The sequence below is a fragment of the Streptomyces sp. NRRL S-337 genome, from assembly GCF_000720175.1.
Classification (GTDB): Bacteria; Actinomycetota; Actinomycetes; order Streptomycetales; family Streptomycetaceae; genus Streptomyces; species Streptomyces siderophoricus.
In genome coordinates this window covers 1-215,457 of sequence record NZ_JOIX01000018.1, presented here as the reverse complement: position 1 = coordinate 215,457, position 215,457 = coordinate 1, and the positions used below count along the sequence as shown (strand labels likewise).

At 71.0% G+C, this 215,457-nt stretch carries 180 protein-coding genes, 5 tRNA genes, 3 pseudogenes and 1 riboswitch; of the genes and pseudogenes, 56 read left to right on the top strand and 132 right to left on the bottom strand.

From position 1 onward, the window contains the following. Window positions 1–370 precede the first annotated feature (370 nt). The 3 genes from IG62_RS0116485 to thyX form a co-directional block, all read right to left on the bottom strand. Window positions 371–2,056: a ribonuclease J gene (locus tag IG62_RS0116485; protein WP_030802674.1), complete on the bottom strand. Its 1,686-nt coding sequence runs from the start codon at window positions 2,054–2,056 to the stop codon at window positions 371–373. 113 nt (window positions 2,057–2,169) lie between these two features. After that, on the bottom strand, window positions 2,170–3,069 hold the full coding sequence (dapA, locus tag IG62_RS0116480) for a 4-hydroxy-tetrahydrodipicolinate synthase (RefSeq protein WP_030802672.1): 900 nt from the start codon (window positions 3,067–3,069) through the stop codon (window positions 2,170–2,172). 197 nt (window positions 3,070–3,266) lie between these two features. After that, window positions 3,267–4,025, bottom strand: coding sequence for an FAD-dependent thymidylate synthase (gene thyX / locus IG62_RS0116475; RefSeq protein ID WP_030802670.1), 759 nt, complete (start codon window positions 4,023–4,025; stop codon window positions 3,267–3,269). A 232-nt stretch (window positions 4,026–4,257) separates the two neighbouring features. Between thyX and IG62_RS0116470 the strand changes: the two genes are divergently transcribed. Beyond that, complete coding sequence (locus tag IG62_RS0116470) at window positions 4,258–4,497, top strand: hypothetical protein (protein WP_030802667.1); 240 nt, start codon at window positions 4,258–4,260, stop codon at window positions 4,495–4,497. Window positions 4,498–4,615: 118 nt separating this feature from the next. Beyond that, window positions 4,616–5,170: a PH domain-containing protein gene (locus IG62_RS0116465; protein ID WP_030802665.1), complete on the top strand. Its 555-nt coding sequence runs from the start codon at window positions 4,616–4,618 to the stop codon at window positions 5,168–5,170. Window positions 5,171–5,636: 466 nt separating this feature from the next. Here IG62_RS0116465 and IG62_RS0116460 read toward each other — a convergent pair whose 3' ends face one another. The 6 genes from IG62_RS0116460 to eccD form a co-directional block, all read right to left on the bottom strand. Continuing rightward, complete coding sequence (locus IG62_RS0116460; protein WP_030802664.1) at window positions 5,637–6,086, bottom strand: hypothetical protein; 450 nt, start codon at window positions 6,084–6,086, stop codon at window positions 5,637–5,639. Window positions 6,087–6,098: 12 nt separating this feature from the next. After that, window positions 6,099–6,851, bottom strand: coding sequence for a 4-hydroxy-tetrahydrodipicolinate reductase (gene dapB / locus IG62_RS0116455; protein WP_030802662.1), 753 nt, complete (start codon window positions 6,849–6,851; stop codon window positions 6,099–6,101). A gap of 60 nt (window positions 6,852–6,911) precedes the next feature. Next, a complete protein-coding gene (locus tag IG62_RS0116450; protein WP_030802658.1) occupies window positions 6,912–8,291 on the bottom strand; it encodes a M16 family metallopeptidase in 1,380 nt (459 codons plus the stop codon). Next, window positions 8,288–10,510 (bottom strand): polyribonucleotide nucleotidyltransferase, encoded by a 2,223-nt coding sequence (locus IG62_RS0116445; RefSeq protein ID WP_030802654.1) that lies wholly within the window; start codon window positions 10,508–10,510, stop codon window positions 8,288–8,290. The genes IG62_RS0116450 and IG62_RS0116445 overlap by 4 nt, the downstream gene beginning before the upstream one ends. A 292-nt stretch (window positions 10,511–10,802) precedes the next feature. Then, on the bottom strand, window positions 10,803–11,090 hold the full coding sequence (gene rpsO, locus IG62_RS0116440) for a 30S ribosomal protein S15 (protein ID WP_006602744.1): 288 nt from the start codon (window positions 11,088–11,090) through the stop codon (window positions 10,803–10,805). Window positions 11,091–11,243: 153 nt separating this feature from the next. Beyond that, the gene (eccD, locus tag IG62_RS0116435; protein ID WP_030802651.1) at window positions 11,244–12,707 is read right to left on the bottom strand and encodes a type VII secretion integral membrane protein EccD; all 1,464 of its coding nucleotides are present in this window, start codon (window positions 12,705–12,707) and stop codon (window positions 11,244–11,246) included. Between the two features lie 255 nt (window positions 12,708–12,962). Here eccD and IG62_RS0116430 point away from each other — a divergent pair, with 255 nt between their 5' ends. Next, the gene (locus tag IG62_RS0116430) at window positions 12,963–16,919 is read left to right on the top strand and encodes a type VII secretion protein EccC (protein ID WP_030802648.1); all 3,957 of its coding nucleotides are present in this window, start codon (window positions 12,963–12,965) and stop codon (window positions 16,917–16,919) included. Window positions 16,920–17,029: 110 nt separating this feature from the next. On the opposite strand, the gene IG62_RS0116425 is transcribed toward IG62_RS0116430, so the two are convergent. Together IG62_RS0116425 and IG62_RS0116420 are read right to left on the bottom strand one after the other, a co-directional pair. Continuing rightward, window positions 17,030–17,773 (bottom strand): WXG100 family type VII secretion target, encoded by a 744-nt coding sequence (locus IG62_RS0116425; RefSeq protein WP_030802645.1) that lies wholly within the window; start codon window positions 17,771–17,773, stop codon window positions 17,030–17,032. Continuing rightward, entirely contained in the window at window positions 17,770–18,096 is a 327-nt protein-coding gene (locus IG62_RS0116420; protein WP_030802641.1) for a hypothetical protein, read from the bottom strand. The genes IG62_RS0116425 and IG62_RS0116420 overlap by 4 nt, the downstream gene beginning before the upstream one ends. A gap of 237 nt (window positions 18,097–18,333) precedes the next feature. Between IG62_RS0116420 and IG62_RS0116415 the strand changes: the two genes are divergently transcribed. The 3 genes from IG62_RS0116415 to IG62_RS0116405 all read left to right on the top strand — a co-directional run bounded on the left by IG62_RS0116415 (window position 18,334) and on the right by IG62_RS0116405 (window position 22,904). Beyond that, on the top strand, window positions 18,334–18,735 hold the full coding sequence (locus tag IG62_RS0116415) for a hypothetical protein (RefSeq protein ID WP_030802638.1): 402 nt from the start codon (window positions 18,334–18,336) through the stop codon (window positions 18,733–18,735). Window positions 18,736–19,329: 594 nt separating this feature from the next. Next, entirely contained in the window at window positions 19,330–21,573 is a 2,244-nt protein-coding gene (locus IG62_RS0116410) for a hypothetical protein (protein ID WP_030802635.1), read from the top strand. Further along, window positions 21,570–22,904: an SUKH-4 family immunity protein gene (locus IG62_RS0116405; RefSeq protein ID WP_030802632.1), complete on the top strand. Its 1,335-nt coding sequence runs from the start codon at window positions 21,570–21,572 to the stop codon at window positions 22,902–22,904. Before IG62_RS0116410 ends, IG62_RS0116405 begins: the two co-directional genes overlap by 4 nt. Window positions 22,905–23,155: 251 nt before the next feature. On the opposite strand, the gene IG62_RS48705 is transcribed toward IG62_RS0116405, so the two are convergent. Then, the gene (locus IG62_RS48705; protein ID WP_234326560.1) at window positions 23,156–23,662 is read right to left on the bottom strand and encodes a hypothetical protein; all 507 of its coding nucleotides are present in this window, start codon (window positions 23,660–23,662) and stop codon (window positions 23,156–23,158) included. A 34-nt stretch (window positions 23,663–23,696) separates the two neighbouring features. Further along, window positions 23,697–24,371, bottom strand: coding sequence for a hypothetical protein (locus IG62_RS0116390; protein WP_030802626.1), 675 nt, complete (start codon window positions 24,369–24,371; stop codon window positions 23,697–23,699). A 69-nt stretch (window positions 24,372–24,440) separates the two neighbouring features. On the opposite strand from IG62_RS0116390, the gene IG62_RS49550 reads away from it, so the two are divergent. Then, window positions 24,441–24,575 carry a hypothetical protein gene (locus IG62_RS49550; protein WP_267887888.1) on the top strand — a complete coding sequence of 45 codons (135 nt, stop codon included), beginning with the start codon at window positions 24,441–24,443 and terminating at the stop codon, window positions 24,573–24,575. A 130-nt stretch (window positions 24,576–24,705) separates the two neighbouring features. Here IG62_RS49550 and IG62_RS0116380 read toward each other — a convergent pair whose 3' ends face one another. Further along, entirely contained in the window at window positions 24,706–24,912 is a 207-nt protein-coding gene (locus IG62_RS0116380) for a hypothetical protein (RefSeq protein ID WP_030802623.1), read from the bottom strand. 1,009 nt (window positions 24,913–25,921) lie between these two features. Between IG62_RS0116380 and IG62_RS0116370 the strand changes: the two genes are divergently transcribed. Continuing rightward, complete coding sequence (locus tag IG62_RS0116370; protein WP_234326558.1) at window positions 25,922–26,251, top strand: WXG100 family type VII secretion target; 330 nt, start codon at window positions 25,922–25,924, stop codon at window positions 26,249–26,251. 164 nt (window positions 26,252–26,415) lie between these two features. Continuing rightward, entirely contained in the window at window positions 26,416–27,423 is a 1,008-nt protein-coding gene (locus IG62_RS0116365; RefSeq protein WP_030802620.1) for a hypothetical protein, read from the top strand. Window positions 27,424–27,638: 215 nt separating this feature from the next. On the opposite strand, the gene IG62_RS44765 is transcribed toward IG62_RS0116365, so the two are convergent. The 7 genes from IG62_RS44765 to IG62_RS0116330 all read right to left on the bottom strand — a co-directional run bounded on the left by IG62_RS44765 (window position 27,639) and on the right by IG62_RS0116330 (window position 35,305). Continuing rightward, window positions 27,639–28,997 carry a S8 family peptidase gene (locus tag IG62_RS44765; protein WP_078872035.1) on the bottom strand — a complete coding sequence of 453 codons (1,359 nt, stop codon included), beginning with the start codon at window positions 28,995–28,997 and terminating at the stop codon, window positions 27,639–27,641. Window positions 28,998–29,085: 88 nt separating this feature from the next. Next, window positions 29,086–30,624: a WXG100 family type VII secretion target gene (locus tag IG62_RS47240; RefSeq protein WP_158795049.1), complete on the bottom strand. Its 1,539-nt coding sequence runs from the start codon at window positions 30,622–30,624 to the stop codon at window positions 29,086–29,088. Window positions 30,625–30,675: 51 nt separating this feature from the next. Continuing rightward, a complete protein-coding gene (locus IG62_RS0116350; protein ID WP_030802611.1) occupies window positions 30,676–30,984 on the bottom strand; it encodes a hypothetical protein in 309 nt (102 codons plus the stop codon). Next, on the bottom strand, window positions 30,977–32,248 hold the full coding sequence (mycP, locus tag IG62_RS0116345) for a type VII secretion-associated serine protease mycosin (RefSeq protein WP_030802608.1): 1,272 nt from the start codon (window positions 32,246–32,248) through the stop codon (window positions 30,977–30,979). The genes IG62_RS0116350 and mycP overlap by 8 nt, the downstream gene beginning before the upstream one ends. A 231-nt stretch (window positions 32,249–32,479) precedes the next feature. After that, window positions 32,480–32,773: a WXG100 family type VII secretion target gene (locus IG62_RS0116340; protein WP_030414182.1), complete on the bottom strand. Its 294-nt coding sequence runs from the start codon at window positions 32,771–32,773 to the stop codon at window positions 32,480–32,482. A 116-nt stretch (window positions 32,774–32,889) separates the two neighbouring features. Then, window positions 32,890–33,213: a WXG100 family type VII secretion target gene (locus IG62_RS0116335; protein ID WP_030802605.1), complete on the bottom strand. Its 324-nt coding sequence runs from the start codon at window positions 33,211–33,213 to the stop codon at window positions 32,890–32,892. Window positions 33,214–33,649: 436 nt separating this feature from the next. Beyond that, entirely contained in the window at window positions 33,650–35,305 is a 1,656-nt protein-coding gene (locus IG62_RS0116330; protein ID WP_030802602.1) for a type VII secretion protein EccB, read from the bottom strand. Window positions 35,306–35,651: 346 nt separating this feature from the next. On the opposite strand from IG62_RS0116330, the gene eccE reads away from it, so the two are divergent. From eccE to IG62_RS0116315, 3 genes are all read left to right on the top strand, one after another. After that, window positions 35,652–36,878 (top strand): type VII secretion protein EccE, encoded by a 1,227-nt coding sequence (gene eccE, locus IG62_RS0116325; RefSeq protein WP_030802599.1) that lies wholly within the window; start codon window positions 35,652–35,654, stop codon window positions 36,876–36,878. Further along, window positions 36,878–37,732: a hypothetical protein gene (locus IG62_RS0116320; protein ID WP_030802591.1), complete on the top strand. Its 855-nt coding sequence runs from the start codon at window positions 36,878–36,880 to the stop codon at window positions 37,730–37,732. Before eccE ends, IG62_RS0116320 begins: the two co-directional genes overlap by 1 nt. 307 nt (window positions 37,733–38,039) lie before the next feature. Beyond that, window positions 38,040–40,823 carry an SCO5717 family growth-regulating ATPase gene (locus IG62_RS0116315; RefSeq protein ID WP_030802590.1) on the top strand — a complete coding sequence of 928 codons (2,784 nt, stop codon included), beginning with the start codon at window positions 38,040–38,042 and terminating at the stop codon, window positions 40,821–40,823. Between the two features lie 678 nt (window positions 40,824–41,501). On the opposite strand, the gene IG62_RS0116310 is transcribed toward IG62_RS0116315, so the two are convergent. From IG62_RS0116310 to rimP, 9 genes are all read right to left on the bottom strand, one after another. After that, complete coding sequence (locus tag IG62_RS0116310; RefSeq protein ID WP_030802587.1) at window positions 41,502–42,449, bottom strand: bifunctional riboflavin kinase/FAD synthetase; 948 nt, start codon at window positions 42,447–42,449, stop codon at window positions 41,502–41,504. Between the two features lie 433 nt (window positions 42,450–42,882). Then, on the bottom strand, window positions 42,883–47,013 hold the full coding sequence (locus IG62_RS41945; RefSeq protein ID WP_037838414.1) for a serine protease: 4,131 nt from the start codon (window positions 47,011–47,013) through the stop codon (window positions 42,883–42,885). 282 nt (window positions 47,014–47,295) lie between these two features. Next, window positions 47,296–48,225: a tRNA pseudouridine(55) synthase TruB gene (truB, locus tag IG62_RS0116300; RefSeq protein ID WP_030802583.1), complete on the bottom strand. Its 930-nt coding sequence runs from the start codon at window positions 48,223–48,225 to the stop codon at window positions 47,296–47,298. Between the two features lie 2 nt (window positions 48,226–48,227). Further along, on the bottom strand, window positions 48,228–48,677 hold the full coding sequence (rbfA, locus tag IG62_RS0116295; RefSeq protein WP_030802580.1) for a 30S ribosome-binding factor RbfA: 450 nt from the start codon (window positions 48,675–48,677) through the stop codon (window positions 48,228–48,230). A 66-nt stretch (window positions 48,678–48,743) separates the two neighbouring features. After that, a complete protein-coding gene (locus tag IG62_RS0116290) occupies window positions 48,744–49,037 on the bottom strand; it encodes a DUF503 domain-containing protein (RefSeq protein ID WP_030802576.1) in 294 nt (97 codons plus the stop codon). A 149-nt stretch (window positions 49,038–49,186) separates the two neighbouring features. Further along, window positions 49,187–52,246, bottom strand: coding sequence for a translation initiation factor IF-2 (infB, locus tag IG62_RS44740; protein WP_078872031.1), 3,060 nt, complete (start codon window positions 52,244–52,246; stop codon window positions 49,187–49,189). A 177-nt stretch (window positions 52,247–52,423) separates the two neighbouring features. Then, a complete protein-coding gene (locus tag IG62_RS44735; protein ID WP_078872030.1) occupies window positions 52,424–52,702 on the bottom strand; it encodes a YlxR family protein in 279 nt (92 codons plus the stop codon). Window positions 52,703–52,824: 122 nt separating this feature from the next. Beyond that, on the bottom strand, window positions 52,825–53,829 hold the full coding sequence (gene nusA, locus IG62_RS0116280) for a transcription termination factor NusA (RefSeq protein WP_030802569.1): 1,005 nt from the start codon (window positions 53,827–53,829) through the stop codon (window positions 52,825–52,827). Window positions 53,830–53,831: 2 nt separating this feature from the next. Then, entirely contained in the window at window positions 53,832–54,392 is a 561-nt protein-coding gene (gene rimP, locus IG62_RS0116275) for a ribosome maturation factor RimP (protein ID WP_030802568.1), read from the bottom strand. A 160-nt stretch (window positions 54,393–54,552) separates the two neighbouring features. Between rimP and IG62_RS0116270 the strand changes: the two genes are divergently transcribed. Genes IG62_RS0116270 through IG62_RS0116260 form a run of 3 tightly spaced genes read left to right on the top strand, consistent with a single transcriptional unit; the run spans window position 54,553 to window position 56,522 of the window. Beyond that, on the top strand, window positions 54,553–55,056 hold the full coding sequence (locus tag IG62_RS0116270; RefSeq protein WP_030802567.1) for a hypothetical protein: 504 nt from the start codon (window positions 54,553–54,555) through the stop codon (window positions 55,054–55,056). After that, window positions 55,053–55,559 carry a ferritin-like domain-containing protein gene (locus tag IG62_RS0116265; protein ID WP_030802566.1) on the top strand — a complete coding sequence of 169 codons (507 nt, stop codon included), beginning with the start codon at window positions 55,053–55,055 and terminating at the stop codon, window positions 55,557–55,559. Before IG62_RS0116270 ends, IG62_RS0116265 begins: the two co-directional genes overlap by 4 nt. Before the next feature lie 51 nt (window positions 55,560–55,610). Continuing rightward, window positions 55,611–56,522 carry an aminoglycoside phosphotransferase family protein gene (locus IG62_RS0116260; protein ID WP_030802563.1) on the top strand — a complete coding sequence of 304 codons (912 nt, stop codon included), beginning with the start codon at window positions 55,611–55,613 and terminating at the stop codon, window positions 56,520–56,522. 91 nt (window positions 56,523–56,613) lie between these two features. Here the strand turns inward: IG62_RS0116260 and IG62_RS0116255 are convergent, their stop codons facing one another. From IG62_RS0116255 to IG62_RS0116210, 10 genes are all read right to left on the bottom strand, one after another. Further along, complete coding sequence (locus IG62_RS0116255; RefSeq protein ID WP_030802559.1) at window positions 56,614–58,323, bottom strand: proline--tRNA ligase; 1,710 nt, start codon at window positions 58,321–58,323, stop codon at window positions 56,614–56,616. A 214-nt stretch (window positions 58,324–58,537) separates the two neighbouring features. Further along, window positions 58,538–59,074, bottom strand: a complete 537-nt coding sequence (locus IG62_RS0116250; protein WP_030802557.1) for a GNAT family N-acetyltransferase — start codon at window positions 59,072–59,074, stop codon at window positions 58,538–58,540. Between the two features lie 25 nt (window positions 59,075–59,099). Then, complete coding sequence (locus IG62_RS0116245) at window positions 59,100–59,945, bottom strand: GNAT family N-acetyltransferase (protein ID WP_030802550.1); 846 nt, start codon at window positions 59,943–59,945, stop codon at window positions 59,100–59,102. Window positions 59,946–60,117: 172 nt separating this feature from the next. Next, window positions 60,118–61,275, bottom strand: a complete 1,158-nt coding sequence (gene ispG / locus IG62_RS0116240) for a flavodoxin-dependent (E)-4-hydroxy-3-methylbut-2-enyl-diphosphate synthase (RefSeq protein ID WP_030802548.1) — start codon at window positions 61,273–61,275, stop codon at window positions 60,118–60,120. A 171-nt stretch (window positions 61,276–61,446) separates the two neighbouring features. Continuing rightward, entirely contained in the window at window positions 61,447–62,748 is a 1,302-nt protein-coding gene (locus IG62_RS0116235) for a M50 family metallopeptidase (protein ID WP_030802542.1), read from the bottom strand. Further along, a complete protein-coding gene (gene dxr / locus IG62_RS0116230; protein WP_030802539.1) occupies window positions 62,745–64,019 on the bottom strand; it encodes a 1-deoxy-D-xylulose-5-phosphate reductoisomerase in 1,275 nt (424 codons plus the stop codon). Before dxr ends, IG62_RS0116235 begins: the two co-directional genes overlap by 4 nt. Before the next feature lie 99 nt (window positions 64,020–64,118). Next, window positions 64,119–66,038, bottom strand: coding sequence for an acyl-CoA dehydrogenase family protein (locus tag IG62_RS0116225; RefSeq protein ID WP_030802536.1), 1,920 nt, complete (start codon window positions 66,036–66,038; stop codon window positions 64,119–64,121). 573 nt (window positions 66,039–66,611) lie between these two features. After that, a complete protein-coding gene (locus tag IG62_RS0116220) occupies window positions 66,612–68,072 on the bottom strand; it encodes an aldehyde dehydrogenase family protein (protein ID WP_030802533.1) in 1,461 nt (486 codons plus the stop codon). Between the two features lie 197 nt (window positions 68,073–68,269). Further along, the gene (locus IG62_RS0116215; RefSeq protein WP_037838412.1) at window positions 68,270–70,045 is read right to left on the bottom strand and encodes a PucR family transcriptional regulator; all 1,776 of its coding nucleotides are present in this window, start codon (window positions 70,043–70,045) and stop codon (window positions 68,270–68,272) included. 262 nt (window positions 70,046–70,307) lie between these two features. Further along, window positions 70,308–72,800, bottom strand: coding sequence for a hypothetical protein (locus IG62_RS0116210; RefSeq protein ID WP_030802527.1), 2,493 nt, complete (start codon window positions 72,798–72,800; stop codon window positions 70,308–70,310). 283 nt (window positions 72,801–73,083) lie between these two features. Here IG62_RS0116210 and gabT point away from each other — a divergent pair, with 283 nt between their 5' ends. After that, window positions 73,084–74,433, top strand: a complete 1,350-nt coding sequence (gene gabT / locus IG62_RS0116205; protein ID WP_030802524.1) for a 4-aminobutyrate--2-oxoglutarate transaminase — start codon at window positions 73,084–73,086, stop codon at window positions 74,431–74,433. Between the two features lie 612 nt (window positions 74,434–75,045). After that, the gene (locus tag IG62_RS0116200; RefSeq protein WP_324604632.1) at window positions 75,046–75,735 is read left to right on the top strand and encodes a phosphatase PAP2 family protein; all 690 of its coding nucleotides are present in this window, start codon (window positions 75,046–75,048) and stop codon (window positions 75,733–75,735) included. Window positions 75,736–75,785: 50 nt separating this feature from the next. On the opposite strand, the gene IG62_RS0116195 is transcribed toward IG62_RS0116200, so the two are convergent. From IG62_RS0116195 to IG62_RS0116170, 6 genes are all read right to left on the bottom strand, one after another. Further along, window positions 75,786–77,207, bottom strand: a complete 1,422-nt coding sequence (locus tag IG62_RS0116195) for an NAD(P)/FAD-dependent oxidoreductase (RefSeq protein ID WP_030802516.1) — start codon at window positions 77,205–77,207, stop codon at window positions 75,786–75,788. A 14-nt stretch (window positions 77,208–77,221) separates the two neighbouring features. Beyond that, the gene (locus tag IG62_RS0116190) at window positions 77,222–78,091 is read right to left on the bottom strand and encodes an ABC transporter permease (protein ID WP_030802514.1); all 870 of its coding nucleotides are present in this window, start codon (window positions 78,089–78,091) and stop codon (window positions 77,222–77,224) included. Next, entirely contained in the window at window positions 78,091–79,026 is a 936-nt protein-coding gene (locus tag IG62_RS0116185; RefSeq protein WP_030802513.1) for an ABC transporter permease, read from the bottom strand. The genes IG62_RS0116190 and IG62_RS0116185 overlap by 1 nt, the downstream gene beginning before the upstream one ends. Further along, entirely contained in the window at window positions 79,023–80,186 is a 1,164-nt protein-coding gene (locus IG62_RS0116180; RefSeq protein ID WP_030802511.1) for an ABC transporter ATP-binding protein, read from the bottom strand. The genes IG62_RS0116185 and IG62_RS0116180 overlap by 4 nt, the downstream gene beginning before the upstream one ends. Window positions 80,187–80,248: 62 nt before the next feature. Next, window positions 80,249–81,496 carry a polyamine ABC transporter substrate-binding protein gene (locus tag IG62_RS0116175; RefSeq protein ID WP_030802509.1) on the bottom strand — a complete coding sequence of 416 codons (1,248 nt, stop codon included), beginning with the start codon at window positions 81,494–81,496 and terminating at the stop codon, window positions 80,249–80,251. Between the two features lie 178 nt (window positions 81,497–81,674). Next, the gene (locus tag IG62_RS0116170; RefSeq protein WP_030802506.1) at window positions 81,675–83,192 is read right to left on the bottom strand and encodes a gamma-aminobutyraldehyde dehydrogenase; all 1,518 of its coding nucleotides are present in this window, start codon (window positions 83,190–83,192) and stop codon (window positions 81,675–81,677) included. A gap of 201 nt (window positions 83,193–83,393) precedes the next feature. Here IG62_RS0116170 and IG62_RS0116165 point away from each other — a divergent pair, with 201 nt between their 5' ends. The 3 genes from IG62_RS0116165 (at window position 83,394) to IG62_RS0116155 (ending at window position 85,963) form a co-directional block, all read left to right on the top strand. Further along, complete coding sequence (locus tag IG62_RS0116165; protein WP_030802504.1) at window positions 83,394–84,035, top strand: NADAR family protein; 642 nt, start codon at window positions 83,394–83,396, stop codon at window positions 84,033–84,035. Window positions 84,036–84,147: 112 nt separating this feature from the next. Continuing rightward, window positions 84,148–85,170 (top strand): adenosine deaminase, encoded by a 1,023-nt coding sequence (locus IG62_RS0116160; protein ID WP_030802503.1) that lies wholly within the window; start codon window positions 84,148–84,150, stop codon window positions 85,168–85,170. A gap of 148 nt (window positions 85,171–85,318) precedes the next feature. After that, complete coding sequence (locus tag IG62_RS0116155; protein WP_051798135.1) at window positions 85,319–85,963, top strand: DUF2690 domain-containing protein; 645 nt, start codon at window positions 85,319–85,321, stop codon at window positions 85,961–85,963. 30 nt (window positions 85,964–85,993) lie between these two features. On the opposite strand, the gene IG62_RS0116150 is transcribed toward IG62_RS0116155, so the two are convergent. Both IG62_RS0116150 and IG62_RS0116145 read right to left on the bottom strand, forming a co-directional pair. After that, window positions 85,994–87,175: a polyamine ABC transporter substrate-binding protein gene (locus IG62_RS0116150; protein WP_030802494.1), complete on the bottom strand. Its 1,182-nt coding sequence runs from the start codon at window positions 87,173–87,175 to the stop codon at window positions 85,994–85,996. A 147-nt stretch (window positions 87,176–87,322) separates the two neighbouring features. Further along, window positions 87,323–88,777, bottom strand: a complete 1,455-nt coding sequence (locus tag IG62_RS0116145; protein ID WP_030802492.1) for a gamma-aminobutyraldehyde dehydrogenase — start codon at window positions 88,775–88,777, stop codon at window positions 87,323–87,325. A gap of 198 nt (window positions 88,778–88,975) precedes the next feature. Here IG62_RS0116145 and IG62_RS0116140 point away from each other — a divergent pair, with 198 nt between their 5' ends. From IG62_RS0116140 to IG62_RS0116125, 4 genes are all read left to right on the top strand, one after another. Next, on the top strand, window positions 88,976–89,449 hold the full coding sequence (locus tag IG62_RS0116140; RefSeq protein WP_018087114.1) for an Lrp/AsnC family transcriptional regulator: 474 nt from the start codon (window positions 88,976–88,978) through the stop codon (window positions 89,447–89,449). A 2-nt stretch (window positions 89,450–89,451) separates the two neighbouring features. After that, window positions 89,452–90,813, top strand: coding sequence for an aspartate aminotransferase family protein (locus tag IG62_RS0116135; protein WP_030802487.1), 1,362 nt, complete (start codon window positions 89,452–89,454; stop codon window positions 90,811–90,813). 229 nt (window positions 90,814–91,042) lie between these two features. Beyond that, a complete protein-coding gene (locus IG62_RS0116130) occupies window positions 91,043–91,783 on the top strand; it encodes an ABC transporter ATP-binding protein (protein ID WP_030802485.1) in 741 nt (246 codons plus the stop codon). Then, the gene (locus IG62_RS0116125; protein ID WP_030802483.1) at window positions 91,765–92,937 is read left to right on the top strand and encodes a hypothetical protein; all 1,173 of its coding nucleotides are present in this window, start codon (window positions 91,765–91,767) and stop codon (window positions 92,935–92,937) included. Before IG62_RS0116130 ends, IG62_RS0116125 begins: the two co-directional genes overlap by 19 nt. Before the next feature lie 469 nt (window positions 92,938–93,406). On the opposite strand, the gene IG62_RS0116120 is transcribed toward IG62_RS0116125, so the two are convergent. After that, on the bottom strand, window positions 93,407–93,841 hold the full coding sequence (locus tag IG62_RS0116120; RefSeq protein ID WP_051798133.1) for a RidA family protein: 435 nt from the start codon (window positions 93,839–93,841) through the stop codon (window positions 93,407–93,409). 116 nt (window positions 93,842–93,957) lie between these two features. On the opposite strand from IG62_RS0116120, the gene IG62_RS0116115 reads away from it, so the two are divergent. From IG62_RS0116115 to IG62_RS0116095, 5 genes are all read left to right on the top strand, one after another. Then, window positions 93,958–94,365 (top strand): MarR family winged helix-turn-helix transcriptional regulator, encoded by a 408-nt coding sequence (locus IG62_RS0116115; RefSeq protein ID WP_030802479.1) that lies wholly within the window; start codon window positions 93,958–93,960, stop codon window positions 94,363–94,365. A gap of 1 nt (window position 94,366) precedes the next feature. After that, a complete protein-coding gene (locus IG62_RS0116110; protein ID WP_030802478.1) occupies window positions 94,367–95,521 on the top strand; it encodes an LOG family protein in 1,155 nt (384 codons plus the stop codon). A 162-nt stretch (window positions 95,522–95,683) separates the two neighbouring features. Then, on the top strand, window positions 95,684–96,748 hold the full coding sequence (locus tag IG62_RS0116105; RefSeq protein WP_234326555.1) for a hypothetical protein: 1,065 nt from the start codon (window positions 95,684–95,686) through the stop codon (window positions 96,746–96,748). Between the two features lie 582 nt (window positions 96,749–97,330). Continuing rightward, complete coding sequence (locus IG62_RS0116100) at window positions 97,331–98,485, top strand: sensor histidine kinase (protein ID WP_030802475.1); 1,155 nt, start codon at window positions 97,331–97,333, stop codon at window positions 98,483–98,485. Next, entirely contained in the window at window positions 98,479–99,165 is a 687-nt protein-coding gene (locus tag IG62_RS0116095) for a response regulator (RefSeq protein WP_030802474.1), read from the top strand. The genes IG62_RS0116100 and IG62_RS0116095 overlap by 7 nt, the downstream gene beginning before the upstream one ends. 106 nt (window positions 99,166–99,271) lie before the next feature. Here IG62_RS0116095 and IG62_RS0116090 read toward each other — a convergent pair whose 3' ends face one another. The 6 genes from IG62_RS0116090 to IG62_RS0116065 form a co-directional block, all read right to left on the bottom strand. Beyond that, entirely contained in the window at window positions 99,272–100,360 is a 1,089-nt protein-coding gene (locus tag IG62_RS0116090) for an ABC transporter ATP-binding protein (RefSeq protein ID WP_030802473.1), read from the bottom strand. Further along, the gene (locus IG62_RS0116085; RefSeq protein WP_030802471.1) at window positions 100,361–102,025 is read right to left on the bottom strand and encodes an ABC transporter permease; all 1,665 of its coding nucleotides are present in this window, start codon (window positions 102,023–102,025) and stop codon (window positions 100,361–100,363) included. Window positions 102,026–102,066: 41 nt separating this feature from the next. Further along, a complete protein-coding gene (locus IG62_RS0116080; protein ID WP_030802469.1) occupies window positions 102,067–103,143 on the bottom strand; it encodes a thiamine ABC transporter substrate-binding protein in 1,077 nt (358 codons plus the stop codon). A 103-nt stretch (window positions 103,144–103,246) separates the two neighbouring features. After that, a riboswitch (TPP riboswitch) is annotated at window positions 103,247–103,367 on the bottom strand. 33 nt (window positions 103,368–103,400) lie between these two features. Further along, entirely contained in the window at window positions 103,401–104,507 is a 1,107-nt protein-coding gene (rlmN, locus tag IG62_RS0116075) for a 23S rRNA (adenine(2503)-C(2))-methyltransferase RlmN (protein WP_030802467.1), read from the bottom strand. Window positions 104,508–104,747: 240 nt separating this feature from the next. Beyond that, entirely contained in the window at window positions 104,748–105,320 is a 573-nt protein-coding gene (locus IG62_RS0116070; protein WP_030802465.1) for an RICIN domain-containing protein, read from the bottom strand. 786 nt (window positions 105,321–106,106) lie between these two features. Next, entirely contained in the window at window positions 106,107–106,730 is a 624-nt protein-coding gene (locus tag IG62_RS0116065; RefSeq protein ID WP_030802463.1) for a TetR/AcrR family transcriptional regulator, read from the bottom strand. 79 nt (window positions 106,731–106,809) lie between these two features. On the opposite strand from IG62_RS0116065, the gene IG62_RS0116060 reads away from it, so the two are divergent. Beyond that, window positions 106,810–107,037 (top strand): hypothetical protein, encoded by a 228-nt coding sequence (locus IG62_RS0116060; protein ID WP_030802462.1) that lies wholly within the window; start codon window positions 106,810–106,812, stop codon window positions 107,035–107,037. A gap of 14 nt (window positions 107,038–107,051) precedes the next feature. Continuing rightward, window positions 107,052–107,255, top strand: a complete 204-nt coding sequence (locus IG62_RS41940) for a hypothetical protein (protein ID WP_051798140.1) — start codon at window positions 107,052–107,054, stop codon at window positions 107,253–107,255. Window positions 107,256–107,564: 309 nt separating this feature from the next. Here the strand turns inward: IG62_RS41940 and IG62_RS41935 are convergent, their stop codons facing one another. The 5 genes from IG62_RS41935 to rpsB form a co-directional block, all read right to left on the bottom strand. Next, window positions 107,565–108,737 (bottom strand): phosphatidate cytidylyltransferase, encoded by a 1,173-nt coding sequence (locus IG62_RS41935; protein WP_030802460.1) that lies wholly within the window; start codon window positions 108,735–108,737, stop codon window positions 107,565–107,567. Then, window positions 108,737–109,294: a ribosome recycling factor gene (gene frr / locus IG62_RS0116045; protein WP_030413725.1), complete on the bottom strand. Its 558-nt coding sequence runs from the start codon at window positions 109,292–109,294 to the stop codon at window positions 108,737–108,739. Before frr ends, IG62_RS41935 begins: the two co-directional genes overlap by 1 nt. A 175-nt stretch (window positions 109,295–109,469) precedes the next feature. Then, on the bottom strand, window positions 109,470–110,240 hold the full coding sequence (gene pyrH, locus IG62_RS0116040) for a UMP kinase (RefSeq protein ID WP_030802458.1): 771 nt from the start codon (window positions 110,238–110,240) through the stop codon (window positions 109,470–109,472). Window positions 110,241–110,403: 163 nt separating this feature from the next. Further along, window positions 110,404–111,240, bottom strand: a complete 837-nt coding sequence (tsf, locus tag IG62_RS0116035) for a translation elongation factor Ts (protein ID WP_030413723.1) — start codon at window positions 111,238–111,240, stop codon at window positions 110,404–110,406. A gap of 106 nt (window positions 111,241–111,346) precedes the next feature. Continuing rightward, window positions 111,347–112,237, bottom strand: coding sequence for a 30S ribosomal protein S2 (rpsB, locus tag IG62_RS0116030; protein WP_030802456.1), 891 nt, complete (start codon window positions 112,235–112,237; stop codon window positions 111,347–111,349). Window positions 112,238–112,598: 361 nt separating this feature from the next. Here rpsB and IG62_RS49860 point away from each other — a divergent pair, with 361 nt between their 5' ends. Further along, window positions 112,599–114,122, top strand: a complete 1,524-nt coding sequence (locus IG62_RS49860; RefSeq protein ID WP_078872028.1) for a M23 family metallopeptidase — start codon at window positions 112,599–112,601, stop codon at window positions 114,120–114,122. 537 nt (window positions 114,123–114,659) lie between these two features. Here IG62_RS49860 and IG62_RS0116020 read toward each other — a convergent pair. The 17 genes and pseudogenes from IG62_RS0116020 to IG62_RS0115940 all read right to left on the bottom strand — a co-directional run bounded on the left by IG62_RS0116020 (window position 114,660) and on the right by IG62_RS0115940 (window position 128,693). After that, on the bottom strand, window positions 114,660–115,199 hold the full coding sequence (locus IG62_RS0116020) for a TetR/AcrR family transcriptional regulator (protein WP_037838431.1): 540 nt from the start codon (window positions 115,197–115,199) through the stop codon (window positions 114,660–114,662). Between the two features lie 217 nt (window positions 115,200–115,416). Next, entirely contained in the window at window positions 115,417–116,253 is an 837-nt protein-coding gene (gene whiG, locus IG62_RS0116015) for an RNA polymerase sigma factor WhiG (RefSeq protein WP_030415789.1), read from the bottom strand. A gap of 361 nt (window positions 116,254–116,614) precedes the next feature. Then, window positions 116,615–117,934, bottom strand: coding sequence for a DNA-processing protein DprA (dprA, locus tag IG62_RS0116010; RefSeq protein WP_030802448.1), 1,320 nt, complete (start codon window positions 117,932–117,934; stop codon window positions 116,615–116,617). Between the two features lie 7 nt (window positions 117,935–117,941). Beyond that, window positions 117,942–119,609, bottom strand: a complete 1,668-nt coding sequence (locus IG62_RS0116005) for a YifB family Mg chelatase-like AAA ATPase (protein WP_030802446.1) — start codon at window positions 119,607–119,609, stop codon at window positions 117,942–117,944. Continuing rightward, window positions 119,610–119,960 (bottom strand): annotated as a pseudogene (locus IG62_RS49855) (YraN family protein); the annotation flags it as partial. A gap of 474 nt (window positions 119,961–120,434) precedes the next feature. Further along, window positions 120,435–120,743, bottom strand: coding sequence for a DUF2469 domain-containing protein (locus IG62_RS0115995; protein ID WP_005311352.1), 309 nt, complete (start codon window positions 120,741–120,743; stop codon window positions 120,435–120,437). Between the two features lie 38 nt (window positions 120,744–120,781). Beyond that, window positions 120,782–121,318, bottom strand: a complete 537-nt coding sequence (locus tag IG62_RS0115990; protein WP_234326553.1) for an NUDIX hydrolase — start codon at window positions 121,316–121,318, stop codon at window positions 120,782–120,784. After that, window positions 121,311–122,039: a signal peptidase I gene (gene lepB, locus IG62_RS0115985; protein ID WP_030802441.1), complete on the bottom strand. Its 729-nt coding sequence runs from the start codon at window positions 122,037–122,039 to the stop codon at window positions 121,311–121,313. The genes IG62_RS0115990 and lepB (IG62_RS0115985) overlap by 8 nt, the downstream gene beginning before the upstream one ends. A 312-nt stretch (window positions 122,040–122,351) precedes the next feature. Beyond that, window positions 122,352–123,434, bottom strand: coding sequence for a signal peptidase I (gene lepB / locus IG62_RS0115980; protein ID WP_199812478.1), 1,083 nt, complete (start codon window positions 123,432–123,434; stop codon window positions 122,352–122,354). Next, a complete protein-coding gene (lepB, locus tag IG62_RS0115975) occupies window positions 123,388–124,497 on the bottom strand; it encodes a signal peptidase I (RefSeq protein ID WP_030802437.1) in 1,110 nt (369 codons plus the stop codon). Before lepB (IG62_RS0115975) ends, lepB (IG62_RS0115980) begins: the two co-directional genes overlap by 47 nt. Then, entirely contained in the window at window positions 124,490–125,254 is a 765-nt protein-coding gene (lepB, locus tag IG62_RS0115970) for a signal peptidase I (protein ID WP_030802435.1), read from the bottom strand. The genes lepB (IG62_RS0115975) and lepB (IG62_RS0115970) overlap by 8 nt, the downstream gene beginning before the upstream one ends. Window positions 125,255–125,350: 96 nt before the next feature. After that, complete coding sequence (gene rplS / locus IG62_RS0115965; RefSeq protein ID WP_030802433.1) at window positions 125,351–125,698, bottom strand: 50S ribosomal protein L19; 348 nt, start codon at window positions 125,696–125,698, stop codon at window positions 125,351–125,353. 134 nt (window positions 125,699–125,832) lie between these two features. After that, window positions 125,833–126,642, bottom strand: coding sequence for a tRNA (guanosine(37)-N1)-methyltransferase TrmD (trmD, locus tag IG62_RS0115960; protein ID WP_030802431.1), 810 nt, complete (start codon window positions 126,640–126,642; stop codon window positions 125,833–125,835). Beyond that, window positions 126,642–127,187 carry a ribosome maturation factor RimM gene (gene rimM, locus IG62_RS0115955; protein ID WP_030802428.1) on the bottom strand — a complete coding sequence of 182 codons (546 nt, stop codon included), beginning with the start codon at window positions 127,185–127,187 and terminating at the stop codon, window positions 126,642–126,644. Before rimM ends, trmD begins: the two co-directional genes overlap by 1 nt. 77 nt (window positions 127,188–127,264) lie before the next feature. Beyond that, window positions 127,265–127,504 carry an RNA-binding protein gene (locus tag IG62_RS0115950; protein WP_003980229.1) on the bottom strand — a complete coding sequence of 80 codons (240 nt, stop codon included), beginning with the start codon at window positions 127,502–127,504 and terminating at the stop codon, window positions 127,265–127,267. A gap of 2 nt (window positions 127,505–127,506) precedes the next feature. After that, window positions 127,507–127,947 (bottom strand): 30S ribosomal protein S16, encoded by a 441-nt coding sequence (rpsP, locus tag IG62_RS0115945; RefSeq protein ID WP_030415777.1) that lies wholly within the window; start codon window positions 127,945–127,947, stop codon window positions 127,507–127,509. 155 nt (window positions 127,948–128,102) lie between these two features. Next, on the bottom strand, window positions 128,103–128,693 hold the full coding sequence (locus IG62_RS0115940; RefSeq protein ID WP_030415776.1) for a hypothetical protein: 591 nt from the start codon (window positions 128,691–128,693) through the stop codon (window positions 128,103–128,105). Window positions 128,694–129,283: 590 nt separating this feature from the next. On the opposite strand from IG62_RS0115940, the gene IG62_RS0115935 reads away from it, so the two are divergent. Beyond that, window positions 129,284–130,150: a methyltransferase domain-containing protein gene (locus IG62_RS0115935; protein WP_030802426.1), complete on the top strand. Its 867-nt coding sequence runs from the start codon at window positions 129,284–129,286 to the stop codon at window positions 130,148–130,150. A gap of 93 nt (window positions 130,151–130,243) precedes the next feature. Here IG62_RS0115935 and ffh read toward each other — a convergent pair whose 3' ends face one another. The 5 genes from ffh to IG62_RS0115910 form a co-directional block, all read right to left on the bottom strand. Continuing rightward, a complete protein-coding gene (gene ffh / locus IG62_RS0115930) occupies window positions 130,244–131,797 on the bottom strand; it encodes a signal recognition particle protein (protein ID WP_030802424.1) in 1,554 nt (517 codons plus the stop codon). 146 nt (window positions 131,798–131,943) lie between these two features. Continuing rightward, window positions 131,944–134,436 (bottom strand): [protein-PII] uridylyltransferase, encoded by a 2,493-nt coding sequence (locus tag IG62_RS0115925; protein WP_030802422.1) that lies wholly within the window; start codon window positions 134,434–134,436, stop codon window positions 131,944–131,946. Window positions 134,437–134,607: 171 nt separating this feature from the next. Next, the gene (locus IG62_RS0115920; RefSeq protein ID WP_030802420.1) at window positions 134,608–134,946 is read right to left on the bottom strand and encodes a P-II family nitrogen regulator; all 339 of its coding nucleotides are present in this window, start codon (window positions 134,944–134,946) and stop codon (window positions 134,608–134,610) included. Next, window positions 134,943–136,283 (bottom strand): ammonium transporter, encoded by a 1,341-nt coding sequence (locus IG62_RS0115915; RefSeq protein WP_030802418.1) that lies wholly within the window; start codon window positions 136,281–136,283, stop codon window positions 134,943–134,945. The genes IG62_RS0115920 and IG62_RS0115915 overlap by 4 nt, the downstream gene beginning before the upstream one ends. A 378-nt stretch (window positions 136,284–136,661) precedes the next feature. Then, window positions 136,662–138,137 (bottom strand): hypothetical protein, encoded by a 1,476-nt coding sequence (locus IG62_RS0115910; RefSeq protein WP_030802416.1) that lies wholly within the window; start codon window positions 138,135–138,137, stop codon window positions 136,662–136,664. A gap of 511 nt (window positions 138,138–138,648) precedes the next feature. On the opposite strand from IG62_RS0115910, the gene IG62_RS0115905 reads away from it, so the two are divergent. Continuing rightward, window positions 138,649–139,323 carry a bifunctional DNA primase/polymerase gene (locus IG62_RS0115905; protein ID WP_030802414.1) on the top strand — a complete coding sequence of 225 codons (675 nt, stop codon included), beginning with the start codon at window positions 138,649–138,651 and terminating at the stop codon, window positions 139,321–139,323. 123 nt (window positions 139,324–139,446) lie between these two features. On the opposite strand, the gene ftsY is transcribed toward IG62_RS0115905, so the two are convergent. Beyond that, a complete protein-coding gene (gene ftsY, locus IG62_RS0115900) occupies window positions 139,447–140,679 on the bottom strand; it encodes a signal recognition particle-docking protein FtsY (protein ID WP_030802412.1) in 1,233 nt (410 codons plus the stop codon). 313 nt (window positions 140,680–140,992) lie between these two features. Here ftsY and IG62_RS0115895 point away from each other — a divergent pair, with 313 nt between their 5' ends. Beyond that, window positions 140,993–142,480 (top strand): purine-cytosine permease family protein, encoded by a 1,488-nt coding sequence (locus IG62_RS0115895; RefSeq protein ID WP_030802410.1) that lies wholly within the window; start codon window positions 140,993–140,995, stop codon window positions 142,478–142,480. A 109-nt stretch (window positions 142,481–142,589) separates the two neighbouring features. Continuing rightward, a complete protein-coding gene (locus IG62_RS0115890) occupies window positions 142,590–143,729 on the top strand; it encodes an LLM class flavin-dependent oxidoreductase (protein WP_234326551.1) in 1,140 nt (379 codons plus the stop codon). A 369-nt stretch (window positions 143,730–144,098) separates the two neighbouring features. On the opposite strand, the gene IG62_RS0115885 is transcribed toward IG62_RS0115890, so the two are convergent. The 4 genes from IG62_RS0115885 to IG62_RS0115870 all read right to left on the bottom strand — a co-directional run bounded on the left by IG62_RS0115885 (window position 144,099) and on the right by IG62_RS0115870 (window position 150,636). Continuing rightward, a complete protein-coding gene (locus tag IG62_RS0115885) occupies window positions 144,099–145,514 on the bottom strand; it encodes a sugar porter family MFS transporter (RefSeq protein ID WP_030802407.1) in 1,416 nt (471 codons plus the stop codon). A 232-nt stretch (window positions 145,515–145,746) separates the two neighbouring features. Continuing rightward, window positions 145,747–149,355: a chromosome segregation protein SMC gene (gene smc / locus IG62_RS0115880; protein ID WP_030802405.1), complete on the bottom strand. Its 3,609-nt coding sequence runs from the start codon at window positions 149,353–149,355 to the stop codon at window positions 145,747–145,749. A 415-nt stretch (window positions 149,356–149,770) separates the two neighbouring features. Then, the gene (locus IG62_RS0115875; protein WP_006602857.1) at window positions 149,771–149,974 is read right to left on the bottom strand and encodes a hypothetical protein; all 204 of its coding nucleotides are present in this window, start codon (window positions 149,972–149,974) and stop codon (window positions 149,771–149,773) included. A 380-nt stretch (window positions 149,975–150,354) separates the two neighbouring features. Further along, on the bottom strand, window positions 150,355–150,636 hold the full coding sequence (locus IG62_RS0115870) for an acylphosphatase (protein ID WP_030802403.1): 282 nt from the start codon (window positions 150,634–150,636) through the stop codon (window positions 150,355–150,357). Window positions 150,637–150,767: 131 nt separating this feature from the next. On the opposite strand from IG62_RS0115870, the gene IG62_RS0115865 reads away from it, so the two are divergent. Both IG62_RS0115865 and IG62_RS0115860 read left to right on the top strand, forming a co-directional pair. Continuing rightward, complete coding sequence (locus IG62_RS0115865) at window positions 150,768–151,712, top strand: CAP domain-containing protein (protein WP_030802401.1); 945 nt, start codon at window positions 150,768–150,770, stop codon at window positions 151,710–151,712. Between the two features lie 150 nt (window positions 151,713–151,862). After that, window positions 151,863–152,249 (top strand): hypothetical protein, encoded by a 387-nt coding sequence (locus IG62_RS0115860; protein WP_030802399.1) that lies wholly within the window; start codon window positions 151,863–151,865, stop codon window positions 152,247–152,249. Window positions 152,250–152,378: 129 nt separating this feature from the next. Here the strand turns inward: IG62_RS0115860 and IG62_RS0115855 are convergent, their stop codons facing one another. Continuing rightward, window positions 152,379–152,969 (bottom strand): flavodoxin family protein, encoded by a 591-nt coding sequence (locus IG62_RS0115855; protein WP_199812479.1) that lies wholly within the window; start codon window positions 152,967–152,969, stop codon window positions 152,379–152,381. A 171-nt stretch (window positions 152,970–153,140) separates the two neighbouring features. On the opposite strand from IG62_RS0115855, the gene IG62_RS0115850 reads away from it, so the two are divergent. Next, entirely contained in the window at window positions 153,141–153,578 is a 438-nt protein-coding gene (locus IG62_RS0115850; protein ID WP_234326549.1) for a winged helix-turn-helix transcriptional regulator, read from the top strand. Window positions 153,579–153,626: 48 nt separating this feature from the next. Here IG62_RS0115850 and mutM read toward each other — a convergent pair whose 3' ends face one another. The 9 genes from mutM to IG62_RS0115805 form a co-directional block, all read right to left on the bottom strand. Next, window positions 153,627–154,553 carry a bifunctional DNA-formamidopyrimidine glycosylase/DNA-(apurinic or apyrimidinic site) lyase gene (gene mutM, locus IG62_RS0115845; RefSeq protein ID WP_030802393.1) on the bottom strand — a complete coding sequence of 309 codons (927 nt, stop codon included), beginning with the start codon at window positions 154,551–154,553 and terminating at the stop codon, window positions 153,627–153,629. Between the two features lie 182 nt (window positions 154,554–154,735). Continuing rightward, window positions 154,736–155,608, bottom strand: coding sequence for a ribonuclease III (rnc, locus tag IG62_RS0115840; protein ID WP_078872025.1), 873 nt, complete (start codon window positions 155,606–155,608; stop codon window positions 154,736–154,738). Window positions 155,609–155,615: 7 nt separating this feature from the next. Beyond that, the gene (gene rpmF, locus IG62_RS0115835; protein WP_028802425.1) at window positions 155,616–155,789 is read right to left on the bottom strand and encodes a 50S ribosomal protein L32; all 174 of its coding nucleotides are present in this window, start codon (window positions 155,787–155,789) and stop codon (window positions 155,616–155,618) included. 2 nt (window positions 155,790–155,791) lie between these two features. Next, window positions 155,792–156,454: a YceD family protein gene (locus IG62_RS0115830; RefSeq protein ID WP_030802388.1), complete on the bottom strand. Its 663-nt coding sequence runs from the start codon at window positions 156,452–156,454 to the stop codon at window positions 155,792–155,794. A gap of 733 nt (window positions 156,455–157,187) precedes the next feature. Then, on the bottom strand, window positions 157,188–158,294 hold the full coding sequence (locus tag IG62_RS0115825) for a hypothetical protein (RefSeq protein ID WP_030802387.1): 1,107 nt from the start codon (window positions 158,292–158,294) through the stop codon (window positions 157,188–157,190). A 129-nt stretch (window positions 158,295–158,423) separates the two neighbouring features. Beyond that, complete coding sequence (gene coaD, locus IG62_RS0115820; RefSeq protein WP_030414208.1) at window positions 158,424–158,936, bottom strand: pantetheine-phosphate adenylyltransferase; 513 nt, start codon at window positions 158,934–158,936, stop codon at window positions 158,424–158,426. Continuing rightward, a complete protein-coding gene (gene rsmD, locus IG62_RS0115815; RefSeq protein WP_030802385.1) occupies window positions 158,933–159,532 on the bottom strand; it encodes a 16S rRNA (guanine(966)-N(2))-methyltransferase RsmD in 600 nt (199 codons plus the stop codon). The genes coaD and rsmD overlap by 4 nt, the downstream gene beginning before the upstream one ends. A 185-nt stretch (window positions 159,533–159,717) precedes the next feature. Next, the gene (locus IG62_RS0115810) at window positions 159,718–162,678 is read right to left on the bottom strand and encodes a helicase-related protein (protein WP_030802383.1); all 2,961 of its coding nucleotides are present in this window, start codon (window positions 162,676–162,678) and stop codon (window positions 159,718–159,720) included. Window positions 162,679–162,736: 58 nt separating this feature from the next. Then, window positions 162,737–164,422 (bottom strand): DAK2 domain-containing protein, encoded by a 1,686-nt coding sequence (locus IG62_RS0115805; protein WP_030802380.1) that lies wholly within the window; start codon window positions 164,420–164,422, stop codon window positions 162,737–162,739. A 233-nt stretch (window positions 164,423–164,655) separates the two neighbouring features. On the opposite strand from IG62_RS0115805, the gene rpmB reads away from it, so the two are divergent. Continuing rightward, window positions 164,656–164,841 carry a 50S ribosomal protein L28 gene (gene rpmB, locus IG62_RS0115800; protein ID WP_006602870.1) on the top strand — a complete coding sequence of 62 codons (186 nt, stop codon included), beginning with the start codon at window positions 164,656–164,658 and terminating at the stop codon, window positions 164,839–164,841. Between the two features lie 98 nt (window positions 164,842–164,939). Here rpmB and thiD read toward each other — a convergent pair whose 3' ends face one another. Both thiD and IG62_RS0115790 read right to left on the bottom strand, forming a co-directional pair. Continuing rightward, window positions 164,940–165,755, bottom strand: coding sequence for a bifunctional hydroxymethylpyrimidine kinase/phosphomethylpyrimidine kinase (gene thiD, locus IG62_RS0115795; RefSeq protein WP_030802377.1), 816 nt, complete (start codon window positions 165,753–165,755; stop codon window positions 164,940–164,942). A gap of 32 nt (window positions 165,756–165,787) precedes the next feature. Further along, window positions 165,788–166,756 carry a thiamine-phosphate kinase gene (locus IG62_RS0115790; protein WP_030802375.1) on the bottom strand — a complete coding sequence of 323 codons (969 nt, stop codon included), beginning with the start codon at window positions 166,754–166,756 and terminating at the stop codon, window positions 165,788–165,790. Window positions 166,757–166,926: 170 nt separating this feature from the next. Between IG62_RS0115790 and IG62_RS0115785 the strand changes: the two genes are divergently transcribed. Next, on the top strand, window positions 166,927–167,160 hold the full coding sequence (locus IG62_RS0115785) for an Lrp/AsnC family transcriptional regulator (RefSeq protein WP_030414214.1): 234 nt from the start codon (window positions 166,927–166,929) through the stop codon (window positions 167,158–167,160). A 9-nt stretch (window positions 167,161–167,169) separates the two neighbouring features. Next, on the top strand, window positions 167,170–167,670 hold the full coding sequence (locus IG62_RS0115780) for a DUF3515 domain-containing protein (protein WP_030802374.1): 501 nt from the start codon (window positions 167,170–167,172) through the stop codon (window positions 167,668–167,670). A gap of 24 nt (window positions 167,671–167,694) precedes the next feature. Here IG62_RS0115780 and IG62_RS0115775 read toward each other — a convergent pair whose 3' ends face one another. From IG62_RS0115775 to IG62_RS0115765, 3 genes are all read right to left on the bottom strand, one after another. Next, complete coding sequence (locus IG62_RS0115775; protein WP_030802373.1) at window positions 167,695–168,831, bottom strand: D-alanine--D-alanine ligase family protein; 1,137 nt, start codon at window positions 168,829–168,831, stop codon at window positions 167,695–167,697. A gap of 139 nt (window positions 168,832–168,970) precedes the next feature. Further along, entirely contained in the window at window positions 168,971–169,972 is a 1,002-nt protein-coding gene (locus IG62_RS0115770; RefSeq protein ID WP_030802372.1) for an NAD(P)H-dependent glycerol-3-phosphate dehydrogenase, read from the bottom strand. Then, window positions 169,969–170,817 (bottom strand): lysophospholipid acyltransferase family protein, encoded by an 849-nt coding sequence (locus tag IG62_RS0115765; protein WP_030802371.1) that lies wholly within the window; start codon window positions 170,815–170,817, stop codon window positions 169,969–169,971. Before IG62_RS0115765 ends, IG62_RS0115770 begins: the two co-directional genes overlap by 4 nt. 141 nt (window positions 170,818–170,958) lie before the next feature. Here IG62_RS0115765 and cofC point away from each other — a divergent pair, with 141 nt between their 5' ends. After that, on the top strand, window positions 170,959–171,702 hold the full coding sequence (gene cofC / locus IG62_RS41930) for a 2-phospho-L-lactate guanylyltransferase (protein WP_051798126.1): 744 nt from the start codon (window positions 170,959–170,961) through the stop codon (window positions 171,700–171,702). On the opposite strand, the gene IG62_RS0115755 is transcribed toward cofC, so the two are convergent. From IG62_RS0115755 to leuC, 5 genes are all read right to left on the bottom strand, one after another. Continuing rightward, window positions 171,683–171,886 (bottom strand): hypothetical protein, encoded by a 204-nt coding sequence (locus IG62_RS0115755; protein WP_030802369.1) that lies wholly within the window; start codon window positions 171,884–171,886, stop codon window positions 171,683–171,685. The genes cofC and IG62_RS0115755 overlap by 20 nt on opposite strands. A 98-nt stretch (window positions 171,887–171,984) precedes the next feature. After that, complete coding sequence (locus IG62_RS0115750) at window positions 171,985–172,644, bottom strand: HU family DNA-binding protein (protein ID WP_030802368.1); 660 nt, start codon at window positions 172,642–172,644, stop codon at window positions 171,985–171,987. A 125-nt stretch (window positions 172,645–172,769) separates the two neighbouring features. Next, a complete protein-coding gene (locus IG62_RS0115745; protein ID WP_030414222.1) occupies window positions 172,770–173,015 on the bottom strand; it encodes a hypothetical protein in 246 nt (81 codons plus the stop codon). 135 nt (window positions 173,016–173,150) lie between these two features. Next, entirely contained in the window at window positions 173,151–173,744 is a 594-nt protein-coding gene (leuD, locus tag IG62_RS0115740) for a 3-isopropylmalate dehydratase small subunit (protein WP_030802367.1), read from the bottom strand. Window positions 173,745–173,747: 3 nt separating this feature from the next. After that, a complete protein-coding gene (leuC, locus tag IG62_RS0115735) occupies window positions 173,748–175,172 on the bottom strand; it encodes a 3-isopropylmalate dehydratase large subunit (RefSeq protein WP_030802366.1) in 1,425 nt (474 codons plus the stop codon). 175 nt (window positions 175,173–175,347) lie between these two features. Here leuC and ndgR point away from each other — a divergent pair, with 175 nt between their 5' ends. Then, the gene (ndgR, locus tag IG62_RS0115730; RefSeq protein WP_030414225.1) at window positions 175,348–176,064 is read left to right on the top strand and encodes an IclR family transcriptional regulator NdgR; all 717 of its coding nucleotides are present in this window, start codon (window positions 175,348–175,350) and stop codon (window positions 176,062–176,064) included. 72 nt (window positions 176,065–176,136) lie between these two features. On the opposite strand, the gene IG62_RS0115725 is transcribed toward ndgR, so the two are convergent. Next, window positions 176,137–176,616, bottom strand: coding sequence for a DUF4188 domain-containing protein (locus IG62_RS0115725; RefSeq protein WP_030802365.1), 480 nt, complete (start codon window positions 176,614–176,616; stop codon window positions 176,137–176,139). A 90-nt stretch (window positions 176,617–176,706) separates the two neighbouring features. Between IG62_RS0115725 and IG62_RS0115720 the strand changes: the two genes are divergently transcribed. Continuing rightward, on the top strand, window positions 176,707–177,354 hold the full coding sequence (locus tag IG62_RS0115720) for a MerR family transcriptional regulator (protein WP_030802364.1): 648 nt from the start codon (window positions 176,707–176,709) through the stop codon (window positions 177,352–177,354). 56 nt (window positions 177,355–177,410) lie between these two features. On the opposite strand, the gene IG62_RS0115715 is transcribed toward IG62_RS0115720, so the two are convergent. From IG62_RS0115715 to IG62_RS0115675, 9 genes are all read right to left on the bottom strand, one after another. Further along, window positions 177,411–177,483 (bottom strand) — tRNA-Glu (locus tag IG62_RS0115715). Window positions 177,484–177,524: 41 nt separating this feature from the next. Then, window positions 177,525–177,596: transfer RNA gene (locus IG62_RS0115710), tRNA-Gln, on the bottom strand. Between the two features lie 16 nt (window positions 177,597–177,612). Then, window positions 177,613–177,685, bottom strand: a tRNA-Glu gene (locus tag IG62_RS0115705). An 84-nt stretch (window positions 177,686–177,769) separates the two neighbouring features. Further along, window positions 177,770–177,842 (bottom strand) — tRNA-Glu (locus tag IG62_RS0115700). Window positions 177,843–177,863: 21 nt separating this feature from the next. Further along, a tRNA-Gln gene (locus tag IG62_RS0115695) sits at window positions 177,864–177,935 on the bottom strand. Between the two features lie 87 nt (window positions 177,936–178,022). Continuing rightward, on the bottom strand, window positions 178,023–178,736 hold the full coding sequence (locus tag IG62_RS0115690) for an HAD family hydrolase (RefSeq protein WP_030802363.1): 714 nt from the start codon (window positions 178,734–178,736) through the stop codon (window positions 178,023–178,025). Between the two features lie 96 nt (window positions 178,737–178,832). Further along, entirely contained in the window at window positions 178,833–180,314 is a 1,482-nt protein-coding gene (gene gltX, locus IG62_RS0115685; RefSeq protein WP_030802362.1) for a glutamate--tRNA ligase, read from the bottom strand. After that, complete coding sequence (locus tag IG62_RS0115680; protein WP_030802360.1) at window positions 180,307–181,080, bottom strand: fumarylacetoacetate hydrolase family protein; 774 nt, start codon at window positions 181,078–181,080, stop codon at window positions 180,307–180,309. The genes gltX and IG62_RS0115680 overlap by 8 nt, the downstream gene beginning before the upstream one ends. A gap of 126 nt (window positions 181,081–181,206) precedes the next feature. Beyond that, window positions 181,207–181,398 (bottom strand): hypothetical protein, encoded by a 192-nt coding sequence (locus IG62_RS0115675; RefSeq protein ID WP_030802358.1) that lies wholly within the window; start codon window positions 181,396–181,398, stop codon window positions 181,207–181,209. Between the two features lie 603 nt (window positions 181,399–182,001). Between IG62_RS0115675 and IG62_RS0115670 the strand changes: the two genes are divergently transcribed. From IG62_RS0115670 to IG62_RS0115635, 8 genes and pseudogenes are all read left to right on the top strand, one after another. After that, window positions 182,002–185,640: a nitrate- and nitrite sensing domain-containing protein gene (locus IG62_RS0115670; RefSeq protein WP_030802356.1), complete on the top strand. Its 3,639-nt coding sequence runs from the start codon at window positions 182,002–182,004 to the stop codon at window positions 185,638–185,640. Next, window positions 185,641–185,721: pseudogene (locus IG62_RS50140) on the top strand (roadblock/LC7 domain-containing protein); the annotation flags it as partial. Between the two features lie 214 nt (window positions 185,722–185,935). Further along, window positions 185,936–186,346, top strand: a complete 411-nt coding sequence (locus IG62_RS0115660; protein WP_030416114.1) for a DUF742 domain-containing protein — start codon at window positions 185,936–185,938, stop codon at window positions 186,344–186,346. Next, window positions 186,327–186,920 carry a GTP-binding protein gene (locus tag IG62_RS0115655; RefSeq protein ID WP_030802352.1) on the top strand — a complete coding sequence of 198 codons (594 nt, stop codon included), beginning with the start codon at window positions 186,327–186,329 and terminating at the stop codon, window positions 186,918–186,920. Before IG62_RS0115660 ends, IG62_RS0115655 begins: the two co-directional genes overlap by 20 nt. A gap of 402 nt (window positions 186,921–187,322) precedes the next feature. Then, window positions 187,323–190,412 carry a nitrate- and nitrite sensing domain-containing protein gene (locus IG62_RS0115650; protein WP_030802350.1) on the top strand — a complete coding sequence of 1,030 codons (3,090 nt, stop codon included), beginning with the start codon at window positions 187,323–187,325 and terminating at the stop codon, window positions 190,410–190,412. A 10-nt stretch (window positions 190,413–190,422) separates the two neighbouring features. Then, window positions 190,423–190,652, top strand: a pseudogene (locus IG62_RS41925) (roadblock/LC7 domain-containing protein). Between the two features lie 84 nt (window positions 190,653–190,736). Next, window positions 190,737–191,330 carry a DUF742 domain-containing protein gene (locus tag IG62_RS0115640; protein WP_030802348.1) on the top strand — a complete coding sequence of 198 codons (594 nt, stop codon included), beginning with the start codon at window positions 190,737–190,739 and terminating at the stop codon, window positions 191,328–191,330. Continuing rightward, entirely contained in the window at window positions 191,311–191,889 is a 579-nt protein-coding gene (locus IG62_RS0115635; RefSeq protein ID WP_073447656.1) for a GTP-binding protein, read from the top strand. The genes IG62_RS0115640 and IG62_RS0115635 overlap by 20 nt, the downstream gene beginning before the upstream one ends. 107 nt (window positions 191,890–191,996) lie before the next feature. Here the strand turns inward: IG62_RS0115635 and IG62_RS0115630 are convergent, their stop codons facing one another. The 4 genes from IG62_RS0115630 to IG62_RS0115615 form a co-directional block, all read right to left on the bottom strand. Then, window positions 191,997–192,653 (bottom strand): DUF4360 domain-containing protein, encoded by a 657-nt coding sequence (locus tag IG62_RS0115630; protein WP_030802345.1) that lies wholly within the window; start codon window positions 192,651–192,653, stop codon window positions 191,997–191,999. A 275-nt stretch (window positions 192,654–192,928) separates the two neighbouring features. Next, window positions 192,929–193,135, bottom strand: coding sequence for an acyl-CoA carboxylase epsilon subunit (locus IG62_RS0115625; RefSeq protein WP_030802343.1), 207 nt, complete (start codon window positions 193,133–193,135; stop codon window positions 192,929–192,931). Window positions 193,136–193,190: 55 nt separating this feature from the next. Further along, window positions 193,191–194,774, bottom strand: coding sequence for an acyl-CoA carboxylase subunit beta (locus tag IG62_RS0115620; RefSeq protein ID WP_030416121.1), 1,584 nt, complete (start codon window positions 194,772–194,774; stop codon window positions 193,191–193,193). A 253-nt stretch (window positions 194,775–195,027) separates the two neighbouring features. Next, window positions 195,028–197,451, bottom strand: a complete 2,424-nt coding sequence (locus IG62_RS0115615; RefSeq protein WP_030802341.1) for a polysaccharide lyase 8 family protein — start codon at window positions 197,449–197,451, stop codon at window positions 195,028–195,030. 288 nt (window positions 197,452–197,739) lie between these two features. On the opposite strand from IG62_RS0115615, the gene IG62_RS0115610 reads away from it, so the two are divergent. Continuing rightward, window positions 197,740–198,348 carry a YceI family protein gene (locus IG62_RS0115610; RefSeq protein WP_030802340.1) on the top strand — a complete coding sequence of 203 codons (609 nt, stop codon included), beginning with the start codon at window positions 197,740–197,742 and terminating at the stop codon, window positions 198,346–198,348. Window positions 198,349–198,425: 77 nt separating this feature from the next. Here IG62_RS0115610 and cimA read toward each other — a convergent pair whose 3' ends face one another. From cimA to ureA, 6 genes are all read right to left on the bottom strand, one after another. Beyond that, window positions 198,426–200,066, bottom strand: a complete 1,641-nt coding sequence (gene cimA / locus IG62_RS0115605) for a citramalate synthase (protein WP_030802338.1) — start codon at window positions 200,064–200,066, stop codon at window positions 198,426–198,428. 392 nt (window positions 200,067–200,458) lie between these two features. Continuing rightward, complete coding sequence (locus IG62_RS0115600; RefSeq protein WP_030802336.1) at window positions 200,459–201,787, bottom strand: MFS transporter; 1,329 nt, start codon at window positions 201,785–201,787, stop codon at window positions 200,459–200,461. A gap of 128 nt (window positions 201,788–201,915) precedes the next feature. Further along, window positions 201,916–202,533: a TetR/AcrR family transcriptional regulator gene (locus IG62_RS0115595; RefSeq protein WP_030802334.1), complete on the bottom strand. Its 618-nt coding sequence runs from the start codon at window positions 202,531–202,533 to the stop codon at window positions 201,916–201,918. 35 nt (window positions 202,534–202,568) lie between these two features. Next, window positions 202,569–203,609 carry an agmatine deiminase family protein gene (locus tag IG62_RS0115590; protein ID WP_030802332.1) on the bottom strand — a complete coding sequence of 347 codons (1,041 nt, stop codon included), beginning with the start codon at window positions 203,607–203,609 and terminating at the stop codon, window positions 202,569–202,571. 64 nt (window positions 203,610–203,673) lie between these two features. Further along, window positions 203,674–205,362, bottom strand: a complete 1,689-nt coding sequence (locus tag IG62_RS0115585) for an urease subunit alpha (RefSeq protein ID WP_030802326.1) — start codon at window positions 205,360–205,362, stop codon at window positions 203,674–203,676. Beyond that, window positions 205,359–206,063: an urease subunit gamma gene (ureA, locus tag IG62_RS0115580; protein WP_030802324.1), complete on the bottom strand. Its 705-nt coding sequence runs from the start codon at window positions 206,061–206,063 to the stop codon at window positions 205,359–205,361. The genes IG62_RS0115585 and ureA overlap by 4 nt, the downstream gene beginning before the upstream one ends. Window positions 206,064–206,321: 258 nt before the next feature. Here ureA and IG62_RS0115575 point away from each other — a divergent pair, with 258 nt between their 5' ends. After that, the gene (locus tag IG62_RS0115575) at window positions 206,322–207,776 is read left to right on the top strand and encodes a cytosine permease (protein ID WP_030802322.1); all 1,455 of its coding nucleotides are present in this window, start codon (window positions 206,322–206,324) and stop codon (window positions 207,774–207,776) included. Between the two features lie 100 nt (window positions 207,777–207,876). Here the strand turns inward: IG62_RS0115575 and IG62_RS0115570 are convergent, their stop codons facing one another. From IG62_RS0115570 to IG62_RS0115550, 5 genes are all read right to left on the bottom strand, one after another. After that, window positions 207,877–208,965 (bottom strand): branched-chain amino acid aminotransferase, encoded by a 1,089-nt coding sequence (locus tag IG62_RS0115570; RefSeq protein ID WP_030802320.1) that lies wholly within the window; start codon window positions 208,963–208,965, stop codon window positions 207,877–207,879. 308 nt (window positions 208,966–209,273) lie between these two features. Then, window positions 209,274–210,314, bottom strand: coding sequence for a 3-isopropylmalate dehydrogenase (locus IG62_RS0115565; protein ID WP_030802318.1), 1,041 nt, complete (start codon window positions 210,312–210,314; stop codon window positions 209,274–209,276). 292 nt (window positions 210,315–210,606) lie between these two features. Then, window positions 210,607–210,738 (bottom strand): hypothetical protein, encoded by a 132-nt coding sequence (locus IG62_RS49540; protein ID WP_261955507.1) that lies wholly within the window; start codon window positions 210,736–210,738, stop codon window positions 210,607–210,609. 359 nt (window positions 210,739–211,097) lie between these two features. Further along, complete coding sequence (pruA, locus tag IG62_RS0115555; protein ID WP_030802316.1) at window positions 211,098–212,729, bottom strand: L-glutamate gamma-semialdehyde dehydrogenase; 1,632 nt, start codon at window positions 212,727–212,729, stop codon at window positions 211,098–211,100. Between the two features lie 74 nt (window positions 212,730–212,803). Next, window positions 212,804–213,730 carry a proline dehydrogenase family protein gene (locus IG62_RS0115550; RefSeq protein WP_030802314.1) on the bottom strand — a complete coding sequence of 309 codons (927 nt, stop codon included), beginning with the start codon at window positions 213,728–213,730 and terminating at the stop codon, window positions 212,804–212,806. 206 nt (window positions 213,731–213,936) lie between these two features. On the opposite strand from IG62_RS0115550, the gene IG62_RS0115545 reads away from it, so the two are divergent. Beyond that, entirely contained in the window at window positions 213,937–215,211 is a 1,275-nt protein-coding gene (locus IG62_RS0115545) for a PucR family transcriptional regulator (protein WP_030802312.1), read from the top strand. The last annotated feature ends 246 nt before the right edge of the window (window positions 215,212–215,457 follow it).

Genomic DNA, 215,457 nt, shown 5'->3' with positions numbered 1-215,457 from the left:
TCCGGGCGCTTCCCTTCGGTCTTGCGTTTCCGACTCTATCAGATCCTTGCGGCTCCGATTTTCGCCGGTGCGTTTCGGCCTTTCGGCTTCTTCGCGGTTTCCGACTCTATCAGAACCGATTTCGTTCCGTTTCCGGTTCGAATTTGGTCCGATTTCCCGTCGGAGGGGGTTTGCCTTTCGGCTGATCCGACTTTATCAGATTGCTCTGGGCCGGAATTCCGCTCCGTAGCGAGGGCGCCCAACGCACAGGCGTGCGGCGCTTCCCGTTCAGGCGGAGCCGTAAACGTACTGGAGCGGGGCGCCCGGATGCAAATCCGGGCGCCCCGCTCCGACTTGAGGACCTTCGTACGACTTCGTACGGGCAGGCGCGTCAGACCTCGACGACCACGGGGAGGATCATCGGGCGGCGGCGGTAGTTGTCCGACACCCACTTGCCGACCGCGCGACGGACCAGCTGCTGGAGCTGGTGCGGCTCGGCGATGCCGTCCTGGGCGGACTTGGCCAGCGCCTCGTCGATCTTGGGTACGGCGGCCGCGAGGGACGCGTCGTCGATGCCGGAGCCACGGGCGTGCAGGTCCGGGCCACCGACGATCTTTCCGGTGCTGGAGTCCACGACCACGAAGACCGAGATGATGCCCTCGTCGCCGAGGATGCGGCGGTCCTTGAGGGAGGTCTCGGTGACATCGCCGACCGACAGGCCGTCGACGTAGACATAGCCGGCCTGGACCTTGCCGGCGATCTTGGCGACGCCGTCGACCAGGTCGACCGCGACACCGTCCTCGGCGATGACGATGCGGTCCTTCGGGACGCCGGTCAGGGCGCCCAGTTCGGCGTTGGCGCGCAGATGGCGCCACTCGCCGTGCACCGGCATGAGGTTCCGGGGCTTGCAGATGTTGTAGAAGTACAGCAGTTCGCCGGCCGAGGCGTGGCCCGAGACATGGACCTTGGCGTTGCCCTTGTGGACGACGTCGGCGCCCCAGCGGGTGAGGCCGTTGATGACGCGGTAGACCGCGTTCTCGTTCCCGGGGATCAGGGACGAGGCCAGGATGACGGTGTCGCCCTGGACGATGCGGATCTGGTGGTCGCGGTTGGCCATGCGGGAGAGGGCGGCCATCGGCTCGCCCTGGGAGCCGGTGCAGACGAGGACGATCTCGTCGTCCGGGAGGTCGTCGAGGGTCTTGACGTCGACGACCAGGCCGGCCGGCACCCGCAGGTAGCCCAGCTCACGGGCGATGCCCATGTTGCGGACCATCGAGCGGCCGACGAAGGCCACCCGGCGGCCGTACTCGTGCGCCGCGTCGAGGATCTGCTGGATGCGGTGCACATGGCTGGCGAAGCTGGCGACGATGATGCGCTTCTGGGCACTGGCGAAGACACCGCGCAGCACGTTGGAGATATCGCGCTCAGGCGGGACGAAGCCGGGAACCTCGGCGTTGGTCGAGTCGGACAGGAGGAGGTCGATGCCCTCCTCGCCGAGCCGGGCGAAGGCCGGGAGGTCGGTCAGGCGGCGGTCCAGCGGGAGCTGGTCCATCTTGAAGTCGCCGGTGTGCACGACCATGCCCGCGGGGGTGCGGATGGCGACGGCCAGGGCGTCCGGGATGGAGTGGTTGACCGCGATGAACTCGCAGTCGAAGGGGCCCAGACGCTCGCGCTCGCCCTCGGCGACCTCGAGCGTGTACGGGCGGATCCGGTGCTCCTGGAGCTTGGCCTCGATCAGGGCGAGGGTCAGCTTGGAGCCGATGAGAGGGATGTCCGGCTTCTCGCGCAGGAGGTAGGGGACGCCGCCGATGTGGTCCTCGTGGCCGTGCGTGAGCACGATGCCGTCGATGTCGTCGAGGCGGTCCCTGATGGACGAGAAGTCCGGCAGGATCAGGTCGATTCCGGGCTGCTCCTCCTCGGGGAAGAGCACTCCGCAGTCGACGATCAGCAGCCGGCCGCCGTATTCGAAGACTGTCATGTTGCGGCCGATCTCACCCAGGCCGCCGAGGGGGGTGACGCGCAGGCCGCCCTTGGGAAGCTTCGGCGGGGCGCCGAGCTCAGGATGCGGATGACTCAAAAGACTCTCCTCACCACACGCGCCACGCTGCCGTAGAGGCACGTGGCGCGCATGACATTCGTGCACTTGCTATAAGGCGGTTGTTGGTCCGTATTCAGTTGTGAAGTCCTTGATCAGAGCTGTACCCCGCCGGCGGCGAGATCGCGCGTGAGCTGCTCGGTCTCCTCGGGGGAGAGCTCGACGAGCGGCAGGCGCAGCGGTCCCGCGGGCAGGCCCTGGAGACCGAGGGCGGCCTTGGTGGTGATGACCCCCTGGGTGCGGAACATGCCGGTGAAGACGGGCAGCAGCTTCTGGTGGATCTCGGTGGCCTTGGTGACGTCGCCGTTGAGATGGGCGTCCAGGAGGGCGCGCAGCTCGGGGGTGACGACGTGTCCGACCACGGAGACGAAGCCGATGGCTCCGACCGAGAGCAGCGGGAGGTTGAGCATGTCGTCGCCGCTGTACCAGGCGAGACCGGAGCGGGCGATGGCCCAGCTGGCGCGGCCGAGGTCGCCCTTGGCGTCCTTGTTGGCGACGATCCGGGGGTGCTCGGCGAGCCGGACGATGGTCTCGGTGTTGATCGGGACGCCGCTGCGGCCGGGGATGTCGTACAGCATCACCGGCAGGTCGGTGGCGTCCGCGATGGCCGTGAAGTGGCGCAGCAGGCCCTCCTGCGGGGGCTTGCTGTAGTACGGCGTGACGGCGAGCAGGCCGTGGGCGCCGGCGTCCTGGGCGGCGCGGGCCAGCTCCAGGCTGTGGTGGGTGTCGTTCGTGCCGGCTCCGGCTACGACAAAGGCACGGTCGCCAACCGCATCGACCACGGCGCGGACCAGCTGGGCTTTCTCCGCGTCACTGGTGGTCGGGGACTCACCGGTGGTGCCGTTGACGACGAGGCCGTCGTTGCCGGCGTCCACCAGATGGGCGGCGAGCCGCTGCGCGCCGTCGAGATCGAGAGCGCCATCCGCCGTGAACGGCGTGACCATGGCGGTCAGCACCCGCCCGAAGGGGGTCTGCGGTGTGGAAGTCGGAGCCATGGGTCCCACGCTACTCGTAGCTCACCGTGGGATGCGCCTCTGGGGAGCAGGGATGTGGACTCCGGCACTGCCTGCTCGGGGGTTCAAGCAGTGCCGGGTCCGTCTGTTCAGCGTAGATGAACTTCTCAAAATGCCGCAATCCGGACACCTCGTACGCCTCTCCCGCGCACCCCGGCGTCCGGCCCGCGGCCTGGGCCTTACGGCGCGATCCGGCCGTTCGCATTGAATGCGCCGTACGTGAGCGGCATGAGCTTGGCCCAGTGGGCCTCCATCTGCTCGCCGACCATCTCGATCTCGCGCTGGGGGAAGGAGGGCACCTTCGCCTGCTCGTGTTGCGTCCGCAGGCCGAGGAAGTGCATCAGGGACCGGGCGTTGCAGGTCGCGTACATCGAGGAGTACAGACCGACGGGGAGGACCGCGCGGGCGACCTCGCGGGCGACGCCGGCGGCGAGCATCTCCTGGTAGGCGGCGTACGCCTGGCGGTAGGAGTCCTCCATGACGCGGCCGGTGAGCTCGTACTGCGCGGCGGTGCCCTCGACGAATTCGTACTTGCCCGGGCGGCCCTGCTGGACGAGCTTGCGGGACTCGCCGGGGACGTAGAAGACCGGCTCCAGCTGACGGTAGCGGCCGGACTCCTCGTTGTACGACCAGCCGACGCGGTGGCGCATGAACTCGCGGAAGACGAAGATCGGCGCGCTGATGAAGAAGGTCATGGAGTTGTGCTCGAACGGGCTGCCGTGCCGGTCGCGCATGAGGAAGTTGATCAGGCCCTTGGAGCGCTCGGGGTCCTTCTGGAGCTCCTCGAGGGACTGCTCGCCGGCCGTGGAGACCCGGGCCGCCCAGAGCACGTCGCTGTCCGCGGCACTGTGCTTGACCAGCTCGACCGTCACCTCGCTCCGGAAGCTGACGGCTGCAGCCTCGGGGCTCTCAGCGCTCTCGGCGGGGGTGTGCGACACCGGCGGTTCCTTCCGTTCGATCCTCGTGCGCGACCAGCCTACGGCCCGCCACTGACAGTCCAGGAAATACGGCGTGATGCCGCGTTAGCCGCAAAAGGGACGCTCTATAGCAGGGGATCGAGCGGGAGTTGATATTTTTCACAGAAGTCTTGGAAAACGGGCACCAAACGGGCGGCGCAGACGTCTATCCCTGTGACAGTGCCCACTACGAGGTTCCTAGGAGAGCCCCCTCATGTTCCGCCGGCGCGAGCCCGTCCCGTTCGCCTTCGTCGCAGAGGCAGACCGGTTCCGCAGCAATGTCACTCCCCCGCCGCGCGCACGTCTCTCACGTGCGCAGCTCGTCGGCCAGTCAATGATCACGCTAACAGTGGTGGGAGGCCTCGCCGGCGCCCTGCTGTTCGGCGTTCCCGCACTGCAGCAGGACAGCTCGGCCTCCAACCGGGTGCATCAGTCCGAGGCCGCCCACCGCTGAGCGGCAGGGGGCCGGGGCGGACCAAGTGGTTCCGCCCCGTCGGCCCCGATAGCCTCACCGGTCACAGCTTCCACCGGTACGCCCCCGCGTGCCGAGCAGCCACCAGTGAGGATCAGCCGTGCCCCTGCCCTTCCTGACGGCCGACCGCCACCTCGACAACGGTGCCGCCGAACAGGCCGCACTGCCGTACGACGAGCCCGACCACTGGCGCCGTCCCTACCGCCCCGGACCGTGGCGGGTAGGGGCGGCGGCTGTGTTTCTGCTGCTCGCGTCGTTCGTCTTCCTGTCCGCGATGATCATCGCGATGGCCGGCTCCCTGCCCGCGGCGGCCGCGGTGGCGGCGACCGGCGGCCTGCTCATCGCGCTCGCGCTGCGGCTGCTGCGGGTGGGTGTGTGGGTCAGCGCCCGGGGCCTGCGCCAGGTGAACCTGCTGCGGACGACCACGCAATCGTGGAGCGCGATCGCGTCGGTCCGTACGGTCCAGCAACCGGTGCGCTGGCTCGGCCTGCCGAGGACCGTGCAGGGCCAGGCGCTCCTCGTCGAGCGGCGCCAGGGCGAACCGCTGCGGACCCTGGTCACGGACCACAGCGGCGACTTCCTCGGCCGCCCGGAATCCTTCGAACACGCCGCGGACGTCCTGGAGGCATGGGCGGCGGAGTACCGGCGGGGGTAGGGGCGGGGCAGGAGGCGGTGAAGGGCGGGGGCCCTTTGCGTCCCTTAGGGGGCGGGGGAACAGATCCCCTAAGGGACGCAAAGGCCCCCTGCGGAGCCACAACCGGTTTGGGGGCGGGGGGTATTCCCGTCTGGGGGCAGGTCGCTGGCCGGTGGCCTCCGGGCCAGGCAGGTGTGCAGCGGCCGGTATGCGCCGCCGCGGGGCCACAGACGGTTGCGGGTGGAGGGGGTATTCCGGCGGGGTGCGGGACTGGTACCGGGGGGCGGACCCGGTATGCGTCGCCCGGCCCACGGCCCGCCCCGGCCCGCGTGTTGCCGGTTCTTGGCTAGACCGCCGGCCCGGCCCCCGGCCCGTCGCCGGCCCATGGCTAAACCGCCGTCCCGTTCCGGTCCCGCTCTGGTGCCGGTTCTCCGTGAGGCCGTCGGCTCGCCGCGTTCCCAGTCCTGTGCCCTGTTGCCGCGCCTTGTTAGGCCGTGGCCCCGGCCTCGTAGAGGGTGATGGCGCGTTGCATGGCCTTGCGGGCGCGGGGGGTGTCGCGGGCGTCGTGGTAGGCGACGGCCAGGCGGAACCAGGTGCGCCAGTCGCCGGGGGCGGCTTCGGTCTCGGCCTGGCGGCGGGCGAAGACCTCGTCGGCGGAGTCCCGGTCGATGCGGCCGCCGGGGGTCCGCTTCAGTTCGTCGGCCGGGAGGCCGCCCTCCGCCTCCAGTACGGCCGCGAGCCGGTGGGCGTTGCGGGCGAAGCGGGTGTTGTGCCACAGGAACCAGCCGCCGAGGCAGGGCAGCACGAAGGCCACCGCGCCCATGCCCATGGCTGCCGGCTCGCCGGTCAGCAGCAGCAGTACGCCCTCCATGGCCACCACGCCGAAGACGAGGACCAGAACGGTGGCGAGGAAGAAGTAGGTGAACTTTCCGCCCATGACTGCCGTGCCTCAGCCCAGATCGAGGAAGTTTTCCAGGCCCACCGTCAGGCCCGGAGTGGTCACCACGCGGCGGACGCCGAGCAGGATGCCGGGCATGAAGCTGCTGTGGTGGAGGGAGTCGTGGCGGATGGTGAGGGTTTCGCCCTCGCCGCCGAGGAGGACCTCCTGGTGGGCCAGCAGGCCGCGCAGGCGGACCGAGTGGACCGGAATGCCGTCGACGTCGGCGCCGCGGGCACCGTCCAGCGCGGTGGCGGTGGCGTCCGGCTGCGGCGCGCAGCCGGCCTGCGCGCGGGCCTCGGCGATCAGCTGGGCGGTGCGCGCCGCCGTGCCGGAGGGTGCGTCGGCCTTGTTCGGGTGGTGCAGCTCGACGACCTCGACGGACTCGAAGAACCGGGCCGCCTGCTGGGCGAACCGCATGGTCAGCACCGCACCGATGGAGAAGTTCGGGGCGATCAGCACGCCCGCCTGCGGTGCCGCGGCGAGTGAGGTGCGCAGCTGCGCGAGGCGGTCCTCGGTCCACCCGGTGGTGCCGACGACGGCGTGGATGCCGTGCCGGACGCAGTAGTCGAGGTTGCCCATGACCGAGGCGGGGTTGGTCAGTTCGACCACGACCTGGGTGTCGTTCTCGACCAGCGTCTCCAGCTTGTCGCCGCGGCCCAGGGCGGCGACCAGCTCCATGTCCTCGGCGGCCTCGACGGCCCGTACGGCCTCGGAGCCGATGCGGCCCCGGGCTCCGAGTACGGCCACGCGCAGCTTGCTCATCGTTTCCTGTCTTTCTGTCGGTGGTACGGCGACGGGCGGCCCCGCTCACACGGTGCGGCGCTAGGCGACGATGTCGTCCAGGCGCGCCGCCTGCCGGTCCTTCAGCGGTCCGATGACGGAGAGCGAGGGGCGCCGGCCCAGGACCTCGCGGGCCACCTCACGCACCTCGTCGGGGGTGACGGCCGCTATCCGGGCGAGCATCTCGTCGACCGACATCTGCTCGCCCCAGCACAGCTCGCTCTTGCCGATGCGGTGCATCAGCGCACCGGTGTCCTCCAGGCCGAGGACGGTGGAGCCGCGCAGCTGGCCGATCGCGCGGTGGATCTCGTCGTCGCTCAGGCCGTGCGCGGCCACCTGGTCGAGTTCGTCGCGGCAGATCTTGAGGACGTCGTCGACCTGGTTGGGGCGGCAGCCCGCGTAGACGCCGAACAGGCCGCAGTCGGCGAAGCCCGAGGTGTAGGAGTACACGCTGTAGGCGAGGCCGCGCTTCTCCCGGACCTCCTGGAAGAGCCGGGAGGACATGCCGCCGCCGAGGGCGGTGTTCAGTACGCCCATGGCCCAGCGGCGGTCGTCGGTGCGGGCCATGCCGGGGACGCCGAGGACCACATGGGCCTGTTCGGTCCTGCGGTTGAGCAGTTCGACGCGGCCGGCGGTGCGGATCGCGCGGGCTCCGGAGCGCGGTGCGACCGGGACGGCGTCCGTCCGGTCGAGCGCGCCGGCCTGCTCGAAGGCGCGGCGGACCTGGCGGACGACCTTGGCGTGGTCGATGTTGCCGGCCGCGGTGACGACGAGGTGGGTGGGGTCGTAGTGCTTCCGGTAGAAGCGGCGGATGCGGTCGGCGGTGAGGGCGTTGACGGTGTCGACGGTGCCCAGGACGGGGCGGCCGAGCGGGGTGTCACCGAGCATGGTGTGGGCGAACAGGTCGTGGACGCAGTCGCCCGGGTCGTCCTCGGTCATCGCGATCTCTTCGAGGATGACGCCGCGCTCGGCGTCCACGTCCTCGGCCTCGATCAGTGAGCCGGTGAGCATGTCGCACACCACGTCGATGGCGAGCGGCAGGTCGGTGTCGAGCACCCGCGCGTAGTAGCAGGTGTATTCCTTCGCGGTGAAGGCGTTCATCTCGCCGCCGACCGCGTCGATGGCCGAGGAGATGTCCAGCGCGCTGCGCTGCTCGGTGCCCTTGAACAGCAGGTGTTCGAGGTAGTGCGTGGCGCCGTTCAGGGCCGGGGTCTCGTCGCGGGAGCCGACGTGCGCCCAGATGCCGAAGGTGACGGAGCGGACCGAGGGCAGCGTCTCGGTGACGATGCGCAGGCCGCCGGGCAGGGTGGTCCGGCGGACCGTACCGGCGCCCGCGGTGCCCTTGAGAAGCGTTTGGGTACGGGCGACGGCCCGCCCCTCCGTGGAGGTGCGGGCCGTCGTCGTGTGCGTACGGGACGTCACTTGTCGGCGTCGTCCTTCTTGTCTTCCTTGGCGGCGTCCTCTTCCTCGATCACGGGGATGAGGGAGAGCTTGCCGCGCTGGTCGATCTCGGCGATCTCGACCTGGACCTTGGCGCCGACGCCGAGCACGTCCTCGACGTTCTCCACGCGCTTGCCGCCGGCGAGCTTGCGGATCTGCGAGATGTGCAGCAGGCCGTCCTTGCCCGGGAGCAGGGAGACGAACGCACCGAAGGTGGTGGTCTTGACGACCGTGCCCAGGTAGCGCTCGCCGACCTCCGGCATGGTCGGGTTGGCGATGCCGTTGATCGTGGCGCGGGCGGCCTCGGCGGCCGGGCCGTCGGCGGCACCGATGTAGATGGTGCCGTCGTCCTCGATCGTGATCTCGGCGCCGGTGTCCTCCTGGATCTGGTTGATCATCTTGCCCTTGGGGCCGATGACCTCGCCGATCTTGTCCACGGGGATCTTGACGGTGATGATCCGCGGGGCGTTCGGGGACATCTCGTCCGGGGTGTCGATCGCCTCCATCATCACGTCGAGGATGTGCAGACGGGCGTCGCGGGCCTGCTTGAGGGCCGCGGCCAGGACGGACGCCGGGATGCCGTCCAGCTTGGTGTCGAGCTGGAGGGCGGTGACGAACTGCTTGGTGCCGGCGACCTTGAAGTCCATGTCGCCGAAGGCGTCCTCCGCACCGAGGATGTCGGTGAGGGTGACGTAGTGGGTCTCGCCGTCGATCTCCTGGGAGATCAGGCCCATGGCGATACCGGCGACCGGGGCCTTGAGCGGCACACCGGCGTTCAGCAGCGACATGGTGGAGGCGCAGACCGAGCCCATGGACGTCGAGCCGTTGGAGCCGAGAGCCTCGGACACCTGGCGGATCGCGTAGGGGAACTCCTCGCGGGTCGGCAGGACCGGCATCAGCGCGCGCTCGGCGAGCGCGCCGTGGCCGATCTCGCGGCGCTTCGGGGAGCCGACGCGGCCGGTCTCGCCGGTGGAGTACGGCGGGAAGTTGTAGTTGTGCATGTAGCGCTTGCGGGTCACCGGGGAGAGGGTGTCCAGCTGCTGCTCCATGCGGAGCATGTTGAGGGTGGTGACGCCCAGGATCTGGGTCTCGCCACGCTCGAACAGGGCGGAGCCGTGCACCCGCGGGATCGCCTCGACCTCGGCGGCGAGCGTACGGATGTCCGTGACGCCGCGGCCGTCGATGCGCTTCTTCTCCTTGATGACGCGCTCACGGACCAGGGTCTTGGTCAGCGAGCGGTACGCGGCGGAGATCTCCTTCTCGCGGCCCTCGAACTCCGGCAGGAGCTTCTCGGCGGCGAGCGCCTTGACGCGGTCGAGCTCCGACTCGCGCTCCTGCTTGCCGGCGATGGTCAGCGCCTGGGCGAGCTCGTCCTTGACGGCCTTGGTGAGGGCCTCCAGGACGTCGTCCTGGTAGTCGAGGAAGATCGGGAACTCACCGGTCGGCTTGGCGGCCTTGGCGGCCAGGTCCGCCTGGGCCTTGCACAGGACCTTGATGAACGGCTTCGCGGCCTCCAGGCCGGCGGCGACGACCTCTTCGGTCGGGGCCTCGGCGCCGTCCTTGACCAGCTGGATGGTCTGGTCGGTGGCCTCGGCCTCGACCATCATGATCGCGACGTCGCCGTCCGGGAGGACCCGGCCGGCCACGACCATGTCGAAGACCGCGTCCTCGAGCTCGGTGTGCGTCGGGAAGGCGACCCACTGGCCCTTGATGAGGGCGACGCGGGTACCGCCGATGGGGCCCGAGAAGGGCAGGCCGGCCAGCTGCGTGGAGCAGGAGGCGGCGTTGATGGCGACCACGTCGTAGAGGTGGTCGGGGTTGAGCGCCATGATCGTCTCGACGATCTGGATCTCGTTGCGCAGGCCCTTCTTGAAGGACGGGCGCAGCGGGCGGTCGATCAGGCGACAGGTGAGGATGGCGTCCTCGGAGGGGCGGCCCTCACGGCGGAAGAAGGAGCCGGGGATCTTCCCGGCCGAGTACATCCGCTCCTCGACGTCGACGGTCAGCGGGAAGAAGTCCAGCTGGTCCTTCGGGGTCTTGGAAGCGGTGGTGGCCGACAGCACCATGGTGTCGTCGTCCAGGTACGCCACGGCGGAGCCGGCGGCCTGCTTGGCCAGGCGGCCCGTCTCGAAGCGGATGGTGCGGGTGCCGAAGGAACCGTTGTCGATCACGGCTTCGGCGTAGTGGGTCTCGTTCTCCACCAGGAATATCTCCTCGTCTGCGTCTGCTGCCCGTGTGGCAGCAGACCTTCTCGGTGGAGCGCCGGTGCGGGCCGGTCTTCGATCGAAGCACCCGGAGTGATGCGACATGCCGTGCATGGATCGTCCGGGGGCCACTACCGAGGACCGGCGGCCAGGAGGCGCTCCTACCGCGTTCAGTTTTGCGATATGGCACCAGAGTACAAAGCTTCCGTCCACCATGAGGTGGCACGGACATCCGGTGCGTACGGCAAAGGGAGCGGCCCCCGGTGGGAACCGCTCCCTTTACGGCGTCTTACTTGGCGCCCGCCGCGCCGCGGCGGATGCCCAGGCGCTCGACCAGCGCGCGGAAGCGCGTGATGTCCTTCTTCGCCAGGTACTGCAGCAGGCGGCGGCGCTGGCCGACCAGCAGCAGCAGACCACGGCGGGAGTGGTGGTCGTGCTTGTGGGTCTTGAGGTGCTCGGTCAGGTCCGAGATGCGGCGGGAGAGCATCGCGACCTGGACCTCGGGGGAGCCGGTGTCACCCTCCTTGGTGGCGAACTCGGCCATGATCTGCTTCTTCGTAGCGGCGTCGAGCGACACGCGGTACTCCTCAGGGTTCCGGCCGGTGAGCGTCCCTGGTTGACTTCACAGGGAATCTTGGATGACTCGTCCGGGCCGTTACACAGCGTACCAGCTGGAAAACGGCCCCCCGACCGGGTGGTCGGGGGGCCGTTTTCGTAAGCGGGGGCCGTGCTAGTTGCCGGTGAGGCCGCGCACGGTGTTGTAGACGTCGAGGACCGCCAGGCACAGCGGCACCAGGGAGAGCAGCACGAGACCGTCGAAGATGTCGAAGATCCGGCCCCAGAAGGGGGTGACGCCCTTGCGGGGGACGACCAGGCCGACGCCGACGAGGACGGCCGCGCCGACCGCGATGCTGCTGGAGAACCAGACGGTGCGGATGTTGAGCGGTCCGGCGTCCTGGTACTGCAGGAGGTCGACGAAGATGTCCTGCGGCGGGTGCAGCGCGATGCCCAGGATGAGCAGGACGATGGTCAGGATGCCGGCGATGGTCAGGCAGGCGACCTGCGCGGTGTAGTCGAAGAGCCGGGCGCGGAGCATGATCGTGATGCCGGCGGCCAGGGCGAGCAGCTGGGCCCACATGTTGTCGGAGAAGCCGAGGACGACACCGGCGGAGCCGACGACGAGGGCGGAGCAGCCGGCGACAAGGCCGAGCAGCAGTTCGTGGCCGCGCTTGGCCTGGTTGCCGATCTTGATGAAGTCGACGGACTCGGTCTCGCCGCCGTTGTCCAGGGAGCCCTTGGCGATCTGGTCCGGGGAGCGGTAGCCGATGGGCAGCCGGGCGAAGCGGGCGGAGAGGCCGGGGAGCCAGGCGACCATGGCGATGGCGACGACGGCGGTGACGGCGGCGACCTCGCGGCCCTGGGCGTCGGTGAGGATCGCGGCGAAGACCGCGAGGGTGCCGATGGCGGAGAGGAAGGCGGCCGCGACGAACGGGGCGTCGCCGCGCGGCAGCAGCACCACCAGCAGGACGGACGCGATGAGTACGGTCACGCAGCCGACGAGGAGGTGCAGCCGGCCGGGGCCGGCGCCGTCTTCGACCGGGAAGATGCCGGAGCCGGCGATCAGCAGGTGCGGCAGCGCGGACAGGCCCAGGGCGATGGAGGAGCCGTGGTCGTCGTAGACCCGGGCCCGGACGCCGGCGAGGGCGACCAGGACGATGCCGACGACGCCGGCGATGATGCCGGGCAGGCGGTGCATGTCGCGGTTCATCGGGTTCGAGAACCACAGCGCGAACGCCATCATGACGAGCAGCAGCACACCGGCGCTGAGGCCGAGGGTGTGCATGAGGTCGTCGCTCCAGCGGCTGCGGTTGCGCTTGACCGCGGAGGCGACCGCGTCGGAGACGTCGTCGAAGACCGGGAGCGGCAGCGATTCGGCGAACGGCTTCAGGAGCAGGAGGTCGCCGTCGAGGATCTGCTGTTGCGCGAGCGACTGCCCGGCGTCGAGGACCGTTCCGTCGCGGCGTACGAGGTGATAGCCGGTCGGCGCACCCTCCGCCTGGGACTGCCCGGAGAGCCGCAGGATCTCCGGGTAAATGTCGACGAGTGCGACGTCCTCCGGCAGTGCCACGTCGATCCGTGCATCGGGCGCGGCGACCGTGACCCGGCAAAAGCCGGTGCCAGTGCTCGTGCTCACCTGGCGGTTCCCCCTATCCGTTGGGCGTTTTGTCGCTTCGCGCGCCGTATATATAGAGCCGTCTCTGCGGGGCCGTGGCACGCTCGCGAGGCGTCAGCGTACCGTCCAATTCGGCGACCGCCCCACCCACCCCGCGACTTGACGCTTAACAGTAGGATCAACGCCTGGTTCGGGCCAAGGACTTGGCTCGGGGGGACCGTCGAATCCAACGGGGGCGGTCCGAGACTGCGAGATGCATGAAGGACTGATGCCTCGGTGAGCGTTGTCATCGTCAAGCGCCCGCCCCGCGCGCTGCCACCTGAAGTCCCCTCGGAGGAGGTGACACTTGAGGCTCCGCCTGAGCTGCCCCGCGAAGGTGAGCAGGAGAACCTCTTCATGACGTTTATGCCCATGATGGGTATGGCGTCCTCCGCGGGATTCCTGTTCATGGGCAACCAGCCGTTCATGAAAATCATGGGTGGCTTTATGGTGGCGTCCACGTTGGCAATGGCGATCATGCAGATCGTCAAGGCGCGGCAAGGCCCTTCGGGACAAATGGTCCAGGAGCGCCAGGATTACCTCAAGTACCTTGCGCAGAAGCGGAAAGAGGTACGGCGTACCGCGCGTAAGCAGCGGGATGCACAGCTTTTCACCCACCCCGATCCGAGCCAGTTGTGGTCGATCGTCGCGGAGGGCAAACGCGTCTGGGAACGGCGGGCGACCGATCCGGACTTCGGGCAGGTGCGTCTCGGGCTCGGGCCGCAGCAGCTGGCCACCCCGCTGAGGGCTCCGGAGACCGCTCCGGTCGACGAGCTGGAGCCGCTCACCGCGCATGCGATGAAGGAATTCCTCGACAAGCACGGGCAGTTGGACAACCTGCCGCTCGCGGTCTCGCTGCGCGCCTTCTACCACCTGACCGTCTCCGGTGACCCGGACACCGTCTACGGCTCGGCCCGCGCCATCATTTCCCAGCTGTGTACCCTGCACTCCCCCGAGGACCTGGTCGTGGCCGTCGTCGCCGCGCCCGGTGCGCAGGCGGAGTGGGAGTGGACGAAGTGGCTGCCGCAGGTGCAGGACAAGACCACGGACGGCGCGGGCAGCCGCCGGCTGGTCGTCGGTGACCTCGGCGAGGTCGAGGAGCTGCTGGCGGACGAGCTGGAGGGCCGCGGGCGGTTCAACCCGCAGGGCACCCCGGTCACCGACACCCCGCACGTGGTGATCGTGCTGGACGGCGGCGAGGTGCCGATGGACTCGGTGATCGCCGGGGCCGAGGGCCTGCAGGGCGTCACCATCATCGAGGTCGTCCCGGGCGACCTGGACGAGATCCGCGGTGGTCTGGCCGTCCAGGTGTGGCCGGGCAAGCTGGTGCTGGAGTCGGCCAGCGGCGCGGTCTACCACGGTGTCTGCGACACCCTCTCGATCGCCGAATCGGAGGCGCTGGCGCGCCAGCTGGCCCCGCTGCGGGCGGGCTCCGGTGCCGACGGCGAGGAACCGCTGCTGTCCGCCCTGGACTTCACCGACCTGCTCAACATCGGCGACGCCGGGTCCCTGGACGTGTCGCGCACCTGGCGGCCGCGGACGCTGGCCGAGCGGCTGCGCGTCCCGATCGGTGTGGACCGCGACGGCCAGCCGGTCATGCTGGACATCAAGGAAGCCTCGCAGCAGGGCATGGGCCCGCACGGCCTGTGTGTCGGTGCGACCGGTTCCGGTAAGTCCGAGGTGCTGCGCACCCTGGTGCTCGCCCTCGCGGTCACGCACTCCTCCGAGACGCTGAACTTCATCCTCGCGGACTTCAAGGGTGGCGCCACCTTCACCGGTATGTCGGACATGCCGCACGTCGCGGCGGTCATCACCAACCTCGGTGAGGACGTCACGCTGATCGACCGCATGCGCGACTCGATCACCGGTGAACTCCAGCGGCGCCAGGAGCTGCTGCGCTCCGCGGGCAACTACGCCAACATCACCGACTACGAGAAGGCGCGTGCCGCGGGTGCCCCGCTGGATCCGCTGCCCTCGCTGGTGATGATCATCGACGAGTTCTCCGAGCTGCTCGCCGCCAAGCCCGACTTCATCGAGATGTTCATCCAGATCGGCCGTATCGGCCGTTCGATGGGTGTGCACATGCTGCTCGCCTCGCAGCGTCTGGAAGAGGGCAAGCTGCGCGGTCTGGACACCTTCCTGTCCTACCGGCTGGGTCTGCGGACGTTCTCCGCGGCCGAGTCGCGGACCGCGATCGGTGTGCCGGACGCCTACCACCTGCCGAACGTCCCCGGTTCCGGCATCCTGAAGTACGACACCGAGACGATGGTGCAGTTCAAGGCCGCGTATGTGTCCGGTACCTACCGCGGTCCGGGCGGCGGCGGCCGGGGCGGCAGCGGCGGCCGGTCGATGCGGTTGCCGGTGCCGTTCACCGCGGCCCCGGTCATCGAGCAGATCATCGAGGAGCCCGTCGTCGAGGCGACGGAGCCGGAGATCGACGACGCGCTCGCCGACACCGTGCTGGACGTCATGGTCCAGCGGATGCAGGGCCAGGGCCCGCCGGCGCACCAGGTGTGGCTGCCCCCACTGGAGGAGGCGCCGACCGTCAACCAGCTGCTGCCGGCGCTCGCGGTCACGCCCGAGCGGGGCGTGCACGCGGCGGAGTACACCGCGCTGGGCAAGCTCGTGGTGCCGGTCGCGCTGGTGGACAAGCCGTTCGAGCAGCGGCGTGACGTGATGTACCTGGACTTCTCGGCCGGTGCCGGTCACGGCCTGGTCGTCGGTGGTCCGCAGTCCGGCAAGTCGACCCTGATCCGTTCCGCCATCGCGGCGTTCGCGCTCACCCACACCCCGGGCGAGGTGCAGTTCTACTGCCTCGACTTCGGTGGTGGCGGCATGCTCACGATGGAGGACCTGCCGCACGTCGGCGGGGTCGCCTCGCGTCTGGACGCGGAGAAGGTCCGCCGTACGGTCGCCGAGGTCGTGGGCATCCTCAACGAGCGCGAGGAGTTCTTCCGGCAGAACAACATCGACTCGATCGCGACCTACCGCCAGCGGCGGGCCGCGGGCGCCTTCCCCGGTGAGAAGTGGGGCGACGTCTTCCTCGTCATCGACGGCTGGGCGACGTTCAAGACCGACTACGAGCAGCTGGACCCGGTGATCCTGGACATCGCCGCCCGCGGTCTCGGTTTCGGTGTCCACCTGATCATCGCCGGTGCCCGTTACACCGAGGTCCGTCCGGCCCTGCGCGACCAGCTCCTCAACCGTGTCGAGCTGCGCCTGGGTGACCCGATGGAGTCGGAGTTCGACCGCAAGCGCGCGGAGAACGTCCCGATGGGCAAGCCGGGCCGTGGTCTGTCCCCGGAGAAGCTCGACTTCCTCTCGGCGCTGCCGCGCCTGGACGGCATGAGCGACCCGGAGACGATCAGCGACGGCATCGCCAACCTGGTGGCGACGGTCAAGGAGCACTGGCAGGGCGAGCCCGCCCCCAAGGTGCGGATGCTGCCGACGATGCTGCGCGCCACCGACCTGCCCAAGGGCAGCGACTACCCGGAGCACGGCATCGCGATCGGTGTGGACGAGACCACGCTGTCGCCGGCGTTCATCGACTTCGAGACCGACCCGCTGCTGGTCATCTACGGCGAGAGCGAGTCCGGAAAGTCGTCGCTGCTGCGCCTGCTGGCCAAGCAGATCGCCGAGCGTTACCCGTCGGACAAGGCGCTCATGGTGGTCTCCGACTACCGCCGTGCGCTGCTCGGGGAGATCCCCGAGAGCCACATGTACAAGTACTGCGCCGCGGGCCCGCAGCTGCAGGAGGTCATCAGCGGACTGGCGGGTTCGCTGGGCCGCCGGATGCCCGGGCCGGACGTCACGCCGGAGCAGCTGCGCAACCGCAGCTGGTACGACCTGCCGGACGCGTTCGTGATCGTGGACGACTACGACCTGGTGGCGACCAGCAGCGGCAACCCGCTGCAGCCGTTGCTGGAGTACCTGCCGTTCGCCCGTGACCTGGGTCTGCGCCTGATCATCGCGCGCAGCTCCTCGGGCGCCGGACGGTCGTCGTTCGAGCCCGTGATGCAGCGTACGAAGGAGCTCGGCGCGCAGGGTCTGATCCTGTCGGCCGACCCGGCGGAGGGCCCGCTGATGGGCAACATCAAGGGTCAGCAGCTGACGCCCGGCCGGGCCACGTTCATCACGCGCAAGCGTGGTGCGCAGCTGGTCCAGACGGGCTGGCTGCCGGCCCACAGCGGGTAACCGGCGAGCACGGCAACGGCGGTGGGGCGTCCCTGAAGGAGGGGCGCCCCACCGCCGTTTCTCATGTGCTGCACCTGGGCCGGACCGCCGCGGGCGGCGCGGCCCGTCGCTCAGCCGAACGCGCCGTGCTGGGTGGTGTCCGGGGCGGCCGGTTCCGCGGGCTTCTTCTCCGCCGCGGCCGGTGCGTCCTTCTTGCCGGACGCGCCCGAGGTGGCGGAGCCGGCGGAGGTGGCCGGCGTGGCCTTGGGGTCGCGTTCCGCGCCCGGTGCCGGCTCCGGGTCGGCCGGCCGGGTCCGTACGCCCTTGGCGAGGCCCTCGCCGCCGCGGGTCGCGGCCTCGCCGTCCCGGGCCGGTCCGAACGGGTCCGGCCCGTGGGCGGCCGTGGAGGTCTCCCAGGTGTGCGTCACCTGCGGGACCGAGCTCTGGCCGCCGCCCTTGCCGCCGCGCTTGCCGAACGCGCCGCCGAGGCCGTTGGCGAGCTGGCCGAGCGCCATGAAGCCGTAGGCGACCTGGGGGCCGGACGATCCCTGGCCGCCGCCCGAGGCGCTGTGCGCCTGCGGGGCGCCGTGGTCCTGGTCGTCCTTGTCGTCCTTGTCGTCGTCGGGGTGCTGCGCGGCGGCGTTCTCCAGGTCGGCCGCGGCCAGTTCGAAGGCCGGCAGCGCCTCGTCGACGGACCGCTTGAGGCGGTGCCACTCCGCGGCGAACGCCTCGCCCGCCGGGCCGTGCCAGTTGGCCGCGGCCGCGGTACCGACATGCCGGTCCAGGTCGCGGACCATGCCGTCGAGGTGCCTGCCCATCTCCCGCCAGCCGGCCGCCGCTTCGTGCAGTGCCTCGGGGTTGCGTCGTCCGCTCACTTGGCGCTCCGCATCTTCTCGACGCTCCGCAGGGTGTCGACCAGCTCGTCCTCGGCCGCCTCGGTGTTGGCGACGGTCTCCTTGATGCCGCTGCTGACCTCGGCGAGCCGTTCCTGCAGCTGGACCAGGGCGTGCTCGGCCTGCTCGTACAGCTCGCGGAACGGCCGGGCCGCCTCGTCGCTGCCGAATCCGTCCCGCAGCGCCTCGGCATCGGCCCGCCGTCTGAATGCGGCCAACTGCCGGCTCAGTTCTTCCGCGCGTATCCCGAAGGAGGCACCGAGCGTGTGCAACTCCTCCGTACTGAGCCGGACTTCGTCGGACATCATTTCTCCCCGAATTGAATGACAGCTGCCTGCCAACATCGCCTCAGGTCTAGCACACCCGCAATAGCACCGAAGCCCACTGTTGATCGGCCGGCCGCCCGGCCGCGGAATGGATACGGAGCAATATGCGGCAATACCGACAACCCCCGCCTTGACGACGCGTTCACATCCGTCATTAGACTCTGGACGCCGGTGCAGCACGTGTGGTTGCTGTGCCATCACGTCAAGGGGGCAGAGATGAGCAACGAGCGGCAGATCCAGGACGAGGACCTGATGGACGTCGCCCAGGATCCGGAGCAGGCGCACCGGCTGCGGAAGGCACTGAAGGTCCTCGCGGAGAACCCCAACGTCGGCGGCAAGCTCCAGGAGATGGCCCAGGAGGTGCTGTCCGGCCGCATCGGCATGAAGGACGCCATCCAGACGCCGGGCTACATGGATGCCATCGGTGACCGGCTGACCGAGATGCGGCGGGCCGCGGAGGACCAGACCATGGCCGAGCGCGAGGAATCGCGCGAGAAGTTCGCAGCCTGGCAGAAGGAGCAGGAAGAGAAGGAAGACCAGGAGCGCGCCGAGCGCGACGGCCCGTCGGGCAACATCGTCACCGGCTCGCGGCGCGGCGGTCGCGGCCACCGCGGCTGAACCGGTCCGCAGCTGCCGTCCTGACCGCCGCTGGCCGTCCAGGGTGCGCCTGGCCGCCCGGAGCGAATTCCGGGGAGCTTACGGGGGCTCGGGCGCGCGTACGTCGCCTTGTGTCGTATTGCGGCGTCGTGCCGCATGGGGACCGTGTGCCGTATTGGTGGCCTCGTGCCATATAGGGGCCTCATGTCGCATGGGGGCATCAGGCCGCATGGGGGCATCGTGACGTATTGCGTCGGCACGCAAAGACCCCAGGGTGCGCAGAGCGAAAGAAGCAGATCAATACCCGGGTACCCGGGAATTTCGGGCATTGATCTGCTTCTTTCTCCACAGGACATTTCCAGCACTCGCGTTTTCTCCACAACCGGCGGCCCCACCCGGCGGACCACGCCGCAGGGGCCCCCGCCGTCACCGACGCCCCACGAGCCACCGGCACGCCGGCCGTACACCCGCTCCGGCCTGCGTGTTCCAGTTCCGGAACAGCCGGACCCGCGGCGTCCCGCGCACGCGGCCCGGATCATAGGATCGAACCGGTAAGCCGGTACACGCAGGAATCCACGAAGGTGGAGGGCGGGATTGATGGGGGACGAGGAAGCCATGAGCGCCTCAGAAGAGGGAAACGCCCGAACAGCCGGATACGCTCCGCATCCGCATATCGGCGGCCGCACGGCCGTGCTACGCGCCCTCGCGGCCTGGCGCATGCGCTGGCCCGGTGCGCCGCGCGTGATCGTGCTCACCGGAAATCCGGGCAGCGGGCGGTCACGCCTGGTCACCGGCTTCCTGATGATGTGCGATCCCGACTACCGCAAGCAGCTGCCGCTGGACGAGCTGGACCCGGCCACGGTGCCGCCGGACCTGCCACCGCCGGCCGTACCGAGCGCCGACGGCCGTACCGCCGCGCAGGTGCTGTGGCTCGTCGCGGACCACTTCGGCCTGCGGGCCGGCCGCAAGGAAGACGTCTTCACCGAACTCGCCGCGCGCGAGGAGCCGGTGACGATCGTGGTGCCCGACGTGGACCGGGCCGGGCCCGTGCGCGCCGCCCAGGAGCCGGCCCGCCTCATACGGGAGGTGCTCGCCCCGCTCGCCGCCGTCGAAACGGTTCAGCTGCTGGCCGACGTCCCGCGGGAACTGGTCGCGGAGCTCGCCGCGGCACTGCCCTCCGGGCAGGTCCAGGTCATCGACCTCGACGCGCCCGAGTGGGCCGACCCCGCGGGCCTGGTGCTGCACGCCGAGACCGCGCTCGACCCGGACACCGGAGCTCCGGAACTCCCGTACACCACCGACCCGTCGGCCCGGCGGGCGCTCGCCGAGGCGCTGGCCGGACGTGCGGCGGGCAGCCGGCTGACCGTCCAGCTGGCGGTGCAGTCGCTGATCATGCAGCCCGAGGGCTTCGACCCGGCGGACCCCGCCCTGCTGCCCGGCAGCGTGGGCGAGGCGCTCGATGTGCACGCCCGCCGGCTGGGTGCCGATCCGCAGACCCTGCGGCTGATGCTGGCCCCGCTGGCGTTCGCCGAGGGCGAGGGCCTGCCCGTCCACCTGCTGGGCCCCCTGGCGAACGCCGTCGCCGGACGGGACATGAGCCAGGAGATCGCCGACGGCATGCTGCTGGCCGCACCGTTCATCCAGCCGGTCGAGGCCGGGGTGAACGACGACGACGCGGATGCCGCGCCGGCGGACGGCGAGGGGACCGCGGACGCCCCCGGAGCCGGGCCCGCCCGGACGCTGCTCCGCCTGATGCACCCCGCCCTCGCCGAGGAGATCCGCGCCGGCCTGCCCGACGTCCGGGACGCCCAGACCAAAATCGCCATGGCGCTGCTGGAGGCGGTCCCCCAGCAGGACTGGGCGCAGGCCGATCCGTACATCCGCGACCACCTCGCGGCGCACACCCTCGAAGCCGGTCTGCTGCCCCAACTCCTCACCGACCCGGGGCTGTTCGCGCACGCCGACCCGGTGGTCCTGCGGGCAGCCGTCGAGGCCGTCCCGCTGGAGGCGCTGGGCGCACCGGCCCGTACGTATCTGCGCACGGCCCCGCTGCTCACCCGCTCACGGGCCACGGCCAGGATGCGGGCGGCCTTCCTGGAGACCGCGTTCGTCGAGGACGGGCTGACGCCGTACGCCGAGGCGCTGCACACCCGCGGCTTCCGGCTGCCGTGGCGCACCCTCTGGAGCGCACCGCTGCCCGGCGTCCAGGCGGTGACGACCGGCGCCCTCCTCCAGGAGGCCACGGAGGGCACAAACGGCACAGACGGCACTGGGGGTACCGAGGGCACGGAGGCCGCCGGCCCGCGTGCCGTCGTCGCCCTGGTCGTCCCCGAGGGCACCCCCGGCTCCCGTACGGTGCCGTCCACCACGGAGGGCACCGGGGCCGAGGCGGCTGCCGCAGAGGGCGCGACGGAGGGCACCGGGACCGACGCGGCTGCCGCAGAGGGCGCGGACGGTGCGAACGGCGCGGGCGCACCGGACGGCGCCGCCGAACCCGGCGGCCGGGCGATCCTCCTGCACGACCTCCGGAGCCCGGAGTTCCTCGACGCCGACCCCGCGCAAGTGCTGCGGCCCTCGGACGACGAGCGCGCCGCGACGCCCTTCGGGCTCAGCCGGGGCGCCGACTACCTGCGGGTCTGGGCCCGGGCGACCCAGAAGGTGGTGGCCGCGCTGGTGTCCGACACCCCGATCACCGGCGCCGACCTCTCCCCGGACGGTGTGCTCGTCGTGGCCACCGAGCGCGGAGTGACCGCCCGGCAGATCCTCGCGGCCGCCCCCGCCGCCCCCACCGTGCCGGCCCAGCGCGCCGGCACCACTGACGCCGATGCTTCCCACGGCCTCGAAGGAGACCACTCGTGATCACCCAGGCGCAGGCACACGCCACCGCCGCCCGCTGGCTCAACCCCGAGGGGCACCAGGGCCCGCCGCGTGAGGTGGCCATGCAGGAGTTCGACCTCGGCTGGGTGGTGTGGGCCGTACCGCCGCCCCCGGAGGTCGACCCGGAGACCGGGCAGCGCCGCCCGCCCGCCGAGATCGGCACCGCCTGCGGCGTCGTCGACCGGGCCTCCGGCGAGCTGACCGTCTGGCCGTCCGTACCGGTCGACGAGGTCGTGCGGATGTACCAGCAGAAGCACGGCGGCGGCGCGGCCGGCGCGCCCCCGGCGGAACCCGCCCGGCCGCCGGTCACCGGCCCCGGCAACACCGCGGTCGCCACCTACGACGACCCCGCGACCGGCGAGGAGACCAGCCTCGCCCGCGTCTCGGCCCCCGGCCGGCCGCCCGTGGAGTACCAGCTGTACGAGGAGCTGCGGCGGCTGGGTGTGGACCCCGCGGCCGTCCGCGCGGTCCACACCGACCTGCGCCCGGCCCTGCTGCCCGGCGGCTACCCCGGCGACTTCGTCCTCCGTACGTTCCCCAACGCCTCGTTCTCCTGCACCGAGGGCTACGGCATGCGCCCCGAGGAGCGCGCCGAGGGCGTCGCGGGGCTGGTGCGGCACGTCGAGATGATGCACCAGCTGGCGGGCCAGCAGCCGCCGCCGCGGCCGCACCGGGTGCCGGTGCCGGAGCGCGTCGAGCCGGCGCCGCAGATGCGGGACGTGGCCCTCGGCAAGCACCTCGTGGAGGTCTTCGGCCCCGAGGGCATCCGCCGCCCGGACGCCGACGACCTGGCCGCGACCCAGCTGCCCGAGGCCACCCGGAACACCCTGGTCTGGGCCGGACTCCCGTCCGAGGTCCCGTACTTCTTCACCGCCGACCGCTCCGGCGCCCCGCCCGCCGGCGGACCGTTCACGGACGTGGCGACCCACCTCCGGGAGATCGGCACGCAGGCCAAGGAACAGACGCTCGAAACGCTGGCCGGCTACGTACGGATCGGCACCGACGGCCTCTACACCATCGCCGTCCAGTGCACCGCCCCGGAGACCAACCAGAGCCTGATCGGCACCCTTTGGGCCGTCCAGCCCTCCTCCGGCGGCGGCCGCTTCATCAACCGCACCCTCTCCGCCTACCTCCGCTCCCTGGCCCTCCTCACCACCACCCGCCAGGAGATGCAGGGCCTGGACCCGACAGCGGCGGGCACGGCGGTGGCGGCCTTCCAGGAACAGATCGCGGCGATCGACTCCTGGGCACTGGACGACCCCGGCAACTGGTGGTCGCTGGTGATCGAGCAGATGTGGCACGGGTTGTTCTGAGGGGAGGACGGGAGGGGTGGGGCGGGGAGGGGTGGAGCGGGAGGGGTAGGACGGGAGGGATAGGACGGGGCTCGGGGCCCGGAAGTTCGCACGGTCCCGGGGGCCGCAGGTTCCCGGTCTTTGGCGCTGGGCCCCGTCCACCTTGTTACGTCCCCCTCCCGGATGCCGCTCGGGGGGAGGGGTTGGGGTTCGGTGTCGGCGGGTCGGGGTTGGGGTCGAGGGTCGGGGGGTTCGCCAGGTTCCCCTCAGGCTTACGGCAGCAGGAGCCAGTCCGCGGCCAGCGCCGCCGCCAGGCCGATGCCCAGCAACCAGGTGCCGAGCCGGGTACGCCCGTGCCGGCTGAGTTCGATCACTACGCCGCAGAGCACCAGCGCGGCTCCGTACACCCCGACCACGAGCACCGACGTACGCGAGGCCAGGCGGACCACGAGCACCACCGCCATCGCGGCCATGAGCACCGAGGCCAGGACGATGCGTATCCGACGCGCCTGACGCGGAGTCAGCCCCACGCGGTTCTGGGACTCGCCCTCTTCGCCGTCGGAAGCGAGCTCCTCCTCATCGGAAGGGGTCTCTTCCTCGTCGGAAGGGATCTCTTCCTCCTCGGGAACGAGCTCGTCGGCGTCCTCGGGAAGGGCCTCTTCCTTACCTGATACGGGCTCTTCCTGAACGGTGAGGGCCGCTTCCTTACCGGTGACAGCCGCCTCCTTACCGGAAACGGGCTCATCCTTGCCGGTGACGGACTCTTCCCTGCCGGTCACGGGCTCTTCCTTGCCGGGTTCGTTCATGAGCGGTTCATGCACCTCGGTTCCATGCACTGACGAATGCCTCCATATGCGTATGTACTGCGCTGCCCAGGGCGATCCATGAACCGTCGGTGAAGCCGACATCGAACCGTCCCCGGCCGCCCACGGCCTTGGGATGCGCATTGATCCGAGCGATGTCCGCACGAGACACCGCCACCCCGAAGTCCCACCGCGGTGTGGTGTCACGCCAACTCGTATTGCGGTCCACGAGCAGAATCAACCGGCTGTCGGTCATCGCCTGCCGCCGTGGAGTACCCCCGGCGTTCGTCAGGTCGACGAGGAAGCGGCCGGCCCCGCTGTCCCAGCCACCGTCCATGGCAGTGCCCCAGATCGCCTTCTCGACGGCGCGGTCGGCCACGTGATCCAGGGCATCCACCGTGCGCTCGACCCGGTCGCCGACGCGTCCCGCGGCCCGGGCGAACGGGTTGTTGACCAACCGGCTGTTGGTCACCGCCCCCAGCGGACGGGCCACCGCGCCGAGTGCGCTGCCCAGCGCACCCCGTACCCGCTCCTCGAGCGCGGACGAAGCATGCGGAGTGGTCGGAGCGCGCAGCTCGGCGGGGACGGAGGGCAGCGCCGTATCGGCGAAGTAGTCACAGGCGATGACCAGCCGTTCGCCCGGCCGGAGGAACGGCAGAAAACAGTCGCGGTACTCCGGCTTCATACGGCGCGGCTCCTCTCGTCGGACGGGCGTCGACCGAAGTGGAGCATCAGCCGAAGGGGTTGTCGGGTCGTGGAACTGCTGGACGGCTGCCGGGCGCACGACCAGCCGCGGGCCATTCTCTCGACTGCCGGTTCGCAACAGCGCCTGAGCGGGTCCTGTGCGGTGGGCGACGGGTCGAAGTCCAAGGGCGACGGCACCTGGTAGCTGCCGAGAGCACCGGGCCCCGGCCCCCCTGCTCCCAGCCCCCTGCCGGCTGCCGCCGGAACCGGACGGGGACTGCTCACCGCTGTGCATCGCGCCGCTCACGGATTGCCCGTGAAGCCGAGGCCGTGCCTCACGCCTTGGCACCGTGCTTGATCGCCTTGTGCGTCATCCTGGCACCGTGGGAGACGGCGAACTTCTCCGCTTCACCGGCCTCCTTGAGGTGCTTCCAGGTCAGCGGATTGTACCGCTTGACCTTGGACAGCTTCCTGGCCTGCTTGCGCATCTCCACGTCCAGCACATCGGCCGTCTTGTCCAAGCCGGCCGCTTCCGCCTCCATGGCGATTCCCCACTCGGCTTCCAAGACTCGGCGAGGTGGTCCTGGAACGGGCCGTATCAACACCTCGAGGCCGAGCCGGTCCACTCGTGCAAGAGGTCCGCTCGATCGCGGCGTTGGTCGACCACGATCTCCCTGAACTCGGACGCCCAGGCACTGACCGCCGTCGACGCGGGCCCGCTCATCTCTTCGAGCTTGGCGACGGACTCCAGCGTTTCCAGGGCACCCTCGTTTCCTGGGCGTCTTCTTGATCGTCTTCTTAATCCCTGCTGATCTCGTCCGCTTCCGGCAGCTTCTCGGGGCACGGCGTGCTCGGCAAGGCTGCTGCATATCGCACGTACCCGTACCTTCTCGGCACGCCGTCGAAGCCCTTGGTGAACTTGCGCAAAGCCTCTGGGGGCGGCAGCGAATTACCCCGTCGCGGATTCCCCGATCGGGTGGCCATGCAGTCAAAGTCAGTCTTAATCAACGGGGTGGACAACAGTACCGGCCTCCAGACCCCGGACCATCGACATCCCTGAAGCCCAAGACGCGGGCGCCACCAGCGTCGCGCGCACGGCCAGTTCGCGACCACCCGGTGCAGCCAGCCAACGAATCACCCGGTGCAGTACGCGCGAGAGCCCTGGCGCGTGCCGGTCGACTCCCCTCCGCACGGTTCCCCGCCACCGACCAACTCCCTACTGCCCGTTGGGCGGGCGACGCCCCATAGGCCTTCACAGGGCGGGGCCCACCCCCTGGGAGGCAGGCTCCGCCCACCCCTCCCCCTCGCCCACAATCCCTCTATGCCTCTGCGTCTCTATGCCTCTATGCGGTATGTGCCACGAATGCGATAGACAGGCCAATTTTCACGGAACCTCCACGGCGCCGAGTAAAGAAACTCCCTTGAATCCACCGCAGGATCACCCGCCTTGACAGGTTGACGTTCGGTTCACCTAACCTGGGAACGCTAAACTCGCGCGAAGAGTCAGACGCTAAGCGTCCGAGCGGACGCACCGGAAAAACGGGGGCTGTGGTGGCAGGCAAGGAATTTGACGTCGATCCGGATGTCCTGCGCACGCAGGGCAACGCGTTCGTCCACATCGGTGGCGATTTCTCCAAGGCCTCGAAGAAGCTGAAGGCCGACCTGGAGGACCTCGGCAGCCCCTGGGAGAACTGCGACTTCGGCGACATCTTCGAAACGATCTACACGCCCATCAGGGACGGAATGTTCGAGTCCATGGACTCCCTGGGCGAGCGCCTCGAAGGCATCGGCGACAAGCTCCAGCACATGGCCCAGACGTACGCGGAGTCCGACCAGCAGGGCATCCACACCATCAGCGCCGTCGGCCGCCCGGCCATCTGACGCTCCGCCCACCGTACTTACGTCGGGCCGCACAACCCGGGCCGAGGGCGTGAAAGCTCCTCCCGCTCCATATCCCACCCCCTCAGCCCGATTCCCTACCACTTACTTCCCACCCTTTCCGTTGCTCTCCGCAATCGGCTACCACTGCACGGGGGACGATCACTGTGTCATTGACGCTGCCAGGCGAGGTCACCTGGGTCCTGGACCTGCTCGGCTACAGCTGGCCGGACGCCGACGAGGACAAGCTCCACGAATGCGCCCAGGTCTGGCGCAACTTCGCCGAGTCCGTCAACCAAGCAGCTTCCTCGGGCACTTCGGCAGCCAATGAAGTCGTCTCCGCCAACTCCGGCGAAGCGGTCGAGGGCTTCACCAACGAATGGGGCTCCTTCTCCGGCGGCGGTAACAGCGGGGACAATTACCTCCGCGACGCCGCCGCAGCGGCGGAAGTCATCGCCGTCGCCTTCGACGCCGCCGCCATCGCCGTTCTCGCCGGCAAGGTCGCGGTCATCGTCCAGCTCGTGATGCTGGCCGCGGAACTCATCGCCGCACAGGCCGCCGCGCCCTTCACCCTCGGCCTCTCCGAACTGGGCGCCGCCGGCGCCACACAGGCGACCCGCCTGATCGTCCGCCAGATCCTCGACAAGATCAAACGCGAGGTCATGGAGGCGGCCACCAAGGCCATGGAGCACGCCACCATGGACGCCATCAAGAAGATGGCGAAGAAGGCCGTGTCCAAGGAAGCCCGCAAGCTGGCGATGGACTACGCCAAGAAGACCGTCAAGGACACGGTCAAGGACACCGTCAAGGAAAAGGTTGTCGACGCGGCCAAGGAAAAGGCCACAGAAGCCGGCACCGAAATGGCCCAGAACGTCGCCAAGCAGGGCATCGAAAGCCACTTCGGAGCCCGCGACGGCATCGACTGGGGCGAAACGGCCGACATCGGCAAGGAAAAGGCCGGTGAATACGTCGACGGCATCAAGGAAGGCGCCAACGACCTCACCGATCCCAAGACCTACGTCGACCACGCCCGCCAAGACCTCACCGACCGCGGCCTCAACGCAGCCCAACGCCATGCCGACCAGCGCACCGGCGGCGCCGCCACCCGCCACCAGGGCGCCACGGACGCCGTCCGGGAAACAGTGAGCGGCAGCGTCGAGGACGTCTTCGGCTGAGCCCGAGCCCCCTCGACGGCAAGCCCGTCCAGTCCTGTCCTGCAGGGCCGCTGCGTCCGGAAATCACCCGGGCTCACAGCGGCCCTGCAGCCATTTCCGACCCACCCGGACGGGCATTCACCGGCCACTGCTGAAAACACATTGGGGCCCGCGACCCGAAGGCCACGAACCCCAATGAAATTCCGCTGCTTTTCTGCCTGCCCTACGTCAGAGCATTACCGACCGGGCGGCTGCGTGGGCGGCGCCGGCGGGTAGGCCCCGGGCCCACCGGGCTGCTGCTGGTACGAGTTGTTCGGGTTCGGCGGATGCGGCACAAAGCCACCGGGGCCACCGGGCCCACCCGGACCACCAAAACCACCGGGGCCCCCGGGCGGCGGGCCATTACGACGGTTCTTCTTCTTGGCTACGAGGACGACGACCAGGATGATGACGAGGACGATGACCACCCCGGCAGCGATACCGATGATGGCGCCAGTGCTCATGCCTTTGTCGCTGTTGATCTTTGGGTCGATGCCATTGTTACCCGCAGCGCTGGAGGGGTTGGAAGACGCACCACTCTTCAGTGCGGGGAACGGACCGTCCTTGGAACCGGCGGGGACGTTCTTGGTGAGGGCACTTAGGGGCCTGATGAAGCCGTAACCGTAGTGGGGGTCGGGGAGCTTCATGTCTTGCTTGTCCACCGGGATGCCAGCCGTCTTGATCAGCCGGTTGGCGATCTGCCCAGCGGTCAGGTTCGGAAACTTGGAGCGGAGAAGGGCGGCTGCACCAGAGACGTAAGCGGTGGCGTCAGAGGTGCCGTTCGCCAGGTGGTACGGCCTCTCGGCAGTGCCGCCCGCTCCGCGGATCTCTACCCCGGGCGCCGTCAGTTTGAGATGAGAACCGTAGTTGGAGTTTTCCCAGACGTATCCATTGTGGTTTACCGCTCCCACCGCAAGAACGCCTGGTGCCGCTGCTGGCAGTCGGGGAGTCTCAACCCCATCGTTACCCGACCCGGCAATCAGAAGCACATCATGCTTGCGGGCGTAGTCAATGGCTTGCTTTTCGTCTGCAGTGAGCTGCGAACTGCCTTCGACGAAAGACATGTTCACAACCTTCGCACCGTGATCTACCGCATACCGAATAGGTGCGGCGAGGCCTGCGGTACCCAACTTGGGGATCTCATCGGAACTCCCACTGGCCGTCCCAATGGGGAGAATCTTGGCGTCTGGAGCCAGCCCCTTTACACCCTCGGATCCACCGGGACCATGACCATGCCCAGCAATGAGCGAAGCCATGGACGTTCCATGATCGTGGTCCCCATTTTGATGGTCCGCAGTTCCTCCCGAGATGAAGTTCTTCCCGGGGAGCACGCTGCCCTTGAGGTCCGGATGGCTACCATCCACCGGATCATCGATGACAGCGACCGTAATGCCTTTGCCGGTGGAGATCTTCCAGATCGACTCAGCGTCGAACTTTTGCAACGGCCACTGATCGTTTCTGATTTGGTCTGCCGAAGCAACCGGTGCGGTGCCGAAGAGCAGTGCCCCCGCCACTACCGCGCCGCCCACCGCACGCAGCGTCCGCGTGAAGCTCATGCCATTACACCTTCCTCACAAAGTTGGGGCCCGCAGCCCGAGAGCTGCGGGCCCCAAGCGTGTCTACCGATTGCTTGTCAGGCCGTTCCTACTCGATGACCCGGGGAGCCACATTACGCTCCGTCGTCCAGGTCTCCTCGTCTTCGACGAGGTAGTCGGGGCGGCTGGAGTCGTTCCCCTTGCCTTCGCCCTTGCCGCCGTGCGCACCATGGGCGCCGCCCATCATGCCTGCCGGGCGACGGCTGGAGCCCGAATTGGTACCGGCGGCGGTTCCTCCTCGGCTGCGGTGCAGCCCGGAACCCCCTTGGCCTCCAGTGCTGGACTTACCACCGGCCGCACCGCCGACGATGCCGCCCTTCTGCCGGGCCATGGCTCCACCGGTGCTGACGCCCGGCTTTCCACCCATGCCCTTGCCTGCAGCGCCACCGTGTGCGCCGCCCATACCGGGCATACCGGCACGGCCGGTGCGGGCACCTGCCGCGCCACCAGCGCCCGCCGTACCGCCCTTGAGGCCACCGGCACCGCCCTTGAGGCCACCTGCACCACGACCGGACATACCACCGGTTCCAGCCATGCCGAGGCCGCCGCCCCCCGGGATGTTGACGCCGGCACCACCACCGCCGCCACCGGGCATGTGAACGCCGCCACCACCGGCACCACCGTTCAGACCACCGGCACCACCGCCACCGGGCATCTTCACCCCGGTGCCACCGCCGCCACCACCGAGGCCATCCAGCCCGGTGTTGACGTTGGGGATCTTCGGCTTCATCGAACCGACGCCGCCACTGACCCCAGGCGTGTGAGGCGTGTTAATGGTGGGGGATGTCGGCATCTTAGGAGTGCTGCCGGCCTTGATGCCCCGCGTGGGGATCTTGATGCCGCCCCCGCCGCCGCCTCCGCCCGGTCCCCCCATGCCAGGCATGGGCATGGGCATGGCGCCTAGACCGTTGGTGGGGTCCTGGTGGTCGGGGATCCTGTCTTCGACCCGCCCCCCGCCCGGCGCCGGGGGCTTCAAGGACGACGCCCGCACCACGTAAGCCGTGCCAAGGTTCTCCATGGCCACCGCAGCCTCAAGCCGCTTCTTCTGGTGGCCCGACAGGTTGTCCTTGTTCGCGTCCAGGATCCCCTGGGTGCTCACACCGGTCTTCAGCGCGTCGTTCAGATCGTCATCGTCGATCTGGTCCGACCAGGGCATCTCACCCCAGACGTCATCGCTCCAGTTCCAGCCGTCGTCGATCGGCTTGACCTTGTCGATGGCCTTCTGCAGGTCGTTGGCCGTCTGCCCCATGACCTGCGCCGTGTGAGTGGCGTAGGGAGCTCCGGCACTGAAGTTCTGGCTGATGTCCTGAGCTCGCTTGGCGAACTTCTCTGCCGTGTCACCGTGCCAGGACTCCAACACCTTCTTCACGGCATCCTCGAACCGCTTCTGGATACCGCCGCCGCCGTCACCCGGCCCGACCAGCTGGTCGTGAAGGTCCTGCCAGTGTTGTGCGACGTCCCGGACCTGCTGGACGCTGGCGCCGTCCAGCATGCCTTTCAAGCCGTCGAGGTCATGCTGATTGAACTTGGTTGTGAACGTCTCCCACGTGTTGCCACCCGTGGGAGCACTACCCGCGTCTCCACCCATCAGTGGGCCCCCTTCTCCTTCACCTACAGGTCATCCGTTGCGCTGCCAACGTCACGTCATCTTGTTGTCGTGCTCGGCGTCCTCGTAGGCGTCCTTCGTCTTCTTGGACTTCTCGCCGAAGTCGTTGATCAGACCTTCGATCTTGTCGACGATCTGATGCTGAATGAAGTCCTTCATGTCGTTGTGCGCCTTGTGCATCTTGGCCCGCTCGTCAAAACCCTTCCCCAGCGCCCCCTCCGGCAGGTAGGTCTGGTTCTTGGCCTTGTCCTTCGGGCCACCCATGTCCTTCAGAACCTGGTTGAGTTCTTTTACCAGTTGATCGAGCGCATCAAGGTTGACGCCGTATTCCTTGCTAGCCATGCTTGGCCTCCCCGTGAGTTGTCAGTCCGGTCTTCCGGCGCCAGTCGCGGATGGCGATCGAGGAGCCGACGACCGCGGCGACGGCCAGGAGTCCGCCGCCGACAATGTAGATGGCGATGCGGGCGCGCCGTTCCCCAGGTGACTCACCGATGGTGATGGCGGCCGGCTGGATGTTGGAGCCGTCAGCCGCGTTGGAGGGCTTGTCCGGCTGGGGTGAGGCGGTGGGCCGGGTGTCGTCCTTCAGGGCAGCCACCGGGTCGACCACGCCCCAGCCGATGTTGTGGTCCGCCGTGCGGCGCACCCGCTCGGCGGTCTGCTCCAGGTGCCAGATCACCTCTTGGGGTGTCCAGCGCTGGCCCTCGTCCTTGTGCTTCGCGATCAGCAGGGCCGCGGCGCCCGCCGCGTACGGTGCCGCGAAGCTGGTGCCCTGGTCGACGCAGTTACCGCCGTTGGGGACAGTGGAGACCATGTCGACGCCGGGTGCGGCGATGTCGACCCAGTTTCCGGGCTGGGAGAAGGGGGCCCGCTCGTTGTTGCGGTCCGAGGCGGCGACGGACAGGACGTTGTCGAACTCCTGGAAGGCGGCGGGGTACATGTTCTTCTCCGCGCCGCTGGCGCCGTCGTTACCCGCCGAGGCCACGATCAGGATGTTGTTGCTGGCCGCTTTCCGGATCGCCGCCTTGAGGAGCTCCAGCCTGGACGGGCTGGCCGCCGTGCCCTGCGAAATGTTGATGATGTCGACCTTTTGCGAAACCGCGTAATTGATCGCGTCGGCAAGGCTGGCAGCATTGCCCGCCTTCTTGTCGCTGGTCTGCTGCAGGGGAATGACCTTCGCCTCGGGCGCAATTCCGAAGAAGCCGGAGCCGGCCCGCGGGCGCGCGGCGATGATGCCCGCGACCTTGGTGCCGTGACCGACCGTGTCCTCGGTCGGCTTTCCTCCCACGAAGGTTTTGCCGCCGCTGATGTTGGGCCTGATCTGCGCGTTGCCCGCATCGATCCCGGTGTCGATGACCGCGACCCGGACGCCCTTGCCCCTGGTGTCGGCCCACATCTGATTGGTCAGCAGACGCTGCAGCGACCAGGGGGTCTCTTTGATGTCGTCGGTGCCGAACTTGCACTCACCACTGTTGAGCGGAACGTTCGTGTCCGCCATCGCCGGCGCGGCGGTGGCGCAGGACAGGCCGACGAAGCACGCCGCCGTGACCAGTGCGCCCGCCGCTCGTCGACGGTGCCCGGCTCGGTGACCAATGGCGCGAGATCCCACGGGTTGTCTGCTCTCCATGTGTGGCGAAAGGGGCGGGAACGAATCGAGGGGTGAGAGTGGGGGGAGGTGTGAGAGGGAAGAAGGGAGAGAAGGTGGGGGGGGGAGGGGTCGGAGGTGCTGTGGACGGCAGAAGGGCGAGCGCACTGATGCAGCGCGCTCGCCCTCATTGACCACTGTGCGAGCCGTCGGGGCTGCTCAGCCGATCGCCATCCGTAGCTGTGCCGACCTGGGTCAGCCGCCCCAGATACCGGCGTTCTTGTGCTCGGTGGACTGGTAGTTCTGGGCAGCGGTGTCCAGAGCCTTGGCGATGGCCTCCAGCGTGGAGTGCAGGGAGGCGGCGCGCTGGTCCCACTCGCGCTGACGGGCCTGGTAGCCCTCCTGCGCCGCACCTTCCCAGCTGGCGGCGATCTTCTTGACGCCCGCCTCGAGGTCGTCGAGCTGCTGGCGGATGTTGTTGGCCGTACCGCGCACGTCGGAGCTGGCCTGCTGGATCGTCGCGAAATTGACGAGGATCTGGCCTGACATGGTTCTCCTCAGGAGTTGATGCTGCTGGTCGATTCACATGCCGCAGCGGGCCGACGCGATGGCCGGCACGGGCTGCGGCGAGTGGGCCGGGCGCCGCGGTCAGCGGCGCGGCCCCATCATCCGAACGGAGAAGCCGAGGCGGAGATGTGCGTGATCGACTGCGCCTGCTCCTCTTCGGAGGCGGAGTAGTTCTTCGTGGTCTCGTCGATCGCTTCCTTGATCTCACCCAGAAGCTGGTTGAGACGGTTGGCGTCCTCGTTCACCTGCGACTGCAGCTGGTTGTACGAGGAAGCCGCAGCACCCTTCCACCCCGAGGTGATGGTGTCGACGACCGTGTTCAGGCGGGAGATCTCACCCTGGATCGACTGATTGACCGAGGCGATCTTGCCGCTGAACGCGACCATCTCCTCCTCGGTGGTTGTGTACTGCTGACCAGCCATAGTCAACGTCCCCCATGAGACTCGTACGTCATACCGCGCCGTGCCGCCAACGGGGACCCACGCGGTTGGCATCACCTGCTGACGCCATTGCCTACTCTAACCACTCCATATGCCCGTTCCCAACAGGGGGGAGGCTGTTGTGACGGGATCACAACATTGTCAACTCCCCTTCGCCAAAACGACGTTCAGGGAAACGGACAGATCCCATGCTATCGGTCGAAGGGCTGATACGGCCGGGGAACGACGAAGATCACACCGAGAACTCCGCAGACCGGCGCCATGAATTGCGCCCAAGGGGAGCGACCCGGGAATCCGTGCCGCCGCAAAAGGCCGCGCCGAATGCCCGTTTCCGGGCGGATTCGGCGCGGCCTTCTCTCGCGTCGCGGCGCACTACGCAGAAGCGATCGACAACGTCACGACGAGTCGATCGCCAACGTCACGACGACTGAGGCTGCTTCGCGCTGCGGGTGTCCAGTGCCGGCCCGTTGGAGAGCAGGGAGGACCATGCCTTCAGGATCAGCGGGGGGTGCGTGCCGCCGTATCCGAGGTGGTTCCGCGCCTGGTCGACTTCCTGCTTGTCACTGCCGGCCTTCGTGGCGCTGTCATTGTTCCGCGGGATGAAGTAGCGCAGTCCGGTGTCGGTGACCAGGAACAGGCTGCCGCTCGTGGCCTTGGGAGTGGCGACCTCCGTGTAGAGCAGGCCGCTGCCGGGGGTGACGTAGGAGCTGGCGCCCGAGGCGATCTTGGCGGGGTAGTCGTCGCCGACCCAGGTCTGCATGTCCGGCACGCCGTTCGGGTAGCCGAGCTGCTTCTCCTGGCCGCCCGGGTACTTGGTGTTGGTGCCCTTGTAGACGCTGCAGGAGACGCCGCTCTCGGTGGGGCCACCCAGGCCGCCGGTCTGGGAGCCGTTGCTGAAGTCGTTCGCCGGGCTGACGGTGTCGGTCGGCCACGGCGACTCGACGTCGGTGCCGAGGACCTTGCCCAGGAACGTGGAGTAGCCGTTGCCCGTCTCGTCCGGCTTCGGACGGAAGGAGCCGGTGGCGACCTGTACGGGCTCCAGCGCCGAGCCGGAGGCGTTCACCTTCTGCGCGTTCGGGCCCTCCATCAGGAGCTTGGCGACGAAGTTGGAGACCTGCTCCACGCCGTCCTTCTCCACCACGTACTTCTGACCGTCGCTGTCCTCAAGGATGGAGCCGACGGTACGGGCCTTCGCCGGGACCTCGGTGTCGTTGGTCTGACTGCCCGCGTTGCTGACCATCGGCATGGAGATCGCCATGATGCTGGGGACCTTCAGCAGGGTGTCCATGAACTGCTGGGTCACCTTCTGCGGCTGGGCCTTGGCGCCGAAGATGATGCGGCGCAGGTCCTTGTCGCCCTGCTCCTTGCCGCCCGGGGGCTGCCATCCGAGGCCCGTGGAGTTGAACTCGAAGGCCATTCCGTTGTGGTCGACCAGCCACGGCTTGCCGTCGGGGTCCTCGACGTAGAGCGCCTGGTGGAAGTCGAGCTTGCCCTTGCGGGTGTCGTCGACGAGCTGCTTGTCCTTGCCGGCCAGGACGAAGACGGCCTGCTGCGGCTTGCTGCCGGCGCTGGTGCCGGGGCGGTTGCAGACGGCCCAGGTCTTCGGCTTGTCCGCGTCGTCCGCGCTGGGCAGCCGGTCGGGGGCGAACGGGATGCCGATGGCGGGGCCGTGCGGGATCTTGCCGTCGAGTTCGGATTCCTTGACCTTGACGACCTGGAACTTCGGGTCGAGAAGCAGCCGGGCGGATGCGAGGTTCAGGATGGGGTGCAGGAGTTTCTGGTTATTGCCATTGGCGTCCTTGGTGTTCAGGACGATATAGCGGGTGGTGGATTCATCCCCGACGATGACGTTCTTGCCGACCTCGTCCCACCCCGACGGCGCCACCGGCTTGAGAATGCCACACGCGCCGAATCCCACGAGCATCAGAACACCCATGATGATGCTGGGCACCACCGCCTTGAGGGGCTTGGGGGCGCTCTCGATCGAGCCGTTGGCCAGCGGCTTCAGGAATGCCGCATTCGTGCGCTTTCGGGCAAACGAATACGCATTCAGCTCGTCCCGACGTGATGCCATTATTGCTTTCTCTCCCCGCCTGTTGGATCCACATCGAACCGCCCCCGGCACTCACGCCGTAGCGCCCTCTACTATGCCGTGTGTCGATCGACCCGTACGGTACGGGTGCCACCTTCCAACGCACCAGTCTCAGCGGCGGCCGATACGCCTAGAGGCCCACATCACCAGTAGAGGAGCAGGCCGGGGGATGTCCAGCGCCACCAGGGCTCGACGCCGCAATGGGCGGCAACAGCAGCAACAGCCTTCCGGGGCACCGCAATATGCGGGAAATGCTGGCCAAAACGGCACAGCTTCGGGCAACAGAGGAAATGGCGGCCGGGGTTCCGCGTCCCGCCCGGCGGGCCCGGTGGCACCGCGGCTGCGCCAGCAGGCCGGCACGATCGGTGGTGTCCGCGTCCAGCAGCTGGCCATCATCGAACTCGCCGCCGCACTGGTGCTGGTGGGCTGGTCGATCCACCCGGCCGCGCTGACCGCGGCCGCCGTCGTCGCGGCCGTGCTGGTCGTCTTCGCGCTCGGCCGGCGGCGCAAGATCCCGCTGCCGGAGTGGATCACGACCGTGCGCGCGATGAAGCGCCGCGGCAAGAACAGCACCGCCGCGCTCGCGGCCACCCAGGGCGTCGACCCGGCGATCGCCCCCGTGGTGGAGTGCGAACCGGCCCTGCGCACCTACGAGTACACGACCGAGGCCGATCAGCGGGCCATCGGTTTCGTCGGGGACGGCACGTTCCTGACGGCCATCGTCCAGGTGGACGCCCGCGACGAACCGCTGCGGCCGCAGCGCGGCAGCCACATGTTGCCGCTGGAGGTGCTGCACACCGCCCTGGACATCGAGGACATCCACCTGGAGTCCGTCCAGTTCGTGCAGTACACCCAGCCCGCGCCGGCGCCGCACCTGCCCGAACAGGCCGTGGCGTCCCGCTCGTACGCCCCGCTGCAGGCGCAGTCGCAGACCCCGGCCATCCAGCTGACCTGGATCGCCCTCAAGCTCGACCCGGAGCTGTGCGCGGAGGCCATCGAGGCCCGCGGCGGCGGCATGGAGGGCGCCAAGCGCTCGCTGCTGCGTGCCGCGGACCAGCTCGTCAGCCGGCTGACCGCACACGGCGTGCGGGCCAGGGTGCTCAACGAGCGCGAGGTCACGGCCTCGATCGGCACCGCCGTGTGCGTCAGCCCGCGGGCGGCCAACGGCGCCATGGGCCGCGACGGCCGGGCGGTCCGGCGCACCCAGGAGACCACCCGGGCGATGCGCTGCGACGACCGCTGGCACTCCACGTACTGGATCGGCCGGTGGCCCCAACTGGGCCAGGGCGGCGCGCCGTTGGCGGCCGTCACCCAGCTGCTGACCAGCACCAGGGCGATGGCCAGCACGTTCGCGCTGACCGCCACGCACGGCGGCGGCCGCGCCCCGGCGATCTCGGGTTACATCCGTCTCTCCACCCGCAGTGAGAACGAACTCTCCGCCGCCCAGGATGAGTTGGAGCGCCGTTCCGGTTCCGCGAAGGTCGGGCTGGTCCGCCTCGACCGTGAACAGCTGCCCGGCCTGCTGGCCACGCTCCCCCTCGGAGGTACCCGCTGATGGCCTCGCCCACGTATCAGCCCCGCGTCAACACCAGCAGCGACGGCTGGCGCAATCCCCCCTTGTCAGCGGGTGTCAGTGGCGGTGACGGCCGCCGGCTGTCGCACCAGCCGCGTCCGGAGGAGGAGCAGAACGGCCCGAGCGGGCCCAAGCCCCGGCCCGGTTACGGTCTGCGCGGCCCGCGGCGCAGCCCGCATGTGCTGACCGCCGAGTCGCTGGCCGCGCTGACCCTGCCGGTCGGCGACGACGGCGTGATCATCGGCATCGACCCGCAGAACCAGCCCGCCGTGCTCAGCCTGCTGCGCCCGACCCCGCTGGAGGTCGTCCTCGTCGGCAGCATGTGGATGGCGCAGGTGCTGGCGCTGCGGACGGTCGCCACCGGCGCCCGGGTGGCGGTCGAGACCGCCCGCCCGCCCGCCTGGGGCCAGATGGCGCAGAGCGCGGGCGGTGGCCAGCAGTGCGTGTCCGTCCATGACGTCCGTCAGATCGCGCCCCAGGGGCCGTCGGTTTCCAGCCCCGTGCTGGTCGTACGGGACATGGGTGCGCGGCCGCCGCGCAATCAGCTCGCCCCGAGCCCCTGGCAGTCGGTGCTGACCGTGCTGCCGTTCCTCGGGCCCCGGTCGCCGCAGATGCTCAGCCGTGCCGACCTCGTCGGGCTGCAGCGGCTGTCGCCGGAGGAGGCGGAGGTCGTGACGCGCATCATGCGGCTGCCGGAGCAGGTCGGCGCGGTGCTGCCGACGCTCAGCGACAACGCCATGCTGTGGTGCCGTCGTGACGGTGGTCACCAGTTCGTCATGACCCAGCCCACGGAGGCGGAGACCAACCTGCTGGGCGGCCCGCGCCGTATGGACTGATACCTGAACAAACACCTCCTCCGGCACGGCCGCACGGGCGCATCCACAGGCGTAATCGCCGGGTGCGCCCGTCGGTGTGCCGAAGGGCTTGAAGACGACATGGCACCGACTGCCGTTATGGGCCGACTCTTGATTAGGCTGTGCGCGAGAGCCGCAGGAGCACAGCGCGACGGCAGTCGATACGGGGATGGAGACAGTTAGTGTTGGCGCAACCCCGGGTGGTGTGTTCCGACTTCCGCTACACCCGAACGATCCGCCTGTATCCGGTCCTGCCGTTCAGGTGCGTTGCAGTACACCAGGAGGCACAGTGAACGAGCAGGAGGCTTTCCGTCCGGACGGAAACGATCCTGACGACGACCAGTCCGAGTTCGACCTGACCGGCGAGTTCAAGATCGACTTCGCCGCGCCGGCCTGGTACGCGAGCAACGACACCAGTGGTGGCGGCGTCGGTGCCGCGGCTTCTCCTGCGCCTTCGCCCACCACTCCGCCCGCCGCGGCGCCGCCCGGTCCGCCGACCGGTCAGCCGCTGACCGGGTCGTCCCAGGGCGCACCGGTGCCGGGTCTTCCGCAGCAGGGCGCACCGGCCGTGGACGCCGCACCGCCCGGTTTCCCGACGCTGCGGCCGCAGGGCGCGGACGGGGCCGCTCCGGCCGCCGCCGCTCCCCCGGCCGCGCCGGAGGCTGCCGCGGAGCCCGCGCCGGCCGCGAACGACGCGTCCGACGGCGGCAACAAGCGTTCCGGCACGGGCGTCGACCCGTCGGCCTCCCTCTGGGACGACGACGATGACGACACCGAGCCGGAGCCCGCGGCGACGTCCGGGACGGAGCACGCGGCCGCCGCCCCGGCACCGCAACCGGAGGCCGTGGCCCCCAACTCCCCGGCCGAGGGCGCCGCCCAGGCCGCGGAGGCCGCTCCCCCGGCCCAGCAGGTCCAGTCCGCTCCCGATGCCGTCGCTCAGGGCGCGCAGGCGAGCCAGTCGTCGGTGCCGCAGCAGGCGCAGCCGCAGGGTGCACCCGTACAGGGCGCAGGCGTGCAGAACGCACCCGTGCAGGGCCAGCCGCAGGCTCAGCAGGGTCAGCACGGTCAGCCCCAGCAGGGCGTGCCGCAGGGCGCTCCGCAGCAGCAGGGTGTCCCGCAGCAGGGCGCTCCGTGGGGCGCCGCCGCGGACGGTCAGCAGCAGGGTGTCCCGGGCCAGGCCGTTCCCGGCCAGGGTGTCCCGGGTCAGGCCGTGCCCGGGCAGGGCGTCCCCGGCCAGGGCGGACTGCCGCCGCTGCCACCGGAGTTCCAGCCCGCCGACCCGCGCATGGCGCAGGCCGGTCAGCAGCCACCGGCCCAGCAGGGCCAGCAGCCGCAGCAGGGCGTGCCCCCGCAGGGCCAGCAGCAGATGCCGGCCCAGCAGCAGCCGCAGGCCGGTTACCCGCAGCAGGCCCAGCCCCAGCAGGCCGGGTATCCCCAGCAGGGCCAGCCCGCGCAGCAGCAGGGCGCCTACGGCTATCCGCAGCCCGCGTACGGCTACCCGCAGCAGGGTCAGCAGCAGCACCTCAACGCGGCCGCGCAGCAGCCCGCTTACGGCTACCCGCAGACCGCGGCACAGGGCTACCCCCAGCAGGGCCAGCAGCAGGCCGGTTACGACCCGCACCAGGCGGCCCAGGCACAGCAGGCGGCCCAGGCACAGCAGGCGGCTCAGGCGCAGCAGGCAGCCCAGGCACAGCAGCAGGCACACCAGGCCCAGCAGCAGGCCCAGCAACAGGCGCAGCAGACGCCGTATCAGCCGCTGCCCGGTCAGCAGGCGGACCCCAACGCCGCGGCGAACTACGCGACGTACTCGCAGCCCGGTCAGCAGCAGCCGCAGCGGGCGGCTCCGGGCGCCCCGCTCGGTTACAGCGCGGCGGTCGAGCTGACCTCCGACCGGCTGCTGCGCAACCAGCCCAAGAAGCGCAAGCCGGGCGCCAACGCGCAGCCGTCGAAGTTCAAGCTGGGCGCGAAGAAGGAGCAGGAGGAGCGGCAGCGCAAGCTGGAGCTGATCCGTACGCCGGTGATGTCCTGCTACCGGATCGCGGTGATCAGCCTCAAGGGTGGCGTCGGCAAGACGACGACCACCACGGCGCTGGGCTCCACGCTCGCCTCCGAGCGGCAGGACAAGATCCTCGCGATCGACGCCAACCCGGACGCCGGCACGCTCGGCCGACGGGTGCGCCGCGAGACCGGTGCGACCATCCGTGACCTGGTGCAGTCGATCCCGCATCTGCACAGCTACATGGACATCCGCCGGTTCACCTCACAGGCCCCGTCGGGCCTGGAGATCCTCGCCAACGACGTCGACCCGGCCGTCTCGACGACCTTCAACGACGACGACTACCGGCGGGCGATCGACGTCCTCGGCAAGCAGTACCCGATCATCCTCACCGACTCGGGTACCGGTCTGCTCTACAGCGCGATGCGCGGAGTCCTTGACCTCGCCGACCAGTTGATCATCATCTCCACCCCGTCCGTCGACGGTGCGAGCAGTGCCAGTACGACCCTGGACTGGCTCTCCGCGCACGGCTACGCCGACCTGGTGCAGCGCGGCATCACGGTCATCTCCGGGGTCCGCGAGACCGGCAAGATGATCAAGATCGACGACATCGTGTCGCACTTCGAGACGCGCTGCCGCGGCGTCGTGGTCGTCCCCTTCGACGAGCATCTCGCCGCCGGTGCCGAGGTCGACCTCGACATGATGCGGCCCAAGACCCGCGAGGCGTACTTCAACCTCTCCGCCCTGGTGGCCGAGGACTTCGCGCGGGCCCAGCAGGCGCAGGGGATGTACCCGCAGCAGCAGATGGGCGGCGATCCGTACGCCCAGCAACAGCAGCAGTACGCCGCCCAGCAGGGCCACCCGCAACAGGGGCAGCAGCCGCAACAGGGGCAGCCGCAACAGCACCCGCAGCAGGGCCAGCCGCCGGCCGGCTACCCGCCGCAGCAGGGCGGCTGGACCCAGCAGCCCGCCCAGCCGCCGGCCCACTGGCAGCAGCAACAGCCCGCCCCGGACGCCCCTCAGCCGGACCAGTCCGGCCTGGCCCCGGGCTGGCAGCAGCAGCCGCCTCCGCAGTAGCGCGCGCATCGCTCCGCGCGCACGCGCAGAGCGACCGAGACGGGTTGGGGCCCGGCACCTCCTTGGTGCCGGGCCCCGACCCGTTTGCGATGCCGGGCTGCCGGTCCGGTACGCGATGCCGGACTGCTCCGTGGACGTCGTGAGCGTTGCGAACGGCGTGAGCGGCGTGAGCGGCGTGAGCGGCGTGAAGGTCATGTACGTCGCGCGGGCTGCGACCCCGCGGAAGCCGTCACGCCGATACCGCATGCCGACCCGAACGAGTGAACCATTCCCAGCCGAACTCCGCCTGCTTCCAGCCGAGTTGGCGTACGCCGCAGCGCTGCAGGAGAGCACGGCACCAGCCCCGAACACGCCCCACGCAGCACTACACACGGCCACGGAACACGGCACCCGCAGCACTACACCCGCCCACCCCCCGAAGGGGGGTGGGCGGCGGGGGAAAAAAGTGGTTCGGCGGGAAAACCGACAGGAAAGGCTTCCGTCGGCGGGAAAGCTTCCGCCAGGCCGGCCGTCAGTCAGCCAGCCAGCCAGCCAGCGCCTCAGCCGGCCGCGGCGCGCCTTCAAACCATCAGCCCGGCCGCGACAAGCCCGCAGCAGCCTCAACCGGCCGGGGCGAGCTCAAGGTCTCAACCGGCCTCGGCGCCACGTCCCGTCAGGGCGCCACGTCCCGTCAGTCAGTCAGCCGGCGTCGGCGATGAGGCCGCGGGCCAGTTTCACGTCGACCGCCATCCGGTCCAGCAGTGCGTCGAGGGTGTCGAACTTCTCCTGACCGCGGATGTAGGCGAGGAAGTCCACCCCCACGTGCAGCCCGTACAGGTCCAGCCCGACGCGGTCGATCGCGTACGCCTCGACCGTGCGCACCTTGCCGTCGAACTGCGGGTTGGTGCCGACCGAGATGGCGGCCGGCATCGCCTCGCCCTCGACCTGCAGCAGCCCCGCGTAGACGCCGTCGGCCGGGATCGCCGTGTGCGGCAGGGTTTCGACGTTGGCCGTCGGGAATCCCAACTCACGGCCGCGCTGGGCGCCTCGGACGACGACGCCCTCGACGCGGTGCGGCCGCCCCAGGACCTCCCGCGCACCGGTCACATCGCCCTCGGCGACCAGCCGGCGGGCGAGCGTGGAGGAGAACGGCTCGCCGCCGCCCGCCTCCCCGCGCTCGAAGAGGTCGACGACCTCGACGGTGTAGTCGTAGGTGGTCCCGAGCTCGGCGAGGGCCTCGACGTTGCCGGTCGCCTTGTGGCCGAATCGGAAGTTGGGGCCCTCGACGACGACCTGTGCGTGCAGCTTGTCGACCAGCACCTTGACCACGAAGTCGGCCGGCGAAAGCTTCGAGAACTCCTTGGTGAACGGCAGCACCAGGACCGCGTCGACACCCAGCTCGGTCATCAGCTCCGCACGCCGGTGGTGCGGCGCCAGCAGCGGCGGGTGGGTCCCGGGCCGTACGACCTCGCTCGGGTGCGGGTCGAAGGTGACGACCACCGCCGGGATACCCAGCTCACGGGCGCGCGCGACGGCCTTGCCGATGATCAGTTGGTGGCCGCGGTGCACACCGTCGTACGAGCCGATGGTGACGACGCTGCGTCCCCAACCCTCGGGGATGTCCTCCAAGCCACGCCAGCGCTGCACTCTGCCCGCTCCTCGCCCGAACTCTTGTCAGTCCACTGCGCCACGTCGGCATGGCGCAGGTCTAAGACTGCCATGCCCCGGGTGGTGCTTCGCGCGAAGGGTCACCGGCGACCGCCCGGTGGATCTTCATGGCAGCACCACACCGGCTCCGCCACGGCAGCACCACACCGGCTCCGCCCGTGGGCCGGGTACCCGGCCTCCGTCTCACGGACACCTGACCGCGAGCGCCCAACCTTGGGTGCCCGCGGACGCCTGCGACTACCTGTGGGGGTTTGGGGGCCCTACGGGTGCCTGCGGATGCCTGACCGTCGGCATCCGCGTACGGGCCGGTGGTCAGACCCCAGCCCGATTTTCCCGTACCCGGGCCCGCCCCCGGCCCCGATCTCCGGTACGCGCCCCCGGCCACGGCCTCCGGCTCCAGTCACCCGCACCGTCACCCGCCCCGACTCCCGGCCGCTGTCGTACGGGAGCGGGCTCCCCTCGCCGCGGCGGCCCCCGCCTGATCCGCCGCCCCTCCGCGGAGCCGGCGGGCGAAGCCGGGCAGTCGGCCGGTCAGCTCCGCCAGTTGCCGTTCGAAGCGGGCCGCGCCGCCCGGCGTACCGGCCAGCAGCGCGCCGGTGCGCCGCACCAGGTCACGGGTGCGCTCCGCGGGCCGCCGTTCGCAGCCCTCGGCGGCTGCCCGGAGCAGCGCTTCGAGGACGCTGGTGTCGGTGGTGGCGCCGTGCTCACCCTGGTCCAGGCCGTACGGGCCCCTCTCGTGCTCCTCCTGCGCCAGCAGGGCCTCCAGCAGGTCACCGCGCAGCGCCTCCGAGGCGCCGGAACCGGCCTCCGCCAGTACGTCGGCGAGTGCGCACCGGACCGGCGCCGGGCAGCCGGTGATCAGCTCACCGGCGAACGGACGCAGCGCGGCGCGGGCGGCCGGTCCGCGCTCCAGGCGGTGGGCGACGAATTCCGCGACCGGGCGCGCGGCGCGGTCCGGGCTGTGCCGGGCGTAATCACGGACCAGCGAGGCGGCACGGGCGGCGGTCGCGGGTGCGTCGAGCCCGGCGAGCAGCCGCAGCAGGGCGGCGGCGACCGGTGGCCCTCCGCCTCCGACGAGCCGGGCCCGGAAGGCGGCCAGCACCGGCACGGGGTGCTCGGCCAGCGCACCCGCGAACGCCGTGGGCGGCAGCTGCGGATCTCCCGCGACGAAGCGGGCCAGCGCCCGGGCCAGGTAGCGGGGCCGGCTGACCGGGTCGCCCACGAGGAGCGCCAGCGCCGAGCCGGTACAGGGTCCGTCGAGCGGGCCGGCGAGCGGTTTGTCGAGCGGGCCGGCGAGCAGTTCGTCCTTCGCTTCCTCCTTCACGTCCTCCTTCGCTTCGCCCTCCCCTTCCCCCCTCGCTTCGTCCACTGCCTCCGACTGCGTCTCGTGCGGCGCGCCCTCGGGCCCGGAGAGCAGGTCGAGGGCCGCCCGGCGGAGCAGGGCGCGGTCGACCTCGGTACGGGCGTGGGGCGCGGCGCGCAGGCCGTAGGACGCGGCGGCCGCCCGGCGGCGGGGGCAGGGGTCGTGGGCCCAGCGGGCGACGGCCCGGCAGACCGTCGACGGCTCGTCCTCGGCGAGCGCGCCGAGCAGCTCGTCTCCCCTGGGGTGCGCGGCTGCCACCAGCGCCTCGGCGAGCGCATCGGGCGCCCGCCGGCGGTGGGCGTACAGCAGGGCCTGCGCGGCGGCCGCCACGGTGATCTCGCGCGGCGCCGGTGCGGAGGCGTCCGGCAGGGGTGCTGAGTCGGGAGGCGAAGGCGCGGACGTCCGGGGCGGAGGTACCGGGCTGTGCGCCGGGCGGTGTGACCGTCCCGCGCCCAGGAGGCGGGTGTCGTCGAACCACGTGCAGAGGAGGGGCTGGACGCGCTGCGGGTCGGTGCGGAGCATCCCGGCCGCGGCGTCCAGAAAGCGCGCCGGTGGACCCACCGCTCCGCCGGCCACCCGCCCGTCCGCCGGCACCAGCCGCCGCAGCAGGTCCAGCCGGTCCTCGTCCGCCAGTGCCAGCCGCTCCCAGAACCACGACCCGAACGCGTCCAGTCCGGTGTGCGCGAACCCGCCCGCCCGCAGCGATCGTTCGGTGATCCGATCGGCCAGCAGCCGCAGCACGCCGGTGTACGGCCCGGCGTCGGGGAGCCTGAGCAGGACGCCGGCCAGCAGCTGCCGGGCCCACCGGGGGCCGTCCACGGGCCGTAGGGACGCAACCGCGGCTCCCTCGCCCCACGCACCCGGCCGCAGCCCCGGCCACGGCTCCAGCTCCGGCGCCCCTCCCGGCACAGGCGGCTCGGCCCCTGCGTCCGTAACGTCCGGCGACCGCCCGTCGCACGACTCCCAGGCCCAAGAGTCCCAGGCCCAGGAGTCGCCGTCGCGAGAAGGGCCATCGCAAGAATCGCAGTCGCAAGAGCCGCCGCCCCTGAAGTGACCGTCCCCGGAGTCATCGTCCCCGCGGTCACCGCGGCACGTGAGGAGCGGGGGCTGCGGTACGTCCTCCCCCGGGGCCGGGAGCAGGCCGCCCCCGCGGGACGCCCCGAGTGGTCCCTCGCCGTCCGCCGTCGCCGTCGGTACCAACTCCGCCAGGCGGAAGGCGAGTTGGACCTGCCCTGCCTGCCGGGCGAGCCGGAGGAGGGCCTCGACGACCGGGGCGGGGCGGTGACCGGGGACGGTCAGCAGGTCGAGATCGACGTGGGCACCCTGCAGCCATTCACCGAACTCGTCGTGGGCGAAGCGGTATCCGGGGCCGGCCGGCACCAGCAGGCCCTCGGCGAGCACCGCGGCGGACCAGCCGGCCCGGACCGGGAAGACCTCCTCGAAGGACGGACGGTCCAACGCGCCCTCCACGGACGCGAGGCAGCGGCGGGCGGCCTCGTGCACCTGGCCGGCGACCTGGGCGGCCAGCCTGCGCACCGCGGTGCCCCGCGGCGCGGGCCGGTACCCGGCGGCGATGCGTACGGCGATCCGCAGCGACATCAGGTCCAGGTAGGCGTCGAAGATCTGGTGGCGGTCCGGCGCGCCGAGCAGCTCCCCGTCCGGCTCGCCGCCCGTCTCCCCGTTCCCGCGTTCCGCCCCGGCCCGGCCTCCTCCCCCGGCCAGCTCCTCCCGTAGCTCCGCCAGCAGCCGCAGCGTCAGCGGGTGGCGGGCGTCCGGGGCGGCGGGGGCGCCGGGCGGCAGGCCGTAGCGTTCCCGGGCGCGCTCGGCCGCCCTCTCGGGGAGGTCGCCGATCGCCACGCAGTCGGGGAGGGCGGGCGCCGCACCGCCCGGCAGCGGCCGGTGCAGCAGCCCCGGCGGGAAGAGCGCTCCGGCTCGTTCCCAATAGGTGGGGCGGCAGGCGATGACCAGTTGGACGCGGGCGGTGCGCAGCCAGTGGGCCGTCGCGGCGGTCCACTCGGCCAGCCGCTCGTGCCGGGCCAGGGCCGCCGGCATCTCCTCCGGGCCGTCGAGCAGCACCAGCAGTGGTCGGCCGGTGCCGGCGGCGAGCGCGGCGACGGTCTCGGGGGTGGCGTCCGTCGGGTCGCCCGCCGTACGTCCCGAGGCGACGAGGGTCCGGCCCGCGGAGCGCAGCGCGCGCCCCACCGCGCTGCGCAGGCCCTCGTCGCCGGCCCGCAGGTCGGCGCCGCGCAGCCGGACGGTGGGGGCCGGCAGCCCGCCGGCCGACCGGCGCGCCGCCAGCCGGGCCAGCTCCGTGCTCCGCCCGGTGCCCGAGCCGCCCACCAGAGCCAGCACACGCGCCCCGGACGCCCCGGACGCCGCCTCCGTGAAGCGGGTCAACTCTCCCTGTACCTCGGGGCGTTCGACCGGGTCGGGGCCCGGCCCGGCGGCTGACGGGCTCGCGGAGAGGGCCGTGAGCCGCAGCACCCCGGCGGGGTTCAGTTCGCTGCCGTACGCGGGGACGGTCGCCGCGTTGCGCGCCAGCAGGGCAGCCAGCGGGCGCCCGGGCGCGGCCTCGGCGACCGCGCGCAGCGGGACGGCGAGACCGCCGGCCCGGCGGCCGGCGTGCAGTGCGCTGCCCAGGACGCCGAGCACCACACCGGTCCGGCCGTCGAGCACCGGCCCGCCGATCGCGGGCCCGCCCAGCCGCAGTGCCTCCCGGCCGCCCGCGCACAGTGCCAGCTCCAGGACGTGGTCGAGGTGGTGGACACGGTCGCCGGCGGTGTACGTGACGCCCGAGGCGGGGCCGACGACCGTGCCGTCCAGCCAGCCGCCCGCCCAGAGCCGGGCCGGTGCGCCCGCGTCCGGCCGTGCCGTGCCGATCGGCAGAGGGCGGAGCCGGTCCGGGCGGAAGCCGGTGGTCCGGATGAGTGCGAGCCCGCTTCCGGGGAGGGGGGTGATGGCGCTCGGCTCCACCGGGCGGGTCCATGCGGTGGCCGCCCCGCCGGTGGCCGTGACCGGCCGCATGGGCTGGAGCACCAGTCCGGCCGCGCCGTCCACCGCCTCGTGGCTGGTGACCACCGTGCCTTCGTGGTCCGCGAGGAATCCCGTTCCGCGGGTGTGACCTGCCAGATCGCGGATCCGCACCAGTGCGGTGTCCGCATCGGCATCCAGCAACGCCATTGCCGATCCTTCCCGCCGGTACCGTCCTCCGAACGGTAAGCAGGCCGTGATCGTCCTGGCAGGGTGTGCGGCGAACGCGCCCCCGTCCACGCCTTGATTCACTCCGAGCGCCTCACCGAATGAGTGAATGCCCGAGGTGCGCTGGATAGAGATCAAGAGGAGGGGGATGGTGGAGCGCGGACCGGCACCGTGTCTGCCGGGCGGCCCGCGTTCCACCACCCCTCCCGGAAGCCGGGTTTCCGGCTCTCCCGGATACCGGGATTCCGGTCCGGCTCCCAGGGGTCAGATGGCGAAGACCGCCAGGCTCTTGGCCTTCCCGCCCTGGTTCTCCACCAGCGCCAGGAACCGCCCGTCGGGCCCGAAGGCCGCAACCGGCCCGTCGGCCTCGAAGCGCGGCATCGGGATCCGCGCGCCGTTCAGCAGCAGCCGGGACTGTGCCTCGGTGACGTCCCAGCGGGTGAAGGCCGCGTCCGCCGCCTCACCGACCGGCATGATCGGCAGCCCGCCGCCCTCGGGGGCGTCCACCGCGGCCTGCAGCTGCTCCAGGGTCTGCGCCCGGTCCAGCTTGTAGGGCCCGACGCGGGTGCGGCGCAGCGCGGTCAGATGGCCGCCGACGCCGAGACCGGCGCCCAGGTCGCGGGCCAGGGCGCGGATGTACGTACCGGAGGAGCACTCGACGGAGACCAGCAGGTCGGTCACCGGCGTGCCGTCCTCCGCCTCGGTCTCGTGCGCGGAGTGCACCACGAACGAGGAGACGGTGACCGGGCGGGCCGGGATCTCCACGTCCTCGCCGTCGCGCACCCGGGAGTACGACCGCTTGCCGTTGATCTTGATGGCACTGACCTTGGAGGGCACCTGCATGATCGCGCCCGACAGCAGCGCGACCCCGGAGTCGATGTCCTCGCGGGCGAGGCCGTGCGCCGCCTTGGACGCGGTGATCTCGCCCTCGGCGTCATCGGTGACCGTGTTCTGGCCCAGCCGGACGGTGCCGACGTATTCCTTCTCCGTCAGCGCCAGGTGGCCGAGGAGCTTGGTGGCCCGCTCCAGGCCGAGGACGAGCACGCCGGTGGCCATCGGGTCGAGGGTGCCGGCATGGCCGACCCTGCGGGTGCGGGCCATACCGCGCATCTTCGCCACCACGTCGTGCGAAGTGAAGCCGGCCGGCTTGTCGACGATGATCAGGCCGCCCGGCTTGTTGCTCTCACGCTTCATTCTTACGCGGTGCCCTCGTCATCCTCGTCGTCGCCGGGCTTGCGGTACGGATCGGCCTCGCCGGCGTACTTGGCGCCCGAGGAGACCTCCCGGACCTTGGCGTCCGAGGCCCGTGCCTTGTCGAGGAGGTCCTCGATGGTCTTGGCGTTCTCCGGCAGGGCGTCCGCCACGAACGCCAGGGTCGGCGTGAACTTCGTGCCGGCCGCGGCACCGACCGCGGAGCGCAGCATGCCCTTGGCACTCTCCAGCCCGGCGGCGGCGCTCGCCCGGTCCTCGTCGTCGCCGTAGACCGTGTAGAAGACCGTAGCCTCCCGCAGGTCGCCGGTGACCCGGGTGTCCGTGATGGTCACGTGTGAGCCGAGCCGCGGGTCCTTGATGCCGCGCTGCAGCTTCTGGGCGACCACCTCCCGGATGAGGTCCGCCAGCTTCTTCGCCCGCGCATTGTCGGCCACTGGTCCGTCTCCTTCTTGTCTTCCACAATTGTGCTTCCACCGGCGGCGACCTGCCCCGTCATCAGGTCAGTCGTCGTCGCCGTGCAGCCGTCGGCGTACCGACAGCAGCTCCACTTCGGGCCGTGCGGCGACCAGGCGCTCGCAGCGGTCCATGACATCGGTGAGGTGCCCGACGTCCCCGGACACCGCCGCCAGGCCGATGGTGGCCCTGCGGTACAGATCCTGGTCCCCGACCTCCGCCACGCTCACCGCGAATTTGCGGTGGAGTTCGGAGACGATCGGGCGGACGACGGAGCGCTTCTCCTTCAGCGACCGTACGTCGCCGAGAAGCAGGTCGAAGGACAGCGTCCCTACGTACATGCAAGCCGGGTCAAGCCACCCGTGGGGCCTTGGGGGCACCTCCCGGCATGGGCCGGGGGTGTGCGTGTCAGTTCGAACCGTACACGCAACGGCCGGGGCCGATCGACGGAGTTTCTTCCGCCGACCGGCCCCGAAAGGACGCTGCGTGATCAGCCGCGCGGCTTCTCGCGCATCTCGTACGTCGCGATGACGTCGTCGACCTTGATGTCGTTGAAGTTCCCGAGGTTGATACCACCCTCGAAGCCTTCGCGGATCTCGGTGACGTCGTCCTTGAAGCGACGCAGACCGTCGATGTTGAGGTTCTCCGCGACCACCTTGCCGTCGCGGATGAGGCGCGCCTTGGTGTTGCGCTTGACCTCGCCGGAGCGGATGAGAACACCCGCGATGTTGCCCAGCTTGGACGACTTGAAGACCTCGCGGATCTCCGCCGTACCGAGCTCGACCTCTTCGTACTCCGGCTTGAGCATGCCCTTGAGGGCCGCCTCGATCTCCTCGATCGCCTGGTAGATGACCGAGTAGTACCGGACGTCGACGCCCTCGCGCTCGGCCATCTGCGTGGCGCGGCCCTCGGCCCGCACGTTGAAGCCGATGACGATCGCGTCGGAGCCGGACGCCAGGTTGATGTCGGTCTCCGTGACCGCACCGACGCCGCGGTGCAGCACCCGGATGTCGACCTCTTCGCCGACGTCGAGCTGGAGCAGCGAGGACTCCAGGGCCTCGACGGAACCAGAAGCGTCACCCTTGATGATGAGGTTGAGCTGCTGGACCTCGCCGGCCTTGAGCACCTTGTCCAGGTCCTCCAGGGAGACCCGGCGGGTGCGCTTGGCGAAGGCCGCGTTGCGCTCGCGCGCCGCGCGCTTCTCGGCGATCTGGCGGGCCGTGCGGTCCTCGTCGACGACCAGGAAGTTGTCGCCGGCGCCCGGGACGTTGGTCAGACCCAGGACCAGGACGGGGGTCGACGGACCCGCTTCCTCGACGTTGTTGCCCTTGTCGTCGAACATCGCACGGACACGGCCGTACGCGTCACCGGCGACCATCGTGTCACCGACGCGGAGGGTACCGCGCTGGACGAGGACGGTGGCCACGGCGCCGCGGCCGCGGTCGAGGTGGGCCTCGATCGCAATACCCTGCGCGTCCTGCTCGGCATTGGCCCGCAGGTCGAGCGCGGCGTCCGCGGTGAGGACCACGGCCTCCAGCAGCGACTCGATGTTGAGCCCCTGCTTGGCGGAGATGTCGACGAACATGGTGTCGCCGCCGTACTCCTCGGCCACCAGGCCGTACTCGGTCAGCTGACCGCGCACCTTGGTCGGGTCGGCGCCCTCGACGTCGATCTTGTTGACCGCGACCACGATCGGCACGTCGGCCGCCTTGGCGTGGTTCAGGGCCTCGATCGTCTGCGGCATGACACCGTCGTTGGCCGCCACCACGAGGATCGCGATGTCGGTCGACTTGGCACCACGGGCACGCATGGCGGTGAACGCCTCGTGACCGGGGGTGTCGATGAAGGTGATGCGCCGCTCTTCGTCGTTGACCTCGGTCGCGACCTGGTAGGCACCGATGTGCTGGGTGATGCCGCCGGCCTCGCCCGCGATGACGTTCGTCTTGCGGATCGCGTCGAGCAGTCGGGTCTTACCGTGGTCGACGTGACCCATGACGGTCACCACCGGCGGACGCGCGACGAGCATGTCCTCGCCGCCCTCGTTCTCACCGAAGTCGATGTCGAAGGACTCGAGAAGCTCGCGGTCCTCCTCCTCCGGGCTGACGATCTCGACGACGTAGTTCATCTCGTCGGCGAGCAGCTGCAGCGTCTCGTCGGAGACCGACTGGGTCGCGGTGACCATCTCGCCCAGGTTCAGCATGACCTGGACCAGCGACGCCGGGTTGGCGTTGATCTTCTCGGCGAAGTCCGTCAGCGAGGCACCGCGCGACAGGCGAACCGTCGCACCGTTGCCGCGCGGCAGCATGATGCCGCCGACCGACGGGGCCTGCATGGCCTCGTACTCCTGACGGCGCTGCCGCTTCGACTTGCGGCCGCGACGCGCCGGACCGCCGGGACGGCCGAACGCACCCTGCGTGCCACCACGGCCACCGGGACCGCCGGGACGACCGGCGAAGCCGGGACGACCGCCGAAGCCGCCGCCACCGCCGCCGGGGCCACCGCCACCGGGACGACCGGCGAAGCCGCCGCCGGCACCGGGACGACCGCCGCCGCCACCACCGGGACGACCGGCGAAGCCGCCGCCACCGGGACGACCGCCGCCGCCGGGACGACCGGCACCGCCGGGACCGCGACCGCCGCCGCCACCGGGGCCCGGACGCGGGCCGGCAGCCGGACGCTGCGGCATCATGCCCGGGTTCGGACGGTTACCGCCGCCGGGACGCGGGCCGGCACCGCCGGGGGCCGCACCCTGCGGACGGGGCATACCACCGGGGGTCGGACGCGCGCCGCCCTGGCCCTGGGGACGGGGGCCGCCCTGGCCGCCGCCCTGCGGACGCGGGCCGCCGGGACCACCCTGGCCGCCGGGACGCGGCGCGCCACCGGGACGGGGGGCCTGCGGACGGGCCATGCCCGTGGAGCCACCGGAGGTGAAGGGGTTGTTACCCGGACGCGGGCCGGACGGACGACCGCCGGGACGCGCGGCCGGACGCTCGCCACCGGGGCGCGGGGCGTTGCCACGGCCCTGACCACCCTGACCGGGACCGGGCGCCGGACGGGCCGGGCGCGGGCCGGGGGTGGCAGCGGGACGGGGGGCCGACGGGGCGGCCGGGGGCGCCTGGAACTCGGGCTGCGCGGGCGCGGCCTGAGCAGGCTTGGGGGTTGCCGGGCGCGCCGGGGCGGGGCGCGGACCCGGAGCGGGGGTGGTGCTCTTGGGGGCCGCGGGGGCCGGCGCCTCGGAGGCGGCCGGAGCCGGGGCCGCGGGGCCCGGCTTGGGGGCACCCGGCTTGGGGGCAGCAGGACGAGCCGCCTGCGCCGGGGAGGGCGCCGACGGCTTCGCGGGGGCCGACTTGCGCGGCGCCGCGGGCTTCCCGGCGGCGCGGCCGTTGCCACTGCCTGCCTGGAAAGCGTCGGTCAACTTGCGAACAACCGGCGCCTCGATCGTCGAGGACGCCGAACGGACGAATTCACCAAGTTCTTGGAGCTTGGCCATGACGACCTTGCTCTCCACGCCGAACTCCTTGGCGAGTTCGTATACCCGGACCTTAGCCACTTCGCTCCTTCTAGGTCCGGGGTGTCCACCGGACCGTCGCTACTTCATGGGCGTACTCATCGCGTACTCATCGAGTGCTCATCGCAATCTCGACCTACTTCCGACTCGCGAGGTACCTGACCGCACGGTTTTCCGTGCGCTGTGCGTTCTTGCTGTGCGTTGTTGCAGTGGGCGGCTTCAACCGGCGTGCCGTTCGAGGAACCGACGAACGTCCGTCGTGTCGAACGGCCCCCGGCCCCGAAAGGCCCGGGGAAACGCCCGGCGGCGGACCGCCAGGTCGAGGCAGACCAGTGTCGGGTGCACGTATGCACCCCGGCCGGGCAGCGTACCGCGAGGATCAGGGGCACACTCACCCTCGATCTCCACGATGCGCAGCAAATCGCCCTTGGCCGTCCGCTCCCGGCATCCCAGACATGTGCGCTCAGGGCATGCGCGGGCATGCGTCCGGCCAGACACTGCTTAAGTCTACCTCCCCGCGTCGACCGCACCCCGATGGGGTAAGGGCCGAACGGTTGCTCAGAATTCCCGTCGGAGGTCCGCGGCGCCACCAATTTTTCCGTGGGCCGCGGCTCCGGCGGCTACGACGTGTGATCCCCGGCCTGCGAGGCGTGCTCGGTGTCCGGCCGGATGTCGATCCGCCATCCGGTGAGCCGGGCCGCCAGACGGGCGTTCTGGCCTTCCTTGCCGATGGCCAGTGACAGCTGGTAATCGGGGACGGTGACCCGGGCGGAGCGTGCCGCCAGGTCCACGACCTCGACCTTGCTGACCCGGGCCGGCGACAGCGCGTTGGCGACCAGGTCGGCGGGGTCGTCCGACCAGTCCACGATGTCGATCTTCTCGCCGTTGAGCTCGGCCATCACGGCCCGCACCCGCCCGCCCATGGGGCCGATGCACGCACCCTTGGCGTTCAGCCCCGACCGCGTCGAGCGCACGGCGATCTTCGTGCGGTGCCCGGCCTCGCGGGCGATGGCGGCGATCTCCACCGACCCGTCCGCGATCTCCGGCACCTCCATGGCGAAGAGCTTCTTCACCAGGTTGGGGTGGGTGCGCGACAGCGTCACCGACGGGCCGCGCACGCCCTTGACCACCCGGACGACGTACGACCGCAGCCGGGTGCCGTGGGTGTACTCCTCACCGGGGACCTGTTCCTGCACCGGCAGGATGGCCTCCAGCTTGCCGATGTCGACCAGGACGTTCTTGGGGTCCTTGCCCTGCTGGACGACGCCGGTGACGACGTCGCCCTCCCGCCCGGCGTACTCGCCGAACGTGATCTCCTCCTCGGCGTCCCGCAGCCGCTGCAGGATGACCTGCTTGGCGGTGGTCGCCGCGATCCGCCCGAAGCCGGACGGGGTGTCGTCGAACTCACGCGGCTCGGCACCCTCCTCCAGGTCCTCGGGGTCCTCCTTCGCCCACACCGTCACATGGCCGGTGTTGCGGTCCAGCTCCACCCGCGCCCGCCGGCGGCTGCCCTCGGTGCGGTGGTATGCGATGAGGAGGGCCGACTCGATCGCCTCGACCAGCAGGTCGAACGAGATCTCCTTCTCCCGCACCAGCCCCCGCAGGGCACTCATGTCGATGTCCACGGCTACGCCTCCTCCTTGTTCTCGTCGATCTTCTCTTCGTGCTGCGCGTCGCGCTTGTCCGCCGTCTCGGGCTTCTCGGACTTCCGGCTGAACTCCAGCTCGACGCGCGCCTTGGCGATCTCGTCGAACAAGACCCGGCGGGCCGTCGGCTTGCGCCCCTTCACACCCGGCACCTCCAGATCGAGGCCGTCGTCGTCGACGCCGGTGATCCGGGCGATCAGCTCCCCCGACCCTGCCGCTTCGGTGAGTTGGGCCTTGATGAGGCGGCCGAGCGCGCGGCGGTAGTGGCGCAGCTCGGTCAGCGGGCGGTCGGCGCCCGGGGAGGTCACCTCAAGGGTGTAGGGCGCGCCGCCCATCACATCGGTGTCGTCCAGGACCACGGACGCCTCGCGGCTCAGCTCGGCGCACTCGTCCAGCTGGACGCCCTCGTCGGAATCGACCACGATCCGCAGCACCCGGCGCTTCCCGGCCGGTGTCACCTCGATCTCTTCCAGATCCAGGTCTCGCGCGGCGACGAGCGGTTCAAGCAGTCCGCGCAGCCTCTCGCTCTGGGTGGTGCTCATCCGGGTGACTCCTCGGCCGCGTGTGCTGTTGTGGGTGGATCGCGTGTCGGATCAAAGCCTATCGGTTCCGGCGGGGTACTGACGATTCGGTGGGTGGTCACGGATACTCTCGCCTGCGGTGATCACGACGGAAGACCCCGGGAAGTGCAACGTGCCGAAAGTGGCGCTCACACGCAGAAGGACCCTGCTGGCCGGCGCCGCCCTGGGGGGCGCGGCGCTGCTCACCGGCTGCTCCGAGGACGTCTCCCCCGACCGGGACGAGCACTCCTCCGCCGCCGATCGGCTGCGCACGGCCGCGGCCCACGACAGTACGGCGCTGCTGGCGCGCTACGACGCGACGCTCGCCGCCCACCCGGCGCTGGAGCCGCGGCTGCGCCCGCTGCGCTCCGAAGTGGCCCGGCACGTCCAGGCGTTCACGACCTCGGACGCCGCCCCCTCCCCCGCCGGCTCCGCCCGCCGGGGCCGTCCGCACAAGGCCGCCGCGCCCCCGGTGCCCGGGGACGAGAAGGCCGCGCAGGGCGCCCTGGCCGTCGCGGAACGCAAGCTCGCCGACAACCGGACCACCGCGCTGCTGACCGCGCCGCCCGAACTGGCCCGGCTGCTCGCCTCGGTGGCCGCGGCCGGCGCGGCGCACGCCTATCTGCTGACGGAGCCGCCCCGATGACCTCCCGGAAGAAGAGCGACGACCACAGCGACGACGGCCGCGCGGAGCTGACCGCCGTGCAGGCGGCGCTGGCCGCCGAGCACGCCGCGGTCTACGGCTACGGCGTGGTCGGCGGCCGGATCTCCCACGACCGGCGCACCGAGGCACAGGCCGCCTACGACGCCCACCGCGCCCGCCGGGACGCGCTGCGCCGCGAGGTGCTGGCGCTGGGCGGCACGCCCGAGGCCGCGGCGGCCGCGTACGAACTGCCGTTCCCGGTGCCCGACCCGGCCGCCGCGGCGCGGCTGGCGGCGGAGCTGGAGGACCGGCTGGCCGCCGTCTACGCGGACCTCGTACGGGCCGGCGGCCGGGCCCGGCGGCGGGAGGCGGCCGCCGCGCTGCGGGAGGCGGCGGTGCGGGCGGTGCGCTGGCGCGGCGGCGGCGTAGCCTTCCCTGGGCTCACGGAGCGGGCTTCGGCCGCCGCTCCGTCCGGCTCCGCGAGCGCCTCCGCGGGCGCGCTCTGAACGACCGGCGGTCACCCCCCGGAAAGGCCCCAGGAAAGGGACAGCGCAGGCATGGCAACGGCACCCATCGAACCGCCGCAACGTTTGGTGAGTTCGGTGAGCGGCGACCCGGACAGCCCGGTACGGAAGTGGCTCGACGCGCTGCCGACGCTGGTTCAGCAGCGGCTGGACGACTGGCAACTGACGCTGGAGCGGGTACACGCCCCCGGTGGCCGCAGCAGTCTGCTGGCCCTCGTACGGCAGGTGGACGGTACGCCGGCGGCGCTGAAGTTGCCGGTACCGGGCCGCCGGGCCGGGCACGAGGCGGCGGCGCTTGCGGCCTGGGACGGCTGGGGGGCGGTACGGCTGCTGCGGGCCGACGCGGCGAGCGGTGCGCTGTTGCTGGAGCGGTTGCAGAGCGGGGTGTCGCTGCGCTCGCTGCCGGAGGCCAAGGCTTTTCTGGAGGCGGCCGGTACGGTGCGCCGCCTGTGGGTGGAGTCGCCGGCGGACCATCCGTTCGAGACCCTGGCCGGGCGTACCGACGAGGACGTGGAGGCGCTGGGGACAGCAGGTGGGCTGACCCGGGCGGCCGGTCCGCTGGTGGCGGAGGCCCAGGAGCTGCGCCGTGGTCTGCCGGCCGCTTCGGAGGAGCAGTTCCTGCTGCACGGGGCGTTCCGCCAGGGCAAGGTGCTGGCCGGTGAGCGGGCGCCGTGGCTGGCGGTCGGCCCGTCTCCGGTGGTCGGCGAGCGGGCGTACGACCTGGCGGCGCTGGTGCTGGACCGCTTCGAGGACCTGGCGGCCGGGTCGGGTGCGGCGGCCGCGGTCCGCCGCCGGATGGCCAAGCTCGCCGACTCCCTGGAGGTGGACCGGGGGCGGCTGCGCGACTGGACGCTGGTCCGGGCGGTGGACGCCGGGGTGCGGGAGGCGGCCGTGGGCGACCGCCAGCACGGCGAGCTGCTGCTGGAGTTCGCGGCCTGGCTGTAGCCCACCCGTGCGTGCGCTGCGGCGCCGCCGGTCCCGGGACCGGCGGCGCCGCAGCGGCTTCGTATCAGACGGATCAGACGGATCAGTCGGATCAGGCGCTGAGCCGGGCGACGGCCTCCTCGACCGTCAGCTCCTCGCGCTCGCCGGTGCGGCGGTCCTTGACCTCGACCACACCCTCGCCGGCGCGCCGGCCGGCGACCACGATGGTCGGCACGCCCAGCAGTTCGGCGTCGGTGAACTTCACGCCCGGCGAGACCCCGGCCCGGTCGTCGACCAGGACGCGCAGGCCGGCGTCGCCGAGCAGGTCGCCGATCTCCAGCGCGAGCTCGGTCTGCTTGGCCTTGCCCGCCGCGACCACGTGCACATCGGCCGGGGCGATCTCGCGGGGCCAGCACAGGCCCTTGTCGTCGTGGGTCTGCTCGGCCAGCGCGGCCACCGCACGGGAGACGCCGATGCCGTACGAGCCCATGGTGACCCGGGCCGGCTTGCCGTTCTGGCCGAGGACGTCGAGCTCGAAGGCGTCCGCGTACTTGCGGCCGAGCTGGAAGATGTGGCCGATCTCGATGGCGCGGTCGATCTTCAGGCCGGTGCCGCACTTCGGGCAGGGGTCGCCGGGCTCGACGACGACCACGTCGAGGTACTCGTCGACCTCGAAGTCGCGTCCGCAGACCACGTTCTTGGCGTGCACGCCTTCCTTGTTGGCGCCGGTGACCCAGGCGGTGCCGGGGGCGACGCGGGGGTCGGCGAGGTAGCGGAACGCCTTGCCGGCCAGGCCCTGCGGGCCGACGTAGCCGCGGACCAGGTCAGGGCGGTCGACGAAGTCCTCGGCGGTGACCAGCTCGACGGTGGCCGGCGCGAGGTGCTCGCCGAGCTTGCCCAGGTCCACCTCGCGGTTGCCCGGGACGCCCACCGCGACGATCTCGCCGTCGACCTTGACCAGGAGGTTCTTCAGGGTCGCGGAGGCCGGTACGCCGAGGAACTCGGCGAGCGACTCGATGGTCGGGGTGTCGGGGGTGTCCAGCTCCTCGAGGGGACCGTGCGCGGAGCCGTCGGCCGGCTCGACCTTGACCGTGACGGCCTCGGTGTTGGCGGCGTAGTCGCAGCTCGGGCAGTCGACGAAGGTGTCCTCGCCGGCGGACGCGGGCGCCAGGAACTCCTCGGACGCCGAGCCGCCCATGGCGCCGGAGACGGCGGAGACGATGCGGTAGTCCAGGCCCAGGCGCTGGAAGATCTTCTCGTAGGCCTCGCGGTGCAGTGCGTACGACTGGGCCAGGCCCTCGTCGGTGGTGTCGAAGCTGTACGAGTCCTTCATGTGGAACTCGCGGCCGCGCAGCACGCCGGAGCGGGGGCGGGCCTCGTCGCGGTACTTGATCTGGATCTGGTAGAGGATCACCGGCAGGTCCTTGTAGGACGTGCACTGGTCCTTGACCGTGAGGGTGAAGATCTCTTCGTGGGTGGGGCCGAGGAGGTAGTCGGCGCCCTTGCGGTCCTTGAGGCGGAAGAGCAGGTCGCCGTACTCCTCCCAGCGGCCGCTGGTCTCGTAGGGCTCCTTGGGCAGCAGCGCCGGCAGCAGGACTTCCTGGCCGCCGATGGCGTCCATTTCCTCGCGGACGACGCGGGAGACGTTCTCCAGGACCTTCTTGCCCAGCGGCAGCCACGTCCAGATGCCGGCGGAGGAGCGGCGGACGTACCCGGCGCGGACGAGCAGCTTGTGGCTGGCGGTCTCGGCGTCGGCCGGGTCGTCGCGCAGTGTCTTGATCATCAAGCGGGACATGCGCTGGACCTGTGCGGCGTTGGCCATGGGAGTTTCTCCTGCGTAAGAAAGGTGACTCCCTGGAGGTTAGCGGCCCGGGTGTGTCCCGCGAAAATGCGTTAGCGCTGCGCTTGGCGTTTGCCCCACGTTTTTGGCTTTCCCGCCGTGGGGGTTTCTCGCCGTTGCGCCTGCGGCGGGCTGGGTTTGTTGTGGGTGCGGTGACGGGCCTCCGGGGCCGGTTGTGTGGACTGCTGGGGGCGGGTCAGGGGCGCTTCAGGGGCAGGGGGGCGCCCATGACGGCGTACGGGGTGGGGGCGCTGGGGAAGAGGACGCGGCGGGCCAGGTCGCGGTAGCCGAGGGAGCGGTAGAGCTTGCGGGCGGGGCTCTCGACGTCGATGGCGGAGAGGATGGAGCGGGGCTCGCCGGCCCCGTCGGTGATCCGGGTGATCAGTGCCCGGCCGAGGCCGCGGTGCTGGTAGGCGGGGTGGACGTGCAGCTCGGTGATGGTGAAGGAGTCGTCGAGCCAGTGGTCGAGGCCCTCGCTGCGCAGATAGGGCTCGACGACCGTGGACCACCAGTGGGTGCGGTCGTTGGGCATGCCGTAGATGAAGCCGACGAGCCGGCCGGCGGGAGTGGTGGCGCCCAGCGCCCGGGCGCCGGGGCAGCCGAGGTGGCGCAGGACGATGTGCCGGCGGACGGCGATCTCCTCGTCGCTCAGGCCGAAGGCGAGCGCCTGTACCGCGAGCGCGTCGTCCACGCGGGCGGCGAGATCGAGGGGGCCGACCGCGACGTCATCCATGGTCGCGAGCGTACAAGGCCGCGGGTCAGAACAGTACGCTCATGAACGCGCCGACTTCCTCGAAGCCCACCCGGCGGTAGGCGGCCCGGGCGGCGGTGTTGAAGTCGTTGACGTAGAGGCTGACGACGGGGGCGACGTCGCTGAGGGCGTAGCGGAGCACGGCGGCCATACCGGTTTCGGACAGGCCCTTGCCGCGGTGGGCGGGGTCGACCCAGACGCCCTGGATCTGGCAGGCGCGCGGGGTGGCGGCGCCGATCTCCGCCTTGAAGATGACCTTGCCGTCCTCGACGCGGGCGAAGGAGCGGCCGGCGCCGACGAGTTCGGCGACCCGGGCCTGGTAGAGCAGCCCGCCGTCGCCGGCCATCGGGGAGATGCCGACCTCTTCGGTGAACATGGCGACGCAGGCCGGCATGATCAGGTCCATCTCGTTCTTGCGGATCCGCCGGACGTACGGGTCGGGGGCGATCTCGGCGGACTGCGAGGTGGTGACCATCAGCGGCTGGTGGGCGCGGAGCTCGCGGGCCGGGCCCCAGTACGGCTCCAACAGCGACCAGAGTTCGGTCGTCGGGCCGGCCGGGCCGACGATGGAGGAGCAGCGCCGGCCCTGGCGGCGGGCCCGCTCGGCGAAGCCGCGGACGGCCTCGGAGGTGGCGCAGACGGGGACGAGGTTGGCGCCGGCGTAGCAGAGCGATTCCAGCCGGCCGCCGACGTACCAGCCCCACATCTCGCCGCCCAGCCGCCAGGGGTCGAGGCCGGCGACCTGGACGCGGGCGGCGACGAAGGCGTTGGCGACCGGGTCGCGGTCGAGGACCGCGAGCGCATCGTCGAGGTCCCCTGGTTCGAGGACCTTGATGGTGGTGGTCGTCAGCACTTCTCGGTTTGCCTCACCGTTACGGGCCTGGGAGGCCAGGCGGGAGCAGGTCTTGGCACTTTACCTCGCGTCCGCGCGGGTCACCCTGTGCGCTGTCCGCGGGGCCGCTCCGGGCAGCCGTGAGCCCCGCGGCCCGGGTGGGCGGCGGGGCTCAGGTGGGCTGTGGGGCGGGTCAGCCGGCGGCGGTGACGACCGGTTCGCCGGAGGCGACGCCGTCCTTCTCCATCTGCTCGGCGATCTTCATGGCCTCTTCGATGAGGGTCTCGACGATCTTCGACTCGGGGACGGTCTTGATGACCTCGCCCTTGACGAAGATCTGGCCCTTGCCGTTGCCGGAGGCGACGCCGAGGTCGGCCTCGCGGGCCTCGCCGGGGCCGTTGACGACGCAGCCCATGACGGCGACCCGCAGCGGCACCTCCATGCCCTCCAGGCCCGCGGTGACCTCGTCGGCGAGCTTGTAGACGTCGACCTGGGCGCGGCCGCAGGACGGGCAGGAGACGATCTCCAGGCGGCGCTGGCGGAGGTTGAGCGACTCCAGGATGGCGATGCCGACCTTGACCTCTTCGGCGGGCGGTGCGGACAGCGAGACCCGGATGGTGTCGCCGATGCCCTCGCTGAGCAGCGCGCCGAAGGCGACCGCGGACTTGATGGTGCCCTGGAAGGCGGGGCCGGCCTCGGTGACGCCGAGGTGGAGGGGGTAGTCGCACTGGGCGGCGAGCTGGCGGTAGGCGTTGACCATCACGACCGGGTCGTTGTGCTTGACCGAGATCTTGATGTCGCGGAAGCCGTGCTCCTCGAAGAGGGACGCCTCCCACAGCGCGGATTCGACCAGCGCCTCGGGGGTGGCCTTGCCGTACTTGGCCAGCAGGCGGGCGTCCAGCGAGCCGGCGTTCACGCCGATCCGGATGGGCGTGCCGGCCGCGGAGGCCGCCTTGGCGATCTCCTTGACCTTGTCGTCGAACTGCTTGATGTTGCCGGGGTTGACCCGGACCGCGGCGCAGCCGGCGTCGATGGCGGCGAAGACGTACTTCGGCTGGAAGTGGATGTCGGCGATGACCGGGATCTGGGACTTCTTGGCGATCACGGGCAGCGCGTCGGCGTCGTCCTGCGTCGGGCAGGCGACCCGGACGATCTGGCAGCCGGAGGCGGTCAGCTCGGCGATCTGCTGCAGCGTCGCGCCGATGTCGGAGGTCCGCGTCGTCGTCATCGACTGCACCGAGACCGGTGCGTCTCCGCCCACGGCGACCGGACCGACGTGGATCTTGCGGCTGACCCGGCGGTCGGCCAGCTTGGTCGGTACGTCCGGCATTCCCAGTGAAATGGCAGTCATCTGGCGAGCAACCCCAAGGTGTGGATCAAGGCCCCGCGTCGGCGGGCTCCGGCCTCCGAGATTACGACACCGGGATCGCCCGGGGCACATCGAGGCCGTGCGCCCCCACCAATGGGGCGGCCGGGCACGCCCATACGGTCCTGGCGGGCCCGGCCGTCACGGATGTCCGGTTCAGGTGAGTTTCACCGGGTTCACCACGTCCGCCACCAGCACCAGCAGCGTGAAGCAGATGAAGATCCCGGCGACGACGTAGGCGACCGGCATGAGCTTGGCCACGTCGAAGGGGCCGGGGTCCGGCCGGCGGACGATCTTGGCGAAGGCCCGGCGGATGGATTCCCACACGGCGCCGGCGATGTGTCCGCCGTCGAGCGGGAGCAGCGGCAGCATGTTGAACAGGAACAGCGAGAGGTTGAACCCTGCGACCAGGAAGAGCATGGTCGCCACCCGCTGCTCCGGCGGGATGTGCAGCGAGAAGACCTCGCCGCCGACCCTCGCCGCGCCGACCACGCCCATCGGGGAGTCCTGCTTGCGCTCGCCGCCGTTGAAGGCCGCGTTCCACAGGTCCGGGACCTTGCCGGGCAGGTTGACCAGGGAGGAGACGCCCTGCTCGACCATGTTGCCCATGCGGTCGACGGACTGGCCGAAGGACTGCTGGACGACGCCGCTGGCCGGGGTGAAGCCGAGGAAGCCGGCGGTGACGAACTGGCCGGGGACGTAGCCGCCGTGCCCGTCGGTCTTGGCGACCTTGTTCTTGATCAGGTCGGCGTGCAGGGTCTTGCGGACGCCGTGCCGCTCGATGACCAGCGTCGCGGGCCCGGTGGTGTCCCGGATCTGCTGCTGGAGGGTGCCCCAGTCGGGGACGTCGTGGCCGTTGAACGTGACGATCCTGTCGCCGGCGCGCAGGCCGGCGGCCTTGGCCGGGGAGTCCTTGGCACCGTGCGGGCACTTGTCGGTCTTGGCGGCGGCCGAGATCACGCAGTCGGAGACGGAGCCGACCTGGGTGGTCTGGGTGTTGATGCCGAAGCCCATCAGGACGCTCATGAAGATCACGACCGCCAGGATCAGGTTCATGAACGGCCCGGCGAACATCACGATGACGCGCTTCCAGGGCTTGCGGGTGTAGAAGAGCCGCTTCTCGTCACCGGGCTGCAGTTCCTCGAAGGCCGCCGAGCGGGCGTCCTCGATCATGCCGCGAAACGGCGAGGTGGAGCGGGCCTGCAGCTTCCCGTCGTCCCCGGGCGGGAACATCCCGATCATGCGGATGTAGCCGCCGAGCGGGATGGCCTTGATGCCGTACTCGGTGTCGCCCTTCCTGCGGGAGAAGATCGTCGGCCCGAAGCCCACCATGTACTGCGGCACGCGGATGCCGAACATCTTGGCCGTGGAGAGGTGGCCGAGTTCGTGCCAGGCGATGGAGAACAGCAGGCCGACGACGAAGACGACTATGCCGAGGATGGTCATCCAGGTCGTCATGCGCGAGCCTCCGAGGGTGTCCGTGCCGCACGGGCGGCCAGTTCGCGGGCGCGGGCGCGCGCCCAGGTCTCCGCCTCCAGGACGTCCGCGACGGTCAGGGAAGTTCCCCGCGCGGGCGTGCCGTGTTCGGCGACCACATCGGCGACGGTATCCACAATCCCTGTGAACGGCAGCCCGCCCTTGAGGAACGCGTCCACGCATTCCTCGTTCGCGGCGTTGAAGACGGCCGGTGCGGTGCCGCCCAGGGAGCCGACGTGGCAGGCGAGCGGTACGGAGGGGAAGGCCTCGGTGTCCAGCGGGAAGAACTCCCAGCTCTGCGCCGTGGTCCAGTCGACGCCAGGGGCGGCGTCCGGGACCCGGTCGGGCCAGCCCAGCCCCAGCGCGATCGGCATCCGCATGTCGGGCGGGCTGGCCTGGGCGAGGGTGGAGCCGTCGGTGAATTCCACCATCGAGTGGATGAAGGACTGCGGATGGACGACGACCTCGATCGCGTCGAAGGGGACGTCGAAGAGCAGGTGCGCCTCGATGACCTCCAGGCCCTTGTTGACCAGGGTCGCGGAGTTGATCGTGACGACCGGGCCCATGGACCAGGTGGGGTGGGCCAGCGCCTGCTCGGGGGTGACCCCGGCCAGCTCGTCCCTCGTACGGCCGCGGAACGGGCCGCCGGAGGCGGTGACCACGAGCTTGCGGACCTCGGCGCGGTCGCCGCCGGTCAGCGCCTGGAAGAGCGCGGAGTGCTCGGAGTCGACGGGGATGATCTGGCCCGGCCGGGCGACGGCCTTGACCAGCGGGCCGCCGACGATCAGGGACTCCTTGTTGGCCAGCGCCAGCACCCGGCCCGCCTTGAGGGCGGCCAGGGTCGGGGCGAGACCGATGGAGCCGGTGATGCCGTTGAGGACGGTGTGGCAGGCGGACGCGGCGAGTTCGGTGGCGGCGTCGGGGCCGGCCAGGACCTCGGGGAGCTTCTCGCCCGGACCGTAGCGGTCGGCGAGCGCGGCGCGCAGCGCGGGGGCCGCCTCCGCGCGGGCCACCGCGACGGTGTCCACCCGCAGCCGGTGCGCCTGCTCGGCGAGCAGCTCGGTCCGGCCGCCGGCCGCGGACAGCGCGGTCACCCGGAAGCGGTCGGGGTTGCGCAGCACGATGTCGATCGCCTGGGTGCCGATCGAGCCGGTCGAGCCGAGGATCACCAGGGAGCGGGGCTGGCCCGGGCCGTCGGGATCGCCGGCGGCCGGCTCGAAGCGCAGGTGCGGATGGGCGAGGGAGTCCGTCATGGGGTCCATTGTGGCCGGTCGCGGGGGTGCCGTGGGCACGGAGGGCACACGCCGGGCCCGGTCCGGCCGATCAACGGCGGGACCGGGCCCGGGTGGGGTTCAGCCGATGGGGCGGTGGACGTTGTCCTTGGCGCTCGGGCCGGGGGTGGCGTCGGCGATCCACGGGCCGTCGCCGCTGGGGTCGACGATGCCCTCCTCCAGCCAGCCGTAGCTGCCGTCGAGGACCCCGGAGACGACCTTGCGGTCGAGTTCGTCGGTGTTGGTCCACAGCCGGCCGAAGAGCTCCTCGATCCGGATCCGCGCCTGCCGGCAGAACGCGTCGGCCAGCTGCTGCGCCTCGCGGCCGTGGTCACCGGTCTCGCGCAGGTGCTCGGCACGGACGCAGGCGGCGCTCATGGCGAAGAGTTCGGCGCCGATGTCGACGATCCGGCCGAGGAAGCCCTGCTTGGTCTCCATCTTCCCCTGCCACCGGGACATCGCGTAGAAGGTGGAGCGGGCGAGCTTGCGCGAGGTCCGCTCGACGTACCGCAGGTGCCCGGCGAGGATGCCGAACTCCTGGAACGTACGCGGGAGTTGGCCGGGGCCGGCGACGAGCTTGGGCAGCCAGCGGGCGTAGAACCCGCCGGCCTTGGCGGCTGCCTTGCCCTTGTCGGCGAGGGACTTGTCGGGGTCGATGAGGTCGCCGGCGACGGACAGGTGGGCGTCCACCGCCTCCCGGGCGATCAGCAGGTGCATGATCTCGGTGGAGCCCTCGAAGATCCGGTTGATCCGCATGTCGCGCAGCATCTGCTCGGCCGGTACGGCGCGTTCGCCGCGGGCGGCGAGCGAGGGGGCGGTCTCGAAGCCGCGGCCGCCGCGGATCTGGACCAGTTCGTCGGCCATCAGCCAGCCCATCTCGGAGCCGTAGAGCTTGGCGAGGGCGGCCTCGATGCGGATGTCGTTGCGGTTCTCGTCGGCCATCTGGGAGGACAGGTCGACGACCGCCTCCAGGGCGAAGGTGGTCGCGGCGATGAAGGAGATCTTGGCGCCGACGGCCTCGTGCTTGGCGATCGGCCGGCCCCACTGCTCGCGGGCCGCGGACCACTCGCGGGCGACCTTCAGGCACCACTTGCCGGAGCCGACGCACATCGCGGGCAGCGAGAGCCGTCCGGTGTTGAGCGTGGTCAGGGCGATCTTCAGGCCGGCACCCTCGGGGCCGATGCGGTTCGCGGCCGGGACCCGCACCCGGTGGAAGCGGGTGACGCCGTTCTCCAGGCCGCGCAGGCCCATGAAGGCGTTGCGGTTCTCGACGGTGATTCCGGGCGAGTCCGCCTCGACGACGAAGGCGGTGATGCCGCCCTTGTGGCCCTCGGAGGCGGGCACCCGCGCCATCACCACCAGAAGGTCGGCGACCACGCCGTTGGTGGTCCACAGCTTGACGCCGTCGAGGACGTACTCGTCGCCCTCCGGCACGGCCGTCGTCGCCAGCCGGGCCGGGTCCGAGCCGACGTCCGGTTCGGTCAGCAGGAACGCCGAGATGTCCGTACGGGCCAGCCGCGGCAGGAAGGTCTCCTTCTGCTGCGGGGTGCCGAACAGCTTCAGCGGTTGCGGTACGCCGATCGACTGGTGGGCGGAGAGCAGTGCGCCGATGGCGGGGCTGGCGGTGCCGACCAGGGACAGCGCCCGGTTGTAGTAGACCTGGGTGAGCCCGAGGCCACCGTATTTGGGGTCGATCTTCATGCCGAGCGCGCCGAGCTCCTTGAGCCCGCGCACGGTCTCGTCCGGAATCCTGCCCTCGCGCTCGATCCGCGCGCCGTCGATCTGCGTCTCGCAGAATTCCCGCAGGGTGGCGAGGAACTTCTCACCGCGGCGCACGTCGTCCACGGCGGGCGTGGGGTGCGGATGGATGAGGTCGAGCCGGAAGCGCCCCAGGAACAGTTCCTTGGCGAAGCTCGGCTTGCGCCAGTCCTGCTCGCGGGCCGCCTCGGCGACCTGGCGTGCTTCGCGCTCGGAAACGTTGCGGATGGATGGAGCGGTCATCAGGAGCTCACCTCGCCGCGGGGTCGGGAGTTCAGCGCCGGCGGCCGGTCGGCCGCTGGACAGCGCTACTTGTGAGAGTTACCCGATCCGCGCGGCTTGCACCACTGGAGGTACCGGCCGCGGCGGGCCGCAACGGCGCCTCCCGGCCATGGGGGGCCTGCGCGCCGGCGGGCCCGGCGGTCCGGCCCGCCGTCATCGGCCCTTCGGGGGGTGTGCGCATACCGCGCCGGTTGTACGTACTGGCGGGTATCCCCCCTGGGACACGGCCGCGACTCCACCTGGGACAGGAGGCGCCGGGGCGGTCCGCGCCGTACGGTCAAGATCCGGCACGACGGGGGAACGGTGCCGAGAACGGGGGACGCGGCGCGCTCCGGAAACAGGGTGCCGGAGCGCGCCGCGTCGAGGGGCCGGCGCCGGGGGGTGCGCCGGCCGGGGTCAGGACGGTGATTCGGCCCGAGGGAAGGCCGTCGCTGTCCACCGGTCCCGACCTGGTCGGGGGTGCGGAGGAGTGAGGTGACACCGGCTTTTCGGTGCCGCCGGGTGGTGCCCCTTGCGGGGCACCCGGTCCGCGTCCTACAGGGCGAGGCCGGTGAGGACCAGCACCCGCTCGTAGGTGTAGTCGTCCATGGCGAACCGGACGCCCTCGCGGCCCACGCCGGACTGCTTGACGCCGCCGTACGGCATCTGGTCGGCGCGGTAGGACGGCACGTCGCCGATGACCACGCCGCCGACCTCCAGCACCCGGTGGGCGCGGAAGGCGGTCTTGGCGTCATGGGTGAACACGCCCGCCTGCAGGCCGTACTTGGAGTCGTTGACCGCCGCGAAGGCCGCCTCGACGCCGTCGACCTTGGTGAGGGTGAGCACCGGGCCGAAGACCTCCTCGCAGGCGAGGGTCGCGCCCGCGGGCACGTCCGCCAGCACGGTCGGCGCGTAGGAGGCGCCGTCGCGCTTGCCGCCGGCGAGCAGCTTCGCGCCACCCTGCACGGCCTCGTCCACCCAGGCCTCGACGCGCTTGGCCGCGTCCTCGTTCACCAGCGGGCCGACCTCGGTCGCGTCGTCCGACGGGTCACCGGTGACCTGCGCCTCGACGGCCGCCACGATCTTCGGCACCAGCCGGTCGTACACCGAGGCGTCCGCGATCACCCGCTGCACGGAGATGCAGGACTGGCCGCCCTGGTAGTTGGAGAAGATCGCGATCCGCTGCGCCGCCCAGTCCAGGTCCTCCTCGGAGGACCAGTCGGGCAGGACGACGGCCGCGCCGTTGCCGCCGAGCTCCAGGGTGCAGTGCTTGCGCGGCACCGAGTCCAGGATCGCGTAACCGACCTTCTCGGAGCCGGTGAAGGAGACGACCGGCAGCCGCTCGTCCTGGACCAGCGCCTCCATGCGCTCGTTGGGCACCGGGAGGATCGACCAGGAACCGGCCGGCAGGTCGGTCTCGGCGAGCAGCTCACCGAGGATCAGACCGGACAGCGGCGTGGCCGGGGCCGGCTTGAGGATGATCGGGGCGCCGGCGGCGATGGCCGGGGCGACCTTGTGGGCGCAGAGGTTGAGCGGGAAGTTGAACGGCGCGATGCCGAGGACCGTGCCGCGCGGGAAGCGGCGGGTGAGCGCGAGCCGGCCGGCGCCGCCCGCATCGGTGTCCAGCCGCTGCGCCTCGCCGCCGTTGAAGCGACGGGCCTCCTCGGCCGCGAAGCGGAACACGGAGATCGCCCGGCCGACCTCGCCGCGCGCCCACTTGATGGGCTTGCCGTTCTCCGCGGAGATCAGCTGCGCGATCTCCTCCGTGCGCTCGACGAGCCGGCGCTGCACGTGGTCCAGCGCGGCCGCCCGTACGTGCGCGGGGGTCGCCGCGAACTCCTCCTGGACCGCGACGGAGGCCGCAATGGCCTCCTCGACCTGCTCCTCGGTGGGCACGCTCACCGTGCCGACGAGACGTCCGTCCCACGGGGAGGTGACATCGAAGGTGGCCTCGCCGGTGGCCTCGCGGCCGGCGAGCCAGAAGGCGGTGGGGGCTGCATCAGTGGGGATCGGCACAGTGGAACCCGGCCCTTCAGACGTGGTGGGTGGTGCGCATGGCTCGGCGAGCGGCTCTGCGGTGTGGACTGCTGCCCCCACGGTAGGGGCGCGCCGCCGTGATGGCGTTTGTCCGAAGCGGCGTAATCAGGGGGCGGGGCTCTCCGTGGTGGAGGGGGCGCCCTGGTGCTGCCGGAGGTCACTTTCCTCTTTGGAGGTCATTCCTCTCCCCGGGGCTGCGCCGCCGACGCGTTCGACGAGGTCGCCTTCAGCGCCAGCCACAGCTCCATCCGCACGTCCGCGTCGTCCAGCGACCGCCCCAGGATCTCCTCCACCCGCCGCATCCGGTAGCGCAGCGTGTGCCGGTGGACGCCCAGGTCGGCGGCGGCCGCGTCCCACTGGCCGTGCCGGGCGAGCCAGGCCCGCAGCGAGGCCACCAGATCACCGCGGCCGGTCGCGTCGTGCTCGCGCAGCGCCCGCAGCAGCCCGTCGGCGAACGCCCGGACCGCGTCGTCGGCGAGCAGCGGGAGGACGGACCCGGCGGCCACGTCCTCGTGCTCGACCAGCACCCGGCCGCGCCGCCGGGCCACCGACAGCGCCTGCTCGGCCTGCCGGTAGGCGTTCGCGGCGGCCGCCGGCCCGGTCGGCGCGGACAGCCCGACGGCCAGGCCCTCGCCGCCCCCGCCCGGTTCGGTACGCCCCGCCCGGCCCCGCGTGCGGGCCTGTGCACCGGCCCGGGCCTCGGCCTGCGCCGCGTACGACGCACAGGCGTCCGCCGCCGCGCCGCCGTCCGCGACCAGCACGATCAGCCGGCCGCCGTCCGGTACCGCGAGCACCGCCTCACCGGTCCGCGCGGCCGCCGAGTCCATGGCATCGGCCAGCGCGTCCAGCGCCCCGCCCGTACCGCTGCCCCGGGAAGGACCGGCCGTGCCGCGAGAAGTACTCGCCGCGCCTCGTGGAGTACCGGCCGGGCTCCCCGACGTACCGGCCGTGGCCCGCGACGTACCGGCGGACGAGGAGCCGGCCGGCCCGCCGCCCTCCTCCCCCGCCAGCGCTTCCGCGACCACCATCCGGAACGGCGCGTCGAGCAGCCCGCCGTACAGCCGCCCCGCCACCGCCCGCGCATGATCCGGCTCGCCCGCCAGCAGCATCTTCAGCACCGCGGCGCCCAGCCGCTGCTCGGCGTCCTGCAACGCCCGGGACCGCTCGGTGGTCAGCGTGAGCAGTGCGACCGCGGAGTGCACCGCGTACCGCTCGGCCGTCCCGAGCGGCGCGCCGGTGCCCACCGCGAGCACCCCGCGCGCCCGCCGGCCGGTGGCCAGCGACTGCAGCTCGACCCGGTCGTCGCCCTCGGCGTCGCTCACCACCGAGCTCGCCGGCGCGGGCCGCTCCCGCAGCCGCGCCACGTCCTCCGCGAGCCGGGCCGCCCGCCGCGCCGCCCAGTCGGGGGCGGCCGCCACGACAGCACCCGACGCGTCGTACAGCGCCGCCCAGCCGTCCAGGTGCGCGGCCAGCCGGGCCAGCAGGTCGGCCGGGCCTTCGGCGCTGAGCGCCGCCCGGGTCAGCTCCCGCTGCGCCTCGAAGCCCGCGGTGACGGCGCGGTACTGATCGGCGGCCACCGCGGCCGAGACGGCCTTGCTGATCGCGATGAACGGCGTCCGGCGCGGCACGCCCAGCAGCGGCAGCCCCTGCTCCCGGGCCGCCGCCACCAGCGGCCGGGGCACGTCCTCGTAATTCACCCCGACCGCGAAGCCCAGCCCGACCACCCCGGCCTCCGCCACCCGCCGCACGTACCTGCGGGTGGCCTCCGGATCCTCCGCGTCCAGCTTCAGCGCCGTGATCAGCAGCAGCTCGCCGCCCTCCATGTACGGCACCGGATCGATCAGCTCACTGGCATGCGCCCAGCGCACCGGCACGTCCAGCCGCTCCTCGCCCGCGAGCACGGTCAGCTTGAGCGCGGTGTGGTTGACCAGAGAAGCGAGCGTGTGCGGCATGAGACCTTCGATGGCTTCGGTGACTTCGGCGGCTTCGGCGGCTTCGCTGACGTGGATGACCTCGGCGAGCCCGAACGGACAACCGATCGTCGACCACCCGACAACCGGCCCACGCCCATTCTTTACGCCACCCCGTACGAACGGCCACTGCCGATTCTGCCTCAACGGAGGAATCGGCGGACTGGGGTACGGGGAACTCGGGTGCGGAAGACGGGGGCGCGGGGGTTGGGGTGCGGGGGCGGGGTGCGGGGACGCGGCGGGGTCAGGAGCGGAGGTCTACCAGGACAGGTGGGGCCGACTCCCCGCTCACCGAAGTCACGGACAGCACCGCGTGGCCAGGCGGCACCGAATTGGCCAGGTCCGACGCGGACCACCGTTCCCGTTCCACCGTCCGTACCGTCACCGCCTTCGCGGTGACGTTCTTGCCGGTGACCAGCCGTCGGATGGAGTGCAGGACCTTGGTGAACGGCTCGTCGGAGACGATCTGCCGGTCGGTGACGTCCTTGGTCTCCACCCACGCCTTGCCCCACACCTCGGCGAACCGTGCCCCGTCCCACGTGGTCACGCCCGCGAAGGCCACCCGGCAGCCGACCGTCCCCAGCAGCGCACCACGCAACGACTCCGGTACGTCGTCCAGGCCGCGCAGCGTGAGCACCGCCCCGGCGTTCGCCGTCCGGAGCCGCTGGAGTCCGCGCAGGGCCTCCTGAGTGATCACGTGTGACGCATCGTCAACCACCACACAGGCGAACAGCGAACGGTCCGCCCGGTTCACCGCGCACTCCGTGAACTGCGCGAGCACCAGCCGCGCCAGAATGCGCGAGGCGTCGGCATGGCCGCGCTCGGGGAGGTCGATCCGTACCCGGAGGGGGTGGTCCAGCGCGCGCAGCGACACCTGGCGTGATTGCCCGGTCGGATCGAAGAACCCCTCGAACGCCGGCCGGTCCAGCACCGCGATCCGGTCGGCGAGCATCATCCCCGGATCACCCGGCCGTTCCGCCTGCCGCTCCCGCGCATCCAGTTCCCGCAGGGCGCTGCGTTCCCCGGCCGCCTCCAGCGCTGCCCGTAGTCCCGCCATGGCCTCACGAGAGCCGTCCAGGAGTTCCCGCAGCTCCGGCACCGCGGGAAAACGCCCGTGCGCCGCCCTGAACGGACCGAGCAGCTGACCGAGTACGGTCGTCGCCCGTCGCCCGTCTCCTCCGGGAGCCGTCGCCATCAGGTCGCCCACGAGCGCCTCCGCCAGGATCGCGGCTGCCTCATCGGTGTCGGTCGTACCGCCGTAGAGGTCCAGGTCGCACTGGGCGTCGCGGTGACCGATCTTGACCACGGCGTCGAACGCGTCATCAGGCGCCGGTGCCGTCCCTTCCGTCCCGACGGAGACGACCGCGGCCCGTCCGGCGAGCGCCTGGAGACACAGGGCCTCCACCAAGGGGCGCACCAGGCGGGTGGTCTTCCCCGAACCGGCCGGGCCGACCGCGAGCAAGGACGTGCCGAGCACGTCGGGCGCCAGCGCGAACCCGGTGCCGCGCCGGTCGTAGGGGTTGCGTACGTCTTCGGAGGCCGTTCCGATGCGTACCTGGGAGGTGAGCAGGTCGTGGCGGGCCGTCCGGTTCGTCAGGTCGCGCGCGCCGGACGGGTGCAGACAGGCCGCGGAACCGTGCTTCTGGACGCTGTCGATGAAGGCGGGCAGCCGGCTCGGCTGCACCCGGACCGACTGCCAGGCGCGAGTGAGCCGGACATGATCGACGTCGTTCATCAGCCCGGCCCGCGCCTCCTGCGCCAGCCGATCGGCCGCCGGCCCGGCCCCCTCCTCCCGGAGACCGGCCCATTCGGCCCGGTCGACCTCGAGCATCCGGGCGCCGGTGTCCGCGACCTTCCTGGCGTCGGGCACCTCGCGCCGGCCCGAAGAGACGTAACGGCGGCGCAGCTCCGAGAGGCAGGCGAACCTGCTGAAGACCACCAGCAGCACACCGAGGTCGATGAGCGAATAGCTCGTGGCGTAGTAGAAGTACGACGCCTGCTGCCCGGACACCGGCGTCAGGTTCTCCAACTGGAGCATCAGCAGGGAGGACTCGGTCGTTTGGTCGGTGCACCACTGCCACAGGAACCAGACCACCACCAGCGCCGCAACGGCGCGTGCGAGCAGCTGCCCACCGGGGAGCGCGCTCGGATCCTTGGGTGCGAGCCAGGAAGGCAGCCGGTCCCACAAGCGGTTCGTCACCGGTGCGATCAGCCGGCGGAACAGCGTGGGCCACCGTCCGACCCGGCCGAAGATGACGACGATCACGCCCAGAATGAGCGCCATGTAGATGAACGAGGAGACGATGTTGGCATTCCCCGTCTTCCAGGAATCGGGCAGCATCACCTCGCGCGGCCACTTCCAGTAGGGGCCGAGGTAGTCGTTCATCAGCAGCGACCAGACCAGCCATGCGCACAGGAACGAGATCACCGCACCGGCGATCAGCTGCGGTACCGCGATCTCGTGCGGCTCGTCCTTCGGCCTGGGCCGGTGCTCGTACGCCCAGATGCCCGGCCCCGCCAGTACGCGTGGAGCGCTCAGCCAGGCCATGAAGGGGGACTGCGGAGCGTCTCCCCGGCGGACGGCGTTGCCCGGCACGGCGGCCCCCTGGCCTGTGGCGGCCGGATCAGGGAAACGCGGGGGCGCGGTGGGTCGCGGCGGCAGATCCGGGGGTGGTGCCGGTCGTGGGACCTGGTCGGAGCGGGTATGACGTGCGTCGTGCGTGCCCTCGGTGTCCATCCGGTGCCCCTTGTCCCCCTTGAGCCGTGGCCTGGTGTGCGGTGCGGCGGTGCCGGTGGCCGGCGGTGCCGCGCTGTCATTGTCATGCCCGCGCTGGTGGGCGCCGCTGCCGGGCGCGCCGGCGCTCAATCTACTGGCCGGGAGCCGTCGCTATGTCCGGTGCGGACAACGCAACACGCGCACTTCTCCCGAACGGAACATGCCAGACCCGCTGCCCCGCCCCTAGCCTGCGAGAACAAGACTCAAGACGTCTGTCCGTTCCCGTTCCATCCAGGAGACTGCCATGAGCGAACTGTCCGGAGGCCCCGCCCTTCCCCAGGAGCGTCGCGTCGTCACCGCGATCCCCGGCCCGAAGTCGCAGGAGCTGTGGGCCCGTAAGCAGGCCACGGTCGCCAGTGGCGTCGGCGCCGTACTCCCTGTCTTCGTGAAGCGTGCGGGTGGCGGCGTCCTGGAGGACGTGGACGGCAACTCCCTGATCGACTTCGGCTCGGGCATCGCGGTGACCTCGGTCGGCAACAGCGCGGAGGCGGTCGTCCGCCGGGCCACCGCTCAGCTCGCCGACTTCACCCACACCTGTGTGATGGTCACGCCGTACGAGCCGTACATCGAGGTCTGTGAGCAGCTCGCCGAGCTGACGCCGGGCGACCACGCGAAGAAGTCGGCGCTGTTCAACTCCGGCGCGGAGGCCGTCGAGAACGCCGTCAAGATCGCGCGGGCGTACACCAAGCGGCAGGCCGTGGTCGTCTTCGACCACGGGTACCACGGCCGGACGAACCTGACGATGGCGCTCACCGCCAAGAACATGCCGTACAAGCACGGCTTCGGCCCGTTCGCGCCCGAGGTCTACCGCGTGCCGCTGGCCTACCCCTACCGCTGGCTGACCGGCCCGGAGAACTGTGCGCAGGAGGCCGCGGAGCAGGCCATCTCGCAGATCACCAAGCAGATCGGCGCCGAGAACGTCGCGGCGATCATCATCGAGCCGTTGCTCGGCGAGGGCGGCTTCATCGAGCCGGCCAAGGGCTTCCTGCCCGCCATCGCGAACTTCGCGAAGGAGAACGGCATCGTCTTCGTCGCGGACGAGATCCAGTCCGGCTTCTGCCGTACGGGCCAGTGGTTCGCGTGTGAGGACGAGGGCATCGTGCCCGACCTGATCACCACCGCGAAGGGCATCGCCGGCGGTCTGCCGCTGGCGGCCGTGACCGGTCGCGCGGAGATCATGGACGCCGCGCACGCGGGCGGCCTGGGCGGCACCTACGGCGGTAACCCGGTGGCCTGCGCCGCGGCGCTCGGCTCGATCGAGACCATGCGCGAGCAGGACCTCAACGGCAAGGCCAAGCGCATCGAGGAGGTCATGAAGGGCCGCCTCGTCGCGATGCAGGAGAAGTACGACATCATCGGCGAGGTCCGCGGCCGCGGCGCCATGATCGCGATCGAGCTGGTCAAGTCCGGTTCGAAGGAGCCCAACCCGGAGGCCACCGGCGCGCTCGCCAAGGCGTGCCACCAGGAGGGCCTGCTCGTGCTGACGACCGGCACGTACGGCAACGTGCTGCGCTTCCTGCCGCCGCTGGTCATCGGCGAGGACCTGCTCAACGAGGGTCTGGACATCCTTGAGGCGGCGTTCGCGAAGATCTGATCCGCCCGGGAGTCGATCCCGCCAGGAGTGAGCGGCCCGCGGCCTGTCCGCGGGCCGCTTTCCGTTGCCCCCGGCAGGTTGCCGCAGCCAAGTGGCCCCTGCTCGGGGTCCCAGGCAGGGGCCACGGGCAGGTGGCCTCAGACAGGTCGGCGCGGGCAGGTCGGCGCAGGTGGTGGCGGTCGGTCGTCGCCCCGGTCCGATCACCCCGTTCCGGGCGGACGCGCGTAGCTGGAGGCGCCGAGTGAAGAAGATGTGGGGGGCCGATGGCGGGCGGGTGATGCGGCTGTCCGGTGCGCCCCCCGTGCCGTACGGTTTCTGCAGATGAGAGAAACACCCCGCCCGCAGGGGACTGCGGGCGACGCCCGGTCGGCGCTTCCCCGGCTCCGTCCAGGCCGTGCCCTCGCGCACAAAGCCGGTCCTCCTCGCGAGAGGGGCTCCGGGAATCCTCACCGATCGGATGTCCGCCCGCCCCATACCCCCCGGGGCGCGCGGGACACCGGTCAGCGCGGCCGCCTCGGAACCACCCCCCCTGTTCCGAGGCGGCCGAACCCTTTCCCGGGCCTGTTCACCACCTCCTGGTCCGTCCTGCTCCTCTGCGCGCTGCTGTTCGCCGTGCTCACCTGGCAGGTGGCGGCGCACGGTCCGCTGCGGGCGTACGACGAGCGGCTCGGGCGTGGCATCGCCGGGGCTCGCGAAATCCCCTCCCCCGTTGCCGAGTTCTTCGCCGATCTCGGCAACACCGTCGTGGCGTTGCCGGTGTTGCTGGGGATCATGGGGCTGGTGATGATCCTGGCGCGGGTCGGATGGCGGTCACGACAGTGGGAGGGGGCCGTGGGCGGCCCTCCCCGCCGATGGTGGCTGCCGCCGCTGGCCGCCGGGCTCGCGCTCGCCGCGGTACCCGCGCTCGTCGTCCCGCTCAAGCTGTGGCTCGCCCGGCCGGGCCCGCCGCAGATGGCGGGCGGTGGCCACGACGGCTTCTTCCCGTCGGGCCACGCCGCCACGGCGGCGGTCGCCTACGGGGCGGCAGCGCTGCTGCTGATCCGCGGGCCGGGGCCCGGTACGTGCCGGGCCGGCCGCAGGCCCCGGGGACCGCTCCCCGTGGCAGTGGCCGCTACGGCCGTGCTGCTCAACCTCGGCGTCGGCGTCGGATTGGTGCGCCGCGGCTATCACTGGCCGCTGGACGTCCTCGGCAGCTGGTGCCTGGCCGGGGTGGTGCTCGCGCTCTGGCGCGCCGTCTGCGACCGCTGGGCGCCTGAGGTCACCGTCTCCTCCGCGCCCGTCAGCGCCCCCACCGGCGGATAGGAGGGGGCGGGCGGATGCCGTCCGCCCGCCCCGTACCGCCCCCGTCAACCTCAGCTGTCGAACCCCAGCCCCATCTTGTCCATCGCCTTCAGCCACAGGTTGCGGCGTCCGCCGTGGTTGTCGGCGCGGGTCATCGACCACTGGGTGATGCCGATGCCGGCCCAGCGCAGCGGCTCGGGCGGGAAGGGCAGCGGCTTGCTTCGGACCATCTCCAGTTCGGTGCGCTCGGTGCGTTCGCCGGCCAGCAGGTCGAGCATCACATCGGCGCCGAAGCGGGTGGCGCCCACGCCGAGGCCGGTGTAGCCGGCGGCGTAGGCGACGCGGCCGGCGTGTGCGGTGCCGAAGAACGCCGAGAAGCGGGCGCAGGTGTCGATCGCGCCGCCCCAGGTGTGGGTGAAGCGCAGGCCCTCCAACTGCGGGAAACAGCGGAAGAAGTGCCGGGCGAGCTTCTCGTACGTCTCCGGGTGGTGGTCGTACTCGGCGCGGACGCCGCCGCGGTAACGGTAGACGATGTCGTAGCCGCCCCACAGGATGCGGTTGTCGGCGGTGATGCGGAAGTAGTGGAAGTGGTTGTTGGAGTCGGAGAGGCCCTGGCGGTTCTTCCAGCCGATGGCGGCCAGTTGCTCGTCGCTCAGCGGCTCGGTCATCAGCGCGTGGTCGTAGACCGGGACGATGTACGGGCGGACCCGCTTGACCAGGGACGGGAAGGCGTTGGTGCCGAGCGCGACATGGCGGGCGAAGACCCTGCCGTACGGGGTGCGGACGGCCATGCCCATACCCTCGGAGGCGAGCGCGGTGGCGCGGGTGCGCTCGTAGATGCGCACGCCGAGGCCCAGGCACGCCTGCTTCAGGCCCCAGGCGAGCCGGGCCGGATTGACCATGGCGACGCCGTCGCGGTCCCACAGGCCGGCCCGGAAGGTGGGTGAATCGACCTCGGCGCGGAGTTCGTCCTCGTCGAGGAAGGTGTGCCGGTCCAGGCCGAGCTTCGCGGCGTCCTCGGCGGCCTCCTGGAGCTCGGCGATCTGGTGCGGCTCGGTGGCGATGTCGATCTCGCCGGTGCGCTCGAAGTCGCAGTCGATGTGGTAGCGGGCCACCGCCTCCCCGATGGCGTCGAGGTTGCGGATGCCGAGTTCTTCGAGCTTGGCGAGTTCGCCGGGCCAGCGGGCCAGTCCGTTGCCGAGGCCGTGGGTGAGGGAGGCGGCGCAGAAGCCGCCGTTGCGCCCGGAGGCGGCCCAGCCGATCTCGGCGCCTTCGACGAGCACGACATCGCGCTGCGGGTCGCGCTCCTTGGCGAGCAGTGCGGTCCACAGGCCGGAGTAGCCGCCGCCGACGACCAGCAGGTCGCAGTTCTCGTCGCCGACGAGGGCGGGCTGCGCGGCGGGGCGGGCGGGGTCGTCCAGCCAGAAGGGCGTGGGGGCGGCGTCCGCGAGGGCGTGGACGGGGGACGGGGCGTTCATGGCAGCTCGTGCCATGGTTCTCAGCTCCTCTAGCTCCTCTTACGGCGTTTGCCGGCCAGTTGGCCGACCACTACGCACAGCACGGCGACCAGGAACATCGCCGTACCGATGACATTGATCTGGACGGGTGTGCCCCGCTGCGCCGATCCCCAGACGAACATGGGGAAGGTCACGGTGGAGCCGGCGTTGAAGTTGGTGATGATGAAGTCGTCGAAGGAGAGCGCGAAGGAGAGCAGGGCGCCGGCCGCGATGCCGGGCGCGGCGATCGGCAACGTCACCCGCAGGAAGGTCTGCGTGGGCGAGGCGTACAGGTCCTGGGCGGCCTGTTCGAGCCGCGGGTCCATGCTCATCACGCGGGCCTTGACGGCGGTGACGACGAAGCTCAGGCAGAACATGATGTGCGCGATGAGGATCGTCCAGAAGCCGAACTGGATGCCCATGTTGAGGAAGAGGGTCGCCAGCGAGGCGGCCATGACGACCTCGGGCATGGCCATCGGCAGGAAGATCAGGGTGTTGACGCCGGCCCGGGCGCGGAAGCGGTAGCGGGCCAGCGCGAACGCGATCATGGTGCCGAGGACGGTCGCGCCGACCGTGGCCCATACGGCGATCTGCAGGCTCAGTCCCAGCGAGCCGCACAGGTCGGCGACTCCGCAGGGGTCGGTCCAGGCGTCCGTGGAGAACCGCTGCCACTGGTAGTTGAAGCGGCCGTTGGGCTTGTTGAACGAGAAGACCATCACGACGAGGTTGGGCAGGATGAGGTAGCCCAGGGTGCCCAGCCCCGCGAGGGTGATGATGTTGCGGCGCAGCCAGCGCAGGCCCTTGTTGGGCGTGCGGCCGTTCGTGGGCGCCGTGGTTGCCGTGGTCTTGGCCGTGGTGGCCGTGGTGCTTGATGCCGCCATCAGACCAGATCCTCCGTCCCGGACTTGCGGATGTAGATCGTGACCATGGCGAGGATGGCCGCCATGAGGATGAAGGAGAGTGCGGCGGCGGTCGGGTAGTCCAGGACGCGCAGGAACTGCGACTGGATGACGTTGCCGATCATCTTCTGGTCGGTGGAGCCCAGCAGTTCGGCGTTGATGTAGTCACCGGCGGCCGGGATGAAGGTGAGCAGGGTGCCCGCGACGACGCCGGGCATCGACAGCGGGAAGGTCACCCGGCGGAAGGTGGTGGCCGGGCGGGCGTAGAGGTCGCCGGCCGCCTCGTGCAGCCTCGGGTCGATCCGTTCCAGCGAGGTGTAGAGCGGCAGGACCATGAACGGCAGGAAGTTGTACGTCAGTCCGCAGACCACCGCGAGCGGGGTGGCCAGCACCCGGTGTCCCTCGGTGATGCCCAGCGCGCTGGTGACGTCGAGGAGGTGCAGCGAGTTCAGGGCGGCGACGACGGGTCCGCCGTCGGCCAGGATCGTCTTCCAGGCCAGCGTGCGGATCAGGAAGCTGGTGAAGAACGGGGCGATGACCAGGATCATCACGACGTTGCGCCAGCGGCCCGCCTTGAAGGCGATGAGGTACGCCAGCGGGTAACCCAGGAGCAGGCAGAGCGCGGTGGCGATGCCGGCGTAGCCGACCGAGCGAAGGAACTGCGGCCAGTATTCGCCGAGCGCGTCCCAGTAGGTGGCGAAGTGCCAGGTGACCTTGAAGCCCTCTTCGAGGGAGCCGGTCTGGATGGAGGTCGACGCCTGGTAGACGAGCGGGGCGGCGAAGAAAACGATCAGCCACAGGATGCCGGGCAGCAGCAGCCAGTAGGGGACCAGCCGTTTGCGGGCCGGGGTCTTCCGCACCTCCAGGGGTGCGGCGGTCTGCTCCTGCGGTGGTGCGGGGGTTTCGGTGGTGGTCACGCGGCCTCCTCGTCGAGGTCCGCGCCGGCCTGGATGTCCTGGGTGGCGTCCAGCCCGAAGGTGTGCGCCGGGCTCCAGTGCAGCACGACCTCCGCGCCCGGGACGAGCCTGCCGTCGCGCTCGATGTTCTGCTCGTAGACGGCGAGTTCGCCCAGGCCCGGTACGTCGATGACGTACTGCGTGGAGACGCCGATGAAGCTGGCGTCCTTGATGCGGCCGGGCAGCCGGTTGTGGCCCTCGGTGATGGACCCGGCGTCGTCGGCGTGCCGCAGGGCGACCTTCTCGGGCCGTACGCCGGCCAGCACCTTCTCGCCCGTACGGGCCGAGGCGCTACATCGGGCGGCGGGCAGCCGGAGCTTGGCGTCCGCGGCCTTGAGCAGCAGCTCGTCGCCGCCGGCCTCGACGACCTCGGCCTCGATGAGGTTGGAGGTGCCCAGGAAGTTGGCGACGAAGGTGGTGGCGGGGTTCTCGTAGAGGTCGGCGGGGGCGCCGAGTTGCTCGACCCGGCCGCCGTTCATCACGGCCACGGTGTCGGCCATCGTCATGGCCTCCTCCTGGTCGTGGGTGACGTGTACGAAGGTGATGCCGACCTCGGTCTGGATGCGCTTGAGCTCCAGCTGCATCTGGCGGCGCAGCTTGAGGTCGAGGGCACCCAGCGGTTCGTCGAGGAGCAGCACCTGGGGGTGGTTGATCAGCGCGCGGGCGACCGCCACGCGCTGCTGCTGGCCGCCGGAGAGCTGCTGTGGCTTGCGGCGCGCCATCGGGCCGAGCTGGACCAGGTCGAGCATCTCCTCGACCTGCTTCTTGACGGACTTGACGCCGCGGCGGCGGAGTCCGAAGGCGACGTTCTCGTAGATGTCGAGGTGCGGGAAGAGCGCGTAGTTCTGGAAGACGGTGTTGACCTGGCGCTTGTAGGGCGGCAGGACGGTGACGTCCTGGCCCGCGAGTTCGACGGTCCCGGTGGTGGGCTCCTCCAGGCCGGCGATCATCCGCAGCGTGGTGGTCTTGCCGCAGCCGGAGGCGCCCAGCAGCGCGAAGAAGGAGCCCGCGGGGACGGTCAGGTCGAGCGGATGGACGGCGGTGAAGGAGCCGTAGGTCTTGCTGATCCCTTGGAGGCGGACGTCGCCGCCGCTGCTCTGGGGGGTCGCGGTCTTGGTCATGTCGGTCGTCCCGTGGGTCGGTGGGCGAAACGGCTCGGGGGCGGGTCCGGTGCGTGGTGGGGTCAGGCGCCGGTGAGGTCGGAGAACTTCTGGCTGAACGCCTTGTTCTCCTTGGCGGTCAGCGCGCGGAAGGAGTGCGACCTGGCGGCCATTTCCTTGTCCGGCAGGATCAGCGGGTTGTCCGCCGCCTTCTTGTCGATCTTGGCGAGTTCCTCGCGGACGCCGTCGACCGGGCAGACGTAGTTGATGTACGCCGCGAGCTGCGCCGCCACCTTCGGCTCGTAGAAGTAGTCGATGAGCCGCTCGGCGTTTTCCTTGTGGCGGGCCTTGTTCGGCACCATGAGGTTGTCGGTGGACGTCATGTAGCCGCTCTTGGGGACCACGTACTCGATGTCCGGGTTGTCGCTCTGCAACTGGACGATGTCGCCCGCCCAGGCCACGCACGCGGCGAGGTCGCCCTTGTCCAGGTCCGTGGTGTAGTCGTTGCCGGTGAAGCGGCGGATCTGCTTGGAGTCGACGCCCTTCTGGAGCCGGGCGATCGCCGCGTCGAAGTCGTCCGCGGTGACCTCCTCGGGCTTCTTGCCCATGTCCAGGAGGGTCAGCCCGATGGAGTCGCGCATCTCGGAGAGGAAGCCGACCCGGCCCTTGAGCTGCGGGTCCTCCAGCAACTGGCTGACCGAGTCGACCTTACGGCCGCCGGTGGCCTTCTTGTTGTACGCGATGATCGCGGGGATGCCCTGCCACACGTAGGAGTGCGCCCGGCCGGGGTCCCAGGCGGGGTCGCGGAACTGCGCCGAGAGGTTGGCGTAGGCGTGCGGCAGGTTGGCCGGGTCCAGCTTCTGGGTCCAGCCGAGGGAGATCATCCGTGCGCACATCCAGTCGGTGAGCACGATCAGGTCGCGGCCGGTGTCCTGGCCGGCCGCCAGCTGTGCCTGGACCTTGCCGAAGAACTCGTCGTTGTCGTTGATGTCCTCGGTGTATTTGACGGCGATGCCGGTGCGCCGGGTGAAACGGTCCAGCGTCGGATGGTGCTTGCCGTCGTCGCTGACGTCCATGTATTCGGTCCAGTTGGAGAAGTTGAGCCGCTTCTCCTTCCGGGAGTGGTCCTGGGACGCCACGGCGTCGGTACGGCCGGCGGGCGGGATGCCGCAGGCCCCCAGGGCGCCCAGGCCGCCGGTGACGGCCGCCATGGCACCGCCCGCGCGCAGCAGCGAGCGGCGGGTCATGGCGAGCCGGCCGTTGGTCGCGCTGCGGCGCATGGCGGCGAGTTCGACCGCGGACAGGGGTTCGGGCTGCTGGTGGTGCTCCATGCGCGGTGCCCTTTCAGGGGGTGAGCCCGGCGCTCGGCCGGCGGTGACGGTGCCGTGCGGCCGCTGGCCGCGGGGTTGCGCCCGTGCGGGCGGGGAACGGGCGGGGCGAGGTGGGGGCTCGCTCCGGGGAGTCGTCCGGGGACCGGTTGGGGGCCGTACGGGCCCGCGGGTGGTCCCGTCAGGTGCGGTCCCCGAAGATCGTGCGGTGCCAGTCCTTCCTGGCGACCGCGGTGTTGTCGTACATCACGTGCTTGACCTGCGTGTACTCCTCGAAGGAGTAGGCCGACATGTCCTTGCCGAAGCCGGACGCCTTGGCGCCGCCGTGCGGCATCTCGCTGATGATCGGGATGTGGTCGTTGACCCAGACGCAGCCCGCCTTGATCTCGCGGGTGGCGCGGCCGGTGCGGTAGACATCCCGGCTCCAGGCGGAGGCGGCCAGCCCGTAGGGGGTGTCGTTGGCCAGGGCGATGCCCTCGTCGTCGCTGTCGAAGGGCAGCACGACCAGCACCGGACCGAAGATCTCGGACTGCACGACCTCGCTGTCCTGGGCGGCGCCGGCGATCAGCGTGGGCAGGTAGTACGCGCCCTTGGCCAGCTCGCCCTGGGGGGCCGCGCCGCCGGTGACGACGGTGGCGTAGCCGCGCGCCCGGTCGACGAAGGCGGCCACCCGGTCGCGCTGGGTGTGCGAGATCAGCGGGCCCAGGTCGGTGGACGGGTCGAAGGGGTCGCCGAGCCGTACGGTCGCCATCAGGTCGGCGACGCCGCTGACGAAGGCGTCGTACAGCGGGCGCTGGACGTAGGCGCGGGTGGCGGCGGTGCAGTCCTGGCCGGTGTTGATCAGCGCTCCGGCGACCGCTCCGTGGACGGCCGCCTCCAGGTCCGCGTCGTCGAACACGACGAACGGAGCCTTGCCGCCGAGTTCGAGGTGGAGGCGCTTGACGGTGCCGGTGGCGATCTCGGCGACGCGCTTGCCGACGGCGGTCGAGCCGGTGAAGGAGGTCATCGCGACGGTGCGGTGGCCCACCAGGTGCTCACCGGCGTCCCGGCCGGCCCCCGAGACGATGTTGAGCACTCCGTCGGGCAGCCCCGCGCGCTGGGCGGCCTGTGCGAAGAGCAACGAGGTCAGCGGGGTGATCTCGGCCGGCTTCAGGACGATGGTGTTGCCCGCGGCGATGGCCGGCAGCACCTTCCACGCGGCCATCTGGAGCGGATAGTTCCAGGGCGCGATGGAACCGACGACGCCGATGGGCTCGCGGCGGATCACGGAGGTGTGGTCGGCGCTGTATTCGCCGGCCGCCTTGCCCTCCAGATGGCGGGCCGCACCGGCGAAGAATGCGGCATTGTCGATCGAACCCGGCACATCGAACTCATTGCTGAGCTTGATCGGCTTTCCGCAGTTCAGCGATTCGGCGAAGGCGAGATCGGCGGCGTCCTCGGCGAGCGCGGCGGCGAAGCGGTGGAGGGTGTCGGAACGCTCGCCGGGCGTGGCCCCGGCCCACTCAGGAAAGGCCCGTCCGGCCGCCTCGACGGCCGCGTCGACATCGGCCGTACCTGCGAGTTCGTAGCGGTACACCGTCTCGCCGGTCGCCGGGTCCACGACCTCCTGGCTCCGGCCGGAGGTGCCGCTCCGGAGGCTGCCCGCAATGAATTGCGCGCCCTGGGCGAATCGCTCGGTGACGTCGAATCGGTGATCCATGGTGCTCTCCTCCGCCGGGCGCCGGGGCGGCTCCGCGGCACTGCCTGGCGTAGCTATTTCCGGAATCGATGGCCGATCTTGACAGAGTAGAACAGCCTCAACAAGGGATTCCGTTGTTGCCTTTTGGTTACGCGACGAATTCTGCGTTTTCTGCGGTGCGGACCCCGACACGTTGTCAGTGCCCGCTGACAGAATCCCGGCATGATGCACGACAGCACGGGGAGCGACCCGGGGCGGGCCCCGGAGATCGCCGGGGGGATCGTGGACGGGCGCGCCGCGGACGGGCCGCGTTCGGTCGAGGAACTGCGCCGGGAGACATCCACCGGCAAGCGTCCGAAATACGTCTTTTTCTGGGGCCACCGCCCGCGTCGCGACGGCGGACTGAGCCCGAGCTGCTTCAGCCAGTGGTGGCCGGCCCCCTTCACGGTCGACGGGATCACCTACGCCACCGCCGAGCACTGGATGATGGCCGGCAAGGCCCGGCTCTTCGGCGACGCGGAGGCGGAGCGGCAGGCCGTCGCGGCCGGCCACCCCAAGCAGGCCAAGGACGCCGGCCGGAAGGTCCGGGGCTTCGACGAGGAGACCTGGCGGCGCCACCGCTTCGCCCTGGTCGTCGAGGGCAGCCTGCACAAATTCGGCCAGGACCCCGCCCTGCGGGACTTCCTGCTGGGCACGAACTCCCGGGTCCTGGTCGAGGCCAGCCCGCTGGACCGGATATGGGGCATCGGCCTGGCCGCCGACGACGAACGCGCCGCGGCCCCGGAGCGCTGGCGCGGGCTGAACCTCCTGGGCTTCGCCCTGATGGAGGCCCGCCAGCGGCTGCGCGAGGACGCGGCGGCGTAGCGGGAGGGGCGTCCCCGAGGGCAGCCCCCTGGCCCGTCACCCGCCCGGCATAGCATGACGGGGCCGACCGGGCCGTTCCGCTCACCCCGCCATCCCTGACCAGGAGGATCCGTTGTCCGATCTCGATGCCTTCATCGCGGGCCTGCCCAAGGCGGAGCTGCACGTCCACCACGTCGGCTCGGCCTCGCCGCGGATCGTCTCCGAGCTGGCCGCCCGGCACCCGGACTCCGCAGTCCCCACCGACCCCGAGGCGCTGGCCGACTACTTCACCTTCCGCGACTTCGCGCACTTCATCGAGGTCTACCTCTCCGTCGTGGACCTGATCCGCGACGCCGAGGACGTCCGGCTGCTGACGTACGAGGTCGCCCGGGACATGGCGCGCCAGCAGATCCGCTACGCCGAGCTGACCATCACGCCGTTCAGCTCCACCCGCCGCGGCATCCCCGACGCCGCGTTCGTCGAGGCCATCGAGGACGCCCGGAAGTCCGCGGAGTCCGAGCTGGGCGTGGTGCTGCGCTGGTGCTTCGACATCCCCGGCGAGGCCGGTCTGGAGGCCGCCGAGGAGACCGCCCGGATCGCCTGCGGCCTGCAGCCTGAGGGGCTGGTGTCGTTCGGGCTCGGCGGACCCGAAATCGGCGTCCCGCGGCCGCAGTTCAAGCCGTACTTCGACCGCGCGATCGCCGCCGGACTGCACTCCGTACCGCACGCCGGCGAGACCACCGGTCCCGGCACGATCTGGGATGCGCTCCGCGACCTCCGCGCCGAGCGCATCGGGCACGGCACCAGCGCGACCCAGGACCCCGCACTGCTCGCCCATCTCGCCGAGCACCGCATCCCGTTGGAGGTCTGCCCCACCTCCAACATCGCCACCCGCGCGGTCCGCACCCTGGACGAGCACCCGATCAAGGAGATGGTCGACGCGGGCGTCCTGGTCACCATCAACAGCGACGACCCGCCCATGTTCGGCACCGACCTCAACACCGAATACGCCGTCGCCGCCCGGTTGTTGGGCCTGGACACCGCCGGGCTGGCCGCCCTGGCCAAGAACGGCGTCGAGGCCTCCTTCATGGATGCCCCGGCCAAGGCCCGGCTGGCCGCCGAGATCGACGCGTACACCGCCTCCTGGCGCGGCTGAACGGCGCCTGGGGCCGCCCACCGGCGGCGTTCCCCCGGGGGGACGCCGCCGTCGTCGGCGACACAACGACCGGATCCGTCCGCGTCATATCCGGCCAATCGCCCTATCCTGCCCTCCTGACGAAGAGTCACACGGTGCAGGAGGTCGCGTGCCCGGCTCACGAGGCGATGCGGAGGATCCCCACGGCGGGACGGACCACTCGGGAACGAGCCCGCGGACCGCTCCGCCCGACGAGCGCTCCTGGCTGCGGCGGCACGGCCCCGAGACGCTGATCGGCTCGGTGATCGTGGCCGCGGTGACCACCGTGCTGACCGTGACGATCCCGCTGCTCGCGGGCGGTGAACGCGACGACGACCGCGGCGGCGGGGCCGGCCCCGTCCGCGCACCGTCCGCCGTCACGGCCGCGACCGAGCCCCCGAGCTGCACGACGATCGACTGCGACGGCCTCGACCCCAAGGACACCCACTGCGACCGGGGCGCGGTCACCCTGGCCCGGGAGCTGGCCGGAAGCATGCAGGTCTCGGTCCGCTACAGCCCCGCCTGCCGCACGGTCTGGGGCAAGCTGACAGGCGCCGAGAAGGGCGACACGATCGAGATCGCCACCTCCCCGACCAAGAAGGAACGCAAAGCGGTACGCACCGGGCACACCCAGTACACGGCCATGCTCCCGGCGGGCAGGACCTTCTCCGCCCAGGCCATCGGCACCAGCGTCAAGGGCCAGCCCTCCCACGGTCTCCCACCGGGCGACCAGGTCCGCATCGGAGCCGGCCAGAACGACATCCCACCGCTCTAGACGGTGCCCCGCCGCGCTCCGCACCCCTCGCTACAGCCCCACGATCCCGTTCCACTCCTTCGCGAACTCGGCCCGCTCCTTGGACGTGATGTCCCGGGCGATGGCCAGCCGCTTGCGCATCGCGTCATCGGGGAAGATCAGCGGGTCCTCGGCGAGCGCGGCCCGCTCCTTGTCCTTGGAGGAGGCCAGGACGTCGCGCGCGGCCGGTACGGGGCAGACGTAATTGACCCAGGCGGCCAGGTCCGCGGCGACCTCCGGCGCGTAGTAGTAGTCGATCAGCCGCTCGGCGTTGCGCTTGTGGTCGGCGAGGTTGGGGATCATCAGGCTCTCCGCCCACAGTTCGGCGCCCTCCTGGGGCACCACGAACTCGATGTCCGGGTTGTCCGCCTGGAGCTGGATCACATCGCCCGAGTAGGCCTGGGCGGCGAGCACGTCTCCCGAGTCGAGGTCCTTGATGTAGTCGTTGCCGGTGAAGCGCCGGATGTGGCCCTGGCGGACCAGGCCTCGGATCTGGTCGGTCATCCGGTAGAAGTCGTTTGCCGTCCAGCGGGTGATGTCGACCCCGTTCCCCTGCATGAGCAGGGCGAACGCCTCGTCGAGCCCGGAGAGCAGGGTGACCCGGCCGCGCAGATCGGGCTTCCAGAGGTCCGAGGTGTGCTTGATCTCCCGGCCGAGCTTCTTGCGGTTGTAGGCGATGCCGGTGATCCCGGACTGCCAGGGCACCGAGTGCAGCCGGCCCGGGTCGAAGTGCGGGGTGCGCAGCAGCGGGTCGAGGTACTTGGCGACATTCGGCTGGGCGGCGCGGTCCATCTTCTGCACCCACCCGAGCCGGACGAACCGCGCGCACATCCAGTCGCTGATGACGATCAGGTCGCGGCCGGTGCCCTGGTGGTTCATCAACGCCGGGCTGATCTTGCCGAAGAACTCGTCGTTGTCGTTGATCTCCTCGGTGTACGTGACGGAGATCCCGGTGCGCCGCTGGAACGCGTCGAGGGTGGGACGGCGCTGCTTGTCGTGGTCGTCGACGTCTATGTAGAGCGGCCAGTTGGCGAAGACGATCTTCCGCTCCCGCCCCGAACGGTCCGGGCCCCCGCGGTCCGCGGCCTCGACGTACGCGGGCGGCACCCCGCATCCGGTCAGGGCGGCCAGCACCCCCGTCACACCCGTTCCGCCCATGCCCCTAAGGAGCGCCCGCCGCGAAAGATCAGCCATGGCGAGCACTCTCACGTGCCGCGGGCGGAGGCGGCAAGCGACAGAGCGTCAGTTGCCGGGCCTCCGCCCGCGACGGTGTGTCGAGCGTTCCGTGCCGCTCGACGGTGGGGGATCCCCCGGGTCGGCCGGTCGGGCCGGCCGGTCCGCTCAGTCGTTGAGCGAGGTCATCACGTGCTTGATCCGGGTGTAGTCGTCGAAGCCGTAGGCCGAGAGGTCCTTGCCGTAACCGGACTTCTTGAAGCCACCGTGCGGCATCTCGGCGACCAGCGGGATGTGGGTGTTGATCCACACGCAGCCGAAGTCGAGGCTCTTGGACAGCCGCATGGCGCGGGCGTGGTCCTTGGTCCACACCGAGGACGCCAGCGCGTACTCGACGCCGTTGGCCCACTCCACCGCCTGCTTCTCGTCGGAGAAGGACTGGACGGTGATGACCGGGCCGAAGACCTCGTGCTGGACGATCTCGTCGTCCTGCTTGAGACCGGAGACGACGGTCGGGGCGAAGAAGTAGCCCTTCTCGCCGACCTGCTCGCCGCCCGCCTCGATCTTGGCGTGCGCGGGCAGCCGCTCGATGAAGCCCTTGACCTGCTTGAGCTGGTTGGCGTTGTTCAGCGGGCCGTAGAGCACGTCCTCGTCGTCGACCGCACCGGTCTTGGTCTCCGCGGCCTTCTTGGCGAGCGCGGCGACGAACTCGTCGTGGATGGACTCCTGGACGAGCACGCGGGTGGCGGCCGTACAGTCCTGGCCGGCGTTGAAGTAGCCGGCGACCGCGATGTCCTCGACGGCCTTGGGGATGTCGGTGTCCTCGAAGACGACGACCGGGGCCTTGCCGCCCAGCTCCAGGTGGACCCGCTTGAGGTCCTTGGAGGCGGACTCGGCGACCTGCATACCGGCGCGCACCGAGCCGGTGATCGAGGCCATCGCCGGGACCTTGTGCTCGACCATGAGGCGGCCGGTCTCGCGGTCACCGCAGAGGACGTTGAACACGCCGCGCGGGTGGCCCAGCTCGTCCAGCACGCTGCCGATGATGTCGGCGATCAGCACCGTCGAGGCGGGGGTGGTGTCGGACGGCTTGATGACGACGGTGTTGCCCGCGGCCATGGCCGGGGCGAACTTCCAGACGGCCATCATCATCGGGTAGTTCCACGGCGCGACCTGGGCGCAGACGCCCACCGGCTCGCGGCGGATGATGGACGTGAAGCCGTCCATGTACTCGCCGGCCGAGCGGCCCTCCAGCATCCGGGCGGCACCCGCGAAGAAGCGGATCTGGTCCACCATCGGCGGGATTTCCTCGGAGCGGACGAGCGCGATCGGCTTGCCGCAGTTCTCGGACTCGGCGGCGATCAGCTCCTCGGCGCGCTCCTCGAAGCGGTCCGCGATCTTGAGCAGGACCTTCTGCCGCTCGGCGGGGATCAGGTCACGCCATACGGGAAAAGCAGCCTCGGCCGCGGCCATCGCCGCGTCCACGTCGGCGGCACCCGAGAGAGGGGCGGTGGCGTACGCCTCACCCGTCGCGGGATTGACCACCTCCGTGGTCCGCCCGTCGGCGGCGTCCCGGAACTCCCCGTCGATGTAGTTGCGCAGACGACGCAGTGCGGTGGTCACTGTGCGCCCCCTTCAGTCAGATGTCCGGTGGTTGGGAACCACTGTCCGGTGGTTTGGCACCACCCTAGCCGCGGATCCCACGTTTTCAACACACCCGCCACTCGGGAACAACGGAATCAGTTAAATTCTGCTCGCGACACGACTAATTTCATCGATTTGGGGTTGCAAGACTGTCGAGGCTCGTGCACAGTGAGGGACGTGGCCACTCGTGACAGAAACGGCACTCCGTCGATCGACTCCGTCTCCCTGGCGATCATCGAGCAGCTCCAGGAGGACGGGCGCCGTCCGTACGCCGCGATCGGCAAGGCCGTAGGCCTGTCCGAGGCGGCCGTGCGCCAGCGCGTACAGAAACTGCTCGACCAAGGCGTGATGCAGATCGTCGCGGTCACCGACCCCCTCACGGTCGGTTTCCGTCGGCAGGCAATGGTCGGCATCAACGTCGAGGGTGACCTCGACCCCGTGGCCGACGCCCTGACGACCATGGAGGAGGTCGAGTACGTCGTCATGACGGCAGGCTCCTTCGATCTCATCATCGAGATCGTCTGCGAGGACGACGACCACCTTCTGGAAATGATCAACAAGCGGATCCGCACGCTTCCCGGCGTTCGATCCACCGAGAGCTTCGTGTACCTCAAGCTCCGGAAGCAGACCTACACCTGGGGAACGAGATAGCAATGAGCGCCGACCTCTCCAAGACGGCGTACGACCACCTGTGGATGCACTTCACCCGCATGTCGTCGTACGAGAACTCTCCCGTGCCCACGATCGTGCGCGGTGAGGGCACCAACATCTACGACGACAAGGGCAAGCGCTACATCGACGGCCTCGCCGGCCTCTTTGTGGTCAACGCCGGACACGGCCGGGTCGAGCTCGCCGAGACCGCCTACAAGCAGGCGCAGGAACTGGCCTTCTTCCCCGTGTGGTCCTACGCCCACCCCAAGGCCGTCGAGCTGGCCGAGCGCCTGGCCCAGCACGCCCCGGGTGACCTGAACAAGGTCTTCTTCACCACCGGTGGCGGCGAAGCCGTCGAGACCGCCTGGAAGCTGGCCAAGCAGTACTTCAAGCTCACCGGCAAGCCGATGAAGCACAAGGTCATCTCGCGTGCGGTCGCCTACCACGGCACCCCGCAGGGCGCCCTGTCGATCACCGGCCTGCCCGCCCTGAAGGCTCCCTTCGAGCCGCTGGTCCCCGGCGCGCACAAGGTGCCGAACACCAACATCTACCGCGCCCCGATCCACGGCGACGACCCCGAGGCCTTCGGCCGCTGGGCCGCCGACCAGATCGAGCAGCAGATCCTCTTCGAGGGCCCCGAGACCGTCGCCGCGGTCTTCCTGGAGCCGGTGCAGAACGCCGGTGGCTGCTTCCCGCCGCCGCCCGGCTACTTCCAGCGGGTCCGCGAGATCTGCGACCAGTACGACGTACTGCTCGTCTCCGACGAGGTCATCTGCGCCTTCGGCCGCCTCGGCACGATGTTCGCCTGCGACAAGTTCGGCTACGTCCCGGACATGATCACCTGCGCCAAGGGCATGACGTCGGGCTACTCCCCGATCGGCGCCTGCATCATCTCCGACCGCCTGGCCGAGCCGTTCTACAAGGGCGACAACACCTTCCTGCACGGCTACACCTTCGGTGGCCACCCGGTCTCCGCGGCCGTCGGTATCGCCAACCTCGACATCTTCGAGCGTGAGGGTCTCAACCAGCACGTCCTCGACAACGAGGGCAACTTCCTGAGCACCCTGCAGAAGCTGCACGACCTGCCGATCGTCGGCGACGTCCGCGGCAACGGCTTCTTCTACGGCATCGAGCTCGTCAAGGACAAGGCCACCAAGGAGTCGTTCAACGACGAGGAGACCGAGCGCGTCCTCTACGGCTTCCTCTCCAAGGCCCTGTACGACAACGGTCTCTACTGCCGGGCCGACGACCGTGGCGACCCGGTCATCCAGCTGGCCCCGCCGCTGATCGCCGACCAGTCGGTCTTCGACGAGATCGAGCAGATCCTGCGCGCGGTCCTCACCGAGGCCTGGACCAAGCTCTGATCATCGCGTCACCTCCTTTTCGCTGATGCGGAGCTCACAGATACACAACTGAACACCCAGCGGCTCAGATTCACTCACTTCAAGCCATACGAGTGAATCTGGGCCGTTGTGCTGCCAAGCGGCGAATACCGGGGGTCAGCACTCCTTACCGTGCTAGTGACCGATACCCTCCATGGTCGTTCACCCGGTTGGGGGAACGACTCGACGCGAACAAGCAAGAGGTGCGCAGATGGTGGCCCCGCCTGACAACGACGTTCTCTGGGCCCGCGGCCTGCACCACACGTACGGTGGGACCACCGCCCTCGCCGGAATGTCGCTCGGCGTCCGCGAAGGCGAGATCCTCGCCGTCAACGGCCCGCGCGGCAGCGGTAAGACCACCCTCCTGAAGTGCCTCTCCGGTCAACTCGTCCCGACCGAGGGCGAGGTCTGGTTCAACAGTGCCCCCGTGCACACCCTCTCCTCCCCCAGCCGCGAACGGCTGCGTCTCGACCGGTTCGGCTGGATCGACACCGAACCTCACCTCGTTCCCGAACTCACGGCCTGGGAGAACGCCGCCCTCCCCCTGCTGCTGCGCGGGACCGGCGCCCGCTCCGCGAAGCACACCGCGATCGAATGGCTCGACCGCCTCGACGTCGGCATGTGCGCCCGCCGCCGCCCCGCTCAGCTCGACCAGTCCCAGCGCCAGCGCGTCGCCATCGCCCGCGCCCTCGCCACCACCCCTCAGGTGCTGTTCGCCGACGAGCCGACCGCCCCCCTGCACCACGCCGACGGCACCCAGGTCCTGCGCACCCTGACCACCGCGGCCCGCTCGCACCAGATCACCGTGGTCCTGGCAACCCACGACCCGGACGTCGGCACGCTCGCCGACCGGTCCGTCACGCTTCTCGACGGCCGCCAGTCGACCGCCGCACCGGCCGGCGCCGGCTCCCCCGATGAGGAAAGCAGGGCAGCGTGCTCGCTCTCCGTCTAGCCCGCGGCTCTCACCCCCTCGTCCTGCTGCGCCGCCTCCTCGTGACCACCGCCGCGGCCGGCACCGGATTCCTCATGCTGTCCACCCTCGGCCACGCCGCCGGCCACCCGGCCGCGGCCGAGGAATCCGTCGTACGCCTGCTGTGGTGCGCCGCCCCGCTCGCCGCCACCGCGCAGCTCGCGGTCTCCACGGCCCGCACCGACCCGGCCGCCCGCCTCCAGCGCGGTATGACCGCCGCCGGACTGGGCCCCCTTCGTCTCACCCTCCTCGCCACCGCTTCCACCGCGCTGACCTGCTTCCTGGGCGTCCTCCTCTCGCTGCTCGTCTTTCTGCGTCTCCGCGGCGACCTCGGCGGCACGGACACCGCCCGCTCCCTCGGCATCGACACCGACCTGCTGGGCGCCGGTCACCCCCTGCCGCTCGTCGGAGCTCTCCTCCTGCTGGCCCTCGTACCGCTGACCGCGTCCGCCGCGACGGCCGTCTCCCTGCGCCCCCGCGACGACGCCGGGTCACAGGACGCCGAGCCCCGCCCCCGGACCGCCCCGCCGTCCGGCCTCCCCTGGGGCATCGCGCTGGCTGCTGCCGGCCTGGCGATCGAGGCCTACACCAGCCCCGCCTCCAAGGCCCACGGCGGACTGCTCCCCCTGCCCGGCCGGCTGATCGGCAGCCCGCCGGGCGTACTGGGCGGCTGGGCCCTGTCGGCCCTGGGGCTCGTCCTGGCAGGCCCCGGCCTGGTGCATCTCTGCGGCCGCCTCCTGTGCGCCGGCCGCCCCGGCGCCCTGCGCCTCCTCTCCGGACGCGTCCTCCAGGAGGAGTCCCACCGCCTGGGCCGCCCACTGGGCGTCCTGTGCGCGGTCGCCTCAGCTGCCTACGTCGCCGCCAAGGTCTACGACTCCGTTCCCTCCCGTCCTTTCGGTCCCCTCACCGGCGTCGGCGCAACGGTCGTCCTCGCCTGTGTCACCGCCAGCGCCCTGACCGCCGCCGTGGAATCCCGCTCGGCGCGCGCCCGGACCACGGCCACCCTCCGCCGCTTGGGCGCTTCCGCCTCCGTCCTCCACCGTGCCGCCGCTCTCCGCACCCTGGTCCTCTTGATCGTCCTGGTCCCCCTCACCTGGACCGTGGCTGAAATGGCGACGCTGCCGTTGATGCATTGAGCTGGCGGGTGGGCCCCGCATTGAGCTGTGCATTGAGCTGTGCATTGTTTTGGCGGGTGAGCTGCGGGTTGTGCTGTGGTTCAGCTGGGGGTGGGGAGTTGGGCGATGGCTGAGGTGGTTGGGGCTGAGGTGGTTGGGGTTGTGGGTCCAGCCTGTGAGTGGGGTCTCCTGAGGCCGGAGCGGGTGGCCTCAGCCGGGTGGAGGCCAGGCTGTTGGCGTCAGGAGCTGGAACCGGGCAGCCAGTTGGCCTGCCTGCGGCGACGTCGGGCGGGCAGGGCGCGGCGGTGGGTGTTCGGTGACTGAGGGAGTGCGTCGTAGCAGCGCGGTGCAGGCGCGTATGCCGTACGCATCTTGCCCATATGGCAGTGCCCCCTGAGGCAGGGCCGCTGAGTAGGACCCTCCGCCTCGACCTCGTTGGCCAGGTTGGGGCATGACGGGCCCTTACCCAACCCGATCGTGCGTCTCGCAGTCAGCGGCGATCCAGCGCCGTGACCTCCACCTCTATTCGCCAGTCCGGTTGGGCCAGAGCTGACACTTCCAGCAGCGTGTCGGCGGGATAGGGCTCGGACAGGAACTCCTCGCGCAGCGTGATGACATGGTCGAGGTGGGCCGCCATGTCCGTCACGAAGATGCCGACCTTGACGACATCGGCCAGCGAAGCACCCGCCGCGGCCAGGACCCGTTCGACATTCGCAAAAGCCTGCCGGCCTTGTTCCAGGAAATCGTCCGAGACGGTCCGCCCCTGCTCGTCGATCCCCGCCTGCCCCGAGACGTGGATCAATCCGCCCGCCCTGATGGCCTGTGAGATCTTGTACGGCTCATACCAGTCCGGCACGGTGGCGATCCGCTCGATCTCGGTCGCGCCCCAAGCCTCGGTTGCCACGTTCTCCGTCGCCATCTTCATCTCCCCCCAGTTTGGTTCCATGCATACGCATTAGTTGCATGCGCATACATAAGTTTCGGACGCATGTACGCTGCTGTCAAGGGCCCAGCGGAAAAAGGCAGAAGGGGCGGATGGCGATGGACGCGGAGCACTGGGACCGGCTCGGAGCACTGCACACGCGCGTCGAGCAGGAACTGGCGAAAGCCCTGCAGCAGCACCACAGCATCGGACTGTCGGAGTACCGCGCGCTGGCCCGGCTGGCCGAGGCGGGCGAGGGCGAGCTGCGGATGCAGGAACTCGCCGATCTCATCGGTCTCAATCAGAGCTCGGTGAGCCGGCTGGCCTCGCGCCTGGAGTCCTCCGGCCTCACCCGCCGCGACCTGTGCCCCGACGACCGGCGCGGCGTGTACAGCGTGATCACCGAGGAAGGCCGCAAGCTGCAGAAGAAGGCACGGCCGACGTACGACGACGCCCTGCGCGCCGCCCTGGACTCGGCGGCCGCCGACCGTAACCTCCGTCCCCTGGTGGAGTCCCTGCGGCCCTAGCATGGCGGGCGTGCACCGGAATTCAGAGTCCCCAGCGTCCGACCGTCACCCCGAACACGACCGCGAGATCGAGTCCCTGGAGGAGTTCGACCAGGTCGCCTCCACCGGCAGCCTCGCCGGCTACCGCATCCAGTCGGTCGATCTGACGAACCGTACGTTCGCACTCCTCAGCACGGACACCACGGACGCCGTGTTTCTCGGCTGCGCGATGGAGCCGGACGCGACGGCCAAGGTCCGGGCCGGCGGCGCCTTGGTCTTCCCGCCCATACCTGACCTGCCGTTCGATCCTTATCGGGGCAGCTTGTACGGGCCGGAGGAGCTTTTCGAGGGGTTGGTCGACGCGGGCTACGACACCACCCCGGACGCACTCACCTATCACTGGTACCAGGACACCAAATCGGACGGCGACATCTTCGCCTCGATGCTCCGCAGCATCCACGACGACGCGGTCTCCGACGCCCTCGACGAACACCTGGCGGGCGCACAGGTGGTGGGCATCATGGGCGGACATGCACTGGAGCGTGGGTCCGCAGCCTATGCGGGGGCGGCCCGGCTCGGTCGCCGCCTCGCCCGCGACGGCCTGACCGTGGCGACGGGTGGTGGTCCGGGCGCGATGGAGGCCGCGAACCTCGGCGCGTATGCCTCGCCCTTCGAGGACGCGATGCTCGATTCCGCTCTGGAGATCCTTGCCAAGGCACCCCACTTCGGCCCGTCGATCACCGACTGGGCGCGTGCCGCCTTCGACGTGCGCCGGAGCCGGCCGGGCGGCGGCTCCTCGGTCGGCATTCCGACCTGGTTCTACGGACACGAACCGCCCAATGCCTTTGCGTCCCACATCGCCAAGTACTTCGTCAACGCGGTGCGCGAGGACGGCCTGCTGGCACGCTCGAACGCCGGCGTCGTGTTCCTGCCCGGAGCGGCCGGGACCGTCCAGGAGATCTTCGACAATGCGACCCCGAACTACTACCAGTCGCGGGGCGAGCCGACCCCGATGGTGCTGGTGAACCGCGCGCACTGGACCGAGAAGCTGCCCACCTGGCCCCTGCTCCAGGCCCTCGCCACGGACCGCCCCATGGCTACCCGGATCGCCCTTGTCGACTCGGTGGATGAGGTCCCGGACGCGCTCGTCCGCCTGAGGGACGGGGCTTCATCCTGAGCGAGGGGACGTTCTTCCACCCGGCCACCCGAAAGACGAACGGGCGCTCCTGCCGGCGACGCGTGATCCGTCTGCCCGCCGAGGCAACTCCCCTCCCGAAATGCACGTCTGCCAAGCAGGCAATGAACAGGTAATGCAGACAGCGGGCGAATGGAGCTCTCGGTGATCATCGGCCTTCTGACGGCGGTGGCAGCCTCGGCCTGCTACGGCACGGGTTCGGTCCTACAGGCGGTCGGCTCCCGTAAATCCGCCCGCCAGGAGGCGGCCAAGGCCTCCACCACGGGCGTCACCCAGCACGGCGGCCCCAGCCTCTCCTCGACCGCCAAAGCCGCCGTGACCTGGGAGTTCCTGGTGGGCTCCGTGCTGGACTTCATCGGTTTCGGGCTCGGCGCGCTGGCGGCCCGACTGCTGCCGCTGTTCCTGTCCCAGACCGTGATCAGCGCGAACCTCGTGATCACCGCCGTTCTGAGCATCAAGCTCCTCGGCATCCGGCTCAGCAAGGCCGAGTGGGGCTCCATCGGCGTGGTCTGTTCCGCGCTGGTGCTGCTCGCCACGGCCGCAGGCCCGGAAGGCAGCGGCCACACCCCGATCGCCACCCACTGGTGGCTGCTCGCCGCCTCCGTCCTGCTCATGGGCGGCGGCACCTTGATCGTGCGCCTGATGGGCGGACAGGCTGCCATCTTCGCCGGTCTGCTCTCCGGCCTGGGCTTCGGTGCCCTCGGCGTCGGCGTGCGGGTGCTGAACGGCGCTGATCCCTTCCATCTGCCGTCCATGCTCGCCGACCCTGCCCTGTACGCGATCCTCATCGCGGGTCTCGGCGGCATGTATCTGCACACCGTCGCCCTGCAGATCGGTTCGGTGAACGGCGCCACGGCGGCGCTCGTGGTGGGCGAGACCGTGGTCCCCGGCATCCTCGGCGTCCTCTGGCTCGGTGACTCCTCCCGTCCGGGATTCGCCTGGGTCGCCGTCCTCGGTTTTGTAGTGGCCGTCGCCGGAGCGGTAGCGGTCGCCTGGTTCGGCGAGCCCGAGCCGGACGGTTCCCACGCTGCGCCGGCGTCGGCGGCACGATCGAGCACGGGGGCTGACAAGGAGCTGGGATCCCCAGGCCCGGGCTCGCCCGAGGCGGCGAACGGGGCCCTGCCCGACGGTGCCGCGTCTTCTCCCGGTCACGAACAGACACAGGGCGCGGCGAGTGAGGTCCGGCCCAGCGCCGAGCGCAGCCAATAGCCCATTCATCCTGTGCCCAGTCATCGCGCCAGATCGTCGCAGGAGCCGGTCCCAGTCGAAGCCCCACTCCGACCTGCCCCGGGCACGCCCTTTCTCCCTCCATCAGTTTCACGGCGTCAGGGTCGGTCAGCATGCCGTTGAGGTATACCGAGACGGCATGTCGACTGCGACCGTCGACCATAGGACCGACCTCACTGGCCCCGCGCCGCACGGGGCGTGCAGCCGGCCCCCACCACACCCGACCGTGCCGCGAGTCTGCGAGGTGTGTCGGGCCGCCGAGGTTCACGATTGCGCCGGCGCTCTGTCCCCACTTCTCCGCGGGCGAGCCCACGCGGTGTCCAACATGCAGCCCGCACCAGGCCGGCTTCCCCAGCCACGACATCGACAACTGCCTTACGTATAAGGGGTATTGGTAGCCCATCATTCCTCCGTCCTCGCGTGATCACGAGGCTACGGAGTGCTGGCTCGCCGGGAGTCAACCGAGCAACTGAACCTCGGCATCAACCCGTGGCATGACATGCGGCCGAGAGATCAACCCGTGCGGCGACGCTGCGGCAAGGCGCGATTTTGAAAAATATCGGCATGAGCAAATCTCTCCAGCAGCGGCTGCGCGGGTGGATCGCGTCGCCCTCATACCCCTGGATCACCGGCGGAGCGCTGACGGCGTTCGCTGCCGCGGAACTGGTGGTGGTACCGCGGCACTCGCTGGTGATCGCGCTCGCGGTGCTGACGTCCGCCGCGGCACTGGGCTGGCGCCGTTCGTACCCGGCCATCGCGGTGCTCGCGGTAGTAGGGGTCCAGGTCAGCTTCGCGGCCGGCAGCGACCTCTATATCGCGGCCGCCGTGAGCGGGCTGATCGGCTGCTACACCCTCGGGCGTCGCAGAGTTGCCCACCCCGTGGTCGTTGTCGTCGCCGGCTCGGTTCTCTCACTCATCGTGAACCAGTGGCACATTGCGACATGGGGTTGGCCCGCCTACTCCCCCAGTCTCTACGCCGAGTGGTTCGTACTGACCGTGGCGATCCTCGCGGCGGTGTCGATGGGTGATGCGGTGCGTGCACGGGAGGAAACGCGTCGGGAGCGCGCCGCGGCACAGGCCCGGTTGATCGAGATGGAGCGGCAGCAGGCCGCCGATGCCGAGCGGGCGGCGATCGCACGCGAACTCCACGATGTCATCTCGCACTCGGTCTCGATGATCGCGGTCCAGGCCGAGAGCGCCACCTACACCACGCCAGGTCTCTCGCCGCAGGCCCGCGAGGGTTTTCAGCAGATCGCCGCCTCCGCCCGCTCTTCGATGACGGAGCTGCGCCGGCTGCTGGGCGCCCTGCGGACCGGGCCCGATGACAAGGCCGGCACGGCTCCCCAGCCGACCCTCGACGCACTGGACGACCTCATAACACAGCACCGCTCGGTGGGCGGTGAGGTCGAGCTGCGCATCAGCGGTGAACGCGTCGCGCTGCCCACCTCCTGGGAGCTGTCCGCATACCGCATCGTGCAGGAGGGGCTGACCAACGCGCGTCGACATGCTCCGGGGGCTCATACGGTGGTGGAGATCGGCTACTGCTCCGACCGGCTGGCGGTGCGCATCGCGGATGACGGACCAGGTCCGGTGGGTGCGGCCCACACCGGCCACGGGCTGGTCGGCATACAGGAGCGGGCGGCGCTGCTCGGCGGGAAGCTCACGGCCGGGCCCGGACCCGACGGCGGCTTTCTCATAGAAGCGGAAATCCCTTGGTGATCAGAGCAATCATCGCTGACGACCAGGCGGTCGTCCGCACCGCATTCGTCAATCTGCTGGGCACTCAGGACGACATCGAGGTGGTCGGTGAGGCCGAGGACGGGGTCCAGGCGGTGCGTGTCGCCGCGGAGCAGCGGCCCGACCTGGCACTGCTGGACATCCGCATGCCGCACAAGAACGGCATCGAGGCTGCTCGTGAGATCACCCGGGCGTCCGGCGGCACCACCAAAGCGCTGATGCTGACGACGTTCGGTCTCGACGAGTACGTCTATGACGCGCTCGCGGCCGGGGCCAGCGGCTTCCTGCTGAAGGATGCGACGTTCCCGGAGCTCCTCCATGCCGTAAGGGTGGTGGCGGAGGGGAATGCGCTTCTCGCGCCGGAACTGACGAAGCGGCTCATCGCGGCCTTCGTCAAGCAGCGCGCGGCACCGGTTCCCGTACGCACGGTCGAGGAGCTGACCGGCCGCGAGGTGGAGGTGCTCGTCCAGATCGCCCAGGGGCTTTCCAACGCGGAGATCGCCGAACGACTGACGATCACCGACCACACCGTCAAGACGCACATCAACCGGCTGTTCACCAAGATGGGTCTACGTGACCGCGCTCAAGCGGTCATCCTCGCCTACGAGTTGGGCCTGGTGGTCCCGCAGGGCCGCCGACCGGATTCCCTTCCCCTCGCATGACCGACAACCCCCCTGAACAAGGCACGACGACCACCTGAAGGAGCACTCCATGGCCAAGGCAGAGGCGCAAGCACAGGCACAGGCACAGTTGCAGCGCACCCGACAGTTAGTCCGCCGGGTTCGAAGCGTCCTGTCCCATAGCGTCCAGGACCACGACGTCCTGTGCGGTGAACGCGATCCCCACGCGCTCCCCCACCTCCGGCGCCTCGCGCAGGGCGCAGGCCGCCTCCAACCGCGGTCCACCAGAGGGCTGAAGCAGCAGGGCGACGTGGGTACCGCGGAAGGTGCGGGCCGCGACCCTACAGGGCAGGCCCTCGGGCGCGGGCATCAGCCGCACACCGGCCGGCCGTACGAGCAGCCGGCACGGTCCGTCCGGGGTCCCGTTCGGGATCGGCACCTTGCCCCACGGGGTGACGGCCGCCTCGCCCTGCACCGTCGCCTCGACCACATTGTCGAAGCCGAGGAAGCGGGCAACGAATTCAGAGGCCGGGCGCTGCCAGACCTCCAGCGGGGTGCCGGTCTGCGCGATCCGGCCCTCCTGCATCACCACGACCCGGTCGGCGAGCGCGAAGGCCTCACCCTGGTCGTGAGTGACGGCCAGTACGGTCGTCCCCAACTCCTGGAAAAGACGGCGAAGTTCGACGACCAGCCGTTCGCGAAGACCGCGGTCGAGCTGACCGAGCGGTTCGTCCAGCATCAGCAGGCGGGGGCGCGGGGCGAGCGCGCGGGCCAGTGCGACCCGCTGCTGTTCACCGCCGGACAGGGACGCCACGGCACGCCGCTCAGCGCCCGGAAGCCCGACGAGGTCGAGCAGTTCGGCGACCATACGCTCCCGGTCGGTACGCGCGGTGCGTCGCATCCGCAGCCCGAAGGCAACATTGCCCGCGACGTCCCGCTGTGGGAAAAGCTGGTGGTCCTGAAACATCAGGCCGACCCCGCGCCGGTGCGTGGCTACGCCCGCCTGATCCCGTCCCTCCAGCAGCACCCGACCCGCCTCGGCCTGCTGAAGACCGGCGACCACCCGCAGCAGGGTGGACTTGCCACTGCCGCTCGGGCCCAGGACGCACACGATTTCGTGCGCGGCGACATCCAGGTCCACCGAGTCCAGGGCGGGGCGATCGGCGGCGCCGAAGCGTACGGTCACTCCGTCCAGGCGCAGCAGGTCTGGCGCAGTGGACTCGGCCCGTGCCGTCATCTAGAACTCCCCGGGGTGGTTGATGCGGATGCGCTCCAGGATCAGCAGGGCGCCGGCGCAGACCACCATCAGGATGGTCGACAGGGCCATCGCCTGCCCGTAGTTGAGCTCTCCGGCCCGCCCCAGCAGCCGTGCCACAGCCACCGGAAGCGTCGGGTGGTCCGGCCGTGCGATGAAAACCGTCGCACCGAATTCGCCGAGCGACACGGCGAAGGCGAACCCTGCGGCGATCAGCACGGCCCGCCGCACCATCGGAAGATCGACCTCGCGCCATACCCGCCATGGCGAGGCACCGAGGACGGCGGCGGCCTCGCGCAGTCGCCCGTCGACCGCCTTCAGGACGGGCAGCATCGTCCGGACCACAAACGGCACCCCCACCAGCGCCTGGGCAAGCGGGACCAACCACCAGGAGGCACGCAGGTCCAGAGGCGGCTTGTCGAGGGTGATCAGAAAGCCGAAGCCGACGGTCACCGCGGAGACACCGAGGGGCAGCATCAAGAGGGCGTCGAAGCCCCGGACGAACCGGTTGACCACAGGTGTTCGCCCCGACGGGCTCCTGCGGAGCCGAGGCAAGGTCAGGGCGGCGGCCGCCAGTCCGCCGATCACCAAGGCGATCAACGTGGCCGCGGCTCCGTAGGCGAGGGAATTCCACAGGGCGTCGAGCGGCGCGACGGCGAAGGTGCTGTCGGCGGACGCGGCGGAGCGCAGGGAGTCGTAGAAGATCGTCCCGTAGCCGTCAGGGCCGGCGAACGACCGCTCGACGAGCACGATGAGCGGGCCGACGAGCAGCACGGTGATGATCAGGAGGTTGCCCCACAGGAGCGCCCATTGGCCGCGGCCGCGCGGTCGACGGGTGGCTTGCGAGGCATCCACGAGCCGGAGTGCGGTTTCCCGCCGGCGCACCGTCCAGGCGTGCAGCCCGAGAACGCCCAGTACGGCCGCGAACTGGATCATGGTGAGAACCGCGGCTGTCGGCAGATCCAGGAAGTCCGCGGTCTGCCGGTAGATCTCCACCTCCAGCGTCGAGAAGGTCGGGCCTCCCAGGATCTGGACCACGCCGAAGGAGGTGAAGGTGAAGAGGAAAACCATCAGTGCGGCCGCCGCGACGGCCGGCCCCAGGGCGGGCAGCGTCACCTTGCGCCAGGCCGCGAACCGCCCGGCGCCCAGTACCCGCGCGGCCTCTTCCTGACGCGGATCGAGTTGCCCCCACAGCCCGCCGACGGTCCGTACGACCACGGCGTAGTTGAAGAAGACGTGCGCGAGCAGGATCGCCCACACCGAGGTGTCCAGGCGCAGGCCCCAGAGTTCGTCCAGCAGCCCTCCACGGCCGACGAGGGCCAGGAAGGCGGAGCCGACGACGACGGTCGGCAGCACGAACGGCACCGCCACCACCGCACGCAGCAGTTGTTTGCCGGGGAAGTCGAAACGTGCGAAGACGTAAGCGCCGGGCAGTGCGATGAGCAGCGTCAGGCCGGTGGAGGCCGCTGCCTGCCAGACGGTGAACCACAGCACATGGACGATGTCCGGGTCGGTCAGTACGGCTCCGAGCCGGCCGAGCTGCCACTGTCCGCCGTCCTTCAGTCCCCGTCCGACGATCGCGGCCACCGGATAGGCGAAGAACAGCGCGAAGAAGGCGAGCGGCACCGCCATCAGGCCGAGCCGCATCGCCGTTCCCCGCGCGGGGCGCGTGCGCCGCCGGGTGTGGACTACTTCAGAACGAGCGAGGACCACTGCTTGATCCACTGTTCACGGTTCTTGGTGATCGTCTCCGGCGGCAGTGTCGTCGGCTTGTCGATCTTGGTGCCGTACTTGGTGAACAGCGTGGGCACCTTGGCGTCCTTACGCGCCGGGTTGACGAACATATTCAGCGGTTCGTCCTCCTGGAACTTCTTGCTCAGGAGGAAGTCCAGGAGCGCCTTGCCGCCCTTCTCGTTCTTCGCGCCCTTGAGCAGACCACCGAATTCGATCTGCCGGAAGCAGGTACCGGTCGCCACCCCGGTCGGGGCCTCCTTGGGAGCGGGCTTCTTACCGAGGACCTCGGCCGGCGGGCTGGAGGCGTAGGAGACGACCAGCGGCTTGTCGCCCTTGCCCGCGCCTGCGGCGGAGCCCGAGAAGCGATCGTTGTACGCCTGCTCCCAGCCGTCGACGACCTCGACGCCGTTGGCCTTGAGCTTCTTCCAGTAGTTCTGCCAGCCGGCGTTCCCGTACTTGGCGATGGTGGCGAGCTGGAAGGCGAGCCCCGGAGAGGAGGTGGCGGAGTTCTCCGTGACGAGCAGGTTCTTGTACTGCGGCTTGGTCAGATCGTCGAGGGTGGTCGGCGGCGCGAGCTTGTGCTTGGTGAAGTAGGCGCGGTCGTAGTTGACGCAGATGTCGCCGTAGTCGAGCGGGGTGACCCGGTGCCGTCCCTTGTCGAGCTGCAGGGCGGCCGGGACGTTGTCCAGACCCTTGGCCTTGTAGGGGGTGAACAACCCCGCGTTCAGTCCCCGCGAAAGGAGGGTGTTGTCGATTCCGAAGAAGACATCGCCCTGGGGGTTGTCCTTGGACAGGATCGCCTGGTTGACGGCCTTGCCGGCATCCCCGCCCTTGACGAAGTTGACCTTGTAGCCGCTCTCCTTCTCGAAGGCGGCCAGGACGGATTTGGAGACAGCGAACGAATCATGGCTGACGAGCGTGACGGTCTTGTCGTCCGCACTCGCGCCGCCCGAGCCGCCGCATGCGGCAAGCGTGGTCATACCGACCGCGGCGGCGAGCGCTGCCGCGGTGATCCTGCTGGTGGTGCTCACTGATTTCCTCCTGGCTGGCCAGGAAGAGACGCGGCCCCGCCCGGTGTCCTCGGCTCTCGACGTCGGGGGACGTACGGAGGGGACTCAGGGCGGGGCGCAACAGCATGAGTGACGACCGAACTTCCTACCCGGAATGACCCGGGCGAGGTTCAAGGGTCTGCGGGCACCGTATGGCTACGACGCTTCCGCACTCTCAGCGCTGTGGCGCTCCCCTGTCGGAATGTGCATTTGTTCGATCACACAGTACCAGCGGACGGTCAGCGTTCCGAGGCCGCGAGCTGCCCGCAGGCGCCGTCGATCTCCTGGCCGCGGGTGTCCCGGACGGTCACCGGAACCCCGTGCGCCTCAATGGCCTGGACGAACGCCCGCTCGTCCTCGGGACGCGAGGCGGTCCACTTCGACCCGGGCGTCGGGTTGAGCGGAATGAGGTTCACATGGACCCGCTTGCCCTTGAGCAGCCGTCCGAGCAGGTCACCGCGCCATGCCTGGTCGTTGATGTCGCGGATCAGGGCGTACTCGATCGAGATCCGGCGGCCGGACTTCTCGGCGTACTCCCACGCCGCGTCCAGCACCTCGCGGACCTTCCAGCGCGTGTTGACGGGGACGAGCGTGTCGCGCAGCTCGTCGTCCGGGGCGTGCAGCGAGACGGCGAGGCGGCACTTGAAGCCCTCGTCGGCGAACCGCAGCATCGCCGGGACCAGGCCGACCGTGGAAACGGTGATGCCGCGCTGGGAGAGGCCCAGTCCGTCGGGCTCCGGGTCGGTCAGCCGGCGGATGGCGCCGACTACCCTCTTGTAGTTGGCCAGGGGCTCGCCCATGCCCATGAAGACGATGTTGGAAAGCCGCGCCGGGCCGCCCGGCACCTCACCGTCGCGCAGTGCCCGCATCCCGTCGACGATCTGGTGCACGATCTCCGCGGTCGAGAGATTACGGTCCAGCCCGGCCTGGCCGGTCGCGCAGAACGGACAGTTCATCCCGCACCCGGCCTGCGAGGAGATGCACATGGTGACCCGGTCCGGGTAACGCATCAGGACGGACTCGACGAGCGTGCCGTCGTGCAGCTTCCACAGCGTCTTGCGGGTGGTGTCCTCGTCGCAGGAGATGTGCCGTACGACCGTCATCAGGTCCGGCAGCAGCTCGCTCGCCAGCTTCTCGCGGGCCGCCGCCGGGATGTCGGTCCACTGCGCCGGATCGTGCGCGTAACGGGCGAAATAGTGCTGCGACAGCTGCTTGGCGCGGAACGGCTTCTCACCGATCGCGGCCACCGCCTCGCGGCGCTCGACGGGGCTGAGGTCGGCAAGGTGCCGCGGGGGCTTCTTGGCTCCGCGCGGCGCGACGAAAGTGAGTTCTCCGGGTGCAGGCATGGTCCGTCCAGTGTCGCAGATCGTCTTGGGAGGCCCAGGTGCGATAGGCGACGAGCCGGTCACCCTCAGTCGTCACGTGGTCATGTCGCCATCCGGCGTCGTTTGCGGCGTCGTTGTCGTGGGTCGATTTGGCACGGCCCGCGGACTGTCGACGATGGCCGGCCGCTACGCCGACGGCTGGCTACTTCGGCGGGCGGTGGAATGCTTCCCCGATGATCGCGATGATTGTGTCGACCCGTTTCAGTCGATGATTCCGCCGACCCGACGCAAGACCCAACGGCGCGACGGATGGGTGTCGCAGGTGAACTGGACGAGCGTGACGTTGTTGTCGGTGGAGACACCGCCCGCAACCGTCATGCACTTGCCGGTCTGCGCGTTGACGAGCTGGAACGAATTGCCGTTCTGGTTGGTGATAATCCAGCGGCGTGAAGGGTGCGTATCGCAGTTGAACTGGACGAGCTCGACGTTGTTGTCGGTGGAGACACCGCCGGCGACGGTCGCGCACTTGCGGGTCTGTTCGTTGACGATTTGATTGGACCGGCCGTTGCTGTTGGTGACGATCCAGCGGCGCGAGGGATGCGAATCGCAATTGAACTGGACGAGCCTGACGTTGTTGTCCGTGGAGACACCGCCCGCAACCGTCGCGCACTTACCGGTCTGCGCGTTGACGAGCTGGAAGGTTCCCGATATCTGCGCCGGGGCACTGTCCGTAGCCGACTGTGCGACCGCGCCGTCAGGAAAGAGCATGACGCCCCCGGCTACAAGAACTGTCGATGCCGTCAAAAGGCGGCGCGTCCGGTTGTTTTTGCGCATAGGAGTGCCCCTCTCGTAGTTTCTGCGAGGAATGAGAAGGAAATACGTTGACTCGTCCGCAAGCCCTCTTTCCGGGGCTTCTGCGAAACGAACTCCGGTGCCGCGTCGACGGCTGACAGTGGGCCACCGATGGAGGCGCCGCAGCCCTTACCACCATCGAAGCACGCCTCGCACAGATCGGCAGCCGGTAAAGGGTGGAACCCGCCCCGATGCGCTGCGCCCCTTCCGTCTTTTGACGAGGAGGCCGTCACGGCTCAGCTCAGCCGGACGGCTTGCTGGCTGACCTACGGCGCGCCGGTCCGTCCACTCCGACCCCGGCGGACGCGTACCGCAGCATTGAGGAGTGAGTGCGCCACACGTTCCGCGTCTTCGGGTGTCAGCACAATCTCTTGAGTCCAGAGCACAGCCAGGCGAACCGTGCCGTCGAGCGCATTTGTCGCTACGTCTATCTCAACGCCGTTGCCGGAGACATCGGTAACGTTCAGGGCCAGGTCACTGCTGAAAGCACTCATGAGCAAAGGGTGCCTGAACCGCACGCCTCCCTTGGCGCGTCCCTTCCCGCACCGCGCCCCTTCCCTTCCCGCACCCCTTCCCTCAAGTGGGGTGGCCGATCCCGCAACGAGCCATGCCGGTAGGTAACTCGTTGCCGTTGGGGCCGACTTGTCGTCCGGCACGAAGGGGCCACGAAGGGGCGCTTTCGCCGATAAACGACCTCACCCGGAACGATGTCGAGGACCCGAACGATCGGCTCTGGCGCCAAGCCCTCCCCACCCCCACCTCCTGCCCCTACCCCTCCCCCGCCAAGTCCCCCAGGTGGGCCGCCAGTACGGCGGTGCACATCTGGGGGCTCAGGACGTCGGGATTGCGGACGGCACCGAGGCCCAGGCCGTCGAGGAGGGCGGTCAGGCGCTCGGTCTCGATGTCCAGGTCACGGCCCGGGCGCAGGGTGCCGGACTCGTCGAGGCGGGTCAGGACGCGGCGGACCAGTCGTCGGGCGCCGGCTGCGGCCTGGTCGGAGAGGTCCTTGAAGGCCGGGTTGGTGCGGGCCGCCGCGTTGAAGTCGAGGAAGACGGTGACCTCCGCGCGGCGGCGTTCGTCGAGCGGAAGGAGTTCGGCCAGCAGACCGGCGGCAAGTCGGAGGCGTTCCGCGGGGGGATGCCGGCTCAGCTCTCCGATGTGCTCGACGTGGCGGAGCAACCGGTCGGTGAGGCCGTCGAGCATCGACTGCATGGCGAAGTCCATCAGTTCCTGCTGGCTGGCGAAGTAGTGGCGTAGGGAGCCGATGTTGAGTCCGGCCTCGCCGGCGACGGCGCGCAGCGAAGTGCGCTGCAGACCGTCCCGTACGACGACTCGGAACAGGGCGTCGACGACCTCGCGGCGGCGGGCGTCCGGATCCACGACCTTGGGCATGACCCCTTTCTACCACGCTGTATCACGGTCGTGATAAATTGTTTTGTGTCACGCCTGTGATAGAAAACGGGAGGCTCCGGTGGCGACGTATCTCAACCTCATGCTCATCAGGTTCGGCGTGATCGCGGGCGGCATCGTGGTGCTCGCCCTGTTGGTCTTCGGGGTGGCCGTGTTCCTCAAGCGCAGGGGCCGGCTCGACGAGGCGCGCCGCTATGCCGACCCCGCTCTACGGGCCGCACTGCGCATGGCGGCCCGGCGGCTTGAGGACGGGGCCGGCCGGACCCGACGGCGGGACGGCCGACGGTGACCGGGTTCCTCCCCATGGCGCCTGACCTCGACCTGGACGCGTCCCATCGCTACCTGGCGGCGTCCGATCTCGCCCACCATCTGCTGATGGATTTCGCCCTCAAGATCCTCATCGTCGTCGTGGCCCTGGTGGTGCTCGGGCTGGGCATGACGGTGATCTGGAGGCGAGTCGGACGAGTCGGCCGGCCGGACGAACGGCAGCGGAAGTTTGACGAGTGAGGGGAGGGGGCCGGGAAGAGGCGGGACGTTCCGGTGCTTTCTTCCCTGCGGGGCAGTCGCACACGTATCACCACTCAGTGCGCCGAGGCCTGGCAACCAGTCCCGGTACGGCATCCCACCCACGGCAGTAGCCAACCATCCGGCACCTGGCCCCGGCCCCTGACCCGCCTCCGCCCGCCATCCATCCGCACGCTCCCACCCTCCACGCAAAAGCCCCCCGCCAGCGCATTGCGCTGGCAGGGGGCTCCGGCCTGTTCTCGTCGGCTCGGGAAACGGGCGCGGCTCGGGAGCCGGGCGGTGCCGTCGGGCTCAGCCCGCTCCGACGAAGACCACGAAGAGCAGCCACACGATGGGCGCCGTCGGCAGGAGGGAGTCCAGGCGGTCCATGATGCCGCCGTGCCCGGGGAGCAAGGTGCCCATGTCCTTGATGCCCAGGTCCCGCTTGATCATGGATTCGCCGAGGTCACCGAGGGTGGCGCTGGCCGCGACCGCAAGGCCGAGCAGCAGGCCCTGCCACCACGCGCCGTGCTTGATCAGCAATTCCATGCACAGCGCGCCGGCGGCCATCGCGAAGAGCAGTGCGCCGACGAGTCCCTCGCGGGTCTTGCCCGGGCTGATGCGCGGGGCGAGCTTGTGCTTGCCGAACCGCCAGCCGACCGCGTACGCGCCGGTGTCGCTGACGACGGTGAGCAGCAGGAATGTCAGCACACGTTGCGGTCCGTCGTCGGCCGCGAGCATCAGCGCCACGAACGTCGCGAGGAACGGCACGTAGAACGCCGCGAAGACTCCGGCGGTGACGTCCCGCAGATAGTTCTCGGGCGCCTCGGTCATCCGCCACACGAGGACGGCGAGCGCGGTGAGCGCCATCGCCACCCAGGCACCCTCGGCTCCGCGTACGTAACCGGCGACGACCATGGCGGTGCCGCCGACCGCGAGCGGAACGAGCGGCACCCTGATGTCCTTGCGTTCCGCCAGCCGCGAGGTCAGCTCCCACAGCCCGACGACGACGGCGATCGCGATCACGCCGATGAAGACCGGCTTGTAGACGAAGAGCGAGGCCAGGATGACCGCGCCGAGACCGACACCGACCCCTATCGCGGCGCGCAGATTGCGCCCCGCGCTCTTCTTCTTCGGCTTCTCTGAGTCCGGCGAACGGTCGGACCCGGGAACGGAGGTGGGCATGGGCTCCTGCGGCTGGTCGTCGCGGAACAGGGGGCCGCTCCGTGGAGCAGCCCCCCGGTCGTCCGGGTGATCCCGGTTATCCCGGATGTGCCGATGTTCCCGGTGGTCCCGGTCGTCGTCCTGGTGTCCGCCTGGCTCGGGCACGATGGGCATGGGCCGAGTCTGCGCCGCATCGCCCCAGTCGTGCACGGGACCCGCCGGGGCGGTCGGCGCCACCCCGCGAAGCGAGGAGGCCGGTCCGTATTCGGGCGGTCCCCATTGACCGGCGCCGGGCGGGGCCCCCCAGGATGACTCGTTCATCAGACCTCGAGGAGCTCGGATTCCTTGTGCTTGAGCAGCTCGTCCACCTGCGCGACGTACTTCGCGGTGGTGTCGTCGAGCTCCTTCTCGGCGCGGCGCACCTCGTCCTCGCCGCTCTCCTTGTCCTTGACCAGCTTGTCCAGGGACTCCTTGGCCTTGCGGCGGACGCTGCGGATCGAGATCTTCGCGTCCTCGCCCTTGTTCTTGGCGACCTTGATGAACTCCTTGCGGCGTTCCTCGGTCAGCTCGGGGAAGGTCACCCGGATGATGTTGCCGTCGTTGCTCGGGTTGACGCCGAGGTCGGAGTCGCGGATCGCCTGCTCGATGTTGCGCAGCGCGCTCTTGTCGAACGGGGTCACGACGGCCATCCGCGGTTCGGGAACCGAGAACGACGCCAGCTGGTTGATGGGCGTCATGGCGCCGTAGTAGTCCGCCACGATCTTGTTGAACATCGCCGGGTGCGCACGCCCGGTGCGGATCGCGGCGAAGTCCTCCTTGGCGACCACGACGGCCTTCTCCATCTTCTCCTCGGCTTCGAGGAGGATCTCTTCGATCACCACTTGCTCCTGGTCTTTTCGGTAAGAAGCAGAGCCTCGCCCCTGCCGCGCGTCTACTCCTGCACGGTGTCCGACCGGCAGGCGGTTGTCCATCCCCGTACCGAGGTCTTACCCCGGCCGGTGGTTGCCGCCCGTACGGGCCGATGCCCGTACGGAAAGGCGGCAGTTGGGGCCGTCAGGCCCGGGTGTCCTGATCGCTGACGAGCGTGCCGATCTTCTCACCCTTCACCGCACGCGCGATGTTGCCCTCGGCGAGCAGTTCGAACACGAGGATCGGGAGCTTGTTGTCGCGGCACAGCGTGATGGCGGTGGCGTCCGCGACCTTCAGGTCACGGGTGATGACCTCACCGTATTCGAGGGCGTCGAACTTGACCGCGTCCGGGTTGACCTTGGGGTCGGAGTCGTAGACCCCGTCCACGCCGTTCTTGCCCATCAGCATGGCCTCGGCGTCGATCTCCAGGGCGCGCTGGGCGGCGGTGGTGTCGGTGGAGAAGTACGGCATGCCCATGCCGGCGCCGAAGATGACGACCCGGCCCTTCTCCAGGTGGCGCACCGCGCGCAGCGGAATGTAGGGCTCGGCGACCTGGCCCATGGTGATCGCGGTCTGGACGCGGGAGTCGATGCCCTCCTTCTCCAGGAAGTCCTGGAGGGCCAGGCAGTTCATCACCGTGCCGAGCATGCCCATGTAGTCGGACCGGGCCCGGTCCATGCCGCGCTGCTGGAGTTCGGCACCGCGGAAGAAGTTGCCGCCGCCGATCACGATGGCGATCTCGTAGCCGTCGCGCACCACGGCGGCGATCTCGCGGGCCATCGCGTGCACGACGTCGGGGTCGACGCCCAGTCCGCCGCCGCCGGCGAACGCCTCGCCGGAAAGCTTCAGCAGGAAGCGCCGCCTGCTGTCCTTGGCGGCATGGTCTGCGTGCGCGCCGTCGGCACCGTGATTCATTGAGCTCTCCTCGTGCACATACGAAGAAGGCCATTGCCGTGGGTCTGGTCCAGATCCCTGTGCGGCAATGGCCTCCTCGTCACATCTGCGGCCGGCCGGTGAGCGGCCGACTGCGTACGACCCTAGCGGGGTCGTAGGTCATTCGCTGCCTTGCGGCAGGCTCTCAGATGCCGACCTTGATGCGCGAGAAGCGCTTCAGGCTGACACCGGCCTCCTGGAGGACCTTCTCGACGGACTTCTTGTTGTCGAGCGCGTACGGCTGGCCGAGCAGCGTCGCGTCCTTGAAGAAGCCGTTGAGGCGACCCTCGACGATCTTCGGAAGGGCGGCCTCGGGCTTGCCCTCCTGGCGGGTGGTCTCCTCGGCGACGCGACGCTCGGCCTCGACGACCTCGGCCGGAACGTCCTCGCGGGCGAGGTACTTCGGCGCGAAGGCGGCGATGTGCTGGGCGACACCCTTGGCGACCTCGGCGTTCTCCTTGTCGAGCTCGACGAGGACACCGATCTGCGGCGGCAGGTCAGGCATGGTGCGGTGCATGTACGCCGTCACGTAGCCGCCGGAGAACTGCGCGAAGCGGTCCAGGACGATCTTCTCGCCCAGGTTGGCGTTGGCCTCGTCGACGAACGCCTGGACCGTCTTGCCGGCCTCGATCTCGGAGGCGAGCAGGGCCTCGACGTCGGCCGGGGAGGTCTTCGCGACGTGCTCGGCGATCGCCTTGGCGACGGCCTGGAACTTCTCGCCCTTGGCGACGAAGTCCGTCTCGCACTTGAGCTCGACGATGACGCCGGAGGTGTTGTCGTCCGCGATCAGGGAGACCACCGCGCCGTTCTCGGCGGAGCGGCCCTCGCGCTTGGCGACGCCCTTCTGGCCCTTGATGCGCAGCGCCTCGACGGCCTTGTCGACGTTGCCCTCGGCCTCGTCCAGGGCCTTCTTGCAGTCCATCATGCCGGCGCCGGTGAGCTCGCGGAGCTTCTTGACGTCGGCGGCGGTGTAGTTCGCCATGGTCTGTGAATCTCTTCTCGAAATCTCGAAGTCGAAAGATCTACGGGTGGACGGCGGGGGCGGCGCTCGTGGCGCACTCCCCCGCCGTCGTCAACCGGTCCTGAGGTCAGGCCTGCTCGGCGTCCGCAGCCGGCTTCTCGGCCTCGGCGGCCGGGGCCTCGGCGGCCGGAGCTTCGGCGGCCGGAGCCTCGGCGGGCTTCTCCGCCTCGTCGGCCTTCTTCTCGCCCTCGAGCAGGTCGCGCTCCCACTCGGCCAGCGGCTCGGCGGCAGCCTTGTCGCCGGGCTTCTGGTCGCCGGTGGCGGCGCCGGAGCGGGCGATGAGGCCCTCGGCGACGGCGTCGGCGATCACGCGGGTGAGCAGGGTGACGGAGCGGATCGCGTCGTCGTTGCCCGGGATCTTGTAGTCGACCTCGTCCGGGTCGCAGTTGGTGTCGAGGATCGCGACGACCGGGATGTTGAGCTTGCGCGCCTCGCCGACGGCGATGTGCTCCTTCTTGGTGTCCACGATCCAGACGGCGCTGGGCACCTTCTGCATCTCGCGGATACCGCCCAGGGTCTTCTCCAGCTTGGCCTTCTCACGGGAGAGGACCAGGAGCTCCTTCTTGGTGAGGCCGGACGCGGCCACATCCTCGAAGTCGATCTGCTCGAGCTCCTTGAGGCGCTGCAGGCGCTTGTAGACGGTCGAGAAGTTGGTCAGCATGCCGCCGAGCCAGCGCTGGTTCACGTAGGGCATGCCCACGCGGGTCGCCTGCTCAGCAATGGCCTCCTGGGCCTGCTTCTTCGTACCGACGAACATGACGGAGCCGCCGTGGGCGACGGTCTCCTTGACGAACTCGTAGGCGCGGTCGATGTACGACAGCGACTGGAGCAGGTCGATGATGTAGATGCCGTTGCGCTCGGTGAAGATGAAGCGCTTCATCTTCGGGTTCCAGCGGCGGGTCTGGTGCCCGAAGTGGACGCCGCTCTCCAGCAGCTCCCGCATCGTGACGACGGCCATGGCCGTACTCCTCGTAGTTCTCGGTTCCACTGCGACCGGTCGGCCGCAGTGCCTGACGCCCCGACGCGCCTGCCGGGGAAGACACCTTGCGGAGCCGTCCAAGGACCGAGGAGCGCGGCCGTCGTGCTGCCCGAAAGGGACTGCTGCACTGACGGCGGGGCGTGCGAAGTCGACCCGGTGACCCGGATCGCCATCAGAAGTGTACGGGACGGCCGATGCACCGGGCGACACGCATCATTTCGAGCCCTGACCGGGTGAGACCGACACCCGTCCGAGTGAGGCAGTTGTCCACATCCGGCCCGTTGTCCACAGTTCCGGACCAAGATCCCCACGCCCGGCCGGACTGCGTCACCGTCGACCCATGCGACAGCAACGACAGCAACAGCAGCCAGGGCAGGGACAGAGGCAGGGGCGAAGGCCCTGGTCACAGCAACTCCACGTCCGACGACGAGAGGCGCGACAAGATCGGCGACACGACGTACGACGGGACCGACCGCACGGCGTCCCACTCGACCGCGACGGCTCGGGCGGGGATCGACCGCGCGGCATTCACCTCGACCGCGAGGGCACGGACGGGGGCCGACCGCGCAGTGTCTACCTCGACCGCGACGGCTCGGGCGGGGGCCGACCGCGCGACGGGCGGAACACCGCCTCCGGTGCGCTGAGCGGTCACCGCCGACTCCTCGGCGTCCGAGGCCGACCGGACCGGGGGTGGGTGGCGAGGAGCTCAGCTTCGACGGGGCCGGCTCCGGCTCCCTTACCCCTGCCTCCGTCGTCTCTGTTCCCCTCCCCGCCGTCTCCGTTCCCGTCCCCGTCGTCTCCGTTCCCCTCCCCGCCCTTGCCGCCGCTCGGCGACCCGGCCGACTACGGGCCGAGCTGCTTCTTTCCGGCCCGCGTGACCAGAGCCCTACTGGTCCCGGCGGTGGCTCTGGGACTGGCCTTGGCCACCTCACCGCTCGCACACGCGGCGGCGGGGCGGCTGGGGTCGGAGGTGGCGGCGGTGCGCGCGGTGCAGCTGACGGCCCGGGGGGCGGGGGCTTCGTCGGGTGAGGCGCGTCAGCCTGTGGCCCTGGAGCGAGACACCGGGAGCGCGACTGAGGCCGGGGCGGTTGTTGCCGGGGGCGGCGGTGACTGGGGCGGAGGTGCCGGGGCTGGTGGCGCTGAGGCCGGTGGCACGCCGAGCACTGCAGGTGAACGGGCCTGGCCGGTGGTGGGGCCAGAAGGGATACGCCCCGCGGTGTTACGCGGCTGGGAACCACCACCGGCACCATGGGCGGCCGGACACCGCGGCGTGGACCTGGCCGCGTCCGTCGGCACGACGGTACGAGCCGCCGCACCGGGCCAAGTGGCGTACGCCGGGACCGTGGCCGGCCGCGGCGTGCTGACCATCGAGGTGTCCCGCTCCGGCCGCCCTGCCTTACGGACGACGTACGAACCCGTCCGCGCCACCGTCCGGAAGGGGCAGCGGGTCACGGCAGGCCAGCCGGTCGCCGTACTCCAGCGAGGACCCTTCCACTGCCGGGCACCGTGCCTCCACTGGGGCCTGCGCCGCGGCAAGACCTACCTGGACCCGCTGTCCCTGCTTCCACCGAGCATGCGCGGCGGGGGCCCGTCACGCCTGCTGCCGGTGTTCGGAGTCCCTTTGCCGCAGGGCGGCAGTAAGGAGCCTGGGGGTCCTCGCCCGCACCAGTCGGTGAAAGCAGCGAGTCCGGTGGGTGCAGCGCCCGCGGCTCGGGAGGCGGGGGCGGCACCGACGGGAGCTGCCGTCATGGGTGCGGCCGTGCTGGCGGGGGCGGCGCTGTGGGCACTGGGTCGGCTTCGCGCTGATCGCTCGGCGAGAGGTCGGGCGGTACGAGGGGCTGGGCGCGCGGAGCGGCAGCGGTGAGGTGCACGCTGTGGGCGGTTCGCCGGGTCGCCCGGTCAATCCGGTGCGCCTTGAGTCCGTGACGTCTCGAATGCCTGACGTCTCGAGTCCCCCCGAGTCCCTCAGGTCGGCTGCGGGCTGCGGGCTGCGGGCTGCGGGCTGCGGGCTGCGGGCTGCGGGCTGCGGGCTGCGGGCTGCGGGCTGCGGGCAACGAGCCGGGGCGTGGATGAGGCGTTGGACGTGGGGGTGGTGGGGTGGGGTGTGGGGGTGGTGGGGAGGGGGCCGGGGGGAGGGCCCCCGGGGGGAGAGGAAACGGAGCAAGCAGGCGTCCCGGCCGGTCCGTAAAAAGCCCCGCCGGTCAAGGTCCCCGGCCCCGGCAAGCTCCCCAGGTCCGGCAACATCCCCAGGTCCGCAAGCCGAGCAACCTGACCCAGGTCGCAACGCGGAGGCCGCCAGCCGCGAATGCACCGCGAAGGTCGGCAGCCCTGAATGCACCGCGGAGGTCGCCAGCCCTGAATGCACCGCGGAGGTCGCCAGCCGTGAATGCCGCGGAGGGTGCTAGCCGTGGATGCCGTGGAGGGCCATGGCTACGGCTGCCTCTGTGATGTCGGTCGGGTCCTCGGCGGCGCCCAGTTCGATGCGGCGGACAGCGGCGTCGACGACGCCCTGGAGGAGCATCGCGGCGAGGCGGGGCTGTTCGTGGCCGAGGTCGGCGAGGGCTTCGACGATCATGGCGATGAGGCCGCCGTGTGCCGCGCGAATCTTCTCGCGCGCGCCGGCGTCGAGCTCGCCGGCGGAGATGGCGACGACGGCACGGTGGCGCCGGTCGCCGACCAGGGCGAGCTGCCGCCGGACGTACGCCTCGATCTTCTCCTCGGGGGTGTCGGCGCGCGTCATCGCCGCCTCCACCTCGGCGGCCCATACGGGAAAGTCGACCGCGCACAGCTCCTCGACGACGGCTGCGCGCGAGCGGAAGTACTCGTACACGGAGGAGCGCGCGAGTCCGGTGCGCTCGGCGAGGGCGGGGAAGGTCAGCGCTTCGGTTCCGCCCTCCGACAGCAAGGTGCGAGCGGCGTCCAACAGGGCGCCGCGCTGCATCGTCCGGTGCTCGGCCACGGAGGCCGCTCGAATCCTGGGCACGTCACCACTCTACGGATGGCGTGCCCGGCGTGGCACTCCGCATGGCGACACGGCACCCCGGAAGGCGGGCGAGCAGTAGGTCCATGGCGACTCAGCGGGGCCTCGGCGGGGCCTTTGCGGGGACTCAGCAAGCAACTGGGCGATCGACTCACCGTAGGGCCCGACACAAGATGACTCAGCGGCCGACGTCGGCGAGCTTGGCTCTGAGCTGCAGTACGGACTTGGTGTGGATCTGGCTGACCCTGCTCTCCGTGACCCCGAGGACGTTGCCGATCTCGGCGAGCGTGAGGCCCTCGTAGTAGTAGAGGGTGACCACGGTCTTCTCGCGTTCGGGCAGGGTGTTGATGGCGCGGGCGAGCAGCCGCCGGAGCTCGCGGTCCTCGGCGATCTCGACGGGGTTCTCGGCTGCGGTGTCCTCGAGGGTGTCCATCAGGCTGAGCCGTTCGCCGCCCTCGCCGCCGACGTGCAGCAGTTCTTCGAGGGCCACCACGTTCGCCAGGGACAGCTGGCTGAACACGCCGTGCAGCTCCTCCAGGGCGATGCCCATCTCCTCGGCGACCTCCGCCTCGGTCGGGGTCCGGCGCAGTTGCGCTTCGAGGGTGGCGTAGGCGCGCTCGACGGCGCGGGCCTTCTGACGTACGGAACGGGGGATCCAGTCCAGGGCGCGCAGTTCGTCGATCATGGCGCCGCGGATGCGCGTGATGGCGTAGGTCTCGAATTTGATGGAGCGTTCGGGGTCGAACTTCTCGATGGCGTCGATCAGTCCGAACACTCCGGAGGAGACGAAGTCGGCCTGTTCGACGTTGGGTGGCAGGCCGACGCTGACGCGGCCGGCGACGTACTTGACGAGCGGCGAGTAGTGCAGGATCAGCTGTTCCCGCAGCCGCCCGTCGCCGGATGCCTTGTAGGAGCGCCACAGCTCGTCGAGTGAGGTGGGCGGGGCGGGGCGCACGCTGCCGCGTGCGGCGGGTGGTACTGCCGCACGGTCAGACCCGGAGGTGTGCTGGGGCATTCGTCGCCTTGAGCCGTTCTGCCGAGACACGGGTGGATGGATGTGTGAGGGATGAATTGGGTGTGAGCGTAGCGTGACCGGAGTGTTGCGGTCCGCGAGGAGGACGAGTTCGGGCGTGCGCAGATACGTTCCGCTGCCCGCACCTCAGGGTTACCTCGTACGGCGTGTCGACGCGTGTGTGCGATGCCGGGCGTGCGCCGGTGGCGAGCCATGGGGGTGGACGCGGCGACGGGGCGGGCGGGATGCCGGGTGCCCGTTGCGCACTATCGCTGTCGCGCCGCGGGCCGGACACGGGTACCGAAGCATGGCAAACCTGGATTCTGCGGTCATTCCCCTCACCCTTTCACCCGTTCGCCCCAGGTCAAGTACCGCCTCGCCGGGAACCGTCGGTCGTCTCGGCGCGTCGCGCCAACTCCCAGCCCTCACCGCACCTTTGAACGAATCCGAGGGACTGCAGCTCGAAGAGTTTGTTGTGGGCGAGGTCGCGGGATGTGCCGGCTTCCCGCGCGAGATGACCGGTGTCCGCGCTTCCGCGCGCGGGCAGTGCCTCCAGTACGCGGGTTGCGACCGGGTCGAGGAGGTCGCGGAGGTGGGTCGGTCCGCGCCGCTCGGGTGCGAGGTCGCCGATGCTGCCGACGAGTTCGATGACCTCGTCGGCGTCGGTGACCAGCGAGGCCTCGCCGCGCAGGAGTTGGTGCACTCCGGCGGACAGGCCGCTGGTGACGGGGCCGGGCATGCCCATCGTGAAGCGCCCGAGGGCGAGCGCCCGGCGGGCGGTGACGAGCGAACCGCTGCGGAGCTCGGCCTCCACGACGACGGTGCCCCGGGTGAGGGCGGCGATCACGCGGTTGCGCTGGACGAAGCGGCTGCGGGTGGGATGGTCGCCGGGTGGTAACTCGGCGATGACCAGGCCCTGTTCGGTGATGCGGTCGATCAACTCTGTGTGGCCGCGCGGGTAGGCGTAGTCGACGCCGCAGGCGAGTACGGCGATGGTGGCGCCGTTGGCGGCCAATGCGCCGCGGTGCGCCGCGCCGTCGACGCCGTACGCGGCTCCGGATGTGACGGCCCAGCCGCGTTCCGCGAGTCCGGCGCTGAGGGTGGTGGCGAGGTGGGCGCCGTATTCGGTGCAGGCCCGGGCGCCGACGACGGCGACGGAGCGCAGGGCCCAGAGCCGGAGGTGGGCCCTGCCGCGCACCCAGAGGCCGATGGGGCGGGCGTCGCCGAGGTCGTCGAGCTGGGTGGGCCACTCCTCGTCGCCGGGGCAGAGGAACCGGCCGCCGAGTGCGGCGACGGCGGCGAGGTCTTCGGCGGGGCGGGCGCGTGCGGCGCGCATTCTCAGGCCGGCGAGCTTGGTCCGGCCGGCGCCCGGGGGCGGGGCCGCGTCGTCGTCGGTGAGGGCGTGCAGCAGGGCGACCGGGCCCATGTCGTTCAGCCAGCGGCCGGCGGTTTCGTCGCCCGGTTCGAGGATCCGGGTGAGGGCGGCGCGGGCACTGCGGTGCGGTTTGCAGGGCGGGTGGGGTGGTGCTCCTCCCCTGAGGTGGGTCTGTGCATCTCCCGTGAGGTGGGGGCGTGCATCGTGGTTCCGGTCGTGTGGGGTGCGGTCGGTGTTGCTGCCTGTGCGGGGTTCGGTGTCGGGGGCGGGGCGGGGTGTGGCGAAGCCCCATTCGTCGAGTCCGGTCATGGGTCCGTCAGTCCTGGTTCTGGGGGCCTGGTGGGTGGGTGGTTGCGGTTTCGTGGGCGGTCCTGTCGGAGGTACCGCTGCTCACCGTGGTCAGGGCGCCGCGTCGTACGCCGGTGCGGAGTTCCAGGGCCCAGTTGACGTCTTCGCTGGTGGGGCGGTCGCGGCCGGCCAGGTCGGCGGCGGTCCAGGCGACGCGGAGGACGCGGTCGAGTCCGCGGGCGGTGAGGAGGCCGCATTCGAGGTCGCGTTCCGCTTGGGCGAGGGCGCCGGGGTCGGCCTGCCAGCGGGTGCGGAGCTCATGGCCGGGCACCTCGCTGTTGGTGTGCCAGGGGGTGCCGGTGAGGCGGGCCGCTGCGCGTTCGCGGGCGGCCCGTACGCGGTCGGCCACGGTCGCGCTCGATTCGGCGCCCCGGCTCAGTGCGATGAGCTCGGAGCGGGCGACCGGTTCCACGGCGATGCGCAGGTCGACCCGGTCCATCAGGGGGCCGGAGAGGCGGGCGCGGTAGCGGCGGATGGAGGAGGGGCGGCATTCGCAGCCGCCACTGAGGGTGCCGTGCCGTCCACAAGGGCAGGGGTTGGCGGCGAGGGCCAGGAGGAAGCGGGCGGGCATGCGGATCATGCCGGCGGCCCGGGCGACGACGACATGGCCTGACTCCAGGGGCTGGCGCAGTGCGTCGAGGACGCTGGGGTTGCATTCGGCGGCCTCGTCCACGAAGAGGACTCCGTGGTGGGCGAGGGATACCGCGCCGGGGCGGGGCAGTCCGGTGCCGCCGCCGACGAGGGAGGCCATGGTCGCGGAGTGGTGCGGGGCGCAGTAGGGCGGCCGGTCGACCAGTGGCTGTCCTGGCGGGAGGGTGCCGGCCACGGAGTGGACGGCGGTGACCTCCAGCGACTCCTTGGGAGTGAGGGGTGGCAGCAGGCCGGGGAGGCGTTCGGCGAGCATGGTTTTGCCGGCGCCGGGCGGGCCCTTGAAGAAGATGTGGTGCCGTCCTGCGGCGGCCACCTCAAGGGCGCGACGGGCGGTGTGCTGACCTGCGACGTCGGCGAGGTCGGGGACGTGGTCGCCGCGCGGCAGGCCGGCGCCGGTGCCGGGGACGACCAGGCCGGCCAGCAGCGGGTCGGGGCGGCCCTCCTGCGGGGCGTCTTCCTCTTCGGGTACCGGTTCGTCGGCGAGGACAGCGATGAGCTGGCGCAGGCTGCGGACGCCGAGGACGGAGATGCCGGGGACGAGGGAGGCCTCGGCGACGGTCCGTTCGGGGACGACGACCTGGCGGTATCCGGCGTCGGCGGCGGCCAGTACGGCCGGGAGTACGCCGCGCACCGGCCGGACCCGGCCGTCCAGGCCCAGTTCGCCGATCATCATGAGGTCGGTGAGTTCGCGGGGGTCGAGGCGCTCGGCGGCGCCCAGGACGGCACAGGCGACGGCCAGGTCGAACCCGCTGCCGCCCTTGGGGACGGAGGCCGGGCTGAGGCCGACGGTGAGCTTCTTCTGTGGCCATTCGGCGCCGGAGTTCACCACGGCGGCGCGCACCCGGTCCCGGGATTCGATGAGGCTCTTGTCGGGGAGTCCGACGAGGGTGAAGGCGGCGACGCCGGGTTCGAGGTCGGCCTGGACCTCGACGACGACGCCTTCGACGCCGACCAGGGCGACCGAGCACGTGCGGGCGAATCCCATTCAGGCCACCCCTCGCACATGCTCGACGGACGGGGCGCCGCGGGTGGGCAGGACGACTCCGACGACGTCGATCCGGACGCCGCCGGGCGGTGGGCCGCCGTGGCGTGCCATCCAGCGTTCCGCCAGTGTGCGGAGCCGGGCGGTCTTCTCGGGGCGGACGGCGGCCATGGGGTGTTCGTACCGGCCGGCGCGGCGGGTCTTGACCTCGCAGATCACCAGGGCGTCGCCGTCGGCGGCGACGAGGTCGATCTCGCCTTCCCGGCAGCGCCAGTTGCGGGCCAGGATGCGCATGCCGGCGTCGATGAGGTATCGGGCGGCCAGGTCTTCGCCGTAGCGGCCGAGGGCGCGTCGCCGGACGTCGGTGTGTGGAGGCGTGGTCGGTGCGGGGGGTGCGGTCGTTGCCGGGGGACGCCGCCTTCGCGTGGTCCCGGGCCGGGTCGGCGGTGCGGCCGCCTTGGGTTTCGGGGGTGCCGTCCTGGGTTTCGCGGGTGCCGTCTTGGGTTGCGCGGCTGTCGTGCTGGGTTTCGCGGATACCGGGAGTGTCCCCGGTGTCGCGGGGGTCGTGCGTGGCGTGTGGCTCGGGCGGGTCGTGGGCGGGGGCTGGGTGTCGGGTCCGGCCGGGTGCCGGGCGTGTGTGGCGTTCATCGGTACCACCTCCGGCACCGACTGTGACGCCCCCGCCGAGACCTGTTGGATCTTGGTGGATAACCGGCTGGTTGTGGACAACTCGCTCACCCGGTCGGGTGAAGACGCCAGCGCTCCTCCACCCGCGCTCCCCGCTGCCGCGCCCGGAGCGCCGGGCGTCACCTGCGTCGAGCGCGCCGATCAGCTGCCCGGAAGCTCCAGGTCGCTCTTGTTGAGCTCTTCGATGTTCACGTCCTTGAATGTGAGGACGCGTACCTGCTTGACGAATCGAGCCGGCCGGTACATGTCCCAGACCCAGGCGTCCGCCATCGAGACTTCGAAGAAGACCTCGCCCTGGACGGAGTGCACCTGCATCTCGTAGTCATTGGTGAGGTAGAAGCGACGCTCGGTCTCGATCACATATTTGAACAGCCCGACGACGTCGCGGTACTCCCGGTAGAGCTTCAGCTCCATCTCGGTCTCGTACTTTTCGAGGTCCTCGGCGCTCATGGCAGATCCCCTTCAGCCGTGCGTCCCCCTATTGTGCGTCAGGCCCGCTCGGTCTCCAGGAGCACCGGCGCACTCGGGGGCCCTTCGTCGAGCAGTGTGCGCAGCAGCTCGGCGAGTCTGGTCGGGTACACCGTCTCATGCGAGGCGGACAGTTCCGCCGAAGTCCACCACTTCAGTCCCGAGACGCTGCGTCGTTCCAGGGCCGTCTGCCCTCCCGTATGGGTGGCAGTCCGGTCCGTTCTCGCCAGGTAGTACCACTCGTCCTGTTCCCAGCGTCGACCGTCGAAGGGGAAGGCGCAGCGCCGCTTCCACAGGACGGGGCCGAGGACGATGTCGGTGATGCCGGTCTCCTCGGCGAGTTCCCGGCGGGCGGCCTCCTCGTGGGTCTCGTGGCCTTCCAGGCCGCCACCAGGGGTGAACCACCAGGTGTCGGTCGGGTCGTCCGGTTCGAAGCCGTGGAGGAGCAGGATCCGGTCGTCGGGGTCGAGGAGGACGACGCGGGAGACCTGGCGAACGGCGACGGCCGGCTCGTCCTGTGTCCTCAGCGCTTCTTCCCGGTTCAGCCGCTCAGGCACGTTTGCGCCCCTTGCGCCGGGCGATCGGACCGTAGGCCGCGCCGCCGAGGATGAGGACCGCGCCGGCCACCACGACCAGCGTGATGGGCTGGATGGGGCCCGGCTGGGAGGTGCCGCCGGGGAGGACCGAGAAGGCGGCCGGGCGCTGCATCACGCCGACGCTGCCGAGCGGCCAGGCGCGGGCGTCGACCCGGGCGGCGACGGCGCCGCGCGGCACCGAGCCGTGGTCGCCGTCGGTGAGGTGGACGCGGGAGTCGAGGGAGTCGCTGCGGTGGTCGCCGAGCAGGAAGAGCTGGCCGGTGGGCACCTTGGCCTTGAAGCCGACGGGCGAGGCGGGGCCGCTGCCCTGCAGATACGGTTCCTCGATGGGAATGCCGTTGACGGTCAGCCGGCCCTGCTTGGTGCAGCAGGCGACCCGATCGCCGCCGACGCCGACGACGCGCTTGACCATCGGCAGGTCGCCCCAGGCGGAGTCCTTGAAGACGACGATGTCGCCGCGGCGTATCTCGGAGCCGTTCACCTTCTCGGCGATGACCCGGGCCCCGGCCGCGATCGTCGGTGACATCGAATCGGTCGGCACCGTATAGGGGCGGTAGATCAGGGCCGCCCATACGAAGCCGCCGAGGAACAGCACACAGCCGGCGGCCACCGCGAGACCGGACAGCACACTGCCCGCCGTCCGGCTGCGGCCGTCGGTCCTGTGTTCCGTACTGCTGCTCATCCCAGCGCTCCCACCCCGCAGGCCCGGCCCGCGTCGAAGATCCGGGACGGCACCTTACCTGGGGTTACGTCGTGCGGTCAGCACCTGGGGCCGGGCCCGCGGTCCCGGTCCGCGGACGCCCCCGCCCCCACCAAGCCAACCACCCCGAAGGGCCCCGTCCCAGGAGAAGCCTCCACCAGCCGCCGCAAAACGCCGCACGAGAAGCCTATGGAAGCCCCCACGAGGACCCCCGAAACGCCGACTGCCCGGGCATCGCCCGGGCAGTCACCACCGGACGGCACCCACGGGCACCATCCGGCCACACCTCTCGCTCTACTCTCGTTCGCCCTCCGGGCCACGCGCGGTGCCCGGATCCACGGCCGCAGCCTGCCTCCGCCGCCGCCACAGCACCAGCGGTACCGCACCGGCCAGCCCGAGGGCCGCCGGAGCCGCCGCCATGGCCTTGTCGATGCCCGGCTGGTCGAAGGTGTCCGGGACCGGCAGGGTCGCCCACCGGTTGACCGGCCAGGCGATGGTGAAGGCCCGGCCGACGACCTCGTCCTCCGAGACCGTGCCGCGCCCCTTGAGGTTCTGGTGGTAGCGGGAGTCGAGGGAGTCGTCGCGGTGGTCGCCCATCACCCAGATACGGCCCTTGGGCACGTGGATCGGGCCGAACGCGCGGTCACCGCACGGGGTGGCGCCGGGGAAGACGTACGAGCTTTCCTTCAGCGCCTTGCCGTTGACCTTGACCGGGCCGCTGCCGTGGCACTCGACGGTGTCGCCGCCGACCGCGATGACCCGCTTGATCAGGTCCTTCTCCTCGGCCGAGGGCATCAGGCCGATGAAGCTGAGGACCTTCTGCACGGGGTTGGGCTCGGGGGTCGGCGTTTCGTTCAGCCAGCCGCCCGGGTCGTGGAAGACGACGACCTCACCGCGCTGCGGCTTCGCGCCGAACCACGGGGTCAGCTTGTCGACCAGCACCCGGTCCCCGCGCTGCAGGGTGTCCTGCATCGAGTCGGACGGGATGGAGAACGCCTGGACCAGGAAAGTCTTGATCAGCAGCGCGAGGAGCAGGGCGATCCCGATCAGAATCGGCAGCTCTTTCCAGAAGGCGCGCGGCTTCTTGCCCTTCTTCATGCTGCCGCCGGTCTCCTCACCCGCTGAACCGTCCGTCGCACCGGAGCCGCCGGCCGGACCGGGTCTGCCGGCACCGTCCGGTTTGTCCAGGGCCACCGGGCCCTGGGACCGCGTGCGTGCCGCGGCCGGTGACTGTGGCCGGGACGGCTCCGACTCCGCTCGTGACTGTGCTGGTGACTGGGGCACGGAACTCGCCGCCGGCTGCGGGGTCTCACCGCGTCCTGCCGGCTCTTCAGGCTCTCCGGTTCCGGACCGCGCGCCGACCGCCAAGTCCCCCACGTCTGCTCCTCACTCCACGCACTCGCCCGCCCGTCAACCGGTGCAGGCCCACCACTCCCATAACGAGCGGGAGTTCCGCAGGGGTCGGGAGTACGGTCAAACTCTCGGGTGACAGCCTATGCGGCACACCCGCCGCGGACGCCTTGGCGCCCGGCGCGTCGCGCACCGTCCCGAACGTGTCCGGCTCTTCGAGGCGCCGCCAGTGGCTGAACGGCCAGGCGATCACCACTGCCCGGCCCACGACGTTGCCCTCCGAGACCGTGCCACGGTACGGCTCGTCCAGGTGGAAGCGCGAATCGGCGGAGTCCGAACGGTGGTCGCCCATCACAAAGATCCGCCCGGTGGGGACGCTGACGGTGAACTTGATCTGGGACGGCGGATTGCCCGGATGGATGTACGGCTCGGTGAGCGGGCTGCCGTTGACCGTCACCCGGCCCTGCTTGTCACAGCATTTGACGGTGTCTCCGCCGACCGCCACGACCCGCTTGATCAGGTCCTGCTCGTCGGCCGACGGCAGCAGCCCGATGAAGGTCATGGCGTCCTTGACCGGCTGGAAGGCGCCCCCGTCGTCCGTCGGCTGGTGCTGCTCGCCCTTGAGCCACCCTCCGGGGTCCTTGAAGACCACCACGTCGCCGCGTTCCGGCTTGGAGCCGAACCAGGGGGTGAGCTTGTCGACCAGCACCCGGTCGCCAATCCTGATCGTCTGCTCCATGGAGCCGGACGGGATGACGAAGGCCTGGACGAGGAACGTCTTCAGTACGAGGGCGATGGCCAGCGCCACGCCCACCAGGATGGGGATTTCCTTCAGGTAGGAGCGCTGCCTGCGGCGTTTGATCCGCTTGGCCTGGCGGCGCCGTTCGGCCCGCCCGCCGGTCGCCGGGCGCCGCGGTGTGGCACCTCCGCCGGCTCCGCCCGCCCGGGCCTCCCCGGGCGCCGCGGCATCGCCGTACGCGCCGCCCCCCTCGCCGTACGCGCCGCTGCCCCCGTCGTACGCGCGGCCCGTCCCTCGCCTGGTCTCGTTGCCGCCTTGGCGCCCGTGCCGGGGGCGTCCGCGGCTACCCATGGGGGCCTGCCGGGGCCGGTATCCGGGCGAAGGAACCCGGTGTGTCGATCGTGCGCCAGCGGCTCACCGGCCAGGTGATCAGGTCCGCCCGGCCGATGACCTCGTCGACCGGGACCGTGCCGCCGCCCGGTTCGCCGAGGTGGTCGCGGGAATCGCTGGACCGTGCGCGGTGATCCCCCATGACCCAGAGCTTCCCTTCCGGCACCACGATGTCGAACTCCACCGAGGACGGCGCGTCCCCCGGGTGGAGATAGCCCTCGTCGACGGGCTCACCGTTCACTTCGATCCGCCCCCGTTTGTCGCAGCAGGTCACATGGTCGCCGCCGATGCCGATCACGCGCTTGACGTAGTCGGTGTCGGCGGGCCGGGCCAGGCCCAGCGCCGCTCCGGCGCCGCGCAGCAGACCCGTGACGGGATTCTCCCCCTGCTCCCTGTGAACGAACGACCCGGTGCCGTCGAACACCACCACGTCGCCCCGCGCGGGCGCGCTGCCGAAACGGTACGCCAGCTTGTTGACCAGCACCCGGTCCCCGATCTGGAGGGTGTTCTCCATGGACGAGCTGGGGATCAGGAACGGTTGCGCGACGAAGGCGCTCAGCAGCAGGACGAAGGCCACGCAGAGCGCGAGCAGGGTCACCGGCCGGTGGCGCAGCCCGGCGAGGCGGGCGGTGAAACGCGCGGAGCGCGACCCCTGCTCCGGCCCCGCGTCGGGGGTGGGAGAGGGGTCGCGCTCCGTGAGATGTGCGTCGGTGTCCATCGGGCCCTGAGCCTATCCGGCCGGATCCGGACACCCGGCGCGAGAAGGGCTTTGCGTTGCCGGGGCGCAAAAAATCGCGCTCCGGGGCGGCGCGGCTCAGCTCTCGCGCTTCTCCTTGATCTTGGCGGCCTTGCCGCGCAGCTCGCGGAGGTAGTACAGCTTGGCGCGACGGACGTCACCGCGGGTCACGACCTCGATCTTCTCGACGATCGGGGTGTGCACCGGGAAGGTGCGCTCGACGCCGACGGAGAAGCTGACCTTGCGGACCGTGAAGGTCTCGCGGACGCCCGAGCCCTGACGGCGGATGACGACGCCCTTGAACTGCTGCACACGGGAGCGGTTGCCCTCGATGACGCGGACGTGGACGTTGATCGTGTCACCGGGGCGGAAGGCCGGGATGTCGCTGCGCAGCGACGCGGAGTCGACGGTGTCGAGAAGGTGCATGACCCACTGCTTTCTTCGCTGATGCCACAGGTCATCAACGGAATATCGATAAAGGAGTTTTTGGATGCTGTTCCGTCGGGCGGGCGTCGTTCCCCCTGTGGCAGGGGCGCGCGCCGGACGCACACAACAGCGGCCTATTCTTCCACGGCCCCGGTCGTCCGCCCAAATCGGCCGTCCTCCCCGGGCGCCCAGCCCAGGGCGGCGAGGATCGCGCGGTCGTGTTTGTCGAACGCGGCGGGGTCGGCGCGCTCGATCAGATCCGGGCGGTTGCGGACGGTGCGGCGGAACGCCTGGTCCCGGCGCCAGCGGGCGATCTTTCCGTGGTGGCCGCTGAGCAGCACCTCGGGGATCGTACGGTCGCGCCACTCGGGAGGCTTGGTGTAGACGGGCCCCTCCAGGAGGTCGGCCATCGGACCGGGGGCGAAGGAGTCGTCCTGGTGGGAGGCGGCGTTGCCGAGGACGCCGGGCAGCAGCCGGGCCACCGCCTCGACCATGACCAGGACCGGGGCCTCCCCGCCGGCCAGGACGTAGTCGCCGATGGACACCTCGCGGACGTCGACCCGGTCGCCGTATTCCTCGATGACGCGGCGGTCGATGCCTTCGTAGCGGGCGGGGGTGAAGACCAGCCAGGGCTTGGTGGAGAGTTCCACGGCGAGCTGCTGGGTGAACGGCACGCCGCTGGGGGTGGGGACGACGATGACCGGCTCGCCCTCGCCGGAGGCCAGGACGGCGTCCAGCGCCTCGCCCCAGGGTTCCGGCTTCATGACCATGCCGGGCCCGCCGCCGTAGGGGGTGTCGTCGACGGTGTGGTGCTTGTCGTGCGTCCACTGCCGCAGGTCGTGGATGCGCACGTCGAGCTGGCCCCGGGCGCGCGCCTTGCCGACCAGGGAGACGTTCAGCGGTTCGAGGTACTCGGGGAAGATCGTGACGACGTCGAGCCGCATCAGCTGTCCTCGCGGCCCGAAGCGATCTCAGCCTGGCTGTCGTCGAGAAGACCGGCCGGCGGTTCGATGACGGCGCGCTGCTCCTCCAGATCGATCTCCGGGACGATCTCGGCGACGAACGGGATCAGGACCTCGCTGCCGTCGGGGCGTTCGACGACCAGCAGGTCCTGGTAGGGCAGGTGGGAGATCTCGGAGATCCGGCCGACGGTGGTGCCGTCGCGGGTGACCACGTCGAGATCGATCAGCTGGTGGTCGTAGAACTCCTCCGGGTCCTCGGGGACCTCGTCGGGGTCGACCTCGGCGATCAGGAGGGTGTTGCGCAGCGCCTCGGCGGCGGTGCGGTCGGCGACGCCTTCGAAGCGCAGCAGCAGCCGGCCGCTGTGGACCCGGCCGGTCGCGATGGTCAGCGGTCCCACGGAGGACGGGTCGGTGGCCAGGACGGCGCCGGGCGCGAGCCGGAGCTCCGGCTCGTCGGTGCGCACCTCGACGGTGACCTCGCCCTTGATGCCGTGGGCGCGGCCGATCCGCGCCACTACCAACTGCACGCTTGTTTCTCCCTTGACGACGACTACGGGCCGGGGCGGGCCGAAGCCCTCCCCGGCCCGAGCCGGTGTTCAACGTGTCAGCGGACCTGGTCCACGTCGACGAGGTCGACGCGGATGCCGCGGCCGCCGATGGCGCCGACGACGGTCCGCAGCGCGCGGGCGGTGCGGCCGTTGCGGCCGATCACCTTGCCGAGGTCGTCGGGGTGGACCCGGACCTCCAGCACCCGCCCGCGGCGCAGGGTGCGCGAGGCTACCTGCACGTCATCGGGGTTGTCGACGATGCCCTTGACGAGGTGCTCGAGGGCTTCCTCGAGCATGCTCAGGCCTCGGAGGACTCGGAGGTGGACTCGGCCGCAGCCTCGTCCGCCTTCTTGTCAGTCTTCTTCGCCTTCGGGGTGATGGCCTCACCCTTCGGCTCGTCACCGGAAGCCTTGGCAGCGGCCTCGAAGAGGGCGCGCTTGTCGGCCTTCGGCTCGGCCACCAGCAGCGGCGCCGGGGCGGGCTCGCCCTTGAACTTCTGCCAGTCGCCGGTCTTCTTCAGGATGGCGAGAACCGGCTCGGTCGGCTGGGCGCCGACGCTCAGCCAGTACTGCGCACGCTCGGAGTCGACCTCGATGCGCGAGGGGTTCTGCACCGGGTGGTACAGGCCGATCTCCTCGATGGCCCGGCCGTCACGGCGGGTACGGGAGTCGGCAACGACGATGCGGTAGTGAGGCGAACGGATCTTGCCCAGACGCTTCAGCTTGATCTTGACTGCCACGGGAGTGGGTTCTCCTGGATTTGACGTGGTTGGGCACGGCGAGCTGCCGCGTGGGGTTGCGGTACCCGAGTGCCCGATGGACGCGTCAGCCGGAGGAGAGAGGGGTCCTGTGCGACTGTCGAGTACAGCTAGCCATTGTGCCACACGCGTTTGGGTCAGCCGACCGCGGCCACCTCAGGGATCCGGAAGGGTTTGCCGCAGCCGCCGCAGACGATCGGAGCCTGTGCGAGGACGGACGGAACGACCCGGACATTGCGCCCGCAGTCGCAGACGGCCTTGACGCGGACGCCGCCCCCGGAGGAGCCGTGCCGGGCGGCCGGGCCCCGGAAGCTGCGGGCGGTGTCGGTGGCGGTCGCGGCCGAATGCGCCTTGAGGGCTCTGCCGAGCCGTTCGATGGTCGGGCGGTAGCGCCGTCTGGCTTCGGGGTTGAGCGTGACCAGCGAGAAGCCGCTGCTGGGGTGCGGCTCGTCGGCGTGGTCCAGGCCCAGTTCCTCGGCGATCGCCAGGAATCGGCGGTTGTGGTAGCGGCCTGCCCGGGAGGTGTCGCGGACGCCGCGGGCGGCGGCGATGCCGTGGACTGCCTCATGGAGCAGCCGTTCGAAGGAGAGTTCGGCGCCGCAGGCGGACGAGGACTCTCCGATCAGGGACTCGGGCGCGGCCAGGTCCGGCAGCTCGGGGTGGTGCCGTTGAATGTCGGCCCACGCGAGCGCCAGCTCGGCGGCGAGAACAGGCGGTGTCGTGCTCACGTCGTAACAACGAGCCAGGGAGGCTCAGTGTTCCGATTCCGGGCCATCCCAAATAATTTGCACGTACCAGTCAGTTTCCGGCCATGCGCCGCGTGGGAGGGCGCCTACCCCGATCTGCACAGAAGCCGCCCACCGGGCCGCAAGCCGGGACGTATCCCCGCGTATGCACCGGAGTGTCCGAGGCCGGGGAAGGCCCCCGCGCGCACCCGGGTACGCCGTACGGCGTAACGACGGCCGGCCACTACGGAGCGCGCCGCGGCGATGCTACGGGGCCTACCCGTGCGTTCCCGCACCGGCCCGTACCCCACCGTAGGGCCGCGCGCGGGCGCCGGGCGAGGGCGCACGGAGGTGCGGAAGCGACCCCGGCGGGAACGCTGGCGTGGCGGAACGGCGCCGACCGGGGCACCCTGGAACGGCGCTTCAGGGAGCGGCCCCGGCGCATACGGGGGCGCGCGGGAGACAACCCCGGCGCACCCCCTGGACGCCCGGACGGATGCGCAGTTGTCTGGGTTGCGGGGGCGCACCACGCGTGTTGACGGGGGCGATCGGTACGGCACAGGTTCGGTTCTCGGCGAATAGGGGCGCTATCGATGTCACCCACGCTCGTACGGCACCAGCTTCCGGACTCTGCTTCCCTGCGCTGTGAGGGCCCGCCCCTACCGGCCGGGTCGCGGGCGCGCGCCCGCGACTGGGCCGAGATCCAGGAGGGGATGCTGGTCCCGCTCTACGAAGCCGCGTACGACCGGCTGGGGGTGGGGCCGGGCACCCGGCTCCTCGGGCTCGGCTGTGGTTCCGGTCTGGCGCTGCTGCTGGCGGCGGCCCGCGGGGCGCAGGTGAGCGGGGTGGACGCGGACGAGTCCCGGCTGGAGCTGGCGCGCGAGCGGCTCACGCCGGACGGCATGCCGGAGCACACCCGGGTGGTCAGCGGCGGCCTGGAGGCGGCGGCGTCCGGGGACACCACGTTCAACGTGGTCACCGCGTTCCATCCGGTGGGGTGTGTGAGCACCGTCGAGGGGCTGGCGGCGTCGCTGACCGCGGCGGCCGGGCTGGCCGAGCGCGGCAGCGCGGTGGTGCTGGGCGGCTGGGGTCCGGTGGAGCGGTGCGCCACGGCCGGGGTGCTGCGGGTGGCGCAGCGGCTGGCCGGTGCCGGCAGTGACCGGGCGGCCGGGTCCGCGGGGTGGCAGCCCAGCGGCCGGGACGATCTGGAGGACCTGGCGGAGCGGGCCGGGCTGCGGCCGGACGGTTCGGGGCGGGTGGCCTGCCCGTTCGGGTACGCGGACCTGACGAGTGCGGTGCGCGGGCTGCTGTCGACGGGCGTGTTCGACGCGGCGCTGCGGGTGGCCGAGCAGCGTCAGGTGGAGAAGGAGCTCGCGGAGGCGCTGCATCCGCATCAGCGTCCGGACGGGACGGTGTGGATGCCGAATGTCTTCCGCTATCTGATCGCGCGGACGCGGTAGCCGGCGCCCGGGGCCGCTGTCGACGCGCCGAGCCCCCGGCCACGGGGTGTGGCCGGGGGCTCGCGATGCGTACGGCGGGGTGCCGGGGGTCCGTCAGCCCATGAACTTCTTGAATTCCTCGGGGAGTTCGAAGTTCTTCGGGTCCTGGTCGGCCTGCGGCAGACCGAGCGGGTTGCCGGCCTGGGCGGCCTCGCGGCGGGCGGCCGCGGCCTGCTCGTCGGCCTTGCGCTTCATCGGGTTGCCGCTCTTCCGCTTGCCCTTGGCCTGCTTGACCTGCTTCTTCTTCCGTGCGCCGCCTCCCATGCCGGGCATCCCCGGCATGCCCGGCATCCCGGGCATGCCGCCCTGGGTCATCTTGGACATCATCTTGCGGGCGTCGAAGAACCGCTCGACCAGGTTCTTGACCATGCTGACGTCGACGCCGGAACCCCGGGCGATACGGGCGCGGCGCGAGCCGTTGATGATCGTCGGGTCCTGGCGCTCGGCCGGCGTCATGGACTTGATGACGGCGGCGGTGCGGTCGACCTCGCGCTCGTCGAGGTTGTTGATCTGGTCCTTCATCTGGCCCATGCCGGGCAGCATGCCGAGCAGCTTGCTGATGCTGCCCATCTTCCTGACCTGCTCCATCTGGGCCAGGAAGTCGTCGAGCGTGAACTCCTTGGGGCCCTTCGCCAGCTTGGCCGCCATCTTCTCGGCCTCGGCCTGGCTGAAGGTCTGCTCGGCCTTCTCGATCAGGCTGAGCATGTCGCCCATGCCGAGGATGCGGGACGCCATGCGGTCCGGGTGGAACGCGTCGAAGTCGTCCAGCTTCTCGCCGTTGGAGGCGAACATGATCTGCTTGCCGGTGACGTGCGCGACGGAGAGCGCGGCACCACCGCGGGCGTCGCCGTCCAGCTTGGAGAGCACCACGCCGTCGAAGCCGACGCCGTCGCGGAACGCCTCGGCGGTGTTGACCGCGTCCTGACCGATCATCGCGTCGACGACGAAGAGGACCTCGTCCGGGCCGACCGCGTCGCGGATGTCCGCGGCCTGCTGCATCATCTCGGCGTCGATGCCGAGGCGGCCGGCGGTGTCGACGATCACGACGTCGTGCTGCTTGGTCCGCGCGTACTCGATCGAGTCCTTGGCGACCTGGACCGGGTCGCCGACGCCGTTGCCCGGCTCGGGGCCGTAGAAGGCGACGCCCGCGCGCTCGGAGACGACCTGGAGCTGGTTGACGGCGTTGGGGCGCTGGAGGTCACAGGCGACCAGCAGCGGGGCGTGGCCCTGCCCCTTGAGCCAGCGGCCGAGCTTTCCGGCGAGGGTGGTCTTACCGGCGCCCTGGAGGCCGGCGAGCATGATCACGGTCGGCGGCTGCTTGGCGAAGCGGAGCCGGCGGGTCTCGCCGCCGAGGATGCCGATGAGCTCCTCGTTGACGATCTTGATGACCTGCTGGGCCGGGTTCAGCGCCTGGGAGACCTCGGAGCCGAGGGCGCGCTCCTTGACCTGCTTGATGAAGGCCCGGACGACGGGGAGGGCGACGTCCGCCTCAAGGAGAGCGATGCGGATCTCGCGCGCCGTGGCGTCGATGTCCGCCTCGCTCAGGCGTCCCTTGCCCCGGAGGTTTTTGAAAGTACTCGCCAAGCGGTCGGAAAGCGTATCGAACACGGCGGTCGTCGATCCTCGGGGTCGGGGGCGGGGTGCGGTCAGTCGGCTTCTAGGGTATCGGGCCCGGCAAGCGAACAGTTCCTGCCCTGTTTCCCGCCCCGTTACGGGACACCGGGCCCGCCCGCTCCCCGCACCGGTCCGTGCGGCTACTGCAGCGCCGCCTCCACCGCCGCCGCGACCTCGTGGGCCGCCGCGTCGGTCAGGGGCGCGCCATCGGTGCTGGTGACGTAGAAGGCATCGACCGCGTCCGCGCCCAGGGTGCTGATGTGGGCGCTGCGGACGGCCACCCGGGCGGTCTCCAGGGCCCGGCCGATGCGGTGCAGCAGGCCGTGCGCGTCGTGGGCGCGGACCTCGATGACGGTGGCGGTGCGGGAGCTGCCGGCGGCGACGGTGACCCGGGGTGGCGGGGCGTGTACGGCACGGGCCCGGCGGGCGTAGGCGCGTTCGCGTTCGGCGAGCCGGGCGGGGACGTCGAGGGAGCCGTCCAGGGCGCGGACCAGGTCGGCGCGGAGCCGGTCGGCCTCCGGCAGCGAGCCGTATTCGGCGGCCACCCGCCAGCTGAGCAGCAGCACCGGGCCGTCGCCGATCGGGTCCAGGAGCTGCAGGTCGGCGGCGCGCACGGCGAGCCGGTGCAGGGCCAGCACCCCGGCGGCGGCGGGCAGTACGCCCGGCTGGTCGGGGACGGCGATCAGCAGCTCGACGCCGACCGGTTCCGGTGCGTCCGCCGCGGGCGCGTCCTCGGCGGGGGGCTCGGCGCGGGTGCGCAGCGCGAGGACCGGGCCGCCGGTGCGTCCGGCCTCCATGGCCAGCCGTTCCTGTTCCGCGGTCGGCCCGTCGGCGCCGCGTGGTTCCGCCTCGGGTTCCCCGGCGAGCCGTGCCGCGACCCGTTTCACCAGGTCGGCGACGAGTCCGCCGCGCCAGGCGCTCCAGGCGGCGGGCCCGGTGGCCAGCGCGTCGGCCTCGGTGAGGGCGTGCAGGAGTTCCAGGGTGCGGGTGGTGCCGACCGCGTCGGCGACCGCGCCGACGGTCTCCGGGTCGTCCAGATCGCGCCGGGTGGCGGTCTCGACGAGCAGCAGGTGGTGGCGGACGAGGGTGGCGATCACCGCGGTGTCGCGGGCGTCGAAGCCGAGCCGGGCGGCCATGTCGCGGGCGATGGTCTCGCCGGCCACCGAGTGGTCGCCGGGCCAGCCCTTGCCGATGTCGTGCAGCAGCGCGGCGACCAGCAGCAGGTCGGGGCGGTGCACCCGGCGGGTGAGCGCGGCGGCCCGTACGGCGGTCTCGACCAGGTGGCGGTCGACGGTCCAGGTGTGGACGGGGTTGCGTTGCGGGCGGCAGCGGACCCGCTCCCAGTCGGGCAGCAGCCGGGTGATGACGCCCTCGGCCTCCAGCGCCTCCCATACGGGCACCGTGGGCGCGCCCGCGCCGAGCAGTGTGACCAGCTGTTCCAGGGCCTCGGCGGGCCAGGGCTCGGGCAGCGGCCGGGTGGCGAGGGCGGTGGCGCAGCGGCGGATCGCGGCGGTGGCCAGCGGCAGGCCGGCCTGGGCTGCGGCGGCCGCGGCGCGCAGGACGAGCACCGGGTCGCGTTCGGGGCGGGCGGTGCGGGCCAGTACCGCTTCCCCGTCGAGTTCCACGACGCCCTCGGCGAGCGGTGAGCGCTCCCCCTTGGCGGCGGTGCGGCCGGTCAGCAGGCCGCGCAGGACGGGCTTGACGGCGCGGGCGCGCAGCACCCGGCCGACCTCGCGCCAGGTGACGTCGGCGGCGTAGGAGATGGTGCGGGCGGCTTCGTAGGTCTGGCGGAGCAGGGCGTCCGCGTCGAGCACTCCGAGGGCGGCGGCGACCTGGTCCTGTTCCTGGAGGGAGAGCCGGTCGGTGGCGCGCCCGGTGGTGAGGTGGAGCGCGTCGCGGGTGTCGAGGAGGAGGGTGCGGGCGGCTTCCAGGCCGCCGCGGGGTGCGTCGGCGAGCCAGGAGGCGGCGACCGCCCGGAGTGCGGTGGCGTCACGCAGCCCGCCCCTGGCCTCCTTGAGGTCCGGTTCGAGGAGGTACTGCAGCTCGCCCTGGCGCTCGGCGCGCTCCTGGCACAGGGCGTGCAGCTCCGGCAGCCGCTTGGGGGCGCTCTCGCGCCAGTCGGCGTACGCCGCGGAGCGCAGCCGGGCGCTCAGTTCCGCGTCGCCGGCCAGGTGGCGGGCATCGAGCAGCCCCAGCTGCACCTTGAGGTCGTCGCGGGCGGCCCGGCGGGCCTCGGCGGGGGTGCGGACGGAGTGGTCGAGGGCCATGCCGAGGTCCCAAACGGGGTACCAGAGCCGGTCGGCGAGCGCGGCCAGGGCGCGCGGGTCGGCGCGTCCGTCGTGGAGCAGGAGCAGGTCGAGGTCGCTGCGGGGGGAGAGTTCGCCGCGGCCGTAGCCGCCGACCGCGACGAGTGCGGTGCCGGACAGGCCGGCGGCGGTGGTGTGCCGGGTCAGCAGGCCGGCCAGCCACTCGTCGGTGAGCCGGGCGAGGGCGGCGCGGCGGTCGGGTCCGGTGGTCTTCTCGTCCTGGAGCAGCCGCACCCGGGCCGCGGGGTACCCGCCGCCGTCCGCGGGCCCGGCGTCCTGTGCGGACGCTGCGGCCGGTCCTGTCGTGCCCTCGACGCTGTCGGTCAACTGAACGGCTCCTTGGTCGTGTTGTCCCCCGCCTGCCCCGTGGCCCCCGCCGTACGCCGGGGCCGCAGCCCTCGCGTGTCCTCGGCCCGCCCCGCATGCCCGGTACGGGCCGCGGCCGGACGGGCGGCCCTCCGCCGCGCGGGCGGCGGACGGCCGGCCGTCCCGGGTGCGTCAGAGCGCGTCCGGCCCCCGCTCGCCGGTGCGGACGCGCACCGCGTCGTCGACCGGGATGCTCCAGACCTTGCCGTCGCCGATCTTTCCGGTGCGGGCCGCCTTGACGACGATGTCGACGAGTTCCTCGGCGTCCGCGTCCTCGACGAGCACCTCGATCCGGATCTTGGGCACCAGGTCGACGGTGTACTCCGCGCCGCGGTACACCTCCGTGTGCCCGCGCTGCCGGCCGTAGCCGCTGGCCTCGGTGACGGTCAGACCGTGCACCCCGAAGGCCTGCAGGGCGTTCTTCACCTCGTCCAGCCGGTGCGGCTTGATTACTGCCGTGATGAGCTTCACGCGTCCACCTTCTTCGTCAGGGCCTCGCCGAGTGCCGGTCCCTTGCGGGCCGCGGTACCGCCGCCCGCGCCGGTGAAGTCGTACGCGGTCTCCGCGTGCGCGGCCTGGTCGATACCGGAGATCTCCTCGTCCTCGCTGACCCGGAAGCCCATCACCAGGTCGATGACCTTGGCAAGGACGTAGCTGACCACGAGGGAGTAGAGGAGTACGCAGACCACTCCGACGGTCTGCTTGCCGAGCTGATCGAAGCCGCCGCCGTAGAACAGGCCCTTGGCCTTGCTCTGCACCCCGCCGGTGGCGAACAGGCCGATCAGCAGGGAGCCGGTGACACCGCCGACGAGGTGCACGCCGATCACGTCGAGGGAGTCGTCGTAGCCGAACTTGTACTTCAGGTTGACGGCCATCGCGCACAGCACACCGGCGATCACGCCGACCGCGATGGCGCCGAGCGGGCTGACGCAGCCGCAGGCCGGGGTGATGGCGACCAGTCCGGCGACCGCGCCGGAGGCCGCGCCGAGGGTGGTGAAGGAGCCGTGCCGGAGCTTTTCGTACGCGAGCCAGCCGAGCATCGCGGCGGCGGTGGCGACCTGGGTGTTGACGAAGGCGACCGCGCCGACGCCGTCGTCGTTGCCGAGCCAGGAGCCGGCGTTGAAGCCGAACCAGCCGAACCACAGCAGGCCCGCGCCGAGCATCACCAGCGGCAGGCTGTGCGGCCGCATCGGGTCCTTCTTGAAGCCGATGCGCTTGCCGACGACGAGGATGACGCCGAGCGCTGCGGCACCGGCGTTGATGTGGACGGCCGTGCCGCCGGCGAAGTCGATCACGCCCAGGTCGAACAGCCAGCCGCCCTCGGCCCAGACCCAGTGGGCCACGGGGAAGTAGACGACGGTGACCCACAGCGTGATGAACAGCGCCCAGGCGGTGAACTTCACCCGGTCCGCGAGCGCACCGCTGATCAGCGCGGGCGTGATGATCGCGAACATCAGCTGGAAGACCGCGAAGACGTAGATCGGGATGGTGGTGGCCCCCCACAGCTGGGTCAGGCCGATGCCGCTGAGGCCGGCGAACGAGCCGTTCCAGCCGAGGAAGCCGCCGGCGTCGTCACCGAAGGCGAGGCCGAAGCCGTACAGGACCCACAGGATCGTGACGATGCCCAGGCTGATGAAGCTCATCATCAGCATGTTCAGCACGCTCTTGACCCGGACCATGCCGCCGTAGAAGAAGGCGAGTCCGGGGGTCATGATCATCACCAGTGCGGAGCAGACCAGCATGAACCCGGTGTTGGCCGGGCTGAGCGTCACCTTGTCTGCCGCGATCGTCAGGATGCCTGGGGGCATCGGCGTCTCCTCGTCGTCGATGCGGCCCGTGCGGGCGTGTTTCTGGTGGGCCGACTTCGCGATGAGGTTGTCGCAGGGTGGTTTCGGCCAAACCTTGCCGGTGTTTCACCGCAGTGACGAACACCGCCGCAGTGTTACGCCCCGGTGAACTCCGCGACCGGCCCCGCATTCACCCGTTCAGCCGTAAGAAACGCGCCACGCACCACAGCCCTCCCCCGAGCACGCCCCACCGCGCGCCACCGCCTCCGCGGGAGCGGCGCCGGCTTGGCGCACAAGCAAACCCGGCCGCGGTCCGCCGCCCGCATGACCTGGCAGGGGGGAGCCGAGTCGGGGTGTACGGGGCGGCGGCCGCGGCCGGTGTCCTGGGGGCGGGGCCGGTCAGACGGCCTCCGCGGTTTCCGGGAGGGAGCGGGCGAGGTCGTCGCTGAGCCGGATGATCTCGGCGACCCCGCCGAATTCCCGGGCGGCGGTGTCCACGGTCTTCCGCAGCCGGGTGTTGACCCGCTCGGAGCGGACCTGCCGGGCGAACGGGATGGCCTTCTGCGCCATCTCCGCGCAGGCCACCGGCTCCTTCTGCAGCAGCCGTACGGTCGCCATCCCGATGAGGTTGAGCGCGTAGGACCGCTGGTGCTCGGGGTCCTTGGCGAACAGCTCCACGGCCCGCTCCATGACGGGCTCGGCGAGCGAGGCGTACGTGGGGCTGCGGCCGGCGACGTAGGCCAGGTCGCGGTAGGAGTGGGCGTTCTCGGCGTTCAGCTCGGCCTCGGAGAAGAACCGGATCCAGTCCGGCTCGGGCTCGCCGGGGGTGATGTCGGAAAAGGTGTCCTCGGCCATCCGCACGGCCCGCTTGACCTTGCTGGGCTGGCCCATCCCGGCGTAGGCGCGGGCCTCCATCGCATACAACATGGCCTGGGTGCGCGGGGTGGCGGTCTCCCGGCTGCCGTACTGGGCGAGGTGGATGAGCTCCAGGGCGTCGTCGGGCCGGCCGAGATGGATCATCTGGCGGCTCATGCTGGAGAGGATGTACGAGCCCAGCGGGCGGTCGCCGGCCTCCTTCGCGGCGTGCAGCGCCAGCACGAAGTACTTCTGCGCGGTCGGCTGCAGCCCGATGTCGTAGCTCATCCAGCCGGCCAGCTCGGCGAGCTCGGCGGCGACCTTGAAGAGCCGCTTGGTGACCGGCTCCGGGTGCGTCTCCTGGAGGAGGTCGGTGACCTCGTGGAGCTGGCCGACGACGGCCTTGCGCCGCAGTCCGCCGCCGCACTGGGCGTCCCACTGGCGGAACATCGCGGTCGTCGACTCCAGCAGGTCCAGCTCGGGCTTGGAGAGCCGGACCGGCCGCCGGGCGCGGTCGTGCTGCGGGTCGGCGCCGCCCGGGGACGCCGGGACCGGCACCAGCCAGCGCTGCATCGGCTCGATGAGGCTGGGGCCGGCGGCGAGCATGAGCGAGGTGCCGAGGAAGCCTCGGCGGGCGAGCATCAGGTCGCTGCGGGAGAACTCGCTGATGAGATTGACCGTTTGGGTCCCGGCCCAGGGGAGGTCCACACCGGAGACGGACGGGGACTGGTGCGCGGAGCGCAGGCCCAGCTCCTCGATGCCGACGACGCAGCCGAAGCGCTCGGAGAACAGCTCGGACAGGATCCGGGGGATGGGCTCGCGCGGCTGCTCGCCGTCGAGCCACCGGCGCACCCGGGAGGTGTCGGTGCTGATGTGGTGTGCGCCCATCTGCCGCGCGCGGCGGTTGACCTGGCGGGCCAGCTCGCCCTTGGACCAGCCGCTGCGCATGAACCACGAACCCAACTGCGCGTTGGGCTTCTTGACGGCGTCGGTGCCGCCCGTGCCGCCATTGCCGCCCACTGAGAAGCCCCCATCCCGATTGCTGCTTGGTGCCTGGTGCGTGCTTGCCGTGTTGCCCGCTGCCTGGTGCCGTCATGCGAACCACCCACAGGCGGCGGGTCGTTGCGACGCCTGTCCGGGGTACATCTACCCGATCACGGATTCCGGCCACACCTTTTGGCCTGTGCTCGACCGGTGCGTTGCCACCGGCATACCCGTGCGAACGATGCCCCTCCGGGGTTCAGACACTGAAAGTAATCCTACGATCACGCCCCCCGCGAGGGCGATCGCGGAAACGCCACCATTCGCCACCCCTTCGAATGAACTCCGGGCGCTGCTCTCGCGATTGACTTGACACAGGTCGAGCACGTCCGGGCGGAACGAAGCACGCAGCGGCTCCCGCGGCACTGCGCACCACCCGGCGCACCACGACACACCACCGGCCCCGCGGGCCGTGGACGGAGCGTGCAGGGCGCCCGTCGTCAACCCACCGACTCGTAACCACTGCCAGGCACCACCCGTTGGAGGGGGTATGGGCTTCACGATCGGCGGTATCCGGGAAAGGCGTTCCGTCTCCCGGCGCCGCGCCCGCTCGACCGAGGTCACGGCGGTGGCGGAGTACACCGGGCTGTGGGGCTGGGACGTCGTCCCCGGTGCCCGGGCGGCCCGCACCGCCGGCGGCCGTCCGGACTGTTCGTGCGGCGCACCCGACTGCCCCGCGCCCGGCGCCCATCCGCTGGAGTTCGCCGGGGAGCTGGCGGCCGGGGCCACGCTGGAGAAGGCCGCCGCCACCTGGGCGGAGACCCCGGGGGCAGCGGTCCTGTTACCAGTGGGCCGGTCCTTCGACGTGCTCGACGTACCGGAGGCCGCGGGCCGCCACGCGCTGGCGCGGCTGGAGCGGATGGGGCTGCCGCTCGGCCCCGTCGCGCTGGCCCCGACCGGCCGGGCGCTGTTCTTCGTCGCCCCGGGTGCGGCCGCCGAGCTCCCGGATCTGCTGTACCGGACGGGCTGGGACGACGCCGCGCTCGATCTGCGGGCACTCGGCCCCGGGACCCATGTCACCGCGCCGCCGTCCGACCACGGCGGGCTGGGCCCGATGCGCTGGCTGCGCCCGCCGGCCCTGGAGACCGCGGGCCGTCCCCCGCAGGCCCGCCTGGTGCTGGGGACGCTGGCCTATGTGTGCCACCGCGCGCCGCTGTACGGCTGAGCCGCGGCGGCCGGCGCGCGGCGGCATGAGGTGCGGGCCGGACATGCGGAGCGCCCCGGTGCGGCCGGCCGTGGAGCCGGGCCCGCGTACCGGGGCGCTGCGAGGTCCGCACGGACGGGCGCGCTAGTCGCCGATAAGCGCATCCACGAACGCCTTCGGCTCGAACGGCGCCAGGTCGTCCGCGCCCTCGCCCAGGCCGACCAGCTTGACCGGCACGCCCAGCTCGCGCTGGACGGCGACGATGATGCCGCCCTTGGCGGTGCCGTCGAGCTTGGTGAGGACCACGCCGGTGATGTCCACGACCTCGGCGAAGACCCGGGCCTGGACCAGGCCGTTCTGGCCGGTGGTGGCGTCCAGGACGAGCAGCACCTCGCCGACCGGGCCGTGCTTCTCGACGACCCGCTTGACCTTGCCGAGCTCGTCCATCAGGCCGGTCTTGGTGTGCAGCCGGCCGGCGGTGTCGATCAGGACGACGTCGGCGGCTTCGGCGATGCCTTCCTTGACCGCGTCGTAGGCGACGGAGGCCGGGTCGCCGGCCTCGGGGCCGCGGACCGTACGGGCGCCGACCCGCTCGCCCCAGGTCTGCAGCTGGTCGGCGGCGGCGGCGCGGAAGGTGTCGGCGGCGCCGAGGACGACGGACTTGCCGTCGGCGACCAGGACGCGGGCGAGCTTGCCGGTGGTGGTGGTCTTGCCGGTGCCGTTGACGCCGACGACCATCACGACGCCGGGGATCTCGTCGCCGCCGTTGCCGATGCCGTTGGCGGTGTGGACGGTCCGGTCGAGGTCCGGGCCGATCAGCGCGAGCAGTTCCTCGCGGAGGAGCTCGCGCAGGTCGTCGGGGGTGCGGGTGCCGAGGACCTTGACCCGCTCACGCAGCCGCTCAACGAGCTCCTGGGTGGGGGCGACGCCGACGTCGGCGGTGAGGAGGATGTCCTCGACCTCCTCCCAGGTGTCCTCGTCGAGGTGCTCGCGGGAGAGCAGGTTCAGCAGGCCCTTGCCGAGGGTGTTCTGCGAGCGGGAGAGCCGGGCGCGCAGCCGGACCAGCCGGCCTGCGGTGGGCTCGGGGACCTCGACGGGGGGCGCGGCGGGCGCCTCGGGCTCCGCGGCCGGTGCCTCGGCCGCGGGGGCCTCGGCGGTGGGCAGCGTGACGTCCTCGACGGTGCGACGTTCTTCGTCGCTGGGGGCTTCGGCCTCCTCGCCGACGTGCGGTTCGGCGGGGGGCGCGGTGACGGAGGGCTGGGGGGTGGCCGGCGGGGGCGGCGGCAGCTGCTTCTTCTTGCGGCCACTGACGACGAGCCCGCTGATCGCGCCGAGCACGACCACGGCGATGACTACAGCAAGGATGACGTATTCCATAACCCCTCCAGTATCAGCCACGCCCCGTCGGCGGGGGCCTCACGCGCCGCATCCCGGCTCCCGCCCGGACGGGCTCGGAGGCTGGTCGGCAGGGTCCGACTGGACCCTTCGACGAGTGTGGGTGACACTCGTCGTCGTCGAGGGATCCAACGGTGCAGAATGGCAGAAGTTGGATCAAAGTACGATGGTGGACGGCCGCGCAACGCGCGTAGAGTCCTGGCAACCACACACTCTGGCCAGGCACCACAGCCGCTGCCTGCACCTCCTCCCCCGGGGGTGCCCCCCAGATCCCCGCACGGAGATAGCTGCACCTATGGGCACCAGCACCACGTCCACGTCCCGTCCCGAAACCGAAGGCGCCGTCGAGACCCGCGGCATCGAGCCCGTCCCGGATCACGAGCGCCGCGGACGCGTCCGCGAGCTGTTCCCGACCTGGGTCGCCGCCAACATCAGCGTGTTGTTGCTCACCATGGGGGCCTCGCTGGTGATCAACAACAGCCTGAACTTCTGGCAGGTGCTGATCGTCGCCGCGATCGCCTCCGCCGTCTCGTTCGGCATGGTCGGGCTGCTGTCGGTGTCCGGCAAGTGGGGCGGCGCCCCGGGCGCGATGCTCTCGCGGGCCGCCTTCGGCGTGCGGGGCAACTACTTCCCGGGCGCGATCCTGTGGGTCGCCCGCTTCGGCTGGGAGACGATCAACGCGGTCACCGGCGCGTACGCCATCCTGACCGTGCTGCACCTGGTCTTCGGCATCGAGGCCAACAACGTCCTGGTCGTCGTGACCCTGCTGGCCTTCGTCGCCTGTACGTTCCTGGTGAGCGGTATGGGCCGCAAGGCGCTGAACGTGTGCAACAAGTACTCGACGTACCTGTTCAGCGCGATCAGCGTGGTCGTGCTGGTCTACCTGGTCGCCACCGCGCCGTGGAGCTCGATCCTGCACAAGTCGCCGGGCTCGACCACCCTGATGATCGCGGGCATCGGCACCATCGCCGCCGGCGGCATCAGCTGGGTCCCCACCGGCCCGGACTTCGCGCGCTACCTCCCGCACTCCGCCTCCGGCAAGAAGATCGTCGGCACGACCATCTCCGGCGCGGCGCTGGTGCTGATCCCGATGGTCCTCATGGGCGGCGTGATGGCGGTCTCCAACCCGGAACTGGCCAGCCAGAACACCGACCCGATGTCCTTCCTCGGCCAGGTCCTGCCGCAGGCCATCGCGATTCCGTACCTGATCACCGCACTGATCGGCATGATGCTGATCAACAGCCTGTCGATGTACTCGGCCGGCTTCACCGCGCAGACCATGGGCGTCAAGCTGCCGCGCGCCCTGGCGGTCAGCATCAACGCCGCGATCAGCCTGATCGGCGGCCTGTTCATGATGCTGGTGGCCAAGGACTTCATCGGGCAGTTCATCGCCTTCCTGACGCTGCTCGCGGTCTCCTTCTCCGCCTGGATCGGCGTCTACGGCGTCGACATGTTCCGCCGCCGCAAGCTCGCGGTGCGCTACGACTCCGCCGGCCTGATGGACACCGGCCGCACCAGCCGCTACTGGTACGCCGGCGGCTTCTGCTGGCAGGCCATGACCGCCTGGGCGGTGGCACTGGCCGCGGGCCTGTGCTTCACCAAGGTCCAGTGGTTCGCCGGCCCGCTGGCGACGACCTGGATCGGCGAGAACGGCCTGGGCTGGGCGGCCACGATCGCGATCGCCGCGGTGGTCTTCGCGGTCCTCCCGGCGGCGAAGGAGTCCGTCCCGGCGTCCGGCGCCGAAGCACCGGCCGAGTCCCGGCAGCGGGTCGAGGTGGGCTGAGCCGCCGGCCTCACGGCGGACCGCGGCAACGCTCCCGCCCCCTGGCGACCTGACGCCACGTCAGCTAACGTCCCCTTCGCCAACCGTCCTTGGCGAAGGGGACGTTGCCATGTCCGCTGCCCTGTCCGACGCCACGCCCGGCGCCACGCCCGGCGCCATGTCCGACACCACGCCCGGCGCCACGTCCGGCGCCACGTCCGGCGCCACGTCGGAGACCGCGCCCGGTGCCGCACCCGGTGTCCGGTCCGCCCCGACCGCACCGCCCGCCCGGCCCGTCACGGTCCTGCGCGTCAACCTCGTCGACCCGGCACCCACCGCCGCCTCGCTCGCCGCCCGCTACCGGGCCGCCGTCGAGATGGCCGCCTTCGCGGACGACCGCGGCATCACCATGATCCAGACCGAGGAGCACCACGCCACCGGCAACGGCTGGATGCCCTCGCCGCTCACCTTCGCGGGCGCCGTCTTCGGAGCCACCCGCCGGATCGGGGTGACGGTCTCCGCGCTGATCACCCCGCTGCACGACCCGCTCCGCCTCGCCGAGGACCTCGCCTCGCTCGACCTGCTCAGCGGCGGCCGGCTGGTCACCGTCGCGGGCATCGGCTACCGGCCCGAGGAGTACGCGGCGCACGGCAAGGACTGGGCCGGCCGCGGCGCGCTCCAGGACGAGGTGCTCGGCACCCTGCTGTCCGCCTGGACCGGCGAACCGTTCAGCTACCGCGGGCGTACGGTCCGGGTCACCCCGCGCCCGTTCACCCGGCCGCACCCGCTGCTGCTGATCGGCGGCAGCTCACGGGCCGCGGCCCGGCGCGCCGCCCGGCTGGGCCTGCCCTTCTTCCCCAGCGCCCGCCTGCCCGGGCTGGAGGCGTACTACCACGAGCAGCGCGCCGTCCACGGCACCGAGGGCTGGGTGCTGCAGCCCCCCGAGCGGACCTGCCTGCTGCACGTCTCCGAGGACCCGGACCGCACCTGGGCCGAGTACGGCGGCCATCTGCTGCACGAGGCGCGGACCTACGCCTCCTGGCAGTCCGCGGGCATCCGGTCCGCGGTGCGTTCGGCGGCGACGGACACGGAGACGCTCCGCAAGGAGGGCGTCTACCGCATCCTCACCCCGGACGAGTGCCTCACCCTGGCCCAACAGGCTGGCACCCAGGGCTCGTTGATCCTCCACCCCCTGTGCGGCGGCATGCCGGTGGACGAGGGCTGGCGCTCCCTTCACCTCTTCGCGGAACGGGTGCTGACGCGGCTTTGATCCCACGCCGCGGGGCGCCCCCGCACGTACCTGTCTTTCCCGCCACGGGGCGCTGCGCTTTGCGGGGCCTCCCGCGTGGCGTGACGGACCTCCGGGGCCTTGTTCGTGGACTGCTGACGCTTTACGTCCACGAACAAGGCCCCTCCGGCCCGTCCCCTCCCGTTGGGGGAGTGTGCGGGCGCGTGGGGGCGCGCGTCGTACCGCGTACACCTGACGTCGCTGGTCAGCGGGAATAGCTCTGCTCGCGTGTCCGGTTGTGGCCCCGCAGGCACGACCGGCGGAGCGGCCGGGGAACGGAAAAGCTGATGCCCCGGACCGCCTGTCGGTCCGGGGCAACAGCTTGCACTGAGGAGTGGGCTGGCGGGGGGGTTAGCCCATCTCCTCCAACGCCTTGCCCTTCGTCTCCTTCACGAACTTGAGCACGAAGGGGATCGAGAGCAGGGCGAAGAACATGTAGATCACGTAGGTGCCCGAGAGGTTCCAGTCGGACAGACTCGGGAAGCTGGCCGTGATGGCCCAGTTGGCGATCCACTGCGCGGAGGCGGCGACGCCCAGTGCGGCGGCGCGGATCTTGTTCGGGAACATCTCGCCGAGGAAGACCCAGACCACCACGCCCCAGGAGAGGGCGAAGAAGAGCACGAAGACGTGGGCGGCGATCAGGGCCACGGTGCCTTCGGTGGTCGGCAGGGTGCCGGCCGCGGTCTTGGCGGAGAAGGCCCAGGCCTCCAGGCCGAGCGAGACGGCCATACCGACCGAGCCGATCAGGGCCAGCGGGCGGCGGCCGATCCGGTCGACGAAGATCATCGCGATCACGGTGCCGATGATGTTGATGATCGACGTGGTGAAGCTGTAGAAGAACGAGCTCTCGGGGTTGATGCCGACGGACTGCCACAGCGTCGAGGAGTAGTAGAACGCCACGTTGATGCCGACCAGCTGCTGGAAGACCGAGAGGCCGATGCCGACCCAGACGATCGGCAGGAAGCCCACCTTGCCGAGCAGGTCCTTGAAGCTCGACTTGTGCTCGCGGCGCATCGCTTCCTGGATCTCGGCGAGCCGGGTGTCGAGGTTGACGGTGTGGCCCTCGACCTCGGCCAGCACCTCCTTGGCCCGGGTCGTCTTGCCGATGGAGATCAGGTAGCGCGGCGACTCGGGGATCGCGAAGGACAGCAGGCCGTAGAGGACGGCCGGGATGACCATCACGCCGAGCATCCACTGCCAGGCCTCCAGGCCGGCGATGGTGCCGCGCTGCTTGCCGTCGGCGAGGTTGAGGATGCCGAAGTTGACGAGCTGGGAGACGGCGATGCCGATGACGATGGCGGCCTGCTGGAAGGAGCCGAGGCGGCCGCGGTAGGCGGGCGGCGAGACCTCGGCGATGTAGGCCGGGCCGATGACCGAGGCCATACCGATCGCGAAGCCGCCGATGATCCGCCAGAGGGCGAGGTCCCACAGCGCGAACGGCAGGGCGGAACCCACGGCGCTGACCGTGAACAGCACCGAGGCGATCTGCATCACCCGGATGCGTCCTATCCGGTCGGCGATCCGGCCGGCCGTGGCGGCTCCGATGGCGCAGCCGATCAGGGCGACGGCGATCACCTGGGCCAGGACGGCCGACCCGACGTCGTAACGGCTGCGGATCGCCTCGACGGCGCCGTTGATCACCGAGCTGTCGTAGCCGAAGAGAAAGCCGCCCATCGCGGCAGCCGCGGTGATGAAGATGACATGGCCGAGGTGTTCGGGGTGGGCCTTACGGCCTTCCGGAACCGTCGGCTGCGCGGTGCTGGTCAACGTGAACTCCAGTGGCCCGGCTGCGCTGCCGGGCGTAGGGGGCTGGCACTTCTAGTGGTGCATAGGTTGGGGGTACCCACCACTTGAAGGTAAAAGCAACGTTGCAGAGACTATGCCTTCAAGTTTCGAAGTCAATAGGCCGAGATGGATTTGTTTCCCTGCGGTTTGTGGGACGGTTCATTCAACTTGTGAATTGATCAAGAACTGATGCCACGTCGGACACGCGCTGCGATCAGTGCAGCCGCTGGCTGATGACCTTCGAGACGCCGTCCCCCTGCATGGATACCCCGTACAGGGCGTCCGCGACCTCCATCGTGCGCTTCTGATGCGTGATCACGATGAGCTGGGAGCTCTCCTGCAGCTCCTCCATGATCCGGATCAGCCGCTGGAGATTGGTGTCGTCCAGTGCCGCCTCGACCTCGTCCATGACGTAGAACGGGCTGGGCCGCGCCTTGAAGATCGACACCAGCAGGGCCACCGCGGTCAGCGACCGCTCGCCGCCCGACAGCAGCGACAGCCGCTTGACCTTCTTGCCAGGCGGCCGGGCCTCGACGTCCACGCCGGTCGCCAGCATGTCGTCCGGGTCGGTGAGCACCAGCCGCCCCTCGCCCCCGGGGAAGAGCCGCGCGAAGACGCCCTCGAATTCCCGCGCGGTGTCGTGGTACGCCTCGGTGAAGACCTGCTCCACCCGCTCGTCGACCTCCTTGACCACCCGCAACAGGTCGGCCCGGGTCTTCTTCAAGTCTTCAAGCTGCTCGCTGAGGAACTGGTGGCGCTCCTCCAGCGCCGCGAACTCCTCCAGGGCGAGCGGGTTCACCTTCCCGAGCTGCTGATACGCCCGCTCGGCCGCCCGCAGCCGCTTCTCCTGCTCGGCCCGCACATAGGGCACCGGCTGGTTACGGGGATGCTCCGGGTCGTCCGGCAGCGTCTCGCCCTCCGCCGGCGGCGACGGCGGCACCGGCTGGTCCGGGCCGTACTCGGACAGCAGCGCGGCCGGCTCCACCCCCAGCTCCTCCAGGGCCCGGCTCTCCAGCTGCTCGATCCGCAGCCGCTTCTCGGCACCGAGCACCTCGCCCCGGTGCACCGAGTCCGTCAGCTTGTCCAGCTCGGACTTCAGGTCCCGGGCCGTGTTCCGCTCGGCCACCAGCGCCTGTTCCCGCTCGGCCTTGGCCCGTTCCGCGGCGGCCCGCTCCTCGTCGGCCCTGACCACCGACACCTCGACGTGCGCCAGCAGCTGCCGCGCCCCGGACGCCACCGCCCCGGCCACGGCCGCCTCGTGCCGCAGCCGGGCGCGCCGCCGCTCGGCCCGCGCCCGCGCCTCCCGTTCCGCGCGCGCCCCCCGGTCCAGCGCGTCCGCCCGCCCGGCCAGCGCCTTGACCCGCTCCTCGTGCGTACGCGCCTGGAGCCGGGCCTCCATCTCCGTCTGCCGGGCGTTGGCGCCGTCCGCCGCCAGCCGGTCCCGTACGGAGGTGTCGGGCTCCTCGTCGCCGACTCCCGGCTCCTCCTCGGCCACCGCCAGCCGCTCGGCCAGCTCCTCGGCCTCCTCGGTGGCCCGGACCAGCGCCTCCTGCGCGCGGGCGGCCGCCGCGGCGGCCCGCTCGGCCTCGCCGGCGGCCGCCCGGGCCTGCCCGCCGAGCCGCCCCAGGTCCCCGGCGACCTTGGACTTCTCCCGGTCCGCGGCCCGCCGCCGCTCGGCCAGCTCCTCGACCAGCGCGGCGCACTCCACCCGTCGCGCCTCCGCGGCCCGCTGCTCCTCGGCCAGCCGCTCACAGCGCTCCGCCAGCGCCTCCAGCTCGGCGGCCGCCTCGTCGACGGAGGCCTGAACCTCCAGCAGGCTCGGCGCACCGGCCGAGCCGCCGTGCGCGAAGTGCGCCCCGAGCAGATCGCCCTCACCGGTCACGGCCAGCAGCTCCGGCCGCGCGGCCACCAGGTCCTCGGCGTCCTCCAGCGTCCCGACCACCACGACGTCCCGCAGCAGCCGGGCCACCGCGGCCGTCAACTCCGCCGGTCCCTGCACCAGTTGACCGGCCGGTACGGGCTCCGCACGCGGTCCGGGCACCCGGTGCACGGCGGCCGCGGCGGCGTCCCCCGGCCCGCCCTGCGCCGGCACCGTGCCCGTTCCGCCGGTCCCCAGCACCATCGCCGCCCGCCCGGCGTCCTGCTTGCGCAGCAGCCGGATGGCGTCGGCGGCGGTGGCCGGGTCGCTGACCGCGACCGCGTCCGCCGCCGCACCGAGCGCGGCGGCCACCGGGACCTCGAAGCCGGGCGTGACGGTCAGCAGCTCGGCGGCCGGTCCGAGCACCCCGCTGAGCTGCTCGGACGCGGCGAGCAGGGCGCCGGTGCCGTCCTTGCGGCGCAGCCCGAGGGCGAGCGCGTCGTGCCGGGCGGCGGTCGCCGCGCGCTTGCGCTCGGCCGCGGTCAGCGCCTCCCGGGCGGCGGTCAGTGCGGCGTCCGCCTCGGCCAGCTCCCGGCGCGCGGCGTCGTGCCGGGCCGCGCTCTCCTCGTCGTCCGCGTCCAGCCCCTCGACCTCGGCCTTGAGCTGCTCGTACTCCTCCTGGGCCACGGCCGCCCGCTGCCGGGCGTCGTCCCTGGCCTCGGCGAGCCGGCCGATCTCCGCCTGGGCCGAGGCGGCCCGTCCGCGGGCCGCGGTGACCTGGCCGCTGAGCCGGGCCAGGCCCTCACGGCGGTCCGCGATGGCCCGGGCCAGGTCCCGCAGCCGCCGTTCCTCGTCCGCCAACTGCCGCTCCAGCGCGGCACGGTGTTCGACGGTGTCCTCCAGCGCCCGGGTCGCCGCCTCCAGCGCGGCCGCCAACTCCGCCTCCTGCTCGCGGATCCGGGCCGCCTCCCGCTCCATGTCGTCCGGGTCGCGCCCGGTCCGCTCCTCGGGCGGGGCCGCCGTGGCGCTCTTGACCCGCGCCTCGGCCAGCGAGATGGTGCCGCGCACCCGCTCGGCGAGCTGCGACAGCTCGTACCAGGTCTGCTGGGCGCGCTGCACCCGCGGGGTGAGCGCTGCGACCTCCTCCTCCAGGGCCGCCTCCCGGCGCTGGGCGGTGCGCAGCCGCTCCTCGGCGGCCTGCTTGCGCTCCTTGAGCGCCGCCTCGTCGGCGATCTCCGCCTGTAGCGCGGCACGCTGCGTGACGAGGTCGTCGGCGAGCAGCCGCAGCCGGGCGTCCCGCAGGTCGGCCTGGATGACGGCGGCGCGCCGGGCGACCGCGGCCTGCCGCCCGAGCGGTTTGAGCTGCCGCCGCAGCTCGTCGGTCAGGTCCTGGATGCGGGCGAGATTGGCCTTCATCGCCTCCAGCTTCCGCAGCGCCTTTTCCTTGCGCTTGCGGTGCTTGAGGACGCCGGCCGCCTCCTCGATGAAGGCCCGGCGGCCCATCGGATCGGCGTGCAGAACGGAATCGAGCTGGCCCTGTCCGACGATGACGTGCATCTCCCGGCCGATACCGGAATCGGAGAGCAATTCCTGGATATCGAGCAGCCGGCAGGTGTCCCCGTTGATCTGGTACTCGCTTCCGCCATTGCGGAACATGATCCGGGTGAGGGTGACTTCGGCGTACTCGATCGGCAGTGCACCGTCGGAGTTGTCGATGGTGAGTGAGACCTCGGCCCGGCCGAGCGGCGGCCGCCCGGTCGTCCCGGCGAAGATGACGTCCTCCATCTTCCCGCCGCGCAGCGACTTCGCGCCCTGCTCACCCATGACCCAGGACAGCGCGTCCACGACATTGGACTTGCCGGAACCATTGGGGCCCACGACACAGGTGATTCCCGGTTCGAACCGGAGCGTCGTGGCGGAGGCGAAGGACTTGAAGCCTCGCAGGGTCAGACTCTTGAGGTGCACGCCGTTGGACTCTACCGGCCGCCCCTTGACGGACCACCCCAACATTCCGCCGCCGGCCCCCGCCCCCGGTACGGGCCCCGGCACCTGCAGATACCGCGCCGTTCATTTCGGTTTCACCGCGGAAAGCGAAGGGCACATCATGCGGTAAGGGAGGGGCGGCCCGGCCGGATCGGCCGTATCGATCACAGGCCGCATTGATCACAGGCCGCATTGATCGCGGACGGTATCCATCACGAGAAGTGCCGGGCCCACGAGACCGGGCACACAGGAAGTGCCGGACGCGGGCACCCAAGAAGTGCCGGACGGCGGACGAAGAGCCGGGAAACGACGAAGGGACGCCGAAGCGTCCCTTGCAGATCTTGAAGAGAGCGGTGCCTCAAGCGGCTGGCAAGCAGCCCTACCGGCCCTCGTCGGGTCAGGTGAGCGCGGGCTCCGCCTGGGGTACGTCGATGTCGAGCATCGAGTCGTCGCGACGTGCGGCAGCGGACAGCATGTCGTTTTCGGCCTGCATCCGGATCAGCTCGGATTCAAGGTCTTGGACGCGCTGCTGAAGCCGTCGCATCTCGGAGAGGACTCGGGGGTCGGAGCCGCCGACGTAACCGAGAAGCGCCTTTGCCATGATGGATGGTCCTCCACAATGAGTGACCGACCGAAGCGGTGTGGGTCGTGAGGGATTCGCACCCGCGGCTTGTCATTCTCTGGTGTACTCAATGCCAAACAGCTAAGGTGCGCGGGGATTCCAGAGTCTCACCAAACGGTTGGACGGTCAACACGATCACGCCCCGTATCCTCGGGCACCTGAGAGTGCGCGGCCGCGAGGGCGCTGCGCCGACTCCCCAGAAAGGTCCCGCGGGGGCGTAGAGATCATCCGTACAGCGGCAGCCTTGCACGGGTCGGCCGAGTTGGCAACCACCAGCGCTTATCTCCCGTAAGCAGCTGACGAAGACGCACCGCCAAGATCGCGGATAACGGCCGCACGGCCGGTTCCGGTGGCCGGTATCAGCGGATCTCGAAGCCGTCGTAACCGCCCCGCGGCGTGGCCCATATCTCAGTGACTCCGTCCACTCGCCCGGGCGTGTCACCGGTCCGCAGCCAATCGAGCAACCGATCGCAGCGGTCCTTCGGGCCCTCGGCGACCACCTGGACGCGGCCGTCACCGAGATTGCTCGCGAATCCGCTGAGTTCACCGATTCGCAGGGCGTTCGCACGAGTGAACCAGCGGAACCCCACACCCTGCACCCGCCCCCGTACCCATGCGGTCACGCGCACCTCTTCTTCCATGTGTGCACGTTAACCGGCCAATTGCTCAACGGGCACTTCGGCCCCATGCGTCATGGCGTACAGTCCCCCGACAGCGAAACTCACCCTTACGGGTGAGCGTGTTGACGCTGAGGACGGAAGGAAGACACCGGATGGGCCGCCATCGACGTCTTGCGAATCCCATGCCGGCAGCCCCCGGCCCACGGTCTGTTGACGCCCCGACGGCAACGATGCCGGCCGCCGGACCGGACGGCCCCGCGCGGCGCCGCTCGCACCGTGCGGCACGCGCCCGCGGTGCGGCGCCGGTGCGCACCGGCCTGCTCGGCGCCTCCGCGGCGATGGCGATGGGTGCCGTGGCGGTCGCCTCCGGACTGATCCCGGGCGGCAGCCACTTCGACGGCGGTACGGGCGACGGGCCCGGCGAGCGCGTACGGGCCGGAGCCCTGCCGGAGGCCACCGCGCCGCAGGGGACCCTCTCGGTGTCCCCCACCGATCGCGCCACCCTCCCGGCCAGCCGCGGCAGCGCCCGCGCCGCGGTTCCCGGTGCCACCGGCCCCACCACCCCGACGGCCTCCCCCTCGCCGCACCGCCCCGCCAAATCCCCCACCCGGAAGGCCGATTCACCCGGCCCCGCCGCGCCCACCGGCCACCCGTCGGCCGCCACGTCCGCGGCCGCGACACCGCGCCCCACCGCGTCCGCCTCCGAGGGCACCGGCAGCGAGTCGTCGGCCGAGGCCCAGGTGCTGGCCCTGGTCAACCAGGAGCGGTCCCGGGCCGGCTGCTCCCCCGTGACCGCCGACCCGGAACTGGCCTCCCTCGCCCAACGGTTCAGCGACGACATGGCCCGCCGCGGCTTCTTCGACCACACCGACCCCGACGGCCACACCCCCTGGGACCGCGCCGAGGCCCAGGGCATCAGCGACCTCGGCGGTGAGAACATCGCCCGCGGCCAGGCCACCGCCCAGGCCGTCATGGACACCTGGATGCACAGCCCCGGCCACCGCGCCAACATCCTCAACTGCGAGTACAAGACCCTCGGCGTCGGTGCCCACTTCGGCCCGGGCGGGCCGTGGTGGACCCAGGACTTCGGCTTCTGACCCGCGCAACGACCGGCCTTCTGCACATGTCCGGCCGCTGACCTGCGCCTGAGCCGCGCCTGACCTGCCCCCGCGCTCCCGGTGGGCGCACTGGTGCGCCGTTCCTGCGCCCTGCATACGCCACCGAGGCCCCCGGTAACTTCGCCGCCCATGAAGGGACTGGGGAAGTACTGGGGGTGGGCGGTCTTCGCGGTGCTCATCGCGGCCTGGCTGACCTCTGCGTTCGGGCCGGGGGTGCTGCTGACCCTGTCGGCGCTGAGCACGGTGTACTTCTTCTTCCGCGTTCCGGCGTGGTGTGGCGCCTCGGGGCGGGAGGGGACGTGCCGCAACAACAGCAAGGGCGTGCTGATGGGCTGTCATCTCCGGCAGCACAAGTGGCAGAAGTTCAAGCTGGTCGTCGTGCGGGAACGGTGGCGCCAGCTGGCGAGGGAGCTGTTCCCCAACGCGACGTCCGCCCTGGCGACGGTCGGTGGCGTCGTCGCGGTGCTGTCGGGCGTCGCCTCCGTACTGCAGCCGTTCTGGGGGAAGGGCTGGTAGACGCACGTTCCGGGGAAGGGCCGGCAACGGGGCAGGGCCTCTGACCGAGGTGCTGGTCAGAGGCCCTGGCGGCGCGGGCGTCGAGGCTCCGCGCCCGTGCCGGGCCCGCGGACAGCCCGTTTGCGCCGGTCAGACGGACAGCGCGGCGCGGCCCGCGAGGGTGACCCGGGCCTGCTCGGCGATCCGGCGGCCGAGGTGTTCGGCGGTGGCGACGTCGGCCTTGTGGACGCCCTCGGGGCCCTGGTCGTTGTTCGACTGGGCGGCGGCACCCAGGAAGAAGCCCAGCCGGTTCAGGTCGTTCTCGGAGGCGGTGGAGGAGTTCCAGCCCGGGAGCAGGTTGAGGCCGACCCAGGTCATGCCGTGCTGGGCGGCGAGCACCGTGAAGAACTGCAGGGTGTGCAGCTTGTCGCCGCTCTTGGAGGCGGAGTTGGTGAAGCCCGCGGCGATCTTGTCCTGCCAGGCGCGGGTCGCCCAGCGCGCGGACGTCGCCTCGGCGAAGACGTGGAACGCGCCGGAGGCGGTGCCCATGTACGTCGGCGAGCCGAAGACGATCGCGTCGGAGGCGTCGAGCTGCTCCCACTGGGCCTCGGTGATCTCGTCGACCTTGATCAGGTGGACGGTGGCGCCCGCCTCGGCGGCGCCGGCCCGGACGGCCTCGGCGAGGACGGCGGTGTGGCCGAAACCGGAGTGGTACGCGATCGAGACGACGGGCGCGGGCAGAGCAGGGGTGGTCACGGGGTCTCCTCGGAGGACGGTGCCCCGGGCGGTGGTCGCCGGGGCGTCTGCACCGAGAAAAGCACTAACTTTTCGAAAGTGCAACCTCTGAGATAGCGCCCGCTGGTCAGATAGCGCTATCCAGCGGTGAGCGCTATCGCGGAGTATGGTGTGAGGATGGCGACGACCGAGACCGCGGACCAGGCGGACCAGGCGAACGAGGCGGCCACCGGCGGCTGTCCGGACGATCTGGCCTACGACGTGTTCGCGCGCAACTGCCCCTCCCGCGACGCGCTCAAGCACATCACCGACCGCTGGGGCAGCCTGACGCTGGGCGCACTGCTCGACGGGACGTTCCGGTTCAACGAACTGCGGCGCCGGGTCGACGGGGTGAGCGAGAAGATGCTGTCGCAGACCCTGCACGCGCTGGAGCGGGACGGGCTGGTGCACCGCGAGGCGCAGCAGACCAACCCGCCGCGGGTGGACTATGCACTGACCCCGCTGGGGCACCAGGTCGCCCGCCAACTCCGGGCGCTGATCGACCTGGTGGAGGACCGGATGCCGCAGGTGCTGGTGGCACGGGAGCGTTACGACGCCGAGCACGCCGCGCGCTGAGCCGCCGGCCTCGACCGCCCTTGGGGGAAGGGCCCGCCGCGGACCCGTTCAGGGGCGCGGCGGCCGCTGGCAGCGCGGGCAGAAGTAGCTGGAACGGTTCATCCACGGCCGGCGGCGGATCGCCGTACCGCAGCGGCGGCAGGGCTCGTCCTCGCGGCCGTAGGCGTCCAGCGAGCGCTCGAAGTAACCGGACTCGCCGTTGACGTTGACGTAGAGACTGTCGAAGCTGGTCCCGCCGACGGCCAGCGCGGCGCGCATCACGTCCCGTACGTGCCCGAGGAGCTCGGCGGTGCGCGGGCGGGTGAAGGTGGCGGTCGGCCGGTCGTAGTGCAGCTTGCTGCGCCAGAGCGCCTCGTCGGCGTAGATGTTGCCGACGCCGCTGATCAGTGTCTGGTCGAGCAGCGCCCGCTTGACGGTGGTCCGGCGGCGGCGCAGCGCGTCGTGGAAGGCGGCGTCGTCGAAGGCCGGGTCGAGCGGGTCGCGGGCGATGTGCGCGATGACGTCGGGCAGCTGGTCGGGGTCGCCGGGCACGGTGTCGTGCAGCGACAGGCCGCCGAAGGTGCGCTGGTCGACGAAGCGGAGTTCGGTCCCCAGGTCGTCGGCGAACCGCAGCCGGATGCGCAGGTGCTTCTCGTCCGGCGCGTCGTGCGGCTGGACCAGCAGTTGGCCGCTCATACCGAGATGGGCGAGGATCGCCAGGCCGTGGGTCACGTCGGGGTTGACGCGCGGCGCGATGCCCTCGGCGGCGGTCTGCCCGGCCGGGGTACCGCCGGTCACCGGGATCCAGAGGTACTTGCCGCGGCGGCGCGCGGTCCCCAGGCGCAGCCCGGTGAGGCGGGCCGCGAAGTCCTCCGCCCCGGCCGTGTGCCGGCGGATCGCCCGCGGATGCCGCACCTCGACGTCGTCGATGGTGCGGCCGTCGACCCACCGCTCCAGTCCGCGGCGGACGACCTCGACCTCGGGCAGCTCGGGCACGACGGACTCCTCGGAACGACGACGACGGGTGGGAAGGGCTCGGGCGGAAGAACCCGACGGAAGGTTTCGTCGGAGCGGCTTCGCCAGGCGGGAGAGGTGGGAAAGGCGGGAGAGGTGGGAAAGACTTCTGACCCCGTCCGGGGCGACGCGCGGTCGCCCCGGACGGGGTCAGAAGAGGTGCTTCAGTGTGCCGACGACGAGCCGTCGTCGGCGGTGGTGGGAGCCGATCCGTCCGGGCCCGGCGACGCGACGTCGCCGGAGGCCGCCGCCTTGGCCGCCTCGTCCGCCGCGGCGCGGATGGCGCGCCACGCGGACTCCGCCGCCTGCTGCTCGGCTTCCTTCTTGCTGCGGCCGGTGCCGGTGCCGTACGAGACACCACCGACGCGGGCGGCAGCAGTAAAGGTCTTCTCGTGGTCCGGGCCGGTCTCGGTGACCAGGTACTCCGGGACGCCGAGACCCTCGGTCGCGGTGAGTTCCTGGAGGCTGGTCTTCCAGTCGAGGCCCGCGCCCAGGCTGGAGGACTTCTCGATCAGCGGGTCGAAGAGCCGGTGCACCAGCTCGGCGGCCGCGTCGAGACCCTGGTCGAGGTAGACCGCGCCGATCACTGCTTCGAGTGTGTCGGCGAGGATGGAGGCCTTGTCCCGGCCGCCCGTGCCCTCTTCACCTCGTCCGAGGCGGATGAAGGCACCGAGGTCGAGGCCGCGCCCCACCTCGGCGAGCGCACGCGAGTTGACCACCGCGGCCCGCAACTTGGCCAGCTGGCCTTCGGGCAGGTCGGGGTGGATGCGGTACAGCGTGTCCGTGACCACCAGGCCGAGCACCGAGTCCCCGAGGAACTCCAGCCGCTCGTTGGTGGGCAGACCGCCGTTCTCGTATGCGAACGAGCGGTGCGTCAGCGCACGCACCAGAAGGGCGGACTCGAGCTGGTACCCGAGCCGCCCTTCCAGAAGCGTGTGGGACGAGGCTGTGTCCGCCGGAGTCGTTTCCTCCCCGCGCTTGCGGGATGCCGAATGGGCGTCTTCCGCCTTTTTGGGGCTAGACACAGTGCCTGTCACCAGCCGCTCAGACCTCGAGGACCTGGCGCTTGTTGTAGGTGCCGCAAGCGGGGCACGCGATGTGCTGCTGCTTCGGCTCGTGGCAGCGCTCGCACGCCACCAGGGTGGGGACCGCAGCCTTCCACTGCGACCGGCGGTGGCGCGTGTTGCTGCGCGACATCTTCCGCTTCGGAACAGCCACGGCTACTTCTCCTGAGGTTCATCCCCGCCGTCGCGGGGTGCGTTGTCCTTCTCGCCGTCCTTGCTGGTTTCGGCGAGTCCCTGCAGTGCCGCCCAACGGATGTCGACGGCGTCGTGGTGGTGGTCCGGGTCGTCCGCGAGCCGCACTCCGCAATCGGAGCACAGGCCCGGGCAGTCGTCCTGGCACACCGGCTGCATCGGCAGTGCGAGCACCACCGCATCGCGCAGCACGGGTTCGAGGTCGAACAGGTCGTCCTCGATGAAGAGGGTGTCCTCCTCGTCCTCGGCGTCGTCGCCGGCGTCCTTGTCACGGACCCTGGCGTCGGCGTCGGGGTAGGCGAACAACTCCTGGAAGTCGCCGTCGAGCTCTCGCTCCAGCGGCTCCAGACACCTTACGCACTCCCCCTTGACCGTTGCACGGGCGGTACCCGTGACGAGCACCCCGTCCATGACCGATTCGAGGCGGAGGTCGAGCTCGATCGGGGCACCCTCGGGCACACCGATGACCTCATTGCCGAGGTCCCGGGGGGCCTCGACGGAGCGGGAGACCCTCTTGAGCGCACCGGGACGCCGACCCAGCTCACGTGTGTCGAACACGAGAGGGGCACGGTGGTCGAGGCGGGCGTTGATGGCTTCCTGCTTTCTACGGGGTTTCGTGCCGCCCATGCTTCGCTGGGAAATCCGGGCAGCAGAGATCGCGGAAATACTCGCGACCGAAGAGCCAGGATACTGGAAGCACCCCGATAGGCCCAATCCGCACCCACTCTCCCCGGCCACCCCCAGACCGCGGGCGGGCCAGCCACCTACGGACCGGCCACCGGCCTCGTACGGGGCAGGCGCTCACGGGCCACGCGCAGGCCGGAGCCCGGGAGCAGCGTACGGGCCACGCGCGGGGCCGGAGTGGGGAGCAGCGCACGGGCCACGCGCAGGGCCGGAGTCGGGAGCCGTGCCTGCCGTACGGTCCGCTTGCCGATCGCGCGGCGGCGGCGTAGGGACCACGCGTCGGTCGGCCGGGCCGACGACCCGGCGCATCCGCCTGGCCAACCGCCCGGGGCCCGCACCTGGCGGGCGGGCTTACCCCCAAGGGGCGTCCGAACAGATCCCGTAGGGGTCACGAGGGCCCCCTGCGGGGCCACAACCAGGTGGAGGGCAGGGGTTATTCCGGTGCGCGGGGGCGCAACGGGGCGCAAGCGGGGTTACTCCCGGCGCGGGGCCACATTCGGAGAGCGGGGCGGGGGTCATTCCGGCGGCGGCGCGACGAGGCGCAGGCGAGGCTGTCCCGGCGGCGGCGCAACGGGGCGCAGACGGGGCACCACCCCGGCGGCCGCGGCCGGCGCCCCCCGCAACGGGCGCCCCCGCAGCCGGCGTCCCCGCAGCCGGCGGCTCCGGGGAGGGGGGCCTACGGGCGGCCCTCCTCGTACTGGCGGAGTTGGTCGAGGTTGATCATGCTGGTGTCGAAGAGGCTGGTTTCGTCCAGGGCGGCGGGCTGGGCGGGTGTGTGCGGGGCGTGCTGGGGCTGCTGGGGGACCTGGGGCTGGAGGTAGGCGTTCGGGTCGTAGCCGGGCTGCTGGGGCTGCTGCTGCCAGTCGTAGGCGTACGGGTCCGGGTGCTGGGTGTACGCGGCGGCCTGCTGGGGCTGCTGGTAGCCGTAGACGTCCTGCTGGGGGTAGGCGGCCGGGTCGGTGTAGTAGCCCTGCTGCTGGGACTGGAGCTGCTGCTGGTGCTGGTGCTCCTGGGGCTGCTCCTGCGGCACCACGGGCGTCTGCGGTTCGCGGTCGGCGCCGATGCCGGCCAGCTCGGCCAGGTACTCCGCGTCGGCCTGCGGCTGGGCGTTCTGCGGGTCGCCCTGGGCCGCCAGGTGCGCGGCGAGTTCGTCGATCGCCTGGGCGCCCTGGAGCTTGTCGCGGCCCCGGCCGACCGCCTCCAGCGTCTTGGTCAGCACGGCCTGGAAGGCGCCGAACTTGGCGTCCACGTAGGCGTCCGCGCGCTGCCTGAGGGTCTCGGGGTCGGCGCTGCGCTCGGGGGCCTCGGTGTCCTCGTAGCCCTGCTCGTCGAGTCCGGGGCCCCGGCCGAGCAGCTTCTCGCGGCCGCGGTCGACGGATCCGATGGTCTTGGTGAGGACGACCTCGAAGTTGGCGAGCTTGGAGTCGACGTAGTCGTCGGCCTCGGCGCGGATCTCGGCGGCCTCCCGGGTGGCCTCGGCGAGGATCCGGTCCGCCTCCTCCTGCGACTGCCGGGCGATCTCGGTGTCGGAGATCAGCGAACCGCGGTGGGCGTGCGCGGACTCGATGATCCGCTCCGCCTCGGCGCGCGCCTCCTCGACCATCTGCTCCCGGCCGCCGAGCAGCTCCTGGGCCTGGGCGAGCGACCCGGGGAGCGCGGCGCGCACCTCTTCCAACATGGCGAGCAGCTCGGCGCGGTTGACCACGCACGAGGCCGACATGGGCATGGACCGCGCGCCGGCGACGGTCGCGACGATGTCGTCGAGCTTCTTCTGCACGTCCACCTTGGACTCGCCACTCTCTGAGGGGTTGGAACGACGGAACGGGACGACTGTACGTCCACCGGCCCTCCGCCCGACACCAACTGACAGTACGTCAGGTAGTGCCCGCGGCCGGTGCGCCGGGTGCGGTGATCAGCTCTTCTTGCGCAGCCGTTCGGTGAGCGCGTCGAGCACGAACGGCGGGACCAGGTGGGAGACGTCGCCACCCCAGGCGGCGACCTCCTTGACGAGGCTGGAGGAGAGGAAGCTGTAGGTGGGGTTGGTGGGGACGAACAGGGTCTCCACACCGGAGAGGCCGTTGTTCATCTGGGCCATCTGCAGTTCGTAGTCGAAGTCACTGACCGCGCGCAGGCCCTTGACGATCGCGGGGATGTCGCGCTGCTTGCAGAAGTCGACGAGCAGGCCGTGGAAGGACTCGACCTGGACGTTGCCGTACTCGGCGGTGGCCCGGCGGATCAGGTCGATCCGCTCGTCGACCGTGAACAACCCCTGCTTCGACTGGTTGATCATCACGGCCACATGGACGACGTCGTACAGCTTGGAGGCACGGGCGATGATGTCCAGGTGCCCGTTGGTGATGGGGTCGAACGACCCCGGACAGACGGCGCGGCGCAACGCGGGTTCCTCGCTCTCCGATGCGGTCATGACACGCTTGCTGACGTCGGTTCGGCGGACGTCGGAGCGGCGCGACCGTACCAAAGCGTCCCCTCGCCGTAGCGACGGGCCTTGATCGCGGTGAAGCCGTCCGGCCACGGGAACGCGCCGCCTCTGGTGCTCCGTTCCACGGTGACGAGTGCGTCGTCGGACAGCCACCCCTGACCACGGAGTGTGAGCAGGATCTCGCACAGCTCGGCGTCGCTCACCGCGTACGGCGGGTCCAGGAAGACGATGTCGTACGGCTCGCCGGGAGGCGGGGCGGCGGCGGTCTGTTCGGCCTTGCCGGGCCGCACCTCGACGCCCGGGAGGCCGACCGTGCGGACGTTGTCGCGGATGGTGCGGACGGCGCGGGCGTCGGCCTCCACCAGCAGGACGTGCGCCGCGCCGCGGGAGAGCGCCTCCAGACCGACCGCGCCGGAACCGCCGTACAGGTCGAGCACCCGGGCGCCGGTCAGCGGGCCGTCCAGCGACTCCCAGGTGGAGAACATGCCCTCGCGCGCCCGGTCGGAGGTCGGGCGGGTGCCGTTGCCGGGTGGTACGGCCAGGCGGCGGCCGCCGGCCGTACCGGCGATCACGCGGGTCATGGGCCCGTCCTTACGTCGTGCGGGGTGGAGGGGGTCGGCGGAGCCGTGCGGGCTCCGTGCTCCACGATATTCCGTCGTCCGGCGGCGGGCGCCCGCCGGAGCCGTCCGGGCGGCCACCCGGCCCGTGATCGTTCTCACCCGGCCGCGGGCGCGCACGCACGGCGCGGCCCGCCGTCCCGGCTCGCTCAGCCCTTGTCCAGGTACTGCTCCCGTTCCTCGTCCAGCAGGGCGGACAGCGCGATCCGCAGCTCCGGATAGCCGGTCAGCTCGGGGTCGTCGCCGACCAGCGCGGTGGCCTCCTCGCGGGCGGCGGCGATGATCTCCTCGTCGTCGATGACCGTGAGCATCCGCAGCGAGGAGCGGACGCCGGACTGCGCCTGGCCCAGGACGTCGCCCTCGCGCCGCTGTTCCAGGTCGATCCGGGAGAGCTCGAAGCCGTCGAGGGTGCCGGCCACCGCGGCGAGCCGGGCCCGCGCCGGGCTGGCCTCGGGCATCTCGCTGACCAGCAGGCACAGGCCGGGCGCCGAGCCACGGCCGACCCGGCCGCGCAGCTGGTGCAGCTGGGAGACGCCGAACCGGTCCGCGTCCATGATCACCATGACGGTGGCGTTGGGGACGTTCACCCCGACCTCGATGACCGTCGTCGCGACCAGCACGTCCAGCTCGCCGGCCGCGAACGAGCGCATCACCTCGTCCTTGTCGTCCGGCGCCATCCTGCCGTGCAGCACCGCCACCCGCAGCCCGGCGAGCGGGCCCTTGGTGAGCTGGTCGGCGATGTCGAGCACCGCGAGCGGCGGGCGCTTCTCGGCGAGGTCCTCCGGCGAACTCGCCTCGGCCGCCGCGCCCTTGCCGCCGGCCGCGCCCTTCTTGCCCGGCTTGGGCGCGTCCTCCTCGTCGCCGATCCGCGGGCAGACCACGTACGCCTGGTGCCCGGCCTCGACCTCTTCGCGGACCCGCTCCCAGGTCCGCGCGAGGAAGTGCGGTTTGTCCTTCGCGGGCACCACATGGCTGGCGATCGGCGAGCGTCCGGCGGGGAGTTGGTCGAGGACGGAGGTCTCCAGATCACCGAAGACGGTCATCGCGACCGTCCGCGGGATCGGCGTCGCGGTCATCACCAGGAGGTGCGGCGGCTGTTTTCCCTTTCCGCGCAGGGCGTCGCGCTGCTCGACGCCGAAGCGGTGCTGTTCGTCGACGACCACCAGCCCGAGGTCGTGGAACTGCACCTTGTCCTCGATCAGCGCATGCGTGCCGACGACGATGCCGGCCTCGCCGGTGACCAGGTCGAGCAGCGCCTGCCGGCGGGCCGCGGCGCCCATGGAGCCGGTCAACAGCACCACCTTGGTGCCTCGTTCGGCGCCGCCCAGCATCCCTCCCTCGGCCAGCTCCCCCATCATCTCGGTGATCGAGCGGTGGTGCTGCTGGGCGAGCACCTCGGTGGGCGCCAGCATCGCGGCCTGGCCACCGCTGTCGACGACTCCGAGCATGGCGCGCAGCGCGACCATGGTGTTGTGCGTGACGGTGAAGTGGTCGGTCACATAGGCGTGGGAGGGGTGCGCGACGCTGATGCACTGGACAGGCCTGCGGCCCACGTGCTCGATGGCGCGGATGGCGCGCCGGAGGCCCGGAGCGTCACCGGCCCCCTCCTCGGGCAGCGTGATGTGGACGTCGTAGGCGCCCGCCCCGGTGTCGTGCAGCCGGGCCGCGCCGCCCAGGGAACGCACCAGCCAGGCGAGGTCGTCCGCCAGCGGTCCGGGGGCGGCGCGGAAGGTGTCCCCGGTGCCGGAAGCCTCTCCCCCGGCCTCCATCAGCCCCCGCAGCAGGGCCCGCCGGTCCTTGACGGGGGCATTGCGGTAGGCGGCCGGCAGGCCGTCCCCGGGGAGGGACCGGCCCAGGCGGTACGGGTCGAGCGGGCGCTCCCCGCCGTCGTCCAGGTCGACGGGGGTGGCCGGGGCGATGGACCACTTGGGCCGGCCGTCGGGGCTCAGCAGGTCGGCGCGGAGAGCGCGGGTCGTCAGGACCTGTTCGCCCGTGTCCCGGGACCCGACGATCCACAGGTGTTCGTCGTCGCACTCGACGGTGGAGCCGTCCGACAGCACCAGTCGCCACACCTCGCGCTCCCCCTGCGGGAAGACGCCGTCCACCATGGCGCGCTCGCCGCTGGGCACCACCACTTCGGTGCCGACGGTCATCTCCCCCATGGGCCGGAAGCCGCCCGGGGTGAGCACCAGGGCGTCCAGCGGCTGGGCCTTGCCGGAGCCGACCTCGCCCTGGAGGAGGCGGTGCATGGGGTGTTCGGTCGCCAGATCGTCGAAGATCTCCCGGCTGACCTTCTGCTGGCCTTCGGTGAGCGTGAACGGGAGCTCGGCGTCGAACGCGTCGAGGATGCCGTCCTTGACCAACTGCCGTGGCACGGCCGGGAGTTGGGTGTCGGCCAGGCGTCTGCGGGCCAGCGCGACCTGCATCACGAACGCCTCGTCCCACTTCAGCCGGTCCCGCGCGTCGGCGATGTCGGCCTTGCTGCCCGGCCGGTGGATCTTCAGCAGCGCCTCGGTGAGCGGGACCAGTGACCGGCCCTCCCGCAGCGCCTCGGGCAGCGGGTCGACGGCGTCCTGGGCGCTGGGCAGCACCGCGTCGACCGCCTTGGTGATCTTCCAGGAGGCCATCTGCTGGCAGGCGGGGTAGATCGGGATGAGCTGATTGGCGAAGGCGTCCACGGCGTCGCCTTCGGTGTCGCCGTCCAGGAGCGCGTATTCGGGGTGGGCGAGCTGGAGTTTGCGGTTGAAGAGCGAGACCTTTCCGGCGAACATCGCGCGGCGTCCGGGGAGCAGTTCCTTGTGCGGCTTGTGGATGCCCTTGCCGAAGAAGACCAGCTGGAGGCGGCCGCTGCCGTCCGTGAGCGTCACTTCGAGGCGCTGTCCCCGGCCGGCGTTGAACTTGTGCACCCGGGCGTCGGCGACCCTGGCGACGACCGTGACGTGTTCGTCCAGCGGGAGGTCGGCGAGGCGGGTCAGCTCGCCCCGCTCGGCGTAGCGGCGCGGGTAGTGGTGCAGCAGGTCCCCGACCGTATGCAGGTCGAGATGCTCGGCCAGCACCTTCGCGGTGGTGCCGCCGAGGATTTTCTTCAGGGGTTCGTCGAGCGCAGCCACGCGTCTATTGCACACCACGCCTCTGACAATTGCGCCGGTCCCGGCCGTCGGGGCGCCGTCACTCCACGCCGATGAGGAGTGGGGCGGTGCGCTGGCCGCCGTCGTAAACGATGGTGTCGACGGCGAGGTGGCGCTCGCGGACGTGCCGTTCCAGCCGCTCGGCGAGGGCGGCGGGCGCCCCCGCGCCGAGGACCAGGGTCACCATTTCCCCGCCCGCGGACAGCATCCGGTCCAGCACCGTCATGGCGGTGACGGTGAGGTCCGAGCCGATCACCGCGACGTCGCCGTCGATCAGCCCGAGGACGTCCCCGGCCTGGCAGACGCCCGCCATGGTCCACGACTGCCGTTCGGCGAGGGCGAGCTCGGCGTAGCGGGTGGCACCGGCGGCAGAGGTCATGGCGACCGCGTCCTCGTCGAAGCTGCGGTCCGGCTCGTGCACGGCCAGCGCCGCGATGCCCTGGACGGCGGCGCGGGTGGGGATCACCGCGACCCGGACGCCTTCGGTGCGGGCCTGTTCGGCGGCGGCCGCGGCGGTGTGCCGGAGTTCGGGGTCGTTGGGCAGCAGCATGACCTCGCGGGCGTGGGCCTGCCGGATCGCCTGCACCAGTTCCCCGCTGGCCGGGGGCTCCCCGGGGCGTACGGTGACCGCCGTCGCGCCGGCGTCGGCGCACAGACCGGCGAGCCCGGCGCCCGGCACCACCGCGACGACGGCCCGCGGTGCCAGGGCCGGCTCCTTGGTGCGGCCACCGCCGAAGTGCGTGATGCGGATCCGGTACGGGCGGCCGGCCTCGATGCCGACCTCGACGGCGGCGCCCGCGTCGTCGACGTGGACGTGGACGTGCCACAGCCCGTCCCCGCCGACCACCACCAGGGAGTCGCCGAGGCCGTCGAGCCGGCTGCGCAGCCGGGCCACGGCCTCGTCCGCCGCCTCCAGCAGGTAGATGACCTCGAAGGCGGGCCCGCCTGGTTCCGCGCAGCCGTCGGCCGCCGTGTGTGCCGCGACGTCGCAACCGGCGGCCTCGGGGAGCGGGGCGTCCGCCCGTACGGCGACGGGGGTGGCCGTGGCCTCTCCGGAGAGCGCGTCGGCGAGCGCGCCCAGCAGGGCCACGAGCCCGCAGCCGCCGGCGTCCACGACGCCCGCCCTGCCGAGGACCGCCAGCTGCCCGGGGGTCGCCTGCAGGGCCGTACGGGCGCCTTCGTGGGCGGCGCGGGCGACCGTGGCGGCGTCCCTGGCCGCTCCGGCCGCGCGGTCGGCGGCATCGGCGGCGGCGGTCGCCACGGTCAGGACGGTGCCCTCCACGGGGTGGGCGACGGCCTCGTACGTGGAGGCGGCGGCCCGGCGCAGGGCCCGGCGCAGGGCCTCGGCCGCACCGTCATCCGTCGCGGTGTCCGTGCTGTCGGTGCCGTCCGTCCCGCCGCCGGCCGCCAGGACGTCGGTCATCCCGCGCAGCAGCTGCGCCAGGATGGTGCCGGAGTTGCCCCGCGCTCCTATCAGGGCGCCGTGTGCCATCGCGCCGATCGCGTCGGCGAGGCCGGGGGCGGTGCCCGCCGAGGCGTGGCCGTCGAAGGCGGCCTCGACCGCCCGGGCCGCGGATTCCAGCGTCAGATAGAGGTTGGTGCCGGTGTCGCCGTCGGCCACCGGATAGACGTTGATCGCGTCGATCCGCTCGCGTTCCCGGCCGAGCGCCTCCAGCGCCAGTCCGCACCAGGAGCGGACCGCGGCGGCGTCGAGCGGGTACGGCACATCGTCCTCCTGGGTCACGGGCTGCACCGCACAGTAGCCGCGCACGGGTGGGGAGGCCGGGGCGGGGGCCGGGGGGTGCGTGATAGTTTCGTTCTACGGGAGCGGTCGTTGTATGCTGCTCCGGTTGCCCGATGAGAATCGGGCCATTTCCTCTCCTGACGGTCGCCGGTCGGGCAATGCACTCGGCCCGTCGGGATTCACCGTAAGTGCATCTGAAGTCTTTGGAGTGACCCGTGGCTGCCAACTGCGACGTCTGCGGCAAGGGGCCGGGCTTCGGCAAGAGTGTCTCGCACTCGCATCGCCGTACCAACCGTCGTTGGAACCCCAACATCCAGACGGTGCGTGCAGTGATCGGGCGCACGCCGAAGAAGCTGAACGCCTGCACCTCGTGCATCAAGGCCGGCAAGGTTTCGCGCTGACGCCTTAGTCGTAGCGCAGCCGGCCGGTTGCCTGGGAAGCCGGTCCACCTTCGGGTGGGCCGGCTTTTGCCGTTCCTGTGCCGCCTCGGGCGGTCACTTCAGCGCCCGTCGCGGAGCCGCCAGCCGTGGTCGACCGGCCCGATGCCGCCACCGAGCCGGAAGCCGGCCGCGATCGCGCCGGTGACGTAGTCCTTGGCCGCCGCGGCGGCCTGCGGGACACCGTCGCCCTTGGCCAGCTGGGCGGCGAGCGCGCTGGCGAGGGTGCAGCCGGTGCCGTGGGTGTGGCGGTTGTCGTGGCGCGGGGCGCGCAGCCAGTGCTCCTCGGTGCCGTCGGTGAGCAGGTCGACGGCGCTGTCGCCGTCCCCGTCCGCGGCGGTGAGGTGGCCGCCCTTGATGAGCGCCCAGCGCGGCCCGAAGTCCAGGACGGCGGCGGCGGCAAGGCGCATGTCGGCCTCCTCCCGGACGCGCACGCCGGTGAGCTGGGCCACCTCGTCGAGGTTGGGGGTGGCGACGGTGGCCGTCGGCAGCAGCTTGGTGCGCACCGCGTCCAGGGCGCTCTCGGCGAGCAGTGCGTCACCGTGTTTGGAGACGCCCACGGGGTCGACGACGACCGGGACGTCCAGTCCGGCGAGCAGTTCGGCGACGGTCTCGACGAGTTCCGCCGAGGAGAGCATGCCGGTCTTGACCGCCTGGACACCGATGTCGTCGACGACGCTGCGGAACTGGGCGCGTACGGCCTCGGCGGGCAGCTCCCACGCACCCTGCACGCCCAGGGAGTTCTGTGCGGTGACGGCGGTGAGCACGCTCATGCCGTGGGTGCCGAGCGCCAGCATCGTCTTCAGGTCGGCCTGGATCCCCGCGCCGCCGCCGGAGTCGGACCCGGCGACGGTCAGGACGCGTGGAGGTATGTGCATGCCGGCGAATCTACCCGCCCGCAGCCGGTGGCCTACTCGGCGTCGGCGTTGTCCCCGAAGTGGTCCCAGCCGGCCTTCACCCAGGGGGCGCCGTCCACCGTGACCTGCGGCAGCGCGGAGGGGTTGAGGACCTCGCCGATGACCTTCCACCGGGCGGGCAGCTTCACGTCCGGCGGGAACGTGGCCACGATCGCGTGGTCCTCGCCGCCGTTGAGCACCCACTGCATCGGGTCCACGCCGACCGCGGTGCCGATGTCGGACATCTGCGTGGGGATGTCGATCGCGGCGGACCGCAGGTCGATCCGGACCTTGCTGGCCTCGGCGATGTGCCCGAGGTCGGCGACCAGCCCGTCGCTGACGTCGGTCATGGCGGTGGCGCCGAGCCCGGCGGCCGCGGGACCGGCGTGGTACGGCGGTTCGGGGCGGCGGTGCGCCTCCACGAAGGCGCGCGGCGAGCGGAAGCCGCGGGAGAGGACCGCGTGCCCGGCGGCGGACCAGCCGAGCCAGCCGGTCACCGCGACCACGTCGCCGGGCTGGGCGCCGGCCCGGGTGACCGGCTCCTGGTTGCGCAGGTCGCCGAGGGCGGTGATGGCGACGGTGATGGTGTCGCCGCGGACCACGTCACCGCCGACGACCGCGGCGCCGGCCACCTGGCACTCGTCGCGCAGCCCGTCCATCAGCTCGGTCGGCCAGGTCGCGGGGAGTTCCGCGGGCACGACCAGGCCCAGCAGGATCGCGGTGGGCACCGCGCCCATCGCCGCGATGTCGGCGAGGTTCTGCGCGGCGGCCTTGCGGCCGACGTCGTAGGCGGTGGACCAGTCGCGGCGGAAGTGCCGGCCCTCCAAGAGGATGTCGGTGCTGGCGACCACCCTCCGGTCCGGCGCGGTGACCACCGCGGCGTCGTCCCCCGGCCCGATGCGTACCGCCGGAGTGGACGTGAGCCGGGAGGTGAGCTCCCTGATCAGACCGAACTCCCCCAGCTCGCCCACGGTGCCCTTCATGCTGTTGCCCTTCTCCTGTGTACGGGCCGTTGTACGGACGGTCCGTACGTGGCTGACGGTTGCGCCGCACCTGCCGTGTTCACCGCGCGGGTCTCCCCGCTCCGCACGGTGACGCGGTACCGTGGCGTCCCTTCTTCCCCCATGATCCTCGTAGCCGCCCTGGAGGTCCCGTGGTACAGGCCTACATCCTGATCCAGACCGAGGTCGGCAAGGCCTCGGCCGTCGCGGAGGTGATCTCGAAGATCCCCGGTGTGCTGCAGGCCGAGGACGTCACCGGTCCGTACGACGTGATCGTGCGCGCACAGGCCGACACCGTCGATGAGCTGGGCCGCATGGTGGTGGCGAAGGTCCAGCAAGTGGAGGGCATCACGCGCACCCTGACCTGCCCGGTCGTTCATCTCTAGCTCCCCCGTATGCTCGGCCGGGTGATCTCTTCGCGTCGCCGGTGCCGCCCGATCCTGGCCCTTCCCCTGCTCACCGCGGCGTTCGCCGCGGTGAGCTGTTCGTCTTCCGAGGACGTGGCCGTCCCGTCCCCCCGGGGCGAGGCGGCGCGGCACTGCCGGGCACTCCATGAGGAACTGCCGCGGACCGTCGACGGGCTGAAGCGGCATTCCGCCGAGCCCGTCTCCGACTTCACCGCCGTCTGGGGCGACCCCGCCGTGCAACTGCGCTGCGGGGTACCGAAGCCGGACGTCCTGAGACACGGGAGTGAACATTACAACCCCAACCCGGAGGCGGCGGAAGTCAACGGCGTCCGGTGGCTCTTCGAGAAGCAGGACGACGGCTACCGCTTCACGACCGTGCTGCGCAAGGTGTACGTCGAGGTGACCGTGCCCGGGAAGTACGCCCCCGAGGTCAATGTGCTCCCCGACCTCGCGGGCGCGGTGAAGAAGACCATCCCCGCGGGCGTCTAGCCCTCGCGCCGGCCGGCCGCGGTCCTAGCGCAGCCCGGTCGAGCGCTGCAGCGCCGCCTCCAGGAGGCGGTCGATCAGCTCCGGGTAGCTCACTCCGCTCTCCTGCCACATCCGCGGGTACATCGAGATGGGCGTGAAGCCGGGGAGCGTGTTGATCTCGTTGATCACGAACTCGCCGTTGTCCTGCAGGAAGAAGTCCGCGCGGACCAGGCCCTCGCAGGACGCCGCCTCGAAGGCCGCGACGGCCAGTTCCTGGACCTTCGCGGTCTGCTCGGCGGTCAGCGGGGCCGGCACGATGCCGGCGGCCGAGTCGATGTACTTGGCCTCGAAGTCGTAGAAGTCGTGCGCGGTGACCGGCGGGATCTCGGCCGGCACGCTGGCCCGCGGCCCGTCCTCGAACTCCAGCACCCCGCACTCGATCTCGCGGCCGCTGAGCAGCGATTCCACGAGGAACTTGGGGTCGTGCCGGCGGGCCTCCTCGATGGCCTCGTCGAGGTCCGCGAGCCCGTCGACCTTGCTGATCCCCATGGACGAGCCGGCCCGGGCGGGCTTCACGAAGAGCGGCCAGCCGTGTTCGGCGGCGAAGTCCACGATCTTCTTGCGGGCCGCCGAGGGGTCCTTCTCCCACTCCCGGGGGCGGATGACCTCGTAGGGGCCGACCGGCAGCCCGAAGGAGGTGAACACCCGCTTCATGTAGTCCTTGTCCTGGCCGACCGCGGAGGCCAGCACGCCCGAGCCGACGTAGGGGACGCCGGAGAGCTCCAGGAGGCCCTGCAGGGTGCCGTCCTCGCCGTACGGGCCGTGCAGGACGGGGAAGACCACGTCGACCTCGCCGAGCGCCTTGGGCACCGCACCCGGCTCGGTGTAGACCACCTCGCGGTGGGACGGGTCGACGGGGAGCACCACTGCGCCCTCGGTGGACTCGGCGAGCTCGGCCACGCTGGGCAGCCGCCGGTCCGTGATGGCCATCCGCTCGGGGTCGTCGGCGGTGAGCGCCCAGCGGCCGTCGGTGGTGATGCCGATGGGCAGCACGTCGTACTTGTCGCGGTCGATGGCGCGCAGTACGGCTCCGGCGGTGACCACGGAGATGGCGTGCTCGGAGCTGCGCCCGCCGAACACGACGGCGACGCGGGGCTTGTGGGAGGAGGTCTGGCTGCTCATATCGCGTTGAGGGTACCTGCTGACCGGGGCGGCGTCAGTGCGGCGGCCGCCGTTGGTGGTGTGGCGCCGGCACCCGCCGCGGGCGGCGGGGTTTTCGTGCCGGTTCGGTGCCGGTTCGGTGCCGGTTCGGGGCTGCTTTTCAGTGCCGCTCGGACTTGGCGCTGCGCGCCATCAGCTCCTTGAGGGCCACCAGCGGCGGCTTGCCGTCGTGGACGATGGACACCACCGTCTCGGTGAGCGGCATGTCGACGCCGTGCCTGCGGGCCAGATCCAGTACGGATTCGCAGGACTTGACGCCCTCGGCGGTCTGCTTGGTGACCGCGATGGTCTCCTCCAGCGTCATGCCGCGGCCGAGGTTGGTGCCGAAGGTGTTGTTGCGGGACAGCGGTGAGGAGCAGGTGGCGACGAGGTCGCCCATGCCGGCCAGGCCGGCGAAGGTGTGCGCATCGGCGCCCATGGCGAGGCCGAGCCGGGTGGTCTCGGCGAGTCCGCGGGTGATCAGCGACGCCTTGGCGTTGTCGCCCAGCCCCATGCCGGTGGCGATGCCGACGGCGAGGGCGATGACGTTCTTGACCGCGCCACCCAGTTCGCAGCCCACCACGTCGGTGTTGGTGTACGGGCGGAAATACGAGGTGTGGCAGGCGGTCTGCACCCGGCGGGCGACCGCCTCGTCGGCGCAGGCGACGACCGCGGCGGCGGGCTGCCGGGCCGCGACCTCCTTGGCGAGGTTGGGGCCGGTGACCACCGCGACCCTTTCGGCGGGGGCCTTGGCGACCTCCTCGACGACCTCGCTCATGCGCTTGGCCGTGCCCAGTTCGACGCCCTTCATCAGGGAGACCAGGATCGTGTCGGCGGGCAGCAGGGGCGCCCATTCGGCGAGGTTTCCGCGCAGCGTCTGGGACGGCACGGCCAGGACGGTGAACTCCGCGTCCCGGGCCGCCCGTGCCGGGTCCGTGGTGGCCCGTACGGCCGCGGGGAGCTCGACGCCCGGCAGGTAGTCGGGGTTCGTACGGCCGTTGTTGATGGCGTCGACCAGGGCCGCGCGGCGCCCCCACAGGGTCACCTCGCATCCCGCGTCGGCGAGCACCATCGCGAATGCGGTGCCCCAGGACCCCGTGCCGTAGACGGCGCAGCGCGTCACTTGCCTTCATCCTCCTGTGCCTGCTGGGTGCTTCGGGCCTGCTGGGGGGCGATCGCGCCCTCGGTGGCGGCGGCCGGGGCGGGCTCCGCGGTGGCGGCCCTGGCGGCCTCGCGGGCGGCCTTGCGCTCCTGGGCGATGGCCTTGCGCCAGTCGTAGGGCGCGGTCGGTGCGGGCTCGCCGCGCAGCTGGGCCAGCTGCTCGGTGATCGCGCTCATGATGAGGTCGGTGACGGCGCGCAGCACCTCGGCGGTCGGTTCCTGGTCGTAGTAGGCGCTCAGGTCGACCGGCGGCCCCGCTTTGACCCGCAGCGTCTTGCGCGGGAGGAGCTGGAGCTTCTTCTCCTTGGCGTACGGCGGCATCGCGTCGTTGGCGCCCCACTGGGCGACCGGGATGACCGGGGCCTTGGTCAGCAGCGCCACCCGCGCGGCACCGGTCTTGCCCTGCATCGGCCAGAGCTCGGGGTCCCGGGTGAGGGTGCCCTCGGGGTAGAAGGCGACGCATTCGCCCTTGTGGATGGCGGTGACGGCGGCACGGAACGCGTTGGCGGCGTCGGTGGTTTCCCGGTAGACCGGGATCTGTCCGGTGCCGCGCATCATCAGGCCGACAAAGCCGCTCTTGAAGAGTCCGGCCTTGGCCAGGAATCGGGGGACCCGCCCGGTGTTGTACTGATAGTGCGCATAGGAGAGCGGGTCGAGATAGGAGTTGTGGTTGACCGCGGTGATAAATCCGCCGTCGGCCGGAATGTGCTCCATTCCCTGCCAGTCCCGCTTGAACAGAACCAAGAGCGGCGGTTTGCAGATGACCGCGGCCAAGCGGTACCAGAAGCCGATTCTGCGGCGGGACACTGGGACACCCTCCTTGTGGGGACCTGCGTAGCTGCTACGGGCCGGCAGCCGCACAAGTGTCGCCCCAGGTACCCGCTATGTCGAGGACACCGTAACCCCGGCGCTCCCCCGGGTCGTCGGCGGCGGGTGAGAATGGCGCGGATGCGAAGAGACGGAGCGGACGGCGAGGCAGCGGCGGCCTGGAGCCTGGTGGTGCCGCTGAAACCGCTGGTGCGGGCCAAGAGCAGGCTGGCCGGGGCCGCCGGGGAGGACTTCCGCCCGCGGCTGGCCCTGGCCTTCGCCCTGGACACCGTGGCAGCCGCGCTGGCCTGCGCCGATGTGCGCGATGTGGTGGTTGTCACGGACGACCGGCTGGCCGCGGAGCGGCTCGCGGCGCTGGGCGCGCGGATCGTGCCCGACACTCCGGCGGGCGGGCTGAACGCGGCGCTGGCGCACGGCGCGGAGGCGGTCCGGGCGGGTCGTCCGGGCGCGCCGGTGGCCGCGCTGAACGCGGATCTTCCCGCGCTGCGACCGGCCGAGCTGGCCCGGGTGCTCCATTCCGCCGCGCTATTTCCCCGTGCATTTCTCGCGGATGCGGCGCATTTCGGCACAACACTTCTGACCGCGAGTTCCGGGGTGGAATTGGCACCGGCATTCGGCGGTGCGTCGCGGGCCCGTCATCTGGCGTCGGGGGCGCAGGAGATCACCACGCCGGACGTGCCGTCGGTGCGCCGGGACGTGGACACCGGCGAGGATCTGCTGGCCGCGCTGGCGCTGGGCGTGGGCCCGCACACGGCGCGGCAGGCGCCGCCGGTGGCGCGGACGGCTGCGGGGGCGGGCGGCGCCGGGGCGCGCACGGAGTCGTCCGGGCCGGTGCCGCCGCAGGTCAGAGCGTCTGGAGGGTGATCAGGTCGATGTGCCGGGCGTCGCCCTGCCCGGTGACCTCGATGCGGACCCGCTGACCGGGCCGGAGCAGCAGCAGCCCGCCGGCGTCGAAGGCGGCCGCGTCGAAGGGCAGCGGGGTGCCGTCGTCGAGCAGCACACTGCCGGAACGGGTCTGGGGGTCGTACGTGTACGCGGTGGCCTGCATGGGAGAGAGCCTAGACGGCGGCCGGGGCCGGAAAGCACCGCGGGCCGGGCTCCCCGGAGGGAGACCGGCCCGACGCATGGCGTCGCCGCTGCTGTGGGTCACCGCTTGCGGGCGGTGGTCTTCTTCGCGGTGGTCTTGCGCGCGGTGGCCTTCTTGGCGGGAGCCTTCTTCGCCGTCGCCTTCTTCGCGGGCGCGGTCTTCTTGGCCGTCGCCTTCTTCGCGGTGGTCTTCTTGGCCGGGGTCGCCTTCTTGGCGGCGGCCTTGGCGGGGGCCTTCTTCGCCGTCGTCTTCTTGGCGGTGACCTTCTTCGCGGGGGTGGTCTTCTTCGCCGCGGCCTTCTTCGCCGGCGCCGCCTTCTTGGCGGTGGCCTTCTTGGCCGCGGCCTTCTTCGCGGCGGCCTTCTTGACCGTGGGCGCCGCGGCACCCGTGAGGCTGCCCTTCGGGGCCTTCTTGACGGCGACCTCGCCACCCTTGGGGAGCTTCTTCGAGCCGCTCACCAGGTCCTTGAAGCCCTGACCGGCGCGGAAGCGCGGCACCGAGGTCTTCTTGACCCGCACCCGCTCACCCGTCTGCGGGTTGCGGGCGTAACGGGCCGGGCGGTCGACCTTCTCGAACGAGCCGAATCCGGTGACCGAAACGCGGTCGCCGGAGACCACTGCGCGGACGATCGCGTCGAGTACTGCATCGACGGCGTCCGCGGCGTTCTGGCGGCCGCCGAGCTTGTCGGCAATGGCTTCTACGAGCTGCGCCTTGTTCACGTCTTCCCCTTCGGAGACATTGCTGGAAGGAAAGTTTCCAAGCTTTTTCGCACGTTAGGCAGATATATACCGCAAATCAAACACGAAACGGGCTAATCACCCTTGTGCCGCAACGAACTCGACCTTCACGGACTTCCGTCGGCGTGCACATCTTCGGGATAACGACCTTCGTCGAGGTCTTCCATGAACCACTCCAGACGCCGTGCCGCGTCCGCAAGATCGTGTTTAGCCGCGGCCGTGATGACGAGCAGCTTCCGGGTCAGCGCCATCCGTACGCCCTCCGGGACTTGCAGTGTCCGCACTCTTGCGTGTGCGTCCTTGAGTCGGTCGGCGACGACGCCGTAGAGCTGGAGTTGGTCGTCGCGTTCCATGCGCTAATTGTGCCATCTGCGGCGAGTTGTCGCTTCACGGGGCCTCAACAGACGTCTCCACAAGCCGATGCGCCCCCTGCCAACTGCACAGGGGGCGCATCGTACGCAATAACGCTTTGAGCCAAAAGCCCGAGGTCAGACCTCGATGGTACGCGGCTTGAACGACGGGCGATTCGCCTCGTACGCCACGATTGACGGCTCCTCCCGAAGGGTGAGGCTGATGTCGTCCAGCCCCTCCAGCAGACGCCAACGGGCGTTCTCGTCCAGCTCGAAGTCCGCGCTGATGCCCTCCGCCCGTACCTGCCGGTCCACGAGGTCAACCGTCACCTCGGCGGCCGGGTCGGCCTCCACCAGCTTCTGCAGCCGGTCCACCGTCTCCTGCGGCAGGACCACCGTCAGCAGGCCGTTCTTGAGGGAGTTGCCGCGGAAGATGTCCGCGAACCGCGAGGAGATGACGGCCTTGAAGCCGTAGTTCTGCAGCGCCCAGACGGCGTGCTCACGCGAGGATCCGGTGCCGAAGTCGGGGCCGGCGACGAGCACCGTGGCGCCTTTGTACTGCGGCTTGTTGAGGACGAACTCGGGGTCCTTGCGCCAGGCCTCGAACAGGCCGTCCTCGAAGCCGTCGCGGGTGACCTTCTTCAGCCAGTGGGCCGGGATGATCTGGTCGGTGTCGACGTTGCTGCGGCGCAGCGGGACGGCCCGGCCGGTGTGGGTGGTGAAAGCTTCCATGGTTCAGACTCCCGCGGGCGTGGCGACGTCGGACAGGTCGGCCGGTGAGGCCAGATGGCCGAGAACCGCCGTTGCGGCGGCCACCTGCGGCGAGACCAGGTGCGTACGACCGCCCTTGCCCTGGCGGCCCTCGAAGTTGCGGTTGGAGGTGGACGCGGAGCGCTCACCGGGCGCCAGCTGGTCGGGGTTCATGCCCAGGCACATCGAGCAGCCCGCGTGCCGCCATTCGGCGCCCGCCTCGGTGAAGACCTTGTCCAGGCCCTCGGCGACGGCCTCCAGGGAGACCCGGACCGAGCCGGGGACGATCAGCATCCGTACGCCGTCGGCGACCTTGCGGCCCTGCAGGATCGAGGCCGCGGAGCGCAGGTCCTCGATGCGGCCGTTGGTGCACGAACCTACGAAGACGGTGTCCACGGTGATCTCGCGCAGCGGCTGACCCGCCGTCAACCCCATGTATTCCAGGGCCTTTTCGGCGGCGTGGCGCTCCGAGGCGTCCTCGTACGAAGCCGGGTCGGGGACGCTCGCCGAAAGCGGTGCGCCCTGGCCCGGGTTGGTGCCCCAGGTGACGAACGGCGCCAGCGAGGCGGCGTCGATGTGCACCTCGGCGTCGAAGACCGCGTCGTCGTCGGTGCGCAGCGTCTTCCAGTACTCGACCGCGGCGTCCCAGTCCGCGCCCTTGGGAGCGTGGTCGCGGCCCTGGAGGTAGTCGAAGGTGGTCTGGTCCGGGGCAATCATGCCGGCCCGGGCGCCCGCCTCGATCGACATGTTGCAGATGGTCATCCGGGCCTCCATCGAGAGCTTCTCGATGGCCGGGCCGCGGTATTCGATGACATATCCCTGGCCGCCGCCGGTGCCGATCTTGGCGATGATCGCCAGGATCAGGTCCTTGGCGGTCACACCCTCCGGCAGCTCGCCGTCGACGGTGATCGCCATCGTCCTGAACGGGGCCAGCGGCAGCGTCTGGGTGGCCAGTACGTGCTCGACCTGGCTGGTGCCGATGCCGAACGCCAGCGCGCCGAAGGCGCCGTGGGTGGAGGTGTGGCTGTCACCGCAGACCACGGTGGTGCCGGGCTGGGTCAGTCCCAGCTGGGGGCCCACGACGTGGACGACGCCCTGCTCGACGTCGCCGAGCGGGTGCAGCCGGACGCCGAACTCGGCGCAGTTCTTGCGCAGCGTCTCCAGCTGGGTGCGCGAGACCGGGTCGGCGATCGGCTTGTCGATGTCGAGGGTCGGGGTGTTGTGATCCTCGGTGGCGATGGTCAGGTCCGTCCGGCGCACCTGGCGGCCGGCCTTGCGGAGGCCGTCGAACGCCTGCGGGCTGGTGACCTCGTGCAGCAGGTGCAGATCAATGAAGAGGAGGTCGGGCTCGCCTTCCGCGCGCCGGACGACATGGTCGTCCCAGACCTTCTCCGCGAGTGTCCGTCCCATCGCTTTCCCTCCGGCCGGCCGCTGTGCCGGCCTTGCTCGTCCATGCGCGATCGCCCGCAGAAATCCCCCTGCCGGGCCTTACGCCGGGCCCTGGTCGAGGGCCACACCTACAGACTGACGACTTCCCTGGAAAATTGAACTTGCGTTTCACAGTGTGAGACGCGAGTATCGTTGCATGGACAACTCTAGCGGCGTCGGCGTTCTCGACAAGGCAGCTCTGGTTTTGAGTGCCCTGGAGTCCGGTCCGGCCACCCTCGCCGGGCTGGTCGCGGCGACAGGGCTTGCACGACCCACGGCCCACCGGCTGGCCGTGGCTCTGGAACACCACCGGATGGTGGCGAGGGACATGCAGGGCCGGTTCATCCTGGGCCCACGGCTCTCCGAGCTGGCCGCGGCGGCCGGTGAGGACCGCCTGCTGGCCACGGCCGGGCCGGTACTGACCCACCTGCGCGATGTGACGGGCGAGAGCGCCCAGCTCTATCGCCGGCAGGGCGACATGCGGATCTGTGTGGCAGCGGCCGAGCGGCTGTCCGGACTGCGGGACACCGTCCCGGTCGGCTCCACGCTCCCGATGAAGGCCGGCTCGGCCGCGCAGATCCTGATGGCCTGGGAGGAGCCCGAGCGGCTGCACCGCGGCCTCCAGGGCGCCCGCTTCACGGCGACGGCCCTGTCCGGCGTACGGCGCCGCGGCTGGGCCCAGTCGATCGGCGAGCGGGAGCCCGGCGTGGCCTCGGTCTCCGCGCCCGTACGCGGCCCCTCCAACCGCGTGGTGGCCGCCGTCTCGGTCTCCGGACCGATCGAGCGGCTGACCCGCCACCCGGGCCGGATGCACGCCCAGGCGGTCATCGACGCGGCCGCCCGGCTCTCCGAGGGCCTGCGCCGCAACGGCTGAACGACGCGGCACGCTCCCGGTCCCGCACGGCGAGATGCGCCCGGGACCGGGGCCGGGCGGCCGCGCCCCGGTTCAGGCCGCCAGCCGCTCGGCCGCCCGCTCCCCGCGGCGGGCGACCGGCACCACCCCGCGGGCCGCGCCCAGTCCGTGGGGCGGCATGTTCGCGTAGATGGTCTCGTACGAGCCGGCCGGGACGACATAGGTCTCGTGCCAGATACCGACGTCGCCCCGCCCCTCCCGGGCCCGCCGGTTGAAGGCGGCCCAGGCCGGCCGGTGCGCACCGCCCTGGTCGCTCGCGTAGGCCAGCAGCTTCTCCTTGGACTCCCAGTACTGCACGAGGCCGAAGTTCCGCAGTCCGGGCAGGAGGCGGTAGCCGAGCAACCCCCGCTCCGGATCCCGCGCCAGTTCCTTGATCATGGGCCCCATCGCCGAGAGCACCGGCAGCCAACTGCGCACCGCCCGCCAGTCGTTGATCCGCATCCCGATGAGGAAGACCACCACCTCCCCGGTCCCGTCCGCCGTCATCCGTCCCTGTACCGGCTTGCCGCTCATCGCAGCCCCCTTGGTCACTCCGAACGATGTTGGATAGCGTCGCTATCCATGCTTGGATAGTGTCACTCTCCAAGGAAGGACGCAAGAGCTATGCGACTGGCGGAGCTCAGCGAGCGCAGCGGGGTGTCCACCGCGACGATCAAGTACTACCTGCGCGAGCGGCTGCTGCCGCCCGGCCGCCCGGTCACCGCCACCCAGTCCGAGTACGACGAGGACCACCTGCGCCGGCTGCGGCTGATCCGGGCGCTGATCCAGGTCGGCCGGGTCCCGGTGAGCACCGCCCGGGACGTCCTGGCCGCCGTCGACGACGACTCCCGCGATCAACACTCCCGCCTCGGCGCGGCCGTCGAGGCGCTCCCGCACGGCCCGCGGCCCGACGAGGCCGACCCGGCGACCACCGCGGCCCGGCACACCGCCACCGACCTGCTGCGCCGCGTCGGCTGGCACTTCAACCTGGGGGTCGCCGAGCACTCCGGCGCCTTCCGCATGCTCGTCGCCGCCGTCGCCGCGCTGCACCGCCTCGGCTACCCCTGCGACACCGCCCACCTGCTGCCCTACGCCCGCCAGGCGGCCGAGCTCGCGGTCGTCGACCTGGACCTGGTCGAGGAGTACGAGACCCCCGGGGAGCAGGTGGAGGCGGCGGTGGCCCTGACGGTGCTCTACGAGCCGGTGCTGCTCGGCCTGCGCCGGCTGGCCGAGGCCGAGGAGTCCAACAGGCGCTTCCGGACGGGCAGTTGAACCACGGGAACAACGGAAAGGCCCCCCGCATGACGCGGAGGGCCTTTCCTTGTGCGTACCCCCGACCGGATTCGAACCGGCGCTACCGCCTTGAGAGGGCGGCGTGCTAGGCCGCTACACAACGGGGGCAAGATTTCCTGCAGTTGAGCCTGCCACGAGGACATGCTGCGCTGGGCTACCAGGACTCGAACCTAGACTAAATGAACCAGAATCACTCGTGCTGCCAATTACACCATAGCCCATGGTGGTTTAGACCAGTACCCCCGACCGGATTCGAACCGGCGCTACCGCCTTGAGAGGGCGGCGTGCTAGGCCGCTACACAACGGGGGCCCTAGCGATCCCATCCGGCCGGAGCCAGATGTTGTCACCGCAATATCACCGGGAGCGACCCTGGTGATCTACGGGATGGATCCGTACCCCCGACCGGATTCGAACCGGCGCTACTGCCTTGAGAGGGCAGCGTGCTAGGCCGCTACACAACGGGGGCTTTGCAGATGAGCTCTGCGAGCTGGCCTACCAGGACTCGAACCTAGACTAACTGAACCAGAATCAGTCGTGCTGCCAATTACACCATAGGCCATCAAAGCACAACCCCCTGCGGGGGTGGTATTTGACTTACGCTTCCCGGCCGGGCCTCTCGGCCCTCTCGGGCGGCGCAGGAAGAACATTACCTGATCGTGGACGGGGCTCCAAAACCGATAACCTCGGGCAGCTCAGCCAGGGTCGCGATCCGCCGCACCCCGGCCGGCAGCTCCCCGCCGGCGCCCGTACGGTCCAGCCAGACGGCGCCCAGCCCGGCGTCCCGGGCACCGAGCGCATCGATGTCGAGCCGGTCGCCGACGTAGACCACCTCTTCGGGCCCGAGGCCCAGCGCGGCACAGGCGCCGTGGAAGGCCTCCGCCGCGGGCTTGGCGTGCCCCAGCTCGTCCGCGCACAGCACCGCCTCGAAGTGGGTGCGGATGCCCAGCCTGGTCAGCTTGCGCTCCTGGTTGGCGACGGAGGAATTGGACAGCACGGCCTGCCGCACCAGCGGCGCCAGCGCCGTCAGCGCGGGCTCGGAATCCGGGAAGAGCACCCAGGACGCTTCGTAGTGCGCGATGTACCTCGCGAACCAGGCGTCCGCCTCCGCGTCACTGAGCGCGACGCCCAGGAACGTCCGGGCGCGCTCCCTGCGGTGGTCGAGGAATCCCAGCTCACCGGCGAGGAAGCGGGCGAACTCGGTCTCCATGGCCGCGCGCCACCGCGTCAGCGCCGCCTCCTCCCCGCCGTAGGCGGCCAGCAGTCCTTCGGCGCGCAGGTGCCGCAGCGCACCGGCGCGGTCCGACCCGGTGTAGTCGAAGAGGGTGTCGTCGATGTCCCACAGGACGGCACGGAGGGGCATGACGGCAATCTAACGCGCCGGGGCCGCGCCGGGAGGACATATGCCGAGGGCCCGGAAGCCGGAGCGGCTTCCGGGCCCTCGGGCGCCCGTAGGGGGTCAGCCGGCCAGCTTGGCCAGCGCGGCGTCGATGCGGGCGATGGTGCGCTCCTTGCCGAGGACTTCGAGGGACTCGAAGAGCGGCAGGCCGACCGTGCGGCCGGTGACGGCCACCCGGACCGGGGCCTGGGCCTTGCCGAGCTTGAGGCCGTGCTCCTCGCCGGCGGCCAGGACGGCCTCCTTGAGGGGCTCGGGACCGGCGTTCCAGTCGGCGGCGGCGAGCTTGGCCCGGGCGGTGGTGAGCAGGGCGACCGGGTCGCCCTTCATGGCCTTGGTCCAGGACGCCTCGTCCTCCACCGGCTCCTTGCGGAACAGGAAGTCGACATTGGCGGTGATGTCGGACAGGACCGTGAGGCGGGTCTGGGCGTGCGGGGCGATCGCGCGCCAGGCAGCCTCGTCGAAGTCCGCCGGCTCCCAGTTGGCGAACGGGGCCTTCAGCCAGGGCTCGCACCGCTTGATGAAGTCCTCGACGTCCAGCTGCCGGATGTGGTCGGCGTTGATCGCCTCGGCCTTCTTCAGGTCGAAGCGGGCCGGGTTGGCGTTGACGTCCTCGATCTCGAACTTCTCGATCAGCTCGGACACCGAGAAGATGTCCTGGTCGGCGGAGAACGACCAGCCGAGCAGCGCGAGGTAGTTGAGCAGGCCCTCGGGCAGGAAGCCGCGCTCGCGGTAGAGGTTGAGCGAGGCCTGCGGGTCGCGCTTGGAGAGCTTCTTGTTGCCCTCGCCCATGACGTACGGCAGGTGGCCGAACGCGGGGATCGACGAGGCGACGCCCAGCTCGATCAGCGCCTTGTACAGGGCGATCTGGCGGGGGGTCGAGGACAGCAGGTCCTCGCCGCGCAGGACGTGGGTGATGCCCATCAGGGCGTCGTCGACCGGGTTGACGAGGGTGTAGAGGGGCGCGCCGTTGGCCCGGACGATGCCGTAGTCCGGGACGTTGTCCGGCGTGAAGGTCAGCTCGCCGCGGACCAGGTCGGTGAAGGTGATCGGCTCGTCGGGCATCCGGAAGCGGACGATCGAGCTGCGGCCCTCGGCCTCGTACGCGGACTTCTGCTCGGCGGTCAGCTCGCGGCAGGTGCCGTCGTAACCGGAGGGCCGGCCGGCCTTGCGGGCGGCCTCGCGGCGCTCGTCGAGCTCCTCGGTGGTGCAGTAGCAGGGGTACGCGTGGCCGGCGGCGAGCAGCTTCTCGGCGATGTCCTTGTAGAGGTCCATCCGCTGGGACTGGCGGTACGGCGCGTGCGGGCCGCCGACCTCGGGGCCTTCGTCCCAGTCGAAGCCGAGCCAGTGGAAGGAGTCCAGCAGCTGGTTGTAGGACTCCTCGGAGTCGCGGGCCGCGTCGGTGTCCTCGATCCGGAAGACCAGGGTGCCCTTGTGGTGCCGCGCGTAGGCCCAGTTGAACAGGGCGGTGCGGATCAGGCCGACATGGGGGTTACCGGTCGGGGAGGGACAGAAACGTACGCGGACGGGGGTCGCGTTAGCCACGCTTGATCACCTTGTTGGTGAGAGTGCCGATGCCTTCGATGGTGACGGCGACCTCGTCGCCGACGTTGAGGGGGCCGACCCCGGCCGGGGTGCCCGTGAGGATGACGTCGCCGGGGAGCAGGGTCATCGCCTCGGTGATGTGGACGATCAGGTCCTCGATCGGGCGGACCATGTCGCTGGTGCGGCCGAGCTGGCGCTGTTCGCCGTTGACCGTGCACTGGATCGCCAGGCCGGCGGCGACGTCGGCGGGGTCCAGCCCGGTCTCGACCCAGGGGCCGAGCGGGCAGGAGCTGTCGAAGCCCTTGGCCCGGGCCCACTGCTTCTCGCGCTGCTGGACGTCGCGCGCGGTGACGTCGTTGGCGCAGGTGTAGCCGAGGATGACGTCCTTGGCACGCTCGCGGGGCACCTCGCGGCACATCCGCCCGATGACGACGGCGAGCTCCGCCTCGTGGTGCACCTCCTGGGAGAAGGAGGGGTAGGCGATGGGGTCGCCGGGGCCGATCACCGAGGTGGACGGCTTGAAGAAGGTGACCGGCACGTCCGGGACGGCGTTGCCCAGCTCCGCGGCGTGTTCGGCGTAGTTGCGGCCCACGCAGACGACCTTGTTGGGCAGCACGGGGGGCAGCAGCCGGACCTTGTCGAGGGGAACCTTCTGGCCCGAGCGCTCGAATTCCGCGAAGGGATGACCCTTGATGACGTCGAGTTCGTCGCCTTCGAGGACGCCGAAGCCGACGTTGCCGTCGATGGAGAATCTGGCGATGCGCACGGGTGCCGCTGCCCCTCAGTGATCATTGACCGGAGTTGACACTCCAGGCTATCGCCCCTGTTCGGGCGCGCGCTCACCTATTGGGGCGGCGAGGCGGTACGCGGCCGCTGCCCTTCCGTCGCGTGACTAGGCGCTGACGCCCTGCTCGGGGACGTCCATCAGGACGGTGCGCCGCGGGTTGGCGGTCTGCGTGGGGAGATCGACGGTGTGCTCCGGGGCCTCGAAGAGGGTGGCTCCGAGCTCCTCGGCGTCCTTGAGATGGGCCAGGGTGGTGCGCCGCGGGTTGGCTATGTTGCGGAACATCATCGTCGTCTTCACTTCGGTATGCCTCGTGTGGTCGGAAGCTGGGGATCGGCCGGTGAAAAAGCCGTTGCGGAAACCTGTCTTGTCAGTTTCGGCAACTGTGTAAAGCGTCAGGCTATGCGCGCTATTCCCTCCGAAGTGATGGGGAACTCAACGATCTTCCTGTGAGTTTGCTCACGAGTCGTGCGACAAAAGCCGCATTTTCCTTGATCAACATCCTTGGGCGAATCGGACAATGGCGGATTGAAGCGCACGTTCCGCTCCCGATCACCGCACCTGGGACAGCCGCCGAAGGCGTACGACTCGCGGAGATACGTCCGATACCTCCAGGGGCTTCTTCTACAACTCGTGACGCGTCCCGTACATTGCGTCATCCATGTCACAGCCACCCGCTCCGCTCTTGTTGGAGATCCGGCACTGTGCTGGAATTCCACGGACCGCCGCACGTTTCAGCCGGCGCGCAGGGCGCAAGGTGGCGCCGCGCGGTGGTGCCGCTCTCTCGGCCAGAGGGGGCAGCCCGCCGGTCATTCACGACCGCCATGGGGGATTCACGGCCCCCAATACGACTCGACACCGTCCCGCCGAGGTGGGACGCCTGGTCCAGAGGTTGCGACGCTAGTGCAGGGACGTTTCAAGAGGGATGGCAGCGCTGCGGCGGAACCGGAGCTGCGCGGCGGAACCGACCGCGCCTCCTCGCCCCAGCGCGACCGCAACAACCCGGCGGGCGGCCTCACGTCGTCCGACCACAGCGGCCAGGCGCCGGGCGGTGATGCCGCGGACACCGGTGCGCCCAAGGCCGCGACCGGACCCGGTTCGCGAATAGCGCTGCGCAACTGGCGCATCAGCACCCGACTGGTCTCCCTGCTCGCGCTGCCCGTGGTCGCCGCCACCACGCTCGGCGGCATGCGCATCGCCACGCAGCTGGACAACATCGACCAGCTCGACAAGATGCAGATGCTCACCGAGATGACCCGGCAGGCGACCGAGCTCGCCGACGCGCTGCAGATCGAGCGGGACAAGTCGGCCGGTCCGCTGGCCGGCAGCGGCAACGCCAAGGACGACGCGAACGTCGTCGCTCCCCGTGAGGCGACCGACCGCGCCAAGCTCTCCTTCAACCAGGCCACCGGCGACATCCAGGGCCAGGACGCCACGATGGCCGGCGTCCGGGCGACCATCCTGGAGATCGGCCGCCAGCTCAACACCCTCAACGAGATCCGCGCCAACGCCTACAAGGACGACGGCAACACCGCGCGGACCGTCACCAGCTACAACCAGCTGATCAACTCGCTGCTGTCGCTCTCCCAGGACATGGCGCAGGCCACCAGCAACCCGGAGATGATCCGCAGTACCCGTGCGCTGGCGGCGTTCTCGTCGGCCAAGGAGTACGCGTCGATCCAGCGCGCCCTGATCAGTGCCGGTCTCGCCCACAAGGGCGGCCCGGAGCTGTCCGCCAACGACCGGCAGGCCGGCCACAACGCCGAGATCAGCGAGAAGGCGGCCCGGGACCGGTTCTCGCAGATCTACGCCAACAACGCCGGCGCGCTCACCCGCGGTCTGGACGGCAACAACGACGAGATCAAGGCCGCGTCGGCCTTCTCGCACCGCGCCTTCGCCAGCGCCTCCGGCATCCGCAGCCAGGACTACCGCTACCTCGACTGGTACGACTCCGACACCGTCAAGATCGACGAGATGTCGCGGATCGAGACCACGCTGCTGTCGGAGATGGAGCAGAAGTCCCGCGAGGCCCGCAACGAGGCCACCCAGGACGCCCTCATCAACGGTGCGGTGATCCTCCTCGTCCTCGGCGTCTCGCTGGTCGGCGCGTTCGTCGTGGCCCGCTCCATGGTCCGCTCGCTGCGCCGGCTGCAGGACACCGCGCAGAAGGTCGCCCAGGACCGGCTGCCGGAGCTGGTCAAGCAGCTGTCCGAGTCCGACCCGCAGGACGTGGACACCTCCGTCGAGTCGGTCGGTGTGCACAGCCGGGACGAGATCGGCCGGGTGGCCGCGGCCTTCGACGACGTGCACCGCGAGGCGGTCCGCCTCGCCTCCGAGCAGGCGCTGCTGCGGGGCAACGTCAACGCGATGTTCACCAACCTCTCGCGCCGCTCCCAGGGCCTGATCCAGCGTCAGCTCTCGCTGATCTCCGAACTGGAGTCCCGCGAGGCCGACCCGGACCAGCTCTCCTCGCTCTTCAAGCTCGACCACCTCGCGACCCGTATGCGCCGTAACGGCGAGAACCTCCTGGTCCTCGCGGGTGAGGAGCCGGGCCGCCGGTGGACCCGCCCGGTGCCGCTGGTCGACGTGCTCCGTGCCGCCGCCTCCGAGGTGGAGCAGTACGAGCGCATCGAGCTCAACGCCGTCCCGCAGACCGAGGTCGCCGGCCGGGTCGTCAACGACCTCGTGCACCTGCTCGCCGAGCTGCTGGAGAACGCCACCTCGTTCTCCTCCCCGCAGACCAAGGTCAAGGTCACCGGTCACGCGCTGCCCGACGGCCGGGTCCTGGTCGAGATCCACGACACCGGTATCGGCCTGTCCCCCGAGGACCTCTCGGCGATCAACGAGCGGCTGGCCAGCCCGCCGACCGTGGACGTCTCGGTCTCCCGCCGGATGGGTCTGTTCGTGGTCGGCCGGCTGTCCCTGCGACATGGCATCCGCATCCAGCTCCGGCCGTCCGACTCCGGTGGCACCACCGCACTGGTCATGCTGCCGGTCGACGTCGCCCAGGGCGGCAAGAAGCCGGCACCGAGCACCGCCAAGGGCGCACCCGGTGACGGCGGCGGTGCGCCGTCCAGCCGGCTCGCAGGTCTCCAGCCGCGCGGCCAGGTCGGTTCCGGCCCGGGCGCCGGCGGCCGTCCCGCGCTGCCCGGCCGCGGCGGTCCCGGTGGCGCCCCGAACGCCTTCGGCGCCCCGTCCGGGCGTCCCGCGCCGGCCGGCGCCGCACCCGGCACCCCGGCCGCGGGCGGCGACACCCGTCCGCCCGCCGCGCGCTCCGGCGGTGCGCGCCCCGCGCTGCCGACCCGCGGCGCGGACAACGGCCCCGCCAACGGCCCCATGCCGACGGTTGCCCCGCCCACCGGTGCGCCCCGCCGCGAGGAGCGGCCGGAGCTGCCGGCCCGCGGTGCGGCGGCCGAACTCCCGGGCGGTGCGCCGGCCGGCGGCCGCGGTGGCCAGGACGGCCGCGGGAGCCAGGACTCCTTCGGCGGTCAGCAGCAGGGCGGTACGAGCTGGGGCGCCCGCCGCGAGCGCGGCGGTGACGACGACTGGCCGCTGACGCCCCGCGAGGCGCAGGACCGGCCGCGCGGCCACGAGGAGCCGGACACCACCGGCAGCTTCGAGCGGCCCGCACCGGCCGGCGGCCCCGGTGACACCGCCGCGTTCGCCCGTCCCGACTTCAACGCCCCGCCGCCCTCGGCCAAGGCCCCGGAGCGCGAGCCGGACCGGTACGACACGGGCCAGTACCCGGCGGACCGTTACGACACCGGCGAGTACCCCGCGGACCGTTACGACACCGGCGAGTACCCGGCGGACCGTTACGACACCGGCGAGTACCCGGCGGACCGCTTCCCGCAGCCCGCCGCGGAGGCCGATCCGTACGAGACCGGTCAGCTCGACGCCCGTCAGCTGCAGCGGGACGCGGACCGGGCCGGTTACGCCGGCGACCCGCAGGGCACCGGCCAGTTCCCGGTGGCCCGGCCGCAGGACGGCCGCGCCCCGGAGCCGGACGTGCTCGGCGGCGCCGACGCCGGTCCCGGTGACGGCCGTACGCCGATCTTCGACACGATCGAGTCCAACTGGTTCAACCACCCGGCGTCCGCCGCCGCCGGTGTGCCGCCGCAGGGCACCGAGGAGCCGGAGGCGCAGCGGCTGCCGCGCCGCGGAGCCGCGGCGGCCCCGGGTGCGCCCGCCGAGCCGCAGGGCAACGGCGCACGCAACCCGGAGCGGGCGGACGCCACGGCGCAGTGGCGCAGTTCGCCGAACGACGAGACCTGGCGGCAGGCGGAGCAGATCCGCCAGCCGGCCTCGGGCGGTGTCACCACCTCCGGGCTGCCGCGCCGGGTCCCGCGCGCCAACCTCGTCGCGGGCACCGCTCAACAGCAGCAGCCCGCACAGAGCGGTCCGCAGGTCTCCCGCGCGCCGGGCGATGTGCGCGGCCGGCTGACCAATCTCCGTCGCGGTATCCAGCAGGGCCGGCAGGCCGGGACGTCGTCCACCGGCAACCACGGCATTGTCGATCCCACACACCAGCAGGAGCGTTAGTTGAGTCCGATGAGCCAGGCGGCGCAGAATCTGAACTGGTTGATCACCAACTTCGTGGACAACACCCCCGGGGTGTCGCACAGTGCGACATCGGCCTGGTCGGCTACGAGATGGCCCTGCTGGTCGACCGCGCGGGGACGGTGCTCACGCCCGACCTCCGCGCCGAACTCCAGGGCAGTCTGCTGAACTGACGGCGTCCGCAGCGCCACCCGTTCAGCGCCCACCATCCATCCGTGCCGCACCCCCCACCGGCCCAACCCGACGACAGCGCGCGCTGTCCCGTCCGGAGGACCCCATGACCCCGCCACCTGCCACTTCCGGCCCGTACGGCGCCTACAGCCAAGCGCCGTACGGGAGCGAAGGTGACCAGCCGCTGGTGCGCCCGTACGCCATGACCGGAGGCCGGACCCGGCCGCGCTACCAGCTCGCCATCGAGGCGCTGGTCAGCACGACCGCCGACCCCGCCCAGCTGCCCGGGCTGCTGCCCGAGCACCAGCGGATCTGCCACCTGTGCCGTGAGGTGAAGTCGGTCGCCGAGGTCTCCGCGCTGCTGCACATCCCGCTGGGCGTGGCGCGGATCCTCGTCGCGGACCTGGCAGAGGCCGGGATGGTGGCGATCCACCAGCCCGGGGGCAGCGGCGAGGCCGGCGGTACGCCGGACGTGACCTTGCTGGAGAGGGTGCTCAGTGGACTTCGCAAGCTCTGACGGCGGCTTCGCCGCGAGCCCGGCCCGCTCCACCACGTCCGCGAAGATCGTGGTGGCGGGCGGCTTCGGCGTGGGCAAGACCACGTTCGTCGGCGCGGTCTCGGAGATCAACCCGCTGCGTACGGAGGCCGTGATGACCTCCGCGTCGGCGGGGATCGACGACCTCAGCCACGTGCAGGACAAGACCACGACGACCGTGGCGATGGACTTCGGCCGGATCACGCTGGACCAGGACCTGATCCTGTACCTCTTCGGTACGCCGGGTCAGGACCGCTTCTGGTTCATGTGGGACGACCTTGTCCGAGGTGCCATCGGCGCGGTCGTGCTGGTGGACACCCGCCGCCTGGCCGACTGCTTCCCGGCCGTCGACTACTTCGAGAACAGCGGCCTGCCGTTCGTCGTCGCCCTCAACGGCTTCGAGGGGCACCAGCCCTACACGCCCGACGAGGTGCGTGAGGCGCTGCAGATCGGTCCCAACACCCCGATCATCACGACCGACGCCCGGCACCGCAGCGAGGCCAAGAGCGCGCTCATCACGCTCGTCGAGCACGCGCTGATGGCCCGGCTCAAGTAGGAACCGGCCGGCGCTCCGGTTCGTCATCTGTAGGGGGAACCCGGCAGTTGACTCTTATGGGAGGCGCAGCCCTGCCCAGGGCTGCGCCCCACCATCCGCGAAGGGATCTGTGTCCTTCGACACGCCCACAAATTCGCTTCATAACGTTTCGACAGTGAATCCCTGAGGTTTCGACACCCCACGCGCATGCCCGGCTTCGCTGCGCTCACGGATCGCCTGTCTTTTGCTGCGTCTCGCCCTTAACGCCCCTTTTATCTGAGGGCCTTCCGGGCCCGCTCAGGCTTTGCTCAGTGTTTGGAACGCACCGCCCTGACGTGCTGAAATTCGCTGAACTCCGGAGTAGGAAAGCCCAGAAGAAACGGCACAGCAGGTAGTGCCGGCCGCCGAGAGGTTGTTGGTCGAGTGAGGCGAAGCACGTCGAGCCCCGAGCCGCAGGAACCGCGGCGGGGCAACTTCACGCCGCCGCCGAGAGGTGGCGTACCGGCTTCCGACGCGCCCGAGGACACGGTCGCGAAGCCTCCGGTCAGCGGTAGCAAGTACTCCCCGCGCAACTGGCGGGTGGCCACGAGGCTGAACGCCATCCTGCTGATCCCCGTGCTGCTCGCCCTGGTCTTCGGCGGCCTGCGGGTGAACACCTCGTTCGCCACCTGGCAGGAGGCGCAGGACGCGGAGAACACCGCGAAGCTCGTGCGCGCCGCACTGTCCTACAGCACCGCCCTGATCGACGAGCGGGACCGCACCGCGGCGCCGCTGCTGGAGGGCAAGAAGGACGACCCGGTCGTCCAGGAGGCCCGGGACACCACCGACGCCGCCGCCGACGCCTTCCACAAGGCCGCCAAGGCCATGCCGGACAAGCCGGGCCTCAAGCGCCGGCTCGCCGCGTTCGAGAAGGTCGAGCCCAAGCTCCAGTTGCTGCGCCAGGCCGCGTACACCGCCAAGCTGCACGGTGTGCAGACCGAAGAGGGCTACGTCGAGGTCCAGCACCCGCTGATGGAGTTCGCCAACGAACTCGGCCTGGGCACCGGCAACATCACCTCCTACGGCCGGACCGTCTACGCCGTGGCGCTGGCCAAGGCCGCCGAGTCGCTGCAGCGCTCGATCGGCACCCACCTGCTGGTCGACCCGGCGAGCCCGCAGGGCGGCAAGGAGCACAAGCTCCAGCTGACCGCCTTCGCGTCGTACCGCTACCTGGAGGGCATCGCCATCGGCGAGTACACCTCCGGCGGCACCCCTGAGGACGTCGAGCGGCTGAAGAAGGACGCCGCCGCACTCAAGCAGGCCGCACAGCAGAAGATCGCACAGGCAAAGCAGCAGGCGCAGGCCGCGAACCGGCCGTTCCGCACCCCGCCGTCCATCGACCAGATGTCCACCCTGATCGGGACCGGTGCGGCGCCGGAGACGCTGAGCCTGAAGGGCATCACCTCCGACAGCTACTTCGCGGCCGCAACCGGCAAGTTCAACATGTACCGGTCCATCGAGAAGGACCTGGCCGACAAGGCCGTGAACGAGGCCGCACAGATCTCCGCGGACGCCAAGCGGTCCACCTTCGTCGACTCCGCGATCGCGGTCGCCGCGCTGATCATCGCGTTCGTCGTGGCCGGCCTGATGGCCCGCCGGATGAGCCGCAACATGCGCCAGCTGCGCAACGCCGCCTTCGGCATCGCCGAGCAGCGGCTGCCGATGCTGGTCGACCAGCTCTCCCGGACCGCACCCGGCCGGGTCGACACCCGTGTCACCCCGATCCCGATCTCCACCACCGACGAGATCGGCGAGGTCGCCCGGGCCTTCGACCAGGTGCACCGCGAGGCCGTGCGGCTGGCCGCCGAGCAGGCGCTGCTGCGGGGCAACGTCAACGCGATCTTCACCAACCTCTCCAGCCGTAACCAGGGCCTGATCGAGCGTCAGCTGGAGCTGATCACCGACCTGGAGAACAACGAGGCGGACCCGGACCAGCTGGAGAGCCTCTTCCGGCTCGACCACCTCGCCACCCGTATGCGCCGCAACGGCGAGAACCTCCTCATCCTCGCCGGCGAGGAGCCGGGCCGCCGCTGGAACCAGCCGGTGCCGCTGGTCGACGTCCTGCGGGCGGCGATCAGTGAGGTCGAGTCGTACGAGCGAATAGACCTCACCGGCGTGCCGGAGAGCGAGATCCACGGCACCGCCGTGACCGACCTCGTGCACCTGCTCTCCGAGCTGCTGGAGAACGCCACCACGTTCTCCTCGCCGCAGACCAAGGTGCGGGTGACCGCGACCCGGCTGCCCGACGGCCGGGTGATGATCGAGATCCACGACAAGGGCATCGGGCTGACCCCCGAGGACTTCGCGGACATCAACCACAAGCTGGCGAACCCGCCGAGCGTGGACGCCGCGATCTCCCAGCGCATGGGCCTGTTCGTGGTCGGCCGGCTGGCCGACCGGCACGGGATCCGGGTGCAGCTGCGCCCCTCCGGCGAGCAGGCGGGGACCACGTCCCTGGTCATGCTGCCCGAGGCGATCACCCACGGTGGCGGCGGCGACGAGCAGTACGAGGACGACTTCACGGTCTCCCGGATCGTCCCCGAGCACCAGCAGGCCGCCTACGACGGCCACCAGCGCACCGCCGCCGAGCTGGGCTTCGACGACAGCCGCTACGCCCGCACGGACGCATCCGACCTGGACATGGTCGGCCGCTCGCTGATGCGCGAGGAGCGCCGGGCCGCGCTGGAGGCGCAGGCCACCGGCGGCGAGCACCCGGCCGAGGGGCCGGACGTCGGCAATCCGCTCTTCCGCGACACAGCGACGTCCGCCACCGGGTACCAGGGCCACCCCGCCCCGGGCTATCCGGAAGCTGATCAACCGCTCTACGACGACCGGTCGCACGGCAGCCAGGCGTTCGGTGATCCGGGCTTCCCGGAGACCACCGGCCAGCAGCCATACGTCTCGCACGAACCGGTACAGCCGGACGAATGGCCCGAACGCCACGCATTCGAGGGCTACTTCGGGACCGAAGCGGAATCTGACCGGAATACAACTGCCGCTCCCGCTGACGCGCCCGAGCGCGTACCATTCGAGCGTCCGGGCCCCACACCGAGCGACCCGCACCCGCTGACGGACGCCGGCCTTCCGCGCCGCGGAGGCCGCGACCAGCAGGCACACCAGGTTCAGCAGCCGCGGAGCGCGCCGGAGACCGGCCAGGACGGCTCCGACTGGCGCAGCTCCAACGACGAGCGCTGGGAGCGGGCGGAGCGGCTGCGCGAGCCGAAGGCGGGCGGAGTCACAGCCTCCGGTCTTCCCCGCCGGGTGCCCAAGGCCAACCTGGTCGAGGGTTCCGCGGAGCAGACCCCGCAGGGCGGCCCCCAGGTCTCCCGCGCCCCGGAGGACGTCCGCGGCAGGTTGAGCAACCTGCGCCGCGGGGTCCAGCAGGGACGCAACGTCGGCACGGACCCCACCGGGGTCCCCCAGAATGACCAACAGGGCTTCGGCCCCGGCAGCACCTACGATCAGGAGCGTTAGTGTGAGCCCGATGAGCCAGGCGGCGCAGAATCTGAACTGGTTGATCACCAACTTCGTGGACAACACCCCCGGGGTGTCCCACACGGTCGTGGTCTCCGCGGACGGACTCCTTCTCGCGATGTCCGAGGGCTGTGCGACATCGGCCTGGTCGGCTACGAGATGGCCCTGCTGGTCGACCGCGCGGGGACGGTGCTCACGCCCGACCTCCGCGCCGAACTCCAGGGCAGTCTTCTCAACTAGCAAACAGGCAGTGCGTTTCCCGCCGCCGCGTCTTATGGTTCGGTGGCGCGACCGGCGTCAGACAGGCAAGTTGGAGGAGGAGACGTGGCAACGCCCCCGAGCGGATACCCGTACGGTTCCGGGCAGGAGTCCGGGCCTGTGGGCGAGACCCATCACAACCGCTTCAACTTCCCTTCTGCGCCGAGCCGCCGGCCGCAGCGGCTTCAGCCGCAGCCACAGCAGCCGGGGCCGTACGACTCCCAGCCGTACGAGCCGTCGGTGTACGACCAGCCGCAGGCCCCGCGCATCCAGCCGGTGCAGCCGCCGCGGAAGCCCGAGCCCGCTCCCTCCGGGGCGAACAACCCGCTCGTGCGCCCGTACGCCATGACCGGTGGCCGGACCCGGCCGCGCTACCAGCTCGCCATCGAGGCGCTGGTCAGCACGACCGCCGACCCGGCCAAGCTGCAGGGCCAGCTGCCGGAGCACCAGCGCATCTGCCACCTCTGCCGCGAGATCAAATCGGTGGCCGAGATCTCGGCCCTCCTCTCCATCCCCCTCGGCGTCGCCCGAATCCTCGTCGCCGACCTGGCGGAGGCCGGGCTCGTCGCCATCCATCAGCCCGGCGGGGACGAGACCGCCGGCGGACAGCCAGATGTGACACTGCTCGAAAGGGTGCTCAGTGGACTTCGCAAGCTCTAGCGGTGCAGCCCGCTCCACCACCTCCGCGAAGATCGTGGTGGCGGGCGGCTTCGGCGTGGGCAAGACCACGTTCGTCGGGGCCGTCTCAGAGATCAATCCGCTGCGTACCGAAGCCGTGATGACCTCCGCCTCCGCGGGGATCGACGACCTCACGCACGCGCCGGACAAGACGACCACGACCGTGGCGATGGACTTCGGCCGGATCACGCTGGACCAGGACCTGATCCTGTACCTCTTCGGTACGCCGGGCCAGGACCGCTTCTGGTTCATGTGGGACGACCTTGTCCGCGGTGCCATCGGTGCCGTCGTCCTGGTGGACACCCGCCGCCTGGCCGACTGCTTCCCGGCCGTCGACTACTTCGAGAACAGCGGCCTGCCGTTCGTCATCGCCCTCAACGGCTTCGACGGGCACCAGCCCTACACGCCCGACGAGGTCCGTGAGGCCCTCCAGATCGGCCCGGACGCCCCGATCATCACCACGGACGCCCGGCACCGCAGCGAGGCCAAGAGCGCGCTCATCACGCTCGTCGAGCACGCCCTCATGGCGCGCCTGCGCTAGCGCCGCCGCGTACCGGCCCCCCGTGCCCGTACGCCGCACTGCCGGAAGGCCCCCACATCGCGTGATGCGGGGGCCTTCGGCGTGCGTGCGGTACGCGCCGCGAGCGGCTACTTGTGTGCCGGGCACTCCTTCCAGGCGAAGTGGTACACGGTGTTGATGCTGCCGTCGGTGGAGTCCATGGCCATGAAGCTGGTGGCCTTGGGGTCGGCCGACTTGCCGTCCACCCTCAGCTCGGTGTTGATGTTGAAGTAGCGTTCCTCGCCGCAGGGGGCGTAGACCAGGGCGTCGACGCCGGTCTCGTCCGAGGTCTGCCAGTTGGTGTCGTAGGGGCCGGTGAAGGTGTGGCTCTTGCGGGCCGTCTGCTGCTGGCCCTGGAAGTAGTAGTTCGCCTGCTCCAGCCCCTTGGCGCCGGGAGCCAGCGAGGCGTAACCGCGGTAGTCGGCGCGGGCGATGGCGTAGGTGAAGCCCTGCGGGACGTGGACGTTCAGGGCGATCTGGCAGTTCTTGCGGGCGTCGGTGGGCTTGCTGGTGCCGCCCGCCTGGGCGAGGTATTCGCTGTAGGTGACGGTGAAGGCGGTGTTGTCGGGGGCGATGGCCACCGCGGCGCTGCCGGGTCTGCAGCCCGATCCGTTGACCGTGGCGACGGTGATGGTGATCTTGCCGGTCGGCGGATCGTCACCGAACCGCGCTGGTGAGGTGGGGGATGCCGATCCGGCGAGGAGCAACGATGCCACTGCGGCACCAGCACTGAGCGTGCTGAGCATGGGCTTTCCTTCCGGTCGTCCTAAGCCCGCGGCGCGGGAACACCAGGAGTGGGGATGACGAGCGCATGCCAGCACGGGGATCTCCCCTTGACCAGCTCTGCTCCGCAGGATTGGGGCGAACCTACGCCTTGATTCGGACGTCGGCTACCGAATCGGAACACCCGGGACGCCAGGCCACTGATGCGACATCAACCACCTTTGTTCACAAGGAAGTTGAAATGGGAACGGAAAAGGGCCCCGCGGGCGTGCCGCGGGGCCCTTCCGTGCGTGCTCGGTCAGCGCTGCCAGCTGGTCGCGCCGTGGAAGCCGCTCTGGCGCTCCAGACGGCGCCAGCGGGCGGCGGTGGCGTGCGGGCCGGCCGGGGCGGCGGCCGGGCGGTGGGCGGCGCGGGCCAGCAGGACGGCGGTCAGGGCGGCGAGCTCTTCCTCGCTGGCCTGGCCCTTCTCCACACGGATCGGGGCGGTGCGGTGGGCAGTGTTCACGGTGTCTTCTTCTCCGTCGTCGCGTCGTCGGTGATTCGCGGGTGCCCAAAAGGGGCTACTGGGGCGGGTTGCCGTGCTTGCGGGCCGGGAGGTCGGCGTGCTTGGTGCGCAACATGTCCAGGGCCCGGATGAGGGTCCGGCGGGTGTCGGCGGGGTCGATGACGTCGTCGACCAGACCGCGCTCGGCCGCGTAGTACGGGTGCATCAGCTCGGACTTGTACTCCTTGACCATGCGGGTGCGCATGGCCTCGGAGTCGTCGGCCTCGGCGATCTGCTTGCGGAAGATGACGTTGGCCGCGCCCTCCGCGCCCATCACCGCGATCTCGTTGGTCGGCCAGGCGTAGGTCAGGTCGGCGCCGATGGACTGCGAGTCCATGACGATGTAGGCGCCGCCGTAGGCCTTGCGCAGGACGATGGAGATGCGCGGCACGGTGGCGTTGCAGTACGCGTACAGGAGCTTGGCGCCGTGCCGGATGATGCCGCCGTGCTCCTGGTCGACGCCGGGCAGGAAACCGGGCACGTCGAGCAGGGTGACGATCGGGATGTTGAAGGCGTCGCACATCTGGACGAAGCGGGCGGCCTTCTCGGACGCCTCGATGTCCAGCACACCGGCCAGCGACTGCGGCTGGTTGGCGATGATGCCGACCACCTTGCCGTCGAAGCGGCTCAGCGCGCAGATGATGTTGGTGGCCCAGCGCTCGTGGACCTCCAGGTACTCGCCGTCGTCGACGATCTCCTCGATGACCTTGCGCATGTCGTACGGGCGGTTGCCGTCGGCCGGCACCAGGTCCAGCAGCGCGTCGCCGGAGCGGTCGGCCGGGTCCTCGCACGGCACCGCCGGCGGGTTCTCGCGGTTGTTCGCCGGCAGCAGGGAGAGGAGGTAGCGGACCTCCTCCAGGCAGGTCTGCTCGTCGTCGTAGGCGAAGTGGCAGACACCGGAGGTCTCGGCGTGCACATCGGCGCCGCCCAGGCCGTTCTGGGTGATCTCCTCGCCGGTCACCGCACGGACCACGTCCGGGCCGGTGATGAACATCTGGGAGGTCTCGCGGACCATGAAGACGAAGTCCGTCAGGGCCGGGGAGTAGGCCGCGCCGCCCGCGCAGGGGCCGAGCATGACCGAGATCTGCGGGATGACCCCGGAGGCCTTGGTGTTGCGCTGGAAGATGCCGCCGTAGCCGGCCAGCGCCGAGACGCCCTCCTGGATACGGGCGCCCGCGCCGTCGTTGAGCGAGACCAGCGGGGCACCGGCCTGGATGGCCATGTCCATGATCTTGTGGATCTTCGTGGCGTGCGCCTCGCCGAGCGCGCCGCCGAAGATCCGGAAGTCGTGTGCGTAGACGAACACCGTCCGGCCGTGGACCGTGCCCCAGCCGGTGATCACACCGTCGGTGTAGGGCTTCTTGGCCTCCAGGCCGAAGCCCGTCGCCCGGTGCCGGCGCAGCGGCTCGACCTCGTTGAACGAATCCTCGTCCAGCAGCAGCTCGATCCGCTCGCGCGCCGTCAGCTTGCCCTTGGCACGCTGGGCCTCGGTCGCCCGCTCGCTGGGTCCGCGCCGGACCTGCTCACGGATGGCGTGCAGCTCGGCCACGCGCCCGCGGGCGTCGTTGGCGCCGGCGGGCAGATCTTCGACAGTGGTCATGTATCGACGGTACGTGTGCGGGGCGCCGCACACCGATGTCGGTTTCGTACAACGTCACATGCGTTTTGGTGGGCAGGCAGTACAGAACCCTCCTGTACGCGGCCCGCGTCCCGGCCCCCGTTCGGGTGGCCGGGAGCCGCTTCCTCTGTATGGGCCCGACAAACGGCCGCCGAGTGATGTTGTGGTGACCGGTGGGCCGCGGGCCCGGCCGACCGGCAGTCCGCGGGCCCGCCGGAACGGACCCCGGCGCAGGTCAGCGCAGCCGCACGGTGCAGCGGTGGGTGGCGCAGACCGTACCGGGGCGGACCCGCAGCCGAAGGCCTCGCCCGCCCTCCACCACCTCGATCGACGGGTCCTGGTCGAGCACCCCGCGCACCGGCCGTGACCAGGTGATCTCCACCGGATCACCGGTCCGCGCGGGGGCCGCCAGGCACAGGTGGGCGGTCCGCCCGTCCGGCCGCTCGCGGATCAGCACGCTCACCGGGCCGCTGCTGCGCAGGGGGCCCGCGCGCCCCGCCCGCCAGAAGTTCGCGGCCGTTACGCCGAGCGGGTGGACGGCGATCGCCTGGCGGCACGCGTCGTTGGCGAGCACGGTCAGCCAGTGCGGGTCGGCGGCCCGCGCCGCGACGGCGTGCGCGCGGGCCCCCGGCATCAGGAGATACGCATAACAGGCATCCGACGGATCGACCCCGTGATCGGACCACAAGGTGACGTACCGCCGGGTGAACGGCTCCGCGGACGAGGTGGTGTTGATGTCGTGCCAGGAGCCGGTGCGGGCCTCGCGCAGCGCGTGCAGGGGGGCGCCGCCGGGGAAGACATAGCCGCCGTGCCCGGCGAGGTGGGCCCAGCGGGCGCGGCGGAAGGCGGTGCGGTGGCCGAGCGTGCCGGGCTGCCGTACGCCGTCGACGGTGAGCGCGGCCGTGCCGTACTCCCCCAGGCACCGGTTGTCGACGACGGTCTCGACCGCCACGCCGTCCCGCGCGGTGATCCCGGCGCCCAGACAGACGACACAGTCCGCGAGCGCGAACCAGGACTTCCGGGCACGCAGCGTCGAGGACAGCCCGCGCAGATGTTGCCCGAGGGCGGCGAATTCCCCGTCGGTGGTACCGCCCACCCACCGGACGCCGGGCTTCGGCTCCCCCCATCCGCCGCCTTCGTTGTCCGCGAGCCGCTTGGTGGACACGGTCGTGCCGGGCAGCCGGTACGGGTCGACGGTCGGCCAGAAGGCATCCGTGTACTGGTCACCGCCGGAGTCCGCGCCCCACCAGTACGTCATGCCCGCACCGGTGTGCCAGCCGCGCCGGTTCTCACCGTTGCCGTTCTCGTAGTACGTGATCCGGTCCGAGCACATCGCCACGTTCGCGACCCAGCCGGGGCGGCGGTGCACGGCGCGGTCCATGGCCGCGAAGAGCCGGTGACCGACCGGCTCGGCGGCGGCCGGGCCGGGACCGTCGGCGATCTTCCGCAGCCGGGCGAGGTCGGCGACGCCGTACTGCCGGTCGGTGAGCACCGGCAGGGTCCGGTCGCGGGCCATCCAGCCCTTGATCATCGCGTGCCACCGGTCCCGCTCGGCGGCGCTCGCGCTCTCGCCGAGCAGCGCGATGGCGGCGATCAGCGCATGGCCGTGGTAGTGGTCGCTGCGCAGCACCCTCCGTTCGTCGTTGCGGAGGTAACCGCGGCTGATCGCCCGGCCGTTGACGCTGTCCATCATCAACCCGTCGTGCAGCAGCGGCGCGTACGCGTGCTCCACGCTGTCGTGGATGATCTGCCGCCCCGGATCGGTGACCTCCCATTCCGACCCGCCGAGCAGCGCGAACAGCCGCCCCAGCCCGTCCAGCAGGACATAGCCGTAGGTACCGGAGTAGGCGACCCAGGTGTGCTGTACGAACGAGCCGTCGGCGTAGAGCCCGTCGCCCTCGCTGACGTACGGGAAGACCGGCGAGAGGGCGTCCCGGGCCAGTGCGATCTTGGCGGGCGCCCGGCCGAGGACGCCGCGCAGGGCGACCACCCGGCACAGGTCGACGCGGTTGGCGCCGGTGCTGGTGCCGGTGTAGTCGCCGAGCATCGTGTCCGGCACGAAGTGGTCGACCGCGGTCAGGCAGCGGGTGCGCAGGTCACCGGGCAGGCCGCCGCCGTCGGGCAGGTGCTCGTCCAGGATCGCGAGGGTGTCGAGGAGGAGCCGGGGACTGCCGATCTGCCACTCCCACCAGTTGCCGTAGCGGCTGGTGCCGGTGTGGTAGACGGTGGCTTCGAGGTGGTCGAGGCCGGTGAGGACGGCGTCGGCGAGGCCGGGGTCGCCGGTACGGCCGGTGCCGGGCTGGGCGTACGCCTGAGCCATCGTGTTCAGCCGGCTGTAGCTCTGGGTGATGCCGGAGGGCGGGTCGTACGGGCAGTCCGGCCACAACGCGCCTGCGGCCGGCCGCATACCCGCCCGGAAGGTGGCCGCGAGGTCGCCGGTCTCCTTCAGGACGGCGGCGTACGGCGGCGCGGTGGCGTCGAAGCCCGTGCCGAGGGTGAGCGCGCACCAGCGGCTGCGGAGGGTGTCGTAGGCGTCACCCACGTTGGGCAGGGTGTCGGCGGACGCGGGGTGGGCGGCGGCGAGGGCGAGCGCGCTCGCGGTGGAGACGGTGAGAAATCCTCGGCGTGACCAGGCGGACGGGGCGGGCTCGGTCGGCACGGTCGGTCCTCTCCACGGCGTCAACTGGGGTGTGGCGCTGCGCACTTGGGAGTTTCCGATGGTGTAGCACGGGCCCTCGCGGCACGGCAATGACCGCGCCGCAACGCCGGCCACCACCCGTCCGGCCGAGCCCGGCCCCCGCCCGGAAGCGGAAGCCCGCCAGGAAGCCCGCCCGGGAGAGAGGTGGAAACATAGAGGTTGAAGATTGAACTAAATGGCGCTACGGTGGCGGTGTCGTTGAACGTTAAACCACTCTGCTGTCCGCAGCACCCGTCCTGAGGAGGAGCCATGGCTCTGTTCACCCGCAAGCGCACCGCCGAGACCGCCGCCCCCGCCGCCGTCCTCGAGGCGGACCCCGCGCTCGCCGCGCTGACCGGCGACTACACCATCGACCCGGCCCACAGCAGCATCGGCTTCACCGTCCGGCACGCCATGGTCACCAACGTCCGCGGCACCTTCGGCAGCTACGAGGGCACGCTCTCCCTGGACGGCACCGACCCGTCCCGGTCCGCCGCCTCCCTCGACGTCGAGATCGCGAGCATCGACACCGGCATCGCGGACCGCGACGCACATCTGCGCGGCGCGGACTTCTTCGACGCCGAGAACTTCCCGCGGATGACCTTCCGCAGCATCGCCGCCGAGCGCCTGGACGGCGACCGCTACCGCCTCACCGGCGACCTCACCCTCCGGGGCGTCACCAAGCCGCTCACCATCGACCTGGAGTTCAACGGCTCGGCCACCGACGTCTACGGCGCCGAGCGGGTCGGCTTCGAGGGCAGCGCCGAGATCCTCCGCTCCGACTGGGGCCTGACCTGGAACGCGGCACTGGAGGCCGGCGGCGTCATGGTCAGCGACAAGGTCAAGCTCAGCTTCGACATCTCGGCGGTGAAGGCGTAGCCGTCGGTCGCCCACGTCGTGAGTGGGGGCGGGCGTGATCTTCACGCCCGCCCCCACTCACGTTGTCGTGGGAAGCACTACGCCTGCGGCTCGACCCCCGCCCGCAGCAACCCGTACGCATACGCGTCGTCCAGCGCCTGCCAGGACGCCGCGATGACGTTCTCCGCCACGCCGACCGTGGACCACTCGCCGCGGCCGTCGCTGGTGGAGACCAGGACGCGGGTGATGGAGCCGGTGCCGAGGGCGCCCTCCAGGATGCGGACCTTGTAGTCGACGAGTTCCATGTGGGCGAGCTGCGGATAGATCCGCTCCAGGCCCACCCGCAGCGCGCGGTCGAGCGCGTTGACCGGGCCGTTGCCCTCCGCGGTGGCGACGATCCGCTCGCCCTTGGCCCACAGCTTCACGGTCGCCTCGTTGGCGTGCGTGCCGTCGGGGCGGTCCTCGACGATCGCCCGCCAGGACTCGACGCTGAAGTAGCGCAGGGCCTTGCCGCGGACCTCCTCGCGCAGCAGCAGCTCGAAGGAGGCGTCGGCCGCCTCGTACGTGTAGCCGGCCAGTTCGCGTTCCTTGACGCGTGCGACGACCCGGCCGACCAGCTCGCGGTCGCCGCCCAGGTCGAAGCCCAGTTCCTTGCCCTTGAGCTCGATGGAGGCGCGGCCGGCCATGTCGGAGACCAGCATCCGCATCGTGTTGCCGACCAGCGCCGGGTCGATGTGCTGGTACAGGTCCGGGTCGACCTTGATCGCGGAGGCGTGCAGACCGGCCTTGTGGGCGAAGGCGGAGACGCCGACGTAGGGCTGGTGGGTGGAGGGGGTGAGGTTGACGACCTCGGCGATGGCGTGCGAGATCCGGGTGGTCTCGGCGAGCTTGCCCTCGGGCAGCACCCGCCGGCCGTACTTGAGCTCCAGCGCGGCGACGACCGGGAAGAGGTTGGAGTTGCCGACCCGCTCGCCGTAGCCGTTGGCGGTGCACTGCACGTGGGTGGCGCCGGCGTCCACCGCGGCGAGGGTGTTGGCGACGGCGCAGCCGGTGTCGTCCTGGGCGTGGATGCCCAGCCGGACGCCGGTGTCCGCGAGGACGGTCCGGACGACCGCGGTGACCTGCGCGGGAAGCATGCCGCCGTTGGTGTCGCAGAGCACCACGACATCCGCACCGGCCTCGCCTGCCGTCCGGACGACCTGCTTGGCGTAGACCGGGTCCAGCGCGTAGCCGTCGAAGAAGTGCTCGCAGTCGAGGAAGACCCGGCGGCCCTGGGAGCGGAGGTAAGCGACGGTGTCCCGGACCATCGCGAGGTTCTCCTCCGGGGTGGTGCGCAGCGCCAGTTCGACGTGGCCGACGTGGGACTTGGCGACCAGCGTGATGATCGGGGCCCCGGAGGCCAGCAGGGCGGCGACCTGGGGGTCGTCCTCGACGCGGACGCCGGCCTTGCGGGTGGCGCCGAACGCGACCAGCTGGGCGTGCCGGAAGTCGATCTCCTCGCGGGCGCGCTGGAAGAACTCGGTGTCCCGGGGGTTGGCGCCGGGCCAGCCGCCCTCGATGAAGCCGACGCCGTACTCGTCGAGGTGCCGCGCGATGGTCAGCTTGTCGGCGACGGTGAGGTTGATGCCCTCGCGCTGCGCACCGTCGCGGAGGGTGGTGTCGAAGACGTGGAAGTCGTCGGGCACCGCGCCGGCGGGACGGGGGGCGGGCGACGGGGAGGCTTGGGGTGCGTCCGTCATGCGGTCTGGCTCCTGTCGGGTTCTCGGTCTACCGGAATAACCGGTGCCACCGCCCCTCCATGCTCCCTCGCGCTCCGCCTCCGGTGAGGTGTGGGCCGGAAACGAAAAAACCTCTCGCGGGTGCGAGAGGTCTGCGCGCGGGTCTGGGACGACGGTGGCCGCGCCGTACTCGGGGTCGTACGGGGCGGTCACTGCGGACCGGCGCGCCTGCTGCCAATAATCATGGCGAACGAGAGCACGGTCCGCAGTGTGCCATATCGGACGCACCGCGCACCCGGCGGTCTCACTATGCGGGCGGTGTGTCCACCACGAAGAGTGCCCGGTCGCGGATCCCCGGCAACGGGGAACGGCCTCCCCCGGGCGGGGGAGGCCGTGGCCGGACCGGGGGCGGGTCAGTCGGCGACGGGCTCCCGGCCCGGGGTCCGGGCGGCGTCGGCGGGTGCCTCGGTGCCGACCCGGTGCAGATCGATGGTCCGGGTCTCCCGCATGGTGATGTAGACGATCAGCGAGACCGCCGCGCAGCCCGCCACGTACCAGTAGTAGCCGGCCTCGATGCCGCCGTTCTTGAACCACAGGGCGACGTATTCGGCGGTGCCGCCGAACAGCGCGTTGGCGATCGCGTAGGGCAGCGCGACGCCCAGTGCGCGGATGCCGGTGGGGAACAGCTCGGCCTTCACACAGGCGTTGATCGAGGTGTAGCCGGTGACCACGACCAGCGCCAGCAGCGACAGCCCGAGCGCCGGCCAGAAGCTGCCGGCGTGCCGGAGCAGCATCATGATCGGCACGGTCAGGAAGGTCGAGCCGACCGCGAAGGTGATCAGCAGCGGCCGCCGCCCGATCCGGTCCGACAGCTTGCCGGCGAACGGCTGCAGGCACATGAACAGGAACAGCGCGCAGAAGCTGACCAGCGAGGCGGTCGGCTTGGCCATCCCGGCGCTCTGCGAGAGGTACTTGGTCAGGTAGGTCGTGTACGTGTAGTAGGCGACGGTGCCGCCCATGGTGAGCGCGATGACCAGGAACGCCTCGCGCTTGTGGGCCAGCAGCGCCTTGATCGTGCCGCGCTCCGGGTCGGCCTGGGCGCCCTCGTCGTGGGCGTAGACCTCCGTCTCCAGCATGTTGCGCCGCAGGTAGAAGACGATCCCGGCGCCCAGCGCGCCGACGATGAAGGGGACCCGCCAGGCCCAGCTGTGCAGCGCGTCCTCGGACAGGGTGCGCTGGAGCACGATCTGCAGCCCGAGGCCCACCAGCTGGCCCGCGGTCATCGACACGTACTGGAAGCTGGAGGCGAAACCGCGCTGCCCTTCGGCGGACGCCTCGGTCAGGTAGGTGGCGCTGGCCGCGTACTCACCGCCGACCGAGAGGCCCTGCAGCATCCGGGCGAGGAGCAGTACGGCGACCCCGCCGTAGCCGGCGACGGCGTACGTGGGCGCGATCGCGATCAGGACGGCCGAGGCGGACATCAGGGTGACGGTGAGCGTCAGCGCGGCCTTGCGGCCCTTGCGGTCGCCGATCCGGCCGAGCAGCCAGCCACCCACCGGCCGCATGAAGAAGCCGACGGCGAAGATCCCCATGGTGTTCATGAGGTTGGCCGTGTCATTCCCCTTGGGGAAGAACGCGTCCGCGAAGTACACCGCGAAGCTGGCGTACACGAACCAGTCGAACCACTCGACCATGTTGCCGGCCGAGCCGACCCAGATCTTCTTCCACTGCTCTCGTCCCATAGCCGATCACGGTCGCGGACCGGTCGGCCTTCGGCAAGGGAGAGCGCGGCAACGATCGGGCGTATTTACGTGCGTTGTGTTCACGGGCCGGCGTGCGCCGTCGGTCACCGGCGGTGTGCACATGCCGGTCAGGGACGCGGGACGCTGAGGGATTCGTCCAGGAAGTCCCGTATGTGGTCGCGGACCTGTTCGCGGTCGGTGCCGGGGAGGCCGACGACGAGGTGGGTGCCGAAGCCGTCGAGGAGGGCGCGGGTGCGGGTGGCGAAGCGTTCGGCGTCCACGGGGCGGAACTCGCCCTTGGACGCGCCCTCGACGAGGAGGGCGACCAGGTCGCGGTGCCAGGCGAGTTCGAGTTCCAGCTGGCGTTCGCGGGTCTCGTCGTCGGCGTTCTGGGAGCGGTTCCAGACCTCCAGCCAGAGGGTCCAGCGCGGGTCGCGGTGGCCCTCGGGGAGGTACAGGTCGATCAGCGCCTCCAGCCGCTCGCGGGCCGGGACACGGCGGGAGAGGGCGGCCCGGCGCTCGGCGCCGAGCTGCTCCTCGCTCCACTGGAGGGTCTGCAGCAGCAGCTCGTCCTTGGTCCCGAAGTAGTACAGGATGTGGCCGCTGCTCATGCCGACCTCGCGGCCCAGGCCCGCCATGGTCAGCCGGTCCAGGCCCTCCGCGGCGATGGTGGCCATCGCCGCGGCCAGGACCTGCTCGCGGGGCTGGTTGAGCCGGCGCCGGGGACGGCGCACGGGACCGGGCACGGGGACCTCCGGGTCGGCTGGACGGGGCCTGCTGGTCAGACCCTCGGCTGCTGCTGGGTGATGCAGTGGATACCGCCACCCGCTGCGAAGATCGTACGGGCGTCCACGAGCGTCACGGTCCGTCCGGGGAACAGCCGGCGGAAGATCGCGGCCGCCTCCTCGTCCCGCGGGTCGTCGAAGGCGCACAGCACGATGCCGTCGTTGCACTGCAGGTGGTTGATGTACGAGTAGTCCACCAGCTCGCCGTCTTCCTCGATGACGGTGGGCGCGGGGATCTCCACGACCTCCAGCGGGCGGCCCTTGGCGTCGGTGGCGGCGCCCAGCAGCTTGACGATCTCGTTGCAGATGGCGTGGTCGGGGTGGTCCGGATCGGGCTGGGTGTGGACCATGACGACGCCGGGGCGGGCGAAGGCGGCGACGATGTCGACGTGACCGCGGGTACCGAACTGGCCGTAGTCGGCGGCGAGGCCGCGCGGCAGCCAGATCGCCTTGGTGGTGCCGAGGTGGGCGTGGATCTCCGCCTCGACCTCTTCCTTGGTGCGGTCGGGGTTGCGACCCGGGTCGAGCTGGACGGTCTCGGTGAGCAGGACCGTGCCCTCACCGTCGACGTGGATGCCGCCGCCCTCGTTGACCAGGGGGGTGGCGTAGCGGCGGGCCCCGGCCAGCGCGGCGACCTGCTCGGCGATCTTCTCGTCGAGGTCCCAGCGGGCCCACTCCTGGGCGCCCCAGCCGTTGAAGACCCAGTCGGTGGCGGCGAGGTTGCCCTTGCCGTCGGTGAGGAAGGTCGGGCCGATGTCGCGCATCCAGGCGTCGTTCAGCGGGCGTTCGACCAGCTCGATGCCGTCGCCGAGCAGCTCGCGGGCGCCGGCCAGCTGGCCCGGTCCGGCGACGACGGTCACCGGCTCGTACCGCCGCACCGCGCGGGCGACCGCGGCCCAGGCCCGGCGGGCCTCGGCCAGCGTCTCGCCGCCCTCCTCACCGAAGGTGAAGTTGGGGCCGGGCCAGGCCATCCAGGTGCGCTCGTGCGGTGCCCACTCCGGGGGCATGGCGAAGCCGTCGGCGGCGGGAGTGTTCATGTGGGGTCCTTGGGAGGGAGCCGGTGCGGTCAGCGGACACCGGTGTGGTCGGGAAAGCGGTGGGTCAGAGGAAGTACAGGCGCGACAGCGAGACGGTGTCGGCCGGCTCGGAGCGCATCGGGTCGCCGTCGAGGGTGACCAGTCCGCTGCGGGCGTCGACCTGGACCTGTCCGACCCGGGAGTTGTGGACGAGGCTTCCGGGGCCGATGCCGCGGGTGCCGCGGACCGCGACCCGCCGGCGGCGGGTGGGCATTCCGTCGTTGCCCTGCTCGACCGCGGCGCGCGCGACGAAGGCGACGGAGATCTCGGCGGGCGTCGCGCCGTGTGCCCCGAACTGCGGGCCCAGCACGAGGGGTTCGCAGGTGTCGGTGGCGGCGTTGGGGTCGCCGGTGACGCCGTAGGCCGGGAAGCCGGACTTCAGCACCAGCTGCGGCTTGGCGCCGAAGAACTGCGGCGTCCAGAGCACGATGTCGGCCATCTTGCCGACCTCGATCGACCCGATCTCGTGCGAGAGGCCGTGGGCGATGGCGGGGTTGATGGTGAGCTTGGCGATGTAGCGCAGCACCCGGGCGTTGTCGTCGTGCGGGCCGTCGCCCTCCATCGGGCCGAGCTCGGCCTTCATCTTGCCGGCCATGGCGAAGGTGCGGCGTACGGTCTCGCCGGCCCGGCCCATGCCCTGGGCGTCGGAGGAGGTGATGCCGATCGCGCCGAGGTCGTGCAGGACGTCCTCCGCGCCCATGGTCCCGGCGCGGATGCGGTCGCGGGCCATGGCGGCGTCGCCGGGAAGGTCGGTCTTCAGGTCGTGGACCGAGACGATCATGCCGTAGTGCTCGGCGACCGCGTCCCGCCCGAAGGGGAGGGTGGGGTTGGTCGAGGAGCCGATGACGTTGGGGACGCCGGCCATCTTCAGGACGTTGGGGACGTGCCCGCCGCCGCAGCCCTCGATGTGGAAGGCGTGGATGGTGCGGCCGTCCAGGACGCGCAGGGTGTCCTCGACGGTGAGGCATTCGTTCAGGCCGTCGCTGTGCAGGGCGACCTGCACGTCGTGGTCCTCGGCGACCCGCAGCGCGGTGTCCAGGGCGCGGGCGTGCGCGCCCATGTCCTCGTGCACCTTGAAGCCGCAGGCGCCGCCCTCGGCGAGCGCCTCGACCAGCGGGGCGTCGCCCGAGGAGGAACCGCGGCCGAGGAAGCCGATGTTGACCGGCCAGGCGTCGAAGGCGCTGAACGCATGGCCCAGCGCCCAGGGGGAGTTGACGCCGACGCCCCACACGGGGCCGAATTCCTGGCCGATGATCGTGGTCACGCCGGAGGCCAGCGAGGCCTCCATGACGCGCGGCGAGAGCAGGTGGACGTGGGTGTCCACGGCGCCGGCGGTGGCGATCATGCCTTCGCCGGAGACGATCGAGGTGCCGGTGCCGACGACGACGTCGACACCTTCGAGGGTGTCGGGGTTGCCGGCCCGGCCGATGGCGTGGATGCGGCCCTCGCGGATGCCGATGGACACCTTGCGGATGCCCTGAATCGCGTCGATGACCAGGACGTTGCTGATCACCACGTCGCAGGTCTCGCGGACCGCGGCGGCCTTGAGCAGCAGCCCGTCCCGGGCGGTCTTGCCGAAGCCGGCCAGGAACTCGTCACCGGGCTTCTGGGCGTCCGACTCGACCCGGACGACCAGGCCCGAGTCGCCGAGGACGACCCGGTCGCCGGCGCGCGGGCCGTGCACCGACGCGTACTCGTGGGGATCGATGCTCATGCCTGCTCCTCCGCTCCCAGGTAGCCACAGGCGACGGCCCGCCGCAGCGCTTCTTCCTTCGCGCCCGGTGCGTCCAGCGGGCCGTCGACGAGACCGGCGAAGCCGATCGCGATCCGGTCGCCGCCGATCGGCACCAGACCGACCTCCGAGGTGCCGCCGGGGTCGAACCGCACCGACGAGCCGGCCGGCACGCACAGCCGCATGCCGTACCCGGCCGCGCGGTCGAACTCCAGGCGGGGGTTGGCCTCGAAGAAGTGGAAGTGGGACGTGACGCTGATCGGCACTGCCGCGGTGTTGCGCACGGTCAGCACCACCGCGGGCGCCGGCTCCGGGTCGGCCGGGCCGGGGAGCACGGCGCCGGGCGCCGGGGCCGCTGTTTCGTCGCGCTCCCCCGCCGCGGCGCCGATCGGGTCGGTGACCACCGCGAGCCGGGAGCCGTCGTCGAAGACGGCCTCCACGTGCACCTCGGTGACCACGTCGGCCACGCCCGGGAGGACGTCGTCCGGGCCGAGCACGCTGCGTGCCGCCTCGATGGCTTGAGCGAGGCGGCGCCCGTCCCGCGCCGCCTCGCAGACTGTGTCCGCGATCAACGCGGTCGCCTCGGGCACATTCAGCTTCAGTCCGCGGGCCCGGCGCGTCCGCGCCAGCTCGGCCGCGCCGAACAGCAGCAGCCGGTCGCGTTCCGTCGGGGTCAACCGCATCCCGTCCCACCTTCCAGCTCGATTAGAGCATCACTCTAACCATGAAATTAGTCAACGTGAAAGCATTGACCTCTGGCACGGGCATGAGTCACATTGAGCGCTGTTCTAAATAAGCGGTGAATAGAACGCCGCTCTAAATGATCTCGCGGCGGTCCCGCAGCGCGATTCCTCGCTCACTCACGAGCACTGTCCACACACGGAGCACTGCAGGCGGAGCCCTGCTCACACACTGCTGTCCGGCCTCTCAGGGGAGCCCTCATGCCGATCGAACAACGCGGAGTCGACACCATCCCGGACGAGGAGCGCACCAGCGGTCCCCGGGACCTCATCTCGATCCTGCTCGGATCGAACCTCGCCCTCGGCGTGGTGATCTTCGGCTGGCTCCCGGTCTCGTTCGGCCTCGGCTTCTGGGGCTCGGTCAGCTCGCTGGCCGCCGGCACCCTGGTCGGCGCCGTGCTGACCGCGCCGCTCGCCCTGGTCTCACTGCGCAGTGCGACCAACCTCTCCACCAGCAGCGGCGCCCACTTCGGCGTGCGCGGCCGGCTGATCGGCTCGGTCATCGGCCTGCTGCTCTCGCTCGGCTACACCGCACTGACCCTCTGGGTGGGCGGCGACGCGATGGTCGGCTGTCTGCATCGCCTCCTGGGCCTGCCGGCCGACGGCGCGTCCTACGCCGTCGTCTACGCCGTCCTGGCGGGCTGTACCGCGGTCGGCGCGGTCTACGGCTACAAGGTCCTGCTGCGGATGAGCAAGGTGCTCTCCATCGGCCTGACGATCCTGCTCGTGGTCGGCGTCTTCGCCTACGCGCACCACTTCAGCACCGGCCCGGTGCGCGGTGTCCCGTACGCGCTCGGCGGCTACTGGCAGACCTGGCTGCTCTCCGCGGTCTCCGCCGGTCTGAGCGGCCCGATCGCCTTCATCACCCTGCTCGGCGACTACAGCCGCTACATCTCGCCGCGCCGCCACTCCTCGAAGAAGGTCTTCACCGCCACCTACCTCGGCCTGGTGGCCGGTCTGCTGGTGCCGCAGCTCTTCGGTACGTTCAGCGCGCTGGCGGTCGGCGCCGGCGACGACTACGCGGGCCCGCTGGTGGCCGGCGCCCCGGCCTGGTACCTGATCTTCCTGCTGCTCAACGCGTCCGCCGGCTCGGTGGGGAACTCCGGTCTGATGCTCTACAGCATGGGTCTGGACCTGGACGCCATCCTGCCGCGGGCGAGCCGCACCCAGGCCACGTACGTGGTCGCGGGCGTCTCGACCACGCTGGTCTACGCCGGCCACTTCCTGTGGGCGGCGCAGGACGCCATGACGTCCTTCGTGCTGCTGATGACGGCGATCGGCACGCCCTGGGCGGTCATCACGGTCATGGGCTTCGCGCGCTGCCGCGGCAACTACGACGCCGACTCGCTCCAGGTCTACAACCGTGGCACCCGCGGCGGCGTGTACTGGTACAAGGCCGGCTGGAACGTCCAGGCCACCGTCGCCTGGGCGCTTGGCTCGGCCGTCGGCCTGCTGGGCGTGGACACGCCGTTCTACCAGGGCCCGCTGCTGGTCCACACCGGCGGCATCGACATCAGCTTCCTGCTGGCCGCGGCCGTCGCCGGGCTCGCCTACCTGCTGCTCACCGCCCGCCAGCCCCGCCCGGTCCCCGCACTGCGCGGCCTCGCCACTCCCCCGCCGGCCGCCGCACCGGAGGCCCCCGCGGAGGTCGGCTGACCCCGCCCGGTACGGCCGAGGCCGCCCCCGACGGTTTCGTCGGGGGCGGCCTCGGCCGTGTCCGGGCGGGCGCCGGCCGTCGCCGGTCCCGCCGCCGGGGTCAGCCCAGGGGGTGCATCCAGCCGTGGGCGTCCTCGGCGACGCCTCGCTGGATGTCCAGCAGCGCCTCGCGCAGCTTCAGGGTGACCTTGCCGGGCTCGCCGTCGGACTGGGTCCACTCGGCGCCGTTCCGCTTGACCGTGCCGACCGGGGTGATCACCGCGGCCGTGCCGCAGGCGAAGACCTCGGTGAGGGTGCCGTTCGCCGTGTCGGCCTGCCACTGGTCGATGGAGACCCGGGCCTCCTCCGCCTCGAAGCCCAGGTCGCGGGCGACGGACAGCAGCGAGTCACGGGTGATCCCGGCGAGCAGCGAGCCGGTGAGCGTGGGGGTGATGATCTTGTCTCCGTAGACGAAGTACAGGTTCATCCCGCCGAGTTCCTCGACCCACTTGTGCTCCACGGCGTCGAGGTAGGCGACCTGGTCGCAGCCGTGCACCGCGGCCTCGGCCTGGGCCAGCAGCGACGCGGCGTAGTTGCCACCGGTCTTGGCGTCGCCCATGCCGCCGGGCACCGCGCGGACCCGGTCCTCGGAGAGCCAGATGGAGACCGGCTTGACGCCACCGGGGAAGTAGGCGCCGGCCGGCGAGGCGATGACGACGAAGAGGTACTCGTTGGCCGGCTTCACGCCCAGCCCGACCTCGGTCGCGATCATGAACGGGCGCAGGTAGAGCGACTCCTCGCCGCCGTGCGCCGGCACCCAGCCCTTGTCCTGCTGGACGAGCAGGTCACAGGCCTCGATGAAGGTCTCCACCGGCAGTTCCGGCATCGCCAGCCGGCGCGCCGACGCCTGGAAGCGGCGGGCGTTGGCGTCCGGGCGGAAGGTCGCGACGGAGCCGTCGGGCTGGCGGTACGCCTTGAGGCCCTCGAAGATCTCCTGCGCGTAGTGCAGGACGTTGGTCGCCGGGTCGAGGGAGAGCGGCCCGTACGGCACGAGCTGTCCGTCGTGCCAGCCGCGGCCCTCGGTCCACCTGATCGTCACCATGTGGTCGGTGAAATGGCGGCCGAAGCCCGGGGCGGCCAGGATCTGCTCCCGCTCCGCGTCGGACAGCGGGTGCGAGGAGGGCTTGAGCTCGATCGTGGGCGTCGTCATGTATGCGTGTCCTTCACTGCGTGGTCCGCGCCGGGCGGTTGGCGGTTGCCGCGTACGACGGGATCTTGGCGTACCGGTCGTTACTGGGACGTCCGACTTTCCCCGCGGACGGCGGCCCCTCTTCCGATTATCGCTCGGGGGTGTCCGCCGCCGTACGCGCGTCTGCGGTCTCCGGGTCCGATGGTCGCATCCCGCCCGGCGTTAGCACAGGGTCGACCGGCGGGAGGCGTGCGGCCGGGAATGCGGACAGCGCCGGAACCCCCTCGGGGCCCGGCGCTGTCGGTGCGTCTCTGTGTGCGCTGCGGGCCTCAGCCCGCTACTCGTGCGGCGAGCGCGTCGCCGATCTCGTCCGTGCTGCGGGCGGTGCCGTCCCGGGCCTCTAGGTCGGTCGCGACGGCCGTCTCGATGCGGGCGGCCTCGGCCTCGTAGCCGAGGTGGCGCAGCAGCAGCGCGACGGAGAGGATCGTGGCGGTCGGGTCGGCCTTGCCGGTGCCGGCGATGTCCGGCGCGGAGCCGTGCACCGGCTCGAACATCGAGGGGAACTCACCGGTCGGGTTGATGTTGCCGGAGGCGGCCAGGCCGATGCCGCCGGTCACGGCCGCGGCGAGGTCGGTGAGGATGTCGCCGAAGAGGTTGTCGGTGACGATCACGTCGAACCGCTCGGGCTGGGTGACGAAGAAGATCGTCGCCGCGTCGACGTGCAGGTAGTCGGTGGTGACCTCGGGGTACTCCTGGCCGACCTTGTCGAAGATGTTCTTCCACATGTGGCCGGCGTAGACCAGCACGTTGTTCTTGTGGACCAGCGTCAGCTTCTTGCGGGGGCGGGCGTTGGCCCGCTCGTACGCGTCCCGGACCACGCGCTCGACGCCGTAGGCGGTGTTGACGCTGACCTCGGTGGCGACCTCGGCGGGGGTGCCGGTGCGCAGGCTGCCGCCGTTGCCGGTGTACGGGCCCTCGGTGCCCTCGCGGACGACGACGAAGTCGATCTCGGGGCGGCCGGCCAGCGGGGTGGCGGTGTTCGGGAAGAGCTTCGACGGGCGCAGGTTGACGAAGTGGTCGAAGGCGAAGCGGAGCTTGAGCAGCAGCCCGCGCTCCAGCACGCCGGAGGGGACGGACGGGTCGCCGATCGCGCCGAGCAGGATCGCGTCGTGCTGCTTGAGCGCCTCCAGTTCCGCGTCCGGCAGGGTCTCGCCGGTGGCGTGCCAGCGCCGGGCCCCGAGGTCGTAGTCCTTGGTTTCCAGCTTGACGTCCTGCGGCAGGACGGCGGTCAGGACCTTGAGGCCCTGGGCCACGACTTCCTGGCCGATGCCGTCACCGGGGATCACTGCGAGGCGAATGCTGCGAGACATGGTTGGACCCTACTCTTCGTCCCATTGATTGACACGTAACGTCCGCCATGCGGACACGCCCGGAGACCACGTCCACGAGCGGCCCGACGCCTCACGGCGGCCGGGTGACGAAGAACGGGTGACGAAGAAGGCGCCGAAGAAGATGCCGGCCGGCATCCGCGCGGGGCGCCCGCGGCCCGGGCGCCTCCGTGGTCTCAACTAGTGACAGATCAGCCGGGCGGCGGAGCAGCGGATCCGCCACCAGCAGCGGCACGGTACCGAGGCCCGGGCCCCACCCTGTGCGCGGAACATCTCAGTGTCCGGTCGAGCCGCCGTTGTCCCGGCGGTCGAGGGCGCGTTGGAGGGCGGCCGCGGCGTTCCTGCGGTCGGCGTCGTTGGTCGTACGCGCGGAGTGGCGGGTCCTGCGGACAGCGGTCTCGGCCATGATTCACGTCTCCAATGCCAAAGCCCCGAGAACGGATGGGATACGTCGATCCAGAAGCGGGCCGGAAAGGGCGGGGGCCCCGGCGCAACAGGGGTCACCTGCGCACACGCACCGGGCCACATCCGCAGTCGCTCGATGGAGCGTTACGTTCGGCTCCTACAAAGCTAGGACAGCCGGGCCGTGATGTCTGCACAATTACTTGGGCTTCCTACTATCTGAGACGGATTCCCTCTGCACCGCCTCCGACGAGGCGCTCCACGCCGTTGAGCACCAGGTGCCGTACGGCGTGGACGAGCCAACGCCGACGGCCCGGCGCCCCCTTGTGAGGGGTGCCGGGCCGCCGTCGTGCCCCGGGGCGGTCAGCCCATGTGCGGGTAGCGGTAGTCCGTCGGGGGGACCAGGGTTTCCTTGATGGAGCGGGTGGAGGTCCAGCGCATCAGGTTCTGCTTGGCGCCGGCCTTGTCGTTGGTGCCGGAGGCCCGGCCGCCGCCGAAGGGCTGCTGGCCGACGACGGCGCCGGTGGGCTTGTCGTTGATGTAGAAGTTGCCCGCGGCGAAGCGGAGCTTCTCGCAGGTGGCGGCGGCCGCGGCACGGTCCTGGGCGATGACGCAGCCGGTCAGGCCGTACGCCGAGGCGGACTCCATCTGGGTGAGCATCTCGTCGTAGTCCGCGTCGTCGTAGACGAAGACGCCGAGGATCGGGCCGAAGTACTCGTCCTTGAAGATCTCGTTGTCCGGGTCGGTGGAGACCAGGACCGTCGGACGGACGAAGTAGCCCTCGCTGTCGTCGTACGTGCCGCCGGCCACGACCTCGATGGTCGGGTCGGCCTTGGCGCGGTCGATCGCCGCCTTGTTCTTGGCGAAGGACCGCTCGTCGATGACGGCACCGATGAAGTTCGACAGGTCGGTGACGTCACCCATGGCGAGCGACTCGACCTCGGCGGCGAACTCCTCCTTGAAGCCGGCGTTCCAGAGGGAGGCCGGGACGTACGCGCGGGAGGCCGCGGAACACTTCTGGCCCTGGAACTCGAAGGCGCCACGGGTCATGGCGGTCTTCAGCACGGCGCGGTCGGCCGAGGGGTGGGCGACGATGAAGTCCTTGCCGCCGGTCTCGCCGACCAGACGCGGGTACGTCTTGTAGTTCTCGATGTTCGCGCCGACCGTCTTCCACAGGTACTGGAAGGTCTTGGTCGACCCGGTGAAGTGGATGCCCGCGAGGTCCGGGTGGGCCAGCGCGACCTCGGAGACGTCCTTGCCGTCACCGGTGACCAGGTTGATCACGCCCTTGGGCAGCCCGGCCTCCTCCAGCAGCTCCATCAGCAGCACGGCCGCGAAGGTCTGGGTCGGCGAGGGCTTCCAGACGACCACGTTGCCCATGAGGGCGGGGGCGGTCGGGAGGTTGCCGGCGATCGCGGTGAAGTTGAACGGCGTGATCGCGTAGACGAAGCCTTCGAGCGGGCGGTGGTCGGAGCGGTTCCAGACGCCCGGGGAGTTCGCCGGGGGCTGCTCGGCGAGGATCTGGCGCGCGAAGTGCACGTTGAAGCGCCAGAAGTCGATCAGCTCGCAGGGGGTGTCGATCTCGGCCTGCTGGACGGTCTTGGACTGGCCGAGCATGGTGGCGGCGGCCAGCGTCTCGCGCCAGGGACCCGAGAGCAGCTCGGCGGCCCTGAGGATGATCGCGGCACGGTCGTCGAAGGACATCGCGCGCCAGGCGGGGGCGGCGGCCAGCGCGGCGTCCACCGCGTCCTGGGCGTCCTTGACCGTGGCGTTGCCGTACGTGCCGAGCCGGGCTCCGTGGTTGTGCGGCTGGACGACGTCGAAACGCTCGCCGCCGCCCATCCGGCGCTCGCCGCCGATGGTCATCGGCAGCTCCCGCGGGTTGCCGGCCAGCTCCTTGAGCTTGGCCTCCAGACGGGAACGCTCGGCGCTGCCGGGGGCATAGGTGTGGACCGGCTCGTTCACCGGTACGGGGACCTGGGTCACAGCGTCCATGGCGGCCGTTTCTCCTTCGGTGGTCGGTTCGTACGTACGTAAAGGGGGGCCAGGGGTTCAGCCCCGGGTCGCCGTCATCCCCGGGTCGCGAGCGACCGCAGGAAGAACGCCAGGTTCGCGGGGCGCTCGGCGAGCCGGCGCATGAAGTATCCGTACCAATCGGTGCCGTACGGGATGTACACCCGCATACGGTTCCCCTCGGCCACCAGCCGGCGCTGCTCCGCCTCGCGGATGCCGTACAGCATCTGGAATTCGTAGTCCGCCGGCTTACGGCCGTTGCGGTGCGCCAGCTCCTGGGCGATGGCCACCATCCGCGGGTCGTGCGACCCGATCATGGGGTAGCCCCGGCCGGCCATGAGGATCTTCAAGCAGCGCACATAGGCCCGGTCGACCTCCCGCTTGTCCTGGAAGGCGACGGTCGCGGGCTCCTTGTACGCGCCCTTGACCAGTCGCACCCGGGAGCCTTCCCCGGCGAGCGCCCGGCAGTCGTCCTCGGTGCGGAAGAGGTAGGACTGCAGCACCGCGCCCGTCTGGGGGAACCGCGCGCGCAGCTCGGCGAGGATCGCCAGGGTCGAGTCGACCGTGGTGTGGTCCTCCATGTCGAGGGTGACGGTCGTCCCGGCCTCGGCGGCCGCCTCGACCACCGGAGTGACGTTCTGCAGGGCCAGTTCGTGGCCGCCCGGCAGCGCCTGGCCGAAGGCGGACAGCTTCACCGACATCTCGGCCTTCACGCCGAGCCCGTGCTCCTTGAGGGCCTCGGCCAGCCGGAGGTAGGCGTCGCGGTTGCGCAGCGCCTCCGCCGGGTCCGTGATGTCCTCGCCGAGGTGGTCGAGCGTGACCTCCAGTCCGCGCGCGGCCAGATTTCGGACCGCGGCCATGGCCTCGTCCAGACGCTCGCCGGCGACGAACCGTTCCACCACGGGGCGGGTGACCGGAGCGGCCGCGACGACGCGCCGGATGCTGTCGCTGCGCGCTGCGGCGAGGAGCACGGGACCCAGCATGGGGCACCTCCACATTCAGGGTGACAAGGACCGGGCGGCGCCGTGCAGGGCGGACGCGTCGGCAAGATTGAGCCACCTGAAATTTAAGGATCGCGCCACTTCGCGGCCATCGACAGCTGTCACGCCTTCGTGGCCGGGATCTCAGACAGATGTATGAGAATGGGAGCGGGGACGACCACTGCGACAGGAGAGGGGCCGAACGGCGGATGCGGGGCGACTACCAGCAGCTCGTGGACGAGATCTCGGCGGCGCTCGGCGCACCGGCGACGCTGGAGGACCGGGACTTCGGGCTGATCGCCTTCGGCGCGCACGAGGGCGAGGACGACGAGGTCATGGACCCGGTGCGGACCCGGTCGATCCTGCAGCGCCGCTCCTCGGCCGCGGTCCGGGCCTGGTTCGAGGCGTTCGGGATCGCCCGGGCCACGACGCCGCTGCGGATCCCGCCGGACCCGGCCGCCGGCGTCTTCCGCGGCCGGATCTGTCTCCCCGTACGCCACCGGGGCGTGGTGCACGGCTACGTCTGGCTGCTGGACGACGGGCACCTCACCGACCTGGCCCTGGGCGGCCACGGCACCCCGCCCGACCCGCGGATCGCCCAGGCGATGGAGACCGCCGCCCGGATCGGCGCCCTGCTGGCCGAGGAGGCCCGCGCCGGGTCCGAACTCGGCGACCTGCTACGGGAGTTGCTGACCGGCCCGGCCACCGGCCGGCCTGCCGCAGCGACCGCGCTGCGCGACGCGCTCCGCGACACCCTGCGCTTCACCCCCGGCCTGCCGCTCACCCTGGTCGCGGTGACACCCTGGGACACCTCGGACACCGACGCGGCCCCGCTGCCGAGCCTGCCGGGCCTGCTCGCGGCGTGCGCGCTGCGCTCCCCCGGCGGTCCGGCGGGCGCGCCGGGCCCGCCCACGCTGGCGGCGCTGGTCCGGCTGCGGGCCACGGGCGGGTCGGCCCCCGCCCGTACGGTGGCGGAACACCTGCTGCGCTCCCCGCGGGCGGGGAGCGCCCCTGCCACCGCGGCTCCGGCCGGGCCCGGACGGTCCGGGACCGACCGGCGCGCCGCCCCGCCCCGGCCGGGCGCGGCCGGCCTCGGCAGCGCCACCCGGGAGCCGGCCGAACTCCCCACCTCCTGGCAGGAGGCCCTCGCCGCGGCCCGCGCGGCCCGCGCGGAACCCCGGCTGGGCCCGGTCGCCCAGTGGGACACCATCGGTTCGTACCGCATGCTGACCGCCCTGCCGGTCACCGATCCCGACCCCGCGATCGGCCCCCTGCTCACCCCCGCCCACGCCGAACTCGCCCGCACCACCGAGGTGTTCCTCGACTGCGCGGGCCAGGCAAGCCGAACGGCCCAGGTCCTGGGCATCCACCGCCAGACGCTCTACTACCGCCTCGGCCGCGTCGAGAAACTGACGGGCCTGGACCTGGACGACGGCGAACACCGCCTGCTCCTCCACATGGCCCTCAAGGCGGCGCGTCTGTAGTTCCGCCCCCGTAGCTGGCTGTCCCGCCGCGGGGCGCTGCGCTTTGTGCACCCCGTACGTACTTGGCCGTCCCGCCGCGGTTGTTGTTCGCCGTTGCGCTTTGCGGCGCCGCGTACGTTGCTGGCCGTCCCGCCGTGGGGCGTCTCACCGTTGCGCCTGCGGCGGGCTGGGTTTGTTGTGGGTGCGGTGACGGGCCTCCGGGGCCTTGTTCGTGGACTGCTGTCGCTTTACGTCCACGAACAAGGC

Excerpts from the sequence above, each read along its gene's own strand:
- dapA (WP_030802672.1), bottom strand. The coding sequence starts at position 3,069 with ATGGCTCCGACTTCCACACCGCAGACCCCCTTCGGGCGGGTGCTGACC.
- IG62_RS0116470 (WP_030802667.1), top strand. The coding sequence starts at position 4,258 with ATGTTCCGCCGGCGCGAGCCCGTCCCGTTCGCCTTCGTCGCAGAGGCA.
- IG62_RS0116460 (WP_030802664.1), bottom strand. The coding sequence starts at position 6,086 with ATGGGCGGAAAGTTCACCTACTTCTTCCTCGCCACCGTTCTGGTCCTC.
- dapB (WP_030802662.1), bottom strand. The coding sequence starts at position 6,851 with ATGAGCAAGCTGCGCGTGGCCGTACTCGGAGCCCGGGGCCGCATCGGC.
- IG62_RS0116420 (WP_030802641.1), bottom strand. The coding sequence starts at position 18,096 with ATGTCCGACGAAGTCCGGCTCAGTACGGAGGAGTTGCACACGCTCGGT.
- IG62_RS0116415 (WP_030802638.1), top strand. The coding sequence starts at position 18,334 with ATGAGCAACGAGCGGCAGATCCAGGACGAGGACCTGATGGACGTCGCC.
- IG62_RS0116410 (WP_030802635.1), top strand. The coding sequence starts at position 19,330 with ATGAGCGCCTCAGAAGAGGGAAACGCCCGAACAGCCGGATACGCTCCG.
- IG62_RS0116390 (WP_030802626.1), bottom strand. The coding sequence starts at position 24,371 with ATGAAGCCGGAGTACCGCGACTGTTTTCTGCCGTTCCTCCGGCCGGGC.
- IG62_RS0116380 (WP_030802623.1), bottom strand. The coding sequence starts at position 24,912 with ATGGAGGCGGAAGCGGCCGGCTTGGACAAGACGGCCGATGTGCTGGAC.
- IG62_RS44765 (WP_078872035.1), bottom strand. The coding sequence starts at position 28,997 with ATGAGCTTCACGCGGACGCTGCGTGCGGTGGGCGGCGCGGTAGTGGCG.
- IG62_RS47240 (WP_158795049.1), bottom strand. The coding sequence starts at position 30,624 with ATGGGTGGAGACGCGGGTAGTGCTCCCACGGGTGGCAACACGTGGGAG.
- IG62_RS0116350 (WP_030802611.1), bottom strand. The coding sequence starts at position 30,984 with ATGGCTAGCAAGGAATACGGCGTCAACCTTGATGCGCTCGATCAACTG.
- IG62_RS0116340 (WP_030414182.1), bottom strand. The coding sequence starts at position 32,773 with ATGTCAGGCCAGATCCTCGTCAATTTCGCGACGATCCAGCAGGCCAGC.
- IG62_RS0116335 (WP_030802605.1), bottom strand. The coding sequence starts at position 33,213 with ATGGCTGGTCAGCAGTACACAACCACCGAGGAGGAGATGGTCGCGTTC.
- IG62_RS0116330 (WP_030802602.1), bottom strand. The coding sequence starts at position 35,305 with ATGGCATCACGTCGGGACGAGCTGAATGCGTATTCGTTTGCCCGAAAG.
- IG62_RS0116320 (WP_030802591.1), top strand. The coding sequence starts at position 36,878 with ATGGCCTCGCCCACGTATCAGCCCCGCGTCAACACCAGCAGCGACGGC.
- IG62_RS41945 (WP_037838414.1), bottom strand. The coding sequence starts at position 47,013 with ATGGCGTTGCTGGATGCCGATGCGGACACCGCACTGGTGCGGATCCGC.
- truB (WP_030802583.1), bottom strand. The coding sequence starts at position 48,225 with ATGAAGCGTGAGAGCAACAAGCCGGGCGGCCTGATCATCGTCGACAAG.
- IG62_RS0116290 (WP_030802576.1), bottom strand. The coding sequence starts at position 49,037 with ATGTACGTAGGGACGCTGTCCTTCGACCTGCTTCTCGGCGACGTACGG.
- rimP (WP_030802568.1), bottom strand. The coding sequence starts at position 54,392 with ATGAGCACCACCCAGAGCGAGAGGCTGCGCGGACTGCTTGAACCGCTC.
- IG62_RS0116265 (WP_030802566.1), top strand. The coding sequence starts at position 55,053 with ATGACCTCCCGGAAGAAGAGCGACGACCACAGCGACGACGGCCGCGCG.
- IG62_RS0116260 (WP_030802563.1), top strand. The coding sequence starts at position 55,611 with ATGGCAACGGCACCCATCGAACCGCCGCAACGTTTGGTGAGTTCGGTG.
- IG62_RS0116255 (WP_030802559.1), bottom strand. The coding sequence starts at position 58,323 with ATGGCCAACGCCGCACAGGTCCAGCGCATGTCCCGCTTGATGATCAAG.
- IG62_RS0116250 (WP_030802557.1), bottom strand. The coding sequence starts at position 59,074 with ATGGATGACGTCGCGGTCGGCCCCCTCGATCTCGCCGCCCGCGTGGAC.
- ispG (WP_030802548.1), bottom strand. The coding sequence starts at position 61,275 with ATGACTGCCATTTCACTGGGAATGCCGGACGTACCGACCAAGCTGGCC.
- IG62_RS0116235 (WP_030802542.1), bottom strand. The coding sequence starts at position 62,748 with ATGACGACCTGGATGACCATCCTCGGCATAGTCGTCTTCGTCGTCGGC.
- dxr (WP_030802539.1), bottom strand. The coding sequence starts at position 64,019 with ATGACGGACTCCCTCGCCCATCCGCACCTGCGCTTCGAGCCGGCCGCC.
- IG62_RS0116225 (WP_030802536.1), bottom strand. The coding sequence starts at position 66,038 with ATGACCGCTCCATCCATCCGCAACGTTTCCGAGCGCGAAGCACGCCAG.
- IG62_RS0116215 (WP_037838412.1), bottom strand. The coding sequence starts at position 70,045 with ATGCCGCACACGCTCGCTTCTCTGGTCAACCACACCGCGCTCAAGCTG.
- IG62_RS0116210 (WP_030802527.1), bottom strand. The coding sequence starts at position 72,800 with ATGGACACCGAGGGCACGCACGACGCACGTCATACCCGCTCCGACCAG.
- gabT (WP_030802524.1), top strand. The coding sequence starts at position 73,084 with ATGAGCGAACTGTCCGGAGGCCCCGCCCTTCCCCAGGAGCGTCGCGTC.
- IG62_RS0116195 (WP_030802516.1), bottom strand. The coding sequence starts at position 77,207 with ATGGCACGAGCTGCCATGAACGCCCCGTCCCCCGTCCACGCCCTCGCG.
- IG62_RS0116190 (WP_030802514.1), bottom strand. The coding sequence starts at position 78,091 with ATGGCGGCATCAAGCACCACGGCCACCACGGCCAAGACCACGGCAACC.
- IG62_RS0116180 (WP_030802511.1), bottom strand. The coding sequence starts at position 80,186 with ATGACCAAGACCGCGACCCCCCAGAGCAGCGGCGGCGACGTCCGCCTC.
- IG62_RS0116175 (WP_030802509.1), bottom strand. The coding sequence starts at position 81,496 with ATGGAGCACCACCAGCAGCCCGAACCCCTGTCCGCGGTCGAACTCGCC.
- IG62_RS0116170 (WP_030802506.1), bottom strand. The coding sequence starts at position 83,192 with ATGGATCACCGATTCGACGTCACCGAGCGATTCGCCCAGGGCGCGCAA.
- IG62_RS0116165 (WP_030802504.1), top strand. The coding sequence starts at position 83,394 with ATGATGCACGACAGCACGGGGAGCGACCCGGGGCGGGCCCCGGAGATC.
- IG62_RS0116150 (WP_030802494.1), bottom strand. The coding sequence starts at position 87,175 with ATGGCTGATCTTTCGCGGCGGGCGCTCCTTAGGGGCATGGGCGGAACG.
- IG62_RS0116135 (WP_030802487.1), top strand. The coding sequence starts at position 89,452 with ATGAGCGCCGACCTCTCCAAGACGGCGTACGACCACCTGTGGATGCAC.
- IG62_RS0116130 (WP_030802485.1), top strand. The coding sequence starts at position 91,043 with ATGGTGGCCCCGCCTGACAACGACGTTCTCTGGGCCCGCGGCCTGCAC.
- IG62_RS0116120 (WP_051798133.1), bottom strand. The coding sequence starts at position 93,841 with ATGAAGATGGCGACGGAGAACGTGGCAACCGAGGCTTGGGGCGCGACC.
- IG62_RS0116115 (WP_030802479.1), top strand. The coding sequence starts at position 93,958 with ATGGACGCGGAGCACTGGGACCGGCTCGGAGCACTGCACACGCGCGTC.
- IG62_RS0116110 (WP_030802478.1), top strand. The coding sequence starts at position 94,367 with ATGGCGGGCGTGCACCGGAATTCAGAGTCCCCAGCGTCCGACCGTCAC.
- IG62_RS0116100 (WP_030802475.1), top strand. The coding sequence starts at position 97,331 with ATGAGCAAATCTCTCCAGCAGCGGCTGCGCGGGTGGATCGCGTCGCCC.
- IG62_RS0116090 (WP_030802473.1), bottom strand. The coding sequence starts at position 100,360 with ATGACGGCACGGGCCGAGTCCACTGCGCCAGACCTGCTGCGCCTGGAC.
- IG62_RS0116085 (WP_030802471.1), bottom strand. The coding sequence starts at position 102,025 with ATGCGGCTCGGCCTGATGGCGGTGCCGCTCGCCTTCTTCGCGCTGTTC.
- rlmN (WP_030802467.1), bottom strand. The coding sequence starts at position 104,507 with ATGCCTGCACCCGGAGAACTCACTTTCGTCGCGCCGCGCGGAGCCAAG.
- IG62_RS0116070 (WP_030802465.1), bottom strand. The coding sequence starts at position 105,320 with ATGCGCAAAAACAACCGGACGCGCCGCCTTTTGACGGCATCGACAGTT.
- IG62_RS0116065 (WP_030802463.1), bottom strand. The coding sequence starts at position 106,730 with ATGCCCAAGGTCGTGGATCCGGACGCCCGCCGCCGCGAGGTCGTCGAC.
- IG62_RS41940 (WP_051798140.1), top strand. The coding sequence starts at position 107,052 with ATGGCGCCTGACCTCGACCTGGACGCGTCCCATCGCTACCTGGCGGCG.
- IG62_RS41935 (WP_030802460.1), bottom strand. The coding sequence starts at position 108,737 with ATGAACGAGTCATCCTGGGGGGCCCCGCCCGGCGCCGGTCAATGGGGA.
- pyrH (WP_030802458.1), bottom strand. The coding sequence starts at position 110,240 with ATGAATCACGGTGCCGACGGCGCGCACGCAGACCATGCCGCCAAGGAC.
- tsf (WP_030413723.1), bottom strand. The coding sequence starts at position 111,240 with ATGGCGAACTACACCGCCGCCGACGTCAAGAAGCTCCGCGAGCTCACC.
- rpsB (WP_030802456.1), bottom strand. The coding sequence starts at position 112,237 with ATGGCCGTCGTCACGATGCGGGAGCTGCTGGAGAGCGGCGTCCACTTC.
- IG62_RS49860 (WP_078872028.1), top strand. The coding sequence starts at position 112,599 with ATGCGACAGCAACGACAGCAACAGCAGCCAGGGCAGGGACAGAGGCAG.
- IG62_RS0116020 (WP_037838431.1), bottom strand. The coding sequence starts at position 115,199 with ATGCAGCGCGGCGCCCTGTTGGACGCCGCTCGCACCTTGCTGTCGGAG.
- whiG (WP_030415789.1), bottom strand. The coding sequence starts at position 116,253 with ATGCCCCAGCACACCTCCGGGTCTGACCGTGCGGCAGTACCACCCGCC.
- dprA (WP_030802448.1), bottom strand. The coding sequence starts at position 117,934 with ATGACCGGACTCGACGAATGGGGCTTCGCCACACCCCGCCCCGCCCCC.
- IG62_RS0116005 (WP_030802446.1), bottom strand. The coding sequence starts at position 119,609 with ATGGGATTCGCCCGCACGTGCTCGGTCGCCCTGGTCGGCGTCGAAGGC.
- IG62_RS0115995 (WP_005311352.1), bottom strand. The coding sequence starts at position 120,743 with ATGAGCGCCGAGGACCTCGAAAAGTACGAGACCGAGATGGAGCTGAAG.
- lepB (WP_030802441.1), bottom strand. The coding sequence starts at position 122,039 with ATGAGCAGCAGTACGGAACACAGGACCGACGGCCGCAGCCGGACGGCG.
- lepB (WP_030802437.1), bottom strand. The coding sequence starts at position 124,497 with ATGGGTAGCCGCGGACGCCCCCGGCACGGGCGCCAAGGCGGCAACGAG.
- lepB (WP_030802435.1), bottom strand. The coding sequence starts at position 125,254 with ATGGACACCGACGCACATCTCACGGAGCGCGACCCCTCTCCCACCCCC.
- rplS (WP_030802433.1), bottom strand. The coding sequence starts at position 125,698 with ATGCACCTTCTCGACACCGTCGACTCCGCGTCGCTGCGCAGCGACATC.
- trmD (WP_030802431.1), bottom strand. The coding sequence starts at position 126,642 with ATGCGGCTCGACGTCGTCACGATCTTCCCCGAGTACCTCGAACCGCTG.
- IG62_RS0115950 (WP_003980229.1), bottom strand. The coding sequence starts at position 127,504 with ATGCTCGAGGAAGCCCTCGAGCACCTCGTCAAGGGCATCGTCGACAAC.
- IG62_RS0115935 (WP_030802426.1), top strand. The coding sequence starts at position 129,284 with ATGTCACCCACGCTCGTACGGCACCAGCTTCCGGACTCTGCTTCCCTG.
- IG62_RS0115915 (WP_030802418.1), bottom strand. The coding sequence starts at position 136,283 with ATGCCCCCAGGCATCCTGACGATCGCGGCAGACAAGGTGACGCTCAGC.
- IG62_RS0115905 (WP_030802414.1), top strand. The coding sequence starts at position 138,649 with ATGGGCTTCACGATCGGCGGTATCCGGGAAAGGCGTTCCGTCTCCCGG.
- ftsY (WP_030802412.1), bottom strand. The coding sequence starts at position 140,679 with ATGGAATACGTCATCCTTGCTGTAGTCATCGCCGTGGTCGTGCTCGGC.
- IG62_RS0115895 (WP_030802410.1), top strand. The coding sequence starts at position 140,993 with ATGGGCACCAGCACCACGTCCACGTCCCGTCCCGAAACCGAAGGCGCC.
- IG62_RS0115890 (WP_234326551.1), top strand. The coding sequence starts at position 142,590 with ATGTCCGCTGCCCTGTCCGACGCCACGCCCGGCGCCACGCCCGGCGCC.
- IG62_RS0115875 (WP_006602857.1), bottom strand. The coding sequence starts at position 149,974 with ATGGCAAAGGCGCTTCTCGGTTACGTCGGCGGCTCCGACCCCCGAGTC.
- IG62_RS0115870 (WP_030802403.1), bottom strand. The coding sequence starts at position 150,636 with ATGGAAGAAGAGGTGCGCGTGACCGCATGGGTACGGGGGCGGGTGCAG.
- IG62_RS0115865 (WP_030802401.1), top strand. The coding sequence starts at position 150,768 with ATGGGCCGCCATCGACGTCTTGCGAATCCCATGCCGGCAGCCCCCGGC.
- IG62_RS0115860 (WP_030802399.1), top strand. The coding sequence starts at position 151,863 with ATGAAGGGACTGGGGAAGTACTGGGGGTGGGCGGTCTTCGCGGTGCTC.
- IG62_RS0115850 (WP_234326549.1), top strand. The coding sequence starts at position 153,141 with ATGGCGACGACCGAGACCGCGGACCAGGCGGACCAGGCGAACGAGGCG.
- IG62_RS0115830 (WP_030802388.1), bottom strand. The coding sequence starts at position 156,454 with ATGGGCGGCACGAAACCCCGTAGAAAGCAGGAAGCCATCAACGCCCGC.
- coaD (WP_030414208.1), bottom strand. The coding sequence starts at position 158,936 with ATGACCGCATCGGAGAGCGAGGAACCCGCGTTGCGCCGCGCCGTCTGT.
- rsmD (WP_030802385.1), bottom strand. The coding sequence starts at position 159,532 with ATGACCCGCGTGATCGCCGGTACGGCCGGCGGCCGCCGCCTGGCCGTA.
- thiD (WP_030802377.1), bottom strand. The coding sequence starts at position 165,755 with ATGCACATACCTCCACGCGTCCTGACCGTCGCCGGGTCCGACTCCGGC.
- IG62_RS0115790 (WP_030802375.1), bottom strand. The coding sequence starts at position 166,756 with ATGAAGGGCACCGTGGGCGAGCTGGGGGAGTTCGGTCTGATCAGGGAG.
- IG62_RS0115780 (WP_030802374.1), top strand. The coding sequence starts at position 167,170 with ATGCTCGGCCGGGTGATCTCTTCGCGTCGCCGGTGCCGCCCGATCCTG.
- IG62_RS0115775 (WP_030802373.1), bottom strand. The coding sequence starts at position 168,831 with ATGAGCAGCCAGACCTCCTCCCACAAGCCCCGCGTCGCCGTCGTGTTC.
- cofC (WP_051798126.1), top strand. The coding sequence starts at position 170,959 with ATGCGAAGAGACGGAGCGGACGGCGAGGCAGCGGCGGCCTGGAGCCTG.
- IG62_RS0115755 (WP_030802369.1), bottom strand. The coding sequence starts at position 171,886 with ATGCAGGCCACCGCGTACACGTACGACCCCCAGACCCGTTCCGGCAGT.
- IG62_RS0115745 (WP_030414222.1), bottom strand. The coding sequence starts at position 173,015 with ATGGAACGCGACGACCAACTCCAGCTCTACGGCGTCGTCGCCGACCGA.
- leuD (WP_030802367.1), bottom strand. The coding sequence starts at position 173,744 with ATGGAAGCTTTCACCACCCACACCGGCCGGGCCGTCCCGCTGCGCCGC.
- leuC (WP_030802366.1), bottom strand. The coding sequence starts at position 175,172 with ATGGGACGGACACTCGCGGAGAAGGTCTGGGACGACCATGTCGTCCGG.
- ndgR (WP_030414225.1), top strand. The coding sequence starts at position 175,348 with ATGGACAACTCTAGCGGCGTCGGCGTTCTCGACAAGGCAGCTCTGGTT.
- IG62_RS0115725 (WP_030802365.1), bottom strand. The coding sequence starts at position 176,616 with ATGAGCGGCAAGCCGGTACAGGGACGGATGACGGCGGACGGGACCGGG.
- IG62_RS0115720 (WP_030802364.1), top strand. The coding sequence starts at position 176,707 with ATGCGACTGGCGGAGCTCAGCGAGCGCAGCGGGGTGTCCACCGCGACG.
- IG62_RS0115690 (WP_030802363.1), bottom strand. The coding sequence starts at position 178,736 with ATGCCCCTCCGTGCCGTCCTGTGGGACATCGACGACACCCTCTTCGAC.
- IG62_RS0115660 (WP_030416114.1), top strand. The coding sequence starts at position 185,936 with ATGACCCCGCCACCTGCCACTTCCGGCCCGTACGGCGCCTACAGCCAA.
- IG62_RS0115630 (WP_030802345.1), bottom strand. The coding sequence starts at position 192,653 with ATGCTCAGCACGCTCAGTGCTGGTGCCGCAGTGGCATCGTTGCTCCTC.
- IG62_RS0115620 (WP_030416121.1), bottom strand. The coding sequence starts at position 194,774 with ATGACCACTGTCGAAGATCTGCCCGCCGGCGCCAACGACGCCCGCGGG.
- IG62_RS0115610 (WP_030802340.1), top strand. The coding sequence starts at position 197,740 with ATGGCTCTGTTCACCCGCAAGCGCACCGCCGAGACCGCCGCCCCCGCC.
- cimA (WP_030802338.1), bottom strand. The coding sequence starts at position 200,066 with ATGACGGACGCACCCCAAGCCTCCCCGTCGCCCGCCCCCCGTCCCGCC.
- IG62_RS0115600 (WP_030802336.1), bottom strand. The coding sequence starts at position 201,787 with ATGGGACGAGAGCAGTGGAAGAAGATCTGGGTCGGCTCGGCCGGCAAC.
- IG62_RS0115590 (WP_030802332.1), bottom strand. The coding sequence starts at position 203,609 with ATGAACACTCCCGCCGCCGACGGCTTCGCCATGCCCCCGGAGTGGGCA.
- IG62_RS0115585 (WP_030802326.1), bottom strand. The coding sequence starts at position 205,362 with ATGAGCATCGATCCCCACGAGTACGCGTCGGTGCACGGCCCGCGCGCC.
- ureA (WP_030802324.1), bottom strand. The coding sequence starts at position 206,063 with ATGCGGTTGACCCCGACGGAACGCGACCGGCTGCTGCTGTTCGGCGCG.
- IG62_RS0115575 (WP_030802322.1), top strand. The coding sequence starts at position 206,322 with ATGCCGATCGAACAACGCGGAGTCGACACCATCCCGGACGAGGAGCGC.
- IG62_RS0115570 (WP_030802320.1), bottom strand. The coding sequence starts at position 208,965 with ATGACGACGCCCACGATCGAGCTCAAGCCCTCCTCGCACCCGCTGTCC.
- IG62_RS0115565 (WP_030802318.1), bottom strand. The coding sequence starts at position 210,314 with ATGTCTCGCAGCATTCGCCTCGCAGTGATCCCCGGTGACGGCATCGGC.
- IG62_RS49540 (WP_261955507.1), bottom strand. The coding sequence starts at position 210,738 with ATGGCCGAGACCGCTGTCCGCAGGACCCGCCACTCCGCGCGTACGACC.
- pruA (WP_030802316.1), bottom strand. The coding sequence starts at position 212,729 with ATGGACGCTGTGACCCAGGTCCCCGTACCGGTGAACGAGCCGGTCCAC.
- IG62_RS0115550 (WP_030802314.1), bottom strand. The coding sequence starts at position 213,730 with ATGCTGGGTCCCGTGCTCCTCGCCGCAGCGCGCAGCGACAGCATCCGG.
- IG62_RS0115545 (WP_030802312.1), top strand. The coding sequence starts at position 213,937 with ATGCGGGGCGACTACCAGCAGCTCGTGGACGAGATCTCGGCGGCGCTC.